Genomic DNA, 230,686 nt, shown 5'->3' with positions numbered 1-230,686 from the left:
AGATGTGCGCAACCAATTGCGGGTATATGATGCTAAGGGCGAATATAAGGGCCGTTTGCATTTGCCCAAGGTTTTGGGTAGCGATAGCCCGGTAGATATTAATAGCTTGCGGGCTTTCCCCAATGGCCAAGGTGGTAGCTATAGCGTCAGCGCCTTTACAATTCCGACAACCGCTTGTACTTTTGAGCTCAAAAGCCGAAAAAGCGAAACTTGGCAGGCCCCCAAATTGGCCTTTAATCCCCAAGACTTTGTAACGCGACAGGTGTTTTATACCTATAAAAACGGAAAAGAAACGGTTCGCATTCCCATGTTCATTACCCATAAAAAGGGCCTAAAAGCAGATGGCAAACGCCCTACTTTGCTCTATGGTTATGGTGGCTTTAATATTAGCATTATGCCTTCTTTTGCCCTAGAGCGCATTCCTTTATTGGAAGCGGGCGGTATTTTTGCCGTGGCCAATATCCGAGGAGGAGGAGAGTATGGTAAAGATTGGCATCAGGCGGGAACGCAGCTAAATAAGCAAAATGTATTTAATGACTTTATTCAAGCAGCCGAGTATTTGGTCAAGGAGGGCTATACCAATCCCGATAAATTGGCCATAGAGGGCCGTTCTAATGGGGGACTATTGGTTGGGGCTTGCATGACGCAGCGTCCAGATTTGTTCAAGGTGGCGTTCCCCATTGTGGGCGTTTTGGATATGCTCCGTTATCAGGAGTTTACCATTGGTCGTTTTTGGGCGGCAGATTATGGCTTGAGCAGCGATAAAAATCAGTTTAAGAATCTATACGCTTATTCTCCGGTACATAATGTTAAGGCCCAAAAGTACCCGGCCACTATGGTCATGACCGCCGACCATGATGACCGAGTAGTGCCTGCACACTCCTTTAAATTTGCGGCGGCCCTTCAGGCCAATGCCCAGGGCAATGCGCCCGCTTTGCTACGCATTGACCGTTCGGCGGGACATGGAGCGGGCAAGCCCACCGCTCAGCGGATAGAGGAAATTGTAGATAAATTGGCCTTTATGCAGTTCAATTTGATGGATTAGCCTGATTAGTGGGCAGTAAAAAGCCAGCAGCTCTAGAGCTGCTGGCTTTTTGCTGTTTTTGGGCGGCTTGTCCGCCTTTTTATGGCCTAGCGATGTGCAAGGGTGGCCGTTAGGCCAGACCGAGCAGGCTTTGCCTGCGAAGGGCCGAGCGAAGAGCGAGCCCTGAAACGTAGCGCCGCAGCTTTGCTGCGGAGGCCCCAAAGGCTAAAAAAAGAGCTAATTATTGGTCATATTGGTGGAGTCTGTATCTTTCGATGAGTTCGATTAGTTTGCTCGGGTAGGAGGAAGAAGTGGCATAGCCGGCTTTTCGGAGGCCTTTGGCCCAGCCCTTATAATCGGTAGTTTTGAGTTTGAAAAGATCGGCATAACGGCTTCCATTTCGGAGGAAGTCAGAATGTTGTCTAAAGCTTTCTTCGGCGCTGCTGTAGGCTCTAAAGCAGGCATTTTTGGAGCGGAGTTTATAGGTTTTACCGGTCCAGCCGCTGCCGCATTTGATTCCGAAGTGATTATTGGCCTTTTTGGCCAGTTCGCTACGGCCGTAGCCAGATTCTAGGATCGCTTGGGCCATTTTGATGCTAGCGGGCACGCCCGTTCGCTTCATTTCGGCAATAGCAATGGGTTTGAAGCGTTCTATATAGGCCGAGGCGGTGGCTGTGGCGCTACCACTACTCGAATTGTTGCTGCTATTGTTGTTGGGCATTTCGAGAAGATGGCAGGCCGAAAGACTGAGGACTAGGCAAAGGGCCAAGAGGCGCGAGAAGGATGCGTACATGAAAACTTTTGTTTTTGAGGATAAAAAAGTGACTTTTCGGGCTTTAAGACGTTCCTTTGGGCTAAATATTGTGGTCTTTAGCGTTGAACTTTTAGGCAAAGCAGAAAAAGCCTTATTTTTGGGCAGAAAAATAACTAAAGCTTATGGAAAAGAAAATTATGCTCACGCCTTTGGAGCTAAAGGTGATGGATATTTTATGGAAATTGGAGCGGGCCTATATTAAAGATATCTTGGCGCATTGGCCCGAGGCCAGCAAACCGGCCTATAATACCGTTTCTACAATAGTGCGCATTTTGCAAGACAAGAAAAAGTACATTGGGCATATGGAAAAGGGGCGGAGTCATCAGTACTACCCCTTGGTGTCTAAGGAAACTTATCAGCAAGACTTTTTGGAAAATGCCGTGGAGAAAGTCTTTTCGGGTTCTGTGCAGTCCTTGCTTTCTGCCTTGATTGATCAGGAAACGATGACGGAAGCGGAGCTAGAAGAGCTCAAAAAATTATTGGACCGATAAAATCTGCTTATGCTAATTTTTCTACTACTTTCTGCGCTACTTTTGGCTGCAGGGGCGCTCTTTTATTGGGCCTTAAGGAAGCAATTATCTTGGCAGAATCGAAAATTATTTATTTGGACCTTTTTGTTGGCGGCCTTGCTTTTGCCTACGCTCATGCCTTCTTTGGAGCATCATTTTGAGAAGACATGGATTGATTATGAGAGTTATGAGGGCTGGAACCAGGTAGATATTGAGGATCCGCAGTTGTTGTCTTGTTATAAATCGGCCAATAATAGCGAGGGCGTTTGCCATTGCGAAATTAAGCAAAAGGCCGCCATGGTCGATTTTCAGCCCAACCCCTATTATGACCGTATGATGGAGCTGCGCTGGGCCTTAGAATGGCTGTTTTTGCTTTTTGCCAGCTACTTTTTACTGCGTTTTTTATGGCGTTTTGGGGGCCTGCTTTGGCTGCGAAGAGAATCTTATGCCGAAGATCGACAGCTAGAAAATCTGTCTTATCAGATGCTTTACCCCAAGGGCTACAAGATCTATCCTTTCAGCACATTTAGCCTGTTGCGGCACTACATTTTATGGTCGCCGGCCCTAGATCGCCTTACTGCGGCCGAGCAAGAGGCCGCTTTTTATCATGAGTTGGGCCACCTCAAGGGCCGAGACAGTTGGGCCGGATATTTTCTGGGCCTGCTGCAAGTTTTTTGGTTTTGGCATCCGCTCTACTACGTTTTTCGCAAAGAACTCTTGGAAATCAACGAGCTTTTGGCCGATGATTATGCTGCTCAGCGGCTGCCCAGCCGCCGAAATTATGCCGAAATGCTCCTCAAGATGACCGCCTTTCAGCAAAAAGGTCAGGCTTTGGCCTTCTTTTTGGCTAAGAAAAAATTGCAAAGACGTTTAGAGGCACTACTTTTTCAGGCTGCTCCAAAAGGCTGTACAAAAAAGCAGTTTCAACTCTTGCAAATCTGTTTATTATCAGGGCTTTTTCTGCTTTCCGTTAGCCTTTATTTCCCGCTACATCGGCAGTTAGAAAATCCAACAAGCATAAAAAAAGAACAGTTTTTGCCGCTCAAAAATACAGAAAACGGCTAGTCTACGTTATATAAGGACATACAGCAGAATAGCCAATGCATACGTTTTAAGATCAATCAAACTACAGTTAAATGAAAAATATATTTGCTTCTGCCTTCGTCGTTTTAGCGCTTTTTATGGGGCATTCGGCTCAGGCTCAACAACAAACTGGCCCAAAAATTAGCACGAATGTTCGCCAACTGCCTACGAATGCAGAGGAAGTAAATCGCCTAGAAAAAGAACTGGCGCAGGCTAAACAAAATCCAGCCCGCATTGCCGACGGTACGGTGGCCAAATATGAGGCCGCCCTCGCTCGCCGCAAAAAAGCGCTAGCTCTAGAAAATGAAGAAAGAGCCCGCCTAGCCAAACAAAACAAGGCGACTAAATAGGAGATGCAGAAGGAGGAGGGGCTTCCCCCTCAGTTCCTTCGGGGGCGGGCTCTGTCGCAGCTCGCTGTTCGCTCGGCCCTTCAGCGCTTTGCGCTTCGGTCTGGCCCTTCGGGCCACTGCTATCCATCCCTAAGCCTGCGGCCCCTTCGGGGCCTGTAGAACCGTATATTATCCCCCACAAATCAAGCGCCTAGCGCTTTTTTTTATCGCTTAGAGGCTATAGCCTCTTAAATCAAGCTAAAATCTATGCTATCCTACCAGCAGATGACTCGATTTTTCCTTTTACCACTTTTGGCTCTGCTGCTTATGCCAGCAGCAGCCTCGGCTCAAGGCGCCACATGTGCAGCCTCAGAGCCCTTTTGTTCTGGCTCGGGGATTACCTTCCCTGCAGGGACCAACCAACCCGCCGCCCCAGCCGGCAATAACTACGGATGCCTAGGCTCTCAGCCTAACCCCGCCTGGTATTACCTGCAAATTGATCAGCCCGGTAACCTAATTATTGATTTGGTCAATACTAACTCCGTAGATGTTGATTTTATCCTCTATGGACCATTTAACAACTTGGGCACCGCCTTGGGCCAATGTGGCAACCTCGGTAATGGGGGCGCCGGGAGCGCTATTGAGTCCTGTAGCTACTCGGCCAATGCCTTTGAAACAGTAACTATTAACAATGCTGCCTCGGGAGATGTATACATTCTGTTGATTACCAACTTCTCAAATCAACCTACCCAAATTTCGGCAAACCAAACAGGGGGAACAGGATCTACAGATTGTAGTATCCTTTTGCCCTGTGCTCCTGTTCAGTTTAATGACCTGACGGCTAACAGTCCTTATGATTGTACGGGTAGTGCAGTGACATTAACTGCAGATCCCACTAGCGCATCTCCAGGCAATCTCGGAATTACCCCCGGCTTCTATTTTGATATCATTACCGACGCTTTTTCTGCTACGCAGAATATTTTGCGCGTATATGATGGACCCAATGCAACGGGGAATATCATTGCCTATTGGGGGCCTTCTAATACAGGGGGGAACTATCAAGGCCAATTGCCTAGCAATAGCCAATTCCAAGCAACTATCGAGTACCTAGATCCAGCTACTTCTTATTCTATGGAGTGGTGCGATTTGGCCAGCAGCGGAACATTTATTAACGAAATCCGAATGTCAGGCTCCAATACAATTATCTCAAATACTACCCTCAACGGTGGAGCTGGATGTACCGTTATTAACTTAGGTACGCCTGAAGGTACAGGTACTTTTTCTGGGCCAGGAGTGTCTGATAATGGAAACGGTACGGCTAGCTGGGACCCCGCTGCCGCTGGCGGTGGCTCACACGCCATTAGCTACAATTGGGATAGTGGCGATGGCTGTGTAGGAACAGACCTACAAACCGTGATTGTTTGCTGCGATACAGGGGCCACCCTAATTACAGCCGCTCCCGATACGGTTTGTAATGGCGACTCAACTTATCTTTCTGCTAATTTACCTGGGGCCACAATGACGCCTTCTGTATTTAGCAACCCAAATAGCGTAGGGCTTAACTTTGGCGGCTATGTCCGCTCTGATATTACAGTGGCTGGCGTTTCGCCCCTCACGCTAACTAGTGGAAGTATCGACTCTGTTTGTGTGGATATTACCAACAACCCTACTTCTAATATTAACTTGACTTTGGTCTCTCCAGCAGGAGATAGCATTGACCTATCTAGTGGTAATGGAGGAATTAACACGGGGGCTTATACCAATGTTTGTTTTTATCCTACAGCAGCCACCCCTGTAACTGCTTATGCGGGACCATTTACGGTTATTCCTGCCGATGCTGATCTTAGTCCAGAAGAACCCTTCTCTAACCTCAACCTAGGAGCAAGTAATGGAACCTGGTCTCTGGCCGTATCGCATAATGCACTGGGCGCTGCTGGAACAATCAATAACTGGTCTATTCATTTTGCGCCCTCATCGGCTAGTAATACCTACCTTTGGTCTGGACCCAATTTGAGCTGTACGACCTGCGCCAACCCTGCTGCTGGACCAACCGTAAGCTCAGATTATAGTGTGACCTTAACGGATGCTGTGGGCTGTACCTATGTAGATTCTATTCGCATTGAGGTGGGTAGCTCTCTTGCTGCTCCAACCTTAAGCTGTGGAAACACAACCGCTAATGATATTACATTTGATTGGGCCGCAGTGGCTTCTGCTACTGGCTATGAGGTCAGCCTAGACTCTGGCCTAACTTGGATCAGCCCAACAGGAACGCTTAGCCATACGGTAAATGGGCTGGCCCCTAGTACTTCGGTACATATTTATGTGCGGGCTTTGGGCGGTACAGGAATTTGTCCCAACCCTATTGATTCTATTACTTGTACAAGCCTAAGTTGTCCGCTTATTCTTACTGTAAATAACCAAACAGATGCAAGCTGTAACGGCTTTGCAGATGGTAGCGTAGATTTTTCAGTAAGTAATGATATTGGAAGCTTGAGTTTCCAACAAACAGCACCAACTCTAGGTACTGCACAGCCTAGTCCGAGTTTTTCAGGACTAGCCGCTGGTACTTATACTTTTGAAGTAACTGATGCTAGTTTGGCTTGTGGCGTGAGTACTACCGTAACTATCGGAGAGCCTACAGCTTTGTCTACTACTTCAACGGGCCAAGATGTTAGCTGTAATACGGGCAACGATGGGGAAGCAACGACAACTCCACAAGGTGGAACCACTCCCTATAGCTATAGCTGGGATGATGGATTGAACCAAACAACAGCAACAGCAACAAATCTTATTGCTGGAACCTATAATGTAACGATTACAGACGCTAATAGCTGTAGTGTAACGGATCAAGTAGTCATTTCAGAGCCTACCGCTGTAACCATTACCATGAGTAATACCGACGTCAATTGTTTTGCTGGTTCAGATGGATCTGCTTCTGCTGTAGTTACTGGTGGAGTTGCTCCTTATACTTATCTCTGGAGTGATCCCAATGCTCAGAATACACCTACCGCCAATAACTTGACGGCAGGAACTTATACAGTTAGTGTTACAGATGCTAATGCTTGTTTGTATACAAATTCTGTTGTGGTGAATGAGCCTGCTGCAGCACTTTCTGCTAGCCTCAGTGCAGTAGATGCTGCTTGTTTTGGCCAAGCTAGCGGTAGCACCACCGTAACTGTTGCGGATGGTACAGCCCCTTATACCTATCTCTGGAATGATCCCAATGCTCAAACTACAGCTACAGCTACTAACTTAGCAGCAGCAACTTATACCGTAACGGTAACAGATGACAATGGCTGTCAACTTGTTGATAGCATTGTGGTGAATAATGGAGTTGTGATTACTTCTACCGCAAGCACTAATATGGTTTCTTGCCAAGGTGGAAATGATGCTACGGCTACGATTACGCCAGCCAATGGATCTGCACCTTATACTTACCTTTGGGCCGATGGCCAAACGACACAAACAGCTACTGGCTTAGCTGCTGGTCCTATTTGTGTGACCGTGACTGATGTGAATGGTTGTTTTCATGATACTTGCATTCAGATTACAGAGCCTACAGCGATCAGCGCCACCTTTATAGCGAATAGCATTAGTTGTTCTTATAATACAGATGGCGAACTTACTGTGAATGCTACTGGCGGAACCGCCGGCTATAGCTATAACTGGTCAAATGGCCAGACGACACAAACAGCTACTGGCTTGTCTGCACAACAGTATTATGTAACTGTAACTGATGCAAATGCATGTGTCTATATAGATAGCGCTCAGGTAAGCAGCCCCACTCCTTTACAACTTAGCGTGGCTACAGACTCTGTAAGTTGTCGCTTTGGTAATGATGGACAAGCAACGGCAACAGTGGCCGGAGGTACTGCTCCTTATGTATATAGCTGGTCGCCTAGTAATAGTGGTTTAGCTATTAACAATAACTTGACGGCTGGTACTTACCGCCTAACGGTAACCGATCTCAATGGCTGTACAATTACAGATAATGCTTTGATTGGGGAGCCTGCTACTGCAGTTCAAGTTAACTTCCTTGGATCAAATGATGCAGGTTGCTTTGGTGAAGAAGATGCTAATATTGATGCCGATGCTCAGGGCGGTACGCCTAACTATAGCTATGTTTGGTCTAATGGAGAACTTACTGAAGACCTTAGCAATGTAGGAGCCGGAACTTATACGCTTACGGCTACAGATAGCCGAGGTTGTTCTGCTAGTAATACGATTACTATTGGCCAACCTGCTGAGATTATTCTCAATGTTCAACAATACTCGAACTATAACGGCGCAGCAATTAGCTGCCCCGGTGCAGCAGATGGAGCGGCTCAGGTTACGGCTAGTGGTGGCATTGCCCCTTATACTTATGCCTGGTCTGGCGCCCAAGCTCAAAACGGTACAATTGCTAGCAACTTGGCAGCAGGGACTTATGCCGTAACGGTAACGGATGCTTCTGGCTGTACCGCTATTGATAGCATCAGTTTAGCCGATCCAGTACCTTTGGATGCGACGATCCAGCAAGTGAATGTATTCTGTGCCAATGATTGCGATGGCCAAATTATCGCTACCGCCGTATCTGGAACGGGTACTTTGGGCGTAAATGGCTATGAATACCGCATTTTAGGTCCTGGTCAAACAGGCAATGTGTTTAGCAGCAATAATAACTTTACGGGGCTCTGCGCAGGGACCTACACGGTAGAGGTCCGAGATGGAAACAACTGTGTATTGCCCATTTCGGTAACGATTACGGAGCCTACGGCCATTCAGTTGAGCCTAAGCGATACGGATGTATCTTGTGCAGGCGGAAGCGATGGAACGGCTAGCGTAAGCGCTAGCGGTGGAACGCCTCCTTATAGCTACAACTGGGATAATGGTATGACGGGCACCACTATTACGGGCCTAATGGCCGGTACTTATGAGGTGACGGTCACCGATGCCAATGGTTGTGATATGGTATCTACTACAGAAGTAGAAGAGCCCGCCGCCCTAACGGCTAGCATGAGCGCCAATGAACCTAGCTGTAACGGAAGTACAGATGGTAATGCTACGGTAAGCGTACAAGGTGGAACAATGCCTTATACTTACTTCTGGTCAGATGGCCAAGGAACGGCGACCGCAGTAGGGCTATCGGCAGGAACGCATAGCGTAACGGTAACCGATGCCAATGCTTGTCAGCTCGTAGAAAGTATTGTGATTGGCGAGCCTAGCTTGTTGAGCACAACGATTACGACAAATACAGCCGCCTGTGCTGGAGCGAATAGCGGTAGCGCTACGGCCGTTCCCACCGGTGGAACCGCCCCTTATACTTACCTTTGGTCTGATGGACAAACTACAGCTACTGCAATGAACCTAGCGCCAGGCGCTTACTCTGTGGTGGTGGTAGATAGTCAAGGCTGTTCTGTAACAGCACAAGTTTTGCTACAAAATCCAGATCCTGTAGTATTGAGCTTTGTATCGAGCAGTAACCCTAGCTGTAATGGCGATCAAGATGGAACGGCAACAGTAGTGGCTAGCGGAGGGAATGCTCCTTATACTTATCTCTGGCCCAATGGCGAGACTAGTGCGACGGCAACAAGCCTAGGCGCTGGCATAAATACAGTAACGGCAACAGATGCGAATGGCTGTAGCACGACCTTGGATGTCAATATGGTAGAACCTGCGGCACTAGTCGTCGATACGATTCGAATGACGGCGGTGAACTGTAAAGGGGGAGCCGATGGAACGGCCACGGTCTTCTTGAGTGGCGGAACCCTACCTTACAGCTTTGCTTGGTCCAACGGAATGACGGGCCAAAGTATTAGCGGTTTGGCCGCAGGGACTTATGTGGTCAGCGTAACGGATGCCAATGGTTGTGTGACCAACAGTCAGATTATAGTGACGGAACCCGCTAGTGAGCTAGTGGCAACCCTAAATACTGCGGATGCGCTTTGCTTTGGTGGGGCCTCTGGTCAAATTACGGCTATTGTGAGTGGTGGAACGCCAAACAGCAATGGAGACTATACTTATGCTTGGTCGAATGGAGCGAGCAGCGATGTGAACTCGAACTTGACAGTAGGTAGCTATAGCGTGACGATTACAGATGCTAACGGCTGTTCTCTGGTCCGTACGGCAACGGTAAATGAAAGCTCAGGAATCACGAGCCAAATTGTGAATGTAACAGATGCTAGCTGTAGTGGCAGCGCAGACGGAAGCGCTCAGGTGATGGCTTCAGGCGGAATAGGAACCTTGAGTTATCAGTGGTCAGATCCTTTGGGTCAGACGACGAATGTAGCGACTGGTCTTTCTGCAGGTACTTATTATGTAAGTGTAACCGACCTTAATGGCTGTACGCAGGTAGATACGGCAGTAGTGGGTGAGGCCTTGGCCTTGAGCATTACGGTAGCGATTGATGATGTAGATTGTTATGGAGCCTCTACGGGTTCGATTAGCATTACGAACTCGAATGAGCCTTTGCAGGCCAGTTACTGGAGCAATGGAGTTGTGGGCACAAGCATTACGGCTGTAGCTGCTGGCCAATATGGCGTGGTGGTCCAATCGATTAGTGGTTGTGTGGATAGCTTTAGCTACCAAGTGGGTCAGCCTGCGGAACTAGAGTTGAGCTTGAACCAAGTTCGCGCGGTGGATTGCTACAACAACAGTACAGGAGCTTTGGGCTCTACGGTAGCTGGTGGAACAGCGCCTTATAGTTATCTATGGTCCAATGGGGCGCTAACGCCTAGTTTGGATAGCATAGCGGCAGGCAACTATACGCTTAATGTGGAAGATGCTAACGGCTGTAAGGTAGATACAAGCATTAGCTTGGTGAATCCGACGGAAGTAGGTATTGGCAACCTCAATATCACAGGCGTAGCCTGTGTGGGCGATGCGAACGGAAGCATTCAGTTGGATGGAACGGGCGGATCGACTTTGTTGGGTGGCTATACTTATAGTCTAGATAGCTTGACGTTCCAGGGGGGGGACCTCTTTGTGGGCTTGGAAGCAGGGATTTATCCTTTGTATGTCCAAGATAACAATGGTTGTCTCTTTGATACTTTGGTGACGGTAGAAGCGGCAGATCCCTTCTTTATCACGAGTTTTGGTCCGGCCTTAGATTCGGGTGAAGTGGAGTATGTGCTAGAGTATGGCGATACCTTGACGCTTTTTGCGGATTTGAATGATACGACTGCAGCGAGCTGGTGGTGGACCGAGATTAACTCTGGGGCATTGCTAGATAGTAGTCTAATGATGGATATTACGCCTTATGAGTCGGGCATTTATCAGTTTACGGCCATGAATGCTTCTGGCTGTATGCAGGATAGCTCGATTGTGGTGAAGATGGAGAAGCCTAGAAATGCCGCTGCACCTACGGCCTTTACGCCGAATAATGACGGGAATAATGACCGCTTCTTTATTCAGGGCGATGAGAAGGTAGAACAGATTTTGGTGTTTAGAGTGTATGACCGCTGGGGCGAGTTGGTGTATGAAGGTGTAGACCTTGATCCTAATGATCCTCAACAGGGTTGGGATGGTAGCTTTAAGGGCAAGCCAATGAATTCTGGGGCTTATGCTTGGTATGCTGAAGTGCTCTATATTGATGGAGAGACGGCAGTGATTAACGGGGCGGTGAATTTGCTTCGTTAGTGCTGAGTTGATAATGTAAGTAAGGGGCTGTCGGATTTTCCGACAGCCCTTTTTTTATGGGGATGCGCCCCGGAGGGGGGCATCGTAATGCTGGGCGCTTTGGCCGCAGGCCAAAGGAGCCCAGCCCCCAGGCGGGGGCGGCGTAGGGGAGGACTAGGCCTGAAATGGAATATATTGAGGGTTAGATTAGCTCAGGTGCAGAGAAGGAAATGGCCGCCGCCAGCCGCCGGCCGGGCGCGCTTGGCGCGAGCCTGCGAAGCTTGAAGGCGCGAAGCGGCTTGTAGCTGAGCAGTAGGGGAGGGTTGGCCTAGGGGCCTGTAGGGGTGGCCGCAGGCCAGACCCAAGCCCGCAGGGCTGCAGGGCCGAGCAGGCTTGCGAGCCCCGCAAGGGCCCGGCCGCCGAAGGCGGCAGGCCCCAAAAAAAGTCCTCCAACTAGTAAAAAACCATTGGAGGACATAATATGGAAGAGCCTAAGCCAACTAACTTTGTCGTTGTTGGTGGCGGTAAGTAGAGGGGGCTAAGCCAAAAGTTTCGGCTAATTCGATATTGGGGTAGGCATACTTGAGGCTAATTTTAAAAATAGCCATATGGTGGATAGCGTGTTCTACATTAAAGGCAATTTCGCGGTGTAGAGAGCTTTGGATAGGGCTTTTTTCCTGTTCCTCTTTAGCGAGGCTATGGTCGACTAATAGTTGGAGGCTTTGTTCTTGGGGCTCTGTTTGTAGCCAAGCGAGAATGCCATCGATAGCAAGGCTAGCGGCCTGAGTAGAGGTTTCGATTTCTGTTTTGCGTTGGCGCAAATCGTAGCAGATGCTACCTTCTGGAGCTTGCTCTTCTAGGCATTGGAAGAACTCGATAATATGGCGGCTATGTTGGCCTACAGAAGCATTGATTAGGCTGTTTGGGCTAGCAAACTGCTCGTCGCTAAGTTGCTCGATAGCAGTTTGTAGGTCTTCTAGAATATATTGGGCGGTGGTGATAATAGACATAAAATGCAAATTTATGTTGGAGAATGAAATTCGGATATAAAGGTCGGTTTTTTTTATTACTTATTATAACAGACGAATAAAAACAACTAGGCTAGGCATTTGGCTTTTGTTCTTGCTTTGAGGGGGGAGGCTAGAGAGGCAAAAGAAAGCCAACCTATAGAAGAATGACAAAAATAATAGTAATTTTGATTAGGGGAGACACCTAAATTTTGGATAGTTGCATCTATAAGAGAGAAAGAAAACATCATCTTATGCCAGCAGCTCGTAGTTATTCTGTACATCAAAGCACCAAAACTGTGACCGAAGAGGAACTCATTGAAGGATGTCGTGCGGGGAATCGCCTTGCACAGGAGCGGGTTTACCAGCGTTACTCTGCCAAAATGTTTGGTTTGAGTCGACGCTATGTAAAGACCACTGAAAATGCGGAGGAGGTTTTAGTGCAGGCCTTTTGTAAGGTTTTTAGAAAGATAGATAAGTACTCTGGTCAGGGGAGCTTTGAGGGCTGGATTCGCAGAATTGTGGTCAATGAGGCCTTAATGTTTTTGCGTAAAAAGTATCGCTTTAGCGAGCATGTGGAAATTACGGAAGTGCCTGCCAAGGCGGTACAGATTAGCGTAGAGGACGAGCTTTCGGCCAGAGAAATTCTGGCCTTATTGGAGCAGTTGCCTACGGGCTACAGAACGGTGTTTAATCTTTATGTGGTAGAGGGCTATAAGCATCGAGAGATTGCAGAAATGTTGGGGATTAGTATCAATACCTCAAAATCGCAATTGATTTTAGCCAAGAAGAAGATGCGTACTTTAGTGGAAGCGGCCCGGCAAATCCGGGGCACAGAATAGAATCATCCCATTATTAACATCTTATTATACACACTAAATTATGAGTCGAGAGGATTACATCTCTAAGCTCTTTCGGGAGAATGCCGACAAGCTAGACGAACAGCCTAGCCAGGATCTCTGGTCTCGCATTAGCGGGGAATTGGACCGGCCCGAGGGCAGTAGTACTCAGGAGGACTTGCCCAGATTTGAGCAAATTTCTCCAAAATCTGCCGCTCGGCCTAGAGGGGCTATGCTCAAGTTGGTACCTTATTTTGCAGCAGCATCTATTGTGGCCGCTATCTTACTGGCCAGCCCGCTCTTCTTTGAGCAAGAAGCAAGGCCAGAAATGGCCCAAAAGATGGCCGAACCCTCTGAGCGAGGGCTGCTAGCCGAAGCAATTAAGGAAGAGGTAGAAAGCGAGGCCCTTCCCTTGAATGCCAAAGAACAAGAGGCCCAATTTGAAGCACAAGAAAAAGAACAGGCCGAGAAGATTTTACAGGCAGCACAAGAAAAAGCTCCTCAGCCATTGGCAGAGGAAGACCTTAATGAACTGACCAAATTAAAGGAGCAGCCAACCGATGAACTCGTGGTCTTAACCCCAGATGTAGAACTGGAAGAAGAGGCCCCCCTATTGGTCCAAGAAGAGGCCGTAATCGCTTCAGATTATCCCCTGCCCAAAATGAGCCCCACTGTTCAGAGAAATTATGCCAAAACTCCAGCCGCCGACCCTAGCCTAGCCCCCCAAATAGAGGCTTTGCAAGAGCAAAATATGGCTAAGGCCGAGCCAAAACAATTAGAAAAGGAAAATAAAAGAGGCTTGCGTAGAAAACAAGCTAAGGGCCGCTCTAGAAAAAAAGCCCAAAAGCATAAAATTCACCCTCGTATTCAGCTCTTTGAATGGCTGCTAGGAGAGTATGAAGACCAAACCCCAGAGTCCGGAACCTCTATAGAACGCTGGCGATTACTCAACCCTAATGTAATAGAAGGAATTGCCGTATTGAAAAAAGGAGATGACAAAATCTTTGAAGAACGTATGCGCATCTTTTATGATGAAGGCCTAAGACAGGTGTTTTTAGACCTCCCCCTAGATGATAGCCGCTTGCCCGCTCGCTATATGCTTAGCCAGTTCGATACCGAACGAATTATCTTTGAACAAAACGATAAGACCGAGCTACCCAATAAAATTATTTTACAGCCTTCCCTACAAGGATATACTCTAATTATCTTGCAGGAGCGAGGATTTCTAAAATCGGGACAGCAACAGTACTTACAACATCGTAACCGGCTCTCTAATGTGCGAGCTATTCGAGATTTAAAGCTAAAAGAATAAAATCAAGCCCTGAGGTTAACTAAACCTCAGGGCTTTTCTTTTGCCGCCCGCTATTCTAGTTATTTGTTCCCTCTCTTATGTATGCCACCCAAATGCTGATTAAGCAGTAGGTTTTGGGGCCTGCCGCCTTCGGCGGCCGGGCCCTTTCAGGGCTCGCAGGTCTGCTCGGCCCTGCGGGCTCATTTCATTTCGCCCTAGGTCTGCCCCTTCGGGGCACCCTTGCAGGCCCCTAGGCCAATCCGCCCAACTGCTCAGCTACAAGCCGCTTCGCGCCTTCAAGCTTCGCAGGCTCGCGCCAAGCGCGCCCGGCCGGCGGCTGGCGGCAGCCACTCCCTCCACACTTTTCGCCTATATTCCCCCTCAATATATTCCATTTCAGGCAAAACTTCCCCCCTCGCCGCCCCCGCCTGGGGGCTGGGCTCCTTTGGCCTTGGCAGGCCAAAGCGCCCCGCATAGCATTCGCCCCTCCGGGGCTCATCCCCTAAAAACAAAAAATGCTGCCCCTTATCCATAAAGGGCAGCATTTACTATATATATAGTATAAGGTCTAATGACCATTTTTTAGGGCCGAATCTCGAAGGCGTTGCAAGAAAGGCGAAGCAAAAATAAAGTCCTGCAAAAGTTCATTATCACTGCTCATAACCTCGCCGCAATTGCCCACCCAGGCCAACTCGCCAAAATAGAGGAGGTTGATCTTATCGCCAATCTCCATAACCGAGTTCATATCGTGGGTGTTAATCACCGTCGTCATCTGGTTTTCTACCGTAATCTGATGAATCAACTCATCAATGCGCATAGAGGTGGTAGGATCTAGGCCCGAGTTAGGCTCATCGCAAAAGAGGTACTTGGGCTTCAGGATAATGGCCCGGGCAATCCCTACCCGTTTTTGCATCCCCCCACTAATCTCCGAGGGGTACTTATTGTTGGCCCCGCCTAGTTCTACTCTTTCTAGGGTCTCATCTACACGCAGGCGTTTTTCCTTGGCCGTCAATCGGGTAAACATATCTAAGGGGAAACGGACATTTTGCTCCACCGTCATAGAGTCAAAAAGGGCCGAACCCTGAAAAAGCATCCCCATTTCGGTCCGAATGGCTTTGCGTTGTTTGTTGCTTAGCTGAGTAAAGTTGGTATTGCCATACCAAATATGGCCAGAAGTCGGCTGCAATAGCCCCACCAAAATCTTGAGCATTACGGTTTTACCCGCCCCACTTTTTCCAATAATGAGGTTGGTTTTGCCTTCCTCAAAAACGGTAGTAATCCCTTTGAGGACTTCTTGCTGACCAAACTGTTTCTTAATATTTTCTACGCGAATCATAGCGGAATTAGACTAATGGTAAAGAGGAAAATCTAGGGGCCGAAGCCGAAAAGCCCAGCGCAAAGAAAAAGGATGAGCGGCCTAGCGATCTGCAGGGGTGGCCCAAAGGGCCAGACCAAAGGCAGGCTTTGCCTGCCTGCAGGGCCGAGCAGACCTGCGAGCCCCGAAAGGTAGCGCCGCAGCGCCTTTCAGGCGCTGCGGAGGCCCAAAAACATAAAAAAAGAAAGCGCCAGATAGATTAGGTCATCAAAAGGGCAATGACGTAATCGGCCAATAAAATCATGATATTGCTAATGACTACCGCCGAGGTGCTCGCCTTGCCCAACTCAATGCTACCGCCCTTAACGAAATAGCCTTGGTAGCAAGAGATAGAGGTAAGCAAAAAGGCAAAGACAAAGGCCTTGACCTCCATCATGAAAACATTGTAAGGAATGAAGAAAGAGCGGAGCCCCTGCATAAAGTCGGCAATAGTGACCAATTGGCCAATGACGCAGGCCAAATAGCCCCCCATCATGCCCATAAAGGCCGAAAGAATGACCAACATCGGAATCACCACAATGGCCGCAATGATTTTTGGCGCAATCAAATAAGCCGCCGTATCAACGCCCATTACTTCTAAGGCATCAATCTGCTCCTTTTGGCGCATCCCGCCAATTTCAGCAGCAATGTTCGACCCCACTTTTCCGGCCAAAGCCAAACAAGAAAAAGTAGGCGCCAATTCAATAATCATAATATCGCGAACGATATAGCCCACATAATAGGGCGGAATAGAAGAGGCCTGCAACTGATAGGCAAATTGAACGGCCGTTACCGCCCCAATAAAAATAGAGACCAAGCCCACAATGATGAGCGATCCTACACCGATATCATTCATCTGCCGAGCGGTGGCTTTCCAGTACATAGAAAACCGTTCGGGTTTGCTAAACATACTCTTCATGAGCATGAAATAGCGACCAAGATGGTAAAACATATTACGTAATAATTTTTGGCAAAGCTACTATTATTTTTTGTCCTCTAGCTTGCTTTTGCCCTTTTTTTGTCCTTAGAGCTCCTTAATGAGCCGTTTGTAATGTTGTATAATGATTTGTTCGTCAAATCGTTCAAGGGCCATTTCTCGACCTTTGGCCCCCATCTTTTCTAGCTGCTCTTTGGGCAGTTGATACATCTTCAGCATCGCCTTGGCCAAGGCATTGGCATCTTTGGCAGGGACCATAAAGCCATTTTGGCCCTCTTCTACGGTTTCTCTGCAGCCCGCCACTTCGGTAGTCAAGACCGCCTTGCCCATGGCTAGAGCCTCGAGCATGACTCGGGGCAGACCTTCTCGGTAGGAGGGGAGGACCACCACATCGGCCCGCCCAATAAAGTCTTTGACCTTATCGGAACGGCCAAAATATTGCAAATTGCCCAAGGCCTGGGCCTGCGCCAAGGTCTCGGCAGAAATACAGGCGGGATTGTCGGGGTCCATGCCACCCACTACCCAAATTTGCGCATCGGCCTGGGCCTGCTGCAACTGCCGAGCAGCCTCCAATAACTCATTTACGCCCTTGTCCTTGAGCAAACGGCCCACAAACAAAAAGCTAAAGCCCGCCCCCTTGTCTTGCTGCTCTACTGGGGCAAAAACTTGGGTGTTGATGCCCGAACCCGGAATGAGCAAGCTCTTTTCTTGGGCCACTAAACCCCGATCAATAAAAAGCTGCCGATCATCACGGTTCTGAAAAGCTACCCAACTGGCCCTTTTAAAGGCATACTTATATAATCGTTGGGCCAATTTGCTGACCATATTGTCATGCAAAAAAGGTATAGCCCAAACCCGTCACGGTACAAATGCTCGGAATGCCCGCCCATTTTGCCGCCAAGGCCCCGTAGATATTAGGCTTGATGGTGTAGAGCAAAACCAAATCAAGCCGCTCCGCCCGAAAGACTTTGTAGAGTTCTCGACAGAGTTTCATCTCTCTTAAAGGGTTGCTGCCCTTGCGCTCTAGCTGGTTTAAAGCCAGAAAACGAGCCCCTAAGGCCTCTATCTGAGGAACATATTCATCGGCGGGGGCAATGGCCACTACCTCATGCCCCTCGGCAATCAATTGCTTGATGAGCCCCAAACGAAAGTTTACAATGTTCCAGGCCGTGTTGAGGACGATCCCTATTTTTTTTGCATTTGCCTGCTTCGCCATGCTTTTTTACTTAAATTTGTCTGTCCAGAAAACTGGGCGCAAAGTACAGACTTTCTATTACTTTTCTCGAATTTTATTAAGGCTTTAGCCAAATGCCCTTACCCACCGCCTGCCTAGGACTAGTCCCTATTCTGACTACGATCGACTTTTTGCTGCTGCCTTTCTTTATCCTGATCTACACGGGGATATTCTGGGCATTCCGAAATTGGCGATACAAAGACCCTATCGTCCGCCGATACTTTTTACCCGCACTTTGGTTCCGCCTTGCAGGGGCCTTCCTAACGGCCCTGATGTATCAGTATTATTATGGCTATGGCGATACCTTTTATTATTATCAAGGGGTAGTCGATATCTTTAATGCCTTTTTTAGATCGCCCATTACGGGCCTAGAAATGATTATCTCGAATTATGATAATTACTCCGGAGAAGCCAAAGACGCCCTGACCTACCATTTGCTTTTTCGGCAAAATTCTGCCGCAGCCGTTATCCGCACAGGCGGCTTTTTTAGCCTCTTTAGTTTTGGTTCTTTTATCGGCACCTCTTTCGGCATTACTACCATGGCCTTTTTAGGAAATTGGATGCTCTACCGAGTCTTTACCGATATCTACCCTAAGCTACACCTCCCCCTAGCCATTGCCGTGCTTTATGTGCCCTCGCTCTGCTTTTGGGGAACGGGCGTGATGAAGGACCCCCTCTCTCTAGCGGGCCTAGGGATGTTTGTTTATGGGCTCTATTTTTTGGTCTATAAACGAAATAGAGGATATATCTTACCCATTTTAGCCCTGATTACCGGCCTGTATTATGCCGCTGTGATTAAGGCTTATATCGCCCTGGCCCTGATGCCCGCCTCCCTAGTCTGGATTACCCTTTTATATAAGGAGAAGATCGAAAATAAGACGCTTCGGATGCTGATGGGGCCCGTCCTCCTCGTTTTTGGAACCGCCTTTGGCGCCCTAGCGCTTATGCAATTGGGCAGCATCTCCGAGAAGTTTGCCCTAGAAAACATGATGGTCGAGGTGGTCCGTACCCAATGGTGGCTGTCGGTCAGTACCGAGCGCGATGGGGGAACCGGCTATAGCCTCGGTATGGTAGAACCTACTCTAATGGGCATGCTCAAAACCTTTCCCGCCGCCGTCAATGTGAGCCTCTTTCGCCCTTACCCCTGGGAGGCCCGAAAAGTCATTGTGCTCCCCTCTGCCGCCGAGGCCCTATTTACGCTCTTTTTTACCCTCTATGTCTTCTTCCGAGTAGGGGTGCTCAGCACCCTAAAGGCCCTTTTCAAAGATCCTACGGTCCTGTTCTGCCTCATCTTTGCCATCATTTTTGCCTTTGCCGTCGGCTTTACCTCTATGAACTTTGGCGCCCTGGCCCGTTACAAAATTCCCGCCCTGCCGTTCTACTTTTCGGCTCTTGTTATTCTGCTCTCCTATAAAAAGAAATAGAGCATTCTCGACTAACTCAAACTTCTTGAGTATCTTTGTGGTTAATTTGGGGCCTGCCGCCTGCGGCGGCCGCTCCCTTGCAGGGCTCGCAGGTCTGCTCGGCCCTTCAGCGCTGCGCGCTTCGGTCTGGCCTTCGGCCACCCTTACAGGCAGCTAGGCCTGCGGCGGCTTCGCCGCCTGTAGGACGCCAAAGAGGAGTCCGCCCAAACTAAAAGAAGAAACTAACTTATGATTTTTGATACTTATGATGTCGTTGTTGTTGGTGCCGGCCATGCAGGCTGTGAAGCTGCTGTAGCTGCCGCCAACCTAGGGGCCAAAGTCATGTTGGCCACCATGAATATGGAAACTATCGCCAAAATGTCTTGTAATCCCGCTATGGGCGGGGTGGCCAAAGGGCAAATCGTTCGAGAAATCGATGCCCTCAATGGCTATTCTGGCATTGTGACGGACCATACCATGATCCAGTTCCGCCTACTCAACCGATCAAAAGGACCCGCCATGTGGAGCCCCCGCGCCCAAAGCGATCGTATGCGCTTTGCCGAAAAATGGCGGCTGATGCTAGAAGCACATCCCAATATCGACTTCTGGCAGGAAATGGTCACTGGAATTGTCGTTAAGGATAAAAAGGCAGTGGGCATCCGCACTTCTTTGGGCCTAGAAATTCCCGCCAAAACCGTTATCCTTACCAATGGGACCTTCCTCAACGGCATTATCCATATCGGGGAAAAGCAAATGGGGGGCGGCCGTGCTGGAGAACGAGCCGCCAAAGGCATTACCGAACAATTAGTAGAGCTTGGTTTTGAAGCCAGCCGTATGAAAACGGGTACCCCGCCCCGCATTGATGCGCGCAGCATCAATTGGTCGGCCCTAGAGGTCCAAGAAGGCGACCAACCCGCAGGAAAATTCTCTTATACCGATACGCCAGAGCTCAAAGAACAACGACCCTGTCATATTGGTTATACCAATAAGAAGGTCCATGAATGTTTGAAAGAAGGCTTTAGCCGCTCGCCTATGTTCAATGGGCGGATTCAGGGCCTAGGTCCCCGCTATTGCCCCTCTATTGAGGACAAAATTGACCGCTTCTCAGAAAGAGATCGACATCAGCTCTTTGTAGAGCCCGAAGGCTGGAACACCGCCGAGATTTACCTCAATGGCTTCTCTAGCTCTTTGCCCGAAGATGTACAGTTTAAGGCCATGCGCCTCATTCCTGGTTTTGAGCAGGCCAAGATGTTTCGTCCGGGCTATGCCATTGAATATGATTTCTTTCAGCCTACGCAGCTAAAGCAAACCCTAGAAACTCGTCTAGTGGATGGGCTTTACTTTGCGGGCCAAATTAACGGCACCACGGGTTATGAGGAGGCCGCTTGTCAGGGCCTAATGGCGGGCATTAACGCCATCCGAAAAGTCCGTGAAGAAGAGCCTTTTGTCCTCAAACGCTCAGATGCCTACATTGGCGTTTTGATTGATGATTTGATCAACAAAGGGACCAACGAACCTTATCGAATGTTTACTTCTCGGGCCGAATACCGCATCTTGCTTCGCCAAGATAATGCAGATATTCGCCTTACGCCCATTGCCCAAGCCTTGGGTATGGATGTAGAAGAGCGGATGCAAAGAGTACGAGCCAAAGAAGCCGCTGAGCGAGATATTAGTGAATTTATGAAAAGCTATAGTGTGCGTCCAGAGGCCATCAATAGCTATTTAGATAGCCTGGGCTCTGCCCCTTTGCGCCAGCCGGTTAAGCTCATGAAGGTCTTGCTCCGCCCCAAAGTTAATGCAGAAGCCTTGGCCGAGCATTTGCCAGAGCTCAAGGCCGTTTTGGACCAATACCCCAAGGAATTTGTGGAGTATAGTGAGATCAAGGCCAAATATGCGGGCTACATTAAGAAAGAAGAAGAACAGGTAGAAAAAATGAACCGCCTAGAGTCGGTTCGTCTGCCCGAAAACTTTAATTATCATGCAATTCAGGGCCTATCGGCAGAAGGGCAAGAGAAACTAAGCCGGATTCGTCCGGGCAGTATTGGTCAAGCTAGCCGCATTAGTGGGGTTTCGGCCAGTGATATCTCTATTCTTTTGGTGTATATGGGCCGATAAAATATTACCTATGTCAGGGCATCATCATCATCATGGCGGTTGTGGCCATGGGCATCATCACCATCATCACCATCATGGGGATAGTGAAAACATGGGCCGTGCATTTCTGATTAACTTCAGCTTTGCGATTTTGGAGCTATTTGGTGGTTTTTGGACCAATAGCGTCGCCATTTTATCGGATGCTTTGCATGACTTTGGCGATAGTCTAGCGCTAGGCATCGCTTGGGGCCTAGAGCGCTATGCGGATAAGGGGCGGACCAAGAAATATAGCTTTGGCCATAAGCGCTATTCTGTTTTAGGGGCCTTAATTACGGCTTCTATTCTGGTTTTGGGGTCTCTGGGCATCCTTTGGGCGGCTATTGCTCGCTTTATGGCCCCAGAACCTAGTAACGGTTTGGGCATGTTGGGCTTTGCCATTTTGGGCATGCTCGTTAATGGTTGGGCCGTCTTTAGTCTAAAGGATAGCGATTCGCTAAATGCCAAAGCCGTGCGTCTTCACCTATTAGAGGATGTCATGGGCTGGCTAATTGTGTTTGTGGGTTCTTTGGGCATCTACTTTTTTGAGTGGTATTGGCTAGATCCGCTGATGTCTATTGTTTTGGCCCTTTATATCTTATATAATGTATCCAAGACCTTGGGCCAAACCTTTGAGATTTTCCTACAAGCCACCCCGGCCAACATAGATACGGATGAAATCAAGGCCTTTTTATTGGCCGAGCCTGCCGTTTTGGACCTACACGACTTACATTTATGGACCATGGACGGGCAGTCGCATATTTTCTCGGTGCATTTGGTGGTAGACCAAGCTCATCAGCAGCTGGAGGACCTCCTGCCCATAAAGGCCAAACTAGAAGCGGGCCTAAAAGAAAAGGGCCTTTCTCATGTTACGCTCGCCTTTGAGCTAGAGGGGAGTCCTTGTAGCTTGGCCGACTGTTGATGGCCATTTCTACAGCTGAGCCCCGAAGGGGCGAAGGCCACTAGCGGCTGCAAGCCGCCAGGCCTAGCGCTGTGGAGCAGTGCGGCGCAGCCGCAGACCCAGGCCGTCAGGCCGCAGGGCCGAGCAGACCTGCGAGCTGCGCAACATAGCGCAGCAGCTTGCTGCTGAGGCCCCAAAATAATTATAGAATAAACAGCAAAATAGCAAAGCATGAAAACGGAACAGCATCAGAAAGTGAATACCTTATTTAATAGCTGGGCGGGCACCGAAAGAGGCGAGCGCATGGCCTTGGGGCACGACCCCTTATTGCAGCCCTTAAAAACCGACTGGAACTGGGAGGAAGTAGAGGCTGTTTTGGACCTCGGTTGCGGTAATGGACGGGCTTTGTCTTTGGTGCAGAATTGGGGTGCCAAGGCCTTAGCTGGATTAGATGTATCGGATAAAATGATTGCCGAGGCCCAAAAAAATGTACCCACCGCCGATCTGCAAGTCGGCAGCATAGAGGCCTTGCCTTGGGCCGATGATCGCTTTAGCCATCTCCTTTCGGTAGAAGCCTTATATTATTTGGAGGACCCCCATCAGGGCTTGGCAGAAATCCGCAGAGTATTGAAAGCGGAGGGGCGTTTGGCCATTATGATTGAGTTCTTTGCCGAGAATGAAGCTTCTCATGTTTGGGCCAAGAACCTACCGACCGCCATGGTCATTTGGTCGGAAGCCGAATGGGTAGCGGCCTTGAAAAAAGCGGGCTTCCCCAATGCCAAAGCCAGCCGAATTCGGAGAACGACAGTAAAGAGCGAGGAAGAATTTCAACCCTCGCCATCCTTCCCTTCTTATGCGCAATATCTGGCCTATGTAGAGGCTGGTGCGCTTTATCTACAAGCTTAATCAGCTGCCTAAAAGGCCCTTAGTAAGATGTACTAAGGGCCTTTTTTGAGGGCTTTAGCGAGCATTGGTTTAAGACCAATTCTAAAGGAGGACCTATATTTTTTGCTCTGCTCTTTTAGCCTTATTTTTGTATTGAATAGTGAAATAGATAGGTCATCTTTATCACCTAAAAGTTTAGGTAGTTGCCTTATCTTTGTAGTAGAAAATCACCGATAATATGAAAATAATGAGCTTTACTGCGATCATATTGAGCAGTCTATTTTTCTTTCTCCCCAAAGCTGAGGAAATACAGCCCCTTCCTTTAACGCCAGCCTTGCCTAGCGATGCGGTAGAATTGGGCGAGCGTTTATTCTTTGACAGCATTTTGTCATTGGACCAAACGATTAGTTGTGCTTCTTGTCATCTTCCAGAATACGCCTTTGCCGATACCTCGGCCTTAAGTAAGGGCGTTGGTGGAGCTTTAGGGGATCGGAACACCCCTTCGGCCATGAACATGCTATCTCGAGAGATCTTTTTTTGGGATGGGCGAGCGGCCACCTTGGCCGAGCAGGCCCTTGGGCCCATAGAGAACCCTGTAGAGATGAACTTGCCTTTAGATTCGGCCATTACGCGTTTAATGGCTGATGAATATTATTCGGCTGCTTTTGCGGCCCTTTATCCAGAAGAAGGATTGACCAAAGAGAACCTAGGCTTGGCCATTGCGGCCTATGAAGAAAGCCTAGAGACGGGCTCTGCCTACGATCAATTTGCGGATGGCGATAGCTCGGCTATTTCGGCATCTGCTATGCGAGGCATAGAGATCTTTAATGTAAAGGGAAAGTGCTTTGACTGCCATTTTGGTCCAGACATGACGGGCGATGAGTTTAAGAATATTGGGACCTACAATGGGCAAGAGTTCAATGATGTCGGGCGTTTTTCGGAGACCAAAGACAGCAATGATTTGGGTAAATTTAAGGTGCCTGGTTTGCGTAATGTTGCCGTGACGGGGCCTTATATGCATGACGGAAGCTTTAAGACCTTAAGAGAAGTAATAGAGTATTACAATACGCCCAATGCATTTCGTCCGCACGCTATTGGTCGAGACACGCTTTTGAGAGAGCCTCTGGGCCTAACGGAGCAAGAAATGGATGATCTAGAAGCCTTTATGCGCAGTTTGACTGCCCCTCAATTTGAGCATCTTTTAGCTAGAAAAGAGGAGTAGGAGCCGCGGTTTCTGGAAGAGCATAAAAAAAGGGCCAAGCAATTGCTTGGCCCTTTTTGGTTTTAGCGGAGACCGCTTAATTATTCTCCTTGAGCGAGCGAGTAAGCGCGCTCATCATCAAAGTTGTAGAGGTTTTCTGTTTTTACAACATCAAAGCCTTCGGCATGTAGGCGTTGGAGGAGGCCCAAAACGCTTTCGTAGCTAGCGGCACCCTCTGGGCTGATGAAGCGGCAAGGCCAGTGGTCGGTACAGAAGGTCTCTGGGCGACCGTTGGGGTAGACCTTTTGTCCACGGTTGGTCACGGCTTTGAGGCGGAGACCATTTTGGGCTAAAGCTTCGAGTTTTTGGCCCAAAACATTGGGGTTACGCTCGCCATTTTCGCCAGGCCATTCCAAAAATACATCGATACCTACCAATTCTTTTTTCACGCGGCTCACTGTGGGGCGTTTAGCCTGTACGGGTTTGGCATTAGCGTCATAAGTCACCTCTTTGAGTTGGCTAGGAATACGGCCAAGGCGCTCAATAACAGCATCGGCAAAGGCTTGAGTGCCTACTTTTTGCTTGCTGCTACCTTCCGTGTAGATATCGCCAGTATGGATACCATCTTCTAGGGTCACCATAAGGGCGTTTTGGATTTTAGCGGCTACTTCAGCTTGGCCAAGGTGGACTAACATCATGCAAGCGCCATTGAGCAAACCAGAAGGGTTAGCAATGTCCTTACCTGCAATATCGGGAGCAGAGCCGTGGATGGCTTCAAACATGGCGAAGTTTTCTCCTACATTAGAAGAACCGCCAAGTCCAACAGAACCTGCTACCTGAGCGGTAATATCAGAAATGATATCGCCATAGAGGTTCAGGGTAACCACCACATCAAAACGATCGGGTTGGTCGGCCAAAAGGGCAGATCCGATATCAATGATCCAGTGTTCGGCTTCGATTTCGGGATATTCCTTGGCCACCTCATTAAAGATTTGGTGGAACATACCGTCGCTCATCTTCATGATATTATCCTTAGACATACAAGTCACTTTCTTGCGGCCGTTGGCTTTGGCGTATTCAAAAGCGTAGCGGATGATGGCTTCACTACCGGGGCGAGAGACCAACTTAAGACATTGGAAGACCTCAGAAGTTTGGCGGTGCTCAATACCTGCATAAAGATCCTCTTCATTTTCGCGGACCACCACAACGTCCATAGTAGGGAAGTGGCTGTGCACATAAGGCGTATAGGCCTTAACGGGGCGCACATTGGCAAAGAGGCCCAAGGTTTTGCGAATGGTTACGTTTAGGCTTTTGTAGCCCCCTCCTTGAGGGGTGGTAATGGGGCTTTTGAGGAAAACGCCAGTCTCGCGGAAAGTATCCCAAGCAGAGGGATCAATGCCAGATTCTTGGCCAGAGAGATAGACCTCTTTACCAATTTTGACGGTTTCATATTCCAATTCAGCGCCGGCTGCTTTCATAATTTTAAGTACGGCCTCCATAATTTCCGGTCCAATACCGTCTCCGTAAGCCACTGCGATCTTTTTCATGCAGGTTTTTCTTATTTTTGCGTGAAGTAATTATCCAATAGTATATTGGTTATCTTGCTCTATATATAGATTTCGCAATTTAGTTTAAAATTCATAATATGCCAAGGTTTTGGGCGCTCTTATCCATTTTATCTTTAGTTTTTGTGAGCAATTGCACCATCCGTTTTAATGATTGGGATATCAGTCAGGAGGTAAAGACCTTTTCGGTCCAGCAATTTGAAACGACAGCAGGCAATGCGCCCCCTACTTTGGGGCAGCAGTTCTCTGAGCAAATTAAGGAGCGGGTCATGAATGACACCCGCCTAAGTTTTAGCCCCAACAAGGGAGATATTCAGTTTTCTGGGGCCGTGAGTAGTTATGAGGTGAGCCCAATTGCTCCACAGCCGGGGGCTACGGTCAGTTTGCAGCGGCTAACGATTAAGCTCAATATTGCCTTTAGAGACAATACGGATAAGGCCAAAAACTGGGAGCAGAGCTTTAGCCGCTTTTCCGATTTTTCGGCCGAGGTAGACATTTCTTCGGTAGAAAGCCAGTTGGTAGAAGAGATTTATGCTCAAATTATTGAGGATGTCTTTAATAAGGCCTTTGGGAACTGGTAAGTTATTGGTCCAAATAAACGGTTTTGCAGGCCCGAAGGGCCGCAGGCTGAGGGATAGTAGGGGGGGGCCGCAGGCCAGACCGAGCTTTTTTGAGCGCAGCGAAAAAAAGCGATGGGCCGAGCGAGCAGCGAGCCCCCGCATAGCCCGACCCGAGCGAAGCGAGTGGGCAGCCCCAAAAAAAAACAGCCACTCAAAAAGTAGCTGTTCATCGGTTAATCTTCAAAAAGGAATTGGCGAAGCTGGGTGGCTTCCTCGGGCTTAATTCTGCCAGCCAACAGCAAGCGCATTTCTCGGCGGCGGAGGGCCTCCTCATAGCGCTTTTCCTGCTCGGCCGTTAGGGGAAGCACCTGCGGGACCTCCCGAGGGCGTTTGCGCTCATCATCTACGGCCACAAAAGTGAAATAGGCATCATTGCAGCGGCGCATATTCCCGCCTTTAATATCGGCCGAAAAGACCTCGACATAGACCTCTACGGAGGTAGAAAAAGCGCGAGTTACGCTACATTGTAGGGTAATCACATCGCCTAGGGGAATCGGTTTTTGGAAAGACACATGGTCCACCGCCACGGTCACCACATAGCTCTCGCAATGTCGGCCGGCACAAATACCAGCGGCCACATCCATCCATCGCATTAGGTTGCCGCCCATCAGGTTGTGAATGGGGTTGGTGTCGTTGGGCATAATCATTTCGGTCATGACCGTTTTCGAGTCGGCTACTTTTTTTGCTTTCATGCTATAATCTAAAGAGTTTTGAAATGCTGTTTTAGGAGGTTTTGGGGCCTCAGCAGCAAGCTGCTGCGGGCCCTTACAGGGCTCGCAGGTCTGCTCGGCCCTGCGCCAGCAAGCTGGCTGGGTCTGCCGCTGCGCGGCACCCTTTCAGGCCCCTAGGCCGGCGGGCCTTCGGCCCTTTTTACTGTAGGTTGCTGCGGCGGCTTCGCTGCAAGAAAATCCTGCTTTGGGGCCAAATATGGGGCAAAGGTAAACGCTTTTTCATTATTTTGGGCCAAAATGAACTTAAGCTAGGGTTAAAACAATAAGAACAAAGATGTCTACTTGCTCCAAAACGGCTCAGTATTTTGCCAGTATTCGCTCTTCGGCCAAGGCCTTAGCGGCTTTTTTCGAGGCCTTTCCGAAAGGAGGCGACATTCATCATCATGCTTTGGGGGCACTCTTGCCCGAGGCCATCTGGGCCAAAGGGGGCCGCTTTTGGGCCAATGCAGAGGGGCAGCTGTCGGCCAGTGCCCAGCCTGGTTTTTTGCCCCTCTATAACTACAATAAAAGCGAAATGCTCGACAACTGGTCGATAAAAGGGGCCAGCAAGGAAGGGCATGCCCAGCAATTTTTCAACTTCTTTGGGAAAATCGCCCCCATCTTTCAGGGTCAAGAAGGCTATTGGCTGGGCCAAATTGCCCAGCAGGCCGCAGCAGAAAATATCCTTTATGTCGAAACCCTCATTGAGGCCCCCGCTGCCCGGCAAGAGCTCTGGAGCTGGACCCAAGGCTGGAGCAGCCAGCCCACCAATTTTGAGGGCTGGGCCCAAAGTCTGCTTAACTACGGAATAGAAGACTTAATTCAAGAAGTACTGGCCGAAGTAGCGGGCTGGAAAGCCGATTATCAGGCTTTAGCGGGGCCCAAGGCTCAGCTTGGCCTACAATGGTATGCGGTGCGGACCTACCCCTTGCCCATGGTTTTTGCCCAGCTTTATCTGGCCTTTCAGTTGGCCCAACAGTCGGATTGGGTGCTGGGCGTCAATTTGGTTGGGCCAGAACATGCCGAGCTCTCCCAGGCAGAATTTGAGGGCCAAATGCAGGCGCTTCGATACCTCAAAGAATTATTTCCAAGCGTTCCTTTGGCTCTACATGCTGGAGAGCTTCGGCCCGATATTTTGGCCGGCCGCCCTTACCAAAACCCCATTGAGCAGGCGATCCATCTCGGCGCTAAGCGCATTGGGCATGGGGTGGGCTTGCCGCTAGAAAGGGATGCAGCCGCTTGTTTGCAAATGATGAAAGAGCGAGCTATTCCCTTAGAGCTACTGCTAACGAGCAATGCTTTTATCTTGGGCCTTCCTGCCGAGCAACATCCATTTTCTACTTATTTAGCGGCAGAAGTGCCTATTGTACTGGCTAGCGATGATCCCGCCCTTTTGGCTACTAGCCTGAGTCAGGAGTATTGCCTTTTGGCCCAAAATAGTCAGTTGAGCTATGAAGACTTTAAACAACTATCTTTTAATAGTATTCGATATAGCTTTTTGCCAGAGAAAGAAAAAGAAAATTTAGAGCAGGAACTAAAAAAGGCGTTCTTGTCTTTTGAAGACCGTAAAATCAACCCCATTAACCACTAAAATTGACCATCAATGATCAACTTTGAAGATCGATTGAATCAGGCCTTAGAAAAAGGCTATGATTTTTCTCCCTCCGAGGTCCTCAGTCAGGCCTATGAAACCGTTAAAGCCAAAATGGGAGAGTTTATTGGCTTTTTGATTATCTACCTTATTGTTAGCGGCAGCGCTTCTAGTCTGGCCAGCGCTATTGCTCCGGGCCTAGACAATCTGGTCTCTCTCTTTTTTTCGGCTCTTTGGTTGCCGGGCTATTATTATGCGGCCCAGGCTATCCGAAGAGGCCGGCCTTTTTCCTTCAATCTCTTTATGGATGGCCATAAAAAGGCTGGCAAGCTGATCGGCTATCAGTTTTTGCTAACGATTTTGATCTATTTGCCGCTCATGCCCGCTATAGCGAGCCTCTTTTTTCAAGATAATATTATGGCGGAGTTTCAACTGATGCAGGAGCTCGCCCAAACTGGCGAGTTTTATATGCCCCAGCTGAGCGGCCTGAGCATTGGCCTTTTGATTGTAGGCTTTTTTGGTACGCTTTACCTGAGCTTTTCTTATACTCTAGGTCAGGTGATTTTAACCATAGCAGATTTTGGTATCTGGGAGTCGCTAGAGGCTAGCCGCAAATTGGTCCAGAAAAATTTCCTGACCTTTATCGGGCTGTTTTTCCTTATCATTGGCATCAATATTCTAGGCGCTTTGCTGCTTTTTGTGGGCCTGCTGGTTTCTGTTCCTGTCAGCCTGGTGGTTAACTATGTTGTCTTGGAAAAGATTTTCCAATTGTATAAAGAAGATGATCATGAACAAAATATTAGCGATCACTTTGTTGATCAGTAGTTTGCTTTTTGCCGCCTGCGAAAAGGCTAGCGAAGAACGCTGGATCAATGAGCGGAACGAAATCAGAAGCTATTTAGAACAGGCGGGAATCGATTATTATGAAGATCCCGAAGCGGGCTATTTCCTCTACTTTTTGCAAGAACCAGATACCCTTAAAGATCAGCCCGATATTTCTTCTACGCTAGAGCTGCGCTATAAGGGCCAAATCTGGCAAGGGGCCACTTTTTACAATAGCTTTGATAGCAGCTCTGCCGATATGCTGCCCCTTTCTGGGACCATCCCCGGCTTTCAGCTCGCTAGCCAAAAGATGTATGTGGGGAGCCAAGCTGTATTTATTTTGCCCTCTCGCCTAGCTTATGGCGAGCAGGGCCTAGCTCCAGATATTCCCGAAAATGCTATCCTCTCTTTTGAGGTTTCTCTAGAAGAGGTGCATGTGCATTTTTAAATTTCGGATTATTTTTTGGGGCTGCCCCGGCCTTTGGCCGGGTCGGGCTCTGTCGTGGCTCGCTGTTCGCTCGGCCCTGCGCCGCCTTCGGCGGCTGGGTCTGCGGCTGCGCCGCCCCACTTTCCATCCCTCAGCCTGCGGCGGCTTCGCCGCCTGCTAGACCCAAAATTTATATTTTATTTCCCAATCAAGCGCTCATTTTTTTCAAAAAAATGAGCGCTTTTTTCATTTGGGCGCAAACTTTGCCTTAGCCCAATCGAACTCAAGATCTTTTACTAAAAACAGACTCGCTATGAAAATGATCAAAATATGGGGAATGGCCCTAATGGCCTTGGCTTTAACCACTCAAGCAGAAGCCCAAAATGCCGTCAAAAAATTGAAAGTCACTCAAGCCGATCTCAACCGAGACCAGCAAGAGCTAGCCGATTATCAAGTTCGTCTAAATGCCCTTAAGTCAGCTTATTCGGCTAAGGATTATGCTGGAGCCGAACGTCAAAAAAATCTTTTGCTTCAAGATGTGGCCCGTGAGTTTGGGCAAACCCAAAATCGCATCAATGAAGCAGGAATCAAAATTAAAGAGCGGCCCGAAAAAGGGGAGGGCTCTAAGGGCAAAGGAAAAGGAAAGGGCAAAGGCAAGAAAAAAGGCCATAACAAAAAGGCAAAAGCTCATGCTAAAAAGCATAAAATTCATGGGCCAAAAAAAGTTTATCACCAACAAAGACGCCTAAGCGAAAAACTCCCCCAAGCACAATTTGGCGCTAATGTAGAAGCCAAAAAAATGGATAAAGCTATCAAAGGATTTGAGCGCTTTGCCCAAAGCCTAGAAAGCGATATCATCAATACCAAAAAAGCCTTGGGCCAACTGCCTATAGAAGAGCGGCCAAATAAAGGCAAACGAAAAGGAAAACAAAAAGATACCGAAGAACTAGACGATTAAGAACGATCAAGCAATTTGGTCCAAAAACGCCCGCTGCCCCAAGCAGCGGGCGTTCTGCGTCTAGAGGCGGCGCAGCCGCCTGGCTGAGGGATGGACAGCAGTGGCCGAAGGCCAGACCGAGTTTTTTGAGCAAAGCGAAAAAAAACGAAGGGCCGAGCAGACCTGCGAGCTGCGAAACAGCCCGACCTGGCCAAAGGCCAGGGCAGCCCCAAAACGTTACTAAAAACTTAAAACCTGTAAATGTCGCCTGCGATATAAAAACCTGAGCTATATTTGTATCGCAAGCGATATTAAAAATCACCAAAAACCAAGATAATTATGCTTATTTACAGCACAGCAGCCAAGGCCAAAGGAGGCCGAAATGGAGAAGTAGCCACAGAAGATGGCGTTTTGAGCGTATCGGTACGCATGCCCAAGGCATTGGGTGGGGCCAATGACGAACACACGAATCCCGAGCAGTTATTTGCGGCCGGTTATGCGGCTTGTTTTGATAGTGCGCTCAATTTGGTCGCCCGAACCCAAAAGCTCAAAATTACTTCTGAAATTAGAACGGAAGTGGGTTTGATGAAGAATCAGGAGGGTGGTTTTGACCTCAATGTAGCGATTGAGGCCAAAATTGAGGGCGTAGAAAAGGCCCAAGCTCAGGCCCTTTTAGAGGCGGCCCATGCCGTTTGTCCTTACTCTAGAGCCATTCGAGGGAATGTAGATTGCAGCATCAGCTTGGCAGATTAGGGCAAGAATTTTAATTCTTTCTAGAGAGAGGGCTATCTTTGGTCCTCTCTTTTTTTGTTTAAATTTGTGTCTATGGACAAAAAAATACCTTTACGCCTCGATCAGCAGTTTTGTTTTCCGGTTTATGCGGCTTCGCGCCTGATTATTCGGGCTTATCAGCCTTTGTTGGCCCCTTTGGGCATTAGTTATCCGCAATATTTGGTCTTTTTGCTCCTTTGGGAGGAAGATGGCCGCAGCATGAAGGATTTGCGAGAGCGCCTTTTGCTCAATAGCAATACCATTACGCCCTTGATGAAGCGGATGGAAAAAGAGGGCTGGCTCCAACGCCAAAAAGATCCTCAAGATGAGCGAGTATGGCGCATTTACCTAACAGACAAAGGGCAAGCGCTCAAAGAGGAGGGCCAAAAAGTGCCTACTCAACTGATTGCGGGCCTAGAAAAAAGCGAATTGCAGCTAGAAGACCTGCAAGAACTCAAAAAAGGCCTAGAGTTGCTGATCGAACAATTGAGCTAGTTCGATAAGTTGTTTATCTTTGCGCCCATCAGCAAAACTCTATTTTCTTGAAATATTACTGCATTGCCGGAGAAGCTTCTGGCGACCTACACGCTAGCTTTTTGCTTTCGGCCCTCAACGCCCTAGATCCTCAGGCCCAGTTTCGCGCTTGGGGGGGCGATCTTATGCAGGCCCAAGGGGCCGAGCTAGACAAACACATTCGGGAGCTGGCCATTATGGGCCCCGTTGAGGTTTTGCTCAAGATTTTTAAGATTTTCCAGAACTTTGCCGAATGCAAAAAGAATATTCTCGACTTTCAGCCAGATGTCCTGATTCTCATTGATTATTCGGGCTTTAATCTGCGTATGGCCAAATGGGCCAAAAGTCAGGGCCTAAAGGTGGTTTACTATATTTCGCCTCAGGTTTGGGCCAGCCGCGCTAGCCGTGTCGAGAAGATCAAGCAATATGTAGACGAGATGTATGTGATTTTGCCCTTTGAGGAGGAATTTTACCGCCAAAGGGGCATGAAGGTGCATTATGTAGGCCATCCGCTGATTGAGGTGGTGGATAAACACCAGCCCAATCCCGATTTTCTGGCCCAAAATAATTTAAGCGCAGATCAACCGATTATTGCGCTTTTGCCCGGTAGCCGAAAACAGGAAATTCGCTCTATTCTCTCTTTGATGTTGACGGTTTTGCCCAATTTCCCCAAGGCCCAATTTGTGGTGGCGGGTGCCCCCAGTTTAGAACCCGAATTTTACCGCAATTTCTTGGCGCCTTTTCCACAAGTCACTTTTGTCCAAAACCAAACCTACGACCTGATGGCGCACAGCCAAGCGGCCCTGGTCACCTCGGGCACGGCCACCTTAGAGGCCGCTCTTTTCGAGCTCCCGCAGTTGGTTTGCTATAAAACGCACCCAATTTTTTACTGGATAGCCAAGCAAATTATCAAGGTTCCTTATATTTCGCTGGTCAATTTGATTATGCAAAAGGAGTTGGTGCCCGAATTGATCCAAAATGATTTGAATCCTCAACGCCTAAAAATGGAACTCCAACAACTTTTTGAGGACGAAAATCGTCAACGTATAGCCCAAGAATATAAGGCGCTGCGCAATAAACTTGGCCAAGCTGGCGCCCCTCAGCGAGTGGCCCAAGGCATTCTGAAGTTTCTGGCGCCTCCAAAAAATTAAGATATGATGTATTTAGCACAAATTGAATTTGCCTCTCCCAATTATGACGATTTGGTGGCCCTCCGCAAAGAGGCCCTAATTGAGCCCCTAAAAATGACTTTTGAACTGGAGGACTGGGCCGCAGAGGCCGAGCTTTTGCATTATGCCCTCTTTTCTGAAGAGCATGAGCTATTGGGGGGCGTGATCCTCAAACCCGAAATCGAAACGGAGGCCGGCAAACGCAACGAAAAAGCCGAATTGCAGCAAATCGTGATCGCTCCTGAATATCAGGGCCAAGGCCTCGGCCGATTTATGCTCTCTCAACTGGAAAGAGTGGCCCTTTTTGCAGGTTGGAATCACCTCAGTCTGCTCACGCATACCGCCGCTAAAGCCTTCTACGAAAAGTTAGGCTATAAGCAACAAGGCAAAGAAAAAATGATTCAAGATCAGGCCCACCACCTGATGGTTAAACGCATGAAAGAAGAGTTGTTGGTAGAGGCCGAAGCCCCTCAGTTGGAGGCCCCCACTACCGAAGAAACAACGGAAGAAGAGCAGTAGGATGAAGGTTTGGGGCCTCCGCCTCGCTGCGCTCGTCGGCGCTACGTTTCGGGGCTCGCTATTCGCTCGGCCCTGCGGCGCAAAGCGCCTTGGTCTGGCCTGTGGCCACCCCTGCACATCGCTAGGCCTGCGGCCCTTCGGGCCTGCTACATCCAAAAGTACCTTCGCTTCATCATAAAAACAGCTAAATTGAAAAAAGGAACTACCTTAGAATTAGATATCGTAGATATGGCCTTTGGCGACAAAGGCATTGCTAAACTCCCTACCGAAAATGGGGAGTTTATTGTCTTTGTAAACAATAGTATTCCGGGCCAAAAAGTAGCGGCTCGCATCACCAAAAAGAAAAAGCGCTTTGCCGAGGCCAAACTCATTAAGGTTTTGCAGCCCGCAGCCGAAGAAATAGAATTGCCCTACCAACGGATTCCAGGCGCTCCTTTTGCCGCCTGGCCCATTGAAAAGCAAAGAACGGCCAAAGAGCAATCTACTCTAGAGATGTTCAAGCGCCTAGGTGAATGGGAAAATGTAGAAGAGGTTTTTGAGGGCTATATTGCCTCGCCCAAAAGTTGGCACTACCGCAACAAAATGGAATATTCTTTTTCTAGCCTTCGCTCTGAGCTAGGGACCGAAGAAGAAAGTTGGGATTTTGCCCTGGGCTTCAAAAGAAGGGGTCAATGGTGGGCCGTAGAAAACCTAGATGCAGATTCTGGCCTCTTTGATGAGCAGTTGGAGTCGCAGCTGTTCCGCATTCGAGAGTTTTGCGAAAAAACGGGCCTTCCCGCTTGGGATCCCGCCAAAAGCAAAGGCTTTTTCCGCTTTTTGGTGGTCCGCAAATCATTTGCTCAAGATGCGCTTTTGTTTAATTTGGTGACGACCTCTAAGGGCTTGGACCAATTTGACCAGACCGCTTTTGTGGACCTGCTCAAGGATATTTTAGGCGAAGACCGCCTAGCTGGCGTTTTGCATAGCCTCAATGATGAGGTAGGCGATGCCGTTAAGCAATTGCCCGAAAACCAAAAGCTACTTTATGGAGATCCCAAGGTGGTAGAAGAATTATTGGGCCTCTCTTTTGAGATTTCTATGCAGAGCTTTTTCCAGACGAATCCCGCCTGCGCAGAGCTGCTCTACCAAAGAGCCATTGCTTATGCCGAAGAAGCCATGGCCAAATTGGGCCAAGAAGGCCTTTGGGTGATGGACCTCTTTTGTGGAACGGGAACCATTGCCCAGCTTTTGAGCCGTAGCCCAAAAATTCAAAAAATTATTGGGGTAGATATTGTCCCTGAAGCCATTGAGGATGCGGCCAAAAATGCAGCCCGCAACAATATTGAAGGTATTGAGTTTTATGCGGCCGATGTGCGCAAATTCCTTTGGGAATATCCACAGTTTAAGCAAAAGATTGGGGTCATTGTTTTGGATCCACCTCGTGGAGGAATTGTGCCCAAGGCCCTGAAAAGAGTGATTGAATTGGAGGCGCCTGCTATCGTTTACATTTCTTGTAATCCAGCTACACAAGCTCGTGATAGCTTGGTCCTAAGAGAAGCAGGTTATGAGGCGGTTAAACTCAGTTTGGTGGACCAGTTTCCGCACACCAGCCATATCGAATCAGTCATTTTATACTTGAAAAAATAGCCCAGACGTCTGGGAGGTGGCAGGTGGGCTTTGCCCGCCTGCCATTGGCCTAGCGATCTGGCTGTTTTTACTGTAGGTTAAAACCCACAGCAACTGTGGCATCGCTTTGCGATCATATATGAATGAGGGTTAAAACCCTCATGAATTAAACTAGCGCCCGCAGCTTGCTGCGGGAGGCCCCAAAAAATAGAAAAGTCTTGCGATTTTATAAGAATCTGATTCCCCCAATTTGGCAAACTGCCCGCGCCATTTTGCAAGAGGGAGCCCATGCGCACCGCAGCATACAGCAGCTTTTGCGGAGCAATAAGAAATGGGGCAGCCGTGACCGCCGTTTTGTGGCCGAGCAAATTTATGAGCTCATCCGCTGGTATCGTTTGTATTATGAGGTAGCCTTGGAGCGGCCGCCAGAAACCGAAGCCGATTGGTGGCTGATGCTAAAAACTGCTTGGTTGTTGCAAGGGCATCAGCCGCCAGAAGATTGGCCAGAAATGCAGGGATTGGATAGTCTAGAAATCTGGCGTCGGCATCGTGTAGCAGTAGAAAATCGAGCAATTCGGGAGTCTATTCCGGATTGGTTGGAGGAGCGTGCCTTGGAGGAAGTGGGGGAGGAGCGCTGGGCCAAATTGCTGCCTGCCCTCAATAGCTCTGCCGATGTGGTTTTGCGAAGCAATAGCCTCAAGGCGCCTCGGCAAAAGGTATTGCATCGTTTGCGCAAAGAGGGCTTGCCTGTAGAGCTTTTAGGCGATCGAGAAGCTTTGGTATTGGGCCAAAATCGAAAATTTACCCATTTAAAATCTTATGAAGAGGGTTGGTTTGAGGTGCAGGATTATGCTTCTCAGCAACTGGCTCATTTTCTTAAGCCGCTGGCGGGCCGTTATTTGGTAGATGCTTGCGCTGGGGCGGGGGGAAAGAGTTTGCACCTAGCCGCCTTGATGAAAAATCGGGGAGAAATATTGTCTATGGACCTCTCTGAGCATAAGCTCAAAGAGCTGCGAAAGCGGGCCAAAAGAGCGGGAGTAAGCATCATTAAAACAGAGAAAATTCCTGCCTCGGGGCGTTTTTCGCCAGCCTATTACAACCTTGCCGATTATTTGGTTTTGGATGTACCTTGTTCTGGCTTGGGCGTATTGCGTCGAAATCCACAAACAAAATGGATCATCAAGCCGGAGTTTTTGGAAGAAATACAGGCTACTCAGGCGCATATTTTAAGAGAATATTCGCTTTTGTGTAAGCCTGGAGGGCAGTTGCTCTATGCCACCTGCAGCATTTTGCCTTCAGAAAATGAGTGGCAGGTCCAGCGCTTTTTGAAAAGCCCCGATGGTCAAGAGTTCGAATTGCTCAAAGAGCAGCATTTAGGGCCAGATCGTGGGCCAGAAGATGGCTTTTACATGGCGCTATTGCAGCGCAAAGGCTGATTTCTGAAGCGATAAAAGCCTTTTTTCGGTCAACTTCATTATTTTAGGGCGCTTTTAAGGAAAAACTAAAAAACCTTAAGGCGCTAATAAGGTCCAAAAAAAGTTAAACAACTTATATATATTTGCTTCATCCCCATTGGGCCAAATATACTTTGCGTAAAGAGCGAAATCTCAATAAAATCTAGCAAATTGGCAAGTGAAAATTTGGTGATTATACCCACCTACAACGAAATTGAAAACATCGAGAATATTATTCGAGCAGTGCTGGCTTTGCCCGCAGATTGCTCCTTTGATATTTTGGTTGTCGATGATGGCTCTCCAGATGGTACGGCCGAAAAAGTACAAGAATTACAAAAAGAAGTGGCTTCTCGCTTGTTTCTCTTGCAAAGAAAAGGCAAACAAGGGCTAGGAACGGCTTATATCGCAGGCTTTAAATGGGCCTTGGAGCGAGACTATCAATATATTTTTGAGATGGATGCCGATTTTTCGCATAATCCCAAAGATTTGCCTCGTTTGGCCAAGGCTTGCCAAGAAGCGGGAGTGGGCGTAACGGTAGGCTCTCGCTATGTTCGGGGCGGAAAATTAGTCAATTGGCCCATCAAACGCATCCTGATGTCGAGAGGAGCCTCTATTTATGTTCGCCTGATTACTTGGATGCCCGTTTCTGATGCTACGGCTGGCTTTGTTTGCTACAAACGAGATTTTCTGGCCCAACTCGATTTTGAGAAAATTCGCTTTAAGGGCTATGCTTTCCAAATTGAAATGAAGTTTGCCGCCTGGCAATTGGGCTTCAAACTCCGAGAAGTACCCATTACCTTTAAGGACCGAGAAGAAGGCGCCTCCAAAATGAGCACGGCGATCTTTAGCGAGGCCTTTTGGGGCGTTTGGAGTATGCGCTTTAAGGCCTTTCGCGATTCTTATGCCCGTCAATAGGGACTTTCTTTGCTACAATAATCATAATCTTATATATGGATATCCTCTATTACCTATCGGTATTTATCTTGGGCTACCTACTGCCCTTTGCCGGTATTTCTAAACTTTTTGAAAAGGCTGGAGAAACTGGCTGGAAAGCTTATGTTCCCATTCTAAATTACCTGAGTTGGGCCAAAATTGTGGGCCGCCCTAGCTGGCATATTATCTGGCTTTTTATCCCTATTGTCAATATTTTTACCCTGGCCGCTATGGCTATCGAGCTCAATCGTAGCTTTGGTAAATATGGCTTTTGGGACAATGTTTTGGCTATTGCAGCACCCTTTGCTTGGTTTCCCTACCTGGGCTTTGTCAAAAAAGATGAATTGAGCTATAAAGGCCCCGCCCACCAACAACGAAAGGAGTATAAGGCCGCCTATAAAATGGCCGTTAAAAATAAGGACCAAGCCGCTATCCGAAAGCTAGAAAAAGAACGCCCTTTTCCCAAAAAGACCTTTATCCGAGAATGGGCCGACTCTATCCTTTTTGCGGTTTTTGCCGCTCACTTTATTCGCCTTTTCCTGATCGAGGCCTACACTATTCCCACGCCATCGATGGAGGGCTCGCTTTTGGTCGGAGACTTCCTTTTTGTGAGTAAGCTGCATTATGGCTCTAGATTGCCCATGACGCCACTTTCTTTCCCCCTTTTGCATAATGTGATGCCCATAACGGGGGGCGAATGCTATTCGAAATGGCCCAGTTGGGACTATAATCGCGCTCCCGCCCTACAAAAGGTCAATCGCTACGACCCCGTGGTGTTCAATTACCCAGAAGGCGATACGATTATCAAAGGGGTAGATTATTCTAGCGATTATCATAATATTCTCAAAGGGACGCCCAGAGCCCAAAGAGAGGCGACCCGCCAGCAGGTCCTCAAACGCTTTAAAAACCGTATTGTTACCCGGCCTGTAGATAAGCGCGACCACTATATTAAGCGCTGTGTGGGACTGCCCGGCGATAGCATTGAGGTCCGTGCCAACCGACTATTTGTCAATGGCCAAGAGCCCGATATTATCCCCGGCGTGCAGTATCGCTATGAGTTGGTGCCCCAAGATAATAAGAGCATCAATATGAGTTATGTAGATGATAATTATGCGCTTTCGATTCCGTCTGGCCCCGGAAAAGCCAGCAATTTCAGAAATATTTCGCCTTTGGTGGTCGAGCAGATGTTGCAAGATCCTCAGTTGGCCCCAATTCTCAAGGAGATTCGCCCTGTGGTGGGTGCCCCAGGCTACAATCAAGGGATTTTCCCCTACAATGGCGAGCTTTTCCCCTGGAATAACCATAATTATGGCCCCATCTGGATCCCCAAAAAGGGCGAGACCGTGAATCTGAGCATGGATAATATCGATCTCTACAAAAGAGTGATTACGGCCTATGAAGGCCACGATCTACTGATCCGCGATGGCCAAATTATTATTGATGGCCAAACCACCAATAGCTATACCTTTGAAATGGATTACTACTGGATGATGGGAGACAATCGCGACGATTCTGCCGATTCTCGCTCTTGGGGCTTTGTGCCCGCTACCCATATTGTGGGCAAGCCGCTCTTTGTCTGGATGTCTATTGGCCCCAAAGGGATCCGTTTTGACCGCATTTTGAAAAATGCCGCCCAATAAAAAGTAAGCTTACATTTTTTAAGCCCTTCTGCAGTTTGTTGTAGAGGGGCTTTTTTGGGGCTGCCCACTCGCTTCGCTCGGGTCGGGCTGTGCGGGGGCTCGCTGTTCGCTCGGCCCTTCAGCCGCCTGCGGCGGCTTCGGTCTGGCCTTCGGCCACCCCCTACCATCCCTCAGCCTGCGGCCCTTCGGGCCTGTAGGACGCAGATCTTGGTCCAAAATAAAAGGCCCAAACCTTTAGGTTTGGGCCTTCCTTGCTGTAGGTTTCTACCTACAGCATCGGCTGAGGGGCTGTAGCAGGGCCGCCGAAGGCGGCAGACCAAAGCGCTGAAAGCGCTGCAGGGCCGAGCGAACAGCGAGCTGCGAAATGGCCCGACCCGCCCGATCATTCATGAGGGTTTCAACCCTCATTTTGTATCGCTTCGCAAAGCGATGCCGCTTTGCGCTGGGTTTTAACCTAGCGGAAGGGGCAGCCCCAAAAAAAGAAAATCCTAATCTCTAATAATCAACGCTTCTCGCTCTGGACCAGTAGAGATCATTTTCATCGGTACGCCTAGCTCTGTTTCTAGGCTATGAATGTAATCCTGTAGCTTTTGCGGAAAGTCCTCAAACTTTTGAATGCCCTTGAGGCTGCTTTTCCAACCCGCATAGCTGCGATAGTCCAAACTAATGTCTTCAAGGACCAAATCATGCGGCAATTCTTGGCTTTTTTGGCCCCCATAATTATAGGCCGTAGCCACTTTGAGTTCTTCCATTTCGTTCAGGACATCTACCTTAGTAATGACCAATTGGGTCACGCCACTCAACATAATGGTATATTTGAGCTGCGGCAAATCGAGCCAACCGCAACGGCGGGGACGGCCCGTAGTCGCGCCAAACTCTCCACCCGCTTGGCGAAGATTTTCGCCTTCTTCGCCAAAGAGCTCAGAAGGGAAGGGGCCGCTACCTACGCGGGTGCAATAGGCTTTGGTAATGCCAATCACCTCCCCAATCTTTTGTGGGGCCACGCCTAGGCCGTTGCAAACCCCGGCGCTAATGGTATTGGAAGAAGTGACAAAGGGATAAGTGCCAAAATCAATATCGAGCATAGAGCCTTGGGCCCCCTCGGCCAAAACCTTTTTGCCTTGGGCCAACTGCTTATTGATAAAGTACTCGCCATCTACCAATTGATGGCCCTTGAGGGTTTCTACAGCGGCAAAAAAGTCGGCTTCTTGTCCCGCCAAATCAAAATCTACAGCAGGGTAAATTTGGGCCATTTTCAAATGCTCTGCTTTGAGTTCTTCATAGCGGGCCTTAAAGTTAGGGAGCAGAATATCGCCCATGCGCAGCCCACGGCGAGCTATTTTATCGGTATAAGTGGGGCCAATTCCTCTGAGGGTAGAGCCAATTTTACCCTCGCCCTTGGCGGCTTCCATTACGGCATCGAGCAAGCGATGCGAGGGCAGGATCAGCTGAGCTTTTTTGGCAATAAAAAGCCGCTCCCCAAAAGTTGGGACAGCGGCAGCAATACTTTCCATTTCTTTAATCAGGGTAGTGGGGTCAATCACTACGCCATTACCAATCAGGTTGAGCACCTGAGGTCTAAAAATCCCAGAAGGGATGGTGTGCAGTACAAATTTTTGGCCGTCTAGGACCAAAGTGTGCCCAGCATTGGGGCCTCCTTGAAAGCGAGCGACAATATCGTATTGCCGAGCTAAATAATCCACGACCTTACCTTTTCCCTCATCTCCCCATTGGAGTCCCAACAGAACATCAACCATAGTTGCAAAATTTTGTGTAGCAAAAAATGTAGATGGAATCTACTTTTGGCGCACAAAAATAAAAACAACTTTTGAAAAGCGGCTAAAGATTAGGTTTTAGTTCTTTGTTAAGGCTTGCAAAATGTTCAGGGCCTCTTCTCGGCTGTCGGCCACCTCAAAGGTAGAGCGCAGACGAGTCATGAGTAGGAGCTGCTCAATTTTTGGTGAGATCCGGCAAAGGGCCAATTCTCCACCGGCAGAGCGGGCACGGGTGAGGATGCTAATTAAAAAAGCGAGTCCAGAAGAGTTCATAAATTGCATCTGCCCCAAATCAATGAGAAACAGGCGTTGCCCCTGAGCAATTAGGCGTTCTACTTCCTGAATAATCGACTGGTTTTCTTCTGGATTCCAAAGGTCATCCAGTTCCAAGATGCAAATTTCATCTTGTTGTTCTAATTGAAAAGTCATTGGGCCCTATTTCTTTTTTTCGCGGCCTTCTTTGCTATAACCATAGAAGGTTAGCGAGTGGTGAGTAATTTCGAAGTCGAGCATTTCGGCTACCAACTCCTTGATTTGCTGAATACGGGGATCACAAAATTCAAAGACTTCTCCAGTCTCAATACAAACGGCATGATCATGCTGCTTAAAGCCATAGGCCTTTTCATACTGAGCTAGGTTTTTTCCAAATTGATGCTTGCGCACCAAATCACAGGCGACCAAAAGCTCTAGTGTGTTGTAGACGGTAGCTCGGCTCACCCGATAGTTCTGGGTTTTCATATGGATATATAACGCTTCTGCATCAAAATGATCGTTGCGCTTATAGATTTCTTCCAAAATGGCAAAGCGTTCGGGGGTTTTGCGTAGGCCATTCTTTACTAAATAGGTAGAGAAGATTTTACTTACTTCGTCTATGGTGTTTTGCGTTTTGTTTTCTGACATAACTTTGGCGGTTGATTTAACGGCCTAAAATAGGGAATTTTAAATGGATAACAGGGCTTAGCCACAATAGTTTTTGTGACATCTACAAAATGGAGTAGAGTAGGATGCCCAAAATGAGGACGAAAAGCACAAAAACCCATTGAAAATAAGAGGATTCGCTTTTGTAGTCTTGAAAAAGCAGCTCTAAAAGCTCGGGCCATTCTCGCCCTTTTGCTCGCCCCTCTCGGGCCAAAACAAAGTAGGGACGTCCGCCCTTGGGGCCCTGCTGCCCATGCTTTTTCAAAATGAAAAAGTCAAGGTCCAAAAAGACCAGTTCATAGAGCTCATGCTTGCCCCCAAACTTAATGATCAGGCCGCCCAAACTGGCCTCCCAACTGCCACTGGCAATATCGCCATCCAAGATGCGTAAATAATTGCCCCCTTCCTTAAAGACATGCAAAACCGACTCCTGAAAATCAAGATCATCCCGCACTTCTAGCCAGCGTTTATCTACATAAACCTGGCTGTCGGCCAAACTATCACTCATGCTTCGCACTCTTCCCATTAGGTAGCCAATGCCCTCGGGCAGGCTCTTAAATTCGGGCAGCACCTCGTCTACGGCACCAAAAGCATTGTTCCAAAACGCCATTTTTCTATCGTTTAGTAGGGGCAGTGTTTGCAGCCGTTGCCACAACAATATCCCCGCTGAATGAGGTAGTATTTACTAAATATCCAAAGGCCATTTTCCTTATAAAAGTGCTTGCCTTCTACAAATTCATGGGCCTTCTGAGGCAGGGGCTCTCTAGCGGCCTGCTCGCAAATTGTATTCAGTTCTCGCAAGCAGGCAGCACAGTAACAGCTTTTTTTGCTCTTGGCCAAATGAGCCCTCAAAGCAGGCCCAATAACTAGGTCCACACACTGGCAATTGCTGATGTTTTCTGGCTGGCACTCAAAGTTTTTGTGACAGCTTGGACATTCTGTTTTCATTTTGTTTTCTTTTTTGGGGCTGCCCTGGCCTTCGGCCGAGCCCTGCTAGACGCAATGGGCCAAAAATCGGCTTTTTTGTGCCAACCGCCAAGAAAATTATCCCCTAAGGCCGAAAAGGCCGCTCCTCAAAGCGAAGTAAAAGGTAGATTTCTCCAGCTCGGCAGCTTTTTAAGAAACGCTGCAAAGCCCGCAACTGCCGATTGAGGTCCAGGTCCAAACTGCGATCATCAAAAACAACTTGCTCTAATATATAACTGGCCTCTGGCCGCAGAATGATGCCGTAGGAGTAGGGAATAAGCGGCTTTTGACCAATTCCCCCAGGATCCTCTCCATATGGACCAATCTGCAAGTACCGCTTCATCTGGTCCAATTCCCAGGCTTGTAGGGCAGACATAGGCGCAAATTCTTTGTGCAAATCCGAATGCTCAAAAATAGGCGGTAGGTCTTTGGCCGCCGCCGCTCGAACCCTACGGACTAAGGTCTCTGAAAAGTAACGCTCTTGCCCCATAAACCAATAGTCCGGATAAAAACGCTCGCTCTCAAAGGCCAATACTTGCATCAAAAAGGCCGTATGATCAAAATAATGACACTGATTGCGCCGCCATCTGGCCCTGTAAATCTCTAATGACTTAATGGTAGATTGCCGCACAACGGCCAACTGCTGCTCAAAATCACTGTAGTTGGCCTGATACCAAAGCTCAAAACTACGATCGGTCTTTTTACTGTCAAATTTGCGCAAATCACGCAGCATTTTGCGAATCTGCGCCTGCACTTTGCGCTCTTTGCCTTTTTGGACGGCCTCGACCACCTCCATAAAACGCTCAAATCCTTGCTTTTTTATGGTGTAAAAACAAACTTTAGAGTAGGTAATCGGACGCTCCGTTTTGTTTTGTGCCTTGGCCCAATTAACGAGCAAAACTAAAGATAAAATAAGGCAGAAAGTTCCTAAACTGTTAAATTTCATAAGCTTAAGCCTTCAATAAAGGAGATTCTTTTGGTTTTTGGGCCAAAATGAATACATTTGCAGCCGCTTTATATGAAAAAAGATTTTTGATCGCGTTCAAGCCTCCTTAAACAAATGGCTTTAAAGTTTAAGCCAAAAGAGAGGCCGAACAGAAGAATAAAATATATGAATTCCATATCTAAGGTAGAGATCTTTCAGATTTTTTTGCTCTATATGACGCTACTGATCGTCGGCGACCAATATATTCGCATGCAACAAGAGCAATTGGCAGAGGAAAAGGCCCAGGCCGAACAATTGGCCGCTACCATGGCTACCTTCGCCGAGAAAGTTAAGGTCATCCAAGCCCTAGAACTAGAAAAAGCCCAAATCGAACAATCGGATATCACGGGCATGAAGTCCCTGATCGAACGCAAACGCCAAGCAAAAGCTAAGGCTAAACGCAAAGCGAAGTTGGCCAAGATGCGCCAAGCGGTTTATCCGCCCGTTCCCGTCAAATTTCAAGGGGAGCTGACCCTAGAAAAGCGAATTTTGATTCGCTCCGAAATTACCGCCGCCGCCAAAAAATATCTGGGCCGTCCCTATGTTTATGCCGCCAAAGGCCCCAATGCTTTCGACTGCTCTGGCTATACTTCTTATGTGATGCGCCTGTTCGGAATCGAAATCTCTCCCGGCTCTCGCTATCAAGCTAAACAGGGAAAACATGTAGATCTTAAGGATGCAAAGGTAGGCGACCTCCTCTTTTTTAGCCGTTATGGCAAGGGCGGAATGGTCACTCATGTTGGCCTTATCCTAAGTAATACCGCCGAAGGAATTACCGTGATTCATGCGAATGGCCCCCGCCACGGTATCATGATCGAAAATGTAAGCAAGTCTTCTTATTGGAAAAAGAAGATTCTCTTCGCTAGAAATGTAATTGATCCTATTGGGGCAGAAAATCAAGCTGCTCCGCTGGCCGAAAAATAAAGCAAAAAGCCGCTCTCGCCTAGAGAGCGGCTTTTTTTTGTCCAAACTTGGCCCAACTCAAATGTTTTTATAGCTTAGAGAGCCTAAATGATTAGTTCATGGCTAGATGTACAGTAGTTTTTGCCCTGCTGCACAAAAGGCCCTAAATCTATAGAATGATGAGCAAGATGTATGCAATGGTCTTGGACCAAAAAAAATCTCCCGCTGTTTATCGCCAAATTGAAAAGCCTAGCCCCCAAGCCGATCAGGTATTGATTAAGGTGGAGGCGGCTGCGCTCAATCACCGCGATTTATATATTACCCAAGGCCTCTATCCTGGCGTTCGAGAAGGGATCATCTTGGGCTCGGATGCTAGTGGCGAGGTGGTGGAATTGGGTCCGCAGGCCGATAAAAAATGGCTGGGCCAGAAGGTTATTGTCAATCCCAACCAAAATTGGGGCGAAGAGCAAGCCGTACAAGCCAAAAACTATAGCATCTTGGGCATGCCGCAGCATGGCAGCTTTGCCGAATATCTGTTGGTCCCCCAAGATCGCCTGTTTTTGCGGCCCGCTCATCTTTCTGCCGAGGAGGCGGCGGCCCTGCCTTTGGCTGGACTAACGGCCTATCGGGCGCTCTTTAGCCGAGGCCGTCTGCAGGCGGGCGAACGCCTATTTATTTCGGGTATTGGTGGGGGCGTGGCCCTAACGGCCCTGCAATTGGCCCAGCCCTTGGGCATTGATATTTGGGTGAGCTCTGGACAGGCCGAGAAGATCGAAAAGGCCAAGGAAATGGGCGCCCTAAACGGCATTTCTTATAAGCAAGAGCAATGGCATAAGGCCCTATTGGCCCAAGATCCCGCTGGTTTTGATTTGATTATTGATAGTGCTGGCGGTCCCGACTTTAGCTATTTTGTCGATTTGGCCCGCCCTGCTGCACGGATCGTTTTTTATGGGGGAACCCGAGGCAAATTCCAAATCAATCCCCAAAAGATGTTCTGGAAACAGCTCGATATTATGGGCAGCACTATGGGCAGCGATGAGGATTTTGCCCAGATGATTGCTTGGGTAGAAGAGCACAAAATCAAACCTTTGGTCGAGCAGGTTTGGCCTTTGGCCCAAGCGCAAAAAGCCTTTGATTGTATGGACAAAGGCCAGCAGTTTGGCAAATTGGTCTTAAAAATGACGGATTAAGGGAATCCCTTTAAGTAGGAAATAGAAGAAGTTATCGAAAGGTAGCTTCTTTTTTTTTGGGGGCCCGCGGCCGACTAGGCTTCGCCTAGGTCGGCCGCCGCTATGCTGCGGGGCTCGCTGTTCGCTCGGCCCTTCGCTTTTTTCGCTTTGCTCAAAAAGCTCGGTCTGGCCTTCGGCCACCCGCTCCGCAGCGCTGGGCCAATGCCCGCCTGGCCCATAAAAAAGGCTGGGCAAAAAACAGCCGATTTATGCTTATTTGTAAGGCCTAAAGCGGGCGGTACTGCCGTTTTGGAGCAGGCAGAAAATAAAAATCCCCTCGCAGAGAGGGGAGAGTAGAAGTAATGATAAACCTCTGTTTGTTAGTTAGCTATAGGGGCTTCATCATCTTCCAAAACTTCAACTTCTACCTTAGCAGAGCTGTTTTCGGAATTCTCCAAGACCAAGAGGCGATGCCCAAGCGGTAGCTGTAGGCGAGCATTTTGGCCGTTAGTTAGACGATAAACTTGATCGGGAGTATCTGCCGAATTAGCTACAGTATAATACTGAAGGCTGTCTCCTTCTAGTAGCTGTAGGCGAATCGTTTCTCCACCTGCAAGCAAGCCCTCTAGCTTGACGACTCGGCTTTGGGGGGCAAGATCAAATTCAAAGAGGTCGTAGTTTTCTTCTTCCTCGCTATTGTTGTTGCTGCTGCTTGGGCGGCGACGGAAATACTTCAGTTCGTAGAAGTTGGTCACTCTGTGCAGTTCTCTATAGTAGTGCCCAATTAGGCGACCAAAGGCCCCAAAGAGTACGGTGGCCAATTCCTTACGCAAGGCCTCTAGGCTGGCTGAATAAATGCTTTTTTGGCCTTCATTCCCTTGCTGTTCTTGGCGCAAAAGCTCTAGCTGCTGCCCAAAAGCAAGGATATCTCCGCCCAATGTCCCTAGTTGCGGGTCCAAGCTAAGCGCTTCTCCTAAGCTCATTACAGCTTCAATACGCATTTCATAAGCTCCTTTCTGAAAAGGGGCGCGAGCATTAGGCAGTAAAGATTGATACTGATTGCTTTTAGCATCATAAGTCATCTGAATCTCTACATCCCATTGCCGGATTTTATCGCTAGAAAGGAGATTTAATTTTGACTTAAAATCAAGCGTATTTAGACGATAAGCATTGATTTGGAGCGTTTTTGCTCGATACTGCCGAACAAAGTTGCTATAGGCGGGCTGCACAAAGGTCAAGATGTCTTGAATGACCGCATCATTCGGGGCCTCTGCAATGAGCTTGTGAATGTGGTCCGTAGACATGAGGTACATTTTCTTCAAGCTTTTTTCTGTAGAGCTATTGACGAAGTTCTCAATCTTGCTCCAGTCTTCTCTATATCCCATAAGTTTTGTGTTTAAATGGGGTCAATGAAATAATTACGTTATAAAACTAGGGATATACTTTTAAAATGTCAAGCCTTTTGCCAAAAAAATATAACTTTTTAACATTTGCTGTTTACGTAGACCTGTTTTTTGTAGTTGATCAACTAAATTTAGTACTGTACTATAATAGAACAGTTGTTTTGGGGCAAGAGCTGAATGACAGCAGAGAAAAAGCTAATGTTTAGTGCTAATCTGCAGTTTACAAATAGCCTGGGCTTGGCGCCAGCCTCACTCTGCAGATACATAATGAGCAGAAACAGTTGTTCAGCGTTAATCTGCAGTTGCAGAACGGCCAGAAACAAGTCCCCCAGCTAATTTGCAGTTGCAGAATGGCCAGATACAGTTGTTCAGAGCTAATTTGCAATTGCAGAATGGCTAGATACAGTTGTTCAGAGCTAATCTGCATTTGCAGAATGGCTAGATACAGTTGTTCAGAGCTAATCTGCAGTTGCAGAATGGGCAGAAACAATTCCCCCAGCTAATCTGCATTTGCAGAATGGCTAGATACAGTTGTTCAGAGTTAATCTGCAATTGCAGAATGGGCAGAAACAATTCCCCCAGCTAATCTGCAGTTTACAATTAGCTGGGGGAGTATCTATAATGCCCTATCTTTTTTTTCTGGACCGACCCTACTACAGTTTAGAGATAGGCGCTTAGAATCGAAATATGGAAAACGCTTGTATTTTGGGGCCAAATATCCTGCAGCCTAAAGGCCGCAGCCAATCCAAGGGGCCTTGAAATTTCTTGCCGCAGGAGCTTAAAAGCCCCTGCTTCATTGGAGATAGGCGAATGCATTCGGTTTTCAGGTCCTGCGGCTTTTAAGCTGCAGGCCAATTGTTGCTAAGGAGCTAGCTCTGCTGTTCCTAAATTGGCTGCTGGTTTCAACCTGCAGCCACAGCTAGCAGGCGGCGAAGCCGCCGCAGGCCTAGGGATGGGCAGCAGTGGCCGTTAGGCCAGACCAAGGCGCTGAAAGCGCCGAAGGGCCGAGCGAACAGCGAGCTGCGAAACAGCCCGGCCGCCTTTGGCGGCAGGCCCCAAAAAAAGATAAAAAATAGTATCTTTAGCTCTCGTTCTTTGAAATAGAAGGGGCATTGGAAGCTACTTATGAGTATGAAGCCAAACCCGCTTGGACGCCCTACTCAACAGTGACGACAGAAATCTCTACAGCAGTTTATTTGCGTACGCAAGAACTAGGCGTGGCGACATTGAGAAGAGAAGGCATAGCGTTTTATAGTGATATAGATAGCGCAGCTCCAGTACAGTATCAAAATGAAAGAGGCTATCATCGTTATGCGCTAAGCAATTTCCGAGGAGATTTGCGGATGGAAATTAGCGATATTAAGCTTCCAATGGGAAGAGACTTAACGGTAGCGACTTACTATCTTGCAGATGTATTATCGGCTACAGATGCTTATGCCTACGGTTGGGAAATGCCTGGCCGGAACTTTCCTGGGGCTATTCCTCCAGAATATGGCCATAACGGAATGCGCAAAAGCCCAGAAATTGGCTCAGGGCACCATACTACTTACTTTAGAGAGCTAGATGGGCGGATAGGGCGCTGGTGGTCTGCGGACCCTATTACCTTCCCACATCAATCGCCCTATAATACCTTTGATGGAAATCCGATTTATTATACGGATGCTTCTGGGGCAAGTGTGAGCTATCCGAAAAAAGAAAAAGAAGAGTCTTATAAAGCTACTGTATCAACGGAAATTAGCTCTACCTCCTTTGCGAGGAGTTATGTGGCAGAAGTGGCTAATGGTGGAGGTGATCCTCCTAAAAAAAGGATAAATATATATATAACAAATACACACAGGACCAAGAAAGAAAATGGCAAAACTGTTCCTGATAAAGCACTTGTTTCATCATATAATTCAGCCAAAGATGTTGAGAATAATAATGGGTGGACTATTTGGGCTAATGAAACTAATTTTTATGTAGTAGAGGCTAAAGGAGTGAAAGATGCGGCGGCTAAAATTAAAAACTTAAAATCAAAATATGATGCAGAAGTAGGGATTTTATACATTGATAGCCACGGTTATAGATCGACAAATAGTTTCCGTATAGGTGATCAGATAGTTGACGCAGGCAATATAGGGTCTAGAACGAATACTGTTTTGGCTCCAATAGCTAAAGAGTTAGCTAAAGATATAAGTACAGTTGTTATTCTAGCATGTAATGCAGGAGCCAATGACCCAGGTACATCTGGGGCGTTAGGGAGAGGAGATGTTTTTGTACAAAAGCTTGCTAATAGGTTTCAGGCTGATGTATATGCCAATAGGAGTTGGAGCCCCTCAGGAGATATTTTTGGGAGCTATTGGTTGGGAGGGAAATTACAATACAGTCCTAACAGCTTAGACGCATCTCATTATGGAAATGGAGTGAGTGAAAAGATTACAACATATAAGTCATGCCCTCATTGCTTTGAAGGGTTAGGGCTATGGGGGTGGGCATCACCAACTCCTTCTGGGCCAGCAATAAATACTAAAACAGTTAATGTGATAAAATTAAAGCCTGGAGGTGATTTTGAAGTGTCGGGGAAGAATTATTATAAAATTCATAAAGGAGATATTGATTTAATTAGGTTAAAGAGTAAGAATAAAAAGTAATAAAATATGAGATTTCTTTGTCTAATATTGGTTATGGTTTCTTATAACTGTGCGGTTAATTTAGAAGAGGCCACAGAAAGAGATACAATTATAGCACCGCCTGAAACTTGTGATTATTATCTTGAGCGGTTTGATTTGGGCGCTTTGCAAGTAGGAAAATCTATTGAAGGGAGGGATAGTTATTGTTGCGTTAACGAAACTGAAGATTCTTTTTTATTGAAATGTTTTACAGCAAATAGAGCTGTGAAGGATGTTTTTATAAGAAAAACAATTGAAGGGGGTGAATACATAGAAAATGAAGAAGATAATGGGGGGGTAATTAATGATAAGTATTATTTTAATGGTAATGTTATAGGCGTTAGAGAAGCACGAGATTTATATGATCATAGTTATTTTGGCCAGAGTGTTCTGATAGTCAATAAAGACTCTATAGTTACTTATACTTTTAAAGCAGGAATACCTAAATTAAATTTAGCGCAAATTATTGAACAAAATTTTAAGGATGTAGATTTAGTTATTAGAAGAGTGCAAAAAATTAAAATATTGAAAGATGTAGTAATTATTGATACAGATGAGATGCATTATGATGAAATAGGTCATGTTCATTATAGGAGAGAAATTTCTTTGGAAGAATAGGGCCTTGTTGCATAAATAAAACCCTTCAAATCAGTTAATTACAAAAAACCTTGCGAATTAGGCATAAAAAAAGGGACAAGCCCCGTAGATTTAAGTTTTTTCGACGAACAATAAAACCTCGAGCTGTCCCATGACAAATGTAGAAAAAACCTTACAGAATTACGCACTAACCAACAGATTTTATACCGCCCAAGGGGAGTTTATTTTTAATGTTTGGTTCCCGCCTTTGGCAAGCAAAAACTTCATCGCTAAGCGCCCAAAACGCGGCAGACCTAAAACAATTTCTGATGAATTTATTCGCTATTTATTCCGCTTAAAAGTGCTTTTTTCGTTTGGATACCGACAATTAGAAGGTATTCTAAAATGCGTTGTTTCCGAATATAATTTGGATGTCAATCCAATATCTTACAGCCAAATATGCCGTAGAGTCAAAAAACTAAAGCTGAATATTAAGCCTAAAAAAACGGATGACGAGCTGTCTATAGCAATAGATAGTACAGGACTAAAAATAAAAGGACAGGGAGAATGGCGGAGAATAAAACATACCGAAAAGTACCGTTCTGGCTGGATTAAAGTACATTTGGCCGTAAATGACAAAACAGGAGAAATCCTGGTTGTAGAGATTACCACAGAGCAAAAAACCGATGCTTCTCAACTCCTCAAAATGATAAAAAAATTGAAGCCATTTAATATTAAGCAAGTTTATGCAGATGGCGCCTATGACCAAACAAAATGTCGAGAAGCAATTTGTGATGCTGGGGCGGTTCCATTGATTCCCCCACGTAAAAATGCTCGCCTAAAAAAAGGAAAAAATGGAGAGCTAGTCGATAGTTATCGCAATGATGATATTTTATATATCTGGGAGTTAGGAGCGGCTGCTTGGAAACAAGATTTAGGCTATCATCGTCGAAATTTAAGCGAAACGGCAATGATGCGACTCAAGCACTTTTTCTCTGAACGGCTCTCTTCGATCAGCTTCAAAATGCAGAAACAAGAAGTGCTGATGCGTATTCAAATTTTAAATGAGCTTAATGCCGTCAAGCTAGAAGTTGCTGCTAATCAGTAAATTACGATTTATGCGACAAGGCCGAAGAATACTCGTTAGATCAGGGACAGATAAAAAATTTAAGCGATTTCTTTTTTTGGTATCATATAGTATTTGACGTGATAAGATTTTAGGGTTTTGTAATTCTTCCTTATGTAGAACTCATTAACTATTAGTAACCTAATTTACTTCATTCAAAATCATGGGGCCTCCCGCCTTCGGCGGGCGCTACGTTCGGCAGCTCGCTGTTCGCTCGGCCCTGCGCGGGCTGCGCCCGCTGGGTCCACCCCTGCACATCGGTTACTCCCGTTGGTCGTCGAAGACGCCCTAAAGGGCTTGTTGTGGCCGTTTGGCCTTCGGCCATGGCGGCTTTGCCGCTATCTGCAGCCTAAAGGCCGCAGCCATTCTTGTTGGGCTTTGGTCTTTCTCGCCGCAGCGGCTTAAAAGCCCCTGCTTTGTTTGTGGGAAGGATATATTTGGTTTTCAGGTCCTGCGGCTTTTAAGCTGCAGGCCAATTGTTGGTCAGGAGCGGGCTCTGCTGCACCTAAATTGGCTGCTGGTTTCAACCTGCAGCCACAGCGAGCAGGCGGCGAAGCCGCCGCAAAGGAGCGAAGCGACTTGGCCTAGGGGCCTGCAAGGGTGCCGCGCAGCGGCAGACCTAGCCAGCTTGCTGGAGCAGGGCCGAGCAGACCTGCGAGCCCTGTAAGGGCCCGGCTGCCGCAGGCGGCAGGCCCCAAAAAAAAGAAAAAGCGTATAGCCTATTTTATTCTATGGAAAAGGGGGCGGATGGGCCAATAATGTTTTAGATGTGATCTAAATTACCTAATAATTTTGCAGACTTGAGTAAAATTGAGTACTATTATATAGATATTTATATACATCGCTAAAAAAAGCCTAGATTATGCCTGAGAAGACCTATGAATCGCTCTATAATTGGAGTATAGAGCAGCCGCAAGAATTTTGGAAAGCGCAAGCGCAGCGAATTGCTTGGCATAAGTTTCCGGAAAAGATATTGGATGAAAGTGGGGATTATCCGCAATGGTTTGGAGATGGGGAGTTGAATCTTTCGGAGCTTTGTTTGGACAAGCATATTGCGGATGGATATGGGGAGGATACGGCCTTAATTTATGATTCGCCGGTGAGTCAGAGCAAGGCAAAGTATAGTTATAATGAATTGCGGGATTTGGTAGCGGCTTTTGCTGGTGGATTGCGAGAATTGGGTTTAGAGCCAGGAGATCGGGCGGTCATATATATGCCCATGATCCCTCAGGCAGTGGTGGCCATGTTGGCCTGTGCGCGTTTGGGGGTCACGCATTCGGTAGTATTTGGTGGATTTGCGGCCCATGAGTTAGCGATACGGATAGACGACTGCAAGCCCAAGGTATTGATTACGGCTTCTGCGGGAATAGAGATAGAGAAAATCATTCCTTATAAAGTATTGGTAGATGCGGCCTTAGAGGAGGCGGAATTTCCGCCCGAGAAGGTGGTATTATATAACAGACGGTTGGGGGTAGAGCATCCGGAGCGGGATTATGACGTTGATTTTGAGGAATTGCTCAAGGCGGAGCCTGTAGGGCCGGTGATGCTGAAGTCTACACATCCTTCTTACATTCTGTACACCTCGGGAACGACGGGAACGCCCAAGGGGGTCGTTCGGGACACGGGGGGTTATGCGACCGTCTTGCACTTTAGTATGCAGCATATTTATGGATTGAAGCCTGGGGAAGTATTTTGGGCGGCTAGTGACATTGGCTGGGTCGTGGGGCATAGTTATATTGTATATGGGCCATTATTGCATCGGAACACGACCGTATTATTTGAGGGCAAGCCGATTCGGACGCCAGATGCGCGGACCTTTTGGCGGGTCATAGAAGAATACAAAGTATCGGTGATGTTTACTGCGCCCACGGCCATACGGGCGATACGTAAAGAGGATCCTGAGGGGGCGTGGATCAAGAAGCATGACTTATCTTCCTTGCGGTTTCAGTTTTTGGCAGGAGAGCGATGTGATGCGGCTACATTGGAGTGGTTGCAGGGGCAATTGCAGAAGCCTGTTATAGATCATTGGTGGCAGACGGAGTCGGGCTGGCCGATGTTGGCCAATATGGCGGGGCATGAGCTCTTGCCCATTAAGGCGGGCTCTGCGGGCAGGCCAGTTTGTGGTTTTGCCTTTGATATATTGGATGAGGAGGGGCAGGTATTGCCAGCGAACGCCGAGGGATTATTGAGTATACGTACCCCCTTGCCTCCGGGTTGTTTGATGGGGTTGTGGGAGAACTCAGAACGGTTTAAGAAGAGTTATTTTAGTTAGTTTGAGGGCTACTACAGTACTGGAGATGGCGCTTATATAGATGAAGAGGGCTACTACTTCATTACGGGCCGTGTAGATGATGTCATCAATGTGGCGGGTCATCGTTTGTCTACGGCAGAGATGGAAGAAGTATTGGTGGCTCATCCTGCGGTAGCAGAAGTGGCGGTCATTGGACGGGCATGTGAGCTCAAGGGGCAATTGCCGATGGCTTTTGTCGTTTGGCAGGGCCAAGAGGGGAGAGCGGAATCGGTTTTGGAGAAAGAGTTGGTTCAGTTGGTGCGGGCCAAGATTGGGGCGGTAGCTTCTTTGAAAGAGATTTTGCCCGTAGAGCGTTTGCCCAAGACGCGGTCGGGTAAGACCTTGCGTCGCTTGTTACGTGATTTAGTAGATCAGCGGCCCTACAAAATGCCCTCGACAATAGATGATCCTGCGGTTATTCCTGAACTTCAGGCCAAGATACAGGCCTATCGCTAGAGTATAAAAGCCCCTAAGAAAGGGGCTTTTTTGTCAGATAAATAGATGTTTTTCTAAAAAAAAAATAGCATCTTAGTAGGCGCTTCTAAAAGCAAACAGATTTTTAATAAGGAATAGCTATGACAAAAAAAATAGATACAGAAGTAGGCTATCTACTTCAATTAGGGCCAAATATCGCCAAGGAGGTTTATTTAGTACCCGAGGTAAAGGATGTCAATATGGTCAAGGGGCATGTTCAGAAGGGGCAGGAGATCTTTGGAGTAGGGGGGTATTGCCTGAGTGACATTCGCAAATTGAAGTCTATGAGCAGAGAGGTGAGAGAGTATATGAAGGAGCACTCTACAGTTACCGCTGTGGCCGTATTGGTGAATAGTGGTCTATCGAAGATGGTGAGTAATCTATTTATAAATATCAGTCGCCCCCCCTATGTAGCCAAAGCCTTTCAGAAAGAATCGGCGGCATTAAAGTGGTTGGAAGAACAAGGGGGAATCTTGTATTCTGAGTAGGGGGATGGCTTTGTCTTTCTAGGGAAATACTTGAACTTTCGGGAGTATCCATTTGTCTTTGTATTAGTACCAACAAGCGCCTAGATTTATGAAAAAGGAGGTAAACACAGACTTAGCGAGAGTATGGGCCTTGAGTCCAAATTTGATGAAAGAGGTCTATTATAGAACAAAAGCCAATGATATAGCGCTAGTGCGAGAGCATATTCGGCTTTGTCATGAGACATTTGGGCTAAAAAAATATTATATTACGGACATTCGCCTGCTAAAGTCGGCCTCTAGAGAAGCCCGAGAGTACTTGCGGGATTATTCTGGGGCAGCGGCGGCAGCTATTATTGTGGGAGGAGGTTTATCCAAAATGCTAGGCAATATGTACATGAGTTTTAGTAAACCCCTTTACCCTACTCGAATTTTTCGGGATGAGAAAAAGGCCATAGCTTGGTTGGTAGAGCAAGGGGCAGAGGCGCCAAAAAATATGCAGAGATGAAAAAAGTAGTTACTCCATTAGGAGAAGCTTACCAATTGTCGGATAACCTAGTTAAGTCAGTTACTCTACTAGATAAAGTAAATGATTTAGAAGTTGTGAAAGAACATATTCGGTTATTAAGAGCTGAATATGGAGAGGGTTTATATTATCTATCCGATACACGTCTTGTAAAGCATGCGAACTTAGAAGTTCGAAAATATTTGGCTAAGCACAGCAGGGCAAAAGCAGCAGCTATATTAGCTATAAATAGTACAACAATTATGTTTAGCAACCTATTTATATCTTTTAGTCGGCCTCCCTATCCAACAAAACTTTTTAAAGAGGAAGCAGATGCGATTGCTTGGTTGGTAGAGCAAGGGGCCGAGGCCCCAAAAAAATAAAGTGTATGAATATGATAATGACTCCTTTAGGCAAAGTAGAGCAACTATCTGAAAACCTTATTAAGGTTACAACAGTATTGAAAAAAGCAACAGATATTAAGCTTGTACAGAGGCATGTAGAGGAGATAGAAGAACATTTTGGAATAGATCATTATTATCTCTCAGATCCTCGTAGTCTTCTTTCTACCACCTTAGAGGTCCGTCAATATTTAGCCAATCAAAAAGAGATTAAAGCAATAGCGGTTCTAGTTAAAAATGGAACAACAGCTATGCTGGCCAATATGTTTGTTAGTTTTAGCCGGCCCTTATACCCAACTAAAGTCTTTAAGGATGAGACAAAAGCTATAGCTTGGCTGGTAGAGCAGGGGGCTAATGCGCCTAAAAAATAAAAGCTAATGAAAAGGGTCAGAACAAACTTAGCAGAGGTTATACAATTGTCAGATAATATGATTAAGTCAACGGTTGTTGTTCCTTATGTTACAGCAGTAGAAGATATAAAAGAGCATATTCAAACGGTACATCAACATTTTGGAAAGAATATCTACTACCTATCCGATAGTCGCCAATTAAAGTCTTCTAGCACAGCCGTAAGAAAATATCTGGCAGAACATGGGGATGTAGCCGCTGCTGCAATTCTTGTAGGAAGTGCTTTAACAGCAATGATCGCAAATATATTTATTAGCTTTAATCGACCCGCTTACCCCAACAAGATATTCAGCTCTGAAGCAGATGCCATGGCTTGGTTAGTAGAACAGGGGGCGATAGCTCCAAAAAACTAGTTTTTTTAGTAGTTTTGTCGCAGAACAATATCTACTATGAATCAAACTATACTCGAGCTTTATCAGGAGCATTTTGGCGAGGCGGCCCAGCACATTCAAGCACTGCCTCTTTCTGGCTCCGACCGAAAATACTATCGTCTTTCTTCGCCCAATGGCCAAGCGCTAGGGGTCGAAAACCCCGCAGAAGAAGAGAACTTAGCTTTTGTCTCTTTTACCCAAAGTTTTCTGGATTTGGCCTTGCCTGTACCCAAACTACTGGGCCAATCCTTGCCGCAAAACTGCTACTTAATAGAGGATTTGGGCCCCAACACCTTGCTTCAAAGCCTAGAAGAGGCCCGCAAAAATGGCGAGGGGCATTTTCCCGATCGTTTTTACAACTACTATAAAAATGCCCTGATTGCCTTGCTCGATATGCAGCTAGAGGGCCATAAGAAAATAGATTATAGCTTGGCCTATCCCAAGGCCGACTTTGACAAGCAATCTATGCAATGGGATTGCCAGTCGTTTAAGTATTGGTATTTGTTACCCGCCAAACTCCCTTTTGAAGCCGAAGCTTTAGAGCAGGATTTTGAGCGCTTGGTCGATTTTCTGGCCCAAGCTCCCGCCAACTATTTCATGTTTCGAGATTTTCAGGCTAGGAACATCATGATCAAAGAGGAGCAGCCTTATTTTATTGATTATCAGGGTGGCCGCCGTGGTCCTTTGCAATACGATTTGGTATCTTTGCTTTTTCAGGCCAAGGCGCAGCTCTCGAATAAAGACCGTCAGCGTTTGCAGCAGGCCTATTTTCAGGCGCTCAAAGCGCGAGAGCCGCATTGGGACCGCCAAGAGTTTGAGCGCTATTATTTGGGCTTTGTGCTCTTGCGTAGTTTGCAGGTGTTGGGCGCTTATGGCTTTAAGGGGCATTACCAAAAGAAGGGGCATTTTTTGGCCAGTATACCCTTTGCACTCGAAAATATTCGCTGGTTGCTCGAGCAAGATTTGTTGCCTTTGCCAGAGCTCAATCGCTTGCTCAAGGCCCTCATTCGGCAGCCAAAAGAGCAGCTGCCCAAGCCCAAAGAACAGGCGCTCCGTCTGCATATTTCTTCTTTTTCCTATAAAAGAGGCTTGCCCGAGGACCCCACGGGCGGACATGGAGCGGGCTTTATCTTCGATTGCCGATTTATCCATAATCCTGGCCGCTATGCTCCCTACAAGAAGAAAACGGGCCTAGATGAGGAGGTTAAACTCTTTTTGGTAGAAGATGGCGAAATCGAGCAGTTCTTAGCGCAGATTTTCCCCATTATTGAGCGGGCCATACAAAAGTATCTGGATCGTGGACATTCCGACTTAGGAGTTCATTTTGGTTGCACGGGCGGCCAACATCGCTCGGTCTATTCTGCCGAGCGTTTGCGGCAGTTTTTGCAAAGTCGTTTTGGTCCAGAACTCGACCTTCGTTTGCAGCATCGAGAACGTCCTCATTGGCCAAAATAGGCGGTTTGTTTTTAAGGTGTTTTGGGGCCTCCGCCTCGCTTCGCTCGTCGGCGCTACGTTTCAGGGCTCGCAGGTCTGCTCGGCCCTGCGCCAGCAAGCTGGCTGGGTCTGCGGCTTTCGCCGCCCCCTTTCACATCGCTAGGCCTGCGGCGGCTTCGCCGCCTGTCCGCTGCACATCGGTTACTCCCTTCGGTCGTCGAACTGCGGCCTAAAGGCCTTGTTGTGGCCTGCGGCGGCTTCGCCGCCTGTCCGCTGCAAATAGGGCCAAATAGAAAAGCCGCATACTTTCTGTTAGAGTATGCGGCTTTTCATCATCTTTTCGCTAAGCGATTAGATTTTTTTAAAGAGGGTAAGGATATCGCCCACCTTATCTTTAAGGTCTTTGCGTTCCACAATAAAATCGAGGAAGCCATTATGGAGAAGAGACTCTGCTCTCTGGAAGCCTTCGGGCAATTCCTTAACCTTAATGGTTTCTTTAACGATACGGGGGCCGGCAAAGCCAATCAGGGCGCCGGGTTCTGAGAAATTAAAGTCGCCCAACATAGCAAAAGAAGCAGTAACGCCTCCAGTGGTGGGGTCGGTCATAAAAGAAAGGTAGGGCAGGCGGGCATCGGCTAATTGAGTAAGTTTGGCTGATACTTTGGCCATTTGCATGAGAGAAAATGCTGATTCCATCATGCGGGCGCCACCAGACTTAGAGATAATCATGAAAGCGCAACGGTGTTTGATACAGTAATCAATTGCCTTGGCAATTTTTTCTCCAGTTACAGCGCCCATAGAACCTCCAATAAAAGAGAAATCCATAGCGGCAATAACGAGGTCATTTTTTTGGACCTTTCCCTTGGCTACGCTAAGGGCATCGACTAGGCCTGTTTTTTTGCGGGCGGCTTCTAGGCGTTCGGTATAGGGTTTAAGGTCTACAAAGTTGATAGAATCTACAGCGGCGATATTATCAAATAGCTCCTTGTATTTTCCATCATCAAAGAAGAGTTCAAAGTAGTCGCCAGAGCCTAGGCGTTCATGATGATTACAGCTAGGGCAAACATAGAGATTTTCTCTAAGGTCTTTTACGGTAACCCGGTGTTGGCATTTTCCGCATTGGTGCCAAATACCTTCTGGGGCTTCTTTCTTTTCTCGGGTAGAGGTAGTAATACCTTTATTGTCTCTTTTAAACCAACTCATAGGCAATTCATTTTTCTTCGGTCGGGCCGATGGTTTTGGATGATCTGTGGTGCATCTATAGGATGCAAAAAGGAGAAGCCTTCCCCTAAACAATCGCTTGGGGGAAGGCTTATTTTATTTTTCTTTAGGGAGAATCTTTGCGAAGAGGTCGTATTCGGTAGCATCGGTAATTTCTACCCAGGCAAAGTCTCCAAGGCGAAGGTAGTCATTTTCTTGCATTTCGATAAGGACCTCATTATCTACTTCGGGAGAGTCGAACTCGCTACGGGCTACAAAGTAGCCACCTTCTATGCGGTCGACCAATACTTTGAGTTTTTGGCCAATTTTTTCTTGGTTCAGTTCAAAGGAAATGGCTTGTTGGGCCTGCATAAGGCGGTTGGCGCGTTCGGTTTTTACCTCAGGGCTGATGTTGTCTTCTAGTTGGTGGGCCAGGGTGTTTTCTTCATGAGAGTATTGGAAAACGCCTACTCTTTCGAAGCGCATTTCTTCGATAAAGGCGAGTAGGTCTTCAAACTCTTCTTCGGTTTCGCCGGGGAAGCCGACGAGGAAAGTGGTGCGTACGGCAATACCGGGCACTCGGCGGCGGGCTTCCTCGATCACTTCTTTGGTTCCTTGGCGATCGATTTGGCGGCGCATTCTTTTGAGCACCTCTGTATTGATATGTTGCAGGGGCATATCCAGATAATTACAGACTTTGGGTAATTCTCGGATAGCGTCAAAAACATCGCTGGGGAACTTAGAGGGGTAGGCATAGTGCAGGCGGATCCATTCTAGGCCATCAATATCATTGAGGGCATGTAGGAGCTGAGCTAGGCGGCGTTCCTTATAAATATCGAGGCCATAGTAGGTCAGTTCTTGGGCGATCAGCATAATTTCCTTCACGCCATTTTTGACCAAGCCTTTTACCTCTTGGACCAAATCCTCGATAGGTTTAGAAATGTGTTTGCCACGCATGAGGGGGATAGCACAGAAAGAGCAGGTACGGTTACAGCCTTCTGAGATTTTGACATAGGCATAATGCGGGGGAGTCATGAGCATGCGTTCGCCTAATAAATCTTGACGATAATCGGCCTCTAGTTTTTCGAGTAGGGCGGGGAGTTCTAGGGTACCAAAAAAGGCGTCTACTTCGGGGATTTCTTTTTGGAGGTCCTCTTTATAGCGTTCGGAGAGGCAACCCGTTACGTATAGCTTTTCGATATTGCCCTCTGCTTTTTCGTCGGCATAGGCGAGGATAGCATTGATAGATTCTTCTTTGGCTCTATCGATAAAGCCGCAAGTATTGATAATAATAATATCTGAATCATCCTCTTCGCTATCGTGGCTGACCTCAAAATCGTTGACGCGGAGTTGGTGCATAAGGATTTCGGAGTCGACCATATTTTTGGAGCAACCCATGGTGATCACATTGACCTTATCCTTTCCTATCTTTTTGGTTTTCATTTTCTTTCGTTCTAATTTTTGGCCCTAATTCCGATTAGGGTAGGCGCAAAGATAAAGAAGTTGAACGAAAATTGCCTTTGTTGGCCAACTTTTAGGCATTTTTGCGGGGCTCTTTTTTAGGGAACTTTAGTGGCCAGAAGTTTTTTTTTAGGGTAGGGCATATCAATTAGGTGATGCGGCACCATTATTTTTGGCGTTTTGCAGGCCCGAAGGGCCGCAGGCCTAGCGATGTGGAGCGGGTGGCCGAAGGCCAGACCGAAGCGCGCAGCGCTGAAGGGCCGAGCAGACCTGCGAGCCCCGCAACGTAGCGCCTGCCGCAGGCAGGAGGCCCCAAAAGAAGATTATACATTTAATACCATATATATGCGATATTTATTAGGAAGTTGTTGCTTGTTTTGCCTTTTTTTCGTGGCTTGTCAGTCAGATCAGCCGGCGGCGGTAGTGGATAGCAAGGCGAGTTTGGCGGTAGAGCGAGATGCTGGGCCGGGTTTTCAGTTGCAGGTTTCGGGAGATACGGCAGATTATGAGCAGATTGTTTTGGCCAGAGAGGTAGAGCCCTTTGGGGAGGAGGCGCAGGTGACGCAGATTCGGTTGAGTTATCCGAAGATTACGGATTTTAAGGCTAAGGAAGTGAAAGACAGCATCAATGCGGTGATTTATGAAATCATGTTGCTCAATGATGCGGGGGAGATTGCTTATGATAATTTGCAGCAGCGATTGGATGCTTTTATACGGGAGTATGAGATGGCCAAGGAGGAGATGAAAAAGCAGTTAGTTTTGCCTAATCGTTGGACCTGTGAGGTAGAGATCAAGGTTGTTTTGAACAGCAATCGGATTTTATCTTTGCAATTGCATGAGGCCAACTTTACGGGGGGCGCGCATCCGAACAGCTACACCCGTTACTTCAACTTTGACTTGAAAACGGCCAAGTTGCTGGCCTTAGAAGACATCTTTGTAGAGGGCTATCAGCAAGAACTATTGCAGACAGCCGAGCGATATTTTCGGATGGCTCGGGAGATTCCGGCAGACAAACCGATGGGAGAGACCGCTTATGAGTTTCCTTCGGGGCGTTTTTTATTGCCGAGGAACTTTGCTTTGGGGAAAACGGGCATTGCTTTTTGTTTTAACCCTTATGACATTGCGCCCTATTCTATGGGAACGATAGAATTTGAGTTGCCTTATCAGGCCATCTTGCCAATTTTGAGACAAGAGGCTGTTTTATAGGGAATAATGTTTATATTTGCCTTCTACACAGGCTAGTCTTGGGCTAGTCTGTGTTTTTTAATGGATTTCCCCGACTAACTTTGAAGAACAAGCGCATGTTTTACGCAAAAATGTTAAGCATTTCGGCTTTACCTCAGCCGGCACTCCCTAAAAACAACCAAACCGTATTAAGTAAGGCAAAAGAAAGAGCTCAATCTCTGGGTTTATATTTAGATGGGCTTTATTTGGGCCATCATGATATGTCTGCCTTTCTTTTTCCCTATGCAGATGAAGATCGTTTGATAGATGCAAGCTTGATGGCTAGTTTGCTCTATTACATAGATGATCTATTTGGAGAAGACAGCCAGACCCGATATTTATTTGATTTGGAAAGCTTTAAGGCCGCTTGGGAGCGGGGCGAACAGCCTGCTGCAAGAGATGAAGTTGAGCAGCGTTTATATGCTGTTGTAGCCCAATTGGGGGCTGACTTTAGGGCTAAGACATCAGCAGCTTTTTTGACCTTTTATCAGGGGTACCTTTATATGCATTTGGACCATAGTCTGCAGCCCTGTTTATATGCGAATAGTCAGGAGTATATAGATTCTAGGGTTCATTTTGGAGGCATGTACCCCACCATTCTGCTTATTGAGTATTGTGCAAATCAGTATTTATCGCCAGAAATGCATGCAAATTTAGATCTTTTGGCGGCACAAGAAGCTTTGGCCTTAATTGGGGCTATTTCTAATGATTTGATTTCTTACCCCAAAGAAAAGCATAGCCAATTCAATCTGATCAATGTGTATTTGGCCACAGGAGAGGCGGAGAGCTTGCCCCAGGCTATCCAGAAAACTATTCTCTACGTCAATCAGTTACATAAGGATTATCAGGCAGCCTTGGCGCGATTTGAAGCCATAGGCCAAGCCGAACCCTTTGTTAAGCAATATGTAGAATATATGAACAATATGTTGGCCGCCTGCTACCATTGGCAGTTGCACAGCCAGCGTTATAAGCATCCAGAACATATATTAGAGGAGCTAAAAGTGGGCTAGGCGAAAAGCTAGGCATATAAGTTGATGCGAAACAGAAAATGATGCCCCCCCCATTGACAAATGAAAAGAAAACTAGGGCAATCAGAGCAGCTAGAATACTGGCTTAGAGCAAATGGCATTTTTGAAATTGCCCCTAGCTCAAATAGCGGAAGAACCAAAGAAATTTCGCTAGAAGAGGCGTTGATTACTGTAGATATGCAAAAAGCTTTGTTTGAAGAAACTGGCAAAAAGGTTAGGGTATTGGCCAATCTGTCTAATGTGAGCAAGGCCGCCCGAGATTACGGCAAAACAGAAGAAGGCCAAGCAATTAAACGATATGTTTTGGCTTATGCCCTAATTGCGCCCAATCTCTTCGGTCGGCTAATCGGGAATATGTTGGTCGGGACTTTTCAGACTGATTATCCCGTAAAGTTGTTTTCTTCAGAAGAAAAGGCCGAGGAATGGCTCCTCTCTCTAGAGGATTAGGCAAAAAAAGATAGAAAACGCAAACGGTTTTAGCGACAGTTTGCGTTTTGTAATTTAGGTCACAAAACTTTTTGGCTTGCCTGAAAAACATTAACTTTAAAGCCTAATAAATATCAACTAAAGTTATGGATGAGCTCCAAAAAATGGGAGAAACTCAAAATAGTGCCTTTTTTCTTGGTGCAGACGGTATTGTCTATGCCAAAACAATAAATAGCATGCCCTTGACTAGAGAAGTGCTAAAGGAAAATTTTGAGCTGATCCAAAAAATATCTACCGAACTAGATCGCCCAATTAAGGTTTTTGCCGAATCTTCTAAAATGCAACGCCTCAGCCGCTGTGCTCGAGAATATATGCGAAGCGATGAGGCCAAATCCTATGATCAATATATTGTTGCTTCTATTTTGCTGACCCCCAACCAGCTTTCCAAAATGTTGGGCAACTTTATTATTGGCCTGAGAAAACAAGCTCGCCCCATGAAAATCTTTACCGATGAAGTCGCAGCCCTTGATTGGCTAAAAAAAATCTAGCAGAATAAGAGAATAAGTACTCCCCTAAGTATTTTCCCCAATCTCAACAATATGCAAACTGAAAAAATCGGAGTAGCCGGCCCCACGCACTACTTCCAACGCCCAGATGGTATCATTTATACCGAAAGTTTTGAGCCCACAGTGGTGACTAAAGAGGTGTTTATCGCCAATTTTGAGTTTATTAAAAAGATTGCTTCTGAAAAGAAGGAACCCATCAAACTCCTCATCAATTTTACGCAGGCCAGCAAGCTCGATAAAGAGGCCAAGGCCCTGGTCAAAAGTAGTTATCTCAATGATAATTACGGGCAATATATAGAGGCCGTGGCCCTACTCAGCAATAGCCGATTGTCCACTCTTATTGGCAACTTTATGGTCGGTATTAGTAAAAAAGGGCCCAATAAATACCCTATCAAAATATTTATGGCGGTCCCCAAGGCCGTTAAATGGCTAGACCAATTATAAGGCAGTTATGAACTTGAAGGAACTTGGCCAAGTTGGCCCAACCATTTATTACCTCCGAAAAGACGGTGTTATACATACCGTAACCACTGACCCACAAGCCATACAGCTTGATCTGATGATTGCGAATTTTGAGTTTATTAAGACCATCGCTATAGAAAGAAAACAAGCGTTGCGCATGCTGACGGACTTTAGCGGTAGCCAAAAAATGGGCAAGGCCGAAAGAGATTTTCTCAAAAGTGAACAAATGAAAACTTATGCGCCTTATATCTTGGGCACAGCCTTGGTCACCCCCAATTTCCTTTCTCGAATGATTGGCAATTTTGTCATGAGTGTGAGCACAAATAATCATAATGTAAAACTGTTTGGCCAAGAAGAGCAAGCCCTGCACTGGCTGCTCCAACTCCCAAGCAGAATTGTCTAAATCGCCGTTTTATGTCTCTCGAAAAAATAGCTACCCTAGGCGAAACCACCTATTACCTCCGCCCCGATGGTATTATTTATACCGAAAATTCTTCTGATTCTCCCCTCAGCATTGCCGCTATCAAAGAAAGTTTTGAGTTTATTAAAAAGCTGGCGATCGAAAGAGGTGAAGCCCTACTGCTGCTCAATAATTTTAATTCGGCCCAAAAGCTAAGCAAAGAAGCAAGAAGCTATATCCGCAGCACAGAAAGCGAAATCTACAACGATTATGTCTCTGGCTCTGCCTTGGTGGCCAGCAATCCAGTTGCTCGAATGATCGGCAATTTTATTTTGGGCCTCAAACAAAGTGAACAGGAGGTGAAAATGTTTGCCTCAGAAGAAAAAGCCGTCAAATGGTTGCTTAGCCGCCCCAAAAAAGTGGTGGCTTCCGCAAATTAAGTCGGCTATTCTTCATGTTTTGGGGCTGCCCCTTCGGCCCTATGGGCCTGCGGGTCGGGCTGTGCCGCAGCTCGCAAGTCTGCTCGGCCCTGCAGGCCTTTTCGCTTTGCGAAAAAGGCCTTTGGTCTGCCGCCTTTGGCGGCCCTGCTATCCATCCCTCAGCCGAGGCGCTGCGCGCCTTTGGCGGGCGCTTTGCGCCCTTCGCAATTGGACCAAATATTTAGGTTTTGCAGGGCCGAAGGCCCGCAGGCCTAGGGATGGTAACTGGTGGCCGCAGGCCAGACCGAGCTTTTGAGCGCAGCGAAAAAGCGATGGGCCGAGCGAATAGCGAGCCAGTGCACAGCCCGGCCGCCGAAGGCGGCAGGCCCCAAAAGGAAAAGGTCCAAAACAGCAGTTCTGAACCTTTCTCCTTATCGCAAATAGCCATTAGATAACCTCTAAGGCTTTACCCACTTTAGTAAAGGCGGCAATGGCTTTTTCTAGTTGTTCGCGGCTGTGTCCGGCCGACAACTGCACCCGAATGCGGGCCTTGTCTTTGGGCACCACAGGATAGAAAAACCCAATCACATAAATGCCTTCTTCTAGAAGTTGGCTGGCCATTTTTTGGGCCAAAACGGCATCATAAAGCATAATAGGGACGATAGGGTGGTCGCCAGGAATGATATCGAAGCCAGCCTTGGTCATTTCCTCACGGAAAAAGCGGGTATTTTCCTCTAGGCGGTCTCTCAATTCCGTAGATTCCATCAATAAATCGAGGGCTTTAATAGAAGCGCCAACGATAGAAGGGGCCACCGTATTAGAAAAGAGGTAGGGGCGAGAGCGCTGGCGCAGCAGGTCTACAATTTCTTTGCGAGCGGCGGTAAATCCACCAGAAGCGCCACCTAGGGCCTTGCCCAACGTACCCGTAATGATATCTATGCGGCCCATTACGTTGCGGTATTCATGGGTTCCACGGCCAGTTTTGCCCAAAAAGCCTGTAGAATGGCATTCGTCAATCATGACCATAGCGCCGTATTTATCGGCTAGATCGCAAATTTTGTCTAGTTGGGCAATGGTGCCATCCATAGAAAAAGAGCCATCGGTAACGATCAGTTTGCGGCGGCAATTGGCGGCGGCCTGCAACTGCTTTTCTAGCTCCTCCATATTATTGTGCAGGTAGCGGAAACGCTGGGCCTTACAAAGGCGAATGCCATCAATAATAGAGGCATGGTTGAGTTGATCGGAAATAATGGCGTCTTCCTTGCCCAAAAGGGGTTCAAAAACGCCTCCGTTGGCATCAAAAGCGGCCGCGTAGAGGATACTATCTTCAGTACCTAGAAATTCGGCAATTTTTTGCTCCAATTCGCGGTGAATATCTTGGGTTCCACAAATAAAACGGACCGAAGAAAGGCCATAGCCACGTTGGTCGATAGCATCTTTAGCTGCCTGAATGAGTGCGGGATGCGAGGAAAGGCCAAGGTAGTTATTGGCGCAGAAGTTGAGCACATCGCCAGCTTCTTGGGTATGAATTTGGGCAGCTTGCACACTATCAATAATCCGCTCGCTTTTCCAAAGGCCAGCATCTTTAATGTCTTGAATTTCGGCTTCAAAGCCAGCTTTTACATTATCGTACATAAATTTAGAGGAATTGAGTCTCGTTATAATTCGGTTTCTTGCGCTTTTGCAGCTGTTCAATCATATCTTTGGTCATGCTGCTTAGGTCATATTCTTCTTGCCAGCCCCAATCTTTTCGGGCTAGGCTATCATCAATATTCTCAATCCAAGAATCGGCAATGGCCTGACGGAAGTCGGGCGTATAGCTAATACTAAAATCGGGAATATGCAATTGAATTTCGGCGGCAATTTCGGCGGGGGTAAAGCTCATGGCCTGTAAATTATAGGCATAATGGATAGACAGTTGGTCCAAAGGGGCCTCCATTAGTTCCAAAGTGGCCCGAATAGCGTCGGGCATATACATCATAGGCAGTTTGCTATCGGCCCGCAAAAAGCAGTCGAAATGTTCGCCATTAACGGCCTTGTGGAAAATATCCACGGCATAGTCGGTGGTTCCTCCGCCGGGCATAGACTGATAGCTAATCAGGCCGGGGTAGCGAATCCCTCGCACATCGAGTTGGAACTTATCAAAATAGTAATTGGCCAAATCTTCGCCCACCTTCTTAGTAATGCCATACATAGTAGAAGGTTCAAGGGGGGGAAACTGCGGGGTATTTTGCTTGGGGGTGCGTCCGCCAAAAACCGCAATAGAGCTGGGGTGGAAAATTTTGCGAATCCCAGTATTTTGGGCCACCTGCAGCACATTGAGAAAGCCCTGCATATTGACATTCCAGGTCAGCATCGGGTTTTCTTCTCCTTTAGCGGAAAGCAGGGCGGCTAGATGGTAAATTTGGCTCACCTTGTACTTCTGAACAATTTCGCCCATGCGTTTGGCATCTAGCACATTGAGTTGTTCAAAATGCCCAATAATCGTTTGTCGAGGAGCCTGTAAATCGGAGCAAATGACGTTGGCTATGCCATAAATTTGGCGTAGTTCTTCGGCCAGTACACTTCCAATTTGGCCATTGGCTCCAGTAATTAAAATGACTTCTTTGCCCATAGTTGTTATATAGTAGCTGGTTTGAAATAATAAGGTTTGGGGGCCTCCTGCCTGCGGCAGGCGCTACGTTCCGCAGCTCGCTATTCGCTCGGCCCTTCAGCCCTTCGGGCTTCGGTCTGGCCTTCGGCCACTGCTACACATCGCTAGGCCAAATGGCGCCGGGCCAGAAACTAGGCCTTAAAAGCGCAAAATAGAGCTTGGGCTCAAATTATTGCTTTTTTAGCAAAGCTTAAAGCCTAAAAATCAAAGAATATTTTTTTGTTAAACCGCAGTTTTGTAGATATATATTTTTATATATAGCTAAAGGGCAGCTGCTTAGGGCCTTATATAGAACAACTTATACTTTTAGGGGGTTAATTAGCTGGAAAGCCTTATCTTTGGGGAGAAAAACATCTTTACCTATATTTTACGCAAAAATATTATGCTAAATCTCATTTTATTTGGCCCTCCCGGTAGCGGAAAAGGCACCCAAGCTGCAAAATTGGTAGAACGCTATGGTCTTTTGCACATTTCTACGGGAGACCTCTTTCGCTCAGAAATTAAAAATGAAACGCCCCTAGGGCTAGAAGCCAAGTCTTATATTGATAAGGGCGCCTTGGTTCCGGACCAAGTGACCATTAACATGTTGGCCAAAAAAATGGGCGAGCATCCCGAGGCCAAAGGCGTTATCTTTGATGGCTTTCCTCGCACAGTAGCGCAAGCCGAGGCCTTAGATGAGTTATTAACTCAAAAAGGTACAGCGGTCAGTCAGTTGCTCTCCTTAGAAGTGGAGGAAGCCGAAATCGTGAAGCGCCTACTTGCCCGTGGCAAAGAATCTGGCCGTAGCGATGACCAAGACGAAAGCATTATCCAAAACCGAATTGCGACCTACAAAGCACAAACTACTCCTGTAGCCGACTATTATGCGGGCCAAGAAAAAACCCAAAAAGTAGCCGGTATGGGCAGCATTGAAGAAATTTTTGAGCGCCTTTGCACTAAAATTGATGCTGTTTTGGTATAAAATCCAAAGTTTTTTTGTTTTTTAGTAAACGGTTTAGCGCAAAGTTTTAGAACTTTGAACTAACAGACAAGCCCCAGCAACAAACTGCGGGCTTGTCTGTTTTACTTTTTTGGGACGGAAGTGGTACTGCCTGCTGTTCCCATTCACTCATTTTATGAGTACTTTAGCAAACAGTTCTTCGCTTCACCTCATTAAGAAGTATCATTTAACACCCATACCTTAAGATTTTTAAACTTATGTACTACCGCCTGTCCCTCTTGGCAGAAGACCGGATAGAAATGCCTGGCCCCTCACATTTTATTGACGCCAATGCCGCTGTCCTCAGACTATTTGAAACCGCAGAAGACAATGTTGTCTACGAAATGGTGGAAAAATATGTGCGCGATGCCTTCGACACAGAAGACTTTGAATTGCTGGTCCAAAATATTCAGACCTTTGCCAAACGCTCGGACCAAGACGAGTTTGAACGTTTGATGCAATTGCTGGCTGATGACCACTGGAAAACTATCCAGGAAAAGGGCTTTCAAGCCCTGCCTGCAGAAGCTACTGAAAATGCCTCAGGCTATTGGTATCTGACCAACATTATGGGCGGCGCTCGCCCTGATCGCGTTCAGCCCAAAGAGGCTCTACGCATCCAATTTGAAGTGGAAGGAAATGGAGAAGACCCATTATTTACCGCTGATGATACAGGCCGCTATGGCGACCTCTATCCCTTTGCTGTTCGAGCATTGCTAGATGCCTCTGCTGCAGAAGGTGAAATTGGCGACTATGAACTCACTGGCCCTTTGGTTACGTACTTTGAAAAACTCAAGGAGTCAGAAAAAACAGCTTTGCCAAGCAATGAGCCCTTTGACTTTGGTAGCTTTGGAGATGATGCCTATGGTGTGGTCTTTGGCGCCCAAGTGATTCAGGGCCCTGCTGATAATGCCGATGGCGTAGAAACGGCTATCTATGAGTTTATTGTAGACCCTAATTGGTTGGCTGCTCCCCTTAAAAAGGAATGTCAAACTTATGCCTTCTCTGAATTTGGAGAATAAGCAAATGAAGTACTACATATAAGCTAAAAGCGCCTGAGCTAAACTGCTCAGGCGCTTTCCTTTTTGGCCCAATGGCTTTATGCTAAAAAAAGTAAGGGCTTTTTAGTAGTTTTGCAGCAAGAAAAGAGCCAGGCCCTTTTGGCCTAGCGATGTGTAGGGGTGGCCGCAGGCCAGACCGAAGGCGAAACGAAGTGAAGCCTGAAGGGCCGAGCAGACCTGCGAGCCCCGAAACGTAGCGCCGCAAGGCGAAGCCGCAGCGGAGGCCCCCAAAAAAAAGAAAATTAAAAAAGAACAATGGCAGATAGTCCAAACTTTATAGATCATGTGAAAATGCATTGCCGCTCAGGTGCTGGGGGCAATGGTTCTGTACACTTTTATCGCGATAAATTGACCTCTAAAGGGGGACCCGATGGTGGCGATGGTGGCCGTGGTGGCCATATTATTTTGAAGGGAAACAAGCAACTTTGGACCTTGTTGCCGCTCAAGTATATGAAGCATGTGATCGCTTCGGCAGGGCAGCCCGGTAGCGGTAGCCGCTCTTCTGGCGCCAATGGAGAAGATATTATTTTGGAGGTGCCTTTGGGGACCATTGCCAAAGATGTGGAAACAGGCGAAATTGAGGCCGAAATTACAGAAGATGGGCAGACCTATATTTTGTTGGCCGGTGGACATGGCGGAAGAGGCAACTGGCACTACCGCTCGGCCACCAACCAAACGCCCCAATATGCCTCTCCAGCTGGAGAAGGTAAGGAAGCCTGGAAAATTTTGGAGCTGAAAGTCTTGGCCGATGTAGGCCTGGTAGGTTTCCCGAATGCTGGAAAATCTACTCTTTTGTCGGTGCTTTCTGCGGCCAAACCCAAAATTGCCAACTATCCATTTACTACTTTGGTGCCCAACCTTGGGGTGGTCTCTTATCGAGACAACCGCTCTTTTGTGATGGCCGATATTCCTGGAATTATTGAGGATGCACATAAGGGAAAGGGCATTGGTCACCGATTCTTGCGCCATATTGAGCGCAATGCGGTACTCTTGTTCATGATTCCGGGCGATACGGAGGATATTAAGGAGGAGTACCGGATTTTGCTCAATGAGTTGAAGAGTTATAATCCAGAACTACTCGATAAGCCTCGTCTTTTGGCCATTTCTAAGTCAGATTTGCTCGATGAGGAGCTCAAAGAATGGATCAGGGCCGAATTGCCCGAAGATTTGGAGACCCTCTTTATTTCTTCTGTGGCCCAAAAAGGCCTGCAAGAACTCAAGGATAAATTGTGGCAAATTATGAATATTAGTATAGAGGATTAGTATGAGAAAATCACAGCTATACGGTTTGCTAGGAGGTTTTATTTCCTCTGCAGCCTTAGCCGTTTTGTATGTAACCGACAAAAATTATTTGTTGGAGGGCTATGAAAAGCTAAGTTGGCTCATCATCTGGGCCGCTTGCTTTATTGCGGTGGCGCAGGAACGCTCGGCCAAAGAAGACCAATTTATTGGCTTTTATGAGGCCCTACGACCCGCTTTTCAAACCTTTGTCTATGCCTATGTGATCAAGACAATTTTTATTTACCTTCTTTTTGTGTACATAGATCCCGATTTGCTGGAGCTCTCTAAGCAAAAGGCAATAGAAATTTTTATTGAGCACAAACCCGCCGAAGAACCTCAAGAAATTTTTAATGGGCGACTAGAAGCCTATAAAAAAGAGTATTTTGGACCAAGGCTTTTTGATTTGGGCATTATGCTAGAAGTTATTCTGGGGTTTGTTCTCTCGGCTATTACGGCCTTTCTGATGCGCCGCGATCGCCCTGATTATTAAATGCTATGGAAACAATGATCAAAAATGTATTGAGCTGGGGCCAAATTGCCAAACAAGCGGCCTATTTGGGCTCCCTAACTGGACTAGGCTATTTTGTTGGAATTACCCTGATGCATTGGGCCGGTATGGGCCTAGGCGACTGGATTAACTGGGTCTATAGAATTGCCGTGATTACCGCAATTATCTGGACCATTATGGCGCTGCGCCTGCGTTACCCCAGCGGCCTCTCTTTTCTAAAAGCCTATTCGGCTGGCCTAATGGCGTCCTCCGTTTTGGGCCTCTGGATGCTGATCTCTGCTTTTTTGTTTTATGGCCAAATTGCTCCCGATTATCTCCAAGAGTATGAGGCTTTCTACCAAAGAAACCGAGAAGTGCAGATGTACCAAACCCAATACAAAAATATCAATGCCGAATTAGAGGAGGAGGAAACGAGCAGGGCGCTAACGGCCCAAGATAGCCTCATTGTCCAAAAAGGCTTGGAAAAACATATGGAAGGTACTGCCTATTTCTTTACCGTTTCTGGCCAAGCAGTGATCAACCTAATTTATAGCCTCGTCTGGGGCCTACTCGTTAGCCTCCCCATCGCCTATATGTCGATGTCTAAAAAAGAATAGCCCTAAACTTAAGCTTATGCTATCTTCAAAGAAGGTTCAATATCCTTACGATATTTCTATTGTGGTCCCACTCCTCAATGAGGAAGAGTCTCTGGCCGAATTGGCCTCCTGGATTCGTACGGTTCTGCAAGAACATAAACTGAGCTACGAAATTATCTTTATCGATGATGGAAGTAGCGATTCTTCCTGGTCGGTTATTCAACAGCTGGCCCAAGAACAGGCTTGCATCCGCGGCCTGCGCTTCCGCCGAAATTATGGCAAATCCGCCGCTCTCAATACGGGCTTCCAATACGCCCAAGGCGAGGTGGTGGTCACCATGGACGCCGATCTGCAAGATTCTCCCGACGAACTGCCCGAACTCTACAAAATGATCGTAGAAGATCGCTTTGATTTGGTTTCTGGCTGGAAGAAAAAACGCTACGACCCGCTCTCCAAAACAATTCCAACCAAAATCTATAATGGGGTGACCCGCCTGATGAGCGGCATCCACCTCAATGATATGAATTGTGGCCTCAAAGCTTACCGCAATGATGTGATCAAAACCGTAGAGGTCTATGGCGAAATGCACCGCTATATTCCCGTCATCGCCAAGGCTTCTGGCTTCGATAAAATTGGCGAAAAGGTGGTCCGCCATTACCCCCGCAAACATGGGGTGACCAAATTTGGCATGAACCGCTTTATTAACGGCCCTCTAGACCTGCTTTCGATCATTTTTATTAGCCGATTTAGCAAAAAACCCATGCACTTTTTTGGTACGATGGGCCTGCTTTCCTTCTTTATCGGCTTCCTCATTTTGGCCTATCTCAGCATCGTCAAGCTGCTTTATTCCGAATATGGCATGACGGATCGCCCCATTTTTTACCTGGGCATTCTCTCGGTCATCCTCGGTAGCCAGCTTTTTCTTACGGGCTTTTTGGCCGAATTGGTCGCCCGCTCGGCCCCCAATCGCAACCAATACGCCATCTGGGAATACCTCCAAATTAAAAAGAAGAAAAAGGAGGACGATGATGAAGAAGATGATGATTAGGGGCCTCCGCTGCGGCTTCGCCTTGCGGCGCTACGCTTCAGGGCTCGCAGGTCTGCTCGGCCCTGCGGCCTGACGGCCTTGGTCTGCGGCTTCGCCGCCCCCTTTCGCATCGCTAGGCCTGCGGCCCTGCGGGCCTGCAAAACGCCAAAATAAAGGAGCAGCCCCGCACTTTAGTATAACCATAATCCCTACTTATTCAATTTATAAAATACAGATATATGCTTATTCAGGATATTTTCGCCCGCGAATTGCTCGATTCTAGAGGAAACCCTACTGTAGAGGTAGAGGTGGTTACAACCAACGGTATTGTCGGCCGTGCAATGGTCCCTTCTGGTGCTTCTACCGGTAAGCATGAGGCCGTTGAATTGCGTGACCAAGATCCCGACCGCTATATGGGCAAGGGGGTGCAGCAGGCCTGCCAAAATATTAGAGGCCCAATTACAGAAGCCCTTCTCGGCTTCAATGTTTTTGAGCAAAAAGCCATTGACGAAATCTTGATTGCCCTAGATGGTACGCCCAACAAAAGCCGCCTAGGCGCCAATGCCATTTTAGGCGTTTCTTTGGCCGTGGCCCGTGCTGGCGCTCAAGAGTCTGGTTTGCCGCTTTACCGCTATATCGGTGGTTTGGGCGCAGACCAAATGCCCGTTCCGATGATGAATATCCTCAATGGAGGTTCTCATGCCGATAACTCAATCGATATCCAAGAGTTTATGGTCATGCCCGTTGGCGCAACTAGCTTTGCCGAAGCCCTACGCATGGGAACAGAGGTCTTCCACCAACTCAAAAAGGTCCTTAAGGCCAAAGGCCATTCTACTAATGTAGGCGATGAGGGCGGCTTTGCCCCCAACCTAGGCTCTAATGAAGAAGCTATCGAAACGGTCTTGGAGGCCATTTATGCCGCGGGCTACGAGCCCGGCCGCGATTTTTTTATCGCTCTAGATGCCGCGGCCTCTGAGTTTTATATTGAAGAAGAAGGCGTTTACCACTTTCACCAATCTACAGGACAAAAATTGACCACCGAAGAAATGGTCGATTTCTGGGCCGAATGGGTAGAAAAATATCCTATCGCCTCTATTGAAGATGGCCTCTTTGAAGATGATTGGGAGGGCTGGCAATTGCTGACCGAGCGCCTAGGCCATATGGTCCAATTGGTGGGCGACGATTTGTTTGTGACCAATACCGAACGCCTAGCTAGAGGGATTGTAGAAGGTTGCGCCAACTCAATCCTTATTAAGGTGAACCAAATTGGTACGCTTACCGAAACCCTAGATGCTATCCGTATGGCTCAACGCCAAGGCTATACTGCCGTAATTAGCCACCGCTCTGGAGAAACAGAAGATACCACGATTGCCGATTTGGCCGTAGCCCTAGCCACAGGCCAAATTAAAACTGGTTCAGCTTCTCGCTCAGACCGTGTCGCTAAATATAACCAACTACTCCGCATTGAGGAAGAATTAGGCGAACAGGCCGATTATCTAGGCCGTGCCGCCCTGAAGTTCTAATTACAAAACAAATAGTTGTTTTAAAAGCCTCCGTTAGGGGGCTTTTTTTATTTAATTGAAACAAATCGTTTGTTTTTGCGTAAAAAAGGGCTGTAGGTTTATTTCTTAATTACCAAAAATCAGCAGCCTATGCAGGAAGAAAAAGGGCGGGATGCGCTCCATCAGCGCTTTAAAGAGGTCTTTGCCCTCTTGGAGCAGAACGAGCAGATTGTGCGGCGACATCGAGAGAAGGGCTTTTCGGCTTTGGCCGAGCAGCTATTTGGCGACCGACGTTACGGCAGTCTGCTCAACCAATTTTTACAGGATAAACGGCAAATTAGCTTTGAACAAGCGCAAAAGTTTGCCCAAATTTACGGCCTCAATGAGGCCTATTTACTGTTCGGAGAAGGGCCTATTTTTGAAAAGGCCCATGAACGCTCCCTAACGGGAAATGCCCAGTTTATTGGGGGACAAAGAGGTAATATTCTATTCTCTAACATCGAAGCCCTGGCCTCTTCAGCCATTGATGTAGATTTGCGAGAGGAAAACCAATGGTTTTCTATTCCAGGCCTAACTGGCCAAGATTATGTTGCCTTTTATATTACTGGAAACTCTATGAGCCCCACTATTGCCGCTGGAGATATGGTGATTTGCCGCCCAATCGAAAGCTTTGAATATATTCAGGATAATGAGGTCTATGCCTTGGTCCTTCAAAATGCCGTACACGTAAAAAGAGTGCAAAAAATTTATGAAAAGAGTAAGCTCAAGCAGCTCAAACTCATTTCAGATAACCATTTGGAGCATGACCCTTTTTATATCGATTTGCCCGAGCTGCGTAAACTACTCAAAGTAGAACGCAAACTCTCTAGCTTATAAGTTCGTCTCTAGCCTCCGCTTAGGAGGCTTTTTTTGATAAAAATGCAAACTATTGAACTTATTTTAAGGACCAAAGCTTTTAAAAAGAACTCATTTAAAACTAAGAATATGGCGTTTATTGTGCAAGCAGTAGAAGGAAAAGAAAATTTGCTACGTCTTTTATTAGAAAACTTGAATCTAGTGGCTAGCGTAGAGGAGCAAAATAAAGAAGATTGGGCAAAAGAATTGACGGCAGAACAGCTTGATTTATTGGTTAAAAGTCAAAAAGAATTGCTGCAGGGAGAGCAAGTCCATTCGGTAGATCTACGGGCAAGTTCTAAGGCTTTTTTTGAGGCCAAAAAAAAGCAAGCAAATGATTGATGTTATTTGGAGCTCAACCGCTAGAAATCAATATTTTGAGCAGCTAAATTATTTGTATGATCATTTTGGAGAATCAACTGCACTCAAGTTTCAAGAAAAGGTTTTTAAAATTGAAGACCAATTAGCTACAGGCCTTGTAAAGTACCCAGCTTCTAAACAGCTGGGCTTAGAAAAGTGTGTTTTAGATAAATATAATGCGCTTATCTTTCAGCGAGATAAGGAGCAAATAAGAGTTGTATTATTGATTAACAATCGTTCTGACTGGGACTATTAAGTTGCTCAATAGGTTCTAGCCTCCGCTTAGGAGGCTTTTTTTGTACCTTAAGGGAGCTAAAATAAAGAAATATGTGGTTTGAAAAACTATTTGGCTTTGCCGAGCAAAAGCCTGCAAAAACAAGGGCCAATTTTCGCCTAGATGGGGAGTATCTACTGTCTTTAGTAAATGGAGAACGCTATGCTTGGGGCCGTTTAGCATGCCCTAGCTTGGCCGATTTAAGAGCTCGGGCGCAGCCTTGCGCTAGTTCTGGCCCACTAAAGCTGTCTGAATTAGTGGGAGATGTACAGCAATTGCATATAAAAGAGGAAGCCGATGGCCTATTTCAGGTAGCGTCTCAGTTTAATTTACTAGAAATGGCTCGTCCTAGTTTGCGGCCAGAAGATGGCATTGGCATTTATGAGTATGACCGCACGCAGGGCCCCGCTGCGGCTATTGCTTGTGGGGCGGGAACGGTTTACCGCAATTATTTTGTCCCTATTGGCCAGCAGTTGGGGCAAACTGCAGGGCAACAACTAAACATGATTGCCGATCTTTTGACGGCCCTAAATTGTGATGATTATCAATACCAAAATGGCTATTTGTTTATGGAAAAGGCAAGCTTGCTCAAAGTTAATGAGCAACTGGCCCAATTATCTACTGCCGAAAAGGAGGCGCTTAAAGGAAAATTGAGAGTAGGTGTACAGTGGCGGGCGGAGGTCACTTTGAGCAGCGAAAAAAAGCGCCAAAGTCAGATTTATGCTTCTGCCTTGCCTATTGCCTACTCTGCTTTGGCCCAAGAAGATTGGCAGCCTTTGGCCCAACTAATTTTATCGGCTAGTTATGAGATGAGTTTTTATTTGGCCCTAGAAAATTGGCAAAAACATGGAAATCCCCGTCTGTATCTGACCCTTTTGGGGGCAGGGGTTTTCGGAAACCCTTTGCCTTGGGTTTTAGCGGCTATTGAGGAGGCCAAAACAAAGTTTATCAATTGTCCGCTAGAGGTAAAAGTTGTGAGTTATGGGCAGGCTAATCCCGCTTTGCAATCGCTCTTCTAGGGCGCAAAAAAGCCCCTGCAATTTTGCAAGGGCTTTTTTGTTTTTTCATGGCCTAGCGATGTGGAGCAGTGGCGCAAAGCGCCAGACCCAGCCGCTGAAAGCGGCGCAGGGCCGAGCAGACCTGCGAGCTGCGCAACGTAGCGCCGCAAGGCGAAGCCGCAGCGGAGGCCCCAAAAAATGAGAATTATCCTACTGGCGCCATAGTCACCATAGCTTCTAGGGTAGGCGAGGCGCTACCGCCTTTGGGCTCAATAGTGATGGCAAAAGCCTGTGGTTGAAGCACGGACTTCATGGGCAAAATGCTTCCTTTTTTGGCTTCATTGGACAAAACGCCTAAATCGACGGGTTTGCCCTTGACGATCGCCCAAAGTTGATAGGATTGATTATCGGGAAGCTTAGGCAATTGGCCAGCCAACAAATAAGTTTGTTGGGCCTGGGGGTTCCAGAAAATCGTAGCTCGTTTATCGGGATGGCCCTCTGTACCAGGCAGCTCTAGGCGTTCTAGGGCGGGCTGACTGAGGATGTTTCTTTCTTCCTCGCAGGCCAAAAGCAGCGCATTTAGGCTATCAACATCCTTTGTTAAGCCTGTTTGCTGATTTTTTTGCTCTTCCAAACGGCCTAGCAGCTTTTCTTTCTCTGCTTTCTGTGTAAAATACATGCAGCTGGCCAGTCCAAGGCCCATAGACAGGCCCAAAGAGAGCAACCAAGGCAACTGCATCATCCAGTGAAAGGGCGATGAGGGCGCGAGATTAGCGGTATTTGCCTTAGGCGTGGGCGTTGCTTGTTGATCGACTGCCTGCGGTCCTTTGGGCGGCAATTGATTTAAAATTTGTTGTTTAAGTTCGGGAGGAGGGGGCGTACTTTCGGCCGCAGCCAAAAGTTCTAGGCCCTCTTCTATGTTGTTTAGCTCTTGGCGAAGCTGCGGATATTCTGCTAAAAGCCCCTCTATTTCTAGATTCTCTTCTTTAGAGGTGAGGCCTAAAGCATACTCTTCCAGAATGCCAGATGCTATATATTTTTGGATATCCACGCGCTTAGTTTACTAGTTTTCTCAATTCGCGAAGCCCAATGCGCACTCTGCTTTTTACGGTGCCCAGCGGGATGTTTAGTTCTTCGGCAATTTCTACCTGCGTATAGCCGCCAAAATACGCCAACTCAATTACCTTTCGATAATCTTCGGGCAGTTGTTTGACAATTTCTTTCAGGCCAATCGTATTCACATTCAATTCCGTTTTCCCAATTTCAACGCCCTGTTCTAGGCTATTGGTCTTATGATATTGATGTTTATAGGCATTGGAGCGATAGACATCTATGGAGCGATTTCGAGCAATTCGTAGCATCCAAGTGAGCAAACGGCCCTTTTGGGCATCGTAGCGGTCAATGTTTTGCCAAACCTTGACAATTACCTCTTGTAATACGTCTTGGGCAAGGGGTTCGGATTTTACAATTTTGAGAATTGTTCCATATAAGATGCCAGAATAGCGCTCATAAAGAAGCTCCATCGCCGCCTTATCCCCTTTCCTGAGGCGCAGTATTAGGCGGTCTTGTTCCATGTTATAGCTGGTATTTGTAGACAAAAGATTCGGATGTAGATGAGGAAATCGAAAGGGGGAGCTTTGTTCTTGCGCTTTTAAGAACGTAGCTTATCCTTAAATGTAAGCATTTAGAGGCAAAACATTTTTTTTGAATGAAGGTTTTGGGAAAATAAAAAGAAGCAAAAAGAGCATTTAAGCCAATAATGGGAATTATTTTTTGGGGCTGCCGCTGCGGCCTTCGGTCTCGGGTCGGGCTGTTTATTCCCGTTGGTCATCGAACTGGCGCCCCTTTGGGGCTGGTTGTCGCAGCTCGCTGTTACTTGCTTCGCTGCGCTCCTTTAATGGGAATTATTTTTTGGGGCTGCCCCTCGCTTTGCTCGGGTCGGGCTGTTTATTCCCGTTGGTCATCGAACTGGCGCCCCTATAGGGGCTGGTTGTCGCAGCTCGCTGTTCGCTCGGCCCTGCAGCCCTGCGGGCTTTGGTCTGGCCTTCGGCCCCTGCTGCCCATCCCTCAGCCGCGTCGCTGCGCTCCTTTGCGGCGGCTTTGCCGCCTGCTAGACGCAAAAAAATGGGCCGCAAAAAACAGAAGAACAGCTTAAATTGAAGAATTTCTTTATTCCTGCCGATAAAGTTTCGTAATTTTGCCCCCTCAAAAGCGCCTAGTCGCTTAATTTAAGAAGAATCAACGACTTGAAGATTATGCTGATACAGCGATTTAAATCTAAAATTCACCGCGCTACGGTGACCGAAGCTAACCTCAATTATGTAGGAAGCATTACGATTGACGAAAGCCTAATGAAAGCCGCCAATATTTTGGAGGGCGAACGGGTGCAAATTGTCAATAATAATAATGGCGCTCGATTAGAAACTTATGTGATTAAGGGCGAGGCTAATTCTGGTGTAATCTGTCTGAATGGCGCAGCGGCCCGATTGGTCCAACCTGGCGATGTAGTCATTATTATTGCCTACGCCTACATGACGCCTGAAGAGTCAGCTAGTTTTGAACCTACCACCATTATGCCCAAAGAAGGTAACCGCCTACCCTAACCCCCCTTTAATTAGTACTGCTTTATGGCCGAAACGAAGAAGAATTCTCCCCTCAAAACCTTTCTCCAATTCATTCTATTTCTGGCCGTGGGCCTTACTATTTTATACTTTGTCTATAGCAATCAAGAAGCGGCCTATCAGGCCGAATGTGCCTTTAAGCTAGACTATGATTGCGAGGGCAAATGCGAACACAATAGCTTACTCGATAAGCTGATTGTTGATTTTGGCAGTAGCTCGCCTTTTTGGCTGTTTTTGGTCTGCTTAGCCTTTATGCTGAGTAATGTTAGCCGAGCCTTGCGCTGGAAACTCCTGATTGGGCAGTTAGAAAATGGGCGCTACAATATTAAATGGTATAATGCTTTTTGGGCCACTATGGTCGGTTATTTGGTCAATTTGGCTCTGCCTAGAGCAGGCGAGTTGGCCAAACCTGCTACTTTGGCCCAATATGAAAAGCTGCCCTTGGATAAACTTCTAGGGACCATTGTAACCGACCGCATTATGGATGTGATCATGCTCCTTTCTATTATTGGCCTGACCTTTTTACTCCAATTTGAACAGCTCTACAATTTCTTAATGGGCAAGACCAAGGCAGAACTCATCTGTGCAGAAGAACTGCCCTTAGTAGAGGCTAGTGATAACAGCTGGTTAATTTGGTTGTTGGGGGCAGGCGCCTTGGCGGGAGTTTTGGTCCTTATTCTAGGCTTTATTTTTCGCCAAAAGCTCCTACAACTTCCTCTTGCGCAAAAGGTCTGGGGAATGGCCCTTAATTTTTGGGCGGGCATCAAAACCGTCTTTTCGCTCCGCCGCCAAAAACTCTTTTGGTTTATGTTTCACTCGGTAGTCATCTGGTTGATGTACTTTCTGATGACTTACCTCTGCTTTTTTGCCTTTGGTCCCACCGCCCATTTAGGGCTAATGGCGGGGCTATTGGTCTTTGTTTTTGGCGCCTTCGGCATCGTTATTCCCTCTCCTGGCGGAATGGGGACCTACCAAATTGCCGTTACTGCCGGACTCGTTATTTATGGCGTTGGCCGAGCCGATGCTTTTGCTTTTTCCAACATTTGTTTTTTTACCATCAACCTATTTTGTAACATAGGTTTTGGCCTTTTGGGTTATCTGTTGTTGCCTTTGCTCAACAAAAATTATCAGCCCAGTTGGACCAAAGAAAAATAATCAAAAGATGCAAAATTTAGGGCTTATTGATACCCATGCACACTTATACTCTGATAAATTTGAAGAGGACCGCAGCGAAATGATGCAGCGGGCCTTTGATGCTGGCCTAAGCCATATTTTCTTGCCCAATATAGACAGCAGTTCTATTGGGCCTATGCTAGCGCTAGAAGCCGCTTATCCGCAGCAATGTTTTGCGATGATGGGCCTACATCCTTGCTCGGTTGGCAAAAATATGGAGGAAGAGTTGGCCTTGGTAAAAAACTGGCTAGAAAAGCGTCCTTTTGTGGCCGTAGGCGAAATAGGATTGGATTATTATTGGTCTATGGAGTTTGTAGAAGAACAAAAAGAGGCCTTCCGCAGACAGTCTCGTTGGGCTATGCAGCTCAATTTGCCCATAGTTATCCATGCCAGAGATTCTATTGATGATTTGATTGAATTGGTGGAAGAGCTGCAAAAAGAGGGCCCCTTAAGAGGTGTTTTTCACTGTTTTACGGGAACCTTAGAACAGGCCCAAAAAATTATTGAGTTGGGCTTTTACCTTGGCTTTGGTGGGGTGCTTACCTTTAAAAAAGCGGGGTTGGACCAGCTTATTCCGCATCTGCCACTTTCTAAAATTGTTATAGAAACAGATGCACCCTATCTCAGCCCCACTCCTAAAAGAGGCAAACGCAACGAAAGCGCCTACCTCTTATATGTGGCCCAAAAAATGGCCGATATCAAAGGTATTTCATTAGAAGAATTGGCCCAAACCCTAAAGACCAATAGCTTAGCACTGTTTGACCTTTCTGTTTTGGAGGAAGAAAAGAGCCTTACGCTAAGTTAAAAACAAGCAGAAAGTCTAAAATGAGGGCTGTCGAATTTTCGGCAGCCCTCATTTTAGTGAAGCAGCTGCTTCTTGGTCATTTCTTTGTTCTAGCAGCCAGTCAATGGCTTTTTCCTCTGAGCTAAACATTTTAATAGGGTAAGTGCGTTTAAATATTCTGCTTAACATATTTCCTACCATCCGATTTAATCGGTTGGGGGCAATTAGGGCATAGGCTAGGGTATATTGGTTAATAGCTTGGCCCTCATTACTTTTGGCAAACTCTTTAGCGGCTTTATTGATTTTAGAGAGCTCGCCAAGGTTGCCTAGTACCAATAACTTTTGGCCTTGTTCTTTATATAAACGCTCTTGGACTTTGAGGGAGTGGCGGGCATCTTCGGCTCCAATTTCCTTTCCCCCATCTTTATCTAGCAAGCGAATAATCAGTATGTTGCGTTCTTCTAGCCAAAATTCAAATTGGCCAGATTCATCGATTTTTTCTGCGGTCATAATTGTGCTTTGAGCAAATTTAATGTTTTTAGCGCTTTTTTTTAATGTTGCTACAGCAATCGCATGATTTTAAATTGGTTCTAATCTAAATAGGTCCTGTAGGCGGCGAAGCCGCCGCAAAGGCGCGCAGCGCCTCGGCTGAGGGATGAGAGCAGGGCCGCCGAAGGCGGCAGACCAAAGGCTTTTGTAGCGAAGCGAAAAAGCCTGCAGGGCCGAGCGAGCAGCGAGCTGCGGACAGCCCGACCCGCCCGCAGGGCGGGGCAGCCCCAAAAAATAAACAAAATGGGCATTTGAACAAAAAAACTGTATTTTGGCCTCAACAAAAGCAGAAAAAATGACCAATAAAGCCATAGCTGATCAGTTTAAATTATTGGGGGCCTTGATGGAATTGCATCAGGAAAATCCTTACAAAATAAAGTCCTATAAAACGGCCTATCAGAACCTGAGGAGGGTAGATGAACCTTTGGCCGAGATGCAAAAAGCCGATTTGAAAAAGATTAGGGGAATTGGCGATGCGATAGCGGATAAAATTATAGAATTGCAGGAAAAAGGCGAGTTGCGTCTGCTGCGAGAGTATAAGGCCAAAACGCCCAAGGGCATTATTGAGTTGATGGGCATTAAGGGCTTGGGAACGAAGAAGTTACTGCAACTTTGGCAAGAGCTGGAAGTAGAAACGCCTGGGGAGTTGCTCTATGCCTGTCAAGAAAATCGCCTGCTTAGTTTGAAGGGATTTGGCGAGAAATCGCAGCAGAATATTGCTGCGCAACTACAGTATTATTTTCGCAGTTTGGACCAACACCGCTGGGCCGAAGTAGCCGATGAGGCCGAAGATGTATTGCTGGACCTCCAAGAGGTTTTTGGGGCCGAAAATGTAGCCTTGACGGGGGCTTTTCGCCGTGAAATGCCCGTGGTAGATGCCCTAGATTTTCTTATTTCCGACTTTGATGGGGCGCAGCTAGCCGCCGCCCAACTTTTTGATGATTTGGCCCCTAAAGAACCCAATTTGCCCTCTTATTGGCAGGCACACTCTAAGGAAAATAAGGTCTTATTACGCTTTCATCCCTGCTCTAAAGAGCGCTTTGGCTTGGGGCTTTTACAATCTACAGGAGGGGTTGATTTTTTTAGAACTCTTACAGAACAAGAAGATTTGGAGGCTTGTGTAGGCCTTTCTGAAACTGCCATTTTTGAAAAACTAGAGCTACCTTTTATCTGGCCTAGCCAAAGAGATGTATCTAAAATTTATTGGCGGGCCAAGGCGGGAAAAATTCCGCCTGCGATTGAGCAAAGCGACATCCAAGGGATGTTGCACCTGCACTCTACCTATAGCGATGGGGCCAATAGCTTGAGCGAAATGGCCGAGCATATTCGCAGTCTAGGCTATGCCTATATGGGCATTACGGACCACTCTCAGTCTGCTTTTTATGCCAATGGCCTCAAGCCCGAAAGAGTAAAGGCCCAATGGAAGGAAATTGATGAACTAAATGCCAATTTTTCGGATTTTCATATATATAAAGGCATCGAATCGGATATTAAATATGATGGCAGTTTAGATTATGAGGCCGATATATTGGCGGGCTTTGATTTTATCATTGCCTCGGTGCATAGCCATTTAAAAATGAGCAAAGAAAAGGCGATGGAGCGTTTGCTCAAGGCCATTGCCAACCCTTACACCCATATGTTGGGTCATCCTACGGGCCGCTTGCTACTTTCGCGCCCGGGGTATCCTGTAGACCATGCTTTGCTGATAGAAGCCTGTGCAAAATACAATGTGGCCATAGAAATCAATGCCAACCCTTTGCGCTTAGATTTGGACCATCAATGGATACCCTATGCCCTAGAAAAAGGCGTAAAATTGGCCATTAACACCGATGCACACCAACTCAGTGGCCTAGATCATATTCGTTATGGTTTGCAAATGGCCCGAAAAGGACTGTTGCCAAAATCGGCCTGTATCAACTGTTTTAGTCCTAGCGAATTTGCGGCTTGGTGCAAACAAAAAGGCTAATTTTGATATTTAAAAACTAAATTGCATCTTTGAGTTTACATTAAGTTAACATCCCCCCGATTCCCTAGGCCCCACCAAACTAGCTAACTTATGAAAATATATTGCGTTCCAGGCCTAGCCAATGATTACCGAATGTTTGAAAATCTGGCCCCAAAATTACTCAGTCAAAATATTGAGTATTTGGAGCATTTGCCTCCTCAGCACCTCAAGGAGTCTATGGAGGAATATGCCCAGCGACTCTACAAAACCATTGAGGCCCAAAAAGAAGAGGAGGCGGTGATTATCGGCATGTCATTAGGCGGGATGATTTCTGTGGAGCTCTCCAAATTGCGTCCTTTTACCAAGGTGTTTCTCATTTCTACCGTAAAACATCCGGCCGAAATGCCCTGGCAAATTAAACTGGCCCGTCGGCTTCCGCTCGATAAGGTTCGTTTGCCGGCTTGGTTGCTTCGTTCTACCGTCAAACCTGTTACTTGGATGATGGGCGTGACCAATTCTGACGGCAGAGAGCACATTAAAGCCATGATTGATTCGGCTGATCCTCAGCATATTGCTTGGGCTCAATATGCGGCTGCCAATTGGCAAAATGATTTGATTCCTGACAATTATGTGCATATTCATGGCAGCCGCGACGAGATTTTTCCGGCTTATATGGTTAAGGCCAGTCATTTTATTAAGGGCGGCAACCATTATATGATTATGGACCGAGCTGATGAGTTGGCGCAGATTATCAACCAAGAGTTAGCAACCTTAATGGGGCAAAAAGCCTTGCCTTTTTCTATGATGAAGTAGATGTTTTGGGGCCTCCGCAGCAAAGCAGCGGCGGTTACTCCCTTTGGTCGTTGAACTGCGGCCAAAGGCCTTGTTGTCGTTCTGGGGCTCGCTATTACTTGCTTTGCTGCGTCGGCTCCCGTTGGTCGGGTCGCTCGGCCCTTTGGCGGCTTCGCCGCCCCTAAACCCAAAAGCGTATGAATTACGATTTACCCCCACCTAATGAGGCACAAATTCGCTGGATGGAGCGTTTATTACAGCCTTGGAACTGGTTGACGGAGCCCGTCTATTTATCTACCTACAATATTCCTAAAAATGGGCCAGTATTATTTGTGGGTAACCACAGCTTGATGGGGGGATTGGATGTGCCTTTATTGGCCTTACATCTTTATCAGGAGCATGATATTTTTCTGCGTATTTTGGTGGATCATGCTCATTTTAAGCTCCCATTGCTCAGAGATTTTTTGGCTCGTTTGGGCGAGGTAGAGGGAACGCGAGAAAATGCCCTAGCCCTAATGCGGCAACAGCAGTATATTTTGGTTTATCCTGGTGGCGCCAGAGAGGCCTTCAAGCAAAAGGGCGAGGCCTATCAGTTATTGTGGCGAAACCATTTGGGTTTTGCGCGTTTGGCGATAGCGGCAGGCTGTCCCATTGTGCCTTTGGCCACGGTGGGGGCAGAAGAATGCTATGATATTGTTTTGGACCGAGAGGAGCTTTTGCAAACGCCTTTGGGCCAAATTATGGAGCGTTTTCGCTTGCGCAAAGATTTACTGCCGCCTTTGGTCAAGGGATTGGGGCCTAGTTTTTTGCCCAAGCCCCAGCGTTTTTACTTTAAGTTTGGCCGTCCTATAGATAGCGGTCCCTTTGCCGAGCTAGGGGAAGAGGCAGGGCCTTTGGCCCTGCGCGATCAAGTGAAATTGGCCCTAGAAAAAGAAATTGCCGAGCTGCAAGAGTATCGAAAAATAGACCCCAAAAAAGAATTTTGGCGAAGAATACTGCCCTTTTGATGGAGCGCAGCGGCCTGCAGGCCGCTGCGCTCTTTCTGTTTCAACTCATTTTGGCTGAGGGATGGATAGCAGTGGCCGAAGGCCAGACCGAAGCCCGCAGGGCTGAAGGGCCGAGCAGACCTGCGAGCTGCGACACAGCCCGACCCGGCCAACGGCCGGGGCAGCCCCAAAACAAAAAAAACTAGCGTCTAGCAAAAAGGAGTAAATAAAGTGGGCCTAAAAAGTGGGGAAAACGGACCAAAAACTCGGAAAAATAGAGGGCAAAATCGCCTAGGTCCAAAAAGGCATAGCTATTGGCTAGTGGGCGGGCAAGGGCGGTGATTAGTCCCCAAGAAAAGCAATAAATTAGGCCTAGATTTCGGCTTTTGGGCCAAAAAAGTAAGGCTACGGCCAAAATATCTAAAAGGCCCATGAAAAATAGAAAATCCTTGGCCTCTGCGGCAGAGAGATGCAGAAAATTCATGCAGTAATTTAGCCAATCGACAGGGGGAGGATAGAGCCCTAGGGCATAGCAGGCATGGGCCGTAAAGCAGATGCCCGTGGCCCATAATAGCCACTTTTGGCGGGCCGTAAGCACAAAGAGTAGTGGCCAGCAAACTTGCAGACTATACTCCCAAAATTGGGGGGCTTGTAGGTTTTTGCTCAAGGCAAAAAGTAGGGCCAAAAAAAGCAAGCTCATGCTGGCGGCATAGGCTAAAAGTCGTTGTTTAAAGAAGGGGAGGAGCAGGGCGCAAACTGTCCAAAAAATAGCCATTCCCCAACTAAAAAAGTTGATATAATCTTCTTGAAAAAAAAGGAGATAGTCCTCCTCCTCAAGGAAGGGCTGCCAAATGGCTTGATTCCAGAAAAAGGCCCGCCAAGGTAAATCGGCAAAAGCGGCCTGCCAGCTACGGCCCAAGAGCAAGGCCAAAATTCCTATAGAAAGCAAGTAGTTGAAAAAATTTGGAGCAGGCTTTGGTATAAGTTGCATAGTCGTATCATTTTATGCAGCGAAATTGCTAGTTTTGATACTCCTAAACAAATTAGTTTTTAAATTAAGAGCAGAGATATATGAACCCAAAAGATGAACAGATAGACTTAAGCGCTGGGCAGATTAGCTATTTAGCAGACCGTCGTTTGTTTAGTATTGTTGTAGCCCCCACTAAGATTTCTGCGGTAGAAGCTGCCGAATTTAAAACGACAATTCGAGCAATGGCCAAGGCGCAAGAACAGCCTATTTATGCTCTTTTTGATATTCGCAAAATTAAGGGCTTTAGCAAAGATGGCCGAGATTATTTTGCTAATGACCCCAAACCCATGGGCCGCTCGGCGGCGATATTAGTGGGTTTGGGTATTTCTAGAATTGTGGCCAACTTTATGTTAGGTATGAATAAGCCTCCTTACCCCATAAAAGCGTTCTCTAATCGAGAAAAGGCCTTAGATTGGTTGGAGAGTCAGAGACGAAAAATAGATCCAGATTATAGTTAGAACTATGGCAAAAAAAATAGACGAATTTGGCCAATTAGAATATTGGGTATTGGATAATGGGATTTTAGAGTTAAGACCCAGCTCGGTTTCTGCTAAGGAATTAAGCTTAGAAGAGGTGCTCTACGCCCAGAAGGTCCAAAAAGCATATCATCAGCAGCATAAAAAAAAGCTGAGGGTGTTGGCCCGCCTAGATAATATTTCTAACTTGTCTAAGGAGGCTAGAGTCTTTGGTAAAAGTCCAGAAAGTAAAGCCCTAAATGATATTATGGTGGGTATTGCGCTTTTGGCACCCAATACTATTAGCCGTATGATAGGGAGTATGTTGCTTACGGTTTATCGGCAAGATTATCCCGCTAAACTATTTAAAAACAGGGAAGAAGCCATTGCTTGGCTTCTCAATTTGGAGGACTAAGATGGAAAAGAAAATAGATAGCTTTGGCCAATTAGAATATTGGTTGTTGGATAATGGGATTTTAAAAGTACAGTCAACTCAAAACTTAGCTAAAACTCAAGAGTTAAGCTTAGAAGAGATAAAACATTCTTTGGCTGTTCAGCAAAAGGTCTATGAAATGACCAGCAAAAAAGTACGTATGCTTGCTGATTTGGCCAGCATGTCTAAATTGAGTACAGAGGCTCGACAATATGGAAAAACAGCTGAAAGTCAAAAAGCAACGGAATGTGTTTTGGGCTATGCGCTTTTAGCAAGTAGTTTATTTAGTCGGATGACTGGGAATATATTGTTGGGGCTTTATCAACAAAAGTATCCAGTAAAACTATTTAAAACAGAGGAACAAGCCATTGCTTGGCTACTCAATTTGGAGGACTAAGATGGAAAAGAAAATAGATAGCTGTGGCCAATTAGATTTTTGGCTGTTACCCGCAGGCATTTTAGAGGTTCGACCTGCTGTGGGCCTAGAAAAAAAGAGCCCTTTAACTTTAGCAGAAGCTAAAAAAATAGAAGCGGTTCAAGCTAAATATCATAAAGAGAGTGGGCGCTCTATTCGCTTACTGGTCCGCTTAGATAACTTGACAAATGTTGATAAGGAGGTCAATGCTTTTTGGAAAACAGCAGAAAGCAAACTCAATGACCCTTATACTTCGGGCATTGCTTTGTTGGCCAGCAATTTAGTTAGCAAGATGATGGGGAGCGTTCTTTTGGCGATTAACCGCCAAGAGTATCCCACTAAGCTTTTTCAAAGCAGAGAAAAGGCCTTAAAATGGCTAGAAAGCTTGGAAGAGCGTTAAGTTGTAGCCGATTCTAACTCAGGTGGAAATGGAAAAGAAAATAGACAGTTTTGGCCAATTAGATTTTTGGCTGTTACCCGCAGGCATTTTAGAGGTTCGACCTGCTGTGGGCCTAGAAAAAAAGAGCTCATTAACTTTGGCCGAAGCTAAAAAAATAGAAGCGGTCCAAGCAAAATATCATAAAGAAAGTGGGCGGTCTATCCGCTTGCTGGTTCGTATAGATAATATGACTAATCTTACTAAAGAGGCAAATGCCTTTTGGAAGACAGCAGAAGGCAAAAAGAATGATCCTTATACCTTGGGTATCGCTCTGATTTCCAGTAGTTTGCTGGCTAAAATGTTGGGGACGGTGTTTTTGGCAATTTATCCAAGGGAGTATCCGACTAAGCTTTTTCAAAGTAGAGAAAAGGCCTTAAAATGGCTCAAAGCTTTGGCTGAAGGCTAAGTCTACTCGGCCAAAGCCTTCCGAATAGCGGGCTTGAGTTCTCTATAGGTATAGGTAGCGTCAAAGCTGCTACTGCCTGTAAAGTATTCAATAACCTTCCCTTTTTTATCGATGAGAATATTGGAAGGGTAGGCCAGGACCTTATAGTTCTTGGCCACTTCTTTGGCGTCAAATAGCAAGGGGTATTTGCTCTTAAATTCTTGGCCAAAGGCCTTTGTTTCTTCTAGCCCATCTCTAGAAAGGCCCAAAACGACTAGTCCTTCTGGCCCAAAATCTTCTTGTAGTTGGTTGAGGCTGGGCACTTCTACCTGGCAGGGCTTACAGTTTTTGAAGGAGAAGCTCAACAAAACGACTTTACCCGCATAATCACTGAGTTGGACCTTTTTTCCGTCCAAGTCTTGCAGTTGAAAATTGGCTGCTTTTTGGCCCAAAATGGCCTTTTTTTGATTCTCCAAATACTGAAGATATTCCATTTCTCCTTGCTCCGGATTGTTTTCGGCAAGGGGTTTTTTTGTGCTACAAGCCAAGCCTGTAAACAGCAGCGCAAAAATGAGCAGGCGCATAATTAGTTAGATTTAATCTGACAATATTGAGATTGGGCGCGGGCGGCTTTGTCTAAGCCCAAATTTTTGGCTTCTTCTAGGCAGCTGCAGCCCTTTTGGGCCATGCCCAATTGCAAGAGTAATATTCCTTTATAATAGAGGGCTTCGGACCAATTTGGCTGATAGCTCAGGGCCTGTTCATAGGCCATTAGGGCCTGCCGATAAGCCTGTTTTTGCTGCAATAATAGTCCTTTTTTTAGCCAAGCTTTGGGGTTGTTGGCCTGCAATTTCAAACTTTTATCCAGCTCCAAATAAGCCGCTTGATTTTGGCCCAATTGCAAGAGGGCCGTTGCTCGATAATAGTAGTAATGCGCCTTATTATCGACAAAACTAATGGCCGTATCTAGCTGGTTTTTGGCGGCCTCAAATTCCTCCAATTCCAAATAACAAAGGGCCTTATAATAAAACAAAATATCGCTCAATTGCCCTTCTTCATTGGCTTGCATGGCCTGCTCTAAGGCCAAAATAGCCTGCCGATACCGCTGCCCATCAAATTGAGCAATGGCCGTTTGCAAAAATGCCTCGGCTTTGGGCTGTAGCTGCAGCTCCTGAAGTGTGGGAAAGCTTTTTTGGCCCAAAAGGCTGCTAAAACTAGCGAAAAAAAGGCCTAAAAAAAGACCGTAGCGATAAAAGAAAGATAACATTTCGGTATAGTGATTTGGTAAATGCTGCTGTTTTTTTGGGGCTGCCCCTCGCCTTTGGCTCGGGTCGGGCTGTTTCGCAGCTCGCTATTCGCTCGGCCCTGCGGCGCTAAAGCGCCTTGGTCTGGCCCTTTGGGCCACTGCTGTCCATCCCTCAGCCAGATTTAATCGCGCTGCTTTGACCATGGTTTGCTATGAATTTTCTGCTAGGCCAGCTATTTTTTGAGGGCATAGCCTTTGCTATGGTCGATGAAAATAGGGCCGACTAGCGGGAAATTGCTGCAAACGATAAAAGTGAGTGCGTTTAAATCTGGCTATTGCCGCGGGCCTTCGGCCCTTTAAGAGCGGTATTGCTGCGCAATATTTTATATATGAGGGCATCCCTCATAAATTAGAGGGCCGAAGAAAAGGGCCAAAAGCAAGAGCAAAAGATGAGCGGCCCAGCGCTGCGGAGTGGGTGCCGCAAAGCGGCAGACCAAAGGCAGGCGCAGCCTGCCTGCAGGGCCGAGCAGACCTGCGAGCCCCGCAGCATAGCGGCGGCCAGCAAAGCTGGCCGCGGGCCCCAAAGCAAAAACTGCTCCTAGCCATTATTCATTATCCAAGATCTGATTATTGAGCGCAAAAACCACCAAACCCGCCACATTTTTGGCCCCTGTTTTTTCGAGTAAATTGCGTTTGTGGGCATCTACTGTGCGTTTAGAAATATAGAGCTCATCGGCAATTTCCTGATTAGAATACTCCTTGATAATGAGGGCCAAAACCTCTTTTTCTCTAGAAGTGAGCGGGGCCAGGGGATCAAAGCGAGAGCGTTTTTTTCGGTTGGCGGTACCTAGATTATTCATGACAATTTGGGTCACCTCGGCGCTATAAAAATTTTGGCCCTGATAGACCGCTCTGATGCCTTGCTTAATCTCTTGTTCGGTAGCGGTTTTGAGCAAATAGCCCTTGGCTCCCGCCTTAATCATCTCTTTAATATGTTGGTTTTCGGCCAGCATACTGAGGGCCAAAACATTGAGTTCGGGCAGCTCTTGGCTGAGGATCTGCGTGCAGCTAATGCCATCCATACCATCCATATTGATATCCATCAGGACCACATCGGCCGTAGTTTCCTTCAGTTTGTTGATGGCCTCTTGGCCATCGGCCGCTTCGCCAACGATTTCGAAATCTTGGGCCTCTTCTAGGTGGGCCTTTATGCCGTCGCGAATGAGTTTGTGGTCGTCTACGAGGAAAACTTTGATTTTTTGCATAATAGTGAAGCTTTATAGGGGGATTTCAACCATAATAACAGTGCCTTGCTGCGGTCGGCTCTCAATGGTGAGCGTTCCCGAAATCGAATTGCTTCGGTTACGCATACTATTGAGGCCAAACTGCTGTTTGCCTAGTTTTTCTTGGGCATCAAAGCCTTTGCCATCATCTTCAATAATGAGCATAATGACATCGGGATAATGCATGAGCTGAATGCTCACCTGCTGGGCTTGGGCATGTTTTAGGATATTTGTAATGGCTTCCTGCGTAATGCGGAAGAGGGCCAACTCTACCTTTTGAGGAAGCCGTTTGTTGTCTAAGTTGTCATAGAAGATAAACTCTATGTGTTCTAGTTTTTGGTAGCCCTCGAGCATAGATTGTACGGCCAGTACATAGCCATAATCATTGATGGCTTTGGGCATGAGGTTATGAGAAATATTTCGGCCTTCAGTAATGGCATCTTGGAGAAACTGCAGGGCTCTATCTAGCTTTTGCTGATTGCGTTCGGCCAGTTTATCTCGGTCCTTTTTAAGGCCTTCCAGATTGAGGGAAATCGCCATCAGGAGTTGGCCGAGGCTATCGTGTAGCTCTTTGGCAATTCGGGCCCGTTCTCGGTCTTCGGTGGCCAAAATAGCGGCTACGGTTTCTTCCTCACTCTGCTTTTTCTCAATCAAAAAGGCAATTTGGGCGGCTACGGCCTCAATGAGTTGCAGCTCCGTTTTCAGAAAGGGATCGGCCCCTTGATTATTGAGCTGGCTCTCTTTGTAGGCGAGGCGCAAAATGCCCTTTTCGCCATTTTTGAGCGGAATACTGGCGCTAAGTTGATAGATGCTTTCTTCTGGAAATCCATCGGTTTGCCATTTCTTATTGCCCAATTGGATTTGAGCTTGGCAAAGTGCTGGAAACTGCCAGCTTGGAGGAATCAGCCGCAGGGCTTTTTCGATCAGTTCTTCTAGGTTGGCAAACTCATGGGCGGCCAAACGAGAGAGGTCCAAAATACAACGCAATTGCTTATTACTCTCTGAAAGATCGTAGTAGAGTTCTTCAATGCGTTGTTCATAGCGAATCCGATCGCTAATATCTCGAACAATCAGGTGGCGAAGCCCAGGCCGCAAAACGCCCTGCGTGCCACTTTCCCAAACCTCGGCCATAAAAGAGCTGCCATCGCTTCGGTAAAGCGGAATACGGTCGAGTTTAACGGTATCGCTTTGCTCTAAGGCGGCTTGCAAGCTGCGACCACCCAATTGGGCGATTTTGCGAATGTTTTGGCCCGTCAGCTCTTGCTCGCTCCAGCCAAAAAGGGTGCAAGCCGCATGATTAACCTCCTGAATGCGCCCATCCTTATAAATAATAACCGCCTCTCGGGTGGCATTGGATAAGCGCTTGTATTTTTCAGTGCTTTCTTTTAGTAAGCGCTGGTTTTCCAAGCTTTCACTCATATCTCGGATGAGCAAATAGCAAAGGTCGCTATCATCTAGTTTGCGATGATGTAGTTGGGCGGGAAACAGCTGCTTGTTTTTGTGTTGGAGGACCACATCCTGCCTGAAAATAGCCTGTTCTTGGGCCTTCTGCTGTAGCTGCAGCAGTTGTTCCTCATCATTAAATAACAACTGAATGCTTTTTCCAATAACTTCTTTTTCTTCATAGCCCAGCATACTACAAAAGGCGCGATTGACCTCTCGAATGACGCTTTTTTCTAAAATCATTACGCCTTCAAAGCTAGCATCGGCTAGGTTTTTATACTTGTTTCGGCTTTCTTCTAGGGCGCTTTTGGCTTCTTCTGCCTGCGTAATATCTCGGATAATCACATAGCGGAGCTTTTGCTCTTTGTTGTACATAATCCGCTCCTCAAAATCGACCATGAATTTGCTGCCGTCCTTTTTTGTCATTAGGGAGCGGCCTGCAATTTCCTTATCACTTTCATAGAATTGGCGGATCTCTCTGCGGTTAAATTGCCTGTTCTGAAAGTTAAAGGTGGCCATGAGGTCAAAGGTTTCGGCCCCAATTAGCTCCGACTCACTAAAGCCAGTAAACTCACAAAAAGCCCGATTGACCTCTCGGATAATGCCATCTTCATGAATCAAAATGAGCTCTTTGGTCGCATCCGATAAGCGCTTGTACCGCTGCTCGCTAGCCTTGAGCATTTGTTCCGACAAATGTTCTTTGGTAATGTCTCGAATAATGACGTAGCGATAGGACTTTTGGTCCAGTTTAATCTGACTCCCCCGAACAGAGACATACATGAGCTGTCCCGACTTCTTATGCCGAGTTTTGACAATTGCCTGCCGCTCTATGCCTGCATTTTGCTTGTTCTCTCTCAAAAAGGTCAAGATCTGTGGTACGGCATCTTCATGCACTAGGGCCGAAATAGGCAGGCCAGAAATCTCGTCCTCATCAAGGCCCAAAATTTCTCTGGCTCGGTTGTTCATTTCCAAAACCATCCCTTCTTCATGAATAACAATGCCCTCTTCCGTAGCTACAGAAAAGGTGTTGTACCGCTGCTGCACTTCTTCTAATACCTGACTACAGTTTTTTTCTTTGCTTTTATCTAGCAAATAGATGTATTGGGCCTCGGCTTTTAGACAGAAGTGGCCCCATTCGCCATTTTTCTTTTGCAATTCCAACTCAAAAGCTTCGGTAGACTCTTCTTTTTGCAACCGCCGCCAAAGGTAGTTGAGCAAATCGGCTTGCTGCCTAGAGACCAAAAGCTCTCTAAGGTCTTGCCCAACTACCTCTTCTTGGCTCCAACCCATCACTTCCCCAAATCGAGGGTTGATGGTTTGTACTTCATAGTGGTTGTGCTGAATTAATAGCTCTCGACTGCCCTCAAAGAGCTCGGCCCCCTTGGGCTTTTTGTCTAAGGGAATAAGGATGCTCTGAATGTAGCTTTCTTTCTTGTTTATCAATAGCTGTTCTTGCATCCACAACTGCTTTTCTTGGGCTACGGTAGCCCGAAAGTAAAGCTCTAGGCGGCTTTCGTTCCGCTTAATGGCCTGCCGCAATTGCTCTTTGTACCAGAGTCTGTCTTGAACAGTGAGTAGCTCCCAAAAACTACACCCTATAGCCTGTTCCAAATCGTTCTCTGGCCCATGCCAATCTATAATTGTAGCCGCTTCATCTAAGCTGCGTTTACAATAGATAAGGCCAATGCTATTCATAAAGTGTAGTCGATCCATTGCAGTCTAATGCTTAAAAAGGAAGGGGCTGCCTAGAACAGCCCCAAAAAACTATTCGCCAAAAAAGTCAATAAAGGCATCAGCGATTTCTAAACCAATATAACGCTGGGCCTCTAGGGTAGAGGCCCCAATATGAGGGGTGGCAGAAATAAGCGGATGCTGCAAAATAGCCGCAGAGGGTGTCGGCTCATTGTCAAATACATCTAGGGCCGCACCTGCCAACTGACCACTGTCTAGGGCTTCCAAAAGGTCTTTTTCCGAAATTACGCCCCCTCTAGAGGTGTTGATAATACAAGCGCCTTTTTTCATCCGTCCCATTTCTTTGGCCGTAATGAGGTCCTTCCCACTAGGCACATGAATAGAAATGAAATCACTCTCTTCTAATAAACGCTCCATAGGAACAGTCTGTAGCTCTACCGCCAAACTAGCATTTTCTACAGCAGGGGGCTGAATGTAAACCTTGACCTTGCGCTCTTCCAAATCAGTAGCGAGTACTTCCATGCCTATTCCCATAGCCAAACGAGCCAATTCTTGCCCAATCCGACCAAAACCAATGATGCCTAATTTGCGGCCACTCACTTGCAAGCCTTTAGCATAGCGCTTCTTGAGCTGCTTGAACTCACTGTTGCCCGTTTCTGGCATCGAACGATTGGCCTGATACAAATAACGAGACAAACTGAAAATTTGCCCCAATACCAATTCGGCTACCGCCAAAGAAGAGGCTTTAGGCGTATTGATGACCTTGATGCCCTTCTCCCGAGCATAATCAACATCAATGTTGTCTAATCCCACTCCCGCACGAGCAATCATCTTTAATCGAGGACAAGCATCAATCAGCTCTTTACGCACTTTGGTCGCCGATCGAACAATGATCGCATCATAGTCCTGTAACTTTTCCATTAAGTCTTCCTGCGGAATCTTGTTGGTGTCTACCTCGTAGTTGGCCTCCTCCAACAAAAGTTGGCCGTCGGGATGTATGCCATCATTGGCTAAAATTCGGATCATTTTTTCTGAAGTTTGCAAGGCAAAAAAATAGTTCTAAGGACCTTTTAGGTCCCCTTTAAAGATATAAATTATTCATAGGCTAGCTAAGCTTGTTCTCCTTTTTTTTAAGGAAGCCAGCTTATCCACTTGGCCCTCAAAGAAAAAGCTCTCAATAAGGAGCTTGTCCCTATTGAGAGCCTGTCTGTTCATCCCATTGGCTAGCGCAAAGGAAATAACTCATCCGCAGAAATCCAGCCCTTGGCCGCTTGATTCATCTCCGCAATTTGCAATAAGCCGTTCTCCTCCGCTAAGACCAAAACGACTGAGAATTTCTCTAGCTGCCCCTTAGCTTCCGATTTTTGGGCATCGCCGTAAAGCTTGGCGTCCTGACTCAATACGCCTACACGCAGGTAGCCCACCGGCTGAGACAAAAATAACTTTTCTCCCTCGCCATATAAACTAGGGTCGCACTGCCCGCCAGGATTAGCCGCTAGCTTTAAGGTTACAGCCTGCTCTTCTTGCTTCAAGCTGCCTTCTACAACCTCATCACTGCCCGGAAAATAGGCCTTGACCGCCACTTCTTTGCCCGCTTCCGTTAACTGCCCCTCCAAAAAGAAGCTGCAGCCATTGCCAGAACCTAAAGGCATGTCGTAGTATCCCGTCAATTGATTGCCCTGAAATCCTAAGATTAAACTGCCGTATTCTCCAGTCGGAAAGCTAAGCTTGACTTCAGGAGCCGCTTCTTTCGCTTCCTCCTGAGGCGCCGCCGCCGTTTTTTCTATCGTAGACTCATCTTGCTGCTCCGTTTTAGGAGCCGATTCTTTACAAGCCGCTAGACTCACTAGCAATAGGACCAAAAAGGCCCAGTTTTTCAACATCTTCATGCGTTTCTTTCTTTGTTTATTGTCCGTTAATCGCTTCTACTGTCAATATCTCAGGAATAACCGATTTTACCGTCGATTCAATCCCCGCTTTCATGGTCATGCCACTCATAGAACAAGACTGACAGTTGCCCAACCATTTGACTTTTAGGCACATGTCTTCGGTTAAGTCAACTACCTCAATATCTCCTCCATCCGCCTTGAGATGCGGACGAATACTGTTCAAGGCCTCATCTACTCGGGCCAATAGTTCTTTCTTATTACTCATAGTTCTTATTGTTTTATCTTTTTTTTGGGGCTGCCCCGCCCTGCGGGCGGGTCGGGCTGTGTCAGGGCTCGCAGGTCTGCTCGGCCCTTCGCTTTTTCGCTGCGCTCAAAAGCTCGGTCTGCGGCTTCGCCGCCCCCTTTTCCATCCCTCAGCCAGATGGGATCGCCCCGCTAAATGGCAGCGCAATAGGTCGAACTGCAAAAATACGCTTTTTTAGCAAGAACTTTAAGCAGCTGTGGAGTTTTTAAAAGTTCAATAGGCCTTGCAATTTATCTCCTAACAAACTCTTCTGGCGCAAACCATAATATAAGGAGCAAGCAAAATAAGGCGATGGCCCCAGTTTGGGCAAAACCAAATTGTCTTCTCCCAATATATCTAACTGCCGATAAGGCATATAGCCCCCCTCTAAGTAGAGCTTCCAGCCATTGCTACTTTTTAGATGAAAGGCCAAGCCCGTCCGCAAATGCAATTGCTGAAAATAGATGCGCTGCTCATTCCTAGGATGTGGATACCCCATGCCCGTACTGCCCAAACTCGCCAAGAGGTCTAGCTTAGTCTGCGGACTAAATTTATACTGAAATCTCGTCTGCAAGGGCAAGGTGATATTCCACCAAGTCTTTTTGCCCAAACGCAAATCGGTCCCAATAAAGGGGAGGGCCAAAACTGGAAAAGCCTGGTCCGCACTAGCCGATACCGCCAAGCCATAGTACCAATAGTAAAATATACGCTTAAAATTGACCACCCCAATAGCGCCCTGAAGATAAGGCCGACTGCGGTCCAATTGACTGATGTCTTGCTGCATCCCAACATTAATCGAGTAGAAGAGTAGCCGCCATTTGGGAATCAAATGAATGCCCGTAATCCCTGTTTGTAGCCCCAAGGCTTGCTGCCCATTGGACTGCATAAAGCGCAGACTGTCGGCCAAGCCCGCCTGAGGGTAGAGTTGCGTAAACTGCGGCTTGAAGGTCCAGAATATCTGGTAGGCATTGACTTTTCCCACCTTGATGAGGTCTTGCCACTTCCGAACCTGCCAGATTTTATTCCAACGAACCCCCAAACCCAATTTACTCTTAATAGGGACCACCAATTGGGCCGAAAAACGAGCAATATGTGGCTCGGCCAACTGCCCCGACGAAGGCAGCTGATAGTCGGCATTGAGCTGTAAACTAGGCTGAAAAAACCGCTGCAGAATAAAGGACTGCGCCCCCAAAGAACTCCAAGAACAACAGAGCCCTAGGCCCAAAATGTATAAGGCTAGTTTTGACATAAATCATAAAGGTTGAAATGAGCTAAAGCTTCTTTAACGGATAAAGCGCTAGAAATATGGCCCAGGGCGGGCCGGCCTAGCGATGCGGCGGGGTGGCCGAAGGCCAGACCAAGGGCGGAACGAAGTGGAGCCCGCAGGGCCGAGCAAACCTGCGAGCCCCAAAGCGTAGCGCCGACGACCGAAGGGAGGCGGAGGCCCCAAATCCCTCTTCTAATCCATTAACTGAATGGGAAAATGGGCCTCTGTTTTGGCTCCCTTGAGTCGAAGGTAGTATTGTCCCGCAGGCAAATCTCCAACAAAATATTGCGTTTGCCCCACAAACTGCGCTTGGCGCAACAAACGGCCCAAAGCATCGTAGAGCTCGAGCTGCTGCTCCTCCTGATTGGGCGCTTCTATCTGCAGGTACTGGCGGGCGGGCTGAGGATAGAGCTGGTATTGTAAAGGCTCCTCTGCCCGATTAGCCAAGCCCATCTGCAAGTTGATGCCCTTCTGACGAGGCAGACTGATGAGCTGGGCCTCATCCTCGGCAGTTAGAGAGATTTGGGCCGAAATAGGACCCGCATCAAACTCAATTTCTACTTGGCTTCCATTGGCATTTTGGCTAATGATCTGCCCATTTTGGACCGACCAGCAGTAGTGGTAGCCCGCCTGAGGTTGCGCCACCGAATAAGTTACGGACTGCTGCGGAGCCGCCGCCACTGGCCCCTGAATTTGTGGGGGCGCTGGACGCATCTGCTCATAGAAAAAGGCAGCCGTTTGCTCAATCATTGGGGACCAAAAGCTGTTGGGGCCATTGCTGCCCCAGTTTCCATTGTTTACGCCCCAGTATTCATGCCCTTCGCCCGCCTCAATCTGCGTTTGATGAGGGACATTTAGGGCCGTGAGAACCGAATCCATGGACCGACTCCCGCAAACCACAGGAGCCGTAAGCAAAATAGACGAAAATGGTCGACCGCAATCGACATCTACAATCGCATCTTGGTCTCCATGAAAGAAAATAACTGGCGCCTGGTTGTTGCCACTCAACATATCTAGATCAGCAATGGCGCCCCAATAAGCCGCAATGGCCTGGGGAATAGAATCAACATCCTGCGCGGCTACATTGCTCCCCATAAAGGGATTAAATCCAGTCAATTCAACAACGGGCCGACTGTGCAAGGAGCCCAAATCGGCTGTAAATAGGTTTTGCTCATAGCTCTCTGCAATCCGCTCATCTTCTTCTACAAAGGCCGCATGCAAGCAGGCAAAAGCCCCCGCACTACTGCCCCCAACAAAAACTTTCTGGGGATCAATGCCAAACCACTGGGCATTCTTTCTAAAGAAGCGGATGCCCGCACTAATATCTTGGCTACCTCGCCAAACTGCTCGCTTGACGCTACTGCCATTGGCGGGATCGAAGCCCGTTCGGTACTGAATGCTAGCCGCCACAAAACCCCAATGGGCCAGGGTATCGGCCAGGGCTTGTACATCTTCATTGTCTTTGGTGCCCACCAAGGCCGTGCCGCCCATAAAAAAGATATTGACAAAGCCACCACCATGGGCCAAAATCACTAAGGGCCGATTGCGGACGGTATCCGTGGGGGGGCGGCATATAAATATCCATAACCAAATCTTGGTCAAAGGTGGTCTCGGCCCCAAAAGAAGAGCCCAACAAAGAAGGGGCGTCTTGGCTATACACCACCTCTGGAAAAAATTGAACAGAGGAGAAGATACGCTCCTGATAACGTTTGCCTAAGCAGTCTTGGGCCTTTAGGCATAAAGGAAGTAGGCCCAACAATAGAAGGGAAAAAGTTCGCATAATCGATTGTTTTGTTGATCTACTACTAAAGTACAGAAAAGCAAGAGATTTTTAATAAGGGAAAATAGCTAGAAGGGATAGCTGAAACTCTCCTCGAGGGGTAAGGTAAGTCCTCAAGAGGGGTAGGGGAACCCCTCTTGAGGACTAAGGTAAGCCCTCGAGATGATTAGGGTAAGTCCTCGAGATGACTAGGGTAAGTCCTCGAGATGATTAGAGCAAGTCCTCGAGATGATTAGAGCAAGTCCTCGAGATGATTAGGGTAAGTCCTCGAGATGATTAGGGTAAGTCTTCGAGATGATTAGGGTAAGTCCTCGGGATGATTAGGGTAAGTCCTCGGGATGATTAGGGTAAGTCCTCGAGATGATTAGGGTAAGTCCTCGAGATGATTAGGGTAAGTCTTCGAGATGATTAGGGTAAGTCCTCGGGATGATTAGGGTAAGTCCTCGGGATGATTAGGGTAAGTCCTCGGGATGATTAGGGTAAGTCCTCGAGATGATTAGGGTAAGTCCTCGGGATGATTAGGGTAAGTCCTCGGGATGGGTAGAGCAAGTCCTCAGCTTCATTTTCAAAGAGAAAAGCCTAACAAAATAAAGCCATCCGCTTGTATCTTATAAATAAAGCAGCTATTTTAAGGTTATCTCTAATTGATAACCCTAATAAAATTGAAATTATGTCTTACCGAGAAGTAACACACAAAAGCTGGTTTAGCCGCATCATCAACTCCTTTTTGGGAGTCTTATTTGGCTTCTTATTTTTCCTGGGCTCCTTTTTCCTATTATTTTGGAATGAGGGGCGGGTCAATTTGGCCAAAGTGGCCAAAACTGCTCAGGAAATAACGGCTGGCGGCAGTGCTGAGCAGGGCCAATTGATTGCCCTTAGCGGAAAAATGACAGCTTCGGCTAGTTTGGGCGATAGCTATTTAAAGGCAGGCAACTACCTCTACCTCAACAGAACAGTAGAAATGTATGCTTGGAAGGAAGATAAGGATAGCAAGACCAAGAAAAATATTGGGGGTTCAGAAACCACCACTACCGATTATAGTTACCGCAAGGTCTGGACAAGTTCTCCCGAAAATTCCTCTAACTTTAAGGTAGATGGTTATCATAACCCCAACATGAGCATTAGTGGAGAGGAGCTAAGGGCCAAAGAGATAGAAATGGAGGGCTTTCGGCTAGAGCAGCCGGAGGACTTGAGTCTAACTTCAGAGGAGTTAAGTTTAAGCCAGAGCATGCTAAAGGGCCAAAGCGGAGTTGTTTGGGCCAGTGATCGCTATTTGTTTTCGGGCCGAGGGAGTTTAGAAGCGCCTAAGGTGGGCGACCTCCGCATTAGTTATGAGGCTTTGCCCAGCCCCAGTCCTCAGCTCACGCTTTTTGCGGCCTATGCAAGCAGCGCTAGCTTGGCTCCTTTCAGCAACAATGAGGTCAATGGGTTTTATCGGGCCTTAAAAGGGGATAAGGAGCAGGCGGTAGACTACCTACAAACGGAGCACAACACCATTCGCTGGATCCTTCGGGGCTTAGGTTTCTTCTTAATGTGGATGGGCTTGGCCATGATTTCGGGCCCCGTTTCGGTCTTCCTCGATTTGGTCCCTATTGCGGGTCGCATCAGCCGTTCTTTGGTGGGCATCGCCTCCTTCCTCATTTCGGCGGTTTTGAGCACGGTCACCATCATTGTCTCGCTCATCATCCACAATTGGATCGCCCTAATTATTACCATTTTATTATTGGCTGGGGGCATTGTTTACTACCTCAAATCCAAGAAAAAAGCGGCCTAATGGCCATAGCAAAGGCCAGCTCCTTGATGGGGGCTGGCCTTTATTGTTTTGGGGCTGCCCCTCCCTTTGGTCGGGTCGCTCCCTTTTGGGCTCGCAGGTCTGCTCGGCCCTGCGCCGCCTTTGGCGGCTGGGTCTGGCGCTTTGCGCCACCCGCCAGGCAGCTCAGCCTGCGGCCCTTCGGGCCTGTAGAGCCGTTTAGTAGGACCAATTATTATCCAGCATAAGTTTAGAGAGGCGGCTCATATCATCGGCAAAGACCTCATAGCCTTTGGTTTGCATAATAAATTGGTGGGCGGCAAGTACGGCCTGTTTAAACCAGGGCATTTCTTTGGTTAGGGCCAATAACTTACTGAGGCCATAGGCAAACTGTTCGGCTTGGATGAGTTGGAGGGCATGTTGCATTCTGTAGTGGGGGCTCCAATAAAACTCCTCGGCATATTGTTCCCAATGTTTTAGGTCCTTACTTTTTTGCAAAAAGGAGATGGCATAAACGGGAGCTTGCAGTCCGCCTTGGGCCAAAGAAAACAGCTGCTCAAAGGGGAGTTGTTTTTGGCCTTGGGCCAGCTCTTGCAAAAAGCGTTGATAAATGGGCTGGGCCTTTTGGGCTTGGCCTTGCCAGAGCCATATTTCGGCTTGTTGGAGCTGGGCGGCCTTGAGCAGAGGTTCTTGTTTTAGGGCTTGTTCGAGTAGTTGGAGCGCTTTTTCATTTTGGTCCAGCACAAAATAGAGTCGAGCTTGCTGGGCCAAAAAGTTGGCCGAGGGGTTTTCATTTTGCTCCTTCAGGGCCGTTTGGGCCAGGCGGTCATCAATAAGGCGGTGCAGCTTTTGCCAGGGGGCGAGTTGGGCGCCCAGCAAACGGTCTAAGAGGGCATAAACCACCGTGCGTTTATCCCAGGGCGCATCTACGGCCAGCCAATCTTTAAAGGCGGCGGGATAAGCTTGGGCGAAGGATTGGGGCAGGCCCTTTTCGCCTTGCCAGTGAAGCTCTAGGCCTTGGGCTGGAAAGCCCAGGTAGCGAGAAATCAGTCGCTGGCAATCCTCCTCAAAGGCTTGGGGATTGGGGGGGCTAAGGATTTCCTCTTCTATTGGTGTTGGAGCAACTTCCTCTGGGGGAGGAGTTTTGGGGGCTGTGGTTTCTGGGGACTTCTTTTTTTTGGACCAAAACTTCTTAAACATCAATCTTTAATCTTAAAGACAGCCGTGCGCACTGCTTTGGTGCTTTGGCCGTCGGGTTCTTCTTCTAGGATAAGGGCTTGGGCGGCTTCTTGTTCAAATACTTGGGCCATATTTCGGACAAGGCCGAGGGGGACATTTGTCTTGACGGCCTCATCTAGTAGCTCTTGGCTTTCCCATTTGCCAATAGCTTCGGCTAGGAGTTGGGCTAGGGCGCTACGGTTTTGCAGGCGGTCTTGATTTTCGAGAAAGCGTTTATCCTTGGCCAATTGTTCTTCTCCGATAAGTTGGCAGAGGGCCAAAAACTGTCGGTTGCTGCCAATGGCGGTCACGACCAATTGCTCATCGGCAGTTTTGAACTGCTCGCCATAGGGGGCAATATTGGGGTGGAGTGAGCCCATGCGTTGGGGCAGGTGGCCCAGCATCAGATAATTGCTTGCTTGATTGGCTAGGGCGGCAATAGCGGCATCGAAGAGCGAGACACTAACATAGGCGCCCTTATGTTCTCTTTCTCGGCGCCAGAGGGCCAATAAAATTCCTTCTTTGAGTTGGTGGGCGGCCAGAACATCGATTAGGGCCACGGGCATTTTTGTAGCTGGGCCATCGGCTTGGCCATTCATATACATAAAGCCCGTTTCTGCTTGAAGGACCAGATCGAAGGCGGGGCGTTTGGCGTTTTCGCCAAATCCATTGATGGCCCCATAGATCAGCATAGGGTTAATTTGGGAAAGAATATTATAGTCGACCCCTAACTTTTCGGCATCTCCTGCTTTAAAGTTAGTAATCACGATATCGGCTTCTTCGACGAGGTGGTAGACCACCTGTCGTTCATCTTCATCCTTAAGGTCTAGGGGGAGAATTTCCTTGCCCCAATTGACCGAAGCGAAATAGGCAGAACGGAGACTTTGTGGATCTTCTTGTTCTAGTTTCCAGCTTCTGGTCACATCGCCTTTAGGGGTTTCTATTTTGAGGACATCTGCGCCGAGTTCGGCGAAGAACATACCGACAGAGGGGCCGGCGAGGACAGAAGAGAGGTCTAAAACTTTTATATTTTCTAAACTAATCATTATATTTTTTTTGCAGATAAGCTCTACCTTTTTGTTTTGCGGAGCCCTTTAGCGGCTACTATATTTATTCTATATAGAGCAGAAAAGCACAAATAGGCTCTTGCTCTTGGGCGCAAATATGGGCATTCCCAGCTTTTTTTAGTAAAATTGTCAGCAAACTTCTTAAAAAAAGAGGAAGAAAGGCGTTTTTTGTCTGTAGAAATTGGCGACCGCAGGGAGTCAATTGGCTGAGGGATGGACAGCAGTGGCGCGAAGCGCCAGACCAAAGCGGCTTTGCCGCTGCAGGGCCGAGCGAATAGCGAGCTGCGAAACAGCCCGACCCGAGCCGATAGGCGAGGGGCAGCCCCAAAATCAGCAGAGGAACTAAGTTTTGCAAGAAAACCTTATTGAGCTGTTTGAAACTGGCCTAGCTTTTGGCCGAAACGACCTACATTATTATTATTAACAACGCAATAGCCATGACATTTAAGCGAACCGTATTGTTGGCACTGTCTACTTGCTTTGGCATTTCTCTATCGGCCCAAGAGGCGGCCTTGGAGCGTGCGCAGGCCCTCTATAATGAGGAGAAAGTAGACTCGGCCCTATTCTATTATGAGCAGGCCCTTAGCCAGACCCCCACAGACAAGAATTTACAATTGAAAATGGCAGAGTTGTATCTGCAGACGAATCGTCCGAAAAAGGCTGCTCAGTTTTATGGGGGCTTGGTAGAATCGCCGAATGCGGGGGTTGACCTCTATTTTTGGTATGCCTATGCATTGCAGATGGATGGTCGTTATCAGAAGGCCAAGGAGGTGCATGAGAAGGCCAAAAAGCATCCTGATATGGCGGGGAACTATGCGGCCTTACCTTTATTGGATGCCTATGTAGCCTCTTGTGATTTTGCATTGGCGAATCAGGGCAAGCGTCCGGTATTTGATGTGCGCAATGAGGCTGCGGTAAACTCTTCGGCGGCGGATTTTAATCCGGTATTGGCTGGGGATCAGATTTATTTTGCCTCTAAGCGGATTGTTGCTAACCCGATGGGAATGGGCGGCTATTCGGATGCGAATGAGGACTATTTGTATCAGGCGGATCGTCAGAACAGCCGAGACTTAAAGAATGCGAAGACGGTTTTTCCCTCTGGCAACATGGAGTTTACTAATCGTTATAAGCTGTCTCCTGTGAGTAGTGTTAATGGGAAGACCTTTGTGAGTGTAAATAATTTTTCTGCGGCTGTTCGTCACCCGATGAGTTTGGGAGGGGGGAGTAGTAGTTTTAAGATGGGCTATTATAATGCGCCCTTGGCGAGCATTCCGGCAGAGGATCCTACAGAGTACCCCTATTATGCGGAGCAGTCGGCTTTTCCGGCTTTAGCGGATGGGGGGAATACCTTATACTTTGCGGCTAAAGGCTTGCCGGGCAGTTATGGCGGCTTTGACCTTTACGTGAGTTATTTTAAGGATGGGCGTTGGACCACTCCTCAGAACTTGGGGCCCAATGTCAATAGTATAAAAGATGAAGTTTCCCCTTTTGTAGACAGCAAAGGCATTTTGTACTTTTCTTCTGATGGGAAGCCTGGATTTGGTGGTTTTGATGTTTATCGGGCCGAGAACTTGGGGGGGAGTTGGAAAAATGTGCGGAATATGGGACCTGGGCTCAATTCTAGTCAGGATGAGCTTTACTTTGTCTTTGAGGCAGAGAAAAACATGGGCTATTTGGCTTCTAACCGAGATGGTGGTCAGGGTGATTACGACATTTATTCGGCTTATATGCAGGGGAATGTAGAGGGTATGCCCTTAATTTCTAAGCAAGAAGAAGACTATGTGGTGAAAAACCCCGATGGGCAGTCGGGCCTTACGCAAGAGCAGGAGGACCAACTCAACACCCTAGAAGAAATTGCCGATAATGTGAATGGAGAAGAAGGGAATGGCAGTAATATGGGGCAAGACAAGATTGATGACTATGTCTTGAATCCGCCCAGAGAGGGGGGCAATCAGCAGGGGAACAATGCTGGCACAAACAATAGTGGGAGTAATAATGCTGGTACAAACAACAATACTGCAGGCAACAGCGGCAGTAATAATGGATCGAGCAACAACAACAACCCCTATGCGGGTAAGCAAATCCCTTGTGCAGACAACTCCTATATTGGTGTAGTGACCGATGCGGTGAGCAAAAGACGTTTGGCCAATGTGTGGGTTTATGTTCGTCATTTGAAAACGGGCGTAGAGTATAAAAAGCAGAGCTCTAAATACGGGGAGTATGCCTTGATTCTGGAGCCACAGTCTCAATACGAAATTCGTTTTTCTGCGGCGGGTTATCAGAATGACATCATGGAAGTATTTACTGGAGATGGCCAAAAGCGGACGTTATTGGGCAGCAAGGCGATTCAGCCTTCGGCCACCAATGGATTGGCCCTTTTGAACAATGATGGTCAGTATATGGGGCGTGAAGGAACGCAAGAAGAGGCCTTGCCCAATCAGTTTCGCCGAGCCAATGAAATGCCTCAGTCCTTGATGCCCGACAAAGGCTATTTGGTTCAGGTGGGTGTATTTAAGTCTTTGGACAAAGAGCTACAAAAGGAATTGGGCCAATATGCCAACATTCTTACGGCACCTTATAAAAATGGAGAAGCTAAAATCTATCGTCTAGGTGTTTTTGCCGATAAGGCCCATGCCGAAGAGGTTTTGGCCAAGGTCAAAGACATCAAAGGCTTGGATAAGTCATTTTTGAGAAGCGAAGCATTGAGTAATCGCACAGCAGCCGAGCGCATGACCAACAACATGCAAGTCGTCTTTCCGATGAAGAAAGAAGTAGCTGAGGCCGAGAATAAGCCTGTGGTAGAAGAGCGTCCTTTAGAGAATGGCAATGCTGAGCTTTTGCCTCCTATTGTAGAGGATGCCAGAAACAGCTATGCCGATAATAAGTTGCCTGAGGGGACTACTGCTCGTGGGGCTGGGCTATTGCCTGCCGAGCGTCCCTTAGAATTCAAAGTACAGCTAGGTGCCTATAAAGATGCTTCTGCGGCCAACTATCCCGATTTGAGTCAGATTGGGCGGATTGAGCGTCAGCTCAACCCTCAGAATGGATTGACTTATTTTTATTTGGGGGGCTATAGCAGCATTGATGATGCCCGTAAAGCCGATACAGAGGTAAAACAAAAAGGCTTGAAGTCTTTTATTGTAGCCTTTAAAGATGGAAATAAAATTCCGGTTAGTCAGGCCGTAAAATTGGCCAACTAGAGCAGCTAAAACCAAAGGCCCGCTAGCAATTGCTAGCGGGCCTTTTTTTTTGTTTCCTTTTTGGCTTGTTTTTACGCTTTGGGGAGGGTAAATTGTACCGTTAAGCCAGTGGGGAGAATATTGCTAATATGGAGTTTTCCATTCTCTTTATTAAGGACTTTTTCTAGCATAGCTAGGCCAATTCCATCGCAGGTTTTGCCATACTTATCCGTGGGAGTGCAGCTAAAGAATAGTTCACTTAGGGTCTGTAGTTTTTCGGCTTGAACGCCTGGGCCATCATCGCTGACCGTAATTTGGTACATTTTGTCATCTCGGCCAGTTTCCTTAATATTGATTCGGATATTAGGAACCTCTTGACTAGCGTAGCGGTAGCTATTATCGATCAACTTATGAAGCATTCTTTTAAAGAGTTGCGGGCGGTAGTAGATTTCTTCTAGGCCCAACCATTTGATATTGGCTTTTTTGCCCATACTCAACTGAAAATGCTGTTGGATGCTTTTAATTTGAATCTTTTGCTTTTCTTCTTTTAAGGCTTCATCAATTGTATTGTAGCGCCAGAGGCTATCGAGCATAGTTTTGAGGCGGTCAGAAGACTGCAAGACCTTTTCCATCATTTTCCGTTTGCTATCGGGCAGGCCGAGTTTGCCATCGGCGAGGAGGAGGCGGGTCACATTGGCAATATTGGCCATAGGGCTTTTGAGCTCTTTGATGGCAATATGGCTAAAGCGCTCGAGTTCGGCTTGGCGGTGTTGTTCTCTTTCTAGGGCTTCTTGAACGAGGCGTTTTTTTCTGCGCAATTCGAGCAGGCGCATAGCTTGTTGGCCAAGGATAGAGAGCGCTTTTTGTTGTTCTTCAGAAAACTCTCTGGGTTTTTGGTCCAAAACGCAGACCGTACCTAGGGGCAGGCCATCTTCATTGACCAAGGGAACCCCCGCATAAAAACCGAGTTGAAAGGGGCCCGTTACTAGCGGATTATCGGCAAAGCGCTCATCTTTAGAGGTGTCGGACACCATAAAGATATCATCTTGCAAAATGGCGTGAGCACAAAAAGAGACCTCAATGGGGGTTTCTTCTACATCGGCGCCTAGTTTGGCCTTAAACCATTGGCGTTTGTCATCTACTAATGTCACTAAAGCCATAGGCATGTCACAGATAGTAGCGGCAAGAGAAACGATGTTGTCATAGTCTGCTTCGGGCAGAGAGTCTAATACATTATAGCTGTCTAGAGCGGCTAAACGAGCCGCTTCTTGCTCGTGCTTAGGAGCAATCATCATACACTTATAGGTTTTAAAGTTATTTGTTAGTCGCTTGCTTTTGCCCTAGGGGGTAGGGCAAGACAGAATTAAATATATGAAAAATAGTGTCACTTTACAGTGATTTTGGATACATGTTGTTTTTTCAGTGGAGCTAAAATTTATAGCCTTATGCGTTTATTTTTTTGTTTGCTGTTGGGCTTGCTTTTTTGCAGGGCTATAGTTTTGGGCCAAAATAGCGTTCAGCAGCGCTTTTCTGGGCAGTTATCGGCCATGCAGGCTTGGTCTCCACAGCAGGGGGCGGCTCATTTTTCGGCGGGCCGTTATTTGCCCAATTATTTTGCAGCTCGGAGTTGGGATAGCAGTCGGCAGGGGCTAGACCTAGAGGCGGCCCTAAATTTATCAGCCTATGCCAGTTATCCTGCGGGGAGTTCGGCGGCCAGTATTCGGCCCTATCGCTTTTGGTTGCGTTATCGGGCGCCCAATTTGGAGTTGCGTTTGGGCTTGCAAAAAATAGATTTTGGCAGTGCGCAGTTGTTGCGTCCTTTGCAGTGGTTTCATCAGATAGACCCTCGAGATCCTCTGGCTTTGACCAATGGGGTGTATGCTTTTTTGGGCCGTTATTATTTTAAGCAAAATGCCAATCTGTGGCTTTGGGCGCTTTATGGCAATTCGCAGCAGCGGGGTTTTGATTTATTGAAAACGGAGGGGGGGCGGCCCGAGTTTGGCGGTCGCTTTCAGTTGCCCTTGCCCAAGGGGGAGTTGGCCCTGAGTTATCATTATCGCTGGGCGCAATCGGATAGTAGTTTGGCCTATCTATTTAATATGGGGCCTCTGCCGGAGCATCGTTGGAGCCTAGACGGCAAATGGGATTTGGGGGTAGGAATTTGCTTGGAGGCGGTGCAGATTTATCGGCCGCAGGGGCTAGGCCCTTTTCGGGCGGTGCAGCAGCTCAATTTGGGCTTAGATTATACCTTTGCCTTGGGAAATGGCCTCAACTGCAGTGCAGAATATCTATTTTTGGGTTATGGCCAGGAGCTGTTTCGCCCAGCCCTGAGCGCCCATTCTTTGGCTGTTCAGACTAACTATCCCTTAGGGCTCTACGATCAGTTTTCGCTGATTTATATTCAAAGTTTTGGGGGGCAAATAGGCGGACAATTGAGCTATAGCCATCAGTTTAAGTATTTGTCTGCCTACCTGATTGGGGGCTACAATCCTAGGGTGGGCAGCCTCAATGTTCAACAAAATGATTTGAGTCAGCAGTTTTTGGGCTGGAGCCTTCGTTTGGTTTTGGCCTATAATTATTAGGATTTGGGGCTGCCCCAGCCTTTGGCTGGGTCGGGCCATTGCGCAGCTCGCTGTTCGCTCGGCCCTGCGCGGGCTGCGCCCGCTGGGTCTGCCGCCTGCGGCGGCCCTGCTACAGCCCCTCAGCCTGCGGCGGCTTCGCCGCCTGCAAAACCGTTTAGAAGTAGTATTGCTTCGCAATGATATATGAATGAGGGTTAAAACCCTCATGGATGGAACTTGGATGGAACCTACAGCCAGATGTGGTATTGCTTCGCAATGATAGGCGGTTAATTTTTCAGTTAAACAATCTAGCTTATAGACGCTATTGTCAGTTGCAAAAACATTAGACTGCCTTACCCAATCTAAGTAAATACCATAGCAGTTAAATTTTGCTTTTGCACCATCTATTCTTGCAAGAAGAGCTTTTTTTTGTAAAGGTTGGGTAGCACCACTTTGTTGTGATTTTCATACCATGCTTCAGGATGCCTAATTAGAAAGGCAGCTGTTTTATCGATGATTTTAATCATATTATAGCATAGATTTTCATTGCTTAGCTGTCTTTTAGGAAGGCATTGACGGCTGTAATCAAAAATTAGCTGAACGACTTTTGGATCATCAACTTTATCCCATTCTTTTATTTCTTCTAATACATAGACCGCATCAATGTTTAGATCGCGGTATTTTTCTAGCGTATCTAAGCACATCAGCTCATAAATAGTTTTTATGCTTTGGTTTCTCCAGTTTTCAACTTTTGAAGTCCATTTCTCTATGGCCATTTCTTTCTCTCTTTCCAACTCTTTTCTCTTCTCCTCCAACTCCTCCTCCGTCAAAAAGTCATCTTTGGCCAGGGCTTGGTCCAAAATGCGTTCTAGTTGGTTTGGGGAAAGGACATAAGGCGCAATGGTAGACTTAATAAAGCGCGATTTAGCTCTATACTTCTTAATCTTTTCTACCGCATCATAACGCTCAAAAATTTGAGCCAATTCTTCTAAAAATAGACTGGGCGGTTTATTATCTGCTTGCTCTACTAAAGCCTTAATATCTGCTGCAATTAGACGGCAAACTTTGAGCTTTTTACCTTCCTTGAATTTAATGTAAAGCTCATTAAGGTATAAGGTTTCCTCCCATTCATCTTTTTGAATATTAGCTTGCAGTTTTCGTGCTTTTAAAGTAACAGCTTCAGCATTTAGAGCAAACTCTAATAAAAAATCAGTTTTGGGTATATCCTCTTCTTTAAGGGCCAAAAATAGCTGCTCCAAATTTGCCTTATCTGTTTTGAGCTGCGGCTTAAAGGCCTTTAGGCCCTCTTTGGTCTTGAGCAAAGCGGCCTTCAGGCTTGGGCGATCGGGATCCTCTTGATATTGGGCCAAGGTTTCTTTGTAAAGGGCTTTATCTTCTTGATCTTGCTGTTGTTTTGCCAAAAAAAGTTGATGATTACCCATTTTTATAGTATTGAATGGGCTAATAAATAAGAAGCTGTGAAATAGAAAAATGGCTAATGCTTTCATGGTTTTGCTTTTGTGTTTATATAAAAGTAGTAACTTTAGTTTGTAAACGCAAAGTTAGTTTGAAATTTTTATCAAAGGATGGCCGAAGCGCAGGACTTCCATTCGGCCTAGCGATGTGCAGCAGTGCGGCGCAGCCGCAGACCAAGGCCGTCAGGCCGCAGGGCCGAGCGAATAGCGAGCTGCGAAACGTAGCGCCGACGACCGAAGGGAGGCGGAGGCCCCAAAACAACAGCAGCGAGCTGCGACAACAAGGACTTTAGTCTGCAGTTCGACGACCGAAGGGAGTAAACGTAGCGCCGCAAGGCCGCAGGCCGCAGCGGAGGCCCCAAAATCAAAACATAAAGAAGGGGAGAAATAGGCTTACTGTAGAAAGGGTGATCTTTTGCCTAGAGTTTGCTAGAAAAAAGGGGAACTTTTGCGGAGGAAGAAAGGGCTTGTTTTTGAAAAGTTCTTCAGAGAAGCGCAAAAAAATAACTACTTTTGTGGCCTAAAATAGACAGCGAGCAAACCCAAAGGGAGAAAAGCTGTTTTGTTAAGGAAATCAAATTATACTTTAGATAAAGAGCTTATGGCTGAATCAAAACTAAAAAAAGCCCTGATCGTTTTGCCTTTGGCATTGGTGACCATTGTGTTTCCTTTGGCGGCGGTGTATATGTCGAGAGCGGGCCTAATGGATTATAAGGCGCGAAAGGCGCAGATGCGTTATTTGGCAGATTCTATTAAATTGCAAAATATTCCTTTGCAAGATACGGCCGGAGAGGCCTATCCGTTGAGCAAGTATGAGGGGCGGGTTTTGCTGCTCAACTTTTATAAGGATGGGGCTGCGGAGAACGAAAAAGTTTGGTCGGAAATGCTTCGGGTGCAGACAGAATACAGCAAAAAGACGACCCAGCGTTTGCGTTTGTTGAGTTTGCCTGTAGGGAGCGATAGTTTGAAGAGTCTGCAGCAGTTTTGGGCCAAAAATGAGTTGCCTGACCGCAACTGGCAAAGCCTAAAAGGGCGGCCTGATCAGGTATTGAATCTGGCGGTAGAGAACTGCAAATTGGGTCAAGATACCCTAGGGCAAACTTTGGTTTTGTTTTCTATGGACCAGACGGTGGCCATGCATTACAATGCCCTAAAACCCGAGGAAATTAATCGGATGATTGAGCATATTGCGCTCTTATTGCCCGCCAAAAAGGATAGAAAAAAATTGCGTTATCAGGAAGAAAAAGAGCTCTATCAATAAGCCTTTTTCGACTATAAAAATTAAGATGTATGAGTACACCTATTGTAGATGATACTGGGGCGAAAAGTCACAAGAATCTGAATATCATCATTACGGTTATTTCGGTGGTTTTGCCTTTGGTGGTGGCCCTATTGTTTTCGGTAAAATTGGAGGTCAATTTTCCCTTTAATGTGTATTGGCTGCCGGCGATCAATGCCATGCTCAATGGAGGAACGGCTATTTTATTGGTTTTGGCCTTAGTAGCGGCCAAGCAGCATAAGGTGAAGTTGCATAGCCAAATGATTTATCTGGCCATGGGCCTTTCTTTGGTTTTCCTCTTGGTTTATGTGCTGTATCATGTGACTACGGGGCACACAAAATTTCAAGGAGAAGGCACAGAAAAGATAATTTATTTGTTACTTTTATTTAGCCATATTGCGCTAGCGGCTATTCAGGCGCCCTTGGTTTTATTTGCCTTTTTGTATGGTTATACGGGGCAGGTAGATCGCCACAAGCGTTTGGTAAAATTTAGCTATCCGGTTTGGTTGTATGTTTCTGTGACAGGTGTCATTTGTTATTATATGATTGCGCCTTATTATCCAGCTTAAATTCTATGCTCTATGAAAGCGATAAAAAAATATTTGTATCTATTTAGTCTAGCCTTATCCTTGTTTTTGGTGGTGGCTCCTCAGCAGGAGTTGGCCGCACAATGTCCCATGTGCCGGATGTCGGCAGAAGCTGACCTAAAGTCAGGAGGAACCAAAGCCAAGGGTTTGAACAATGGTATTTTGTATATGCTCATCTTGCCTTATATCTTGATGGGGACCATTGGTTTTATTTGGTACCGCAACCAGCGGCAGGTAGGGCAGCAGCAGCAATTTAAGGATTTGCGTCTGCTCTTAGAGCCTTTAGATTAAACTGAACAAGCGTTTAAAGTTTGGCCCAATTTTCGATTGAAAGTTGGGCTTTTTTCATGTTTTAATGGCTTTTATGCAAACGTTTTCTGTTTCGGCTTCGGTCCTTAATTTTAGCCCAGAGGTGGCTGATCATTTTAATAAACTGGGCATTGGCGTAGAGCTGTCGGCTTTTTCGCTGCCCTATAATTTGGCTGCCGATCGTTTGCCTACTTTAGTGGAGCAGACGGCCAAGTTGTTGGCCAAATTTAAGGGGCCAGTAAGTATGCACGGGCCATTTTTCGATATGAATCCTATAGCTAGAGATCCTTGGATTTTGGAGGTTTGCCAGAAACGGATGCTGCAAAGTTTGGAATTGGCCGACCGTCTGGGGGCCCGCCAATTGGTCTTTCACGCCAATTATGTTCCGCATCGGGCCAAGGAGCACGACCGCATTTTTGTAGAGAAGCAGCTAGATTATTGGCCCAGTCTTGTTCGGGCGGCTGAGCGCTATGATATTCGGATTTTGCTAGAAAATACCCGAGAGCATAGCCCGAAGCTTTTATATGATATTTTGGCTCCTATCAATTCTTCGCATTTTAAGGCTTGCCTAGATACTGGGCATACGCATTGTTTTACCCACTCTAAGCTTCCGCTAAAAGATTGGCTGTTGGGCCTAGGCGAGCAGTTGGCCTATGTGCATTTGCATGCCAATCATGGCGAGCGAGATGAGCATTTGGCTTATACGGATGGCAATCAGGATTTTTCTGGCTTTTTTGAGGGTTTGCAAGCGCTGCCCGAATGGCCCGATTTGATTATTGAGGTAAAAACGCGAACGGCTTTTTTACGCTCTTTGGGGGCTTTGCAGCGGGCGGGTCATTTAGCTCCAGCTTATGTCTAATGTTAGATTTGGGGCCCGCGGCCGGCAAGCCGGCCGCCGCTATGCTGCGCCGCTCGCAAGTCTGCTCGGCCCTGCGTCGCTTCGCTCCTGGGTCTGGCGCTTCGCGCCACGGCTGCGCAGCGCTGGGCCTTCAGCGGCCCTTCGGGCCTTCGCAAAAGCGGTATTCCTCGCTTCGCTCGTCATCCTTAGTCACGACCCCGCCCACCCGCCCCTCCAATGGATTCCCTAAGGAATCCATTGGGGGCTTGTTTGCGGGAACCATTTAAAATATTCTCTAAGGCCCAAAAAAAGAGCAAACCTTTAGGTTTGCTCTTTTTCTTTACTTCAACTTCCGCCCTTGGGGATCAATCAACTTTCGTCTCTTGATGGTCCAAGTCTGCGGCTTAAGGTAAGCATATTGTTTAGAGGGCGACAGCCGGAAAGTAAACTCAAAATGCTTATGATGTTTATTTTGTTCGGGGTAGAAAAAACTGCTTTGTCCGTTAATTTGCAATTCCACTTGGGCCAGATTTTCGCCTTTGGGGAGCTTACAATTATAATAGAGGGGAGCATAAGTCTGGGCTAATTTTTCTCGTTCTTCTGCGGTTCCTGCTCTTCGGATTTTACCTCTTTCCTCAATGCTGGCCAGCAGTTTATCTTGGTCTTGGTGGCAATAAAAGCTATCATTAACAATCAGGCTACCAATTTCTTTGGGGGCGGCTTGGGCCGAAAGTGCATTGATGCAAAGCGATAAATTTTCTGGGCCCTGACTGAGCGAATCTGATTGGACCAAAAAGCTATCAATTTGATAGTCAGATTGTAAGAAGAGCTTGTCTCCTTGGGCCTTCCAGTTGCCCTCGGCGCTCAATCTGGCCCATTTCTCAATGCGAACATATTCAAATCTTCCCTTTTCTTTTAAAGAAAGTTGGATTTCTATATCCTTATCCTTATATATATAAGTACCTTTTTGCGCCCAAAGCGAGGAGAGGGGAATAAAAAGTAGGGGCAATATCCAGAAAAATTTTTGCATAGTTCTTTTCTTTGTCGTTTAGAATTACTACACATTCTTGCAAAAACTGCGCCCAGCATGAAATCATTAGAGGTCCCTTTGCTAGCCTATCAAGAGCAGCTACAAATTCGGACAGAGGGAGAACAAAAACAAATATTTGACCCCGTCCGCCGAAAATGGCTGGTCCTACAAGCCGAAGAATGGCTGCGCCAACTTTGGATCCAGTACCTCAAGACCGAAAAAGCCTACCCCTTTAGCAAAATGCAGGTAGAAAAAGGCTTGGCCGTTTATGGCCAAAAGCGGCGCACAGATTTGCTTTTATTTGATAAAAATACCCAGCCCTTGGTCCTTTTTGAGCTCAAGGCGCCTCGGCAAAGCCTAAATGCAGTGGTATTGGACCAAATTATGCGCTACAACAGCAGCCTACAAATGCCCTACCTCATTATTTCTAATGGGCGGCAAAACTATGGCTTTGTCTGGAACCCCAAATTAAAAGAGTATGAAGTTTTGGGGGAAATTCCATTTTACGCTGAAAATTAAGAGGGAACTTACTATCTTAACTACTTGATTTAGCCCCAACTACTTCTGCTCGAGCAAAGTGGGTCCATTTGGCCTAGCGATGTGAAGGGGGACGGCGAAGCCGCAGACCCAGCCGCCAAAGGCGGCGCAGGGCCGAGCAGACCTGCGAGCCCCGAAACGTAGCGCCTGCCGTAGGCAGGAGGCCCCAAAAAAGAAAAAACAGCTAACAATAAAAAAGAGTAACTTTTAATTAAAAATGAGGAGAGAGCAGCTCCCAAGCTCCATTCGGAACTCAGAAAAGCATTTTCGATGGACCAAGAGAGCCCGTTTGATTCTGTAAATTTAGCACTCTATTATTATGAGTAAATCCATGCGTTTTTCCGCATTAGAAAGTCTGCTAGCCCGCGAAAATACCCCCGTACAAACGCCTAGCAGCCGTATTTCAGACTATTTTGCTAGCCAGGTTTTTGGCAAAAAAGCCATGCAAGAATTTTTGCCAGCCCGGATTTACAAACAAGTCATCCAAACGATTGAATCTGGGGAGAACCTAGACCGTGAAACTGCCGACCATATTGCCGATGCAATGCGCAATTGGGCCAGCTCTAAAGGCGTGACGCATTATGCGCACTGGTTTCAACCCCTTACTGGCCGCACGGCCGAAAAACACGACTCTTTCTTTACTTTAGATGGCCAAGGCGCCGCTATTGAAGAGTTTAGAGGCGAGGCGCTCGTCCAACAAGAACCCGATGGCTCTAGCTTTCCTGGCGGAGGCTTGCGCTCTACTTTTGAGGCTCGTGGATATACCGCATGGGACCCTAGTTCTCCCGCTTTTATTTTGGAGGTAGGAGACGATAAGACACTTTGTATTCCAACTATTTTTGTCACCTATGGGGGACAATCACTAGATTATAAATTGCCTTTGCTCAAATCGCAATCTTGCTTAGAAAAGGCGGCGGTAAAGGTTTGTCAGCTTTTTGATCCTGCCGTACAAAAGGTTTATGCGACCTTGGGCTGGGAGCAAGAGTATTTTTTGATTGATGAGGCCCTTTATGAGGCTCGTCCCGATTTGCGCTTTACGGGCCGCACCCTTTTGGGCCGTTCTGCGCCCAAGGGGCAGCAATTAGATGACCACTATTTTGGTTCTATTCCAGAGCGCGCCTATGCTTATATGCGTGATTTGGAGGTAGAATGCCACAAATTGGGCATTCCCGTCCGTACTCGCCACAATGAGGTGGCTCCTTCTCAGTATGAGTTGGCCCCTCAATATGAGGAAATCAATGTGGCTGTAGACCACAACCAATTGTTGATGGATTTGATGGATCGCATCGCGCGCCGCCATAAGTTGCGGGTGCTTTTGCATGAAAAACCCTATGCCAATGTGAACGGCTCGGGTAAGCACAACAACTGGTCAATTGCTACGGATACGGGCAAAAATCTTTTGTCTCCAGGTAAAAACCCAGGCAAAAACCTACAGTTTTTGACCTTCTTCGTCAATACTATTCGGGCCGTATATGAGCATGCAGATTTGTTGCGGGCCAGTATTGCCTCTGCTTCTAATGACCACCGTTTGGGGGCCAATGAAGCGCCTCCCGCTATTATTTCTGTCTTTGTTGGAGAAGCCCTGACCAAGGTTTTAGATGCCATTGAAGAAGGCGATAGCACCGAGGCTGAAGTGAATCGGGTGTTCTCTTTGCTGAGCAAAATTCCAGATCTAGAGAAAGATAATACCGACCGTAACCGGACCTCTCCCTTTGCCTTTACAGGCAACAAATTTGAGATTCGGATGGTGGGCTCTACGGCCAACTGTGCCGGCCCAATGACCATTATGAATAGCATTATGGGCCAGCAGCTAGAAAACTTCTATGCCGATGTGGAGGCCCTAAAAGCGGCTGGACAATCGCAGCAGTCGGCTATTTTGCAAGTCATCAAGCGCTATATTGTGGAGTCGAAGCCTATTCGCTTTGAAGGCGATAACTATAGCGATGAATGGAAAGAAGAGGCAAAAAGTCGGGGCTTGAATAACTTCATGACTACTCCAGAGGCCCTTACTGCTTATGCTACGGATAAGGCCAAGGCGCTATTTACCAGCACCAAGGTCCTTTCTGAAGAAGAGTTGGCGGCCCATTTGGAGGTCCGTTTAGAAAGCTATGCTTTGCAACTGCAAATTGAGTCGAGAATTTTGGCCGAAATGGTCGTGAATCAAGTGATTCCCGCTGCCATTCGCTACCAAAATAGCTTGGCCCAAAATGCCTTGCAGCTCAAACAATTGGGCTTAGAAGAAAGTAGCTATGCCGCTCAAAAAGAGCTGCTGGCCGAGCTTTCAGAGGGAATTTCGGCCCTAAAAACAAAGGCTTATGCCATGAAGCAGCTTCGTGTGAAAGCAGGCCAACTAGAGGCCGAAGAAATGGCCCATACCTATTGTAATGAGGTAAAACCTTTGATGGAGGAAATCCGTGCGGTTTCTGATCAGTTAGAAGGTTTGGTTGATGATCAAGAATGGCCTTTCTTGAAATATCGCGAAATGATGTTTATGAGTTAAACAGCTGCTGATAAGGCCAAAAAAAAGCGGATCCACTTTAGTGGATCCGCTTTTTGCTTTAAACGCTATAGGTTTTGCCTTCTTCGGCGGCTGCCGTTTCGGCAAATTCACTTTGAGCTTCTTCTAAAAGCGCTTTTGTGTCTTGATAGCGAGTAGAAAAATGCCCAATCAATAGCTTTTTGACCTGGGCCAATTTGGCCATTTCTCCGGCCTGCTTGGCGGTGCTATGCCCCGTCTTTTTTGCATTTTTGAGCAGCTCATGCAAAAATGTAGCCTCATGATAAAGTAAATCTACACCCCGAATGAGCTCCGCCAAAGGCGGATGAAAAGCCGTATCAGAACAATAGGCATAAGTTCGGGGCGGGGGAGGAGGCGTGCAAAGTTCTTCATGGGGCCAAAATTTACCCTCGGCATCCGTAAATCCTCCGCCCGCTTTAATGGCCGGAATTTGCTTAAAGGGAATATCCAACTCCAAAATTCGATCTTTGCGCATATTCGGATGAGCGAGCTTTTCCTTAAAGAGAAAACCCTGACAAGCCACCCGATGCGCCAAAGGCAAACTAAAAACCTGAAAACTTGGGGTATCTAATAGCAATTCCGATTGCTCCGAATCACATTCCCGAATTTCCAAGGGATAGCTCAAGTGAGCATTCATTAGGCGCATTTGAACCTCCACCCACTCCCGAATTCCTTTTGGGCCATACAGCCGCAGCTTTTTCTGTCGCTGATTCAAGCCAAAAGACATCAATAAACCCATTAGGCCCAAAACATGATCTCCATGCAAATGGCTAATGAAAATATCCTTAATCTGAAAGGCCTTCACCTGATAGCGCTGCACCGCAATCTGGCAACCCTCCCCACAATCAATCAGGCAATAATGCTCCCGAATATTCAAAAATTGAGAAGAGGTAAAACTCTTATAAGTAGGTAGGGCCGCATTGCTGCCCAAAATGCTTACTTCAAAACGCATCATTATAGTTCGTCTTCTTCAGCTGGCGCTTCATTTTCTAACTGAGAACGCAGGGCTTGCATCATGACCCATTTTACAGCCTGTTCCAAATTTTCCTTGATGTCCAAAACGCTATCTAAACGCGAAATGCTAATCAAGGTTTTTACACTGGGGTGCTCTACGCCCGTAAGCACAAATTGGCCCCCCTCTTCCGTCCACAAACGGTTACCTGTCAAAATGGCACTCAATCCAGACGAATCGACATATTTTACTGCCGACAAATCCAAGATCAAATTTTTGTTTCCGGCATTCTTCAACAGAATCAATTCCGATTTTAGTTCAGGGGCTTTCAAAGAATTCAAATTTTCCTCCTGAAGGCTGACTAGAGCGTACTCTTCTGACTTTTCTACTGCGTATTTCATGGTCTATTTTCTTTTCTGGTTCTATTCAATATTAGGCCCTTTTCTATAAAAAATCTAGCCATTTTTGGCCATTATGGACCCTTTTTTGTCTTTTCTGCTTTTAAGGATTTGGGGCCTCCGCTGCGGCTTCGCCTTGCGGCGCTACGCTTCGGGGCTCGCTGTTCGCTCGGCCCTTCGCCGCTTTCAGCGGCTCGGTCTGCCCCTACGGGCCACCCGCTTCGCATCGCTAGGCCTGCGGCGGCTTTGCCGCCTGCAAAACCCCAAAAAAGGACCAAAGCCCTCAAAAGTATAGGGCCTAAAATAAAAATAAATTCTTTCGATTTCAGAAAATAATCTTTAATATTGGACAGTCAAGACAGATGGCCAAATCTTTTTAAAGCGGCTTGCGTTTATAAAAGTGAGGCCAATTGCCCTTACACACCCAATTTTAGAAAATAACCTTAGTTTGAATATGCCTGATAATCGCTTTTCTCCCAAAGTCAAAGAGGTCATTTCTTTCTCTAGAGAAGAAGCCCTTCGCTTTGGACACGACCAAATTGGAACCGAACACCTTTTGCTCGGTATCCTTCAGGATGAACAGAGCTTGGCCGTTGCCGTCCTCCAATCTTTAGATGTGGATGTTTCGGACTTGCGCCAAGCCATTGAAGATTCTGTCCAGAAAACACAACGCAGAGAACGCCCCTCTTACACAGTAGGCAATCTGCCCCTTACTCGCCAAGCCGAAAAGGTGCTTAAAATTACCTTTTTAGAGGCCAAACGCATGAAAAATGAATTGGTCGGCACAGAGCATATTTTGCTCTCTCTTCTTAAGTATCCCGAAAATCTAGCTGCTCGTGTTTTGCAGGAGTTCGAGATTGATTATGATGGCTATAAGGCAGAGCTAGATTATTTGCTCGCCGAAAGCAATCCCAATTTGCTAGATGCCGCAGGTGGAGAAGATGAGTTTGAGGAAGAAGGAGGCAGCCGTGGAGGCAACCGTGGCCGTGCCGCTGGCGGAGCCGCCAAGGGCAAATCACATACTCCCGTACTCGATAATTTTGGCCGAGATATTACCAAATTGGCCGAAGAGGATAAATTGGATCCCATTATTGGCCGCGAAAAGGAAATTGAACGCCTTTCGCAAATTTTGTCTCGCCGTAAAAAGAATAACCCGATTCTCATTGGAGAACCTGGGGTGGGAAAAACCGCTGTGGTAGAGGGGCTGGCCCTCCGCATTCAGCAGCGCAAAGTGTCTAGAACACTTTTTGACAAGCGCATTGTGATGTTGGACCTAGCTGCTCTGGTAGCCGGGACCAAATATCGCGGGCAGTTTGAAGAGCGGATGAAGGCCATTATGACGGAACTAGAAAAATCTAGAGATGTCATCCTCTTTATTGATGAAATTCATACCATTGTAGGCGCTGGTGGGGCCACAGGCTCGCTAGATGCTTCTAATATTTTTAAGCCCGCTCTTGCTCGTGGAGAACTCCAATGTATTGGGGCCTCTACCTTGGATGAGTACCGTCAGTACATTGAGAAAGATGGCGCCCTAGATCGCCGTTTCCAAAAAGTAATCATCGAGCCACCTTCTCCAGAAGAAGCTATTCATATCTTGAGCAATATTCGAGAGAAATATGAGGCCTTCCATCATGTAGAATATACAGATGAAACCCTAGAGGCTTGTGTGAAACTTTCTGACCGCTATATCTCTGATCGTTTCTTGCCCGATAAGGCGATTGATGTGATGGATGAAGTGGGCGCTCGGGTACACCTCAAAAATATCCATGTGCCCAAGCACATTATGGAGCTAGAGGCCGAGATTGAAAAAGTGAAGGAAGAAAAGAACCAAGCTGTTCGAGACCAAGAATATGAAAAAGCGGCCAACTTCCGCGATAGCGAGTCTAAGTTGATTCGCCAGCTAGAGCAGGCCCGCATTGATTGGGAGGAAGAGTCGAAGAGTAAGCGTTATCCAGTAACTATTGAAGACATTGCCGAGGTGGTGTCTATGATGACTGGAATTCCCGTAAGCAATGTAGCCGAAAGCGAAAGCGTCAAGCTATTGAGTATGGGCCAAGACCTCAAGGATAATGTAATTGGTCAGGATGAAGCCATTGTGAAGATTACTAAAGCCATTCAGCGGAACCGCGTAGGCCTAAAAGATCCGAACAAGCCAATTGGAACCTTTATTTTCCTCGGTCCAACTGGGGTGGGTAAAACAGAATTGGCCAAAGTATTGGCGCGGCAGATGTTTGACTCGGAAGATGCCTTGATCCGCATTGATATGAGTGAATACATGGAGAAATTCTCTGTGAGCCGTCTTATTGGAGCGCCTCCCGGCTACGTAGGATATGAAGAAGGGGGACAATTGACGGAGAAAGTTCGTCGAAAGCCTTATTCTGTTATCCTTCTGGATGAAATCGAAAAAGCGCATCCCGATATCTTTAATATCTTGTTGCAGGTATTGGACGATGGCCAGTTAACCGATGGTTTGGGCCGCAAAGTAGACTTTAAAAACACTTTAATCATCATGACCTCAAATGTTGGGGTTCGTCGCTTGAAAGACTTTGGAACTGGAGTTGGTTTTTCTACTAAGGCCAGAGAAGAAGCTGCGGCAGATGAAGCCAAGGGCGTAATTCAAAATGCACTCAAGCGGACCTTCTCTCCTGAGTTTTTGAACCGTATTGATGATGTGATTGTCTTTAACTCTTTGGGTAAAGAAGAAATCTTTAGAATCATTGATTTGAGTTTGAAAAACTTGTACAAGCGAGTAGAAGAGCTAGGCTACAAATTGCAATTGACCGATGAGGTCAAAGACTTTATGGCTGAAAAAGGCTACGATCCGCAGTTTGGTGCTCGTCCATTGAACAGAGCAATTCAAAAGTACTTGGAAGATCCTTTGGCGGAGTTTATTCTCAACCACAAGAATGAATTGGCAGAAGGCAGTTTGCTAGAAGCTAGTTTGAATAAAGAACAAGAGGTAGTGATTAGCATTTTCTCTGAAGAAGAAAGCAAGTAGGTCCAGTTGGGCCAAGCGCAAAAGAGCTAGCAATATTTGCTAGCTCTTTTTTTGTTTAGCTCGTCGAGCTGGCCTAGCGATGTGCAGCAGTGGCCCGAAGGGCCAGACCAAAGCCCGAAGGGCTGAAGGGCCGAGCGAATAGCGAGCTGCGCAACGTAGCGCCGAGGAGCGCAGCGAGGCGGAGGCCCCAAAGAAAAGAATAAAAAAGAAGTATTAAAAGCCTATTATTTTGTAAATCTAACTTTGATAGTCCGACGAAAATCTACTATATTAGCCAGAGAGCAGGGGCAAGGAGCAACTGACTATTATATTCAATCACAATAACCGCATCCCTATGAATAGCTTTGAGAAAGTGAAGAATTATCTGCTGGATATGGGCCATGAAATTAGCCATGAAAGTGTAGAGGATAATCTCTTTGTATTAAACAATGAAAATCAGGGTATTTGTAACCTAATGCTGGATTGCGAGGGCGAGGTCCTTGTTATGGAGCAGCATATTTTTGATATTGAGGAAAAAGACGCTGCTTTTTTGAAGCGTTTGCTACAGATTAACCGCGAACTCATTCATGGCGCCTTTGTTTTGGATGAGGAGGGGCGTCGGGTACTTTTCCGCGACACTTTGGCCCTAGAAAACTTGGACCGCAACGAACTGGAGTCTTCAATTAACGCTATGGCGATTGCTTTGGTAGAGCATGCTGAAGAATTTATGGACGTAGCGGCCAAATAATTGAACTTTTTCCCTTTATTTATCATCTTATCTAAGTGAGCGCCTTAAACGCTCTTCTTCTATCAATTAAACTATCTGACCTATGTGGCAATTTTTGAAGCGCTTGTTCCGCCTTGGTAAAGCCGAAGCCAACTCTGCCCTTGATAAACTAGAGAATCCCATCAAAATGACAAAGCAGGGGATTCGCGATTTGAAAACGGACCTAGACAAGAGCCTGCAAAGTTTGGCGGAGGTGAAAGCAATTGCTATTCGTACCAACCGCGAAGTACAAACTTACAAGCAAAATGCAGACGATTACGAAAAGAAAGCGATGGCTTTATTGAAAAGAGGCCAATCTGGACAAATGGATGCGGCCGAGGCTGAGCGTCTAGCAACAGAGGCTTTGGCTCGTCGTGAAGAAAACCTCAAGCTATACCAAACGGCTCTTCAGAATAAGAAGAAGTACGATGGTATGGTAACGACTATGGAGGGCAAAATTCGTACGCTCAAGAGCCAAATCGCAAAATGGGAGAACGAATTGCGCAGCCTAGAAGCTCGTGATAAAGTGAGTAAGGCAACCACCAAACTCAACAAACAATTGACGAATATTGACTCTTCTGGAACTATGAGCATGCTAGAGCGCATGAAAGAGAAAGTAGAAGAGCAAGAGTCTTTGGCAGAAGCTTATGGCGAAATGGCCGATGAGAGCAAAACCATTGACGACGAAATTGATACTGCACTCAATGATCCTACCGTAACTGCTTCTGCAGCTTTGGATGATCTTAAGCGCAAAATGGGTATGCTTCCCGCTCAGGAGGAACGCATCGAAATTAAGGAAAAAAGCGATGTGACCATCAAAATTGAGGTGGATGACAAAAATAAAGGCGCTTAATAAAAAGTGGCCTAGCGCATAGATAAAAAAAGTCGCTCCCAAATTTTGGGAGCGACTTTTTCTGTTTTAGGAGGCGGCAATGCGCAATCCTGAAATTTCAAAGGCGGAAGTCAGGGCCTCTTTCATGCTGCCGCTGGTTTCAATTTCATCTAATTGAATGCCCAGCTCTACAATGGTTTGGGCCACGGCTGGCGAAATGCCCGATAAAATGCAGCGGCAACCCATCAGTCGGCTGGCCTTACTAATTTTGAGGAGATGGTTGGCTACGGCCGTATCCATAATGGCCACTCCACTAATGTCTAAAATAAAAACCTTGGCCTGCTTTTCGGCAATTTGGCCCAAAACGGTTTCCATAATATCCTTAGATCGCTTAGAATCCATAATGCCCACAATCGGCAAAAAGAGAATTTCTTCCCAAATTTGAGCAACAGGGGTCGATAAAGATGCGTTTTGCAATTCTAAGACCTCATTAGAAATCGAGTTGTAGCGATCAACGACCAAGGCCGTATCCAAGTTGAGCAACTCATCATAGGCGCTCAATAAATCAAAGGAAGCAATTTTTTCTTGTCGAAAAAGGGCCTTAAACAAATGAGAAAAGAGAATAATGCCATCATAATAAAGGTCCATAGGCAAACCTACCCGAGCATGCACCTCGCCAATTCGCTTTCGGTCCTGAATGTAACGATCGTCTACCTCTGCCGCCCAAAAGCTCTGCCAATACCGTAGGTGTAGGCTTTTGAGGTGCTCAATTTGGGCCTCCGATTCATAGTAGGCCGCAAATTTGCGGTGGCTGAGCATACGCTCGTAAAAGGTATCAATCAGTTGAGGAAGTTGGGGGGTAATTTGGGGACTAACAGAACGAATTTGCTCCAAAGTGTCCTGACTAATATAGAAATGGAGCTTGTAGGCTTCGGCTGTAAAAGTCTGCATATTATGATTTTATATAAAAAAGAACTATTCTGGCTATTGGCTGAATAGCTTTATTTACTCCTAACAACCTAAAGAGCCAATTGTCTTGCTTGAGTCACTGTTTTGAGATAGAAAACAGCTAGTTTTCTATGAGTTAGCCGCTATTTTCGACTAAATGCCTTCGATTTATTATTTTTGTTCTTCTTACCCAATAGCCTAGTTAAAAATCGGCTATCTTTAAATCAAAATATTATGTTATCTACCTTAGTTCAGTTGCTCTTTGCCCTTAGTTTTTTGGGCCCTGCTCAAGAGTTGCCCCAGCCCCAAGAAGCGGCCAAAAAAGTTTGCGATTGTGCCGAAAGTACCGAGCTGATTGCCAAGGAGGCAGCTTTTCGGACGGCTCCAAAAACGGCTGCTCGAGGCGAATATCTTACGGCTTTTAAAAGCTTTCATCAGTGTGCCGATTTTAATGGGATGCAAACGAGCTTGCGCGAATTGCCCGCCCGAGAACGTGCCTTATTTGAAGGCCAACTAGAGGAGGCCATTGCCGCTAGCTGCCCCGATTTGGCCCAATTACTGACCAAACTCCGCTAAATTTATGCGTCCTCTTTTTTTTTCCATTTTTGCCCTAACTTTAACGGCCTGCCAGCCCTCGCCCGATGAACTCGCGCGGCATTTGGCCAAAGATTGGTGCGATTGTAATCGAGTCCTTTTGCCCCTTTACGATAGCCTCGAGCAACAAAATAGCCCCGGCCAAAAATTGCAACTCTTAGATAGTATGCAACTCAAAGTGGCCGAAAATGTGGCCTGCCTAGGAGGCGAGCAACTCTTGCAAGAACTAGAGCAAAAACTTAATCGCCAAAACCGAGAACTGCTCATCCGACAGTTTGAACAACAACAGGCCGAACAATGCCCCGAGCTACTTCGCCTACAAGAACGCATGCAACACACGGTCCCATCTCATTAAAAATAGCCTATATGTCTACTTCCTCCTCTGCCTGGTTAGAGCAATTTCAACTCTGTCTGCAGTGCCAAAATTTGGCCCTCTTTCAACAACTTTGGGCCAATGATGCCCTAGAAGATGCCCCTTTTTTATCGGCCGCCGACTTTTTTCAAACTTGCCTAGAATTGGGCGATGCCATCCGCCTAGGCGAAGAAGAACGCCTCAATGAACATCAACTTTTAGTAGAGGTGGAGTTTTATCTGGGCCAAAATGAACGCTACAATGATAGCCTTTGGCTCCTTTTGGTCGAAGAAGCCGCCGGCCTGAAAATTTGGGCCGCTGCCGAATCTGCCGCCGCCGAAGCCCTCAAAATGCTGGGGACTGAGCAAGAAGAGGAATCTGAAAAAATAGCCGATTTGCCCCTAGCCGAAGAGGAAGTTAGTGATTTTTTAAGCCATTTTGAACAGCTTTTAACCAAGGAGGATATGCCCGGCTTAGAGGCCCGCTGCTGCTCTAAGGCCTTTAATCACAATTTGGCCGGCCCCGGTGGCTTGGCCGTAGAAGAATTTTGCCGACTCCGAGCGCTCTACCGCTGGAGCCTACAGGCTTGGCCCGATTATGCCACCGAATTTAAAGAAGAAAAAGCCCTTTTGTTGCCCATTAGCTGCAATCATCCGCAGGCCGCCCGCTATAATCGCGAGCTCTTGCTCTTGCTGATTTATCAAGATGAATGGAAAATTTTAGGCATTGGCGCCGAGCTCCGAGAGATGCGCCACCTCTTCCTCAGCTTCAAACAAGGCTTGCTAGTCAAACGATAATATAATAGAGAGTAGACCATTTGGTTGCTCTCTTTTTTTTGTTTTGGGGCCCGCGGCCGGCTCGGCTGCTCCTCGGTCGGCCGCCGCTATGCTGCGCCGCTCGCAGGTCTGCTCGGCCCTGCGTTTTTTTCGCTACGCTCAAAAAATTGGGTCTGGCCCTGCGGGCCACGGCTGCGCAGCGCTGGGCCATGGGCACTCTTGCTGGCCCTTATGACTGAGCAGAAGCCAAAGAATAAAGTCTTAGTAGACAGAGGAGGACCAAAAAATATTTCATTTTGTGGGATTTATGAGAGGGGAAACAAAATATGATGCAAGGGAAAGAGCAACCTAAAAAAAATCTAAAAAAAAAAGTTAAATATAGCTGTTCCTATACGACGGTATTTTTGTCATAAACTACTAAATTCCCAGTTGACTAGCCAATTTCCCCCAACAGAACACCTACATTATGAAAAAGTATTACTTAAGTTTGCTGCTCCTGAGTTTGCTAACGGTTGCCTGGGGCCAAAGAAAGGCCAACAATAGCGGCGGTAGCCAGCTAATTGAGGGCTTACTTATAGATGCAGAAACACTAGAGCCCTTAGGGGGGGTAATTGTTTTTGTAGAAGACAGTTATCCAATTATTTCTACCAGCTCAGATGCCGATGGCTATTTTCGTTTGGACCGAGTTCCTTTAGGGCGGCAAACGCTAAAGGCCCAAAAGGCGGGTTATCGGACGTTTTATACAGATAATATTGTTTTGCGCTCTTCTAAGCCCGCTTATCTAGAAGCGAGCATGGAGGCTCAAAAAGATTTGAAATGGGGCGATGATTTTAGAGAAAACCGTCCTTTGAATAGTTTTTCTGTTGTTTCTACCCGCTCTTTTAATGTGGAGGAAACGCAGCGCTACCCTGGGGCCATTAACGACCCTAGCCGAATGGCCCTTAGTTTTCCAGCCGTGCAATCTTATTGGGACAATAATGCCGACATGATTATTCGGGGAAACCCCACGGCCACCCAAACTTTTTTCTTAGAGGGCGTAGAACTCTTGGGAATGGGCCACTTTGCCGCTCCAATGAGTAGAAATGGGGGCGTTTCGGCTTTGAGTATTGCCCTGTTAGACAAATCGGATTTTTCGGCTGGTGGTTTTGCTGCCGAATATGGCAATGCGCAATCGGCTATTTTAGATATGCACTTTAGAAAGGGGAACCCCAACCAACAAGCCTATAGTTTTCGCTTTGGTTTGATTGGTATTGATTTTAGTGCAGAGGGCCCGATTCAAAGAGGGCAGAGTAGTTTTTTGCTCAATTATCGCTATTCTACTTTGGGGGTACTTTCTCAGTTTGGGCTTTATGTGGTCCGTTCTAATGTAGCCAATACCTTTCAGGATTTATCCTTTAATTTGAGTTGGGAATCTAAGGACCGCCGCAAAGAGCTTCGCTTTTTTGGTTTGGGGGGCTTGGGCTCCGAGCAATGGCTCATTAAAGAAGATTCTACCAATTGGATTAACCGCTTGGACCATAATAGCATTGACAGCCGGACGGCAAATGGTACTTTGGGCCTAAAATACAGTGAAGTTTTGGGGAAGGGCGCTTATTTTCAGGCTACGGCTGGCGCTTCGGTCAACGGAACAATTTATAATGTGAACAATGCGCCTATGGATTCTACACGTATAGAATCGAATAGTTTGTTGGTGCAGCAGTATAGCCTTTCTGGGGTCTACAGTAAAAAGTTGGACCAAAAATTTAGGCTAAAAACAGGCTTAAACCTCTATGGGCAGTTGTATGATTTGCATCATGACTATTATAATTATGATGCAGAGCGCTTGGATACTTTTTTGGCCACCGGCCTAAAATTTAATTATTGGGCAAGAGGCTATGCACAAATTCAATGGAATCTCTCTAAACGTTGGCAAATTTTGGCCGCTGGAGCTTTCCTTTTTCAGGGTTACAACAATACTTATTGTTTGGAGCCCCGAACGGCTTTGATGTATCGCCCGAGCAAGAAAACAAAGTTGGCCCTATCTTATGGTGTTTATGGTCAATTGTTGCCTTTGGGGACCTATGAAACCCAAACTAAGATCAACCCCAATGAAACCTTAGAAATTGCCAACTCGCAGCATTTGATTTTGAGTTGGCGGCAGGCGCTTCGCTACGATTTATCTACTTTGGTAGAAGCTTGGTATCAGTACGGAAGCAATCAGCCGATTGGCAGTGAGGCGGGCAGTACCTTTTGGTTGTACAATCAGCGGAAGAGCTTTGGCCGTGTTCCGCTTGCTTCTTTGGGGGCCAACCGAAATTACGGCATTGATCTAAGCATTGAGAAAGTATTTCGCAGAGGGTTTTTCCTGATGAGTTCGCTCTCGCTTTTTCGGTCTAATTACCGAGCAATTGATAATAATTGGTACCGCAGCCGCTACGATAATCATTTTGTGGCCAATTTTACTACGGGCTATGAATGGACCTTGCCCAAGGGCGGGCGTTTGTTGTGCAGTGCTCGTTTGTTGGCCAATGGCGGTTACCGTTATATGCCCGCAGATACGGCGGCTTCTTTGGCCCAAAACCGAATGGTTTTTGACGAAAGCCAGGGCTATAGCCTTGGGCAATCCGATGAAGATGTCCCGGTTTATTATCGGCTAGATTTTCGTTTGGCCTACCGAAAAAATTATAAAAAATCCTCGCTTACGCTTTCTTTGGATGTGCAGAATATGAGTAATAATCTCAATAATTTGTATCAGCCGTTTTATCATTTTCAAGAAGATCGGATCTATAATGCGTATCAGAGTGGAATTTTACCCGTGATTGCGATGGAACTAGATTTTTAGCCAGTTTTTGGGTCCTCAATTTAAATCCGCTTAGCTATTTTGCTGAGCGGATTTTTTTATGAAGAGGAAGTTGCTCTGTCGTTGAAATGAGCTGATAAAGTTCTAAATAGCTTGATCTTTTTTGTAAATTTGGCGCAGTTCCAGCTTAAGCTTTAGTGGGGGCCAGGCCCTTGCGTCGGCTTAGGGATGGATAGGGGGGCGGCGCAGCCGCAGACCCAAGTTTTTTGAGCGCAGCGAAAAAAAACTGCAGGGCCGAGCGAATAGCGAGCCCCGACACAGCCCGACCCAAGGCCCAAAGGGCCGCAGGGGAAGCCCCTAAAAAATATAAAATTGCAGAGAATATGTCAGAAAGCTCTCGGAAAAGAAGGGAAAGAAAAAGAGCCGAAGCAAAGGCCAAAAAACAGCAACAGCAGCAGAAGAAGCTCAATTTGGAGAAAGATCCTACAGAAAAAAAGGGGATTTTGTCTGTTTTGCGCCCCATTGAGTTGATTAGTGGGGGCTTGTTAATTGGTTCGCTTTTATTGTATGGGGTGTCGAGATGTAGCCGAACGGAGGAGTTGCCTGCGCCAGAAGTGGTTTCGGTGGATAGTACGGCGGCCCAAGCGGCAAGCTCAGCGGCTACGGCAAATCTGTTAAAATATTATGTCGTTTTAGATAGTCTGAAGTTTCGGACGGGCCCTTATTTGGATAGCACTTTGATTCGCTATTTGCCCCATGGGGAGGAGTTAATTTCTTTGAATGAAGTGACTGATTTTGAACAGGGCTTGCGTGTTTCTGTTGATGAATTTACGCGGGAGCCTTGGGTGAAAGTGCGAGATAAAAATGGCCGAGAAGGTTGGGTGTATGGGGCTGGCGTTCGTCCTTACCGCAAAAATAAACCTGCGCCAAGGCCCCCGAGGGAGGCCGCAGATGAGGCAGAAAATAGCAATAGCGAAACAGAACAGGAAAATTAGATGAACATTTATCGCCAACTAGAGGCTTTGCCCAAATTTAAGCGGGCGGTGCTGAGCATGGGCTCTTTTGATGGAGTGCATTTGGGGCATCAACATATTATCAAGCAGTTGGTCCAACTAGCTGAAGCGCGAGATGGAGAGACGGTTTTGCTGACTTTTGATCCTCATCCAAGAATTGTTTTGGCCCAAAAAAGAGGGGAACAAAGTAGTTTGCGTTTGCTCACGACCCTAGAAGAAAAAGCCGATATTTTGGAGCAGGCGGGCATTGCAAACTTGGTGGTCGTTCCTTTTACCGAAGCCTTTTCTTCTTTGAGTCCCGCAGATTATTTGGATCAATTTCTACTGCATTATTTTCAGCCAGCTTGTATTGCCATTGGTTACGACCATAAGTTTGGCAAGGGGCGGGCTGGCGACATCCATTTTTTGCGAGAGGCACAAAAAAGCCGCAATTTTGAACTCAAGGAGTTTGATAAAAAGGAAGTGGATGAGATTGCTGTGAGCTCGACCAAAATTCGCAGAGCAATTTCTGAAGGCAAAATTATGCTGGCCCAACAATTATTGGGGCGGCCCTATAGTTTTTCTGGAAAAGTAGTGAAGGGCTTGCAATTGGGCCGAAAACTGGGCTTTCCCACCGCCAATATTGCCGTAGAAAATCCCTACAAACTCTTGCCGCCAGAAGGTATTTATGTGGCGCAAGTGATTTTGCCTAATGGCGAAAAAAAACAGGGGATGCTTTACCGAGGACCGCGGCCTACCTTAGAAAATGAACCGAATATTACCGTCGAAGTTAATATTTTTGATTTTGAGGGAGACCTTTATGGCCAAGAGCTCAAGGTCGAAATGCTCAAATATTTAAGAGCGGATGTTCGCTTTGAAAATCTGGACCAACTTTCGGCACAATTGGCGCAAGATCGCTTAGATAGTCTTGCCTTTTTTGCCCAACAATAAAATAAAATCAAATGCCTGCTTCTAAAGTAGCCGCTCAACAGCCGCTGGTGGCTATCGCTATCCTCAATTATAATGGAGCCGATTATCTCGAGCGCTTTTTACCCTCGGTTTTGCAAACGACTTATCCGAATGCGCAACTTTTTGTGATTGACAACGGCTCTACAGACGATTCCATTGACCGACTAAAAAAATGGGGCTTCGAGCGCTTTATGGCTACGGCCGACCAGCCTTTTCCGCCGGCCCAATCTGCCGACAGAAAAATTCCACGCTATTATATTGATTTGCCCGAAAACTATGGCTTTGCCGAAGGCTACAACCGTGGCTTGGCCCAATTGCAACATGCCGATTATTATGTGTTGCTCAATTCGGATGTAGAAGTTAGTCCCGATTGGGTAGAGCCATTGATTCATTGCCTAGAAAAATCTCCGCAAAGAGCGGCCGCCCAACCCAAAATTTTGATGGAGGCCCAACGCAATTTGTTTGAATATGCTGGTGCAGCAGGGGGCTGGATGGACCATTGGGGCTATCCTTTTTGTCGCGGACGAATTTTTTCTGAATTGGAAGAAGATCAGGGGCAATATGACCAAACGCAAGAGGTTTTTTGGGCCTCTGGGGCCGCCCTTTGTGTGCGCAGCCAACTTTATCATCAGTTTGGCGGATTAGATGCCGATTTTTTTGCTCATATGGAAGAAATTGATTTTTGCTGGCGATTAAAAAAAGGCAATTACCAAATTTATGTTTGTCCAAAATCTAAGGTTTGGCATGTTGGCGGCGGCACCCTGCCCCCCGATAATCCCCGAAAAGATTATCTCAATTTTAGAAATAGTTTGGTTTGTCTGCTCAAAAATTTGGAGGGCGGGCCAAAACTTTTTCTGCTCTTATACTGGCGACTTTTACTCGATGGTCTGGCCGCTATTCGTTTTCTTAAGGATGGAAAATGGGGGAGTATTGCGGCCATTGTTAAGGCGCATTGGCATTTTTTCTTCGCTTTTCCCAAACACTGGAAAAAAAGAGCCGAAATAAAAGAGCGGCTTGCGGCCTATGCCTATCAAAAAACGCCTCGATTTAATACTGCAGGCTATTTGCGCAAAAGTATTGTCTGGCTGCATTTTGCCAAAAAGGTAAAAACCTTTAAAGAATTGGAGCTATAATTTTTTTTTGGGGCTGCCCCTGCGGCCTACGGCCTTGGGTCGGGCTATGTCGTGGCTCGCAGGTCTGCTCGGCCCTGCAGTTTTTTCGCTTCGCTCAAAAACTTTGGTCTGCGGCTGCGCCGCACCACTTTCTATCCCTCAGCCGTTTGGCCTTCGGCCATAGCTGTGGGTTGAAACCCACAGCCATACAACAAAGCTATTCTAGATCTATAGTGCGAAGAGGATTAAAATCCTCTATCGCTTTGAAGATGGGCTGTTTTCTTCGGCAGTTTTGCTGTTGTTTTTTCTATCTCCCATAAATTTCATAGGAACCCCAGGGCCAAGGCCCTAGGCTAGCTAAAAAATTATCATCCCCTCATTCGAGGGGATTTTTTTTGCGGTTGTGCTTGGGGGAGCTGTTTTTTTCTTGCTTGTTTTGGAGCAGTGGGTTAAAACCCACAGCAAAAAGGGAGGCCATTTTACATCCAAAAAAATGAGCCGAAGGTTAAAACCATCGGCCCATAAAAGATCGAAGAAAGAAATTGTAGTAAAAAATCTTTTCATCGCCTAGGGAAAAGCCCCTAGCTAAGTTTTTTTGCCAGCTTACTAATATTCTATATCAAAGAAACCTTCTAGACTTTCTCCATAAATTTCGGGAGGAATTGCTTCTGTACCATTTCTGACAATTCGACTTAGCCAGCGGCTAATTTCTTCTTGATTAAAGGCTTTGCCTAGAACAAATTTTTTAAGCTGAAAGAGTTGGGGACTAATTGTTAAGGGAAGGACTAAGTCTTCTTGGCTGCTTAAAGCAGTTTGTTCGGGATAAAAACTGAACTTAAGGGTAAAAGAAGGCTGCTTTTTGAGCAGAAATCGTACTCTAGCGCTAATATTTTTTACTTCAGGATTATTGGGGGCATTTTCAATACTTAGAATTTCTGCATCGGCCTCTCTACGGTCCATATAGTCACGCATAATTTGGTAAGCGTAGTTTTCTAGGCATTCCTCATCATATTTCATAAAGGTATCGATTCTCACAGAGAAGTTTCGCTGCTCAAAAAACATTTCGGGACGGTATAGCCTTCGCTTTTGTTGACTTTGATAAAGGTATTCTGCTTCTAATTCTTGGGGCAAAAAAACACTTGGAAGATAACTGCCTATTTTTTCAAGCAAATATTGAATGAGTAGCTCGATTAACTCCAGAGACAAAGCCTCCTTCGTCAAGTAGATATAATGTTTATTGCGCCGATCAAAAGATAGATTTTTTTCAGGCGGAATATTTTCGAGCTGAGTCTTAAAAAAGGCATCTAGCCGCCATAGTTCGACATAATAGGGATCTCTAATATCAAATTTTGGAAACAGTACTTCAAAATGGAGACGATACTTATCTTTTTGAGCTAAGTCTGTATTATTCAGCTCTTCTAGGCCCAAAAAGTGGAGACTTAGTTCTTCGCTAAGCTTATAGTATGTGTCTGGGCTCATTTTAGGCAATTTGTTTAAAATATTTTTCTTCTGTTGGACCATACAACAACTCCCAACCTTTTAGCAAAACTTGATAATAAAGAGCAATAAAGCGGTCGAGCAAAGCCAAGGGCTTTTGCAAAAGCCATAATTTTGGCGAAGAAGAAAGAATTTCCTCCTTTTTTTGCCCTTTTGTAGGCAAATCCTTTTGCGACTGCCCCTCTAATAGGCCCAAGCTAATGAGTTGCTCATAAATAAGGGCCAGTTCTGCAACTTCTTCCAAAATGCTTGTAGGTTGGCCCAAGGCCTTAAAAATGAGGAGAAACTCTGCAAAAATAAATTTTCTGCGGCCAATAAAATGGTCCAAACCCGCAGCGCGCAGGCGTTTGCGCAAGGTCGGATAAGAAATGCCGTAAAAAGCCTTGAGCATTTTTTTACTCAATTTATAATCCTGCATTTTTTCTTGAAGACTTATCATGGGGCTGTGTTTTTTTGTTGTTTCTAAAGTTAAGGCTAAAAAATGCTAATGTCAATAGACTGAGCAATAATTTTTTAGACAAAAAAGCGGCAGAAAAATCCATCTGATTTTTCTGCCGCTCGCTATTTGAAAGCCGCTAATTGAAAGGGTAAGAAATTATCCTTTATCTAATTCCGAGCATCGACGAAAATACATTTTCAAAAAAGGACTGAACCACCTCAGAAAGAACTTCATTGTTATGATCTTTTTCCCAATTTGGATTTTTTTCGTCTGAATTTGCATATCTAACTATGAGACGGCCATTATCGGCAATGAAAAATGATCTTAAGTTAATTTCATGGCTATGATTGGAGTAAGCAATAAATTGGAAGTCATTTATTTCTGCATTAAAAAAATTCAATTCAAGTGGAATTACGTTTGCTGTTGGTGGGAATTTTTTATTAGAGCGATAGAACCTAAACATTAGGGTAGTTACAATTCTATTTGTCTCGTTATTGTGAAAACGAATGGAAAAAAAGTTGGTACCTGCCGCTATTCCTTTTTCTCTGAGCTGCTGATATTTTTCAAATGTAATAGGAGGATATTCATAAAAGCTAACATAATAACTTTCTACGTTTTCATCAATTACATTTACAACTTGTTTGAACTCTAGTTTAATTTGATTCACCTTATTCAACCAAAGTTCAAATTGAGTCTTTCTTTTCGCCAGCTCCTGTTGAGTATCTTTATTACCAAGTCTTTTTGCCCAACCTTTTAGTCTATTTGACTCATCTCTTAGTCGAATATACTCTCCAAATAATTCAGTGCAGTTTTTGGTAACGACTTCAATTATTGGCTCATATTCTCCCTCATCAGCCAAACTTAATGCATTGTAATAGTCTGGTCTTTCGCTTCTTTTGATATTACAAATTGGAAATCCACTTTTGAGTAATATTAAATTTAGAAGTAATCTTGCCGTTCTACCATTTCCGTCTTTAAAGGGGTGGATTTTTACCATTTCATGATGAGCAATAGCAGCAACGATGATTGGATTTTCATCTTTATTGGCTTTAATCCAATCAAGTAAATCACGCATTTTTATTGGGACTTCAAAAGGTTCTGGGGGTCTGTGTTCTGAACCAGTTATAATCACACCAATATTTCTATAATTGCCAGGATCTAGAGTTGGGTCGTTGCCTATAATTAGACTGTGAAGTTGCTTGATGTAATTTTCAGTAATTTCTACATCTTGTTGTACTAATTCGTATAAAAAATCAAAGGCAATTCCAAGGTTTTTAACTTCAATACTATCCTTCAAGGGTTTCCCTCTGATATCGATCCCTTCTTTAAGAACTAATGAAGTTTCCTGTAATGTTAATCGGTTGCCCTCTATTCCTGAACTATGAAATATATGATGAGTTCTAAAATGTTCTCTTAGTTTTTCAAGAGCAATTTTATCTAAGGGCGATTGTCTAAATTCTTCAATTTCCCCAAGAAGGTTTTTTATTTCTTGATATAGGTCTGCTGAAAGGAGGTCTCTGCTTAATTCAATCATATTAGGTCGTGTTAAAAAATTTTTTAGCCAACTTGGTTTATAAACTGTTTGTAAGTATTTGCCTTTGGATTTACAGATTCAAAAGTTTAGCCTTTCGTTTTGAGCTTAAGCTTAATAAACTTTAAACTCGGGACTAACCTATTATTGTAAAAATAGAAAAAAGTCTACAGATAGACTGACTAATAATCTTTCAGACAAAAAAGCGGCAGAAAAATCCATCTGATTTTTCTGCCGCTCGCTATTTGAAAGCCGCTAATTGAAAGGGTAAAAAATTATCCTTTTTCTTTGGCCTCTTCTTCGGCTGCACGAGTCAAAATTTGATCAATTTGCTCGGGGTCTAAGCGTTTGTACAAGATATTTTTTTCTTGGTCCAACAAATAGACAAAAGGATTCACTTTTACATTATAAAGCTTTTTGGTCAAGGCCAAAGGATAAGCCTTATCGCTGGTGTTGATCCAGTTCATGCCCAATTCTTTGATCTTTTTCTTACAAGCATCTACATCATCAATGTTTTTGCTGCAAATCCCATAAATTTCAAAGCCTTTGTCTTTCCATTTTTCATAAACAGGGACCAATTTCTTAGAGTTTTTGCTACAGTTTCCGCAACTGGGGTCCCAAAAATAAACGGCCACAAAACGCTTTTTTAAACCATAAAGGCTAACGGGTAAGCCCGTTTTAATATTGGTCAGTTTAATGTCCTGCGCTTTTTCTCCACAAAGGCTATAACGCAAATCTTCAACATTTTCACAAATTTTCTCCAATTGTTCGGGGTCTACCCATTCTGGCTTTTCCGCCCCACAATAATATTTGCTTCCAATATGATAATAAACATTATCCATGCAAATTACTTTGCTGTTGGCGTAGCGATTGAGCAAATGCGCAGCCGCAAACTGATACATATCTTTGTCGCCAGCCTTAATAATATTGCTCAAAATAAAATCAACAGAAGCAATAACAGAGTCGGGATCCTGAACCGTCAATTTATCACAGTAAAAATCTAACTTTTGCTGAAAAACAGGGGTGCGAATCAAACGCATATCGCCAAAGTCAAAATTATCCCAATAATGTTTTTTGAAATAATAATAAGACTGTAGTCTGTCGCCAGCAATGGCTTCGGGCACCTCGGGCTGACGAGAAGCCAAAATTAACTTGGTCGATAAGTAGTTGGGCTGCTCCTTGATCATTTTTTCCTGATAAGCCGTTACTTCCCCATTCAATTTCTTCATTTTTTGCTCCAGCTCCTCTTTTTCGGCCTGCAATTTTGCCTTCTTGGGGCCCTGGCCCTGCATTTCGTCTAGCTCTTTTTGCAGTTCTTGCAAACGAGTCTGTAAGTTTCTGTTTTTTTCGGCCTGCTCAGACAAAAAATGCAGATAATTTACAAAGGCCATATTATCCTTAGAGCCTTTAATCTTGAGGTTTTTTACCCAATTTCCGCCTTCGTCCTTAGTTTCTAAGCTCAGTGTTTGTTCCTCATCAGAAGGGACCAAAAACTCGAAATAACTATTGGTCGGCTTGGTCAAAATTAAATACACTCCTTTTTCTAAGAGCGTATCTTTTTTAAACTCAAAATAACCCTGCGCATTGCGGCCAATAGCGGTATCTTTTACATAAGTTTTGTCTCCCAAACGATAGCCCAAAATACAGGTATCGTTCTTATAATTATTCAATTTTACCTTGATGTCATAGCCTTTTTGGGCCCAGAGTCCTTGCGCAAAACAAAACAAGGAAAAGGTCAATAAGCTGCGTGCAATCCAATTCATGTAAAGCATTTTATTTTTGATATAAATCTAAATACCGTCAACAAAACTAAGTTTTTTTAACTAAGTTTCTAGTTAAAGGCTATTTAAAACTGAAATTCGAAATTTACTGCCCTAAAGTTATTCAAAAGCTGGGCCAGCAAGAAAAAAACGAAGGCGGCTATTTTTTTGTCCATTTTGCGAGGGAATTATTTTTTTATTTTTTTTGGGGGCCTCAGCTGCGCTGCGCTTGCTGCGCTACGTTTCGCAGCTCGCAGGTCTGCTCGGCCCTGCGTTTTTTTTCGCTGCGCTCAAAAAAACTGGGTCTGGCCCTGCGGGCCACTGCTGCACATCGCTAGGCCAAAACGGCTTTTTTTGCGCTAGATTTATTTTTTGGGTCTTTTTTCCATTTTGCTCAACAAGAATGCTAAAACTCCCTTAAAGAAAGATCAGGTTTTAAAAAGAGGGGCTAAGTTCTTAGCTTCGCTGCAAGGCTTAGGAAATTGGTCCTTGGCCCGCAGGGCCAAAACGGCCTAGCGATGTGCAGCAGTGCGGCGCAGCCGCAGACCAAGCAAAAAACTTGTTTTTTTGCGCAGGGCCGAGCGAGTAGCGAGCTGCGCAACGTAGCGCAGCAAGGCGAAGCCGCAGCTGAGGCCCAAAAAAAACAGCGAGCTGCGCAACGACAACAAGGCCTTTAGGCCGCAGTTCGACGACCGAAGGGAGTAACCGCAGCAAGGCGAAGCCGCAGCTGAGGCCCCAAAACATCATCATCAAAAAAAATGTAGGAATATGAAACTAGAACACATTGGAATTGCCGTAAAAGATTTGGCAGCCAGCAACGAACTTTTTGCTAGCCTTTTGGGCCGAGCGCATTATAAAATTGAGGCCGTAGAATCGGAAGGGGTGAGCACCAGCTTTTTTATGGCTGGCGAGAGCAAAATTGAGCTTTTGGAGGCCAGCCGAGAAGATAGTCCCATTGCAAAATTTATTGAGAAAAGAGGAGAGGGGATTCATCATTTGGCCTTTGAAGTGGAAGATATTGAGGCCGAAATGAAGCGTTTGCAGGCAGAAGGTTATCGTTTGTTGAATGAAACCCCCAAACGCGGGGCCGATAACAAACTCATCTGTTTTTTGCATCCAAAGTCTAGCAATGGTGTTTTGGTAGAGCTTTGTCAAAGCATCAAGGACTAATGCCTGAAGATATTTATTTATACCTTTTGGCGGCTTTTGGAAGTTTGCTGGCGGGTTTTATCAATACTTTGGCCGGCAGTGGATCGGTCATTACGCTTTCTATTTTAATGTATGTGGTGGGTTTGCCAGCAAAAATTGCCAGTGCGACCATTCGATTTAGTATTTTGTCCATGTTGGGCTTTACCTTGCCCCATTATCAGCGGGCGGGAAAAATCAATTGGCGGCGCGACTGGTTGATGGTAGTTTCTACCGCTTTGGGCGGAATATGTGGAATTTTTCTCTTAATTTATGTCGATAATGCGGTCTTTAAGGACAGCATGAAGTACGTTTTTCTGGCCCTGCTGTTTATTGTCCTTTTTGATAGTAAACGTTGGCTCAAAGAGACGGATCCTCGCTCGCTTTCGCCTTTTTTAGTGGTGCCACTCTTTTTTTTGGTGGGCCTTTATGGAGGTTTTATCCAGATGGGCGTGGGTTTATTATTTTTGGTCGTCACGGTTTTGGGCGCGGGCTACAACATTATTGATGCGGGAGGCGTAAAATTGGCGGCTATTGCCAGTTATACTATTTTTGCGGTCCTACTTTTTGCCTATAGTGGGCTCATTCGCTGGGATTTTGCTTTGGCGATGAGTGTGGGCGAAATTGCGGGCGGGCAATTGGGCGCTCGCTTTGCGGTCAAGCACCCTAAAGCGGGACTTTGGGCGCATCGGATGTTAGTGGTCTTGCTAATTTCTGTAGTTGTCCGGGCTTTCTTCTTTTAGAACAGATGCTGAGATGTTTGGAAAAAACAACTGGTCGGATCGTTTGCAAAAGCGATTAACGGCCTACATAGATGAGCGCTTTGAGGAATACCGAGAGCGTTTGGCTGAGGATTTGGCGAGGGGAGTGGCTCAATTGGGTCAACTCCTCAGCCTTTTGGCGATTTTGTTGTTGGTGGGCCTCTTTTTGAGCCTCACCCTAACGTTATTTCTGGCCGCCTTGCTTTGGCCGCTTATGGGTGGCTGGGCCTTGGTGCTTGCTTTTGGCTTGATGGCTGCGGCCTTGAGTTATGGCGGCTACTACCTTTGGAAAAATCGGACAAAATTAGTGCACAGCCCCATTTTTGAGCAAATTCATCAGGCCTTATTGGGGGAAAGCAAGGAGGCAGAAAATCTTGAGATAGAAGATGAAATAGAGATAAAATTTCCTAGTCCATTAAGCGAAAACGAAGAAGATGAGCAAGAACGCAACGAACAATAATCCGCAGCCCTTGGCAGCAGTTCGCTTATATTCCTGGACCCATTGGGCCATTAGTAGTAGTTTGCTCTTGGCGATTTTGCTGCTAGTGGCCTATTTGCAACTAGAAGAAATTCTCTTTTTAAAAGGAGAGTTATTGCTGAGTTTGCCGGCTTTTACGGGTGTTTATCTAAGCTTGGCCAACTGGAATTTCATAAAAAAGTGGGCCTTAATTCTTTTGCCGATTTGGTTGGCGGTGGCTTTGGCCATTGGTTTATTAGGCATTTTGGGGGCCAAGATTTTCCTTTCGGAAGTAGAGCCTGGAGATTATTGGTGGATTGATTTTTTGGTCCAAATTCTTCCCGCTTTATTATCGGGCCATTGGCTGTACAACGGCTATAGCCAAATGAGTACAAAAGGCAGTTGGTTCATTTATTTGCTCCTTTTGTTTTGGTGTGTTTTGGGCAGCTTGCTCTTTTTTAGTGATAGCATCAACTTCTTTATTTTACAAGCGGTATACTTAGGCGGTTTGGGCAGTATTTTGCAATTGCTGCATCGTTTTGGAAAAGATAAATAGCGGCCATAGGGCCAAAAAAAAAGTGAGCTCAACAGAGCTCACTTTTTTTTTGCGATAGGAAAAACCTTAGAGGCTAACCGTTGCTTCTGGAGCAGCAGCTAGGATTTCCTCATTGGCTTGATCCTTAAATTTATCAAAGTTAGTAACAAACTTATTGGCCAAATCCTGCGCTTTCACATCATAAGCCGCTTTATCGGCCCAAGTGTTACGAGGATTCAAGATATCGGCAGGAACGCCGGGGCAGCTAGTGGGCATATGCAAACCAAAAACAGGCATCTCCTGATAGTCTACATCCGTCAATTGACCTTCCAATACCGCCGTGATCATCGCACGAGTATATTTTAGGGCAATGCGGCTACCGACACCATAAGGACCGGCAGACCAGCCCGTATTCACCAACCAGATGTTCACATTGTGCTTGCGCATGCGCTCGCCCAACATCTCGGCATACTGAGTAGGATGCAAGGGCAAGAAAGGAGCACCAAAACAAGCCGAGAAAGCACTTACGGGCTCATCGATACCTGCTTCTGTGCCGGCCACCTTAGCCGTGTAGCCAGAAATAAAGTGATACATGGCTTGGCCGGGCGTCAATTTAGACAAGGGAGGCAAAACGCCAAAAGCATCACAGGTAAGGAAGAAAATATTTTGGGGAATCCCGCCCTTAGAAGGTTCTAGGGCATTATCAATATGATGAATAGGATAAGAAACCCGAGTATTTTGCGTAATGCTGGTATCGGCAAAATCGGGGGTGCGACTATTGGGCAAAAACTCCATATTTTCGAGAATAGCCCCAAACTTAATCGCATTCCAAATCTGAGGTTCTTTTTCCTCACTCAAATCAATTGTTTTGGCATAACAGCCGCCTTCAAAATTGAAAACGCCTTCTTCTGACCAGCCGTGCTCATCGTCTCCGATAAGATTGCGCTTAGGATCAGCAGAAAGCGTAGTTTTACCTGTGCCCGAAAGGCCAAAGAAAACAGCAGTGTCGCCATCTTGGCCCACATTGGCCGAGCAGTGCATAGAAAGTACATTGCGCTCTTGGGGCAAAACATAATTGAGCACCGAGAAAATTCCTTTTTTAATCTCTCCAGTATAGCCTGTTCCCCCAATGATAATTGCCTTTTTGCTAAAGTTGATAATCGCAAAGTTTTCTTGGCGAGTACCGTCAACTTCAGGATTAGCCATAAAGCCAGGCGCACAGAGAATGGTCCATTCTGGATTTGCGTTTAGCAGTTCTTCTTCGCTAGGGCGCAAAAACATATTGTTGGCAAACATAGCCGACCAAGGCTTTTCTGCAATCAGACGCAAGTTTAGACGATAGTTATCATCGGCACAAGCATAAGCATCGCGGATGTAGAGGTCTTTGTCTGCAAAATATGCGGCAATTTTGTTGTAAAGCGCATCAAATTTTGCCGGCTCAAAGGGCATATTGATGCTGTTCCAATCTACGGTCTTCTCCGTAAGCTCATCTTGTACTACAAAGCGATCTTTGGGCGATCGACCTGTAAATTTGCCCGTTTTAATTCTGATTGCCCCTGTATCAGCCAGAACGCCTTCTCCAAGTTGGATCGTGTGCTCTACTAGTTCGGGAACAGGAAGGTTCCAGTAAGCAGTCGCAAAATTGCTTAGGCCATAATTGGCCAAGTCAGCCTTCGGGTTTTTAATTCCTACATGCTTCATTGCGTCGTTATTTTGATAGGTACAGCTGCACTTCTATTTGCTGTTTGCTAGAAAAGCAGCTGAAGATGAAAGATTTAGAGGCCGAAACCTCTGATTTTGAAATAAAAAAACGCCTACTCATATTTTTTTTTGCAGTAGGCGTAGTTGTTCTATATTAACGATGATTCGCTAGTTGATTATTGTTAATCGTCCGGCCAGGATAAAGTTTTAAGGCTTCTTCTAGACAATCTAGGGCCTTATTCAAATCCACCTCATTCAAAACGTAGGCAATCCGAACTTCTTGTTTGCCAAAGCCCAAAGTGGCATAAAAGCCAGAGCCAGGCGCTAGCATAACGGTCTCTCCATTTAGCTGAAAAGACTGTAATAACCACTGACAAAAGGTGTCTGTATCATCCACAGGGAGCTGGGCCAATAAATAAAAGGCACCGTTGGGCGTGGGGGCAATGACCCCCTCCATAGCTCTCAAACGAGCCAAAACCAATTGCCGACGCTTGTCGTACTCAATGCGGACCTGATCCAAATAATCCATATCGGCATCAATAAAGGCTTCGCCCATAATCTGCCCCAAAGTAGACGGACTCAAACGAGCCTGCGCAAATTTCATGGCCGTTTCCAATACCGCCTTGTTTCTAGTCACCATCAAGCCAATTCTAGCCCCACAAGCACTATAGCGCTTAGAAATAGAATCAAACATGATCGTATGCTCTTCCAATCCAGGAATCGCCAAAACCGACAAATGCTTGCGGCCATCATAACAGAAATCTCTATATACTTCATCCGAAAACAAATAGAGATCATATTTTTTGACCATTTCCCCCAAGGCCTCCAATTCAGCAGGGCTATACAAATAACCCGTGGGATTAGCCGGATTACAAATCAAAATCGCTTTGGTATGCGGCGTGATCAAGGCCTCAAAAGACTCAATCGGGGGCAAGGCAAAACCATCTTCAATACTAGAGGTAATTGGCCGAATGTTAATGCCCAAACTCTGCGCAAATCCATTGTAGTTGGCGTAAAAAGGCTCCGGCACAATAATCTCATCTCCCGCATCCAAACAAGCCATCATCCCAAACATCAAGGCCTCAGAACCTCCATTGGTCACAATGATATCGTTATGCGTAAGCTGAATCCCATAACGAGTATAAAATTCAACCAACTTGAGCCGATAAGACTCCATGCCCGCAGAATGACTATACTCCAAAACTTTCATATCAGCCTCCTTAATCGCATTCCAACCAATGTCTGGCGTTACAATATCAGGTTGCCCAATGTTCAAATGATAAACTTTTACCCCACGGTTTTTAGCCCTTGTCGCAAAGGGAACCAATTTCCGTATTGGCGAGGCCGGCGTATACTGACCTCTCTGTGAAATCGATGGCATAAGCGTAAAATTGTATTGTTGTTGTTGCTGTTGTTTTTCTTTTTTTGGGGCCTCCGCAGCAAGCTGCGGCGCTACGTTTCGGGGCTCGCTATTCGCTCGGCCCTTCGCCAGCTTTGCTGGCTCGGTCTGGCCCTGCGGGCCACCCCTTCACATCGCTAGGCCTGCGGCGGCTTCGCCGCCTGCTGTTCGCAGGAAATAGGACCACAAAAATAGAAAAAGGCTTGGGCTTTTGGGGCCTCTGCCTACTTTATTTAGCTCAATCTCCTGCTTTTTTTGACCAAAAGCCGACAAACATAGCCCAATTCCTTATTTAATAGCTACTTATGTAAAACGCCCCAACTTTAAGCAAAGTTGGAGCGCTTAGGCTAAAGAGTTCTTCTCTAAACAGCTACTAAAGTACTTTGTTGTGCTTTAGGGCCGCTCTTTCTCCCAATACTTCTTCTACATAATCAAAGGTAGATAGAATCTCAGGCTTTCCATTAACTACAGCCACATTATGCTCAAAATGAGCAGAAGGCTGCCCATCAATTGTAGAAATGGTCCAGTTATCTGCCAAGGTATGCACTTTATGCGTCCCCATGTTAATCATCGGCTCAATGGCAATCACCAAACCCTCTTTGATTTTTTTGCCATGCCCCTGACGGCCATAATTCGGAACCTGCGGGTCCTCATGCATTTTTTTGCCCAATCCATGCCCCACCAATTCGCGAACAACACCATAGCCTCTTTCTTCTGCCAAAGACTGAATCGCATGACCAATATCGCCAATGCGTTTGCCCTTGCAAGTTTGCTCAATGCCTCTATACAAACACTCCAAAGTAGTATCCAACAACCGCTGACGATCATCAGAGATGTCGCCTACGGGAAAAGTGTAGGCATGGTCTCCATAAAAACCATTCATCAGTACCCCACAGTCTACCGCAATGATGTCCCCATTTTCTAAAGGACGATCTGTAGGCAAACCATGCACTACCTGCTCATTTACAGAGGTCAATAAGGTGCTCGGACAACCATAAAGGCCCAAAAAGCCAGGTTTTCCACCATTATCACGGATAAAAGCCTCGGCCAATTGGTCCAAATGCTTAGGCGTTACCCCAGGCTTAATCTCACTGGCCAACATCCCTAAGGTCTTAGACACCAAAAGGGCACTTTTGCGGACCAATTCTATTTGTTCTTTCGTCTTATAAATAATCATAGCTGCGGATATATATTTTTGCTGCCCAAAGGTACAAATTTTTCTAGCGAACTAAACACTCTATATAAATTATGTCGCTAGCCTAGGCTCTAAGACCATAGCGCCGTTTTTGGCCCTGCATTTTTAGCAAGCCCCCATCCTGCTATATATTATAGCAAAGCAATAGCATTTGTTTAAAAAGGGCTGAGCAAAGCGACTAGGCATCCAAAAAATCAAAATAATTTTGCGTTTATAAGTAAAAGTTACTACTTTTGGGTAAACACAAAAACAAAGCGATGAAAGCATTAGCCATTTTTCTCTTATCCAGTTTATTTTTTGGTCACCTAAATCTATTACAGATGAACCAGCGAGAACTTTTTTTGGCAAAACAGCAGCAGTATCAAGAAGATACTGCCCTTTATGAAGAAACCCTGGCCCAATATCAAGAGCTCTATGCGCTTTATCAGGAGCTTCCTGCAGAGGACCCTGATCGCCCGAGCCTAAAGGCGGCTTTGCTCAAGACCAAAGAGGGCTTAAAAGCCTTTAAGCCGCAGCTCAAAACAGATAAGGCCAATTTGGAGCAGCTATTTTTGGCCCTTAAGGAAGAGGATATTCCGAAGGAGCAGTACAGAAAATTATTAGCAGACTTCTTTAAGGGGGCATCTAAAGTACTTAAATCAAGAATTGGTAAATCGCCTAAACTAAAGGAGAGTACGCCTCTGAGTATTTTTCAATCGCAATTAGCTCAATTCTTCAAACAGATTCCAGGTCCACTCAGTAAACAGCTCAATAAGGAGGTTAAAGCAATTCCGATTGATACCAATGTTGAAGACTTTCTAGCGGCCTTTTTGGCCATTTTAGAGAAATACAGCCAAGAAGATCAAATCAAGGCAAACTGGTTCAATACCTTTAGTATCAAAGAAGAGAATTTACTAAATAAAATTAGCTATCAGCAACTAGAAAGCATTTTGGACCAAGCCTTGGCCAAAGATGACTTTTTGACGGAGGAGGAGTTGGAGGAGAAGAAAGAGAGAGAAATAGAGGAAAAAAAAGAAGCAGACTCCACTTACCGAGAAGAACTGGCCAAGTTCCGTGAAACCTTAAAGGAAGGTAAATCTGAGCTTGTATTTGAACTCTTTAATCTGGGGGTAAAGCCTCTAGAAAAGGAAAGTGGATTAGAATATTGTATTTCTGCCAAAGAGTTGGTAGAACATTTAGGAAAGTTAAATACAGGACATCCTCTTGTTCGGGCAGAACTCATTAAACAATTGGCCGCTCAATTAGATAGTAGTAAGCATTACTCGATAGAAGAGTTAAAGACTAAAATTCTTAGTAGCCTGACAGTTTCTCCAACTTTTAGTGAAAATCTGTTTTGTCAAGAATTTTATGACGTAAAGAAACATCAGTTAATTAAAAAGGATCCTGTTAGCTCAGAGCTCTACCCCAATAATTGGGTCCGTAGTTGTTTTGATAAAGGATTACTAAGGACCCAAGTAGGTCGAGAAATCGCTATTGTACAGCTAAAAGAAAAAATCGAAGCTTGGTTTGAAAAACTACAGCCCAGTATAAAAGATCCTAATCTTAGAAATTACTGCCTAAACAAAAAGCGATGGAAGGCCAGTCTGAGCTATCTTTTTTCAGCATCCACAGCAACTGGGCTAAAAATGCCTCTTTTAGAAGATTATTTTTTAGCTAAAATGGATCAAATCGACCCCAAGGAAGATCATCTTTACATGAAAGATTTTGCCACAGAAGTTTGGGATGATTTTCTGGGCGATAAAGATTTTCAACGATTAGATCCTTTCCATAACTTATTAGCCGAAGAGATTAAGCAATTGGCAGATAGTGCGGTAGGGCTCTTATCGCCAGCCAAAGAATGGGAAAAAGCAATTCGAGCAAGTCGTTGTCAGGGCCCCAAACCACTGCTTTTAGAGCCTATAGATGCTGTTTACAACTTGGCCCAAATGCCTATAACATTTTCACTCCAAGGAGAAAAAGAACTTACTCACTTTGATAAAGTGACTATTGGTTTTCCACTAAAATATGAGTACGGTATAGCCCCTGGAGTACATAACAGCCTTCGGCAAGTTGCATTTCTCTCTTTTGATGAGAGCAAAAGCCCCATCATTGTAGGAGGGGCCAATATAGCCAATATGAAAATTCATAGCCTAAGATCAGATGCTGTTCGATGCCAAAGGAATGGAAACAGCATGGATAGCTATTGGGTATTTAGCGTTCGTGCCGAGATTGACTTATTCTCTATATTGGGGATAGATACCACTGCTTTATCGACGCTTAATGAGGATGACATTCCTTTTTATCTATTAGAAGAAATCCGCAAGTACTTTGGCTCTTCAGTAAGTATAGGACCAATATCTTTTGATATTAAGAATCCCGAAATAAAAATAGATTACTTGGCAAAAATGGAGGTCAAGTTAAGTTCTTATCCCAAAGGAATGGAAAGCCTGCTCCTCCAAAACGACTTAACAGGTCCTACTAAGTTCAATCCCATACCTAACTATGGGTTGAAAGTAAATGATGAACATAAAGTCAGCCTTTTTTGGGAACAACTGCCAAAAGTAAAAAAATAAAAGCCAGCAACCCCAAGCCCCAAACGGGAGCTTGGGGCTTGGGTCTTTTTATATAAGATTGCGCAGCAATACCGCTGTTGCTGTAGGTTTCAACCTACAGTCAAAAAGGGCCGAAGGCCCGCAGGCTGAGGGGCGGTAGCAGGGCCGCCGAAGGCGGCAGACCCAGCGGGCGCAGCCCGCGCAGGGCCGAGCAGACCTGCGAGCTGCGCAATGGCCCGACCCGAACAAAGGAAGGGGCAGCCCCAAAAAATTACCAACTTCCAGAGGCGCCACCGCCCCCAAAACTGCCGCCCCCCCAAGAAGAAGAGGAACTGGAGGAGCTATAACTAGAGGAAGAGGAGCCCGAGTAGGAACTATAGCCCCCGCTGCTATATCCGCCGCCACTGCCGCCGCCGCCTTTGAAGCTATCCTTGGTCATTTCGGCAAATTGTCCCCGAAAATAAATGGCCCAAAACAGCAGCAAAATTAGGTAAATGCCAAATTGGGTCCAGACCAAAGTGGGGGTATAAGCAAAGCTTTTGCTGGCAATCAGATAGACGGGCAAAAAACAAAGCCCCACCACAATAAAAAGGTAAATGGGGGCGCCCAAAAGGGCCATGAAAAAGTTAATCCAAGGATAGGGGCGAATGGTTAGTCCCTCATAAAGGGCCGATAAAAAAACGACAATCAAAAAGCTGTATACCACCCAATCAAAGGCTTTGTTTTCGGCAATGAAGGCCTGGGCCGAAAGGCTGCGCTCTCTGCTAATTTCATTGGGCAACCCCTGCAATTGCAATTGGACCATCTGCAGGCCTTGCAAACAACCCTCGCCAAATTGTCCTTGCTTGAAAGCGGGCGTTAAAATTTGGTCAATGACTTCTTGGCAGTATAAATCGGGCAGGCGCTCCTCCAAACCATAACCCACCTCAAAACGGACCATTCGCTCCTCTTTGGCCAAAAGCAAAAGCAGGCCTTGGTTTGTTTCGGCATGGCCAATGCCCCATTTTTCGGCCAATTGTTGGCCATATTGCTCAATGCTCCAGCCGTCCATATTCTGGACCGTAATCAGCGCAATTTGCACCCCAGCGGTATCATTAAAAGCTTGGAGCTGCTGCTCTATCTCTGCCGCCGAAGCCGCATCAATCATCTCCGCAAAATCATTAAGGGCCCTATAATTGGCGGGCCGAACCGGAAAATTTTGGGCCTGCAAGCAAACGCTCAGGCCCAAAATAAAACTGATAAAAAGTAGTCTCATGCTAGTCTAAAATTACAAAGCTGGTTCGGCGGTTTCGCTGATGCTCTTCTTCCGTACAACTGTTACAGTCACAGCTAGCGGCCGGGCTAGATTCTCCGTAGCCTTTGGCCTGTAGCCGGCTGTCTGAAATGCCCGCCTGAATCAAATATTGCATGGTCGATTCGGCCCGCTTTTGCGATAAACTCTGGTTGTAGCTCTCTTTTCCCCGACAATCGGTATGCGAACCCATCTCAATATTCAAATCAGGGTTTTCATTGAGCAAACGAACCAATTTATTGAGCTCTGCGGCCGCATCTGGCCGAATATCCCATTTGTTGTAATCAAAATAGACATTTTCAAGCACAATTTCTTTCCCCTTTTCAAAGGGCGCCAACTCAATCTGAATGGCCAAGGTCCATTGATTGGTATCGGCTGGAATATTCAAGTTGAAGGTCGAAAGAGTGTCTAAAGCAGTGAAATAACCCGCTTTGGTCGTCTGAAAAAAGTAGGTTTCATTCGTATCCAATTGGCTAAAGAAACTCCCATCTACATCCGAGCCCATAATCCAAACAGTATCTTGGGTAGAAATCCGAACGCTAGCGCCCATGAGGGGATTTTCTTGGGCGGCTTCGCCATTGAGGCTATCGGCAGGAATCACTTCTTTGACCATGCCCGCTAGCAAGAGCTGAAATTCCTTTTCTTCTAAAGTATCGGCTTCAATAGGTTCTTTGGGCAAGGCTTCTGTAAAGGCATAAATATCGTCAGAACCTCGACCAGTATTGCGGTTAGAGCTAAAATAGCCCTTGCGAATAATGCTATCCTCTTTCTCGGCATAAGGGTTAACGATCAGGCCAAAATCATCGGCTCCCGAATTGATCGGGGCCTTGAGGTTTTGGGGCTTGACCCAGCGGTCCAAAAGGCGAGGGGCCTTAAAAATATCCAATCCGCCCATGCCTGCATGTCCATCCGAAGCAAAATAAAGGGTGTCGGCATCTAGGGCAGGAAAAACCTCATTGCCCTGCGTATTGATTTCGTTGCCCATATTTTGGGGCTCCGACCAGCGTTCTTCGCTGCTCACCCAAAGCGAAATATATAAATCATAGCCTCCAAATCCTTTTTTATCATTGGCGGCAAAAATGAGCCAACGGCCTTGGGGATCAATGCAAGGATGCATATAATTGACAAATTTTCCGCCTAGGCGAATTTCCTTGGCCTTAGACCAGCTACTGCCTGCTTTTTCGGCCATCATCAGGCGGCAAAAATCAACGCCTTCCTTTTTATCCGATCCACATTCGGTAAAAAAGGCCCATTGACCATCGGCAGAAAAAACGAGATTGCCCTGATGAAAATCGGGGTCCCAATTGCTGACTTCTAGGCGCTTGAGGCTATCCGTTTTGAGGTCCAAACTATAAAAGTCAAAAAACTTTTTGTTGGTCCATTTATAATTTTTTTTGCCCTCAGACTCTTCTCGGTCCGAAGAAAAAACAAGGGTGTTTTCATTTTGTAGGGCTGGAGAAAAATCCGTAGCATCTGTATTAAAAGGCAAATTTTCGATGCTAAAAACGCTACTATCGGCCAGGGCGAGCCACTGTTTGGCCTGTCGACAGGCCTGAATATATTCCAAGTAGCGGTTGGCATCGCCGGCATCTCGGCCCGCTGTTCGGTAGGCCTGAATCGCCAGCTCATAGTCCTCGGCCTGCTGCAACATTTTGGCCTGCTGTAGGGCGGCATCATTGGCATAGCGCAGTTGGCTGGCCTCGGCATACCAATTGGCGGCCTCTTTATATTGGTGGGTGCGGCGGTAAGATTCGGCCAATTCATAGGCTTTTTGGCCCTTGATTCTGTTTTCTTTGGCCTTCTTAAATTCTTTTTGCAGCATCGGAATTGCCACCGAAAACTGCTTGCGTTCATAGGCGGTACTCCCGTCTTTTATCCGCTCGGTATAGCTACAGGCTTGCAGGCTCAAAAGGGCCAAAACAAGCAGGGGAAGCCAATATTTATACATAGATGATTATTTTTTAGGGTAAGATGACTAATCTTTTGGGGCTGCCCACTCGCTTCGCTCGGGTCGGGCTGTGTCAGGGCTCGCAGGTCTGCTCGGCCCTGCGCAAAATTCGCTACGCTCATTTTGCTGGGTCTGCGGCTTCGCCGCCCCCTTTTCCATCCCTCAGCCGCGGCGCTCCGCGCCTGTAGGACGCAGAAGGACCAATTTTAGCGCATTTTGCTGCGCTTTACTAAATAGGGAAGCAGCACCTGTCTAAAGTCTTCTTGAATGTCTGCCTCTACAAAGTCAATTTTATATTGCAAACACTTTAGCTTAAGGGCTTCTTTATACTTTTTGACCTGCTGCTTATAAAAGTCTTTGAGTTGGTTGGGCTGCAACTTGAGCTTTTCGCCTGTTTCAATATCAATAAACTGATAAGGGCGGTTTTCAAACTCAAAGTCCAATTCGTAGCGCTTGTCTACCACATGAAAAAGGATGACTTCATGTTTGTTATACTTTAAATGCTGCAGGGCGGAAAACAGTTCTTCGCCATCGCCATCTTCAAACATATCGCTAAAGATGACCACCAAAGAGCGGCGGTGGATGCGCTCGGCAATTTCATGCAGGGCTTGGGCGGCATTGGTCCCTTTTTGTCTACTTTTTTGGCTGAGGTACTGCTCGATATAAGAAAAGAGCAAATGTCGGTGTTTGCTACTCGATTTGCAGGGGGTATGTAGTTCTACCTCTTCTCCAAAGACCGAAAGGCCGTAAGCATCTCTTTGTTTTTGGAGCAGGTGGACCAAAGAGCCTGCGGCCAAGGCAGAAAAAGCCAACTTATTCAGATGGGGCGTTTTACTGGCTTTTGGGGCTTCTGGAAAGTACATAGAAGAAGAAATATCGAGAACAATTTGGCAGCGCAAATTGGTTTCCTCTTCAAATTGTTTGGTATACAGGCGGTCGGTTCGGGCATAGACCTTCCAGTCAATATTTTTGGTCGAGTCGCCTTGGTTATAGATGCGATGTTCGGCAAATTCTACAGAAAAGCCATGAAAAGGCGATTTGTGCAGGCCGATAATGAAGCCCTCCACAACTTGTCGGGCCAGCAGGTCCAGATTTCCATGTTGTCGGAGGTCGTATTGTTCAAGAATAGAAGGCATAATTAAAATTTGGTTGGTCCACAAACTAAGAAGTTTTGTGGATTAAGCGAAACGGGATAGCGGATAGAAAAAAATAGCCTTGTCTTCACTTTTTGAAAACAAGGCGCTATCAAACTATTCAAGAGATGGCGTTGATCTATCTTGTATGGATGGGCCATCATTTAGTAAAACGGCCCTCAAACTAAAAAGATAGTCGAGGGCCGTCACTTTTTGAGTATTTTAACAAACTTAAGTTAGACTAGCCTTTGTAAAAATTTTGGATCAGGCGGCCCTTCATTTCTCTAAACTCATTTTCATCGATCACGCCCATTTCTTTGAGCTCGGCTAGTTCTTTGAGTTTTTTGACGATCACCTCATTGCCATCCTTGGCGGGGGCTTCTTCTGTTTTGGGGGCTTCTTTTTCTGCTTCTAGCTCCACTTCTACTTCTACGGTGCGGGCTTTTTCCTCTACAGATTCTTCCTTGGCGGCTTCTTCTGCTTTGGGGGCTTCTTCTTTGGTCTTTTCTTCTTTGCGGATATCCTCGGCTACTTTTTTACCTTTTTCAAACTGCTCATTATAGTAGCGTTTGAAGCGGTCGCTATCAAAGTCCATGAGGTTTCCGCCACTTTCAAAGTGTTGTTTGAAGACCTGGCCCAGGGCATAGGTTGAGGCGGCTGACATAACAGACATAGAAGCGCCACCTAGGGCGGAGCCTACGCCTGGAATCAGTTTAATGAGGGCATTTGCGCCTACTTTAGAGAGGCCAGAGCCGGTAATTGAGGTAATGAGGGCTTTGCCTTCAGTTTCTTTAAAATCTACTTCATAGATGTTGCTGATCGAGCGGATCATATCGAGTTGCACGGCGGCAACGGCTAGAAAGTCAGCAACGGGGAAGGGGATAAAACCGGCACCCATAGACCACATAACGTGTGCACGAATAGTTCTTTCGGCTTTTTGAGCCCGGTCTTTACCATTGTTGTTCGACATTTTTTTGGCGAATTTGTATGCTTTATAAATTGAGTTGGGATCCATCATATCTAATTGATGATTTCAGCTATAAGATAGTTTAATCTAAGCTAAAAAATGAAGAGATGGACTTTTTGGTTCCTATTTAAATTCTTTTTAAGAAGTTGGGGGGGGAAATAGGCTGGGCTAAGGGGGATCGGCCCAGGGGCGGGCGCAGCCCGCCCAAGGCCTAGCGATGTGGAGGGGGGCGGCGCAGCCGCAGACCAAGGCCTTTAGGCCGCAGGGCCGAGCAGGCTTGCGAGCCCCGCAACGTAGCGCCGCAAGGCGAAGCCGCAGCGGAGGCCCCTAAAATCCATAATGTAAGCCAGCACGATAGGTAATGGGATTGACATAAGTGGTCCCGCTGCGGAGATAATAGATATCGAAAAGGAACTCGCTAAAAATGCCTAGGCCATTATCGAAATTGCTGGTATAGCCAAAGCCGATATTGGCTCGGGGCTGAATATCTTGGATATATCTGGGCGAATTGGGGCCGCCGGTATAATTGGGATTGCTTTCGCGGACATAGAGTTGTTCTAGTTCGCCATGCAGGTAGAAGCTCTCCCAATATTGGGGGAGGGGGCGGATACGGAGAAAGGCCTTGGGGCCGATGAGGTGGATATTTGCCTGGCTTGTCATTTCATACATATAGGTATAATTGAGGCCTAGGCCAAGGTGGGCAAAACTGCTGATGCGATAGCCGAGATGGGGGCTAAAATCGATACGGAAAAGAGAATTCCAGAGGTCGAGGCCAGCAGAGCTACCAATAAAAAAGCCTTTAAGGGGATTTTGTTTTTCGCCATTGAGGTCACCGGGGCGATTATTTCGCAGTGGTTTTCGGTCTTCTTCCTTATCATAGACCTCATCATCTAATTGGGCAAAAGAGGAGAGGCTCAGGCAAGAGAAGAGGAGGACAAAGAGGCATCGGTAAGTCATTATTCTCATATTAAAATTACTTTTTGAGGAACTTTTCAAGAAAGGGGCCAAAGATAAACTTTAGTTTAATAACGCATTAACTGGGAGATAAGTAAGGTGAAATCTAGATAGACATATTATCATCTGTGAGTGGGGTAGTTGTTTAGGGGGGAACTATTTACTTAGATTGATTAGCGATAGTTTAATTGTGATTGGTTATACTATTTTTTTGAGTTTAAAGTAGTTTTTTGTGACAGAAGCTAAGCGGATTCGCTTGACTTCAATTTTAGAGAATCAACAAAACAAAAAACGATTATGAAACAACTGTTGCTTTACCTTTTGCTCTTATTAGGAGCAGCGCCTTCTCTTTTTGCCCAGCAAGATGTAGATTTTAGGATGTGGATTGAGCCTGTAGACAGCTTCAATAATATTCCGGCCTTGCAATCTTATGTAGTGGGGCATCATGACCACAAATGGTTGGTGATGGCGGGTCGTATTGATGGTTTGCATCAGCGGCAGCCCAATAGGTCCTTTGCGGCTACAGAGTCGAACAACCAAATGTATGTGATTGATCCTGAAAATAAGACCTTTTATGCGGCGCCACTTACGGCTTTGCCTACCTCTTATCAGGAGCAATTGAGTTCGACCAACCTGAACTACATTCAAAAAGACAGCACACTTTATATCTGTGGGGGCTATGGCTATAGTGCCACGGCCTTAGACCATGTTACTTACCCTTATATGCTCAAGTTGGATATTGCGGCTTGTATGCAAGAGATTATCCAAAGCCAAACGGTATCTAGCCAGCACTTTATGCAGTTGCAGGATACGGCCTTTGCGATTACTGGGGGGCAGTTAAACTATATTGACTCTACCTTTTATTTGGTGGGCGGGCACTTTTTTGGTGGTCGCTACAATCCTCAGGGCCCTACACATGGTCCTGGTTTTACCCAATATTATAGCGATGCGATTCGCAGCTTTAGCCTTAGTGAGCAAAACGGGCAATTGCAGATGACCAACTATCAGGAGCAGGTAGATAGCGCCAACCTTCACCGCCGCGACTACAACCTAGTTCCTCAGGTATTTCCCAATGGCCAAGAAGGCTTTACTATTTTTACAGGGGTGTTTCAGCATCAGGTAGATCTACCTTGGCTCAATACCATTGATATGGATGCGCAGGGAAATTATACGGTTCGTCCAGTTTTTGAGCAGCTGCTCAATCAGTACCAAACAGCTCGTTTGCCTATTTATGAGGCGCATAGCAACAGCATGCATACCTTCTTTTATGGCGGAATTGCTCAATATTACTTTGATGCCAATGGGCAGTTGATGAACGACCCGAACGTACCTTTTGTCAAAACCATTAGCCAAGTGAGCCGCTTTGCCAACGATAGCATGCAAGAGTATGAGCTCGTACAGAAAATGCCTGATTTCTTGGGCGCTGGGGCCGAGTTTATCCCTGATCATGAGGCTTTCCGCAAAAATGGAATTCTAGAAGTCGATCAACTGCCTATTGGCCCCAATATGGTCGGTTATATTTATGGCGGTATCGAATCTGATTTTGATAATATTTTCTTTATCAATGATGGGACGCAATCTCGCCCTTCTACCCAGTTGTTTAGAGTTTATGTAGAGCGAGATTCTTCACTTTATACTGCTGTAGAAACTATAGAAAATCAGCTTGATATGCAGCTTCAGCTTTCTCCTAACCCCACACAGGGACAGCTTCAGCTGGCTTTCCTGCTTCCTCAGGCCGAAAGTCTAGCCTTTACCATTTATAACAATAGTGGACAATTGCTCTGGGAAGAAAAAGCGAGCTCTTTTGTGGCTGGCCAACAGCAAAAAACAATTGAATTGCCCACAGATTGGCCCGCTGGCAGCTACTATTTAGAGATTCAACTAGAAAATGGACAGAAAGACAGCTTGCCCTTTGTCTTTCAACCCTAAGGCCTCTTTCACTACTTACTACTTTATATAGAGGCGCTCCCGCTAGCTTTAGGCTAGTGGGAGTTTTTTGTTTTGGGGCCTCCGCCTCGCTACGCTCGTCGGCGCTACGTTTTGGGGCTCGCAGGTCTGCTCGGCCCTGCGCCGCCTTCGGCGGCTGGGTCTGGCGCTTTGCGCCACCCCTACACATCGCTAGGCCAAGGAGCAGCCTGCGCTTAGCTTTTTAGGTAGAGGGATAACCTTTTTTCTTATAAATCACCTCAATAATAGCCCGCTGAAAAGCAGCGGCTTGCCCAAAGGCAATTTCTACCTCAATAGGCAAAACATAGATGGCTTGTTGTTGGGCCCAGCTAGCCAGACGAATACTGTCTTTTTCGGTAGTGAGCAGCCGCGCTTTTGGCCCAAGTTGTTTTAGGCTTTGCTGAATATTTCGCCAATCTTTTTCGCTATACAGATGGTGGTCGCCAAAGGCCATTAGTTTTACATTTAGTCCTTGCTGTTCTAGATATTGGACCAAAGGGCCCGGTTTGGCAATGCCCGTCAATAATAAAATGGGCGCTCCCTTAAAGCTAGCTAAGTCTTGCTTTTCATTGGGGGCCGCCAATAAATAAGTTTGTCCATAACGGAAATAAGAAAAAAAGACCTTTTGATGGGGGAGGGGCTGCAGTTGTTTCAAAAACTGCTGAGCATCGGCTTGGGTCAAATTTACTGGGCATTTGCTGATGACAATAATCTTTGCCCGCTTATAATTAAAGGCAAACTCTCGCAAACGGCCAGCGGGAATAGGGGCATCCTTAAAAAAAGGTTGGGCATAGGTGGTCAATAATAAGTAGGCATCGGCCATTAAGGGCCAGTGTTGCATGGCATCATCTAAAATGACGAGCTCGGTAATAGGGGCTTTTTGCAAAATGGCCTGCATCCCTTCGGTCCGCTTTTCGGCCACCACAAAAGGAATCTGAGGAAACTTCTTATGAATTTGCAAAGGTTCATCGCCTACTTCTTCGGCGCTAGAGTTGAGGCTCAACCAACGCAACCCCTTGCTTTTTCGGCCATAGCCTCGACTCAGTACGGCCAAATGATGGTAGCTACCCATTTGCCGTAAAATATATTCTACATGCGGACTCTTTCCGGTGCCGCCCATAGAGAGGTTGCCCACCACCAAGCTCGCCCGCTCAAATCGCCGACGTTCCCAGATGCCCTGCCGATAGCCCCATTTAATGAGTTCTACTATGCTACCGTAAATTAGGCCCAGGGGCCAAAATAAATACTTGAAAATGCCGTAGCCCATTTTTGCCTTAAAGATAATCAACCCTAAAAAAAAAGCGAGCCCCTTTTAGAGACTCGCTAGATAATTTATCCATCAAAGGCATTCTACTCTTCTGTAGGAGCAGCAGCTTCATCGCTGCTTGCCTCGCCTTCTTCTACCATATCTTCCTCTTCTCCGCGGTCGGCATCCTTAATTAGGGCCACATCGGCAATGGCATCGCCACCTTTGAGGTTGATGAGTTTAACGCCCTGTGTAGAGCGCCCATTGATTGGCAGTTGCTCTACCGTAAAGCGAATGGTCAAGCCCGACTTATTGATAATCATCAGGTCATCTCGGTCCGTAACGGCCTTAATGGCAATCAGTTTACCCGTTTTCTCGGTCAATTGCATGGTCTTGATTCCCTTACCTCCACGGCTTTGGATGCGGTACTCTTCTAGCTCCGTACATTTACCCAAGCCATTTTCAGAGATGTTGGCAATCTTTTTCTCCTCTTCGCCTTCGGCAAAGGTAATCATGCCAATGAGCTCTACGCCTTCTTCCATATTGATGCCTTTTACGCCCGCAGCCATACGGCCCATAGAACGCACATCTTCTTCCGAGAAGCGAATGGCCTTACCATTGCTGGCCGCCAACATAATTTCTGACTTACCATTGGTCAATTTTACTTCTAGCAGCTCATCGCCTTCCTTAAAGGTAATGGCATTGATTCCCGCCGAACGTGGACGAGAATAGGCCCGCAAAGGCGTTTTCTTCACCAAGCCCTTGCGGGTGGCAAAGGTCAAGAAGTGGTTATCCAAGAATTCATCATCCTTAAGATCTTTCAAGACAATATAAGCCTTTACTTTATCATCTTCTGGCAGCTCCACAAAGTTCTGAATGGCTCTTCCTTTGGTGCTTTTGCCCCCTTCTGGAATCTCATAGACCCGCTTCCAATGACAACGCCCTTTTTGGGTAAAGAGCAATAAGTAGTCATGGGTATTCGAGACAAACAAATGCTCCATAAAGTCCTTATCACGAGTAGCCGCCGCCTTAGATCCTCTACCGCCTCGGCTTTGGGTCTGGTATTCGCTACTTGCCGTGCGCTTGATATAACCCAAATGAGAAATGGTGACCACCACTCGCTCATTCTTAATCATATCTTCAATAGAGATTTCTCCAGCAGCATGGGTGATGTCCGTCAGGCGCTCATCGCCATATTTGGCCACCACTTCCTGTAGTTCTTCTTCAATGATGCTTTCTCGACGCTCAGCACGAGCCAAAATGTCTTTAAGGTCCTCAATTTCGGCCATGATGCCCTTAAACTCCTCCTGCAAACGGTCTCTTTCCAAGCCCGTAAGGCGCTGCAAACGCATATCCAAGATAGCCTTGGCCTGCTTCTCAGATAGTTTGCCCCCTTCCAAAGGAAATTCAGCCAAGAAGCTATCCAAAGCATCTCCCTTAGGCGAAAAGTCAAAGTTCATCAAGGCTTCTCGGGCCTCTTCCCCATTCTTAGAGGCTCTAATCAAAGCAATCACCTCATCCAAACGGTCCAAAGCCGCCAACAAACCAATCAAGATATGCGCCCGGGCTTCATTCTTCTTAAGGTCAAATAAGCTACGGCGCTCAATCACTTGCATGCGGAACTTCACAAATTCCACAATCAGTTCTTTCAAGCTCAACAAACGAGGGCGACCATCAACCAAACAGATGTTGTTCACCCCAAAAAAGCTTTGTAGAGCCGAGTATTTATAGAGCTTACTCAATACTACCTGAGCATTGGCATCTCTGCGCAAAATAATCACAATACGCATCCCCTTGCGGTCCGACTCATCGCGGATGTCCGTAATACCCTCAATCTTTTTGCTGTTTACCAATTCCGCAATCTTCTGAATGAGGTTGGCCTTATTGACCTGATAAGGGATTTCCCGCACAATAATCGCTGTGCGACCATTCACTTCCTCTACTTCGGCCTTGCCTCGCAAAGTAATACGTCCGCGGCCCGTTTCAAAGGCCTGACGTACCCCCTGCGTACCATATATAGTACCGCCTGTAGGAAAATCGGGGCCCTTGATGTATTGCATCAAGCCCTCTACATCAATTTCTTTGTTGTGCAAATAAGCAATAATGCCCTCGCAAACCTCGGTCAGGTTATGAGGCAACATATTCGTCGCCATCCCCACAGCAATCCCCGAAGCCCCATTCACCAACAAGTTGGGAATACGGGTGGGCAAAACAGTAGGCTCTTGCAAGGTATCATCAAAGTTGTACTGATAATCAACGGTTTCTTTCTCAATATCCGCCAACATCTCTGCACTGATTTTAGCCAAACGGGCCTCCGTATAACGCATAGCCGCAGGGCTGTCGCCATCTACAGAACCAAAGTTTCCTTGGCCATCTACCAAAGTGTAACGCAAAGACCAATCTTGGGCCATACGCACCATAGTATCATATACCGAGCTATCGCCATGTGGGTGATACTTACCCAAAACCTCCCCCACAATACGGGCAGATTTCTTATGGGCTTTGTTATGTACCAAACCCAATTCATGCATACCGTACAACACACGGCGATGAACTGGCTTGAGACCATCGCGCACATCAGGCAGGGCTCTCGAAATAATTACAGACATAGAGTAGTCAATATAAGCCGACTTCATCTCGTCTGTAATGTTAATAGGGACAATTTTCTGTTCTGGATTCATAATATCTAAAACGCTCTTTTGAGACTAATTTTTTTATTTCTTTTGGGGCCTCCGCCTCGCTTCGCTCCTCGGCGCTACGTTCCGCAGCTCGCAGGTCTGCTCGGCCCTTCGCCGCTTTCAGCGGCTCGGTCTGGCCCTGCGGGCCACTGCTGCACATCGCTAGGCCAGGCGGCTGCGCCGCCTCCGAAACCTTAATTCTAAGCGGTCTGCAAGATAGCTATTTTATGCTATTTTTTATAACTTATCTTAGGGTATTTCCCCCCGCAAAAGTCCTAGTTTTACTAGTACTTTCCTATTTTTTTGGTATACAAATTTAGCCTTATGCTCAAATGGAGTTTTCTTGTTTTTATCGCTTCCTTTTCCTTGATTAACAGGCCCTTATTTGCTCAGTTTAAACGCTTTAATATTGGCCCTAAAAGCTATAAGCTCCAGCTCAAAGCAGAGTACTCGCTCTCTGCCGGGGCCGCCTGGGCTATTGGCCCTTTTGCCCAACTCAAGGACCAAGCAGATGCCGCTGATGGGGCTAGCTATGGCGCTTTTACCGAAGCTAGAATACAGTTCCGCTCTAGCCAACACCCCCTCTGGATCCCTCAGTTGCAAGTTGGCTATATGCAGTTGGGCCAGCAAAATGAAAACTGGAAAAAGCAGTATAACCTATTAGAAGCAAAAGCGCAAGATTGGTCTAATCTTTATTTTATGCCCGGCCTGAGCTTTCAAGGCGGCCACTGCCTACAGTTCCAACTCCGCCTAAATGCGGGGGCCTTTGTCCTTTGGGGCTGGAACGCCCAAAGAGGAGCCCTCAATGCCAATGAACAACTGGACCGCTATAGCTGGAGCTTTTCGCCAGCCGTGGGCGGAGCCATAGAACTAGGCGCTAGCCTGCAATATCGCCTCAATAAAAGATGGACCCTCTTTAGCGATTTTGCCTACTTCAGGGGCCGCTCTGGCCGAGAAGGTAGCCGCCGCCGACAACTCTTTGCCCTAGATCGCCAACAACAGCCCCTAAATCCCCCACTCTTCGAGCTAGACGAACTCTTTTTGCAAAGGGTAGACTGGAGCAGCCTGAAGCTAAGCCTAGGCCTCCGATATAGAGCCTTTAAGTATTTGCATAATCCCAATAAACGCTATTGGAATTATTATTAGGGCTGGTTTCTAGACAAGGATTAACCAAATCCTAGCCAGCTAAAGGCCCAAATTTTATTCTAATACACAAAATCCCGAACAGTCCCTCGCTGAACTATAGTCAATGATGTTTGGGGTATCATCAACGACCGCTGAACTATGGTCAATGATGTTTGGGGTATCATCAACGACCGCTGAACTATGGTCAATGATGTTTGGGGTATCATCAACGACAGCTGAACTATAGTCAATGATGTTTGGGGCATCATCAACGACGGCTGAACTATGGTCAATGATGTTTGGGGTATCATCAACGACTGCTGAACTATGGTCAATGATGTTTGGGGCATCATCAACGACTGCTGAACTATGGTCAATGATGTTTGGGGCATCATTAACCATACTAAAAAGGTCATTCTTTAACTCTTTGAATAAGTTCATTAGGCTAGTGCTTTAACTTATTGCTAACAATTGGACCTTTTTCAGTGGCCGAAGCGGAAGGCCCGGCTAAAACATAGTTGTTGAGCGGCCTAGCGATGTGCAGCAGTGGCCCGCAGGGCCAGACCTAGCCGCTTTCAGCGGCGAAGTGCCGAGCGAATAGCGAGCTGCGAAACGTAGCGCCGCAGCTTTGCTGCGGAGGCCCCAAAAACCTTCAGAAAAAGCATAAAAAAACGGCTAGCAGGAAAGCTCCCACTAGCCGTTAAACAACAGACATTAGAACAGCCTAGAGGCTATTTTCGAGTACATATTCATCATGTTCGCGGCCATCTTTGCCATCGGCGGCATCTACAGCGGCCTGAACATCAATAAAGAAGTTTTCGGTACCAATATGCTCGATAATATGGCCCCGATAAAGGGCATCTCGAACAGGGCCTTTGGCGCCGGCCACAAAGAAGTTAGTGCCCTTGGCCTGAATCTCTTTGGCTACATCTTCTAGGGCGTGCATGGCACTAGAATCAATAGCGTTGATACTTTCGGCATTGATAATAATCGCTTTGAGGTCTTCGCCAGCTTCTTCGGCTAGTTTCTCGATGCTTTCGCGGAAGAAAGTGGTATTGGCAAAATAAAGCTGTGCATCAAAGCGGAGGATGAGCAAGTCGCTGCGCTCTTCTAGTCGGTCAAAGCGTTTTACGTTACGGTAGTGCTTGCTGCCAGGAATGCGGGCCAAGATGGCCAAATGGGGGCGAGTAGTTTGGTAGATAATGCTGAACAAAGAAACCACAACACCCAAGCCAATACCTTGCTCAATACCCAAAGAAAGGGTAGCTACAAAAGTGAGGACGAGCATCCAGAAATCGCGGCGATCGGCCTTCCAGAGGTGGATGGCTTCATTATAATCAATAAGGCCAAATACGGCTACCATAATTACAGAGGCCAAAATGGCTTTGGGTAGGTAGTAGAATAGGGGGGTAAGGAAAAGCAGCGTAAGAACGATCAGGGCGGCAGAAAGAATAGCCGCTACACCAGTTTTTGCTCCAGCTTGGTCATTTACTGCTGTACGAGAGAACCCTCCTGTAGTGGGAAAGGCCTGCAAGAAAGAGCCGCCAATATTGGCTAGTCCAAGACCAATAAGTTCTTGGTTGGGGACAATCTTATAATTTTTGTGCTTGGCCTGAATGGCTTTAGCTACAGCGATAGACTCCATAAAGCCCACTAGCGAGATCGTCAAAGCGATCGGCAAAAGCTTCTGGAAGTTTTCTAGGCTAAAGGTAGGCACTTGAGGGGTAGGCAAACCGCTGGGCACCTCTCCAACAATCTTAACACCGGCATCAAAAAGGCCCATGCCCCAAACGGTAAGGATACCAAAAACTACGGCAACCAAAGGGCCAGGGATATTGATCCCCATTTTTTTGTTTAGCTTTTTGAGGGCCAAGATAATGGCCACGCCGCCTAGGCCAATCATGAGGGTATACATATTGGTTTCTCCAGCGCGCTCAATGGCTTGTCCAATAATATCGTGCACATGATGCGAGCGTTTTAGGTCAATACCCAGCAAATGCTTGAGCTGCGAAAATCCAATAATCAGGGCTGCGGCAGAGGTAAAACCACTAATCACCGGATGAGAAAGGAAGTTGACCAGAAAACCCATGCGTAAAACCCCAAGGGTGAATTGGAAAATACCCACCATTAGGGCCATCATGATAGCCAATTTAATAAACTCATCAGGATCTTGAGTAATGGCGCCTACTCCAGAAGCAACCAACAAAGATACCATAGCAACAGGCCCCACAGCCAACTGCCGTGAGGTTCCCAAAAAAGCATAAATGATCAGCGGAAGAATAGAGGCATAAAGTCCATAAATTGGAGGCAAGCCGGCCAACATTGAATAAGCCATCCCTTGAGGGATCAACATCACGCCCACGGTCAAACCTGCCGATAAATCGCCTTTTAGGTCGTTTTGGGAGTATTTGGGAAGCCACTCTAAAGCGGGTATAAATTGTTTGATATCCATAATAATTTGTACTTTACTGGTGTAAAAGAGGTCAAGAATTCTATTGAGGCGTTCACTCTATGAACAAAAGTAGTTTAGACTATTTTTAAAAAAGGTGACGTCTATCACGATTTGACCAAATTGTTCACTGAATTTCCCATTTTTTATGCAGGATCCCCAAATAAAATCTTTGCTCGAGCAGCTAAAACAAATGCAAAACCGCATTGAGGAAGAAAGCTTTAGCCAAGAAGAATATAAAGAGCTGGGCCTTTCTATGGGCCTGAGTTATACGGATTGGGATAAATTAGAAGGGGCCTACCAAGATTTTATCGGTAGGGCCAAAGGCTATATTCAGCATGACTTAGGAGAGGAGGCCTTGTTGGAGCTGCAGCAGGCTCGCTTGATTCGCCCTCAGGGAGAAGACCTCGCCCTCTTGATGGCCCAAGCGCATCTGATTTGTTTTCAAGAAAAGGGAAATAGTTCGGACCAAAAGGCCGTGAAGTTATGGGCGCAGCGACAGCTACAGCTCAATCCAGAAGACCAAAGAGCTATGCAGCTTTTGGTACAGTTAAAAGAAGAAGAAAGGCCCTTTAGGGCCCAAAATGCGGCCCCTAACTTTGATTTGGGACGGCCTGCTCCAAGCCGCCCTAAAAAGGAAGAAGACAAAAGGCAAAAAAGAATCAATGCTTTTGTTTCCTTATCCATTGTCTTGGGAGTGCTTATTGCCTACCTGGTCCTAATGCCTGGCTACAGCAGCGAAAGCGAAATAGAGCGAGAAGGGATTCCAGAAGTGGTCGTAAGAGAAGCCTATAGCGGCAGCAGCCAGTCGATTTCTAGCCGTTGGGAAAAAGGCAGTATGATTGCCGGAGATGGCGAGATTGTGGGCTTGTCTGCTGAGCTAGAAACGATCTATCGGGCAGAGGAAAAGGAGTTTAGCTATTATCTAAAGGGCTATTTCAAGCTCCTGAGTTCGGGCAGTGGGAGCGTAGTGGCTTGGGTGCATTATTTGGACCAAAACGGCGAGAAGCTCTGGAGCAGCCCACTCACTTTTGATATTCCAAAAGGAGCCCAAATGGGCGATTATGTGGCCATTCAAGAGCTGCATCAGGCCTATGGCGACCCACCTCCTGTTACAGAGATTTTGTTGGAGCTAGAGTTGGTCAATATTAAGGAAACCTTCAGCTCAATGCTGCCCAAATCCCTAAAGGTTTTTCCCGAAAAGCTAAACCAAAAGTATTTCTTTAAGGCGGAGGCTGTGGCTAGTGAATTAAGCTATAATCAATTTTCCAACTCTGTTTATCATCAGTTGAGTTTGCGCCTCAAGCAGTCGGCCAGCCAATCCATTCAAAAGTTAAAGGCAAATATTATCTATCTAGATCAGCTCGGCCAGCCTATAGATAAGCAGGAGCTGCTGCTGATTGGCCCTAAAGACTCGCCATTGAGTAATCGCTATTCTTATATTAAGGCCTATCAAATCAAAACGGCCTTAAAAAATGCCAAGGAGATAGCCGATTATCAAATAGAGCTTTTAGAAATTGAGGGTTAGGGGCTGCCCCTCGCTTCGCTCGGGTCGGGTTATGCGGCAGCTCGCTGCTCGCTCGGCCCTGCGTCGCTACGCTCCTTGGTCTGGCCCTGTGGGCCACTGCCTACTATCCCTCAGCCTGCGGCCCTTCGGGCCTGTAGGACTGCATAAAAAGCGGTATTCGTCGCTGCGCTCCTCATTCGCTAATATGACCCGCCCACCCACCCCTCTGCGGGATTCCTTAAGGAATCCCTTAGGGGCGTTTGGGCCATTTTTTATACAGGCGCTTTTATTGTAGTTTTCGCAGGCCCTTGGGGCCTGTCCTCTTCGGCCTAGCGATCTGGCTGTTTTACTGTAGGTTAAAACCCACAGCAACTGTGGTATCGCTTTGCGATTATATATAAATGAGGGTTGAAACCCTCATGAATCAAACTAGCGCCGCAGCTTTGCTGCGGAGGCCCAAAAAAAATGTCCCAAACAGCAACTGCTAGGGACATTTCTTATTTAAGCTTCTTGGATCAGCTCCACCACAGCCTCCACCCAAAGCGGGTGATCATTCAGGCCTTCTAACAGTTGGAGATGTTCGCCCCCCATTTCTTCAAACTCCTCGGCATATTCCTCAGAGATTTCGATAGTAGTTTCTAGGCAATCGGCCACAAAGGCGGGACAAAAGACCAGAATCTTGCGGTCGCCTTTTTCATAGCGTTCCTTGAGCAAATCGCTAGTATAGGGCTCCAGCCAGGGGTCTCGGCCAAGGCGAGACTGAAAGCAATTGCTATATTTTTCCTTGGGCAAATTTAGGGCTTCGGCAATAGCGCGGCTAGTATCAAAACATTGGGCACTATAACAATGTTGGTTCTTAATGCTGAGCGTTTCGCAGCAATCTGCTGTTTTCATACAGTGGTTGCAGCGGTCGGCCTTGACGAGTTGGCGTTTGGGCAGCCCATGATAAGAAAAGAGCACATGATCATAGTCCTCAATATTGTGTTCTTGGGCGCGGGCCACAAAGGCGGCAATCATTTTGGGATGATCGTGATAAGAATTGATAAAGCTAATTTCGGGAATAATTTGCTCTTGCCGGAGCAAACGCATCACCTCATCATGCACCGAGCCCGTAGTGGCCGAGGCATATTGGGGAAAGAGCGGCAGCACCACTAGCCGGCTAATTTGTTGGGCCATCAGTTTATCGAGGGCCGACTTGATAGAGGGATTTTGGTAGCGCATCCCCAGTTCTACGATATAATCATCGCCCAATTGTTTTTGGACCTCCTCTTGGAGAAAATAGCCAAAAACCTTTAGGGGCGAGCCCTCATCGGTCCAGAGCTCTTGATACAACTTGGCCGAAGCGCCAGAGCGAAAAGGCGCAATAATGCCACGGACCAAAATATTTCGGGCAATAGGGTTAATGTCAATTACCCGCCCATCCAATAAAAATTCTTTGAGGTAGCGATAAACAGCCCCTCTAGTTGGGGCATCGGGTGTCCCCAAGTTTACAAGCAAAACCCCTGTTTTTCCGGCTAAAGCCATAAGTTGTTCCTTCAGATCGTCGTGAAAATAATAAATGTACCTATAAAGCGGTGCAAGGACTGTTTTGTTTAACAAAAGGCCCAAAAAAGCGCTGCAAACTTAATCATTATTTCTTTTTTTGCAGGGCTTTTCCTCAGTTTATAGCTTTTGAGGCATTTAGTTTTCTATCTTTAGGGACTTCTATTACTCTAGATGCTCAAACTATTGGCAGATGTTTTATGCAGTGGCCCAAAAGGCGGCACATCATTATGACTCGGCAGATTACCTCTCTTGTTTGGCCGCTCTACTAAAGGCCAGCAGTCTATATATATGGGAAGGGGAGGAGCAGCAGCCGCCCAATCTGTTGGCACTTCGCTTTCTGGGAGATTGTGCCCTGATGCAAAGCCGTTTGGCCCAAGCCCCTTTTATCGAACTAGCCGAAGCCAACCCACTATGGCCACTACTAGAAAAAGGAAAACAAGCCAGTTGGGCCGAGCAAATAGCAGCCCTAGAGGCCTTTAAAAAACAAACGGCCCTGCTTTATATTGCCTACCTCTTTATGCTGCAAGAACAAGAACCCCTAGACAGCCAAGAACTGCTCTTTCGCCTATCCATTAGCGAAGAAATTTCTTTCTTTTGTAGTAGTCAACATAAAAGAAAAGAAAAACTAACAGAAAATTTTCAACGACTGTTCAAAGAAAAGTTAAGAACGGCCTTATCTTTGACCGAAATAGAAAAGATGCCGGCTAGTTTAGAAAAGATTGCTATCTTAGAAAAAATGCTTGTCACAAAAGCAAAAAAAGAGCTGGTATTAGCCCTCGCTCAAACCTATATGGCATTAGAGCAGCAAGAAGAAGCCCTAGACTATTTCTTGAAGGCCCAACTTTATGGAGCCTCCAAACAAGAAGTCATAGCGCCTTGTCGGCAGCTGGCCGCCCGCTTGCTCAGAAAGGCCAAAACAGCCCAAGAGCGCAAGCATTGGATCAGTTTCCTTGAAAAAATCAATTAGTTCGTCGAATTTATCTAAAGGAAATGAACTGATAAAATCCTAGTTTCATTATATTTATACGATAAATAAGATTTTAAACTGTCGATCTTAAGAAGAAATCGACTATGTTAAACTGCTAAGAACAAGATATACTCCCCAATTCCCTCAGAAAATGTTCTCGCAAACAGACATCCAACTTCTCGACCAACACTATACGTTTAATCCGCAGGCTTATGGGGCAATTATCTCTACACACTTACATATTTTTCTTGACTAGCTTTCTAGTTACGGTAAGCATACAGGCACAAACTCAAGATATCTTTGAAAGCCTAAGAAAACAAGCTGAATTGGGCAAAACTTACTTCATTGGCTTGGCTAATGCAAATAGCGAAGAAAGCTATGACCTAAATGAAGGCTATTACCTCAAGTTTGTTCCCGCCAAATACGAAACGACCCAAGATAGTATTCTCGTCTCGCCAGCCCTAAACGGCAATTTCGATACGACCAACTATTTTATGAGTACAGAAATTCTAACACTCCGAGAACCCGTTTCTGAGTGGAGACCCGCCGATGTCTCCGAAATTTGCCGCCAAGATGAAGAACCTAAACATAAGGTGGCCGCTTGCTTGGTCAAATTGGCCCCAGAATATAAGGTGGTCAATACCCGCTTTTATCCCTTCAAAGATATTTTGGATACTAGCCGTACCGATCATATCATCCCCGCAGTCTATGAGTTGGTCGAAAGACAAACCCTAAAGCAAAAAAGCCGTATCGAAATTATTCCAGAATCTGCTGGTAGACCCAGTCTCAAAGCTGGCGAAAAATTGCGTTATTTGCCCCCAGGCCAATGGCAAAGCTGGCAGGAAGTTGTCTGCCCCTTTGGCGTATTTAATGCCCCCACCGCCTACGAAATTCAAGAGGCTTTGCGCAAGCTCGGCTATAAATTACCCAAAACCGGAGACTATGATGAGGCCACCCGCCGCTTCCTCCGCCAGTTCCAAAAAGATTATGGCATCAACCCTGAAGAAGGCGAACTCTCTCAGGCAACTATAGATAAATTGGGCCTAGAAAGACGACCACTAATTAGTGTAGATTACTAGGACCAAAGTCACATAGGAAATTAGAAAACTTAGCTAGCTTAAAAGGCTGGCTAAGTTTTTTTTTAGGCTAATCAAATTAACAATTACTTAATGCTTTTATTCCCTTAGCCGCTAAATTATTATTGCATTTTGAGCCTCCTAAAGCCAAAGACTTTTTGATGCACTAATCTATATCACAAAATGCCAGAAATATACATCTATCTCGGCTTTGCCCTAGCGGCCTACTCGGTCATCGGCAATGATGTTATCCAAACCCTTGGAACATTTATCAGCTCTAATGAAAAGCGCCCCTGGTGGGTCCTTTGGCTATTCGCTGGCGGTATTCTTACTGTCACTCTTCTTTACGGCTGGTACACGCATGGCGGAGACGTTTCTTACGGCCGCCTAATCGGAGACCCCGATAAATTTAGCTTAGACAACCCCAAATACCCCTTTATCCAAGATATGAGCTGGTGGTATATCCTCCCACCGCTAGTCCTTTTAGTTGTTACCCGCCTAGGCATCCCCGTTAGTACCTCTTTCCTGATCCTTACTTTTTTTCTCCCCAAAGGGCTCACGCCCATGATTATTAAATCTCTAATTGGCTATGGCGTCGCCTTCGGGACAGGCCTGGTTTTCTACTTGCTGGTTTCTCGATTTACGGAGCGCTACTTTTTGCGCAACCCCGAAATTAGCAAGAAGAGCCAGATTTTCTGGACCGTTCTGCAGTGGGGCTCTACGGGTTTTCTCTGGACCCAATGGCTAATTCAAGATTTTGCCAATATTTATGTCTACCTCCCCCGCCAAATTAGCGCCCTAGAAATGACGCTTAGCCTCGGCTGGCTCTTACTCCTTCTAGGCTATATTTTCAAGAAACAAGGAGGCGCTATCCAAGGTATTATTAAGTCAAAAACAAATACTAGCGATATCCGCTCAGCCACTTTTGTAGACTGTATTTATGGGGTGGTGCTCTACTTTTTTAAAGAGCTCAACCGCGTACCCATGAGTACCACTTGGGTCTTTTTGGGCCTGCTCGCTGGCCGCGAATATGGTATCCGCATTGCCGTAGAAGGCCGGGCCGATGGCAATATGCACCGCATGGTTTTCCGCGATATCGGTAAGGCCGCCCTCGGCCTAGTCATTTCTGTGGTCCTCGTTTGGGCTATCCACGTTATCAAAACTGGCGAACTCTGGATGGATATTACTTAATGCCAGCTCTACTGAAATAAAAAAATAGCCTGCAATTGATTTTGTAGGCTGTTTTTATTTTGGGGCCTGCCGCCTGCGGCGGCCGCTACGTTTCGCAGCTCGCTGTTCGCTCGGCCCTGCGCCGCTGAAAGCGGCTGGGTCTGGCCTGACGGCCACTGCTGCACATCGCTAGGCCTGCGGGCGCTTTGCGCCCTGCAAACCGCAAATGCAGACTATTGACTTAATAAGTTAGCCGCTTTTTGGCCCAATAAACTGCCCAAGGCTACGCCCATTCCCCCCAAACGCAGGGCATAATATACCCCTGCTTCGCTTTGGCCCAAAAGGGGCTTTTTCTGTGGCCCTACGCCCAGTATTCCCGACCAACTTTGGCTAATGCCTACTTTTTGGCCCAATACGTTCTCTAAATAATCGGCTAAAAAGTCCTGAATCTTTGCCGTTTGCCCTAGTTCATCGGTAGTTTCTCCAATAGGGTCCAGATGTCGCCCACCACCCAGTAATATCCGCCCAGCTATGGGCCGAAAATAAACATAGCCCGCCTGAGCATGGCAGGGCCGCTTTAGGGCCAAATTGGGAATGCGCTCGCTCAAAATTACTTGGTTCCGAGCTGGCTGTAGAGCCAAATCAGGCAATAGGCGAGGACCAAAGCCATTGTTGCAAATTAAGAGCTGCTGGCTGTATAGTCTTAGTTGTTCTGGACCAAAACGAAGATTTAAACAAAGCCCCCTAGCCCCTTGTTCCCAATCCAAAAGCTCGGCCCCCCAACGAATACTAATGCCTGCCATTTCTACTCTCTGGACCAAGGTCCGCATCATTTTCCCCGTATCTATTTGGCCCTCTAAGCTATTCTCTAAAGCCCTAGAAAAATTTTGCAAACCTTCTTTTTTTAGCGCATCTTTGGCCAAGGGACTAAATAGCGATCGGCCCTCAAAAAGGGGAGCCAAGCGCTTGTTAAAGCTGGGCAGTTGGTCCAAAATAGCCTGATATTGGGCCTCTTCTTCGGCCCTAAAGAGTTCTAGGCTGCCCCCGCCCTGATAGGCGATATTTTGATCGTCTAGGGTTTCTCGCAATAAACGCAGGCCCAAATAACGTTGATATAAAAGCTCCTCTAGTTCTGCCCAACTATGCGATTTAAGGTCCTCATAGAGCTCGCCAGGGCTGCCAAAACATGCAAAACCTGCATTTCGACTACTGGCCCCAGCAGGCAAAAGTCCTTTTTCTAGGACCAATATTTTAGCTTTTGGCCGGAGCTGCCTTAATTTTAGGGCCGCATTTAGTCCTACTAAACCTGCACCAACAATGACGATGTCCTGCGGTGCGAAAAATTGTTCTTTCTCCCAGAAACTTAGCATAAATTATCTTTTAAATGGCTCGCAAGGAAGGACGCCTTTGGCCTAGCGATGTGCAGCAGTGGCCCTCAGGCCAGACCCAGCCGCTGAAAGCGGCGCAGGGCCGAGCGAACAGCGAGCTGCGGAACGTAGCGCCCGCCGAAGGCGGGAGGCCCCAAAAAATCAAGATACTAAAAATGAAGAAAAACATCTTATTCTGTTTGTTCCTTTTAAGCCTGAGCAGCCTGAAGGCCCAAAAGCTGCTTTTGACGGAAAACTTTGATACCATAGAAGATCTAGAAAAGGTCAAGGGCCTGCATTGTCAGGGCTCTGCGGCCATTATTCCCTCTGGCTGTCAGGCCGATAATCCGGCGCTTTTGCTTTTGGGCAATGGCGCTAGTTTAGAGCTGCGCTTGCCCGAATCGCCCTATGGAATTGGGAGCTTGCGCTTTGATTATCGGGTACAAAATGTGAGCGTCGGCCGAGGTTTTCGGATGGTGTACAGCTATTATTCTGAAGAAGATAAAAAATGGTCGGAGTATAGCAGCCAAGACATCAAGAGCAATAGCAGCATTTGCTTTCCCAATCCTATTCAGTTAGATGAGCTAGATCTGAGCAATTTGAGCCGAGTGAAAATGAGCATTCAGGACTATGAATCTGGGGAGCTACTGATCGACAATATTGAGCTAGAAGAATTGTCACAAACTGACTTTAATCGGATACAAACCTCTCGGATTTTAGAAGTGGAGAAAGTCAAGATTGAAGAAAATATTTTGGAGAGTATCCGCAAAGCAGAGCATCAGAGCTATGCCAAATCGGCTAGGCGGCTAAAGGATATTTACTATAGCGAGGTGCAAACTATTGGCAATGTTTATAATTATGTGGGCCATATAGATATCTCGCTACAAATTTATGATATTTTTCATGAGCGCAGCGAAATGGCCAATCCCTTGGCCTATAAAGAATTTGACGACTGGTTGGGCAGCATGCAAGACCTATCCGATTTGGCGCAAAAAGATTATATCAAGGATTTGCAAGCGGAGTTTGAGCTGCAAAGACAACAGTATAATACCGACTTGGTAAAGGGAAGGTCTAGAGCGGGCAAGGTGCTCAATTTTGCGGCCGATGTAGGCAATATTTTAACTGGGGGTAAGCTAAAAAGTGTGATTAACAGCTTTAAGGGCGTCTTTTCTAGCTTATTTAGCCGAGCCAATATTGAGGCCAAGTACAAACCCTTTAAGGAAGTCGTTTTGGAAAATGTCCGTTTGGATGGCCTGAGAGGTAAGCATGATGTAAAGGTCTACCAATTGGACCCTGCTATACAGGCCAAAAATGATTCTTTGATCCAAACGGGGCAGAAGAAGTATCGGCATTTTTCGGCTTTCTTTTCTATTGTAGAGGCCGAGTATGCCTCTTTGGACCATCATTCTAATAGTTGGAAAAATGTCAATTTGCGGATGCGGGCCCTCAGCCAAGACGCCGAAGAACTACTGGCCGAATATATTGCTTTGGTGGATCCCGAATTGGCCCAAGATGCCGATTTTATCCATCAGGTACTAGATAATGAAAAAGGGGCCATGAAACAATTGAGCCAGGCCGTAGACAAGCATTTTGAGCAGCTCCTTAAGTTTTCGACCAATAAGGAAGAAAAAGAAGAGCAGATCAAGGCCATTTCGGCCAAAATCCAAGAGGTAGACGCGCTCTTAGAGCGCTACCGCCTGGCGAGCATGCTCTTTAAAAACCTCTTTGAGGGCTTGCGCCAAACCCTAGAGGGCCGAAGCAACCCCTGGGAAGACTGGATGAAGGACGAAAAATCTAAGGAATTTGAAAAAGCGGCCGCACATTGGAATGAAAAGCGGCAAAATTTAGTCAAAGGTTTGCTCCCCAAAATTATTGACAAAATTGATGATGTTTATGTAAAACCCAATTTGAGAGAGGTGGAGCCAGTTTGGCGCCAATAAAAATAAAAAAAGGCCCCCAAGACATTTTGTCTTGGGGGCCAACTTTATGCTACTCATTTAATCGCTAAATGAGTGAGCTGCTTATCGCTGAATAACGATAGGCTCGGTATGCTGCGTACGGCTCTTTTCATCAATGATGCGGAGCATATACATAGCAGGAGCAAGCTCTTGCGTATTGATGCGCAAGTTTTGCTGCCCAACAACATTTAGGCTTTGGGTATAAACCACTTGGCCATTTAGGGCTACCAATTGTAGCTGAAGCTGACGGCTTTCCGTCAACTCAAAGCTAAGGTTTACATAATCTTGAGCCGGATTGGGGAAAATGCTCATTTGCTCCAATCCTTCAATGCCCGTAACGGCTACAACAATAGTAACCGTATCGCTAGCCGAGCAACCGTTGGCATCGGTAACAATAACAGTTTGTAGTCCTGCCCCCTGAATTGTAGCAGTAGTTGAGCCATTAGACCAATCGTAGCTATAGCTAGCTACTCCACCAGAAACGCTGGCCGTAGCGGTACCATCATTATTATTGACTGCATCTACGGTCAAAATTGTAGGCTCCGTAATTTGAACGCTATTTTGTGTGCCACAGCCAATGCTATCTGTAATGGTCACATTATAAGTTCCGGCATTGAGGCCTGTAGCTGTAGCCGTAGTTTGGCTGCCCGCATTGGCATCCCAAATATAGCTGTAAGGGGCAATACCCGCTTGGCCCATAGCCGTAGCACTACCGTTTGCATCTCCATGACAAGCTACATCTACAGCAGAAACCGTAGAAACCGTATTAGAAATCGCCAATACCTGAGTATAGACATTATCACTGAGGTCATAATCGCCAGGAACATCAATGCTCACCTCAAAGATTCCGTTTCCAGAAGCAGAAGGGAAGGCAGGTAGACTAATCACTACAGAATCATCCATAGGAATGTTGTAGGCTGTGTCTACAGCAATCGTAAAGGGTAGGGTGCTTAGCGTCACGGTATAAGGAACCATGGCCAAGTCGCTGTTTCCACCATTGTAGATGACCATTTGTGGACTAGGAATGTTGTTGGCATTACAGTAAGTCGTCTGTAGACCATTCACCACTACGGTGGCGCTAACTGCAGGATCACAACGTACCGCATCAATGTTGAGTCCGTAGTTCCCCGTGCTAGAACCATAACCTTCTACCAAGATATAGATGGTATCTCCTCCATTATAGTTAGGATCATTAACAATATCGAGAAGGAGGTAAGAGGTAGTTCCTTGTCCACCATCATCATTGTAATCCAACTGAGTAGTTCCATCAGCCGCATAAACACGGAGATAAGTATCAAAGTCAGAGCTATCCAAGCTGATGAATAGAGTATCTGTACAGTTGTCTAGTACATGCTGGAACCATACATCCGCAGAGCTGTTTCCAATCGTGTTTTGGTAACAACCTGTGGTTGCTCCAGAATTGCTAAAGGGGAAGCTATTGAAGCTAATAGCCTGCTGGATGGTGTTTCCGGCAAGAGAAGCAAATACAGGCTGTACATCTAGCTGGAAGTTTCCGCTAGCAGTGCCCGCACCTTCTACCAAAATATAAATGGTGTCGCCACTATTGATGCTTGCCCCAACCGCAATGTTCAAGGCTGCATTATTGTTGCCTGCGCCATTGTCATTGCTAAACAGAATCGTGCTGCTATCGGCGGCATAGATGTTTAGGTAAGAATCATAGTCAGAGCCTGCCAAAGAGATGAGAATAGAGTCTAGACAGTCTTCAACAATGTACTCAAACCAAACGTCAGCAGCGGCTTGGCCAGCCGTATTGCTGTAGCAACTAGTGGCATTGTTGGCCACAAAAGGAAGCGCACTGATGCCAATAGCCGTATTGGCCCAATCTCCAGCAGGAGAGCTGCTTGTGGTGGCTTGTACATCAAGGACGTAGTTTCCTTCATTGCCGCTAAAGCCTTCTACTACAATATAAATCGTGTCGCCAGAATTAAAGTTGGCATTGTTCAAAATGCTCAATGCTAGGCGAGAGGTAGCTCCCGCTCCACCATCATCATTTACGGCCAAAGAGGTAGTTGTATCGGCCCCAAAAACACGGAGGTAAGTGTCAAAGTCAGAGCTATCCAAAGCAATGTAAAGCGAGTCGGTACAACTGGGAATTACATACTGAAACCATACGTCTGCCGAGCTATTGCCCACCGTATTCGTATAGCAAGAGTCAGTCGCTCCAGCTTGGTTAAAGTTAGGCGTGCTAATGACAAAAGCATCATTGGCCATATCGCCTTGTACGCCCAAGCAAGAGGTGGTAAAGCTAATTGGACCTACCCAGTTAGAGTTGCCACCACCGCTACAAAGGCCACGGACATAAATGTCATAGCTGCTTCCATCAGCCAGACCCGTAGCGCTAAAGGGGTTGCTGCTTGTTACCGTTCCTGAAGTAGGGGCCGCAGCTCCTGCTGCCACTAGGGCCACCTCTGCCTGAGGCGCGCCATTGGCATTAAAGCTAATATCTGCCGAGTTGGCTGTAATGTTGCTGGCCGTTACCGCAGAAGGATCCAAACAGGGAGGCGCTCCAATGCTCAAATCATCAATATACCAGTTGTCGCCACCGTCTTGCTCCATCACAAAAGCCACATAAACAGATTGGCCAATATAGGCGCTAAGATCTACTAACTTAGGGGTGTAGCTAGTTCCAAAATCAAGCTCCGATTGGGTGTCAATGGTCGTAAAAGTAGTGGTGTCGGTCTGAGATGTGGTAGATACCCGAATGGTATAAATGGTCCCATAATCCGAGCCATAAAATTGGCGCTGATAAAAGGCCAAGTCGCTAGCCCCAGCCGTAATATTTACCAAAGGCGTGACCATCCAGTCTACTGCGGTTCCTGTCGTTACATACTCATAACGGACATAAGCCGCTTGGGCTCCCGTATTGGAGGTCGTAGAGGCCTGCCAAGATTGGGCGGTCCCATTGCCATTATCAAAAATGGCCCAACCCGTAGGCGGAATGCTGCCCTCAAAATCTTCTGTCAACTGGGCCGAAACCGAGAAGCTCAAAAGACTCAAGCAAAACAGCATGAAAATTTGAATCGATAGTTTTTGCATATGAAATTAGATAGTAAGCAGTAGTGAACTGCTTAGCGGTTAGAAAAAATTAACTTCAAAAATAAGCTTTATTTTAATAGAAAGACGAGCAGATTAGTCGCATTCTGGTAGTTAATGAATTGTTAATTTATTTTATAGGCCTATAAGTTACCTTGTTGATTGTCACTATCTGCTAGTTTTTGTGCTTAATCTTGGGGCTGTCCCTCGCTTCGCTCGGGTCGCTATGCTGCGGGGCTCGCAGGTCTGCTCGGCCCTGCAGGCAGGCAAAGCCTGCCTTTGGTCTGGCCCTTCGGGCCACCCGCTCCGCAGCGCTCATCCGCTCCTCTGCAAAGCCTGCGCAAAATAGTCGGCTTCGGCCCTTTGGTCCTCTAATACGCATTAAATTTAAAGGGCCGAAGCGGGTAATTTAGAGCTTACTCATTGGATGAGCGGCCCAGCGCTGCGCAGGGGTGGCCGCAGGCCAGACCGAGTTTTTTTGAGCATAGCGAAAAAAAACGAAGGGCCGAACAGACCTGTGAGCCCCGCAGCATAGCGGCGGCCGCCTTGGCAAAGCCAAGGCGGCCGCGGGCCCCAAAACAATAAATCAAAAAGCAGCAACTAGAGCTGCAGACATTTTTTTAGAATCTGCACCATCTGGTAAACATCCTCAAAAGAGTTGTAGATGGGCGCGGGAGAAATGCGAATCACATCGGGCTCTCGCCAGTCACCAATCACGCCATTTTTGACCAAATCATCAAAGAGGCTGCGGTCGGCCCCTTTTACCTGAATAGAGAGCTGAGCGCCTCGGTCCTTGGGGGCTTTGGGCGTCAGGATACGGATGCGGTCGGTGGGCAGCTGATTGAGCAGGAACTCCAGATAGGCCGTTAGTTTTTTGCTCTTGGCCAGCAAACGGTCCATGCCCGCCTCATTGAAGAGGGCCAAAGAAGCCCGCATAGGCACCATGGCCAAAATGGGCGCATTGCTAATTTGCCAAGCATCGGCATTGGGGGCAGGCTCAAAAGTAGCGGGCATTTTGAATCGGCTCTCTTTGTGGTGGCCCCACCAACCCTCAAAACGAGGCAAATCCTTGCGGTTGAGGTGGCGCTCATGCACAAAGGCGCCAGCAATGCAGCCAGGGCCCGAGTTGAGGTATTTGTAGTGGCACCAAACGGCAAAATCCATCCCCCAATCATGCAACTGAAGGCGGACATTACCCGCAGCATGGGCCAAATCAAAGCCCACCATAGCCCCAATTTCATGGCCTTTTTTCGTAATGGACTGCATATCAAAACACTGGCCCGTATAATAGTTGATTCCGCTAAGCATGACCAAGGCAATACTGTCCTTTTCTCGCTCCAAGGCCTGCAAAATATCTTCGGTCCGCAGATGGTCTTCGCCCATACGAGGGCGTAGCTGAATCAAGCCATCCTGAGGGTCAATGCCATGAAAACGCAGCTGCGAATCTACGGCATATTTATCCGAAGGAAAGGCCCCACCCTCGATCACAATTTTGTAGCGGCTTTTTGTGGGCCGATAAAAAGAGACCATCATGAGGTGCAAATTGACGCTTAGGGTGTTCATGACGGTAATCTCTTTGGGCAAGGCCCCCACAATAGGAGAAAGCTGTCGGCTAAACTCTTCATGGTAGGTCATCCAAGGGCGCTCGGCCTTAAAGTGGCCCTCTACGGCCAATTCTTTCCAGACCTCCATTTCGTCTTGCATCAGCTGCTGAGCAAGGCGGGGCTGTAGGCCCAAAGAATTGCCGCAAAGATAAATAATAGGGCTTCCATCTGCCTGTTTAGGGAAATGAAATTGGGGGCGAAAATGCGCTAGGGGATCACTGACATCCTGGGCTTTGGCATAGTCCAAAGCATCTTCAAATTGTACCTCTTGCATTAGATATGTTTTTTTAAAGGAGTTTGATCTTTAGGCCTGAAGTTACGCTTTATTCAGGGCAAAACAAAAGCGCCCCCAATATTCTTGGAGGCGCTCTCTAGGGCTGTCATGGCCCAGTTTAGAAGGGTAGGCAATAGCCTAATTCTTCTTTTTCAATATGTTGGATTTTGACCGATTGGTTTTTGCTGTAGAAGACCCCACGGCTAAAATCAAGGATAATTTGAGGCGCCACTTGATACATCAGCTTTTCTTGCATGCTAGCTGGGTCAAGGCTGGCTACACCCCCCGCCAATTTAATTTCTTTTTGGAGGACCAAACGACCTTCCTGATCCATCTCTTTACCCGCTAGGCTTTTGATCGATAGCTGCTCTAAGGCCCCGATTTGGTCCTGCAAGACATCGCCTAGGCCCATATCTTTGCCTTTATATTCTATGATTTCAATTTCTGCATTTAGTCCATCAATTTGGCCCGAAAAACTCATGCGGCGCTTTTGGTTTTGGACCATGCTCCCCTGAGCAATATCAATCTGAATAGGGCTGTAATTTACGCCTTCAGCAGCCGCTAAAACAGGACGAATCGCATAGGGGTAGTACTCAAATTGATGCGTCTTTTTGTTGTAGGCGATCAAGGCCAAAATATTAAAGTCATTAAAATCTGTGGGCTTTACTTCGGTCTTGGCTTCATGCTTTTCTTCTTCCATTGTTGTGGGGTTAAAAGAAAAGACCTCATCATCCCGCTGCGGATAAGCTGCCATCCACTGCGCTGGATCTGGAGAATTAGGTAGGCCCGCAGAACTGATGTTCTTTAGCTCTTTTTTGACCAAAGACTCATGTAGCTTAAAGGCCAAACTCTTGACCAGCTCTGGCCCCGAATTTTGCTTCATCGAGAAGCTGCTACGGCCCATAAAACTAATTTCTTCTCGGTTTTTAAGCTGATCTACTAGCTTCTGAGGTTGTGCATAGGCGGCCTCGACCAAGAAAAGGCTAAGGCAAAGCAGAAGGAGATTACGCATAGGGTATTTGTTTAAGCGTGTTAAGAAAAACAAAATGAAAAATTCAAAGATAGGGCCAAATGGGGAATTTGACGCCGCCCTTTGCTGGCTATTTTCTAAAACTCCAATTTAGCAGCTCTGTTACGGACTAATCGGAAAAAAATCTGGCTTGGGCGGTACAAAAAAGCATTATGTCCATTTAACTTCTTCGCTAAGCCCATTTTTTCGCTAAATTAGAAAGTCGTTTTTGACTAAACCCTAAGATTTATTTATGCGTAATCTTTTTCTTCTTGCCTTTTTGGCTTGGGCCCCCCTCCTGATGGCCCAGAAAATACTCATTACAGGGCAGGTAATTGATGATGATACCGAAGAAGGTGTCCCCTTTTGTAGTGTATTTATTCCTGGCGATATCCCCATGGGAGTCACCTCTGATGTGGAGGGCAAGTACCGCATCGAAATGGAACTGGCCAACCTACCCAGCGATACGATTATGGCAGCCTCGGTGGGTTACGATAATCTGATGAAGCGAATCGATAAGACGCAGACAGAACTCTCCATCAATTTTCGCCTAAAAAGTAGCTCTGTAGAACTAGAAACGGTCATGGTGCTGGCCGGAGAAAATCCCGCTAATGAGGTGGTCCGACGCATTGTGGCCAATAAGGAGCGCAATAAGCGCAAAAACTTTGATAATTATCAGGTGGAGTGCTATTCTAAAACCGAATTGGACCTCAATAATATTGATCCCAAAATGAAGGATAGCCCTTTGTTTAAGGATCTGCAGTTTATTTTCGAAAATATCGACTCTACCTCCGATGTCAAACCCTTTTTGCCCGCCTATGTGGCCGAGCGAATTTATGATGTCTTTTATGTAAATGGCAAGGGCAAAAAAGAACTGCTCAAGGCCCAAAAGGTCTCCGGGGTAGAAAATTCAACGGTGGTGGATTTTATTGGCCAAATGCACGATGAGTTCGATCTCTACGATAATTATATTACGGTCCTCGGTAAGGAGTTTATTAGCCCCTTTGCCAATAATGGCCTCTTTTTCTATGAGTATTATATTATCGATTCTACTCATATCGAAGACGAATGGTCCTATAAGCTCAAGTTTAAACCCAAACGCCGAGGCGAAAATACGTTCTATGGCGACTTCTGGGTCTCTGTAGAAAATTATGGCCTCGAAATCGTCAATATGAGAATGAGCGAGGACGTAAATGTCAATCTGGTCAATCGCCTGCTCATTTATGCCGAATATAAACAGCAAGACAGCATCTGGCTGCCCTATAAGGAAAAAACAGTGATCGATTTTGCCCTCAGCAAAAAACGAGAAAAGATGATGGGGGTCATCGGTCGAAAAACTCTGATGTATAAGGATTTTCAAATTGGCCAAGAAGAATTAGAGAAAACCTATAAAAAGGTAGATCCCGAGGATATAGATTATATCGCCCTAGAAAAAGCCGATAGCTTCTGGTCCGAACAACGACACGAAAAGTTGACGGATAACGAAAAAGCGGTCTATAAAATGGTCGATAGTATCAAAACAGTCCCCATTTATCAAACGGCTGCCAAGCTCCTGTCTACCATCTCTACGGGCTTCCTAGAGGTCGGCCCAGTCTACCTCGGCCCTTATGGCTCTGTCTTTAATTATAATGATATTGAAGGAATCCGCCTGGGCTTTGGTGTCGGAACAGGCCCGCAGTTCTCCAAAAAGTTGCGCCTCTACGGTTATGGGGCCTACGGCTTTGGCGATAAACGCTGGAAGTACCGCCTAGAGGGCCAATATGTTTTCAATCGCTTCAAAAGAAGAGAAGTTGGCGTAAAATATATTAACGATGTCCTTTTCGATAACCGAAATAGCGAACAAACTCCCAGTCAAGGCCTTTTTGCGGGCTTCCTCCGCCGAGATGTGCCCGCCAAAATGCTGGCCGTTAAGGAGTTTAAGGCCTATTATCAACATACCTATAAAAGAGGCTTCTCCAATCGCCTAGCGGTCATTCACCGAAATATGATCCCGCAAGGAGCCATTTTTAGCCGCTCCGATAGAGGCTTCAATTTCCGCTATTATCCCGATGCCAACGATTATACAAAAATCGATACGGCAGTTACGACCACCGAAATCCTCCTCAAGTTTCGCTATGCCTATAAGGAAAAACTTTTGCGTAGCTATTTTAGCGACCTTTCTATCGGGACAGAATTCCCCATTATCGAGCTCTCTTATCTGGCCGGTATCAAGGGCGTTTTGGGCAGCAAATACAATTATCATCGCATCAGCGCCGAAATCTCGCATTGGTTCAATGTTGGCCCTGTAGGCTGGTTTTCTTACCGCATCGAAGGCGGAAAAGTCTTTGGCCGCCTGCCTTATCTTTTACTCGAAAGCCACCCCGGTAATGAGGCCTATTTCTATAATCCAGAATCCTATAACCTCATGAATAGCTTCGAGTTTGTGAGCGATATTTGGGTGGGCGTCCGCGCGGTCCAACATTTCGATGGCTTTTTCCTCAACCGTATCCCCCTAATCCGCAAACTAAAATGGAGAGAGGTCGCCTTTTTCCGCGGCGTCTGGGGCAGCCTGAGCCAAGAAAATCAAGAAGCCAATGCCCTAAATCATCAAGATAATGGTGGCCCCTATTACGGCAGCTTCAACCAGGGCCCTTATATGGAAGTCGGCGCCGGTATCGAAAATATCTTTAAGGTGATCCGTGTCGATGCCCTCTGGCGCCTCAGCTATTTCGATAATCAAGATGCCCAAAAATTCTCGGTCCGTGCTACACTAAGTTTCTATTTCTAAGGATTTGGGGCCCGCGGCCGCCCTTCAATTTGGGGCGGCCGCCGCTATGCTGCGCCGCTCGCAGGTCTGCTCGGCCCTGCAGCCGCCTTTGGCGGCTTTGGTCTGGCCCTGCGGGCCACGGCTGCGCAGCGCTGGGCCATTTGGCCTGCGGCCAGGCTGGCTGCGCCAGCCCCAATCCTGCTGCAATTGGACCAAAAAGGGACTCCCGATATCTTCGGGAGTCCCTTTTTCTATGCCCCTAAAGCTGGGCTGATCCTAATATAACTGACGGAAAATAGTCTGCATCTGTTTGTCGCCCACTCGGTACTGCTCCCGTACCTCCGCCGAAAATTGCTGGCTCAATACCCGCAAGTCTTGCGCCTTATCCAAATTAAATAGCTTCCAACTGGTTTTTGAACCCACTGGCCCCGAACGCTGAAATGCCCGCAAACCCCAATTATTAGCTCTTGTCAAACCCAAACAAAAGGGCTCCACAACTCGCCAATCATCTTGGTCATTATAACGAAAAGCAACAAGCAGCTGCTGAGAAATTGCATGATGTAGGTTGAGATGAAGTGCTGTGTTCGATTTCATAAGTCTAGCCGTTTTTATGATGATATAATTATTTTACGTACAAAACTTGATTTTGTTACCTTTTTGCTTAAATAATTGACCTCAAGCCCCTCTTTTTTTGCCCCTCTGCTAGTCCGCCTAACTCCCTGACTTAGCGAGCCCTATGCTAGGATTTCCGTTTTAATTGTTGTTATGGATTCGTTAAAGTATTTAGTAAGGGAACTTAAACAATTAGTCCAGGGAGCTAACTTTTTCCTAGCTCGACCTAGCTTTTCCTTAGCTCGAGCTGCTGGCCTTCTAGCTCGACCTCAGTTTTCTTTAGCTCGAGCTGCTGGCTTTCTAGCTCGACCTCAGTTTTCCTTAGCTCGAGCTGCTGGCCTTCTAGCTCGACCTCAGTTTTCTTTAGCTCGAGCTGCTGGCTTTCTAGCTCGACCTCAGTTTTCTTTAGCTCGAGCTGCTGGCTTCCTAGCTCGACCTCAGTTTTCCTTAGCTCGAGCTGCTGGCTTCCTAGCTCGACCTCAGTTTTCCTTAGCTCGAGCTGCTGGCTTCCTAGCTCGACCTCAGTTTTCCTTAGCTCGAGCTGCTGGCTTTCTAGCTCGACCTCACTTTTCTTTAGCTCGAGCTGCTGACTTCTTAGCTCGACCTCACTTTTTCTTAGCCTTTTCCGTCGTTCTAGCAGTCCCTAGGCAGCAAAAAGGAGAAACACAGAATTTTAAACAGACTGGCCGAAGCGAAAAGACTAGCTTGAAAACTATAGTTGAGCGGCCTAGCGATGTGCAGCAGTGGCCGCAGGCCAGACCAAAGCGGCGCAGCCGCTGCAGGGCCGAGCGAATAGCGAGCTGCGGAACGTAGCGCCTGCCGCAGGCAGGAGGCCCCAAAACAACATAAAAAAAGCCTAGCATCTTAAAGACACTAGGCAAACTGGTTAATGCTGAGAGCAGAACGGCTTATTCGGCAATTTTGCTTTCGTCATTAGTTTTGATGCTACAGCCAAAAGCGAGAGTGCTATTGGGGCTGGGCGCTTCATTCTTGAGCAAGGCATCCAAGGCATCGGCCAAGAAAGTTTTGCTTACTTCTTCGGCTTCTTTGCTATCGTCAAAAGCCCCTTTATAAACCAGTTTAAGCGCATCGCCCTCTTTGTTGAGCAAAAAGCAGTGAGGCGTTTTGGTGGCGCCAAAAAGAGGGAAAACATTTTGGCCTTCATCAAATAGATAAGGAAAGCTAAAGCCCTTTTCTTTGGCTCGTTCCTGCATTTTGGGGTAGCTATCATCAGCATTTACCTCCGGGTCGTTGGGGTTGATGGCGATAACGGGATAGCCCAGCTCCTTGTACTTTTTGTCCAAGGCGATAATGCGGTCCTCATAAGCGATAGAGAAGGGGCAGTGGTTGCAGGTGAAAATCACCACAAAGCCTTTGGCCTCGGGATAATCGGCCATGCTGACCATCTTGCCATCTACGTTTTTGAGCTTGAAATCGGCTACGGCATCACCCAATTCATAGCGTTTGATAGGAGCGGCTTCTGTTTTTTCCTCTTTGGTCTCGGCCGTTTGTGCTGTTTTTTCGGCTTCATCTGTGGCTGTTGTTTTGGGCGCCTCCGATTGGCAGGCGGTAAATAGGCCCAAAAACAAGAGCATAATTAAACTTTGCTTGATCATGTAATTATATATAATAGTCAGGAAATACGATAAATTATAGGGGCAAAATGGCCTTCAGTTCCTCGCTGCTATGGAAGCTTTGGCGGTAGAACTGATGTTGGCCCTTGCCTAAAATGAGGGTGGCGGGAATGGCGCCAGACCAATCTTTATCAATTTTGGGCAGCCATTCATTCACTTTTTTCTGCTCCAAGAAAACGACCTGCCCAATCTCTTCTTTATCTATAAAGGGCAGTAGTTTTTTCTCTAGGCTTTTGGTAAAATCGAGGCTAACGTAGAGGAATTTGACCTTACCGGCCAGTTCTTTTTCTAGGGCATTGAAGTAGGGCAATTCCTTAACGCAGGGGCCGCACCAGGTCGCCCAAAAATTGACGACATAGAGCTCTTCACCATCTTTTAGGCTCAAAATATCTTTTTCGAAGCCTTCAAAATGGTAGAGTGGGAGCGACTTGCCTGTTTCGCTAGTCAGGATTTTATCGGCATGGGGGAAATCTGTTGATTCTTCAGCCGGTTTTTCTTTTTCTTCGGCTGCGGCCGCTGTTTGGGCGGGCTGTTCTGCAGGGGATTCGCTGTTTGTTTTGGCCTCTTGGCAGGCGCCAAAGCTGAGGGCCAAAAGGGCGGTAAAAAGGAGCTGTTTCATACTGTTTTTTTTAGTCCTCCTCAATCAAGAGCAGGAAATCTTTTTGGAGAGGGTGGAGTTCTTGCAGCAATTGGTCCAGCCATTTTTGGCCGCCCAAGCGCAGATAGAACTCCATAAAATTGCTGTATCGTTCTTGGAGTTTACCTTTGGGAAGAAGCTTGTTTTGTAGCTTTTGGATTTTATTTAGTTCGCTATCCATTTTTTGTTTTTCGGCCCGCATGAGTCGCTTTTGCAGCTTGTCTAAGCTCTTTTGAATTTGGGCTTCTTGGGCGGCCACCGAAGCTTTTAGGGTGGGCTCTACGGCGGCGGTTTTCTCGCCAATTTGTGCAAAAAGGGCCTTGATTTGGGTCTGTTCTGCCTCAAAATTGAGCTCGTGTTCCGTTTGTCTACGGACAAAATCTTGTCGGAGCGTTTCGGTCTCTTCAAAGAGCTGCGGCCAATCAAATCCTAGGGCCAGCCAATTTTTTGCCGAGCGGGCATCGATCAACTGCACAGAGTTTCGGCGGACCAAAATGGGAAAAGGCGTTTGATAATGGGCAAATTGGGCTTTGCGCTCCATCCAATAGGCCAGCTCTCCGCCTCCACCTACATAGGCTAGGTTGGGCAAAATCTGCTCTTGATAAAGGGGACGCAAAATGACATTGGGGCTAAATCGCTCGGGATGTTGCTCCAATTCGGCCAAGATTTCGGCTTCAGAAAAGCGCAAATCACTATCTAAAACAGCATATTCTCCGGCTTCATTTTGTACAATTCTGCTGCGCTTATTGGGGAGAAGATAAAAGAGGTTGATATCGCGGGCATAGGCTTGTGGACCAAAACCGGCGGCCTCTAGTTCCGCATAGCTTTTTTCCAAAATAGCCTTAGAACTTTGCTGCAAGAGCTCTTCTTTCATCACTTCAGAAAAGCTAGCTTTTAGAGCGGGGCTGCTGGCCCGCAAAATGACTAAGCCATAGCGGCCAAAAAGGGCATGCACCCATTCCATAAAGGCTTGGCCATAGGTTTTTGGGCCAGAAAAAGCGGCTTGCAGGCTCGTTTTTAGCTCTTGGGCTTCTGGACTATCGCCCAAAATGTCAAATAATTCGCTCAATACGGGCGCTAGGCTGTCTATTTTATATTGGCCCAAAGCCCCGCCCTGATGGTCTTCCCAAACTAGGGGGCGGCCAAAAAGGTAGGTATGCTTAATTTCTTCAAAATCGTGGTCTTCTTCGCCCAACCAATAAATGGGCACAAAATGATATTGGGGGTAGGTCGTTTTTAGCTCTTGGGCCAGACGGATAGTTCCCAAAATCTTATACACAAAATAGAGCGGCCCTGTAAATAAATTGGGCTGATGCCCCGTAGTGACCGTAAAGGTTTGCTCTTGCCCTAGGGCGGCCAACTGCGCTTTTAAAATTTCGGGCTGCTCCAAATGAGCATATTGGGCCTGAAGTTCTTGGACCAAAAGCGCACGGCGCTCGGCCGAAAACTGCCTTTGCTGAATAGCCGCAGCAAAATTATCGATTTCTGGGGCGCTGGCATAAAAGGGCCGCAGCCGCTGATCGCCCCTTTGGTAGGCTTTGTCAAAAGTAGAAAGTTGTGGAATTTTATCGTAAGGAAGCGCTAGGCGTTGCATGGCAAATAAACTGTGTGTGAAATAATTTTTTAGTCCTCTTGGCTAAGAAGAGACAAATAAAAGGGCCGAGGGTTCATTTTTTTTTGGGGCTGCCCCGCCCTGCGGGCGGGTCGGGCTGTCCCGGGCTCGCAGGTCTGCTCGGCCCATCGCTTTTTCGCTTTGCTCAAAAGCTCGGTCGGGCCTTCGGCCCCCCTTCCCATCCCTCAGCCGTTGGGCCTTCGGCCCGCTGGCGGCTGCGCCGCCTAAAAGGACCAAAAGCTGCCGCTAAAGAAGTTCAAATATAAAGGCTAGATATTGAAATTAGTGGTAGCTACAACAATTTAAGAAAACAAAAAGCCCAGCTGTTTAGCGAACAGCTGGGCTTTTTGAGCAGTAAAAGAAGGGAGCTTAGCGCATATCGACCTCTCTAATGCCGGGGTATTTACTTTTATCAAAAATAAAATCTTTGTCTTGCGGTTGGGCGGCTTTAAGCACCTTAATATCTAGAGTATAGATGGTGCCATCTTTGGCAAAGACCTTAATTTCATTGACCATGGGTTTGGCTCGGTCAATGGTGGCTCTAATTTTAAAGAAATCGGCTTCCTTATCATGCGGCTTAAACTCAATTTCGCAAATATCGCCTTTTTCTTGGGTCATGGCATAGAAAAACTCATCTTCGGCCTCGTAGATTTTCATAATTTTAGAGGGCGACATCATATCTTCATCTTCGGGCTCATAATCATTGATTTGCAGCTCGTTGTTGTTTTTCATGTACATCCAGAGCGTTTCGCCATCGCAGTAAATTTCGTTGCCATTATTATTGACATGAAACTTATCGCCTGCTTGGGTAATTTGGCCTTTTTGGCGTTCTTGGGTTTCTCGGTTATCAATCAGCAACTCATATTCTGCATAAATTGCCTTATATTGGGTGTACTTCTTTTTTAGTTTTTCCAGTACTTTTTTTGCGGCTGGATCAGATTTTTCCACATTCGCTAAGGCCTTTTTAAAGAAAGGCGTTTGGGCGTTTAGTTGGTTAAGGCCAAATGTCATCATTAGACAAAAAGCAAAAAGCAATTTCATTGTTCTCATATGAATAAAGTAGTTGTAGGTAGTTCTGAAAAACTATTGGTCTTTTGGAGTATTTACGGGCTTTGGAGGAGCCTAAAACAAAAGCGATTCCAACTTTTGTTTGTTCTTGCTCGTCTTCATGCGATTTGGTCTGGCCGAGCAAAAATTATTCCAAGGCGTCAAGATAAATTTTAATCAGCAGAGGATAAATATTTTGGACAATTTAGCAGCAGTTAGACAGTTGATTGGCAGTGGCGATATGGCCAATATTGAGTTAGCCTTTAGTTTGGCCGAGGGGCAGGGGCTTGCTTTGCAAGAGCTTTTGGCGCCCTACTATTTGCTTTGGCCTAGGGCCGAGCGGCCCAAAGAAATGGATGCAGAAGACCTTTGGGCCTTATTGCAGCGTCCTTTTCTCAACTTATCCAATAGAAAGTTGCAAGAGCTGCCCAAAGAAATTGGTCAATTTAGGGCCTTAGAACAGCTGGACCTTTCTGCTAACCAATTACAGTCTTTACCTGAAGAACTGGCCGAGCTGCCTTATTTGCATAGCCTGAGTCTCAACAGCAACCGTCTAGAAGAATTTCCTTGCTTTTTGGGCCGCTTGCCCAATTTGCAGCAGCTCTTTTTAGGCATCAATAAGATAAAAACCCTGCCTAAAACAACAGTGGGCTTTCAAAGTTTGCGCAATTTGCAGCTTTTTGACAATGAATTGGAGGAAGTTTCTTTTAGCTTTTTTCAGGCCGAGGATTTTGGAACGCTCAATTTGAGCCGCAACCCCCTGCGGCGGCTCTCTCTTTTTGGGCAAGGCCAATTGGGCCAACTGCGCAAATTGGAGCTAAGCGACACAGAATTGGACCAATTGCCCGCTGATATTGGGGGCTTGTATTCCCTTACTCATCTAGACCTCTCCTATACCCCCCATTTAGAAGAGTTGCCCGAGCGCTTTGTGCAGCTCGAGCGCCTGCAAATTGTAGAAAGCAGAAATACGCCACTCAAAAATTTGGACCAATGGCTGCAACGAATGCCATGGGTCGACTTTTTGGTTTAGCTTTGCTTGGCCTAGCGATGTGCAGCAGTGGCCGTCAGGCCAGACCCAGCCGCTGAAAGCGGCGCAGGGCCGAGCGAACAGCGAGCTGCGGAACGTAGCGCCGCAAGGCATAGCCGCAGCGGAGGCCCCAAAATAAAAAAAAACAGAACCCTATGAAACAACTACTTATCTTATTTCCCTTTTTACTATTGAGTTGCTCCCTTTGGGGCCAGAAAGAATTGAAAACCGCCAAAAAGCTACTGAATCGAGGCGACTTTTATGGCGCGGTGGAGGAGTATGAGCAAGCCTTTAAGGAAGAGGCCTTTCAGGGGCAGTCCAAGAAAAAGCAGGCCGAGGCCTATTGGGGCTATGCGGAAGCTTGCCGACAGAGTTTTAACTTTGGCAAGGCGGAGTCCTATTACCGCAAATTGAGCCGAATGGGAGAGGAGCGGGCGGCTTATCCGAGCATGGATTTTTATTATGCCTACACCTTGAAGCACAATGCCAAATATTCGGAGGCAATTGTAGAGTTTGAGGCCTTTTTGGCCAAGGCGGTTAGGGGCCGAGAATTACAGGCTTTGCAAGAGCGGGCCAAGCATGAGCTAGACGCTTGTAAATTTGCCGAAGAGATTTATAAAAAGCCCATTGAGGGGGTAGAAGTGATCTCATTGGGCGAAAAAGTGAATACCGCTTATGCCGATTTTTCTCCGCATTTGGTGGGCGATGAATTGTATTTTTCTGCCCTGCGTTTTGAGAAAGACGCTAAGCGGAGAATGAGCGCCAAGGCCTCCACCAAGCAATATTTGTATGGAAAAATTTTGCGTTCCAGAGACCGAGGGCAAGGAAATGCGGCCTTTGTGCCGGGTTTGAACCGCAAATACACCAATGTGGGTAATTCGGCTCTGAGTGCAGATGGGCAGTGGTTGTATTATACGCTTTGCGAGCGGAACCCTCAGAATGAATTGGAATGTGAGATTTATAAAGTGCCCAAAAAAGGCAATGCTTGGGGCAAGCCAGCGGCTTTGCCTAAATCGGTTAATGCGCCTAGAGGCTATACCACGACTCATCCTAACCATAGTTTTGATAGTTTGCAAAACAAAAGCCTGCTCTTTTTTGCCTCTGACCGCAAAGGGGGCTTTGGGGGCTTGGATATTTGGTGCGTAGAAGTTTTGGGCGATAACAAATATGGAAAACCCTTTAATTTGGGGCCCGAAATCAACACCAAAGGCAATGAGGCCACGCCTTTTTATCATGCCAAAACGCAGACGCTTTATTTTAGCTCTACTTGGCATTTGGGTTTGGGCGGCTATGATATTTTTAAGGCCAAACGAGAGGATGATAGCTGGTCGGCGCCCCAAAATGTGGGCGTGCCGCTCAATTCTGCGGCCAATGACTTGTATTTTTACATTGCGCCAGAGCTAGACACCTTTGGTTATTTTTCTTCTAATCGGCCTGGCTCTAAAATCTTGACGGGAGAGTCTTGTTGCAATGATATATATGCCTTGAGCTTGCCGGTGGAGATTGAGCCTGGAGATTTGATTGTAGAGCCCGAATTGAGTCCTTTGGATAGCCTTTTGGCCCAAGACCCCGTATTGACGGGTATAGAATTGGAGCCAGAAGTCCCAGAGGCGGTTCCAGAAACGCCCAAAAAAGACAGCAGTTTAACGCCTCCTGTAGCTGTAGTGGACCCTATTGATCCGCCAGTAATGGAGCCTGAAGAACTAGACAGTTTGCCCAAGGAAGTTGTTGAAGAAGCGCCTAGCATAGCCAATTTACTAGAGAAACTGCCCATTAGTTTGTACTTCCACAATGATAGTCCAGACAAACAAACTTATGCCACCACTACAAAAATGAGCTATACGGAATCCTACCAAGCTTATTTGCAACTACAAGCGCAATATGAGGAGGAATTTTCGGCCCAATATGATGGGGCAGAAGTGCAGCAGCGGGCCAAAGCTAGAGTGGCCAAGTTTTTTGAGCAGGAAGTAGTGGGGGAGTATGCCCGTTTACAGCATTTTTTGGGGCAGTTGCTCAGGCTTTTGGAGACTGGACAAGCCGTAGAGTTTCACCTGAGAGGCTATTGTAGTCCCCGTTCTTCTTCGGCTTATAATATCAACTTGGCCAAAAGACGGATTTCGAGTATGCGCAATGAAATGGAGCAATTTCAAAATGGGGCATTTCAGCCTTATTTGCGTTCTGGGCAGCTCAAATTTGTAGAGCTTTCTATTGGAGAAACGGAGGTGCCGGCTGGCGTTAGCGATGATATTAACGACCCTCGCAACTCTATTTATAGTGTAGAGGCTGCGGGCCAAAGAAAAATACAGATTGAGATGATTATGGCGCAGCCAGAGGAAGAGTAGGTTTAAGTTATCAATAACTTTATTTATTGAAATAAGTTTAGTTTAGGTTTTAGTTTTGGGCATTATCTGGAATTTGAAATTATATTTAATAATGCTCTATTACCTATTTTATTCCTTATCTATCTTTTTGGTTTGGGCTTATGCCTTTTTATATGGAGGCTATCCCTCAAATTATAGCATTTTGTTGGGGTTGCTCTATACCTTTTATGCCAGCTATTATATTCGGCAGTTGATTAAGGGCAGTGAAACCAAATGGCATATTTTATTAAAGCTATTTGCTCCTCTGCTTTATTTTGGGATATATATCTATACCTTAAAGGAGAGGGGCTATTCTTGGATGCCCCTGCTTAACTCTCCATTTATGGCGGCTACTTTGTTAACCCTAGGCATTCAGTTTGATCGCCGTTTATTCCCGAAGCAAGCCATGCAGTTTTTCGTTCTGACAGGCATTATCATTTACAGTTTTCGCTTTTATCCTGAGCACATAGAGTTATCTAAGTATGAGCATCATCAGCAACAGCCTAGCTACAATTTTGCAGAAAAAAAAGCAGAGGAGCCCAAAAGAGATAGTAGCTACAATATCTTTAGTCAATTCTTTTTGCAAGAGGAGGGAGATACTGTGACCTTGGCTCAAAATGGCCATTATGTGCTAATTGAAACTTGGCATGAACGCTGCCTACCTTGCCTGAAGGCCATTCCAGATATGCAGCCTTTTTATCAAGAGCTAAAAGGAAAATTGGATCAATACTACATTTATGTTCCAATAGATAAAATGGCAGAATTAAACCAAAACAAAGTTTTTAACTTTGAAAAAATCAAAGAGCATGAACGCATTCGCATTGATTTAGGACTACAGCAGCAGTTGGGCCTCAAAGGGTTTCCATATTTTCTTTTGTTTAATCCCTAAGGAGAGCTAATTTTTGAGCAAAGAGGCTACAATGAGGAAAAACGTTTGGAGCTAGAAGCCCTAATCCGGGAAAAAATCTTGTAGGCCGAGAAAAAAGGACAAAAAAGTCGATTTTTTTATTAGATTTGTGCAACAAACTACTTTCGTGCTGCTCAGAAAGGAAAAAGAGAGCAGTACACTTACCATCAATGCATTTTAGTTATGGCAACTATTACCGGAATTCCTCAGGTAGACCTGAGTCAGTTCGTAAAGGGTGATGCCTCTCAGCAAGCTGCTTTTGTTGAGGCCCTAGGAAAAGCATTTACAGAAATTGGTTTTGTGGGCGTCGTGAATCACGGCATTCCCAAAGAGTTAATTAAGAAGTTCTTTGAAGAGTCTGAGCGCTTTTTTGCGCAAGACCTAGAAATCAAAGACAAATATGAGGTCAAAAATGGCGCTGGACAAAGAGGATATTGCTCTTTTGGCCGCGAACATGCCAAACAATCTAATGTTGGTGACCTTAAAGAATTTTATCAGTTTGGCCAAGAGTTGCCCGAAGGACACGAACTCAAAGATGTGTACATGGATAACATCTACACCGATGAGTTGCCTGAGTTCAACAAAACAGCCCGTGAGTTGTACCAAGCTTTTGAGGCTTCTGGCGCTCACTTGCTAGAGGCTATCGCTATTTTCTTGGGACTAGACCGCAATTATTTCAATCCTCATATTGAGGGCGGAAACTCTATTTTGCGCGCTATTCACTATCCTCCCATCACGCAAGAACCCAAATCGGCTATCCGCTCAGAAGAACATGAGGACATTAACCTCATTACCCTTTTGGTAGGCGCTTCTGCCGACGGACTACAGGTGCGTCCCTTGGGCCAAGATTGGATCGATGTGAAAGCCTTGGGCGATGGTATCGTCATCAATGTTGGAGATATGCTACAACGCCTCACCAACAACAAATTGAAGTCGACTACCCACCGTGTAGTGAACCCACCACGCGAGCTTTGGCATACTTCACGCATCTCTATTCCTTTCTTCTTGCATCCCCGCAGCGATATGGATTTGACTTGCCTAGAAGATTGCGTAACCGAAGAAACGCCCCTACAATACGAGCCAATTACCGCTGGCGAGTACCTAGATGAGCGTCTACGCGAAATCGGACTTAAAAAATAAACGCCTTGCTTGCAAGCGTTTTAAATAGAAGAGCAGTCTCGCTTTAGAGGCTGCTCTTTTTTTGATTTTTTTATAGATTTTTGTTTTTTGGGGGCCTCCGCCTCCCTTCGGTCGTCGGCGCTACGTTTCAGGGCTCGCAGGTCTGCTCGGCCCTGCGCGGGCTTTGCCCGCTGGGTCTGCGGCTTCGCCGCCCCCTTCCACATCGCTAGGCCAGGGCCCAACCCTTTTGCCAATACATCAGTTTAAGGAGAAATAGCATCTTTGCTAGGGCAGGGCAATTATTTTTGGCCCAAAACTTGGCTAATAGGCGATAAAGGGCCGCAGAAAAGGGCCAAAAGTCCCCACTACAGCTGAGCGGCTGAGGGATGGACAGCAGGGCCGCCAAAGGCGGCAGACCAAAGCGGCGCAGCCGCTGCAGGGCCGAGCAGACCTGCGAGCTGCGACACAGCCCGACCCGCCCGATAATTCATGAGGGTTTAAACCCTCATTTTGCATAAGTTCGCAAAGCGATACCGCTTTGCGCTGGGTTTCAACCCAGCGGAAGGGGCAGCCCCAAAAAATCAAATACTGAATAATTAAATAAATAGAAATGAAAAACCTCTTATTAAGCCTAACGCTACTGTTGTCTAGCATGAGCTTTTCCTTTGCACAAAGAGCCGCTTATGTGGATATGACCAAAATTATGGATGCTGTGCCCGAATATAAAACCGCACAGGCCGAATTGGACCAATTGGCAGAGCGTTGGCGGCAAGAAATTGCCAAAGAATACGAACAAATTGAACAACTCTATCGGGAATATCAGGCAAGAGAGGTCTTGATGAGCGAAGAGATGAAAACCCAAAAACAAAACGAAATTATTGAGAAAGAAAAGGCCGTTAGAGCCTTGCAAGACCAGCGTTTTGGACCAGAAGGAGAGCTCTTTTCTAAACGCCAAAGCCTAGTGAAACCCATTCAGGAAAAGGTCTACAAAACTATTGAACTACTGGCCAAGGAGCGCAATTACGACTTCATTTTTACGGCCCCCGATGGCAGCCAAATGATTTATGCCAAAGCCGATAAGGACCTTACGGCAGAGGTAGTCAAGCGCTTGGGCAAATAAGTTCCTTAGATTTCGCCAAAAAAATTTATTTTTGTGCGCTTAATTCGTCAAACTTCAAAATTTTAAGAAATACTATGAAAAAGCTTATGCAGCTCAGCAGCATTTTGATGTTGCTTACTTTTATGGCCTTTAGCTCAGTGAGCTACGGCCAACAAAAAATTGCCTACGTAGATGCCGATGTCATCATTCCCAATATGCCCGAATACAAAAGAGCCAAAGCCGAGGTAGAGTCTTACCGCAAGATTTTGGAAAAACAACTAGAGGGCAAGCAAGCGACTATGCAGCAGTATTATGCCGATGTAATGGCTAAGGTGCAGGCAGGAACAATGACGCCCATTCAGCAAAAAGAAGCGGAGCAGAAATTGGCCAAAATGCAAGAAGATTTGCAAAAACAGGCCCTCAAAGCCGATGAGGATTTGGTACGCAAAGAACAAGATCTCACTAAGCCCCTTTATGAAAAATTTGAGTCTAAACTCAAAGAAGTGGCCAAGGAAAACGGTTATGCCTATATCCTAGACAAAAAGATGTTGCTCTATAGCCAAGGTGGCACCGATGCAACAGCCAAACTCAAAGCCAAGCTTGGCATTTAATTTCACCCCAAAACAATTAGTATTATGAAATTGGCTTCTTTTTTTAGCCTAATGGCCTGCTTGCTCTTTTTGGCAGCTACGCCACTATCGGCCCAAAAAATGGCTCATGTAGATGGTGACGCGATTATTCCCAATATGCCCGCCTATAAAAGAGCAAAAGCAGAGGTAGAATCTTATGGCAAAATTTTGCAAAAGCAACTAGAAGCAGAAAGCAAAAAGGTCCAGGATTTTTATACCAGCACCATGCAAAAAGCACAGCAAGGTTTGCTTTCTCCTGCACAACAAAAACAAGCAGAAGAACAACTGCAGAAAATGCAGCAAGGGCTGCAGCAAAAAAGCGCAGAAGCAGAGCGTTCTTTGGCCAAAAAAGAACAGGACCTCATCAAGCCGCTTTATGAGCAGTTTAATAAGGCCCTTACAGATGTAGCTGCCGAGAATGGCTATAGCTATATTATGGATGTAAAGCTCATTATGTACTCTGAAGGAGGCATTGATGCTACCTCAAAAGTAAAAGCAAAATTGGGCATTTAATCCATTTTGTTTTAGGACAAAGAAAAGGGAGTTGACCATTTGGTCAACTCCCTTTTTTACTTTTTTTAGTAGCCATTTCGCTTTTCTAAAGCGTTAATTAAGAAAACCCGCCCCTTCAAATCTGTATCATATGCGATTGTATTTAACTAGTTTTTTTCTGTTTTTGAGCAGCCTCCTTTGGGGCCAAGCGCAGCCCGGAGAGTATATTGTTTTGCTACATAAGCAGGAGCAAATTCGCCAGCTCATGGCCGAATTGCCCGGCCAATGGTCGCCCCCAGAGTTGCTGATTCCCCAGAGCAGCTATTTTTTGCTCAAAACAAATTCAACTAGCGATCTTTTGCCCGAACTCTGGGGCCAGCCCGAAGTTAAAATGGCCCAAAGAAATCGCCGCCTCAAGTACCGCCAAATTCCCAATGATAGTTTATTGGGCCAACAATGGCAACATCAAAATACAGGACAAGCTGGAGGTCCAGCCGGCCTAGACCATAATGCTTTTCCCGCCTGGCAATTGGCGGGCGGCGGCGATAGCAGCCGCCTTGGCGACCCCATTGTGCTAGCCATTGTTGATGATGGGGTAGAAAAAACACATCCCGATTTAGCCCCCACCATTTGGCAAAATCAAGCCGAAATTCCCAATAATCAAATTGATGAGGACCAAAATGGCTATGTCGATGATTTTTGGGGCTGGAACAGCAACAGCCAAAATGACCAAATTCAAGGGGGAAATCATGGGAGCTCTGTAGCCGCCTTAGCCGCTGGCCGAGGCAATAACGGTACAGGTATCGCTGGCCTAGCCTGGAACAGCCAACTGCTGATCATCCGAAATGATTTTAATACTACGGAAGCTAATATTTTGGCCGCCTACGGCTATGTCTTGCGCCAACGGCAACGCTACAATCAAAGTAACGGACAAGAAGGGGCCTTTGTGGTGGCCTGCAATTCTTCTTGGGGCCTAGATCATGCTTTGCCCAATTCGGCGCCGCTTTGGTGTGGCTTTTACGATAGCTTAGGACAGGCCGGCATTCTTAGTGTGGCCGCCACCACGAATAATGACGTTAATGTAGAAACCGCTGGCGATTTGCCCAGCCTTTGCAGCAGCGATTACCTGATTGTTGTGACCAATCTAAACCGTTTTGGGCTGCGGGCTGGGGGTTATGGCGCTCTTTCTGTAGATCTTGGCGCTTTTGGCGATGGGGTGTTTACGGCCCAAAATGGAGGGAATTATGGGAGCTTTGGCGGAACCTCTGCCGCTACGCCTTCGGTAACGGGCAGTATTGCGCTAGCCTATGCGGCGGCCTGTCCCAATTTTATGCAATGGGTCAAACGCTGGCCCGCCGCGGCCGCTTTGGCCGTCAAGGAGACGCTTTTGCAAAGCGGAACGCCCAGCGGCAGCCTGCAGACGATCACCACAAGCTCCTCTTACCTCAATGCGGGCCAATTGGTCCAACAACTGCCTTGCCCCGCCGATAGCTGCCTTTTGCCCCCCGATTTTTATTTGCAGGCCTTTGATGAAGGCTTTTATTTGCATTCGCCACATTATGAGGATAGTCTGCAAGTTTTGCTCAGAACCGATGCCAGCTTTCCTTGGGATACCCTCTACCTCTCTAGCCGAGATACCCTAGCTAATTTGGCCCATTGCCAGCTGTATGAGCTCAAAATTTATCCGCTTTGTGGCCCTCAAGATAGCCTTTTGCTGCAATTAAGTACTACGGATTGCTGCCTGCCGCCTCAGTCGGAAAGCTGGAGCCTCAATAGCAATCAAGAACGAGAATTATTGGCCCATTTGCCTAGCAATGCTGCTAGCTCGGCCCTGCGATTTCGGCCGCATAATAGCGGACAGTCTTGGCAGCAGTTGGCGGCTATAGATAGCCTTTTTGTTTTGCCACTGCTCGATAGCTGCCTCCTTTTTGAGTACCAGCTTCAGAGCCATTGCCTAAGGGGCGATAGCAGCGATTGGGGCCCCCTGCATTTTTTTCGCAGCGAAGGTTGCCCTGCCTGTAGCCCACTACAATACTGCAATATGCAGGGCCTACAAAATACCTTTGACTGGATCGAGCGCATCCGCCTAGGCCAATATGAGCAGCAAACGGGCAATAATGGCGGCTATTTTTGGCAAGATAGTCTGGTCTTGCATTGGCCTATTGGCCAGTCGATTCCCTTTGAGGTGGAACAGGGCGATCTCTATCAGGAAAGTCTCCGCATTTGGCTGGACCTCAATGGCGATGGCGATTTTGAGGATGCCGATGAGCTACTTTATCAAGGCCAATTTAATGGAAGTAACTTGCTTTTTGGCCAGTTGTATTTGCCACAGCAGGCGCAGCCTGGCCCCAGCCGCCTGCGGATTGCCCTGCGCTGGAACCAATATCCCGAGCTTTGTCAACAACATCAAAATGCCGAAACCGAGGACTACTGCGTTTATCTTACGCCTTATACGAGCACAGTGGTTAGCGAAAAAGAAGCGCTAAAACTTTGGCCGCAACCCAATTCGGGCCAATTTCAACTCCGTTTGCCCAAGGCGGGGACTTTCTCTTACACCCTCTACAATCTACAGGGGCAGGCCCTAGAAAAAGGAACCGTTCAAGGCCCAAATACTAGGCTGAATTTACAAAATAAGTATCCTGCTGGACAGTACTTTTTGCAGCTTGGTCCTTGGTCTAGCCCCCTCATGTTAATCGATTAGAGGTTTTGGGGCCTCGGCGGGTTGAAACCCTCATAAACTTTTGGGGCGGGTCATTTACTTCATCGAACTGCTGCTCTTTTGGGGCTGCCCCGCCCTGCGGGCGGGTCGGGCTGTGTCGCAGCTCGCTGATCGCTCGGCCCTGCAGCCCTTCGGGCTTTGGTCTGGCGCTGCGCGCCACTGCTGTCCATCCCTCAGCCTGCGGCGGCTTCGCCGCCTGTAGAACCGCATAGAGCCAAAAAAAAGAGATTTTCTTCCCCTTGTAGGAAAAAAACCTCTACACTTTCAGAATAACGGTACATAAATTTCCGCTTTAGGCTTCTAATTTAGGGAAATAAATTTTGCAAAAGCAGACTTTTCTACTTTTTTATTAGACAAATTCTAATTTATTTAAATTTCTATTTTATAGCCTTTTTATTCTTGTCTCCTTTGCTTCACCTTTAATTTATGCTATGCTAGACCTTTATTTGCCTGCTTTTGAAGCCTTTTTGCAATTGGAAAAGGGCTTGTCTAAGGCTTCTTTGGCCGCTTATAAAAGTGATTTGAAGCAGCTCAACCGCTACATCAAACAGCAGGAGGAGCTAAAACAATTGGCCGATATAGATAAGCAGACGCTAAGGGGCTTTCTGCAAGAACTACAAAAGCTCGGCTTGGCCAAAAGCAGCCAGGCCCGTATGCTCTCTTCCATTAAAAGCTTTTTTGCCTTTTTGCGCCTAGAGCAATTGGTAGAGCAAGACCCCTCGGTCCTATTAGAAGCCCCGAAACAGGCCCGTAAACTGCCCGAATATCTCAGTATTGATGAGGTGGACCAAATATTTAATGCCATAGATCTCTCGCATCCACAGGGGCACCGCAACCGCGCCATGCTCGAGCTGCTCTATGCCTGTGGCCTAAGGGCCAGCGAGCTTTGCGAGCTTAAATTATCGGGCCTCTTGCTAGAAATGGACCTCATTCGCCTTTGGGGAAAAGGCCAAAAGGAACGTATTGTCCCCATTGGAGAATCGGCCAAACAACAACTGCTTTTTTATTTGGAGCAAAGAAAACATGCAGAAATTGCCCCCAAAGCGGAAGATATTGTCTTTTTGAACCGAAGAGGCAATCAACTCTCTCGGCAAATGCTCTTTTTAGTGGTCAAGAAAGCGGTGGCTGATGCAGGCATAGATAAGAACATTTCGCCCCATAGTTTTCGCCATAGTTTTGCCACCCATTTGGTAGAAGGTGGAGCCGACCTCAGATTGGTCCAGCAACTATTAGGTCATGCCTCTATTACCACCACCGAACTCTACAGCCAACTCGATAATCGCTACTTAAAAGAAAGTTTGCGCTCATTTCATCCTGCACAACAACAAAAGCCCAAAGAATAATTTTTGCGTTCTACAGGCCCGTCAGGGCCGCAGGCTGAGGGATGGACAGCAGTGGCGCGCAGCGCCAGACCAAAGCCCGAAGGGCTGCAGGGCCGAGCGATCAGCGAGCTACGACACAGCCCGACCCGCCCGATAATTCATGAGGGTTTCAACCCTCATTTTGTATCGCTTCGCAAAGCGATACCGCTTTGCGCTGGCTTTCAACCTAGCGGAAGGGGCAGCCCCAAATAAAAAAAAGCACAACAACCATAGCGGTTATTGTGCTTGTGTTTTGGCAAAAAGAAAAGCCTAGCCCAAGTCGAACTTGGCAAATTTCTTTTTGAACTTGTCGATACGTCCAGCAGTATCTACAAAAGTCATCTTTCCTGTGTAGAAAGGATGAGAGGCGCTAGAGATCTCCAACTTAACGAGGGGATACTCATTGCCATCTTCCCAAGTGATCGTGTCTCTGCTAGGAGCAGTAGAACGCGTTAGGAAGCTGTAGTCTGTAGAAATATCTTTGAACACGACAAGACGATAGTCTTCTGGATGCAATCCTTGTTTCATGGCCAAAAATTGGTTTTGAATGATGATTCATAATAAAGCGAGGGCAAAAATAAGCATAAATCTCAAAAAAGCAAGAGAAAAGCCAACTTTTATCGGAGCTGAGTGAGCTCTGAGCGCAAAAGTTTAATTTTCTGGTTGAGGTCCTTGAGTTTATGTTCCTCGCCATGTAATTCTATGAGCAGTTCGTTGCGAGTTTTGAGCAACTTTCGGTAGGCTTTATCGAGGAGTTTGTCATCCAGCTGAGATTCTTGGCGAATTTCTTTAGAGGCTTTTTTGACAATATCCTCAATTTTGATTTTGTGTGTTTCTCCTTCTTGGACCAGTTCCTTTTGGGCTTGGTCGTAGCGATTTTGAATGAGTTGCAGTTCTTTTTCAAAGCTATTTTTCCAGTTTTCTAGCTGCCGAGCAATTTGCAGTTCTTCGCTTTTATCTATGCCTTCGGCTCCGGCCCAATAGGGCAGTTGCTGTAGTTTTTGCTCGGGACTATGGCCTAGAATCTGGCTATAAGGCGCAGCCTGCAAGTAGTTTTGATACTGTTGGCGAAGCGCTCGGATTTCCTTGGCCTCGGCCCGCATCAGCTCTCTAGCTTTTTGGTCTTGCACCTTAATTTGATAGCTTTCTTTGGCAATATCGGCTTGGATTCTTTGGTTGGCCGAGCGAACATTTTTGCCATAGGTGTTTTGGAAGTTGCGCTCTCTTTTCTCCTTGAGCTTGAGCAAGGTGTCTAGTTCTTGGCGAATATCCTGTACCTTTTGCTTGAGCTTCACCCTTTCTGTAAACAGGCTATATTGCTTGTCTTCTAGGTAGCGACGGCGCTGAGATTTGGTCAGGGCCATTTGTTCTTGGGCAAACTCGAGCAGTTGACTTACTTTTTTACCCACAAACTTCATGATACTCTGGCCCGAGCTAATGATCAGCGGGATGAGCACAAAGAGCCAGCTCGATGGGCTTGTAATGAGGTTGAAGATCGTTCTGGGAATAAAGAAAAAGAGCTCGCCTAATACCTCAAAAGCGGTGGCAAAATCAAAGTCATCGGAGACGGCACCAATGAGGAAGACAAAGGCCACAATCACAACAAAGACAATCCCAACAAACTTCAATAGGTTGAGGGCAATGCGTCCAGCAGTTTTATAAAGCTTTAGGGTTTTCTCTCTAAAAAGCTTTTGGTTCATGCCGCCATCTACCAATTGCTCTTGTAGCTCTTTGAGCTCTGGTGCGGCTAGTTTGAGCTCGGCTACAGCTCGGCTGACGGCTAGTTCGTACCAGTTTTGCTGCTGTTTATGTTCTACGGAAAGGACCTTAGAGGGCAGCGGCCGATCAATCAGTAAAAGGGGGCTATTCATAAAGGTGTTGCCCCATTCTTCAGCCGAAATGCGTTCTTCTGGCTGCTGATGGCCCGCAACAAAGCTTCGGTTAAAAAGGGCTTGGATTTCCTCTTCTAGCTCTTCAAATTGCCGATGCGGAGGCGGAATCACACTAAATAGCTCTTGCCGATGGTGCACATAGAGCCCCTGATGAATCTTATCGCCCAAAGAAACCATCTGGTCATAAGGCGGTAGGGCAGAGGCGGCAAAGGGGTGAATCCCTAGCAAAAGGCGATAAAAAATAACCGCCAAGCTAAACTCATCCCAGCTTTTGGGGATACACTTTTCGCCAGGGCGCAAACCATCATAATACTCTGGAGGAGTATACTCTGGGGTCACCACCGTAGCGGGAAAAACAGTTTGCCCATTTTCCACTACCTCAATAGAATCCATATCCACCAAAGCAATTAGTCCATTGCTCTGAATCAAGACATTATCGGGCTTCAGGTCCACTAAAACATAGCGGCCACTGGCATGCAACTGAGAAACGGCAGCGGCAATATTATAGCAAACCTTCATCCGAAGGCGCCAGGCATCTTCATGTCCAAAAGCTAGGCGGTGCCAAGCACGGCCTAGGCGTTTGGGCAAATTGGGGGCACAGAGCACCTCCAATTTTTCGCCTTTGGCCTTGGGCATGAGGTAACCAACAAAATTATCCTGAGCATCATAGAGCAGTTGGTCTACCCAAATAATGGGCTGATGTTGGCCTTCCTGCTCCACATTGGGCCGATTATTAAGCATATAGCTCAGCTTCTCCTCTCGGCTTTCGCTCTTGCGCTTATGCGGATGATAAATTTTGGCCACATAATCCAAATAACGAACGGGATGCTCAATGGCATACAGACCGCCCTCCCCTCCGCTTGCAAAGGGTTTGTCGGGCAAACTGATGGCCTCTTTACTGCCGGCTATATAAAACTGTTGGGGCATAGTTTAAAAATGGGTAGAAGATAAAGGAGAACAGCGCATATATTTTTTCTTTGGGGCTTCCCCTCGCTGCGCTCGGGTCGGGCTGTATCGCAGCTCGCTATTCGCTCGGCCCTTCGGCGGCTTTGCCGCCTCGGTCTGGCCCTGCGGGCCACTGCTGTCCATCCCTAAGCCAAGGCGCTTTGCGCCTTTCTGGACCTTTAAATATTTTTTTCTTGGGGCACTTCGGCTAGACGAACGGCCAAAATCATACTTTTGTCGTCAATCTCATGCTTAAATTGCTTGGTGCCAGCGGTCAAAAAGCCGCTCCATAGTGTATTGATTTCCGCTTGGCTTTTTTGCTCTTTATGCAGTTGGCGCAGACCAGGCACATTGGGCTCAAAAAAGCGGGGAAATGGCCGATTGGGATCGCTGTATTTTTTTGTTTTGGGGTCAAAGATATTAACCTCAAAAGCCGCTTTTTCACAACCGTCGCTCATTAGGGCAAAGGCGCGAATTGGGCCAGTAGTCACCGAGCTTTCAATATATTCCTCAATGCCGGCGGGATTCCAAATTCTAGAGGTAATAAAGACCGTTTCATTGGCTTCATTGCCTCGGTAGGGGGCAATAAGGGCCTTCCATTGGCCTGGGGCATCGGAGTAGGCGGCCCGGCCATCGCCAATATGTACGGTAAGTAGGGCCCCTTCACAGTAGAGGGTGGCCAAGACCGTACAAGCCAATTGAGGCAGCGGAATCTCTCTTTTCTCGGCAAACTGCATGAGGCGTTGCATCACCAGTTGTAGGGCTCTTTGGGCCTCTTTGCGCCAAGTTTGTTCATCGGGCAGTTGGCTGGGCGACCAAGCACAGCGCTGAATCACTTCCTCTAAACAATGGGCCGTATTTCGGGCCACAAAATCAGACCCAATATGTGATTGGGCCGCAGAACCTGCACCATCGCAGACCACCGCCACTCCCCAATCTTCATTGATGCGGTGGTGGGCCGTGCTATCCTGGCAGGGGGTGCCCGATTGAATATGTCCGTTGCCAATTACCGAAGCATAGGCTAAGACCCAAGGGCTTTTTTCTTCCTGATTCATAAGCAATAAAAAATCAAGGGTTGGCGCTTTTGGCCCACCCTTATTCTAAATTATAGGGAAGCAGTTCTTGGGCAAGGGCTCAAGAACTGCTTGGCAAAAAAATTAAAACTTCATTTGGGCCCAATCACTAATAGGAGGAAGCTCAATGGTTTCTCCTTCTTTAGATTTGGTAATAATGCCAATACTATTGCTCAACCACTTGAAGAACTCCGAGAACTTATAGCCTGCTAGAGGCATAGGCGGAGCGGTTGGGGGGCAGATGCGTTGTAGGGTAGCATGATTGTATCCTTTTACGCCTAGGCCAAAAAAGGTAAAGCGCTTGCCTTCAACGGCTTCGCGGATTTCGGCAGAAATGCCATTGACATCCTGGTCTCTATCGGGTTCGCCATCGGTAATGAGGACCACAATAGGGCGGTAATAGGGCTGCCCCGTTTCTTTGTACCATTGCTTGCGCTCTTCTGTTTTGCGCATCGCTTCTCGAACGGCATCGACTAGGCGAGTGGTGCCACTAACGCCCAAGGTAGGCATATCAAAGCCCTCAATTAGTGAGGGTTCTTGGATCGTATTGATTCGGCTGCCAAAGGTCACAATACTTACCTCTAGGCGGTTGGCCGCAATGAGGTCCTCCTCAATAGCCGCATAAAATTCCTGCAAGCCACGGTTGAGCTCGCGGATAGGTTCGCCACCCATAGATCCCGAAGTATCGAGGACCAAGGTGCACAAACATTTCTGTTCGTAATTGTCTGGGGTTTCTCCCTGAAAGTAGCTCATAACTATATAGATTATTTCAGTTGATGCATGAAGATTTTTATCTATTACTTAAGTGTTTTTTTGTTTTCAAGGTTCAGTAGAGGGCCAATTTATTGGTCCAATTGGGCGGCGAAGCCGCCCCTGGCCGCAGGCCAGAACGGCCTAGCGATGTGGAGCAGTGGCCCTTAGGCCAGACCGAGCCGCTGAAAGCGGCGAAGGGCCGAGCGAATAGCGAGCTGCGCAACGTAGCGCCGACGAGCGCAGCGAGGCGGAGGCCCCCAAAACAGCTTACAAGCGCTTTTCATTGATAATGGCCAGCAGTTCGTCGCGATAATTTTTGCCCACGGGAATACTTTTGCCATTGAGCTCCAGCATATTGCCTTCTAGCATCGCAATTTTGCTCAGGTTGGCGATATAGGAGCGATGGACCCTTTTGAAGAGCTGGGCGGGCAGTTTGGCCTCCAGCAACTTCATAGTTTGCAGGGTAACGATTCGGCCTTGGGGCGTATGTAAAATAACATAATCCTTGAGTCCTTCAATATAAAAAATTTCGTCGAAACGGACCTTAATTAGTTTTTTATCTGCTTTGACAAAGATATAGTCGCTGCCTTTTGTTTGGGGTTCTGCGGCTTTTGTTTGTCGTTCTTGCCCTCTATTTTTTTGCAGTCCCATGGCCTTATCAATAGCCTTGACAAAGCGGTCGAAAGCGATGGGTTTGAGCAGATAATCGACTACATTGAGCTCATAGCTTTCTAGGGCATAATTGGAGTAAGCCGTGGTAAAAATGACCAAGGGCGGCTGGGCCAATGTTTTGAGAAAATCGATGCCTGAAATTTGGGGCATATGAATATCGAGCAGCATGAGGTCTACCTTTTGGCTATTGAGTTGTTCAAAGGCCTCTATGGCATTTTGGCAGCTACCGATTAGTGTTAGGCTGGGAATTTTTTCAATATAAGTTTGCAGAACGTCTCTGGCTAGGGGTTCGTCATCAACGATTAAAACATTCATAGTTCTTCCTTTGTCAGTGTTAAGAGGACCTGATAGCTGCTGGGGTCCTCCATAATTTGGAGTTGGTGTCGTTTGGGGTAGAGGAGCTCGAGGCGGCGGCGCACATTGCTCAGGCCAATACCTCCTTGGTGATAAAGCTCGCCTTTGGGCTCGCTACTTTTGCTATTTTCTATCCTAAAGTTAAGTTTTTTTTCTTCAATTTGTAATTCTATCCAAACATAGCCTTCCTCAATACTATTAGAGAGGCCGTGTTTAAAGGCATTTTCTAGAAAGGGAATAAAGAGCAGGGGGGCACTTCTACGCTTTGCGGAAGCGGTTGGGGGTAATGCAGGGCAATCTGGGCCTTGTCGCCATAGCGGATTTGTTCCAAGGCCAGATAGTTTTCCATATAACTAATTTCTTTTTGTAGGGGAACCATTTTCTCATTGCATTCATAAAGCATATAGCGCATCATGGCCGAAAGGCGGAGGACCAGCTCTGGGGCCTTATCTGATTTCTTTAGGCTGAGGGCATAGAGGTTATTGAGGGTATTAAAAAGAAAGTGGGGATTGATTTGCGACTTAAGAAAACTGAGCTCCGATTGCAGGTTCCGCTTTTCTAGATCTCTTTTGATGCGCTCTTGCCGCAACCATTCTTTGCCAATTTTTAGGGCGGTACTCAGACTGAGGACAAAGAAATTGAAAAGGAAATGAATATGTTGGTTTTTCAGCAGATGTTCTTGTGCTGCCGTATATTCGTCCATCACCCAATATAAACAAATCAGCTCTAGGGGCGTAATGAGAAAGGTGGCAAAAGTAGCCATCAGAAAGTAGCGGCCAATTTTCTTCTGGGCCAAATATTGGGGCAAGATTTGCCAAAGATTCCAGTAGACCAAGGCCATCACAAAAAACAAATGGATGCCCAAGGTCTTTAGGGTAAAGGGCAGCTCTGCCCAGCCATTGTAGTTAATGGTGAGCATCAGGTTAAAATAGAGCAGCCACAATAACAAATGGTAGAGCCAGGGGCGCTCGACATAGCTCCAAAAGCGGCTTATCCAATTTAAAGGGACCGTAGCTTCCATAGGTTTTCGTTCTTCACTCCAAAATTAAGCATTGCTCATGAAGCTGTATCATCAATTTATATTAGTGGGCTGTTTGGCCCTGATTGCCCTCTATTTATATTGGGCCGAGCCTAGAAAGGGGCCTAGCCCCAGCGAAAAAGCCGAGGCTTATCAAGAGCTCTTGGCCCAAATTGATCAAAAAAAGCGCATTTTCCAAAAAAAATATAAGGAGGACAAAATGCTGGCCATTGCCGAAAGCCGGGCCTTTGTCACGGATCAACTCAGCCAAAAGATTTTTCCCGCCTGGTATGGTACGCCTTGGGCTTTTCATGGCACTAGCCAACAACCGGGGCAGGGAAAAATTGCCTGCGGTTACTTCGTCAGTGGCTGCCTCAAAGATGCAGGCTTTAAGCTGCCTCGAGCCAAAATGGGCCAGCAGGCGGCCTCGGTCATTATTAAGTCTATGGCCGCAAAATCTAGCATTCAGACCTATACCAAAATGTCTGACCTCAATTTTTACCTCAAACGGGCTAGCCCCGGCATCTTTATTCTAGGCCTCGATAAACATGTGGGCTTTATCTGGAAAAATGAGGCGGAAGAATGCTTTTTTATCCATTCCTCAGGTATGTACCCCCGCCAAGTGGTCCAAGAACCTCTAGAAAAATCAAAGTCGGTCCTCAAGTCTAAGATCAAAATGGTGGGCGCTCTAGGCCCCAATATGGCGCTTTGGCAAAAATGGATGCATAATGAAAGAATTAAATTGGCCTCTTAAGGTCCAAAGAATAAAGAAGTCTACTCTAGGCCCTAAACTTAGGTTTGGGGCCTTTTTTATGCCCAATTTTTCCCTTAACTATTCAAAATAAACTGCTGTAGGAGGATTTGGGGCCTCCGCTGCGGCTTCGCCTTGCGGCGCTACGCTGCAGGGCTCGCAGGTCTGCTCGGCCCTTCGTCGCCTTCGGCTCCTTGGTCTGCGGCTTCGCCGCCCCCTTTCGCATCGCTAGGCCATTTGGCCTTCGGCCATAGCTGCAGCTTGAAAGCCGCAGCCCATTTCGGAACAGCTAAGTAAGTTTGTAGCTGCCCTTTCCTGCGCCTAGGGACAATCCCCTAGGCTAAGGGTAGAGTCAGTCCTCCAAGGAGGGGGCTTTTTGTTGATCTTTGGTCAATTATTATTGTAGGGAATAACCATAACGGCAGAGAAAAAGCGAACAAGGACTTTAGTCCGTCAGTTCGCTCAGTCAATAACCCTGGGCTTCAGCCCAGGGCAGTAAGAATAGAAGTTGTTGAACAAGCTTAAGGGTATAGTGAGCGTATTTTCCCATGGACTAAAGCCCATGGTTGCGGGGCTATGCAAACTAGCGGGCTAAAGCCCTTGTTTGCTATAAATGATATGGGCCGATGGTTTTAACCATCGGCTCATTTTTATTGTGCTTAGTATGGCCGCTTTTGTTGCTGTAGGTTTCAACCTACAGGTATATATATCGATCCTACAGGCCCCCTTATACCTTACAACATATTCCATTTAGAGGAAGCTATTCTGCAATTGCAAAACAGCATATTCCATCTGGGCTGCGCTATTCGCAATTTGTGAAATGGCATTTGTAAAGCGGGGTATGCTATTCGCAATTTGTGAAATGGCAATTGTAAACTGCGGTAAGCTATGTTTAAGGAGGCTGCTTTAGGGCTAGAGCAAAGAGTACGCATAAAATTTTAAACCCTCTGGCCTATTTTTAAAGCGGGGCTTTGTACCTTTGCGCAAAAAGCCATGCCCCGATATATCTATCTCTTATTATTTCTTCCTTTCTTTTGGGCCTGCCAATCGGAGCAGACGCCCTTAAGCGAGGAGCCCACTCTAGCCGAGCCCGATAGTTTGCCCTTGCCCGCTGTTGCCGCTACCGATAGTTTGCCCATAGATTCTTTGATTAAGGATTGGTACAAAAAGGAATTGGGGCAGGGCTACAGCATTCGCTTTCCCAAAAAGCCAAGGCGCCTAAGGAACCGAAGCCGAAGCAAAACCCGCTACCGACTAGAGGCCAAAACTTATAGCTTACAACTTACGGTGGCCGATTTAAAAGAGGAGCAATCTTATGCCGATTACCAAAAAGATAAGGAGCGCTTTTATGACTTGGTGATACAGGACCTCATCATGGACCTAGATGCCAATAGCCGCGAGGCCAATAGCATTAACTTGGGGGCAGAAAATAGCTTTTTGTACCTAGATATTTATCCAGCCCACAATTTTCGCCTAGAAGGAGCCGATTTTCAGCTTTCGGGCCGATTGATTGTGATAGGCAGACATTTATACAGTCTAGCTGTGGTCTCTTTTGATGGCTGGACGCCCGATATACAGGAAGTAGAACGCCTATTTATGGCCTCTTTGCAAAAAGAACTGTATATTGAATAGCTTTGGCTCGACTAAAGTAGAAAAAAAAAGAACTTTCCCCATTAAAAAAGAAATCATGAAAATACTAACACTAGAACAACTAAGAGCGGCAGAACAGGCGGCCTTAGCCGCCGAACAGATTAGCAATTTGGACCTGATGCAGAGGGCGGCCAAAACCTTTGCAGATTGGCTGGCCGAGCAGTTCCCTGCCGGAGAGTACCAATGGCTGAGCTTTCTTTGTGGCTCTGGAAATAATGGTGGCGATGGACTAGCCGCTGCCCGCATCCTCTCTGAAATGGGCTATGGGGTAGAGGTCTTTATTTATCGCCTAAATCGAGAAACCGAAGACTTTCTGGACCAATATGAGGCCCTTAAAGCTAGCGGCGAGGTAGAGATTACCGAAATCTTCAGCCTAGCCGATCTCCCCGTTTTTGATGAACGTGAAATTATTGTGGATGCGCTTTTGGGCTCTGGCCTCAACCGCCCTTTAGAGGGCGAATTGGCGGAAATTGTTGAAGCCATCAATCAATGTCCCAATATTATTTTGGCCCTAGATTGCCCCACGGGCCTACAGGCCGAGCAACCTACGGTTAGCAGTAGCATTCAGGCCGATTATACCCTCAGTTTTGAGACCCCTCGCTTTGCTTTTATGTTCCCCGATAATTATGATCGGGTGGGCGAGTTTCATTTTCGCTCTATTGGCTTGCCGCAGGAGTTTATTGCCAATTTGCCAGCGCATAATTATTATGTGACGCCTAAAACCATTGCCAATATTTACCAGAAAAGAGGTAAGTATGCCCATAAAGGGCTTTTTGGTCATGCCTTGCTCATTATGGGTAGCCATGGAAAAATGGGGGCGGCTATTTTGGCCACTCGCGCTTGCCTGCGGGCGGGTGCTGGCCTAGTGACCGTGCATGTGCCAAGCTGCGGCTATGAGGTGATTCAGGGCGCGGTGCCCGAGGCCATGGTCAATTTGGATGATGATCGCTATGTGTTTACCCGCATCTACGATCTCCAAAAATATAATACGATTGCCATTGGTTGCGGACTGAGCACCAAGAATAAAACCCGCAATGCACTTTGCTATTTGCTTAAGCACCGAGATACGCCCACGGTCCTAGATGCCGATGCTTTGAACATTTTGGCGCAGAGTCCAGACTGGTGGGAGTACATTCCCAAACAGAGTATTCTCACGCCGCATCCCAAAGAGTTTGAGCGTATGTTTGGCCGCAGCCACAACAATTTTGAGCGCTACGAATTGCTGCGCCAAAATGCCATGGAACTAGAGGTTTACATCATTCTCAAGGGGGCGAATAGCTGTATTGCGACCCCAGAGGGCAACTGCTATTTTAACTCAACGGGGAACCCTGGCATGGGGACCGCGGGTAGTGGCGATGTGCTCACGGGCATCTTGACGGGCTTGCTGGCCCAACCCTATAGCCCATTAGAGGCTTGTATTTTAGGGGTTTATGTGCATGGCCTGGCGGGTGATTTGGCCGTAGTGGAGAAGAGCCAAGAGGGCCTAATGGCAGGCGATCTAATTGATTATTTGGGCAAGGCCTTTTTGGCCCTCAATCCCAAGCGCAAAAAGATACAGAAGAAGGTCCAGAGCAAGCATCCTATTGTTTAGCTTTGGGGCCCGCGGCCGCCCTGTATAGGGGGGCGGCCGCCGCTATGCTGCGGGGCTCGCTGTTCGCTCGGCCCTGCGCGGGCTTCGCCCGCTGGGTCTGGCCTTCGGCCACCCGCTCCGCAGCGCTGGGCCATTTGGCCTTCGGCCAAGGCGGCGCAGCCGCCTTTTTGGTCCAACTTCTATAAATAAGCAAAAGCATGCAAGAACATTTAGAACGATATATAGAGGCGCTCATCTTCAGTGCAGAGTTGCCGATAAAATTGGGAGAAATAGTGGCTTGTTTGGAGTCGGCTTTTAGCGATAGCTTTAGCAAAAAACAGGTCCAACTCGCTATAGAGGGCCTGATGGCGCGCTACCAAGAGGAGCAATATAGTTTTGAGCTTTTAGAAATAGCGGAGGGCTATCAGTTTTTGACCAAAAGCAACTACTATGATTTGATTGGGATATATCTCAAGCAAAAGAGTAAGAAAAAGCTATCGCGTTCGGCTCTAGAGACCTTGGCCATAATAGCTTATCAGCAGCCGGTGTCTAAGTCAGAAATGGAGCGTGTGCGGGGCGTAAGCTGTGATTATGCCGTGCAAAAATTGCTAGAAAAAGAATTGATAGAAATAAAGGGGCGGTCTACAGATCCTGGTCGGCCCTTATTATATGGAGTAAGTAGTAAATTTATGGAGCATTTTGGGCTGGCTTCAATGAAAGAGCTGCCCAAGCTCAAGGAATTTAAACTGCCAGATAACGCCATTGGCGAGGCAGAAAAGTTAATAGAGTAAGCATGAAAAAAGAAAAGTATACGGGACCATTTCGCAACAGACGAAAGGGGCAGCCCAAGGAGCAGAAAGAAGAGCAAAAGGCGCCGCAAGAGGAGCGCAGCGATATGCGTTTGAATAAATATTTGGCCCATTCTGGAGTAAGTTCTAGACGCAAAGCGGATGAGATCATCAAAGAGGGGCGGGTTACTGTAAACGGCCAGGTTGTTTTAGAAATGGGGCATCGGCTAGAGCCAGAAAAAGACGAGGTCAAACTAGATGGCAAAGTCATTACGCCCATAAAAGAGTATGTTTATCTCTTGATGAACAAACCATATAATGTCATCAGCACCGTTAGTGATGAGCGGGGGCGGCGGACCGTATTGGATATTGCCAGAGAGCATACGACTAAGCGGGTATATCCTGTTGGTCGTTTGGACCGCAACACAACGGGTTTGCTTTTGCTGACCAATGATGGTGATTTGGCCCAAAAAATGGCGCATCCTAGTTATGAGGTGACTAAAATTTACCGGATTACCTTAGACAAGCCGGTGGCGGAGGAGCATGTAGAGGCCATTCGCAACACCTTAGAGTTGGAAGATGGTCCGGCCCCGGTAGACAAAATAGAGTATGTGCCAGATAGTGATGGCCGTAGTTTGAACGTAGAGCTACATATTGGTCGCAACCGCATTGTTCGGCGATTATTTGAGCACTTTGGTTATGAGGTTAAGCGTTTGGACCGAAGAAAGTACGGCATGCTGACCAAAAAGGGCTTACGGCCTGGGCATTGTCGGCCTTTGCGGGCAGATGAGCTGGCCATATTGAAGCATTTGACCTAATGAAGGAAAAAGGAGGAAGAGGAGAATCTCTTGCTCCTTTTTTACGTTAAAGAAGTAGGCGGGCGGCGGCCTACAAAAGCGAAGAAGGGGGCAAATGGCCTAGCGATGTGGAAGGGTGGCCGTCAGGCCAGACCGAAGCGCCTAGCGCTGAAGGGCCGAGCGAATAGCGAGCCCTGCAACGTAGCGCCGCAAGGCGAAGCCGCAGCGGAGGCCCCTAAAAAAAAGAAGAACAGCAGCAGAAAACGGATAAATATTTGCAGCTTAGCAAGAGAAATCATTCACTAATAAGAAACACGATAATCATGAAAAAGCAAATTTTGGGCATCCTGCTCCTTTTGATGGGGGCGATACAGTTGCAGGCGCAGCTACAATGTTTGAGTGGGAACTGCGACAATGGGATTGGTCGGGCTCGAAAATTTTTGGGCGAGATGCCCCAGGGGACCTATGAGGGGGAATTTAAGAATGGCAAATTTGATGGCTTAGGCAAGTTCTCTTTTGTCAAAGGCGGCTTTTTTGAGGGGCGGTTTAAGAATGGTTTATACAATGGCGAGGGCGTATTGATTGACCCTGAGGGGAACATCAAGGCGGGACGTTGGGAAGACAATATTTTGGTAGAAGTCAATCCAAAGATCCGCAAAGCCAGTGAGTGTTTGCAGGGAGATTGTGAGAACGGCTATGGTAAATCTAAGGACTATAAAGGTCGGGTTTATGAGGGGTATTTTGTAGACCGAAAATACGAGGGCAAGGGAAGCTTGACCTATAGTGATGGCAGTAAATACGAGGGGGATTGGAAGAATGGCTTGCCGCATGGAGAGGGCACGCATTACTACCGAAACGGGCATAAATTGAGTGGTCGTTGGGTAGAGGGTCGTTGTACGGAAAACCCTATTAAGATGTGGGCTGTAGTGGTGGGAGTTGCTGATTATCAGGACTTTGATAAATTGACCTATACCATTGATGATGCGCAAAAATTTTATAGTTTTTTGCGTAGTCCGGAGGGGGGAGCCTTGCCTAGTGATCAGGTTAAATTGTTGTTGGACAAGGAGGCCACGGCCAAAAACATCTTGAACAGCATGGGTGATTTGTATGAGCAGGCGGACAGCAACGACCTTATTATTTTCTACTTTGCGGGCCATGGTTTGGAGGGTGGATTTTTGCCTGTAGACTATCAGCGCAATGGCAGCAACACCTTATATCATACGGCGGTGGCCAATATGTTGAACGACAGTGATGCTAAATTCAAATTGATTTTGGCCGATGCTTGTCACTCGGGCAGTTTGATGGCTACTTATGCGGAATATCGGGACAACGGCAATGAGTTGCCGCCGGCCAACAACATGAACATGGGCCGTGATGTAATTGCGCAATACAAAGAGAGTTTCAAGCGGGTAGATGGTGGTTTGGCCATGATTTTATCTTCTGCCTCGGAGGAAATTTCTTTAGAGACCAAAAAATTTGAGCAGGGGGTATTTTCTTACTTCTTGATTATGGGGCTTAAGGGTTATGCGGATGCGGATGGCAACTACATTATCACGGTGCAGGAGTTATTTGACTTTATTGCCAAGAACGTCCGTAAATTCACCTATGGTTTTCAGACCCCTAAAATGATGGGATTTTTGAGTGAGGACTACATGCCAGAGGGTTTGAACACAGAAGAAATGGAGGAGAAAAACAAAGAATTTGTGGAGGAGATGCCTGTAGGCTTTGGCTCTAAGAAATAGGAGAGGAGTTTATTTATTGAATACCAATAATTTGGGGCCCGCGGCCGGCTAGCCTTTGGCTAGGTCGGCCGCCGCTATGCTACGCGGCTCACAGGTCTGTTCGGCCCTGCGGGCTGCGCTTTGCTTGCCCTGGGTCTGGCCTACGGCCACCGCTGCGCAGCGCTGGGCCATTGGGGCCGGCATAGCTTCCTGAGTGGGGAGTTATTTTTTTGGCAGAACATCTATGGAGCGCTTTATTTACGTATTTAATACAGAATAGTATTTTGACAAAAAAGAAAAAGGCTTTTAGGGTTTGTCATTTAATCAGAGTAGATTTATGCTGCCTAAAAACTGGGGTAAAAGTTAAGCGGCAAGCTAGACTAAATCTAAGTAATGGGTAAACTAAAGCTATAGTTTTTGTTTTAAAAGTTAAGGACTTAATAAAAAAAATAGAGGAGGTCTTGGCTATAAAGCAGCATAAAGCTTAGGTAAAACGCTTATAAAGTATTAGTTTTAGGAGTTGTACGCATCAAGTAAAAGCACTAACCTAGAGTAGAATATATGAGACAAATTATACTTAATTTTTTGTTGTTGTTTTTGTCGGCAACAGCAGTATTTGGACAATTGGATGGCAACCTTGCGTGGTTGTTGCGGGACACGGCTTCGCCGGAGCCTTTGATGGTGGGGAATAGCAATGGGCTGTTTACCAATGACCGTGGTTTGGGGGTAGGAAAGGATAGTGATGGGAATATTTATACTGCGGGTATGTATAATAATTATAGTATTTACTTGTATAAGCTATCGCCTGCTGGAGAAATTTTGTGGGAGGTTAGTATACAGACAGATCGCACAATTTCTAGTCCCTTGAGTATAGGGCCTTCACAGGGGAATACTTTAGCTGTTGGGCATGATGGGATTTATGTGGCGGGTTCATTTCGATCGACAAGGAGTAATGCTACTTTAATTTTTTCGAGGACTAATAGTGCTACTCCTGTAACGGAAGTGAATCAGGAGCCTGTATTTTTTGTAAGCAAGTATGGATTTGATGGTCGTTATATAAAAACGGCTTATGTGCGTACAAACTCTAATGGAGGGACGGTTTATGCTACTTCTTCTCAGTTACAGGATATTGCTGTAGATGATCAGGGGGATTGTTATGTTGTGGGAATGTCTGACAAGACACTTCGTCCGGAGACAGGGTCTGAGCGTTTGAAGCGGGGGCGTTGTACTGGAGGGGGATCTTCTTCTGATGCGCTTATTTTTAAGCTGGACATGAGTCGGTCTAATGAATTGGTTTGGGCCAAGGCATTGGATGCGGAGGGGACGGCTATTTTTCGTGGAGTAGCTGTAGATGGAAGTCATGTTTATGCTGTAGGGGATTATATTGGAGATTTGATAGGGGAGTATAACTTGGAGAGCAACCCGGGTACTTGTATAGGTGATTCGCGGAGGAACTATCCTTTTACTCCAGATGGAATTGCGTTAAAGATGGATCGTTCTACGGGGGCAACAGTTTGGCGCAAGAGTATAGAATCTACGACGACCACCAACTCGGACCAACGTATTGTTGATGTAGCAATTGATGATAGTTTGGGGCTGTTTTTTTCTTTTGAGTATGAGAGTACAGCTAACCTACGGGTAAATGGGTCTACGGTGAATTTACCAACATTAGATGTTAATCCAGGAGCAGTAACAGCGCATACGGTTGCTGTAGGTCGTGTAATAGATGACAGTGCTCCTACGGTTAATTTTTCTTGGTTGCAACGTTTGGGGGTTCCTGCCAACTACCGAGACGTTCGTCTTCATGGGGGGAGTGGTTTAGTATTGGATGAGATAGGGAATGTTAATGTATTATTTTATTCGGAAACCATAGAGAACCTATTTGTAGGTAGTTCTCCTATGACAACGGCTGCTGTGCCGGCTGTTCAGCAGATTGGTTTTCCGGTGACGGGAGGCAGTTCTACTGATGCGGGGATTGCTAGTTTTGATGCGAGTACGGGTAGTTTTAATAATCATATACAGTTTTGGGGAACATCTGCTGAGTATTTAACAGGAATTACATTTTCTGAGGAGGCTTATTATTTGTCTGGATATAGTATAGGCGTAACTAATTATTCTCCTGCGCCAGGATCTCCTTATACTGAGGAGAGTTCGTATTATGATGGTTTCTTGGCCAAGTATGATTGTCCAACTATTGTATTGACTGCAGAGAAAGACACGATTTGTTTGTCAGAGTCTATAGAGATTACAGCTTGGACGGATAGTCCAGAAGGGAGTGTAAACTTTCAGAATACATGGACAGATGTAAATAATAATGTAGTCTTGACAAATAACTTGTCGACTTTTAGTTTAAATACAAACAATCTAGGGACGAATCAGGTGCATTTAGAGGCGGTAGAGGCTTATTCTGCTTGTGTGTCTCGGGATACATTTAACTTTGTGGTTAATCCTTCAGTTACTGTTAGCACTTCATTAAGTAATGCCGTAATTTGTTTTGGTGATTCTACTACTTTGGGTGCATCAGCCTCACCTTCTGCCGGGGCATCTTATATTTGGATGAATAGTTCGGGGGATACTGTGTCTATGGTACAGAATGCCTCTTTATTTGATGATGATATTTATACAGTAGAGGCAAATGTAGATGGATGTAAGGGGCAAGCTTCTGTCAATTTAGATTATTATCCATTTACGGCGGCCCGTATTATTCCGGATACGGCAAAAATTTGTGCAAATACGGGGGCTTTATTAACGGTAATAGACTGTCCGGGTTGTAGTTATGTTTGGGATCCGCCAACTACCTCTTTAGCTAGCTCAAATAATGAGCAAATTTTGGCAGATATAGCAGGTGTTTATGATGTGGAGATTTCTGACCAGTATGGATGTCCGACTATTCTTCAGAAGGATGTACAACCTGGTGCTTATCTGACACCTCCTATTTATGCGGAAGATATTAACGGAGTAATTCGTCCTTCTATATGTAATGGGCAGCCGGTAGTTATTCGTTCTATTCCTCGAGACTCTTGTTTGAGTTGTCAGTATAGCTGGAGTGATGGAACGACTGGTCCATTCACTTTTGCTATGGGGACAGGGACTTATAGTGTCACGGTTACAGATGTAGTAAGTGGTTGTGAGGGCCGTTCTAATGATTTGGTGATTGAGAGTAGCAGTTTGGCTGTACCTCAGATAGATGCAGACCCTTATAATATTTGTGGAGCGAATCCAGCTGTACTACAGGTTGATAATCCTTGTTTGGGTTGTACCTATAACTGGTATGAGACAGATAATAATGGAACTATTTCTTCCTCTGTTGTTGGTACGGGAACTGTATTGAGTTTACCTAATGTTGCGGACACAGGTAGTTATATTGTTCAGGTAACAGATACGCTGGCTTGTGAGGAAGAGTCTGCTGTAGCAGATATTGGTGTAGGAACGACAACTCCTCCAGTGATTACAGGGACAGGAAGTAAGTTATGTGGTACTAATACGATTACTCTGAGTACAAATAGTTGTGTAGATTGTCACTATCAATGGTATCTCAATGCTGCTGTAATTCCGGGAGCTACTAGTTCTAGTTATGTAGCGAATCAGGCTGGAGTTTTTTCTGTAGAGCTACAATATCCAAATAGTTGTAGACGTAAATCTTCAGATTATACGATTACATTTGAAGCCTTTAATCCTAAAGTTGATTCAACTGACCTTTATTTGTGTAATGGGGCTGCTGTAAATCTTGAGATTATTGGGAGTTATGAGTTACCTCCCAATTGGTCTTATCAGTGGTATTATAATGGAGTTCAAATTCCTGGCTCAAATGGGTATACTCATAGTGCATCACAGGCAGGAACATATTTCTTAGAGATAGTTAATGCTAGTGGATGTCGTGCATTTTCAGATAGTGTTGTGGTGCGTTCATCTTCTGCCGGAGCCAATCCTGTGCTTAATGCAAGTCCATCAATTTATAGTTGTGGTGGAGACTCTGTTACTTTGTCTGTGCCGCCTTCTCCAAATTGCTTGTATACCTTTAAGTTGGCAAGTGGGGTGAATCGTCAACCAGACTCAATTAACTCTTATCGGACTAATGTTCCAAATGGTTATTTTGTAGAGGTAAGAGATACAATTTCTAACTGTGTCTACCAATCGCCAGTAATTGAGATTAAAGATACTGTTTTGCCTGTGCCAGCTGTAGCTGTAGCTAGTGCTACAAATATCTGTAGTACCAGTCCAGTGATTTTATCAACTCCTGCCTGTGCTGGCTGTCAGTATATCTGGACCTATAATGGTTATGATGATGACGGCTTGCCTGTGAGCTGGCAAGATACAGTCAATCAGAGTACTTATTCTGCTGATACTACAGGAGGTTATCAGGTACAGACGGTACAATCAGGTTGTGCTTCACCAGTTTCTAACTCGGTGCCGATCACTCGTCTTTCTTATAATGCACAGCTAAATACGGCTCCTTTGGCCAATGTATGTAATCAGGATACGGTTGTTATAGAGGCTGTACCAGATACTACAGTTTGCCCAAGTTGTACTTATGAGTGGTTCCAGGATAATGTACAGGTTCCTGTTCCCGATACCCAAGATTATTTCGAGGTGATACAGGGTGGTGATTACTATGTAGTGGTTACTCAAAATTACCCCAGTTACTCTTCCTCTCCTTATACCTTTGGCTGTACCGATACTTCTGTAGTACGAAACTATAGTGATGTGAGTTTGGGGGTAGCTATGCGAGCCTCTTCTGAAGCAATTTGTGGTCCTTCTGGACAGGTTGTTCTAGAGGTGGACTCTTGTGTAGGTTGTACTTACAACTGGTACTATGATGGAGATACTACCAATGGATTTAATTATAGTAACTTAGGTGTAAATGACACCTTCTATTTGGTGAACGGTGTGGCCGCCACAGGGATGTATAAGGTGCGTATTGACCTTAATGGCTGTTTTGTAGAGGATTCTATTTATCTATATGATACTACCGCATTAGCGATTGCTATTGATACCTCAACAGCATTTTATGCGAATATTTGTAATGGTCAGCCTTTTGAGCTGTCTTCTAATTGTACAAGTTGTGGTAGCATAAGAAATCTATCTTTGCACTATCAATGGTACCAGGATAGTATGCTTATTCCTGGTGCAATTGGGGCTTCTTACCAAATTGATAATGCAGCAGATTATCAATTGGTCGTCTCAGATGACTTGGGCTGTGTTAATTACTCACCAATAACAACGGCTATAGAGGTCTTGCCTCCAGCTAATTTTGGCCTAGTGCTAGATCCTGTTGCGGTGGTCCCCATTTCTCAGGGCCCAATTTTATTAGATAATTATTTGCAACCCGCTTTAGTGCACAACTCAGGGAGTTACCTTTCGGTCCCTCAGGCTACTGCAGTAACTACCGATAGCTTTATTCCTGCTTTGGCTGGTTCTGGAAGTCATATTATTAGCTTTGAGTACCAAAATCAAAATTGTTTCTTTGAAACTTTTGATACGATTGATGTTCTCTCTCCACCTAGCCTAGATGTAGCAAACCTTAATCCTTTGGCTCCAGCCGAAGAGGCTTGTGTTCAAGATAGCCTAGTCTTTTATTTGGGGAACATTACATTAGAACCTAATCAAATTCTCTTTGCAACTTCAGCCACTACTTATGATACACTAGCTGTTTCTACGACAGGTCTAAGCGAGTATGCAGGGGTTTGGTCTGGAAATATTCCCGTTGTGGTGCCTTCTTCGGCAGTGACAGGAAAAGTTGTTTTGAGAGATAGTGTTAGTGGAAATGAATATGTCTCTGATTTCTTCTTGGTGGTCCAAAATCCTTCTGTAGCTATTAGCTTAAATGGAGTGCCTCAACCACTCTGCTCTGCCGCAGATACTATTGCGCTTTCAGGCTTCCCTCAACCCGGAACCTTTAAGGCAGCCTATGCAGCTACCCCATCTACCTATGAGCCTAGCCTGATTTCTGGCAACAACTTATTGGTAGAAAATGTACAAAACTATACGCCTGTATCTGGTACACAACAATTAGAGGTGACTTATGTCTATCAACCTACTTATTCTAATAATGCAGCAGCTTGCCCCGACTCTGTGGTGGCCGTAATTCCTGTTAGCATTAACAATAATGAGGTGGATAGTATTGAGTTTACGCCGATCTCTGTAACAGAGACCAATGTACCCATGACGGACTTGACGCGCCTGATTTGGCCACTCGATAGCCGCTTCTTCCCGGGCTCTTATGTAGGAACCTATATCAATAACGGTGAACTACTCGCCAATACGATTCCTCTAGCCGCTACAGCAAATCAAACGGTAGATACCGCTATTTACCGCTTTGTAAATGGAAGTTGTAGAAATGAAACTGAACAACTTATCGATGTTTGGCAAAAGCCAATTACTCTCGATTCTATTCCTAAGTTCCTCTGCCGCAATGCCGATACGATCTTTATTGGCCGTAATGCGAACTCGATGTACTTGGAAATTGATGGGATGACTTATTTGCTCGACTCTAATTATGCATATCAACCTAGCCTTGGCGTAACTGATAATGTTAATTATAGCTATGATGAGTTTATCAATGTTATGAGCCTTAGCTCTAGTAATGGTGGTCTTCAACCTATTAGCCTGACGCAAGGAGCTGAGCGCTTTGCCTTTATTCCCGCTTTAGTGTCTGGTACCACTACGGATCTATCGATTAGCTTCCGCTATGAGCGCTATCATACCTACTTTACGCCTACTTTCTCACTGAATAATGTAGCTTATACTATTGCAGCATTGAGTAAGCAGGTGGTTATTGAAGATCCTATTGCCGCTCAAATTAACCCCGCTATTCTAGCCGATACCGTTTTCTGCCAAGACAACAGTACACAGCAGTTTTCAGGTATTCCTAATGGCGGACAATATTATATTAACTATCAGCCTTTGGCCGGAAACCTCTTTAATCCTAACCAACAGGCCGCTAGCCAAGGGGTGGGTAGCCACTTACTCACCTATGTCTATCAGGGAAATGCTTGTGTAGATTCTACTTCTACCTCTATTTATATTCCCGATACCTTCTCGGTAAGCATTTTTGCACCAAATGGTCCCACTTACTGTCGACTTGATCCCGCCGATACTATTTCGGTTAGCTCTTCGGTGCCCGGCGTACTCGATACTGCCGCAGGGATGTTCTTGGTGGGGACAATCCGATCTGGACAAGTCTTTAACCCCGCTTTTGCTCCGGCTGTTGTGGGCGGAAATAATGTGGTTTATATCGCTCAAGATACCTTTGGTTGCGAAGCCAGAGATAGTGCCTTGTTTACGGTTTTTGCCATGCCCGATATCTCAATTACAGCACTAGATTCGGTCTACTGCCTAAATGCTGATACGACTATTTTAGACCTCTATGAGCATAATACAAGCTGGCACCTACAAGCTCCAATGGCTTATAACCCCGGTGATGTTGTGCAACTAACTGGTAATGGGGTCCGCAATGGCGGAACCAACCCAACTAACCCGCTCTATAATCCTTCTGCAGCTGGAGTGGGATTAGATACGATTACTTATGATTATACAGATGTGAATGGTTGTAATACCGTACTCACACAATATGTAGAGATTCTGCCCTTGCCCAACTTGACGCTGACAACAGATAATGGGGTGCCGCTAGATTCTTTCTATTGTGAAGGCGATTCTGTAGCGCTCTTTGCTAGCCCATTGGGCGGAGATTTCTTTAGCCTCTTTAGTTATGAGCAAGGAAACCCCAGCAATACGATTCCATCGAGCTTTGATACTTCGGTGAGCCCGCCTCTCTTTACACCATTTATTAACGGAACCGCTATTCCCTTTGGGGAAGAAGGCTTGGCCTATACTTACCAAGATCCGATTACGCTTTGTAAGGATACTATTGTAGACACTATCCAAATCAATAATTTCCTTACCGATGCAACGATTACAGGACTACCTACTCAAATTTGTGCCGATGACACTATTTATGTCTTAGGCGTGAACCCCAATGGCGGTCCAATGCCTACGCCCGGCTTGACAACAGCTTATTTTGGTGCCTTTGCCGCTATCGATACCAATATGATTGTCGATGCTGTGGCCGGACACTTTAATCCTGCGCTTTCAGGTATCTTCGATCGAGGTAGAAGTGCAATTGTAACTTATACTTACCTTTCTAATGGATGTTATAATACCGTCTATGATACAGCGGTCCTCAATCCACTTCCGCAGTTGATCTATAACATGCCCGGCGATAGTTTATTCAACCGAAATGATCCAACTATCCACGCTTGTTTTAGCCAGCCCGCTGCTACGCTGCAGGCTTACAATCAGTATCAAGGAAATATTAACCCCATTCCGCAATATATCGGAACACAACCTAGCCTTAGCCAGTCAGGTATCTTTACGACTAGCAGTGGATTGGGCATGACTTGGAGTGTGACCTTTGGTAACTGGGCCTATGAAGCTCAACAAGCCAATGGTGGGGTAGATACTATCCATTATAGCTTTACCGATGCTCGCGGATGTAGCAATACCCGCTCAGAGGTGATCGTCATCGATACGGTGCCCGAACTCGGTTTTGCTGGTTTTGATAGCAAATATCTAGATACAATTACTGGACGCTATGTCTATTGCGAAAATGATCCTGCTAGCTTGATTATTCCTTCTCCTTTTGGTGGAACGAGCTACCTGAATTATTACGAAATTCCAACAGGTATCTTTGAGCTTATCCCTGATACGCTGGCCTATGGCGATACCACAAATATTCACCGAATTACTTATGAGTTTATCTCGGCTCGCTATCATGCAGGAGGCGTTTGTCTAGATTCTACAATTCAGATGATTGAGGTGCGCCCCACACCAGATTTACAGTTGGTCAATGCGCCCAATACGTTCTGTGTAGCCGATAGCGCGCAAAGAGTTCCGCTCTCTGCAACGCCTTATGGCGGAACCTTTGAGGATATTACGCTTGGCGCCATTGCCGGAATTGTAGGCGATAGCCTCTTCAATCCTATGGCCCAATTGGGTAGCCGACAAGTGATTTACTATTATACGGATACGGTTTCGGGCTGTACCGATACCATCCAACACCAAATTGATGTCTATAACGCCCCAGAGGTCCACTTCTTTAGCGAGGGGGGCTGCCAAGGCGATAGCGTACAATTTAACGCATCTCCTCCCGGCCTGAGCAATAGTGTCCCGGCTTTGGATAGTATTACGATGGTGGTCTGGAATTATGGCGATGGCCTGAGCGATACGCTCTTTAGTTTGATCGATCCGGTTAATGTGCCCACTCAATACCATAATTATGCGCAGCCCGGAATTTACTTCCCCAGTTTGACTATCGTCAACCGTGGACAATGTGATACCAGCTTCTCTCGCCGAATTGTGGTTTCGCCCAAGTATTTGGTGAATGATACTATGCCTTATTTCCAAGACTTTGAGGCCGATGCCGGCAACTGGTTCCAGGAAAATGAGGATAGCACCATCAACCTACCCAATGATTCGCTCTGGGCTTGGGGCTTAGCCGATGGCTTCCGAATTACCACTATTCAATATGGTAACCATGTCTGGGCCACCGCTCCCAACGGTCCTTATCCAGAAGGAGAGGCCGGATGGGTCTATAGCCCTTGCTTCGATATTTCTACTTTGCGCCGCCCAATGGTCAAACTGAATATCTGGAGAGATAGCCGCCAAGGTACAGATGGTGCCGTTATGCAGTATTTCGACGATTCTACTCAGACTTGGAGAAATCTAGGTATCCGAAATAAAGGACTCAATTGGTATAACCCCACTTATGTGGTGAGTGATCCCGGTAACCAAGATGGTACCCCCATCGGCTGGTCCGGAACAAGCAATAGCTGGGAGGATGCCCGCTATCGCCTAGATGTGAGCGGAGGCGATTTGCGCAACCGCGATAATCTTCGCTTCCGTATCGCCTTTGCCGCAGCAAATGGTAGTGGAGGCGCACTCTATGAAGGTTTTGCCTTTGATGATGTCTATATCGGTAACCGCAGCCGCTCTGTTTTGCTAGAGCACTTTAGCAACCAGAATTATGCGGGCATTGATGATATTGAACGCGATCTTTATAGCACCGTTTATAGCAACCTCTACGGAAGAGATGTGCAAATTTTGCAGATCCATACCAATTACGGCGGCTATGATTATCTCAATGTATTTTCTGCCGATGAGTCGAGTGCTCGAGTACTTTACTACGGAATCAACGATGCCGATCAGGTCCGCCTAAACGGATCTGCCTTGGCCAATACGACCAGTAGCCTAGTGCGCTACCAACAGGAGCTAATGGATATGCAAATGCTGCAAGATGCAAAATTTGATATCAAGATGTTTCCCGTCAATGTGCAAAATGGCGTCTTGAGCACAGCTTTCGAAATTGAAGCCTTGGAGGATGTTATGCTCTTGACAGATAGCCTAGATGTTCATGTGGCCGTTACTCAGGATAGTATTCCTAGCCTGCAGGCCCATACCATGATGTCGGTCATGAAGGTGATGTTGCCCGATGGCGCTGGCGAGCAAATTCCAAGTACTTGGGTGATGGGCGATGTCTTGCCTTATACCCGAACCTGGACCTTCAACCCGACGCAGATTGACCCCACGCAGCTCAAGGTGACTGTTTTTGTACAAAACCGCCAAAGCAAGGAGGTCTTGCAGGTCAATAGCTCGAGAAACCTCAATCTCTTTAATGGGCCAGTGGCTATTGAGGAGTTGGCCGATGAAGATGGAGCCGAAATTTTGGACCTCAATCTTTATCCCAACCCCGCCAAGGAGCAGTTCCAAGTAGACTTTGGCGCTCCCCTCAAAGGAGATTACAACTGGCAGTTGGTGGACCTTTTGGGCCGCCGATTGAAAGACGGACAATTGCAGCCTGGCTTGCAAAATTTACAGATCCAAACCGATGGATTGACTCCAGGAGTTTATATCTTTAGTGTATATAATGAGACGGTATACAGCCAGCGAAAGGTGGTGATTTATCGTTAGCAAATAGGCAAGTAGTGGGGCCCTAGCTCGGCTACTTGCTCTGCTATTCTTTTTTGTATAGTTGTTTTGGGGCCTCCGCCTCGCTTCGCTCGTCGGCGCTACGTTCGGCAGCTCGCTATTCGCTCGGCCCTGCGGCGCTTTCAGCGCCTGGGTCTGGCCTTTGGCCACTGCCTACCATCGCTAGGCCGTTTTGGCCCTTTGGGCCAAGGGCGGCCAGCCGCCCCAACTTGCAGCTATTTGGACCAATTGGTCCAGCAAGAAAGAAAAGCCCCCAAAAGGGCCGATAGCCGAATCATGGCTTAGGCTCATTGGCTGAGCGGCCTAGCTGCCTGAAAGGGTGGCCCGCAGGGCCAGACCGAGCCAGCAAAGCTGGCGAAGGGCCGAGCGAATAGCGAGCCCTGCAAGGGAGCGCCCGCAGCAAAGCTGCGGGAGGCCCCAAAAAAAGAAAAAAGAAAAAAGACCATATCAAAACAAGCAATCTATGCTACACAAACTTTTACAAACGGTTTTTATTTTCGGCTTGCTGCTGTGGGCTAGTTCCTCTTGGGCGCAGCAAACAGCATGTAATATTAGCTTGAGTGATTATGCCTTTGTTATTGTAGATACAAAGGGGAATTGTTTACAGACCATTCCGAATACAGTATTAGGGAATACTTATACGCATTCTTTTACTTATTGTCAGGAGGGGGCGTTTCAGATTATCCCAGGAGGCAGTACTTTTAATACTGCTGTTATGGCACATAATGGGGGGGACACCTGTAACACAGGCTAATGGGCCGAGTCCGTATACTGGAGGTTCAGCAAATGCTTCTACGCCAATATTTACAGTGACTTCTTCGGGGACGCCCTTAGGATTTGATATCACGGTAACTTATAATCATACTTCTGCCTCTGGTCTCCCTCAAGAAACGCACACTATAACAGTAAGTGCGAATGATGCTGCACCAACGATCGATGCTTCTATTCCTAGTACAACAAAGGCTTGTGCAGGGACCGATCAGGTTTTTACGGCAAATTGTACGGCGGCTTGTGGCTCATCGGGGACGATTAGTTATGAGTGGCAGAATGCTTCAGGTACGGTATTAGGCACAAATTCTACATATACGGTATCCTCACCGCCTGTCGGACCTATTGATTTGGTATTGGAAGCGACTAATGAAAACTTTTGTACAGGTAAGTATACGATAAACCGAACAATTGCTGATGCACCTCCGGTAACTGCCGTAGATGCAAAAGATAGTGTTTGTATTGGTGATACACCAGTCTTAGTTTCTGGAGGGGTTTGCTCTTCTTGTAGTTCTTCTGCGGTTTATGATTGGACTGTTACTAAAGGGGATGGTTCTGCTCATAATAGTTCTGGAGCGGCTACTCCTGATTTTTCGACTATTCCATATACGGCTGGAGCTCAGGGGAATTCGGCAGTGATGCAGCTCGTTGTAACCAATGGGGCGGGTTGTACGACCACTACTTTTGATAATTTTGTGATTAGCCCTTTGCCTGATTTTACTGCAACGGTAGATAAGAGCACTATATGTTTGGGAGATTCAGTTGTTTTGGATATTAGTGCTACTTCAGTTACTGCGGACTATTTGGCGACTTGGGGGACTAGTAATTCGACAGCAGCTCCAGTGAATACTGCGGGTACCTTAAATACAGCGACAGAGTCTAGTACGCCAGTTGCTACAGCTAGTGGAGGAACTACCTATACTTATGATGTCACTATTTTAGATGACAATAACTGTCTGGCAACAGATAATGTAGATGTTTTGGTGAAGGATAGTATAGCCATTTCTGTGGGCTTGTATGCTGGGGTGACAGGCATTACGACTAGTCCGAATGTAATAGGAGGGGCGACTAGTCCGGAATATCAGATTGATGATATGGCGAGTACAGTAACTACTTGTAATGGTAATTTTACAGATGATGATGGTCCAGGTGACCGCTATGATAATAGTAAGTCTTATGTAAGAACAATTTGTCCAGGTACCCCAGGGAGCATGCTTCAACTAGATTTTACAGTTTTTGAAGTGGAGGATGCAAATTCAGGTACAGGGCAGATTTATGATAATTTGAAGATATATGATGGGAATAGCCCCTCTGCGACATTGATAGGAACCTATTATGGAACAAATGGAGCAAATGCACCAGGGACTATTACCGCAACAAACTCTACGGGTTGTTTGACTTTTGAGTTCTATGCGGATGTGAATACTAAAGAAGAAGGCTGGGAGGCCACTATTAGCTGTGTTGAGCAGGTATTATCTGGGGTAAACTATGACAACAGTGATACAGTAAGTAACATTTGTGTAGGAGAGGCGGCAGTTTTGGATTTAGCGGATATTGATGGAGATTTTTCTTTGCCTGCTTCCAATCGCATTAACTGGACTTCATTGGATGGGGGAGCTATGGAGCTATATGATGGAAATAGAAAGGCATATATTGGACCATTTACTACGGCGGGTACTTATACCTATAGTGTGGAGGTTCAGCCAGTGGGAACAAGCTGTTTTTCTACCTATTGGTTTGATGTGGTTGTTCAGCCTACGCCTTCGGCTAGTATTAACGCTACAGCGGGAACAGGGCCATTTTGTTTGACCGATTCTGTTTTACTGGAAGGCGATCCTGACATAGGGACTTTTGTTGGATGGGAAGAGAACGGAGGGTCTTTGACTGCTGCTTCGGTCAGCAATGCAGATAGTTTGTATACTACCTATAATAATACAACGACGACAAATCAGACGGTTCAGTATTCTTATATTTCTTCTTTGGGGACTTGTTCAGATACCGCAACAATAGATATTAGTTATTATCCTGCATTGAATGTAGTGATCCCTGCATCTGGGGGGAGTTATTGTTCGGGAAATGATTTGACGATTACCCCTTCTCCAGGACCTTCGGGAGGGAATAGTGGTCCTTATACTTATAGTTGGACGGGGAGTACTACACTTACCAATGGCTCGGCCTATACTACTACATCGGATAGCAGTGAATTTACTTTTGTCACTCCAGATACTGGAGCTATAGAAACATTGGTATTGACAGTAACAGATGATAATAACTGTGTAGGAACAAGTACAAAAACCTTTGAATTTATAGATTGTGGAGACTACACAATTACCTCTAGCACGGGAGCAACAAATAGAATTTGCTACGGAGAAAATATCAGCTTAACGGTTAATGATAATGTTGATCCGGCAAAATTAGCTAGTGGAGAACAGCGCATTGTTTATAACTGGTCTACTGGCTTTTCGGGTAACTCGGCTACAGGGGTGGGTCAAACTTTGGTTTATACGGTATTAGATAGTAATGTAACGACTAAAACCATAGGCGTATTTGTTCGTTTAGAGCAGTATTATTGTGCGGATCCCATTAACCCTGCAAATTCTCCTGGGCCGTATCCACCAGATACAGCATGTGCATTTGGATATTATCAGTTTTTAGATAACTCTTATCCAACTTACACTTTTGAAATTATTAGTCCTAAGCCGCAGATTGCTCCTGATACGGCAACTGCTGCATATTGTTTTGGCGATACCATTAACCTTCTAGCGGACTGTGCAGTTTGTTCTAGCTATCCTGACCCAGTAAACTACACCTGGGAGAATGGCTATACAGGAGTCGGGCCTCATTTTACTACCTTAACTCAAGATACGAGCTTTAAGGTAGTTGGAGAGATATATGGTTGTAAAGATTCTACTACAATTAGCTATAATGTTAGAAATGCCTTGAATCCTCAGATTAGTCAAGGGAATGCGGCTTCGGTTTGTACGGGAGACTTTTTGACCTTATCTGCAACAGCATCTGGCTGCTCTAATTGTGACTACAGTTGGAGTACAGGGCAGCAAGGAACTTCAATCAGTGTGAGTCAGGCTGGAACCTATACGTTCTTTGTAGAGGAGCAAGGCTGTATTGAAGAGGATAGCGTAGTGTTTACTAACTATACGCAGGTAAACCCTATAGTAGAGACAGCAGACTCTGTGGCTATTTCAGGTTTCTATTTGCCGCTTTGTGATGGGCAACCTCAGACAGTACATGTAGATCCCGCTACTTGTCCTTCTTGTAACTTTACTTGGAGTAATGGTTCAACCTCAGACAATTTTGTAATTAATGGCTCTGGAGGTTACTATGTTGAAGTGGTAGATACGAATGGCTGTAGAGGTACCTCAGACCCTATTTTGGCTGTACCTTCTTTAGAAGGGCAGGGGGCTATTGCTACGGCTTCGCCCAATCCTATGTGTAATGACTCTATTGTAGAATTGACGGCTACGGCATGCGCTTCTTGTAGTTATGTCTGGTACGATAGCAATAACGATACAGTTGGAGTAGGAAGAACAATTACCCTAACGGGAGCTTCAGCAGCCGATACTTATTATGCGATCTTAACTAATGGCGATAGTTGTGAGTATGTGACTAATACGGTCGATGTGACATTTCAGAATTTGAGTCTACCCCAAATACTGGCCAATACAGATTCTATTTGTTTGGGTAATGGAACTGCCGATTTATCTGTAGTAATAGAGCCTGATTATGTAAGTTATCAGTGGTATAAAAATAATATCCCACAGAGTGGGTATATCAACTCTACTTTGACTGTCTCTGATACAGGAAATTACTATATAGAGGTAACACATCTTAGTGGCTGTGTTTTGAGCTCTAATACAATACATGTAGATACTGCTATTTTTAATCCAATAGCGGTTCAATCAGGAGGAACTGTTTGTCCTGGAGAAACAGTAACCTTATCGACACCAACAGAAGTTGGCTGGTTTTATCAGTGGTATCAAAATGGTATACCTATTCCTACAGGTCAAGGGGCTGCTTATAATGCTGCTCAAGCTGGGCAGTATTATGTAGAAGTTGATGCTCCGGGCTGTTCTGCCATATCTAATATTTTAACAGTAAGCAGGGCGACCGTAGACAGTGTCAATGCTTCAACGGATAAGCTGGCTATTTGCCCTGGCGATCAAGCTACCCTTTCTGTTACGCTTTGTGTAGGTTGTCAATATCAGTGGGTAAATGCCAGCAATGGTCTAGACCTTACGAATATGGCCAATACCAACTCTAGTTATACAACGAATGTTGGTGGATCTTTTTACGCTAGAGTAGAAAGTAATAATAATGGCTGCTTTGTAAATTCGGATACCATTAACATCGCTTCTTTGGCGCTAGTTACTCCATCTATCAATATCAATAGTAGCTCGCCTTATGTTTGTGATGGGCAGTCTTCTACTTTGACGACTTCTCAGTGTAACTCTTGTAGCTATACTTGGATGAGAAATAGTGTGCCTGTTTTTGGCGCCTTAAATGATACCTTCTTCATCGTTTCAGATCCATCTGATGCGGGAACGTATAGCGTGGCCGTAACTTATGCCAATGGCTGTCGCGACACCTCTATTGTGGAAAGTATTTTAGATGGCTCTTATAATTTGGCCATTGAAATTGATCCTAATAGCCCAGACAGTATTGTCTGTAATAATAGTCCTGTAGATCTGCAGATTGATTCGGCAACTTCAGGAAGTTTGTATTGCAACTTAGGCTGTACCTTCCAGTGGTTTAGAGGGGGATCTCCTTTGGTGCCTTCTAATGCCAATGCTTATACAACTACTGAAGGTGGGTTTTTCAAATTGCGGATGACTGACTCTAGAGGATGTATTGAAGAGTCTAATACCGTAACTGTACGAGAAGTGGACCTCAATCCATTTGTCGCCTCTAATGCAACAGCTATTTGTGGTACTGGAGGAACCGTGGAGCTTAGTTATGCAGATTCTGCCAACTGTGTAGGTTGTAGCTATCAGTGGCTAAAAGGAGGTACTGCCGCTCCGCTTTATGGCTTAAATACAACAACAACAACTCCTTTCTATGAGACG

189 protein-coding genes and 2 pseudogenes (2 of these 191 cut by a window edge) are annotated in these 230,686 nt (G+C 46.4%); 117 read left to right on the top strand and 74 right to left on the bottom strand.

Going from position 1 to position 230,686, the window contains the following annotated elements:
• On the top strand, positions 1 to 1,045 hold the 3' end of the coding sequence (locus OP864_RS02685; RefSeq protein WP_270099759.1) for a prolyl oligopeptidase family serine peptidase. 1,202 nt of this gene lie to the left of the window's left edge; 1,045 of the gene's 2,247 nt are visible here — the last part of the coding sequence; its start codon lies off the left edge, out of view; it ends in the stop codon at positions 1,043 to 1,045.
• A gap of 220 nt (positions 1,046 to 1,265) precedes the next feature.
• Here the strand turns inward: OP864_RS02685 and OP864_RS02680 are convergent, their stop codons facing one another.
• The gene (locus OP864_RS02680) at positions 1,266 to 1,817 is read right to left on the bottom strand and encodes a glycoside hydrolase family 73 protein (protein WP_270099758.1); all 552 of its coding nucleotides are present in this window, start codon (positions 1,815 to 1,817) and stop codon (positions 1,266 to 1,268) included.
• On the opposite strand from OP864_RS02680, the gene OP864_RS02675 reads away from it, so the two are divergent.
• From OP864_RS02675 to OP864_RS02655, 5 genes are all read left to right on the top strand, one after another.
• Positions 1,816 to 2,040: a hypothetical protein gene (locus tag OP864_RS02675; RefSeq protein ID WP_270099757.1), complete on the top strand. Its 225-nt coding sequence runs from the start codon at positions 1,816 to 1,818 to the stop codon at positions 2,038 to 2,040. The genes OP864_RS02680 and OP864_RS02675 overlap by 2 nt on opposite strands.
• Positions 1,961 to 2,329, top strand: coding sequence for a BlaI/MecI/CopY family transcriptional regulator (locus tag OP864_RS02670; RefSeq protein WP_270099756.1), 369 nt, complete (start codon positions 1,961 to 1,963; stop codon positions 2,327 to 2,329). Before OP864_RS02675 ends, OP864_RS02670 begins: the two co-directional genes overlap by 80 nt.
• 9 nt (positions 2,330 to 2,338) lie before the next feature.
• Entirely contained in the window at positions 2,339 to 3,412 is a 1,074-nt protein-coding gene (locus tag OP864_RS02665; protein ID WP_270099755.1) for a M56 family metallopeptidase, read from the top strand.
• 71 nt (positions 3,413 to 3,483) lie between these two features.
• The gene (locus OP864_RS02660) at positions 3,484 to 3,780 is read left to right on the top strand and encodes a hypothetical protein (RefSeq protein WP_014373715.1); all 297 of its coding nucleotides are present in this window, start codon (positions 3,484 to 3,486) and stop codon (positions 3,778 to 3,780) included.
• 246 nt (positions 3,781 to 4,026) lie between these two features.
• The gene (locus OP864_RS02655; RefSeq protein ID WP_270099754.1) at positions 4,027 to 11,376 is read left to right on the top strand and encodes a T9SS type B sorting domain-containing protein; all 7,350 of its coding nucleotides are present in this window, start codon (positions 4,027 to 4,029) and stop codon (positions 11,374 to 11,376) included.
• A 479-nt stretch (positions 11,377 to 11,855) separates the two neighbouring features.
• Here OP864_RS02655 and OP864_RS02650 read toward each other — a convergent pair whose 3' ends face one another.
• Entirely contained in the window at positions 11,856 to 12,365 is a 510-nt protein-coding gene (locus tag OP864_RS02650; RefSeq protein ID WP_270099753.1) for a hypothetical protein, read from the bottom strand.
• A 251-nt stretch (positions 12,366 to 12,616) separates the two neighbouring features.
• Between OP864_RS02650 and OP864_RS02645 the strand changes: the two genes are divergently transcribed.
• Together OP864_RS02645 and OP864_RS02640 are read left to right on the top strand one after the other, a co-directional pair.
• A complete protein-coding gene (locus OP864_RS02645) occupies positions 12,617 to 13,204 on the top strand; it encodes an RNA polymerase sigma factor (protein WP_270099752.1) in 588 nt (195 codons plus the stop codon).
• A gap of 40 nt (positions 13,205 to 13,244) precedes the next feature.
• Entirely contained in the window at positions 13,245 to 14,513 is a 1,269-nt protein-coding gene (locus OP864_RS02640) for a hypothetical protein (protein ID WP_270099751.1), read from the top strand.
• A 547-nt stretch (positions 14,514 to 15,060) separates the two neighbouring features.
• On the opposite strand, the gene OP864_RS02635 is transcribed toward OP864_RS02640, so the two are convergent.
• From OP864_RS02635 to OP864_RS02620, 4 genes are all read right to left on the bottom strand, one after another.
• Positions 15,061 to 15,828, bottom strand: a complete 768-nt coding sequence (locus OP864_RS02635) for an ABC transporter ATP-binding protein (protein ID WP_270099750.1) — start codon at positions 15,826 to 15,828, stop codon at positions 15,061 to 15,063.
• A gap of 238 nt (positions 15,829 to 16,066) precedes the next feature.
• Entirely contained in the window at positions 16,067 to 16,798 is a 732-nt protein-coding gene (locus OP864_RS02630; protein WP_270099749.1) for an MlaE family ABC transporter permease, read from the bottom strand.
• 72 nt (positions 16,799 to 16,870) lie between these two features.
• The gene (locus tag OP864_RS02625) at positions 16,871 to 17,596 is read right to left on the bottom strand and encodes a glycosyltransferase family 4 protein (protein ID WP_270099748.1); all 726 of its coding nucleotides are present in this window, start codon (positions 17,594 to 17,596) and stop codon (positions 16,871 to 16,873) included.
• Between the two features lie 16 nt (positions 17,597 to 17,612).
• The gene (locus OP864_RS02620) at positions 17,613 to 17,999 is read right to left on the bottom strand and encodes a glycosyltransferase (protein WP_270099747.1); all 387 of its coding nucleotides are present in this window, start codon (positions 17,997 to 17,999) and stop codon (positions 17,613 to 17,615) included.
• Positions 18,000 to 18,091: 92 nt separating this feature from the next.
• On the opposite strand from OP864_RS02620, the gene OP864_RS02615 reads away from it, so the two are divergent.
• From OP864_RS02615 to OP864_RS02595, 5 genes are all read left to right on the top strand, one after another.
• Positions 18,092 to 19,441: a hypothetical protein gene (locus OP864_RS02615; RefSeq protein ID WP_270099746.1), complete on the top strand. Its 1,350-nt coding sequence runs from the start codon at positions 18,092 to 18,094 to the stop codon at positions 19,439 to 19,441.
• 231 nt (positions 19,442 to 19,672) lie between these two features.
• Entirely contained in the window at positions 19,673 to 21,535 is a 1,863-nt protein-coding gene (mnmG, locus tag OP864_RS02610) for a tRNA uridine-5-carboxymethylaminomethyl(34) synthesis enzyme MnmG (protein ID WP_349294443.1), read from the top strand.
• Positions 21,536 to 21,545: 10 nt separating this feature from the next.
• Complete coding sequence (locus OP864_RS02605; protein WP_270099744.1) at positions 21,546 to 22,472, top strand: cation diffusion facilitator family transporter; 927 nt, start codon at positions 21,546 to 21,548, stop codon at positions 22,470 to 22,472.
• Positions 22,473 to 22,682: 210 nt separating this feature from the next.
• Entirely contained in the window at positions 22,683 to 23,357 is a 675-nt protein-coding gene (locus OP864_RS02600; protein WP_270099743.1) for a class I SAM-dependent methyltransferase, read from the top strand.
• A 217-nt stretch (positions 23,358 to 23,574) separates the two neighbouring features.
• The gene (locus OP864_RS02595; protein ID WP_270099742.1) at positions 23,575 to 24,558 is read left to right on the top strand and encodes a cytochrome-c peroxidase; all 984 of its coding nucleotides are present in this window, start codon (positions 23,575 to 23,577) and stop codon (positions 24,556 to 24,558) included.
• Positions 24,559 to 24,638: 80 nt separating this feature from the next.
• On the opposite strand, the gene OP864_RS02590 is transcribed toward OP864_RS02595, so the two are convergent.
• On the bottom strand, positions 24,639 to 26,084 hold the full coding sequence (locus tag OP864_RS02590; RefSeq protein WP_270099741.1) for an NADP-dependent isocitrate dehydrogenase: 1,446 nt from the start codon (positions 26,082 to 26,084) through the stop codon (positions 24,639 to 24,641).
• Between the two features lie 98 nt (positions 26,085 to 26,182).
• On the opposite strand from OP864_RS02590, the gene lptE reads away from it, so the two are divergent.
• Positions 26,183 to 26,683: an LPS assembly lipoprotein LptE gene (gene lptE / locus OP864_RS02585; protein ID WP_270099740.1), complete on the top strand. Its 501-nt coding sequence runs from the start codon at positions 26,183 to 26,185 to the stop codon at positions 26,681 to 26,683.
• 212 nt (positions 26,684 to 26,895) lie between these two features.
• Here lptE and OP864_RS02580 read toward each other — a convergent pair whose 3' ends face one another.
• On the bottom strand, positions 26,896 to 27,414 hold the full coding sequence (locus OP864_RS02580; RefSeq protein ID WP_270099739.1) for an acyl-CoA thioesterase: 519 nt from the start codon (positions 27,412 to 27,414) through the stop codon (positions 26,896 to 26,898).
• Between the two features lie 313 nt (positions 27,415 to 27,727).
• Between OP864_RS02580 and OP864_RS02575 the strand changes: the two genes are divergently transcribed.
• From OP864_RS02575 to OP864_RS02520, 12 genes are all read left to right on the top strand, one after another.
• Positions 27,728 to 29,023, top strand: a complete 1,296-nt coding sequence (locus OP864_RS02575) for an adenosine deaminase family protein (protein ID WP_270099738.1) — start codon at positions 27,728 to 27,730, stop codon at positions 29,021 to 29,023.
• A 12-nt stretch (positions 29,024 to 29,035) separates the two neighbouring features.
• Entirely contained in the window at positions 29,036 to 29,848 is an 813-nt protein-coding gene (locus tag OP864_RS02570) for a hypothetical protein (RefSeq protein ID WP_270099736.1), read from the top strand.
• Positions 29,811 to 30,293, top strand: coding sequence for an FKBP-type peptidyl-prolyl cis-trans isomerase (locus OP864_RS02565; protein ID WP_270099735.1), 483 nt, complete (start codon positions 29,811 to 29,813; stop codon positions 30,291 to 30,293). Before OP864_RS02570 ends, OP864_RS02565 begins: the two co-directional genes overlap by 38 nt.
• A gap of 292 nt (positions 30,294 to 30,585) precedes the next feature.
• The gene (locus OP864_RS02560; protein WP_270099734.1) at positions 30,586 to 31,230 is read left to right on the top strand and encodes a hypothetical protein; all 645 of its coding nucleotides are present in this window, start codon (positions 30,586 to 30,588) and stop codon (positions 31,228 to 31,230) included.
• A 318-nt stretch (positions 31,231 to 31,548) separates the two neighbouring features.
• A complete protein-coding gene (locus tag OP864_RS02555) occupies positions 31,549 to 31,962 on the top strand; it encodes an organic hydroperoxide resistance protein (protein ID WP_270099733.1) in 414 nt (137 codons plus the stop codon).
• 72 nt (positions 31,963 to 32,034) lie between these two features.
• Positions 32,035 to 32,475, top strand: a complete 441-nt coding sequence (locus OP864_RS02550) for a MarR family winged helix-turn-helix transcriptional regulator (protein WP_002660021.1) — start codon at positions 32,035 to 32,037, stop codon at positions 32,473 to 32,475.
• Positions 32,476 to 32,522: 47 nt separating this feature from the next.
• On the top strand, positions 32,523 to 33,644 hold the full coding sequence (gene lpxB, locus OP864_RS02545) for a lipid-A-disaccharide synthase (protein ID WP_270099732.1): 1,122 nt from the start codon (positions 32,523 to 32,525) through the stop codon (positions 33,642 to 33,644).
• Positions 33,645 to 33,647: 3 nt separating this feature from the next.
• The gene (locus OP864_RS02540) at positions 33,648 to 34,181 is read left to right on the top strand and encodes a GNAT family N-acetyltransferase (RefSeq protein ID WP_041329461.1); all 534 of its coding nucleotides are present in this window, start codon (positions 33,648 to 33,650) and stop codon (positions 34,179 to 34,181) included.
• Positions 34,182 to 34,370: 189 nt separating this feature from the next.
• On the top strand, positions 34,371 to 35,807 hold the full coding sequence (gene rlmD, locus OP864_RS02535; protein WP_270099731.1) for a 23S rRNA (uracil(1939)-C(5))-methyltransferase RlmD: 1,437 nt from the start codon (positions 34,371 to 34,373) through the stop codon (positions 35,805 to 35,807).
• Between the two features lie 197 nt (positions 35,808 to 36,004).
• Positions 36,005 to 37,222 carry an RsmB/NOP family class I SAM-dependent RNA methyltransferase gene (locus OP864_RS02530; RefSeq protein ID WP_270099730.1) on the top strand — a complete coding sequence of 406 codons (1,218 nt, stop codon included), beginning with the start codon at positions 36,005 to 36,007 and terminating at the stop codon, positions 37,220 to 37,222.
• Positions 37,223 to 37,411: 189 nt separating this feature from the next.
• Positions 37,412 to 38,155 (top strand): polyprenol monophosphomannose synthase, encoded by a 744-nt coding sequence (locus OP864_RS02525; RefSeq protein ID WP_270099729.1) that lies wholly within the window; start codon positions 37,412 to 37,414, stop codon positions 38,153 to 38,155.
• A gap of 35 nt (positions 38,156 to 38,190) precedes the next feature.
• A complete protein-coding gene (locus OP864_RS02520) occupies positions 38,191 to 39,813 on the top strand; it encodes a S26 family signal peptidase (RefSeq protein ID WP_270099728.1) in 1,623 nt (540 codons plus the stop codon).
• A 488-nt stretch (positions 39,814 to 40,301) separates the two neighbouring features.
• Here the strand turns inward: OP864_RS02520 and OP864_RS02515 are convergent, their stop codons facing one another.
• The 6 genes from OP864_RS02515 to OP864_RS02490 form a co-directional block, all read right to left on the bottom strand.
• Positions 40,302 to 41,570: an adenylosuccinate synthase gene (locus OP864_RS02515; RefSeq protein ID WP_270099727.1), complete on the bottom strand. Its 1,269-nt coding sequence runs from the start codon at positions 41,568 to 41,570 to the stop codon at positions 40,302 to 40,304.
• Positions 41,571 to 41,666: 96 nt separating this feature from the next.
• Positions 41,667 to 42,017 (bottom strand): STAS domain-containing protein, encoded by a 351-nt coding sequence (locus OP864_RS02510; protein ID WP_014373678.1) that lies wholly within the window; start codon positions 42,015 to 42,017, stop codon positions 41,667 to 41,669.
• Between the two features lie 6 nt (positions 42,018 to 42,023).
• Positions 42,024 to 42,488 (bottom strand): Fur family transcriptional regulator, encoded by a 465-nt coding sequence (locus OP864_RS02505; RefSeq protein WP_014373677.1) that lies wholly within the window; start codon positions 42,486 to 42,488, stop codon positions 42,024 to 42,026.
• Between the two features lie 82 nt (positions 42,489 to 42,570).
• A complete protein-coding gene (locus OP864_RS02500) occupies positions 42,571 to 43,116 on the bottom strand; it encodes a hypothetical protein (RefSeq protein ID WP_014373676.1) in 546 nt (181 codons plus the stop codon).
• An 11-nt stretch (positions 43,117 to 43,127) separates the two neighbouring features.
• Positions 43,128 to 43,454 carry a cysteine-rich CWC family protein gene (locus OP864_RS02495; protein ID WP_270099726.1) on the bottom strand — a complete coding sequence of 109 codons (327 nt, stop codon included), beginning with the start codon at positions 43,452 to 43,454 and terminating at the stop codon, positions 43,128 to 43,130.
• Positions 43,455 to 43,557: 103 nt separating this feature from the next.
• Positions 43,558 to 44,418: a hypothetical protein gene (locus OP864_RS02490; RefSeq protein ID WP_270099725.1), complete on the bottom strand. Its 861-nt coding sequence runs from the start codon at positions 44,416 to 44,418 to the stop codon at positions 43,558 to 43,560.
• Between the two features lie 165 nt (positions 44,419 to 44,583).
• On the opposite strand from OP864_RS02490, the gene OP864_RS02485 reads away from it, so the two are divergent.
• Complete coding sequence (locus OP864_RS02485; protein WP_270099724.1) at positions 44,584 to 45,381, top strand: C40 family peptidase; 798 nt, start codon at positions 44,584 to 44,586, stop codon at positions 45,379 to 45,381.
• Positions 45,382 to 45,536: 155 nt separating this feature from the next.
• The gene (locus tag OP864_RS02480) at positions 45,537 to 46,550 is read left to right on the top strand and encodes a quinone oxidoreductase family protein (RefSeq protein ID WP_270099723.1); all 1,014 of its coding nucleotides are present in this window, start codon (positions 45,537 to 45,539) and stop codon (positions 46,548 to 46,550) included.
• A gap of 359 nt (positions 46,551 to 46,909) precedes the next feature.
• On the opposite strand, the gene OP864_RS02475 is transcribed toward OP864_RS02480, so the two are convergent.
• Complete coding sequence (locus OP864_RS02475; protein ID WP_270099722.1) at positions 46,910 to 47,914, bottom strand: hypothetical protein; 1,005 nt, start codon at positions 47,912 to 47,914, stop codon at positions 46,910 to 46,912.
• A gap of 1,130 nt (positions 47,915 to 49,044) precedes the next feature.
• Between OP864_RS02475 and OP864_RS02470 the strand changes: the two genes are divergently transcribed.
• From OP864_RS02470 to OP864_RS02420, 10 genes and pseudogenes are all read left to right on the top strand, one after another.
• Positions 49,045 to 50,562 carry a hypothetical protein gene (locus OP864_RS02470; protein WP_270099721.1) on the top strand — a complete coding sequence of 506 codons (1,518 nt, stop codon included), beginning with the start codon at positions 49,045 to 49,047 and terminating at the stop codon, positions 50,560 to 50,562.
• Positions 50,563 to 50,568: 6 nt separating this feature from the next.
• Positions 50,569 to 51,198 (top strand): hypothetical protein, encoded by a 630-nt coding sequence (locus tag OP864_RS02465; protein WP_270099720.1) that lies wholly within the window; start codon positions 50,569 to 50,571, stop codon positions 51,196 to 51,198.
• A 130-nt stretch (positions 51,199 to 51,328) separates the two neighbouring features.
• Positions 51,329 to 52,264: an IS5 family transposase gene (locus tag OP864_RS02460; protein WP_270099466.1), complete on the top strand. Its 936-nt coding sequence runs from the start codon at positions 51,329 to 51,331 to the stop codon at positions 52,262 to 52,264.
• Positions 52,265 to 53,144: 880 nt separating this feature from the next.
• Positions 53,145 to 55,028, top strand: a pseudogene (locus OP864_RS02455) (acetate--CoA ligase).
• A 119-nt stretch (positions 55,029 to 55,147) separates the two neighbouring features.
• The gene (locus OP864_RS02445) at positions 55,148 to 55,534 is read left to right on the top strand and encodes a DUF7793 family protein (RefSeq protein WP_270099717.1); all 387 of its coding nucleotides are present in this window, start codon (positions 55,148 to 55,150) and stop codon (positions 55,532 to 55,534) included.
• 88 nt (positions 55,535 to 55,622) lie between these two features.
• Positions 55,623 to 56,018, top strand: coding sequence for a DUF7793 family protein (locus tag OP864_RS02440; protein WP_270099716.1), 396 nt, complete (start codon positions 55,623 to 55,625; stop codon positions 56,016 to 56,018).
• Positions 56,015 to 56,398: a DUF7793 family protein gene (locus OP864_RS02435; RefSeq protein WP_270099715.1), complete on the top strand. Its 384-nt coding sequence runs from the start codon at positions 56,015 to 56,017 to the stop codon at positions 56,396 to 56,398. Before OP864_RS02440 ends, OP864_RS02435 begins: the two co-directional genes overlap by 4 nt.
• 5 nt (positions 56,399 to 56,403) lie before the next feature.
• On the top strand, positions 56,404 to 56,787 hold the full coding sequence (locus OP864_RS02430) for a DUF7793 family protein (RefSeq protein ID WP_270099714.1): 384 nt from the start codon (positions 56,404 to 56,406) through the stop codon (positions 56,785 to 56,787).
• A gap of 57 nt (positions 56,788 to 56,844) precedes the next feature.
• The gene (locus OP864_RS02425) at positions 56,845 to 57,177 is read left to right on the top strand and encodes a DUF7793 family protein (RefSeq protein WP_432423426.1); all 333 of its coding nucleotides are present in this window, start codon (positions 56,845 to 56,847) and stop codon (positions 57,175 to 57,177) included.
• A 36-nt stretch (positions 57,178 to 57,213) separates the two neighbouring features.
• Positions 57,214 to 58,650, top strand: coding sequence for a RapZ C-terminal domain-containing protein (locus OP864_RS02420; RefSeq protein ID WP_270099712.1), 1,437 nt, complete (start codon positions 57,214 to 57,216; stop codon positions 58,648 to 58,650).
• A gap of 330 nt (positions 58,651 to 58,980) precedes the next feature.
• On the opposite strand, the gene accD is transcribed toward OP864_RS02420, so the two are convergent.
• Both accD and rimO read right to left on the bottom strand, forming a co-directional pair.
• Positions 58,981 to 59,832: an acetyl-CoA carboxylase, carboxyltransferase subunit beta gene (gene accD / locus OP864_RS02415; RefSeq protein WP_014373631.1), complete on the bottom strand. Its 852-nt coding sequence runs from the start codon at positions 59,830 to 59,832 to the stop codon at positions 58,981 to 58,983.
• Positions 59,833 to 59,946: 114 nt separating this feature from the next.
• Complete coding sequence (gene rimO, locus OP864_RS02410; protein ID WP_270099711.1) at positions 59,947 to 61,272, bottom strand: 30S ribosomal protein S12 methylthiotransferase RimO; 1,326 nt, start codon at positions 61,270 to 61,272, stop codon at positions 59,947 to 59,949.
• Between the two features lie 363 nt (positions 61,273 to 61,635).
• On the opposite strand from rimO, the gene OP864_RS02405 reads away from it, so the two are divergent.
• The 7 genes from OP864_RS02405 (at position 61,636) to OP864_RS02375 (ending at position 65,836) form a co-directional block, all read left to right on the top strand.
• Positions 61,636 to 62,496, top strand: a complete 861-nt coding sequence (locus OP864_RS02405) for a DUF3298 and DUF4163 domain-containing protein (protein WP_270099710.1) — start codon at positions 61,636 to 61,638, stop codon at positions 62,494 to 62,496.
• A gap of 95 nt (positions 62,497 to 62,591) precedes the next feature.
• Positions 62,592 to 63,524: a terpene synthase family protein gene (locus OP864_RS02400; RefSeq protein WP_270099709.1), complete on the top strand. Its 933-nt coding sequence runs from the start codon at positions 62,592 to 62,594 to the stop codon at positions 63,522 to 63,524.
• Between the two features lie 60 nt (positions 63,525 to 63,584).
• Positions 63,585 to 63,989, top strand: coding sequence for a DUF7793 family protein (locus OP864_RS02395; RefSeq protein WP_270099708.1), 405 nt, complete (start codon positions 63,585 to 63,587; stop codon positions 63,987 to 63,989).
• Between the two features lie 125 nt (positions 63,990 to 64,114).
• Positions 64,115 to 64,516, top strand: a complete 402-nt coding sequence (locus tag OP864_RS02390; protein WP_270099707.1) for a DUF7793 family protein — start codon at positions 64,115 to 64,117, stop codon at positions 64,514 to 64,516.
• 51 nt (positions 64,517 to 64,567) lie between these two features.
• Positions 64,568 to 64,978 (top strand): DUF7793 family protein, encoded by a 411-nt coding sequence (locus OP864_RS02385; RefSeq protein WP_270099706.1) that lies wholly within the window; start codon positions 64,568 to 64,570, stop codon positions 64,976 to 64,978.
• A gap of 7 nt (positions 64,979 to 64,985) precedes the next feature.
• Complete coding sequence (locus OP864_RS02380) at positions 64,986 to 65,399, top strand: DUF7793 family protein (protein ID WP_270099705.1); 414 nt, start codon at positions 64,986 to 64,988, stop codon at positions 65,397 to 65,399.
• Positions 65,400 to 65,410: 11 nt separating this feature from the next.
• Entirely contained in the window at positions 65,411 to 65,836 is a 426-nt protein-coding gene (locus OP864_RS02375) for a DUF7793 family protein (RefSeq protein ID WP_270099704.1), read from the top strand.
• Between the two features lie 426 nt (positions 65,837 to 66,262).
• On the opposite strand, the gene kbl is transcribed toward OP864_RS02375, so the two are convergent.
• Together kbl and OP864_RS02365 are read right to left on the bottom strand one after the other, a co-directional pair.
• Positions 66,263 to 67,450: a glycine C-acetyltransferase gene (gene kbl / locus OP864_RS02370; RefSeq protein WP_270099703.1), complete on the bottom strand. Its 1,188-nt coding sequence runs from the start codon at positions 67,448 to 67,450 to the stop codon at positions 66,263 to 66,265.
• A 4-nt stretch (positions 67,451 to 67,454) separates the two neighbouring features.
• The gene (locus tag OP864_RS02365) at positions 67,455 to 68,429 is read right to left on the bottom strand and encodes an NAD-dependent epimerase/dehydratase family protein (protein WP_270099702.1); all 975 of its coding nucleotides are present in this window, start codon (positions 68,427 to 68,429) and stop codon (positions 67,455 to 67,457) included.
• A gap of 421 nt (positions 68,430 to 68,850) precedes the next feature.
• Here OP864_RS02365 and OP864_RS02360 point away from each other — a divergent pair, with 421 nt between their 5' ends.
• From OP864_RS02360 to OP864_RS02310, 11 genes are all read left to right on the top strand, one after another.
• Positions 68,851 to 69,429 carry an adenylate kinase gene (locus OP864_RS02360; RefSeq protein WP_014373620.1) on the top strand — a complete coding sequence of 193 codons (579 nt, stop codon included), beginning with the start codon at positions 68,851 to 68,853 and terminating at the stop codon, positions 69,427 to 69,429.
• Positions 69,430 to 69,665: 236 nt separating this feature from the next.
• Complete coding sequence (locus tag OP864_RS02355; RefSeq protein WP_270099701.1) at positions 69,666 to 70,466, top strand: hypothetical protein; 801 nt, start codon at positions 69,666 to 69,668, stop codon at positions 70,464 to 70,466.
• 294 nt (positions 70,467 to 70,760) lie between these two features.
• Positions 70,761 to 71,768, top strand: a complete 1,008-nt coding sequence (gene obgE, locus OP864_RS02350) for a GTPase ObgE (RefSeq protein ID WP_270099700.1) — start codon at positions 70,761 to 70,763, stop codon at positions 71,766 to 71,768.
• Position 71,769: 1 nt separating this feature from the next.
• A complete protein-coding gene (locus tag OP864_RS02345) occupies positions 71,770 to 72,276 on the top strand; it encodes a DUF4199 domain-containing protein (protein WP_270099699.1) in 507 nt (168 codons plus the stop codon).
• A 5-nt stretch (positions 72,277 to 72,281) separates the two neighbouring features.
• Entirely contained in the window at positions 72,282 to 72,890 is a 609-nt protein-coding gene (locus OP864_RS02340) for a DUF4199 domain-containing protein (protein ID WP_270099698.1), read from the top strand.
• A gap of 16 nt (positions 72,891 to 72,906) precedes the next feature.
• Positions 72,907 to 73,917 (top strand): glycosyltransferase family 2 protein, encoded by a 1,011-nt coding sequence (locus tag OP864_RS02335; protein WP_270099697.1) that lies wholly within the window; start codon positions 72,907 to 72,909, stop codon positions 73,915 to 73,917.
• A 218-nt stretch (positions 73,918 to 74,135) separates the two neighbouring features.
• Complete coding sequence (gene eno / locus OP864_RS02330) at positions 74,136 to 75,419, top strand: phosphopyruvate hydratase (RefSeq protein ID WP_014373613.1); 1,284 nt, start codon at positions 74,136 to 74,138, stop codon at positions 75,417 to 75,419.
• 129 nt (positions 75,420 to 75,548) lie between these two features.
• Positions 75,549 to 76,274 (top strand): S24 family peptidase, encoded by a 726-nt coding sequence (locus tag OP864_RS02325; protein WP_270099696.1) that lies wholly within the window; start codon positions 75,549 to 75,551, stop codon positions 76,272 to 76,274.
• 42 nt (positions 76,275 to 76,316) lie between these two features.
• Positions 76,317 to 76,634, top strand: coding sequence for a hypothetical protein (locus OP864_RS02320; RefSeq protein ID WP_270099695.1), 318 nt, complete (start codon positions 76,317 to 76,319; stop codon positions 76,632 to 76,634).
• Positions 76,627 to 76,908 carry a type II toxin-antitoxin system RelE/ParE family toxin gene (locus OP864_RS02315; RefSeq protein ID WP_270099694.1) on the top strand — a complete coding sequence of 94 codons (282 nt, stop codon included), beginning with the start codon at positions 76,627 to 76,629 and terminating at the stop codon, positions 76,906 to 76,908. Before OP864_RS02320 ends, OP864_RS02315 begins: the two co-directional genes overlap by 8 nt.
• 71 nt (positions 76,909 to 76,979) lie before the next feature.
• Positions 76,980 to 77,945, top strand: coding sequence for a hypothetical protein (locus OP864_RS02310; protein WP_270099693.1), 966 nt, complete (start codon positions 76,980 to 76,982; stop codon positions 77,943 to 77,945).
• Positions 77,946 to 78,129: 184 nt separating this feature from the next.
• Here OP864_RS02310 and OP864_RS02305 read toward each other — a convergent pair whose 3' ends face one another.
• Both OP864_RS02305 and OP864_RS02300 read right to left on the bottom strand, forming a co-directional pair.
• Positions 78,130 to 78,975, bottom strand: a complete 846-nt coding sequence (locus OP864_RS02305) for an anti-sigma factor (RefSeq protein ID WP_270099692.1) — start codon at positions 78,973 to 78,975, stop codon at positions 78,130 to 78,132.
• A gap of 4 nt (positions 78,976 to 78,979) precedes the next feature.
• Positions 78,980 to 79,498, bottom strand: a complete 519-nt coding sequence (locus tag OP864_RS02300) for an RNA polymerase sigma factor (protein ID WP_270099691.1) — start codon at positions 79,496 to 79,498, stop codon at positions 78,980 to 78,982.
• A 681-nt stretch (positions 79,499 to 80,179) separates the two neighbouring features.
• On the opposite strand from OP864_RS02300, the gene panD reads away from it, so the two are divergent.
• Genes panD through OP864_RS02285 form a run of 3 tightly spaced genes read left to right on the top strand, consistent with a single transcriptional unit; the run spans position 80,180 to position 82,523 of the window.
• Positions 80,180 to 80,527, top strand: a complete 348-nt coding sequence (gene panD / locus OP864_RS02295) for an aspartate 1-decarboxylase (RefSeq protein WP_014373606.1) — start codon at positions 80,180 to 80,182, stop codon at positions 80,525 to 80,527.
• A gap of 24 nt (positions 80,528 to 80,551) precedes the next feature.
• Positions 80,552 to 81,700 carry a lysylphosphatidylglycerol synthase transmembrane domain-containing protein gene (locus tag OP864_RS02290; RefSeq protein WP_270099690.1) on the top strand — a complete coding sequence of 383 codons (1,149 nt, stop codon included), beginning with the start codon at positions 80,552 to 80,554 and terminating at the stop codon, positions 81,698 to 81,700.
• 7 nt (positions 81,701 to 81,707) lie between these two features.
• On the top strand, positions 81,708 to 82,523 hold the full coding sequence (locus OP864_RS02285; RefSeq protein WP_270099688.1) for a TatD family hydrolase: 816 nt from the start codon (positions 81,708 to 81,710) through the stop codon (positions 82,521 to 82,523).
• Positions 82,524 to 82,571: 48 nt separating this feature from the next.
• Here OP864_RS02285 and OP864_RS02280 read toward each other — a convergent pair whose 3' ends face one another.
• The gene (locus tag OP864_RS02280; protein ID WP_270099687.1) at positions 82,572 to 83,012 is read right to left on the bottom strand and encodes a DUF7793 family protein; all 441 of its coding nucleotides are present in this window, start codon (positions 83,010 to 83,012) and stop codon (positions 82,572 to 82,574) included.
• Between the two features lie 310 nt (positions 83,013 to 83,322).
• Between OP864_RS02280 and OP864_RS02275 the strand changes: the two genes are divergently transcribed.
• The 3 genes from OP864_RS02275 (at position 83,323) to OP864_RS02265 (ending at position 86,795) form a co-directional block, all read left to right on the top strand.
• Positions 83,323 to 85,017, top strand: a complete 1,695-nt coding sequence (locus OP864_RS02275; RefSeq protein ID WP_270099686.1) for a PHP domain-containing protein — start codon at positions 83,323 to 83,325, stop codon at positions 85,015 to 85,017.
• A gap of 90 nt (positions 85,018 to 85,107) precedes the next feature.
• A complete protein-coding gene (locus OP864_RS02270) occupies positions 85,108 to 85,809 on the top strand; it encodes an alpha/beta fold hydrolase (RefSeq protein WP_270099685.1) in 702 nt (233 codons plus the stop codon).
• 176 nt (positions 85,810 to 85,985) lie between these two features.
• Entirely contained in the window at positions 85,986 to 86,795 is an 810-nt protein-coding gene (locus tag OP864_RS02265) for a lysophospholipid acyltransferase family protein (RefSeq protein ID WP_270099684.1), read from the top strand.
• 181 nt (positions 86,796 to 86,976) lie between these two features.
• Here OP864_RS02265 and OP864_RS02260 read toward each other — a convergent pair whose 3' ends face one another.
• Positions 86,977 to 87,765, bottom strand: a complete 789-nt coding sequence (locus tag OP864_RS02260) for a hypothetical protein (RefSeq protein ID WP_270099682.1) — start codon at positions 87,763 to 87,765, stop codon at positions 86,977 to 86,979.
• Positions 87,766 to 87,845: 80 nt separating this feature from the next.
• Between OP864_RS02260 and OP864_RS02255 the strand changes: the two genes are divergently transcribed.
• From OP864_RS02255 to OP864_RS02235, 5 genes are read left to right on the top strand one after another with little or no spacing between them, the layout of a single operon-like run.
• Positions 87,846 to 88,262 carry a DUF7793 family protein gene (locus OP864_RS02255; RefSeq protein WP_270099681.1) on the top strand — a complete coding sequence of 139 codons (417 nt, stop codon included), beginning with the start codon at positions 87,846 to 87,848 and terminating at the stop codon, positions 88,260 to 88,262.
• Positions 88,263 to 88,266: 4 nt separating this feature from the next.
• On the top strand, positions 88,267 to 88,674 hold the full coding sequence (locus OP864_RS02250; RefSeq protein ID WP_270099680.1) for a DUF7793 family protein: 408 nt from the start codon (positions 88,267 to 88,269) through the stop codon (positions 88,672 to 88,674).
• Between the two features lies 1 nt (position 88,675).
• A complete protein-coding gene (locus tag OP864_RS02245) occupies positions 88,676 to 89,089 on the top strand; it encodes a DUF7793 family protein (RefSeq protein ID WP_270099679.1) in 414 nt (137 codons plus the stop codon).
• A 1-nt stretch (position 89,090) separates the two neighbouring features.
• On the top strand, positions 89,091 to 89,507 hold the full coding sequence (locus OP864_RS02240) for a DUF7793 family protein (RefSeq protein WP_270099678.1): 417 nt from the start codon (positions 89,091 to 89,093) through the stop codon (positions 89,505 to 89,507).
• A gap of 28 nt (positions 89,508 to 89,535) precedes the next feature.
• Positions 89,536 to 89,952 (top strand): DUF7793 family protein, encoded by a 417-nt coding sequence (locus tag OP864_RS02235; RefSeq protein ID WP_270099677.1) that lies wholly within the window; start codon positions 89,536 to 89,538, stop codon positions 89,950 to 89,952.
• A gap of 2 nt (positions 89,953 to 89,954) precedes the next feature.
• Here the strand turns inward: OP864_RS02235 and OP864_RS02230 are convergent, their stop codons facing one another.
• From OP864_RS02230 to OP864_RS02180, 10 genes are all read right to left on the bottom strand, one after another.
• The gene (locus OP864_RS02230) at positions 89,955 to 90,515 is read right to left on the bottom strand and encodes a peroxiredoxin family protein (protein WP_270099676.1); all 561 of its coding nucleotides are present in this window, start codon (positions 90,513 to 90,515) and stop codon (positions 89,955 to 89,957) included.
• A gap of 2 nt (positions 90,516 to 90,517) precedes the next feature.
• Positions 90,518 to 91,198 carry a tetratricopeptide repeat protein gene (locus tag OP864_RS02225; RefSeq protein WP_270099675.1) on the bottom strand — a complete coding sequence of 227 codons (681 nt, stop codon included), beginning with the start codon at positions 91,196 to 91,198 and terminating at the stop codon, positions 90,518 to 90,520.
• A gap of 584 nt (positions 91,199 to 91,782) precedes the next feature.
• Positions 91,783 to 92,442 carry a response regulator transcription factor gene (locus OP864_RS02220; RefSeq protein ID WP_270099674.1) on the bottom strand — a complete coding sequence of 220 codons (660 nt, stop codon included), beginning with the start codon at positions 92,440 to 92,442 and terminating at the stop codon, positions 91,783 to 91,785.
• 12 nt (positions 92,443 to 92,454) lie between these two features.
• Positions 92,455 to 95,616, bottom strand: coding sequence for a sensor histidine kinase (locus tag OP864_RS02215; protein WP_270099673.1), 3,162 nt, complete (start codon positions 95,614 to 95,616; stop codon positions 92,455 to 92,457).
• Positions 95,617 to 95,667: 51 nt separating this feature from the next.
• On the bottom strand, positions 95,668 to 96,621 hold the full coding sequence (locus OP864_RS02210; RefSeq protein WP_014373584.1) for a D-2-hydroxyacid dehydrogenase: 954 nt from the start codon (positions 96,619 to 96,621) through the stop codon (positions 95,668 to 95,670).
• A 197-nt stretch (positions 96,622 to 96,818) separates the two neighbouring features.
• Positions 96,819 to 97,484 (bottom strand): hypothetical protein, encoded by a 666-nt coding sequence (locus OP864_RS02205; RefSeq protein ID WP_270099672.1) that lies wholly within the window; start codon positions 97,482 to 97,484, stop codon positions 96,819 to 96,821.
• Between the two features lie 16 nt (positions 97,485 to 97,500).
• Entirely contained in the window at positions 97,501 to 97,749 is a 249-nt protein-coding gene (locus OP864_RS02200; RefSeq protein ID WP_014373582.1) for a NifU family protein, read from the bottom strand.
• 244 nt (positions 97,750 to 97,993) lie between these two features.
• The gene (locus OP864_RS02195; RefSeq protein ID WP_270099671.1) at positions 97,994 to 99,016 is read right to left on the bottom strand and encodes a DUF6268 family outer membrane beta-barrel protein; all 1,023 of its coding nucleotides are present in this window, start codon (positions 99,014 to 99,016) and stop codon (positions 97,994 to 97,996) included.
• Positions 99,017 to 99,226: 210 nt separating this feature from the next.
• Positions 99,227 to 100,567, bottom strand: a complete 1,341-nt coding sequence (locus OP864_RS02185; protein WP_349294431.1) for a T9SS type A sorting domain-containing protein — start codon at positions 100,565 to 100,567, stop codon at positions 99,227 to 99,229.
• Positions 100,488 to 100,814 (bottom strand): hypothetical protein, encoded by a 327-nt coding sequence (locus OP864_RS02180; RefSeq protein ID WP_270099669.1) that lies wholly within the window; start codon positions 100,812 to 100,814, stop codon positions 100,488 to 100,490. Before OP864_RS02180 ends, OP864_RS02185 begins: the two co-directional genes overlap by 80 nt.
• A gap of 670 nt (positions 100,815 to 101,484) precedes the next feature.
• On the opposite strand from OP864_RS02180, the gene OP864_RS02175 reads away from it, so the two are divergent.
• Positions 101,485 to 102,588, top strand: a complete 1,104-nt coding sequence (locus OP864_RS02175; RefSeq protein ID WP_270099668.1) for a TMEM43 family protein — start codon at positions 101,485 to 101,487, stop codon at positions 102,586 to 102,588.
• 195 nt (positions 102,589 to 102,783) lie between these two features.
• Here OP864_RS02175 and OP864_RS02170 read toward each other — a convergent pair whose 3' ends face one another.
• Positions 102,784 to 103,764, bottom strand: a complete 981-nt coding sequence (locus OP864_RS02170; protein ID WP_014373577.1) for a tetratricopeptide repeat protein — start codon at positions 103,762 to 103,764, stop codon at positions 102,784 to 102,786.
• On the bottom strand, positions 103,764 to 104,828 hold the full coding sequence (locus OP864_RS02165) for a CaiB/BaiF CoA transferase family protein (RefSeq protein WP_270099667.1): 1,065 nt from the start codon (positions 104,826 to 104,828) through the stop codon (positions 103,764 to 103,766). Before OP864_RS02165 ends, OP864_RS02170 begins: the two co-directional genes overlap by 1 nt.
• Before the next feature lie 458 nt (positions 104,829 to 105,286).
• Here OP864_RS02165 and OP864_RS02160 point away from each other — a divergent pair, with 458 nt between their 5' ends.
• On the top strand, positions 105,287 to 108,049 hold the full coding sequence (locus OP864_RS02160) for a tetratricopeptide repeat protein (protein ID WP_270099666.1): 2,763 nt from the start codon (positions 105,287 to 105,289) through the stop codon (positions 108,047 to 108,049).
• A 71-nt stretch (positions 108,050 to 108,120) separates the two neighbouring features.
• Here the strand turns inward: OP864_RS02160 and OP864_RS02155 are convergent, their stop codons facing one another.
• Positions 108,121 to 109,323 carry a GAF domain-containing sensor histidine kinase gene (locus tag OP864_RS02155; protein WP_270099665.1) on the bottom strand — a complete coding sequence of 401 codons (1,203 nt, stop codon included), beginning with the start codon at positions 109,321 to 109,323 and terminating at the stop codon, positions 108,121 to 108,123.
• Between the two features lie 150 nt (positions 109,324 to 109,473).
• Here OP864_RS02155 and OP864_RS02150 point away from each other — a divergent pair, with 150 nt between their 5' ends.
• Complete coding sequence (locus OP864_RS02150) at positions 109,474 to 110,610, top strand: hypothetical protein (RefSeq protein ID WP_270099664.1); 1,137 nt, start codon at positions 109,474 to 109,476, stop codon at positions 110,608 to 110,610.
• A 258-nt stretch (positions 110,611 to 110,868) separates the two neighbouring features.
• Here the strand turns inward: OP864_RS02150 and OP864_RS02145 are convergent.
• A pseudogene (locus tag OP864_RS02145) lies at positions 110,869 to 112,097 on the bottom strand (hypothetical protein); the annotation flags it as partial.
• Between the two features lie 568 nt (positions 112,098 to 112,665).
• On the opposite strand from OP864_RS02145, the gene OP864_RS02140 reads away from it, so the two are divergent.
• From OP864_RS02140 to OP864_RS02125, 4 genes are all read left to right on the top strand, one after another.
• Positions 112,666 to 113,325 (top strand): peroxiredoxin family protein, encoded by a 660-nt coding sequence (locus OP864_RS02140; RefSeq protein WP_270099663.1) that lies wholly within the window; start codon positions 112,666 to 112,668, stop codon positions 113,323 to 113,325.
• A 29-nt stretch (positions 113,326 to 113,354) separates the two neighbouring features.
• Entirely contained in the window at positions 113,355 to 113,912 is a 558-nt protein-coding gene (locus tag OP864_RS02135; protein ID WP_270099662.1) for a DUF420 domain-containing protein, read from the top strand.
• 12 nt (positions 113,913 to 113,924) lie between these two features.
• Complete coding sequence (locus tag OP864_RS02130) at positions 113,925 to 114,221, top strand: hypothetical protein (protein WP_002660104.1); 297 nt, start codon at positions 113,925 to 113,927, stop codon at positions 114,219 to 114,221.
• A 73-nt stretch (positions 114,222 to 114,294) separates the two neighbouring features.
• Positions 114,295 to 115,098, top strand: coding sequence for a sugar phosphate isomerase/epimerase family protein (locus OP864_RS02125; protein ID WP_270099661.1), 804 nt, complete (start codon positions 114,295 to 114,297; stop codon positions 115,096 to 115,098).
• Between the two features lie 319 nt (positions 115,099 to 115,417).
• On the opposite strand, the gene OP864_RS02120 is transcribed toward OP864_RS02125, so the two are convergent.
• The gene (locus tag OP864_RS02120; RefSeq protein ID WP_270099660.1) at positions 115,418 to 116,107 is read right to left on the bottom strand and encodes a hypothetical protein; all 690 of its coding nucleotides are present in this window, start codon (positions 116,105 to 116,107) and stop codon (positions 115,418 to 115,420) included.
• A 57-nt stretch (positions 116,108 to 116,164) separates the two neighbouring features.
• On the opposite strand from OP864_RS02120, the gene OP864_RS02115 reads away from it, so the two are divergent.
• Together OP864_RS02115 and OP864_RS02110 are read left to right on the top strand one after the other, a co-directional pair.
• Entirely contained in the window at positions 116,165 to 116,626 is a 462-nt protein-coding gene (locus tag OP864_RS02115) for a type I restriction enzyme HsdR N-terminal domain-containing protein (protein ID WP_014373563.1), read from the top strand.
• A 349-nt stretch (positions 116,627 to 116,975) separates the two neighbouring features.
• The gene (locus OP864_RS02110) at positions 116,976 to 119,144 is read left to right on the top strand and encodes a glutamine synthetase III family protein (RefSeq protein ID WP_349294441.1); all 2,169 of its coding nucleotides are present in this window, start codon (positions 116,976 to 116,978) and stop codon (positions 119,142 to 119,144) included.
• A 58-nt stretch (positions 119,145 to 119,202) separates the two neighbouring features.
• Here the strand turns inward: OP864_RS02110 and OP864_RS02105 are convergent, their stop codons facing one another.
• Positions 119,203 to 120,117 (bottom strand): ribonuclease Z, encoded by a 915-nt coding sequence (locus OP864_RS02105; RefSeq protein WP_270099658.1) that lies wholly within the window; start codon positions 120,115 to 120,117, stop codon positions 119,203 to 119,205.
• Positions 120,117 to 120,515, bottom strand: a complete 399-nt coding sequence (locus OP864_RS02100; RefSeq protein WP_270099657.1) for an STAS domain-containing protein — start codon at positions 120,513 to 120,515, stop codon at positions 120,117 to 120,119. The genes OP864_RS02105 and OP864_RS02100 overlap by 1 nt, the downstream gene beginning before the upstream one ends.
• A gap of 451 nt (positions 120,516 to 120,966) precedes the next feature.
• Here OP864_RS02100 and OP864_RS02095 point away from each other — a divergent pair, with 451 nt between their 5' ends.
• The 3 genes from OP864_RS02095 to OP864_RS02085 all read left to right on the top strand — a co-directional run bounded on the left by OP864_RS02095 (position 120,967) and on the right by OP864_RS02085 (position 125,108).
• On the top strand, positions 120,967 to 123,510 hold the full coding sequence (locus tag OP864_RS02095) for an ATP-dependent Clp protease ATP-binding subunit (protein ID WP_270099656.1): 2,544 nt from the start codon (positions 120,967 to 120,969) through the stop codon (positions 123,508 to 123,510).
• 334 nt (positions 123,511 to 123,844) lie between these two features.
• The gene (locus tag OP864_RS02090; RefSeq protein ID WP_270099655.1) at positions 123,845 to 124,237 is read left to right on the top strand and encodes a YbjN domain-containing protein; all 393 of its coding nucleotides are present in this window, start codon (positions 123,845 to 123,847) and stop codon (positions 124,235 to 124,237) included.
• A gap of 82 nt (positions 124,238 to 124,319) precedes the next feature.
• On the top strand, positions 124,320 to 125,108 hold the full coding sequence (locus OP864_RS02085; protein WP_270099653.1) for a PspA/IM30 family protein: 789 nt from the start codon (positions 124,320 to 124,322) through the stop codon (positions 125,106 to 125,108).
• Positions 125,109 to 125,174: 66 nt separating this feature from the next.
• Here OP864_RS02085 and OP864_RS02080 read toward each other — a convergent pair whose 3' ends face one another.
• Entirely contained in the window at positions 125,175 to 126,038 is an 864-nt protein-coding gene (locus OP864_RS02080; RefSeq protein WP_270099652.1) for a protoglobin domain-containing protein, read from the bottom strand.
• 231 nt (positions 126,039 to 126,269) lie between these two features.
• Between OP864_RS02080 and OP864_RS02075 the strand changes: the two genes are divergently transcribed.
• From OP864_RS02075 to OP864_RS02045, 7 genes are all read left to right on the top strand, one after another.
• Positions 126,270 to 126,611 (top strand): hypothetical protein, encoded by a 342-nt coding sequence (locus OP864_RS02075; protein WP_270099651.1) that lies wholly within the window; start codon positions 126,270 to 126,272, stop codon positions 126,609 to 126,611.
• A 4-nt stretch (positions 126,612 to 126,615) separates the two neighbouring features.
• Positions 126,616 to 126,984 (top strand): hypothetical protein, encoded by a 369-nt coding sequence (locus OP864_RS02070; protein ID WP_002660120.1) that lies wholly within the window; start codon positions 126,616 to 126,618, stop codon positions 126,982 to 126,984.
• Positions 126,985 to 126,995: 11 nt separating this feature from the next.
• Positions 126,996 to 127,778 carry a hypothetical protein gene (locus OP864_RS02065; protein ID WP_270099650.1) on the top strand — a complete coding sequence of 261 codons (783 nt, stop codon included), beginning with the start codon at positions 126,996 to 126,998 and terminating at the stop codon, positions 127,776 to 127,778.
• Positions 127,779 to 128,223: 445 nt separating this feature from the next.
• The gene (locus OP864_RS02060) at positions 128,224 to 130,578 is read left to right on the top strand and encodes a TonB-dependent receptor (RefSeq protein ID WP_270099649.1); all 2,355 of its coding nucleotides are present in this window, start codon (positions 128,224 to 128,226) and stop codon (positions 130,576 to 130,578) included.
• Positions 130,579 to 130,919: 341 nt separating this feature from the next.
• Positions 130,920 to 131,531 carry an SH3 domain-containing protein gene (locus OP864_RS02055; RefSeq protein WP_270099648.1) on the top strand — a complete coding sequence of 204 codons (612 nt, stop codon included), beginning with the start codon at positions 130,920 to 130,922 and terminating at the stop codon, positions 131,529 to 131,531.
• Positions 131,532 to 132,479: a riboflavin biosynthesis protein RibF gene (ribF, locus tag OP864_RS02050; protein WP_270099647.1), complete on the top strand. Its 948-nt coding sequence runs from the start codon at positions 131,532 to 131,534 to the stop codon at positions 132,477 to 132,479.
• A gap of 11 nt (positions 132,480 to 132,490) precedes the next feature.
• Complete coding sequence (locus tag OP864_RS02045; RefSeq protein WP_270099646.1) at positions 132,491 to 133,630, top strand: glycosyltransferase family 2 protein; 1,140 nt, start codon at positions 132,491 to 132,493, stop codon at positions 133,628 to 133,630.
• 585 nt (positions 133,631 to 134,215) lie between these two features.
• On the opposite strand, the gene OP864_RS02040 is transcribed toward OP864_RS02045, so the two are convergent.
• From OP864_RS02040 to OP864_RS02025, 4 genes are all read right to left on the bottom strand, one after another.
• Positions 134,216 to 135,088 (bottom strand): hypothetical protein, encoded by an 873-nt coding sequence (locus tag OP864_RS02040; RefSeq protein ID WP_270099645.1) that lies wholly within the window; start codon positions 135,086 to 135,088, stop codon positions 134,216 to 134,218.
• 1 nt (position 135,089) lies between these two features.
• Positions 135,090 to 135,545 carry a hypothetical protein gene (locus OP864_RS02035; RefSeq protein ID WP_270099644.1) on the bottom strand — a complete coding sequence of 152 codons (456 nt, stop codon included), beginning with the start codon at positions 135,543 to 135,545 and terminating at the stop codon, positions 135,090 to 135,092.
• 163 nt (positions 135,546 to 135,708) lie between these two features.
• Entirely contained in the window at positions 135,709 to 137,079 is a 1,371-nt protein-coding gene (locus tag OP864_RS02030) for a Fic family protein (RefSeq protein WP_270099643.1), read from the bottom strand.
• Positions 137,080 to 137,351: 272 nt separating this feature from the next.
• The gene (locus OP864_RS02025; RefSeq protein ID WP_270099642.1) at positions 137,352 to 138,839 is read right to left on the bottom strand and encodes a DUF5106 domain-containing protein; all 1,488 of its coding nucleotides are present in this window, start codon (positions 138,837 to 138,839) and stop codon (positions 137,352 to 137,354) included.
• Between the two features lie 765 nt (positions 138,840 to 139,604).
• Between OP864_RS02025 and mce the strand changes: the two genes are divergently transcribed.
• From mce to OP864_RS02005, 4 genes are read left to right on the top strand one after another with little or no spacing between them, the layout of a single operon-like run.
• Positions 139,605 to 140,006 carry a methylmalonyl-CoA epimerase gene (gene mce, locus OP864_RS02020; RefSeq protein WP_002660128.1) on the top strand — a complete coding sequence of 134 codons (402 nt, stop codon included), beginning with the start codon at positions 139,605 to 139,607 and terminating at the stop codon, positions 140,004 to 140,006.
• Positions 140,006 to 140,764, top strand: a complete 759-nt coding sequence (locus OP864_RS02015; RefSeq protein WP_270099641.1) for a sulfite exporter TauE/SafE family protein — start codon at positions 140,006 to 140,008, stop codon at positions 140,762 to 140,764. Before mce ends, OP864_RS02015 begins: the two co-directional genes overlap by 1 nt.
• A 13-nt stretch (positions 140,765 to 140,777) precedes the next feature.
• Positions 140,778 to 141,242 (top strand): hypothetical protein, encoded by a 465-nt coding sequence (locus OP864_RS02010; protein ID WP_270099640.1) that lies wholly within the window; start codon positions 140,778 to 140,780, stop codon positions 141,240 to 141,242.
• Positions 141,217 to 141,795, top strand: a complete 579-nt coding sequence (locus OP864_RS02005; RefSeq protein WP_270099639.1) for a hypothetical protein — start codon at positions 141,217 to 141,219, stop codon at positions 141,793 to 141,795. Before OP864_RS02010 ends, OP864_RS02005 begins: the two co-directional genes overlap by 26 nt.
• Before the next feature lie 66 nt (positions 141,796 to 141,861).
• On the opposite strand, the gene pckA is transcribed toward OP864_RS02005, so the two are convergent.
• From pckA to map, 3 genes are all read right to left on the bottom strand, one after another.
• Positions 141,862 to 143,475: a phosphoenolpyruvate carboxykinase (ATP) gene (pckA, locus tag OP864_RS02000; RefSeq protein ID WP_014373535.1), complete on the bottom strand. Its 1,614-nt coding sequence runs from the start codon at positions 143,473 to 143,475 to the stop codon at positions 141,862 to 141,864.
• A gap of 154 nt (positions 143,476 to 143,629) precedes the next feature.
• Positions 143,630 to 144,856 carry a pyridoxal phosphate-dependent aminotransferase gene (locus OP864_RS01995; protein ID WP_270099638.1) on the bottom strand — a complete coding sequence of 409 codons (1,227 nt, stop codon included), beginning with the start codon at positions 144,854 to 144,856 and terminating at the stop codon, positions 143,630 to 143,632.
• A 391-nt stretch (positions 144,857 to 145,247) separates the two neighbouring features.
• Positions 145,248 to 146,051: a type I methionyl aminopeptidase gene (map, locus tag OP864_RS01990; RefSeq protein WP_014373531.1), complete on the bottom strand. Its 804-nt coding sequence runs from the start codon at positions 146,049 to 146,051 to the stop codon at positions 145,248 to 145,250.
• 275 nt (positions 146,052 to 146,326) lie between these two features.
• Between map and OP864_RS01985 the strand changes: the two genes are divergently transcribed.
• Positions 146,327 to 148,621, top strand: coding sequence for a hypothetical protein (locus OP864_RS01985; RefSeq protein ID WP_270099637.1), 2,295 nt, complete (start codon positions 146,327 to 146,329; stop codon positions 148,619 to 148,621).
• A gap of 250 nt (positions 148,622 to 148,871) precedes the next feature.
• On the opposite strand, the gene OP864_RS01980 is transcribed toward OP864_RS01985, so the two are convergent.
• From OP864_RS01980 to OP864_RS01960, 5 genes are all read right to left on the bottom strand, one after another.
• Positions 148,872 to 149,855 (bottom strand): TPM domain-containing protein, encoded by a 984-nt coding sequence (locus tag OP864_RS01980; protein ID WP_270099636.1) that lies wholly within the window; start codon positions 149,853 to 149,855, stop codon positions 148,872 to 148,874.
• A gap of 1 nt (position 149,856) precedes the next feature.
• The gene (locus OP864_RS01975; RefSeq protein ID WP_270099635.1) at positions 149,857 to 151,839 is read right to left on the bottom strand and encodes an OmpA family protein; all 1,983 of its coding nucleotides are present in this window, start codon (positions 151,837 to 151,839) and stop codon (positions 149,857 to 149,859) included.
• A 206-nt stretch (positions 151,840 to 152,045) separates the two neighbouring features.
• Complete coding sequence (locus OP864_RS01970) at positions 152,046 to 152,975, bottom strand: DUF58 domain-containing protein (protein WP_270099634.1); 930 nt, start codon at positions 152,973 to 152,975, stop codon at positions 152,046 to 152,048.
• A 238-nt stretch (positions 152,976 to 153,213) separates the two neighbouring features.
• On the bottom strand, positions 153,214 to 153,942 hold the full coding sequence (locus tag OP864_RS01965) for a DUF697 domain-containing protein (protein WP_270099633.1): 729 nt from the start codon (positions 153,940 to 153,942) through the stop codon (positions 153,214 to 153,216).
• Positions 153,943 to 154,266: 324 nt separating this feature from the next.
• A complete protein-coding gene (locus tag OP864_RS01960) occupies positions 154,267 to 154,905 on the bottom strand; it encodes a hypothetical protein (protein ID WP_270099632.1) in 639 nt (212 codons plus the stop codon).
• 285 nt (positions 154,906 to 155,190) lie between these two features.
• On the opposite strand from OP864_RS01960, the gene OP864_RS01955 reads away from it, so the two are divergent.
• On the top strand, positions 155,191 to 156,822 hold the full coding sequence (locus tag OP864_RS01955; protein WP_270099631.1) for a T9SS type A sorting domain-containing protein: 1,632 nt from the start codon (positions 155,191 to 155,193) through the stop codon (positions 156,820 to 156,822).
• 220 nt (positions 156,823 to 157,042) lie between these two features.
• Here OP864_RS01955 and lpxK read toward each other — a convergent pair whose 3' ends face one another.
• Together lpxK and gyrA are read right to left on the bottom strand one after the other, a co-directional pair.
• Complete coding sequence (gene lpxK, locus OP864_RS01950) at positions 157,043 to 158,107, bottom strand: tetraacyldisaccharide 4'-kinase (RefSeq protein ID WP_270099630.1); 1,065 nt, start codon at positions 158,105 to 158,107, stop codon at positions 157,043 to 157,045.
• Positions 158,108 to 158,190: 83 nt separating this feature from the next.
• Entirely contained in the window at positions 158,191 to 160,767 is a 2,577-nt protein-coding gene (gene gyrA, locus OP864_RS01945; RefSeq protein WP_270099629.1) for a DNA gyrase subunit A, read from the bottom strand.
• A gap of 321 nt (positions 160,768 to 161,088) precedes the next feature.
• On the opposite strand from gyrA, the gene OP864_RS01940 reads away from it, so the two are divergent.
• Positions 161,089 to 161,910: an autotransporter domain-containing protein gene (locus OP864_RS01940; RefSeq protein WP_270099628.1), complete on the top strand. Its 822-nt coding sequence runs from the start codon at positions 161,089 to 161,091 to the stop codon at positions 161,908 to 161,910.
• A 54-nt stretch (positions 161,911 to 161,964) separates the two neighbouring features.
• On the opposite strand, the gene OP864_RS01935 is transcribed toward OP864_RS01940, so the two are convergent.
• Positions 161,965 to 162,330 (bottom strand): hypothetical protein, encoded by a 366-nt coding sequence (locus OP864_RS01935; protein ID WP_270099627.1) that lies wholly within the window; start codon positions 162,328 to 162,330, stop codon positions 161,965 to 161,967.
• A gap of 283 nt (positions 162,331 to 162,613) precedes the next feature.
• Entirely contained in the window at positions 162,614 to 164,341 is a 1,728-nt protein-coding gene (locus OP864_RS01930; protein ID WP_270099626.1) for a SulP family inorganic anion transporter, read from the bottom strand.
• A 190-nt stretch (positions 164,342 to 164,531) separates the two neighbouring features.
• Between OP864_RS01930 and OP864_RS01925 the strand changes: the two genes are divergently transcribed.
• Positions 164,532 to 165,866: a hypothetical protein gene (locus tag OP864_RS01925; protein ID WP_270099625.1), complete on the top strand. Its 1,335-nt coding sequence runs from the start codon at positions 164,532 to 164,534 to the stop codon at positions 165,864 to 165,866.
• Positions 165,867 to 166,346: 480 nt separating this feature from the next.
• On the opposite strand, the gene hemH is transcribed toward OP864_RS01925, so the two are convergent.
• Positions 166,347 to 167,369 carry a ferrochelatase gene (gene hemH, locus OP864_RS01920; protein ID WP_270099624.1) on the bottom strand — a complete coding sequence of 341 codons (1,023 nt, stop codon included), beginning with the start codon at positions 167,367 to 167,369 and terminating at the stop codon, positions 166,347 to 166,349.
• Between the two features lie 211 nt (positions 167,370 to 167,580).
• On the opposite strand from hemH, the gene OP864_RS01915 reads away from it, so the two are divergent.
• The 3 genes from OP864_RS01915 (at position 167,581) to OP864_RS01905 (ending at position 170,624) form a co-directional block, all read left to right on the top strand.
• A complete protein-coding gene (locus OP864_RS01915; RefSeq protein ID WP_270099623.1) occupies positions 167,581 to 168,357 on the top strand; it encodes a hypothetical protein in 777 nt (258 codons plus the stop codon).
• A 212-nt stretch (positions 168,358 to 168,569) separates the two neighbouring features.
• The gene (locus tag OP864_RS01910) at positions 168,570 to 169,436 is read left to right on the top strand and encodes a peptidoglycan-binding domain-containing protein (RefSeq protein ID WP_270099622.1); all 867 of its coding nucleotides are present in this window, start codon (positions 168,570 to 168,572) and stop codon (positions 169,434 to 169,436) included.
• Between the two features lie 180 nt (positions 169,437 to 169,616).
• Positions 169,617 to 170,624, top strand: a complete 1,008-nt coding sequence (locus OP864_RS01905; protein ID WP_270099621.1) for a hypothetical protein — start codon at positions 169,617 to 169,619, stop codon at positions 170,622 to 170,624.
• Positions 170,625 to 170,836: 212 nt separating this feature from the next.
• Here the strand turns inward: OP864_RS01905 and OP864_RS01900 are convergent, their stop codons facing one another.
• On the bottom strand, positions 170,837 to 171,973 hold the full coding sequence (locus OP864_RS01900) for an NAD(P)/FAD-dependent oxidoreductase (protein ID WP_270099620.1): 1,137 nt from the start codon (positions 171,971 to 171,973) through the stop codon (positions 170,837 to 170,839).
• 173 nt (positions 171,974 to 172,146) lie between these two features.
• Here OP864_RS01900 and OP864_RS01895 point away from each other — a divergent pair, with 173 nt between their 5' ends.
• Positions 172,147 to 173,910, top strand: coding sequence for a hypothetical protein (locus tag OP864_RS01895; RefSeq protein WP_270099619.1), 1,764 nt, complete (start codon positions 172,147 to 172,149; stop codon positions 173,908 to 173,910).
• A gap of 81 nt (positions 173,911 to 173,991) precedes the next feature.
• Here the strand turns inward: OP864_RS01895 and OP864_RS01890 are convergent, their stop codons facing one another.
• From OP864_RS01890 to OP864_RS01880, 3 genes are all read right to left on the bottom strand, one after another.
• Complete coding sequence (locus OP864_RS01890) at positions 173,992 to 176,985, bottom strand: T9SS-dependent choice-of-anchor J family protein (protein ID WP_270099618.1); 2,994 nt, start codon at positions 176,983 to 176,985, stop codon at positions 173,992 to 173,994.
• 597 nt (positions 176,986 to 177,582) lie between these two features.
• Positions 177,583 to 178,860, bottom strand: coding sequence for a kynureninase (kynU, locus tag OP864_RS01885; RefSeq protein ID WP_270099617.1), 1,278 nt, complete (start codon positions 178,858 to 178,860; stop codon positions 177,583 to 177,585).
• A gap of 118 nt (positions 178,861 to 178,978) precedes the next feature.
• Complete coding sequence (locus OP864_RS01880; protein ID WP_270099616.1) at positions 178,979 to 179,872, bottom strand: hypothetical protein; 894 nt, start codon at positions 179,870 to 179,872, stop codon at positions 178,979 to 178,981.
• Between the two features lie 250 nt (positions 179,873 to 180,122).
• On the opposite strand from OP864_RS01880, the gene OP864_RS01875 reads away from it, so the two are divergent.
• Positions 180,123 to 182,636, top strand: coding sequence for a DUF5686 and carboxypeptidase-like regulatory domain-containing protein (locus tag OP864_RS01875; protein ID WP_270099615.1), 2,514 nt, complete (start codon positions 180,123 to 180,125; stop codon positions 182,634 to 182,636).
• A 255-nt stretch (positions 182,637 to 182,891) separates the two neighbouring features.
• On the opposite strand, the gene OP864_RS01870 is transcribed toward OP864_RS01875, so the two are convergent.
• The 5 genes from OP864_RS01870 to lolA1 form a co-directional block, all read right to left on the bottom strand.
• Positions 182,892 to 183,209: a WYL domain-containing protein gene (locus tag OP864_RS01870; RefSeq protein ID WP_002660158.1), complete on the bottom strand. Its 318-nt coding sequence runs from the start codon at positions 183,207 to 183,209 to the stop codon at positions 182,892 to 182,894.
• A gap of 926 nt (positions 183,210 to 184,135) precedes the next feature.
• A complete protein-coding gene (locus OP864_RS01865) occupies positions 184,136 to 184,843 on the bottom strand; it encodes a thioredoxin family protein (protein WP_270099614.1) in 708 nt (235 codons plus the stop codon).
• Between the two features lie 34 nt (positions 184,844 to 184,877).
• The gene (locus OP864_RS01860; protein WP_270099613.1) at positions 184,878 to 185,480 is read right to left on the bottom strand and encodes a TlpA family protein disulfide reductase; all 603 of its coding nucleotides are present in this window, start codon (positions 185,478 to 185,480) and stop codon (positions 184,878 to 184,880) included.
• A gap of 10 nt (positions 185,481 to 185,490) precedes the next feature.
• Entirely contained in the window at positions 185,491 to 187,092 is a 1,602-nt protein-coding gene (gene bshC, locus OP864_RS01855; protein ID WP_270099612.1) for a bacillithiol biosynthesis cysteine-adding enzyme BshC, read from the bottom strand.
• 387 nt (positions 187,093 to 187,479) lie between these two features.
• Complete coding sequence (lolA1, locus tag OP864_RS01850; protein ID WP_270099611.1) at positions 187,480 to 188,160, bottom strand: outer membrane lipoprotein periplasmic chaperone LolA1; 681 nt, start codon at positions 188,158 to 188,160, stop codon at positions 187,480 to 187,482.
• Positions 188,161 to 188,353: 193 nt separating this feature from the next.
• Between lolA1 and OP864_RS01845 the strand changes: the two genes are divergently transcribed.
• From OP864_RS01845 to xerD, 9 genes are all read left to right on the top strand, one after another.
• Positions 188,354 to 189,187 carry a leucine-rich repeat domain-containing protein gene (locus tag OP864_RS01845; protein ID WP_270099610.1) on the top strand — a complete coding sequence of 278 codons (834 nt, stop codon included), beginning with the start codon at positions 188,354 to 188,356 and terminating at the stop codon, positions 189,185 to 189,187.
• Positions 189,188 to 189,339: 152 nt separating this feature from the next.
• Entirely contained in the window at positions 189,340 to 191,526 is a 2,187-nt protein-coding gene (locus OP864_RS01840) for a hypothetical protein (RefSeq protein ID WP_270099609.1), read from the top strand.
• Between the two features lie 91 nt (positions 191,527 to 191,617).
• Complete coding sequence (locus tag OP864_RS01835) at positions 191,618 to 192,433, top strand: TlpA family protein disulfide reductase (protein ID WP_270099608.1); 816 nt, start codon at positions 191,618 to 191,620, stop codon at positions 192,431 to 192,433.
• A gap of 201 nt (positions 192,434 to 192,634) precedes the next feature.
• Positions 192,635 to 193,591: an isopenicillin N synthase family dioxygenase gene (locus OP864_RS01830; protein ID WP_270099607.1), complete on the top strand. Its 957-nt coding sequence runs from the start codon at positions 192,635 to 192,637 to the stop codon at positions 193,589 to 193,591.
• A gap of 589 nt (positions 193,592 to 194,180) precedes the next feature.
• Positions 194,181 to 194,690: an OmpH/Skp family outer membrane protein gene (locus OP864_RS01825; RefSeq protein ID WP_041329445.1), complete on the top strand. Its 510-nt coding sequence runs from the start codon at positions 194,181 to 194,183 to the stop codon at positions 194,688 to 194,690.
• Positions 194,691 to 194,764: 74 nt separating this feature from the next.
• Entirely contained in the window at positions 194,765 to 195,280 is a 516-nt protein-coding gene (locus tag OP864_RS01820) for an OmpH/Skp family outer membrane protein (RefSeq protein ID WP_270099606.1), read from the top strand.
• A gap of 24 nt (positions 195,281 to 195,304) precedes the next feature.
• Positions 195,305 to 195,811, top strand: coding sequence for an OmpH/Skp family outer membrane protein (locus OP864_RS01815; protein WP_270099605.1), 507 nt, complete (start codon positions 195,305 to 195,307; stop codon positions 195,809 to 195,811).
• 130 nt (positions 195,812 to 195,941) lie between these two features.
• Entirely contained in the window at positions 195,942 to 198,491 is a 2,550-nt protein-coding gene (locus tag OP864_RS01810; RefSeq protein WP_270099604.1) for a S8 family serine peptidase, read from the top strand.
• A gap of 449 nt (positions 198,492 to 198,940) precedes the next feature.
• A complete protein-coding gene (xerD, locus tag OP864_RS01805) occupies positions 198,941 to 199,852 on the top strand; it encodes a site-specific tyrosine recombinase XerD (RefSeq protein ID WP_270099603.1) in 912 nt (303 codons plus the stop codon).
• Positions 199,853 to 200,140: 288 nt separating this feature from the next.
• Here the strand turns inward: xerD and OP864_RS01800 are convergent, their stop codons facing one another.
• From OP864_RS01800 to OP864_RS01775, 6 genes are all read right to left on the bottom strand, one after another.
• The gene (locus OP864_RS01800) at positions 200,141 to 200,398 is read right to left on the bottom strand and encodes a type B 50S ribosomal protein L31 (RefSeq protein WP_270099602.1); all 258 of its coding nucleotides are present in this window, start codon (positions 200,396 to 200,398) and stop codon (positions 200,141 to 200,143) included.
• A gap of 89 nt (positions 200,399 to 200,487) precedes the next feature.
• Positions 200,488 to 202,689 (bottom strand): protein kinase domain-containing protein, encoded by a 2,202-nt coding sequence (locus OP864_RS01795; protein ID WP_270099601.1) that lies wholly within the window; start codon positions 202,687 to 202,689, stop codon positions 200,488 to 200,490.
• Between the two features lie 197 nt (positions 202,690 to 202,886).
• Positions 202,887 to 203,762 (bottom strand): PP2C family serine/threonine-protein phosphatase, encoded by an 876-nt coding sequence (locus tag OP864_RS01790; protein ID WP_041329444.1) that lies wholly within the window; start codon positions 203,760 to 203,762, stop codon positions 202,887 to 202,889.
• A gap of 102 nt (positions 203,763 to 203,864) precedes the next feature.
• Positions 203,865 to 204,533 (bottom strand): vWA domain-containing protein, encoded by a 669-nt coding sequence (locus OP864_RS01785; RefSeq protein WP_014373480.1) that lies wholly within the window; start codon positions 204,531 to 204,533, stop codon positions 203,865 to 203,867.
• A gap of 267 nt (positions 204,534 to 204,800) precedes the next feature.
• A complete protein-coding gene (locus OP864_RS01780; protein ID WP_270099600.1) occupies positions 204,801 to 205,520 on the bottom strand; it encodes a LytR/AlgR family response regulator transcription factor in 720 nt (239 codons plus the stop codon).
• Between the two features lie 265 nt (positions 205,521 to 205,785).
• Positions 205,786 to 206,580 (bottom strand): sensor histidine kinase, encoded by a 795-nt coding sequence (locus tag OP864_RS01775; RefSeq protein ID WP_270099599.1) that lies wholly within the window; start codon positions 206,578 to 206,580, stop codon positions 205,786 to 205,788.
• 37 nt (positions 206,581 to 206,617) lie between these two features.
• On the opposite strand from OP864_RS01775, the gene OP864_RS01770 reads away from it, so the two are divergent.
• The 7 genes from OP864_RS01770 (at position 206,618) to OP864_RS01740 (ending at position 224,819) form a co-directional block, all read left to right on the top strand.
• Positions 206,618 to 207,331: a hypothetical protein gene (locus tag OP864_RS01770; protein WP_270099598.1), complete on the top strand. Its 714-nt coding sequence runs from the start codon at positions 206,618 to 206,620 to the stop codon at positions 207,329 to 207,331.
• A gap of 990 nt (positions 207,332 to 208,321) precedes the next feature.
• Positions 208,322 to 208,960, top strand: coding sequence for a hypothetical protein (locus OP864_RS01765; RefSeq protein WP_270099597.1), 639 nt, complete (start codon positions 208,322 to 208,324; stop codon positions 208,958 to 208,960).
• A 55-nt stretch (positions 208,961 to 209,015) separates the two neighbouring features.
• Positions 209,016 to 210,569 carry an NAD(P)H-hydrate dehydratase gene (locus OP864_RS01760; protein ID WP_270099596.1) on the top strand — a complete coding sequence of 518 codons (1,554 nt, stop codon included), beginning with the start codon at positions 209,016 to 209,018 and terminating at the stop codon, positions 210,567 to 210,569.
• A gap of 197 nt (positions 210,570 to 210,766) precedes the next feature.
• Positions 210,767 to 211,339 (top strand): SMC-Scp complex subunit ScpB, encoded by a 573-nt coding sequence (gene scpB, locus OP864_RS01755; RefSeq protein ID WP_270099595.1) that lies wholly within the window; start codon positions 210,767 to 210,769, stop codon positions 211,337 to 211,339.
• 2 nt (positions 211,340 to 211,341) lie between these two features.
• Positions 211,342 to 212,154, top strand: a complete 813-nt coding sequence (locus OP864_RS01750) for a pseudouridine synthase (protein WP_270099594.1) — start codon at positions 211,342 to 211,344, stop codon at positions 212,152 to 212,154.
• A 302-nt stretch (positions 212,155 to 212,456) separates the two neighbouring features.
• Positions 212,457 to 213,875, top strand: coding sequence for a caspase family protein (locus OP864_RS01745; RefSeq protein ID WP_270099593.1), 1,419 nt, complete (start codon positions 212,457 to 212,459; stop codon positions 213,873 to 213,875).
• A gap of 540 nt (positions 213,876 to 214,415) precedes the next feature.
• The gene (locus OP864_RS01740; RefSeq protein WP_270099592.1) at positions 214,416 to 224,819 is read left to right on the top strand and encodes an Ig-like domain-containing protein; all 10,404 of its coding nucleotides are present in this window, start codon (positions 214,416 to 214,418) and stop codon (positions 224,817 to 224,819) included.
• 180 nt (positions 224,820 to 224,999) lie between these two features.
• Here OP864_RS01740 and OP864_RS01735 read toward each other — a convergent pair whose 3' ends face one another.
• On the bottom strand, positions 225,000 to 225,128 hold the full coding sequence (locus OP864_RS01735) for a hypothetical protein (protein ID WP_270099591.1): 129 nt from the start codon (positions 225,126 to 225,128) through the stop codon (positions 225,000 to 225,002).
• 172 nt (positions 225,129 to 225,300) lie between these two features.
• Between OP864_RS01735 and OP864_RS01730 the strand changes: the two genes are divergently transcribed.
• A complete protein-coding gene (locus OP864_RS01730; RefSeq protein ID WP_270099590.1) occupies positions 225,301 to 225,591 on the top strand; it encodes a hypothetical protein in 291 nt (96 codons plus the stop codon).
• Positions 225,563 to 230,686: the 5' end (the start) of a CUB domain-containing protein gene (locus tag OP864_RS01725; RefSeq protein ID WP_270099589.1), read on the top strand. The gene runs 5,778 nt beyond the window's last position; the window shows 5,124 of its 10,902 coding nt (coding positions 1–5,124); the start codon lies at positions 225,563 to 225,565; its stop codon lies off the right edge, out of view. Before OP864_RS01730 ends, OP864_RS01725 begins: the two co-directional genes overlap by 29 nt.

The sequence above is a fragment of the Saprospira grandis genome, from assembly GCF_027594745.1.
Classification (GTDB): domain Bacteria; phylum Bacteroidota; class Bacteroidia; order Chitinophagales; family Saprospiraceae; genus Saprospira; species Saprospira grandis.
Note: the sequence above shows the minus strand (reverse complement) of the source record. Positions and strands in the feature narration are given on the sequence as shown.

Coding starts and splice junctions, on each gene's coding strand:
- OP864_RS02635 (WP_270099750.1), bottom strand. CDS start 15,828: ATGATTCGCGTAGAAAATATTAAGAAACAGTTTGGTCAGCAAGAAGTC.
- OP864_RS02615 (WP_270099746.1), top strand. CDS start 18,092: ATGCCCTTACCCACCGCCTGCCTAGGACTAGTCCCTATTCTGACTACG.
- mce (WP_002660128.1), top strand. CDS start 139,605: ATGAAACTAGAACACATTGGAATTGCCGTAAAAGATTTGGCAGCCAGC.
- OP864_RS02045 (WP_270099646.1), top strand. CDS start 132,491: ATGCCTGCTTCTAAAGTAGCCGCTCAACAGCCGCTGGTGGCTATCGCT.
- OP864_RS02125 (WP_270099661.1), top strand. CDS start 114,295: ATGCAAACGTTTTCTGTTTCGGCTTCGGTCCTTAATTTTAGCCCAGAG.
- OP864_RS02215 (WP_270099673.1), bottom strand. CDS start 95,616: ATGGATCGACTACACTTTATGAATAGCATTGGCCTTATCTATTGTAAA.
- OP864_RS01780 (WP_270099600.1), bottom strand. CDS start 205,520: ATGAATGTTTTAATCGTTGATGACGAACCCCTAGCCAGAGACGTTCTG.
- OP864_RS02055 (WP_270099648.1), top strand. CDS start 130,920: ATGTCAGAAAGCTCTCGGAAAAGAAGGGAAAGAAAAAGAGCCGAAGCA.
- OP864_RS01875 (WP_270099615.1), top strand. CDS start 180,123: ATGCGTAATCTTTTTCTTCTTGCCTTTTTGGCTTGGGCCCCCCTCCTG.
- OP864_RS02560 (WP_270099734.1), top strand. CDS start 30,586: ATGAAAATGATCAAAATATGGGGAATGGCCCTAATGGCCTTGGCTTTA.
- OP864_RS02400 (WP_270099709.1), top strand. CDS start 62,592: ATGTTTTACGCAAAAATGTTAAGCATTTCGGCTTTACCTCAGCCGGCA.
- OP864_RS02675 (WP_270099757.1), top strand. CDS start 1,816: ATGAAAACTTTTGTTTTTGAGGATAAAAAAGTGACTTTTCGGGCTTTA.
- OP864_RS02550 (WP_002660021.1), top strand. CDS start 32,035: ATGGACAAAAAAATACCTTTACGCCTCGATCAGCAGTTTTGTTTTCCG.
- OP864_RS02270 (WP_270099685.1), top strand. CDS start 85,108: ATGAAAATATATTGCGTTCCAGGCCTAGCCAATGATTACCGAATGTTT.
- OP864_RS01905 (WP_270099621.1), top strand. CDS start 169,617: ATGCCAGAAATATACATCTATCTCGGCTTTGCCCTAGCGGCCTACTCG.
- OP864_RS02335 (WP_270099697.1), top strand. CDS start 72,907: ATGCTATCTTCAAAGAAGGTTCAATATCCTTACGATATTTCTATTGTG.
- kbl (WP_270099703.1), bottom strand. CDS start 67,450: ATGTACGATAATGTAAAAGCTGGCTTTGAAGCCGAAATTCAAGACATT.
- OP864_RS02095 (WP_270099656.1), top strand. CDS start 120,967: ATGCCTGATAATCGCTTTTCTCCCAAAGTCAAAGAGGTCATTTCTTTC.
- OP864_RS01740 (WP_270099592.1), top strand. CDS start 214,416: ATGAGACAAATTATACTTAATTTTTTGTTGTTGTTTTTGTCGGCAACA.
- OP864_RS01960 (WP_270099632.1), bottom strand. CDS start 154,905: ATGAGAATAATGACTTACCGATGCCTCTTTGTCCTCCTCTTCTCTTGC.
- OP864_RS02010 (WP_270099640.1), top strand. CDS start 140,778: ATGTTTGGAAAAAACAACTGGTCGGATCGTTTGCAAAAGCGATTAACG.
- OP864_RS01925 (WP_270099625.1), top strand. CDS start 164,532: ATGCAAAACCGCATTGAGGAAGAAAGCTTTAGCCAAGAAGAATATAAA.
- OP864_RS01975 (WP_270099635.1), bottom strand. CDS start 151,839: ATGTATAAATATTGGCTTCCCCTGCTTGTTTTGGCCCTTTTGAGCCTG.
- OP864_RS01865 (WP_270099614.1), bottom strand. CDS start 184,843: ATGATCAAGCAAAGTTTAATTATGCTCTTGTTTTTGGGCCTATTTACC.
- OP864_RS02495 (WP_270099726.1), bottom strand. CDS start 43,454: ATGAAAACAGAATGTCCAAGCTGTCACAAAAACTTTGAGTGCCAGCCA.
- OP864_RS02005 (WP_270099639.1), top strand. CDS start 141,217: ATGAGCAAGAACGCAACGAACAATAATCCGCAGCCCTTGGCAGCAGTT.
- OP864_RS02060 (WP_270099649.1), top strand. CDS start 128,224: ATGAAAAAGTATTACTTAAGTTTGCTGCTCCTGAGTTTGCTAACGGTT.
- OP864_RS02015 (WP_270099641.1), top strand. CDS start 140,006: ATGCCTGAAGATATTTATTTATACCTTTTGGCGGCTTTTGGAAGTTTG.
- OP864_RS02100 (WP_270099657.1), bottom strand. CDS start 120,515: ATGAAATACGCAGTAGAAAAGTCAGAAGAGTACGCTCTAGTCAGCCTT.
- OP864_RS02650 (WP_270099753.1), bottom strand. CDS start 12,365: ATGTCTATTATCACCACCGCCCAATATATTCTAGAAGACCTACAAACT.
- OP864_RS02600 (WP_270099743.1), top strand. CDS start 22,683: ATGAAAACGGAACAGCATCAGAAAGTGAATACCTTATTTAATAGCTGG.
- OP864_RS02595 (WP_270099742.1), top strand. CDS start 23,575: ATGAAAATAATGAGCTTTACTGCGATCATATTGAGCAGTCTATTTTTC.
- OP864_RS02135 (WP_270099662.1), top strand. CDS start 113,355: ATGAGTACACCTATTGTAGATGATACTGGGGCGAAAAGTCACAAGAAT.
- OP864_RS02515 (WP_270099727.1), bottom strand. CDS start 41,570: ATGGTTGATGTTCTGTTGGGACTCCAATGGGGAGATGAGGGAAAAGGT.
- OP864_RS02150 (WP_270099664.1), top strand. CDS start 109,474: ATGCGTTTATTTTTTTGTTTGCTGTTGGGCTTGCTTTTTTGCAGGGCT.
- kynU (WP_270099617.1), bottom strand. CDS start 178,860: ATGCAAGAGGTACAATTTGAAGATGCTTTGGACTATGCCAAAGCCCAG.
- OP864_RS02280 (WP_270099687.1), bottom strand. CDS start 83,012: ATGACCGCAGAAAAAATCGATGAATCTGGCCAATTTGAATTTTGGCTA.
- OP864_RS01895 (WP_270099619.1), top strand. CDS start 172,147: ATGAAGAAAAACATCTTATTCTGTTTGTTCCTTTTAAGCCTGAGCAGC.
- OP864_RS02195 (WP_270099671.1), bottom strand. CDS start 99,016: ATGTCAAAACTAGCCTTATACATTTTGGGCCTAGGGCTCTGTTGTTCT.
- OP864_RS01840 (WP_270099609.1), top strand. CDS start 189,340: ATGAAACAACTACTTATCTTATTTCCCTTTTTACTATTGAGTTGCTCC.
- OP864_RS02115 (WP_014373563.1), top strand. CDS start 116,165: ATGAAATCATTAGAGGTCCCTTTGCTAGCCTATCAAGAGCAGCTACAA.
- OP864_RS02165 (WP_270099667.1), bottom strand. CDS start 104,828: ATGATTAGTTTAGAAAATATAAAAGTTTTAGACCTCTCTTCTGTCCTC.
- OP864_RS01870 (WP_002660158.1), bottom strand. CDS start 183,209: ATGAAATCGAACACAGCACTTCATCTCAACCTACATCATGCAATTTCT.
- OP864_RS02265 (WP_270099684.1), top strand. CDS start 85,986: ATGAATTACGATTTACCCCCACCTAATGAGGCACAAATTCGCTGGATG.
- OP864_RS01800 (WP_270099602.1), bottom strand. CDS start 200,398: ATGAAACAAGGATTGCATCCAGAAGACTATCGTCTTGTCGTGTTCAAA.
- OP864_RS02205 (WP_270099672.1), bottom strand. CDS start 97,484: ATGAAGATGTTGAAAAACTGGGCCTTTTTGGTCCTATTGCTAGTGAGT.
- OP864_RS02355 (WP_270099701.1), top strand. CDS start 69,666: ATGTACTACCGCCTGTCCCTCTTGGCAGAAGACCGGATAGAAATGCCT.
- bshC (WP_270099612.1), bottom strand. CDS start 187,092: ATGCAACGCCTAGCGCTTCCTTACGATAAAATTCCACAACTTTCTACT.
- OP864_RS02155 (WP_270099665.1), bottom strand. CDS start 109,323: ATGATGATTGCTCCTAAGCACGAGCAAGAAGCGGCTCGTTTAGCCGCT.
- OP864_RS02325 (WP_270099696.1), top strand. CDS start 75,549: ATGCAGGAAGAAAAAGGGCGGGATGCGCTCCATCAGCGCTTTAAAGAG.
- OP864_RS02465 (WP_270099720.1), top strand. CDS start 50,569: ATGAGATTTCTTTGTCTAATATTGGTTATGGTTTCTTATAACTGTGCG.
- OP864_RS01810 (WP_270099604.1), top strand. CDS start 195,942: ATGCGATTGTATTTAACTAGTTTTTTTCTGTTTTTGAGCAGCCTCCTT.
- OP864_RS01820 (WP_270099606.1), top strand. CDS start 194,765: ATGAAAAAGCTTATGCAGCTCAGCAGCATTTTGATGTTGCTTACTTTT.
- ribF (WP_270099647.1), top strand. CDS start 131,532: ATGAACATTTATCGCCAACTAGAGGCTTTGCCCAAATTTAAGCGGGCG.
- OP864_RS01900 (WP_270099620.1), bottom strand. CDS start 171,973: ATGCTAAGTTTCTGGGAGAAAGAACAATTTTTCGCACCGCAGGACATC.
- obgE (WP_270099700.1), top strand. CDS start 70,761: ATGGCAGATAGTCCAAACTTTATAGATCATGTGAAAATGCATTGCCGC.
- OP864_RS02245 (WP_270099679.1), top strand. CDS start 88,676: ATGGAAAAGAAAATAGATAGCTTTGGCCAATTAGAATATTGGTTGTTG.
- lolA1 (WP_270099611.1), bottom strand. CDS start 188,160: ATGAGAACAATGAAATTGCTTTTTGCTTTTTGTCTAATGATGACATTT.
- OP864_RS02290 (WP_270099690.1), top strand. CDS start 80,552: ATGGCCGAAACGAAGAAGAATTCTCCCCTCAAAACCTTTCTCCAATTC.
- OP864_RS02420 (WP_270099712.1), top strand. CDS start 57,214: ATGAATCAAACTATACTCGAGCTTTATCAGGAGCATTTTGGCGAGGCG.
- OP864_RS02250 (WP_270099680.1), top strand. CDS start 88,267: ATGGCAAAAAAAATAGACGAATTTGGCCAATTAGAATATTGGGTATTG.
- OP864_RS02340 (WP_270099698.1), top strand. CDS start 72,282: ATGGAAACAATGATCAAAAATGTATTGAGCTGGGGCCAAATTGCCAAA.
- OP864_RS02300 (WP_270099691.1), bottom strand. CDS start 79,498: ATGGAACAAGACCGCCTAATACTGCGCCTCAGGAAAGGGGATAAGGCG.
- OP864_RS01750 (WP_270099594.1), top strand. CDS start 211,342: ATGAAAAAAGAAAAGTATACGGGACCATTTCGCAACAGACGAAAGGGG.
- lptE (WP_270099740.1), top strand. CDS start 26,183: ATGCCAAGGTTTTGGGCGCTCTTATCCATTTTATCTTTAGTTTTTGTG.
- OP864_RS02385 (WP_270099706.1), top strand. CDS start 64,568: ATGCAAACTGAAAAAATCGGAGTAGCCGGCCCCACGCACTACTTCCAA.
- OP864_RS02475 (WP_270099722.1), bottom strand. CDS start 47,914: ATGGGATATAGAGAAGACTGGAGCAAGATTGAGAACTTCGTCAATAGC.
- OP864_RS01745 (WP_270099593.1), top strand. CDS start 212,457: ATGAAAAAGCAAATTTTGGGCATCCTGCTCCTTTTGATGGGGGCGATA.
- OP864_RS02030 (WP_270099643.1), bottom strand. CDS start 137,079: ATGATTGAATTAAGCAGAGACCTCCTTTCAGCAGACCTATATCAAGAA.
- OP864_RS02670 (WP_270099756.1), top strand. CDS start 1,961: ATGGAAAAGAAAATTATGCTCACGCCTTTGGAGCTAAAGGTGATGGAT.
- OP864_RS01730 (WP_270099590.1), top strand. CDS start 225,301: ATGCTACACAAACTTTTACAAACGGTTTTTATTTTCGGCTTGCTGCTG.
- OP864_RS02365 (WP_270099702.1), bottom strand. CDS start 68,429: ATGGGCAAAGAAGTCATTTTAATTACTGGAGCCAATGGCCAAATTGGA.
- OP864_RS02230 (WP_270099676.1), bottom strand. CDS start 90,515: ATGCGCCTGCTCATTTTTGCGCTGCTGTTTACAGGCTTGGCTTGTAGC.
- rimO (WP_270099711.1), bottom strand. CDS start 61,272: ATGAAAACCAAAAAGATAGGAAAGGATAAGGTCAATGTGATCACCATG.
- OP864_RS01995 (WP_270099638.1), bottom strand. CDS start 144,856: ATGCCATCGATTTCACAGAGAGGTCAGTATACGCCGGCCTCGCCAATA.
- OP864_RS02375 (WP_270099704.1), top strand. CDS start 65,411: ATGTCTCTCGAAAAAATAGCTACCCTAGGCGAAACCACCTATTACCTC.
- OP864_RS02460 (WP_270099466.1), top strand. CDS start 51,329: ATGACAAATGTAGAAAAAACCTTACAGAATTACGCACTAACCAACAGA.
- OP864_RS01815 (WP_270099605.1), top strand. CDS start 195,305: ATGAAATTGGCTTCTTTTTTTAGCCTAATGGCCTGCTTGCTCTTTTTG.
- OP864_RS01910 (WP_270099622.1), top strand. CDS start 168,570: ATGGGGCAATTATCTCTACACACTTACATATTTTTCTTGACTAGCTTT.
- OP864_RS02255 (WP_270099681.1), top strand. CDS start 87,846: ATGAACCCAAAAGATGAACAGATAGACTTAAGCGCTGGGCAGATTAGC.
- accD (WP_014373631.1), bottom strand. CDS start 59,832: ATGAGTTGGTTTAAAAGAGACAATAAAGGTATTACTACCTCTACCCGA.
- OP864_RS01880 (WP_270099616.1), bottom strand. CDS start 179,872: ATGCGTAATCTCCTTCTGCTTTGCCTTAGCCTTTTCTTGGTCGAGGCC.
- OP864_RS02035 (WP_270099644.1), bottom strand. CDS start 135,545: ATGATAAGTCTTCAAGAAAAAATGCAGGATTATAAATTGAGTAAAAAA.
- OP864_RS02505 (WP_014373677.1), bottom strand. CDS start 42,488: ATGTCAGAAAACAAAACGCAAAACACCATAGACGAAGTAAGTAAAATC.
- OP864_RS02655 (WP_270099754.1), top strand. CDS start 4,027: ATGCTATCCTACCAGCAGATGACTCGATTTTTCCTTTTACCACTTTTG.
- OP864_RS01790 (WP_041329444.1), bottom strand. CDS start 203,762: ATGAATCAGGAAGAAAAAAGCCCTTGGGTCTTAGCCTATGCTTCGGTA.
- OP864_RS02200 (WP_014373582.1), bottom strand. CDS start 97,749: ATGAGTAATAAGAAAGAACTATTGGCCCGAGTAGATGAGGCCTTGAAC.
- OP864_RS01775 (WP_270099599.1), bottom strand. CDS start 206,580: ATGGAAGCTACGGTCCCTTTAAATTGGATAAGCCGCTTTTGGAGCTAT.
- OP864_RS01915 (WP_270099623.1), top strand. CDS start 167,581: ATGTTTTATGCAGTGGCCCAAAAGGCGGCACATCATTATGACTCGGCA.
- OP864_RS02630 (WP_270099749.1), bottom strand. CDS start 16,798: ATGTTTTACCATCTTGGTCGCTATTTCATGCTCATGAAGAGTATGTTT.
- OP864_RS02175 (WP_270099668.1), top strand. CDS start 101,485: ATGTCTTACCGAGAAGTAACACACAAAAGCTGGTTTAGCCGCATCATC.
- OP864_RS02210 (WP_014373584.1), bottom strand. CDS start 96,621: ATGATCCGAATTTTAGCCAATGATGGCATACATCCCGACGGCCAACTT.
- OP864_RS02510 (WP_014373678.1), bottom strand. CDS start 42,017: ATGACTTTTCAATTAGAACAACAAGATGAAATTTGCATCTTGGAACTG.
- OP864_RS02110 (WP_349294441.1), top strand. CDS start 116,976: ATGCGTTTTTCCGCATTAGAAAGTCTGCTAGCCCGCGAAAATACCCCC.
- OP864_RS02490 (WP_270099725.1), bottom strand. CDS start 44,418: ATGAAATTTAACAGTTTAGGAACTTTCTGCCTTATTTTATCTTTAGTT.
- OP864_RS02240 (WP_270099678.1), top strand. CDS start 89,091: ATGGAAAAGAAAATAGATAGCTGTGGCCAATTAGATTTTTGGCTGTTA.
- OP864_RS01860 (WP_270099613.1), bottom strand. CDS start 185,480: ATGAAACAGCTCCTTTTTACCGCCCTTTTGGCCCTCAGCTTTGGCGCC.
- OP864_RS02345 (WP_270099699.1), top strand. CDS start 71,770: ATGAGAAAATCACAGCTATACGGTTTGCTAGGAGGTTTTATTTCCTCT.
- OP864_RS01935 (WP_270099627.1), bottom strand. CDS start 162,330: ATGAACTTATTCAAAGAGTTAAAGAATGACCTTTTTAGTATGGTTAAT.
- OP864_RS01765 (WP_270099597.1), top strand. CDS start 208,322: ATGCCCCGATATATCTATCTCTTATTATTTCTTCCTTTCTTTTGGGCC.
- OP864_RS02040 (WP_270099645.1), bottom strand. CDS start 135,088: ATGAGCCCAGACACATACTATAAGCTTAGCGAAGAACTAAGTCTCCAC.
- OP864_RS02130 (WP_002660104.1), top strand. CDS start 113,925: ATGAAAGCGATAAAAAAATATTTGTATCTATTTAGTCTAGCCTTATCC.
- OP864_RS01785 (WP_014373480.1), bottom strand. CDS start 204,533: ATGAGCTACTTTCAGGGAGAAACCCCAGACAATTACGAACAGAAATGT.
- OP864_RS02360 (WP_014373620.1), top strand. CDS start 68,851: ATGCTAAATCTCATTTTATTTGGCCCTCCCGGTAGCGGAAAAGGCACC.
- OP864_RS02140 (WP_270099663.1), top strand. CDS start 112,666: ATGGCTGAATCAAAACTAAAAAAAGCCCTGATCGTTTTGCCTTTGGCA.
- OP864_RS02555 (WP_270099733.1), top strand. CDS start 31,549: ATGCTTATTTACAGCACAGCAGCCAAGGCCAAAGGAGGCCGAAATGGA.
- OP864_RS02220 (WP_270099674.1), bottom strand. CDS start 92,442: ATGCAAAAAATCAAAGTTTTCCTCGTAGACGACCACAAACTCATTCGC.
- scpB (WP_270099595.1), top strand. CDS start 210,767: ATGCAAGAACATTTAGAACGATATATAGAGGCGCTCATCTTCAGTGCA.
- OP864_RS01890 (WP_270099618.1), bottom strand. CDS start 176,985: ATGCAAAAACTATCGATTCAAATTTTCATGCTGTTTTGCTTGAGTCTT.
- OP864_RS02485 (WP_270099724.1), top strand. CDS start 44,584: ATGAATTCCATATCTAAGGTAGAGATCTTTCAGATTTTTTTGCTCTAT.
- OP864_RS02570 (WP_270099736.1), top strand. CDS start 29,036: ATGATCAACTTTGAAGATCGATTGAATCAGGCCTTAGAAAAAGGCTAT.
- xerD (WP_270099603.1), top strand. CDS start 198,941: ATGCTAGACCTTTATTTGCCTGCTTTTGAAGCCTTTTTGCAATTGGAA.
- OP864_RS02260 (WP_270099682.1), bottom strand. CDS start 87,765: ATGCAACTTATACCAAAGCCTGCTCCAAATTTTTTCAACTACTTGCTT.
- OP864_RS01970 (WP_270099634.1), bottom strand. CDS start 152,975: ATGCCTTCTATTCTTGAACAATACGACCTCCGACAACATGGAAATCTG.
- OP864_RS02645 (WP_270099752.1), top strand. CDS start 12,617: ATGCCAGCAGCTCGTAGTTATTCTGTACATCAAAGCACCAAAACTGTG.
- OP864_RS02225 (WP_270099675.1), bottom strand. CDS start 91,198: ATGTTATCTTTCTTTTATCGCTACGGTCTTTTTTTAGGCCTTTTTTTC.
- OP864_RS02170 (WP_014373577.1), bottom strand. CDS start 103,764: ATGTTTAAGAAGTTTTGGTCCAAAAAAAAGAAGTCCCCAGAAACCACA.
- OP864_RS02620 (WP_270099747.1), bottom strand. CDS start 17,999: ATGGCGAAGCAGGCAAATGCAAAAAAAATAGGGATCGTCCTCAACACG.
- OP864_RS02680 (WP_270099758.1), bottom strand. CDS start 1,817: ATGTACGCATCCTTCTCGCGCCTCTTGGCCCTTTGCCTAGTCCTCAGT.
- OP864_RS02425 (WP_432423426.1), top strand. CDS start 56,845: ATGATTAAGTCAACGGTTGTTGTTCCTTATGTTACAGCAGTAGAAGAT.
- OP864_RS02065 (WP_270099650.1), top strand. CDS start 126,996: ATGTCTACTTCCTCCTCTGCCTGGTTAGAGCAATTTCAACTCTGTCTG.
- OP864_RS02590 (WP_270099741.1), bottom strand. CDS start 26,084: ATGAAAAAGATCGCAGTGGCTTACGGAGACGGTATTGGACCGGAAATT.
- OP864_RS02070 (WP_002660120.1), top strand. CDS start 126,616: ATGCGTCCTCTTTTTTTTTCCATTTTTGCCCTAACTTTAACGGCCTGC.
- OP864_RS01930 (WP_270099626.1), bottom strand. CDS start 164,341: ATGGATATCAAACAATTTATACCCGCTTTAGAGTGGCTTCCCAAATAC.
- OP864_RS02575 (WP_270099738.1), top strand. CDS start 27,728: ATGTCTACTTGCTCCAAAACGGCTCAGTATTTTGCCAGTATTCGCTCT.
- OP864_RS01760 (WP_270099596.1), top strand. CDS start 209,016: ATGAAAATACTAACACTAGAACAACTAAGAGCGGCAGAACAGGCGGCC.
- gyrA (WP_270099629.1), bottom strand. CDS start 160,767: ATGAATCCAGAACAGAAAATTGTCCCTATTAACATTACAGACGAGATG.
- OP864_RS02430 (WP_270099714.1), top strand. CDS start 56,404: ATGAATATGATAATGACTCCTTTAGGCAAAGTAGAGCAACTATCTGAA.
- OP864_RS02075 (WP_270099651.1), top strand. CDS start 126,270: ATGTTATCTACCTTAGTTCAGTTGCTCTTTGCCCTTAGTTTTTTGGGC.
- OP864_RS02605 (WP_270099744.1), top strand. CDS start 21,546: ATGTCAGGGCATCATCATCATCATGGCGGTTGTGGCCATGGGCATCAT.
- OP864_RS02405 (WP_270099710.1), top strand. CDS start 61,636: ATGCGATATTTATTAGGAAGTTGTTGCTTGTTTTGCCTTTTTTTCGTG.
- OP864_RS01830 (WP_270099607.1), top strand. CDS start 192,635: ATGGCAACTATTACCGGAATTCCTCAGGTAGACCTGAGTCAGTTCGTA.
- OP864_RS02500 (WP_014373676.1), bottom strand. CDS start 43,116: ATGGCGTTTTGGAACAATGCTTTTGGTGCCGTAGACGAGGTGCTGCCC.
- pckA (WP_014373535.1), bottom strand. CDS start 143,475: ATGAAGCATGTAGGAATTAAAAACCCGAAGGCTGACTTGGCCAATTAT.
- OP864_RS02120 (WP_270099660.1), bottom strand. CDS start 116,107: ATGCAAAAATTTTTCTGGATATTGCCCCTACTTTTTATTCCCCTCTCC.
- OP864_RS01825 (WP_041329445.1), top strand. CDS start 194,181: ATGAAAAACCTCTTATTAAGCCTAACGCTACTGTTGTCTAGCATGAGC.
- OP864_RS01795 (WP_270099601.1), bottom strand. CDS start 202,689: ATGCCCCAACAGTTTTATATAGCCGGCAGTAAAGAGGCCATCAGTTTG.
- hemH (WP_270099624.1), bottom strand. CDS start 167,369: ATGGCTTTAGCCGGAAAAACAGGGGTTTTGCTTGTAAACTTGGGGACA.
- OP864_RS02440 (WP_270099716.1), top strand. CDS start 55,623: ATGAAAAAGGAGGTAAACACAGACTTAGCGAGAGTATGGGCCTTGAGT.
- OP864_RS02105 (WP_270099658.1), bottom strand. CDS start 120,117: ATGATGCGTTTTGAAGTAAGCATTTTGGGCAGCAATGCGGCCCTACCT.
- OP864_RS01770 (WP_270099598.1), top strand. CDS start 206,618: ATGAAGCTGTATCATCAATTTATATTAGTGGGCTGTTTGGCCCTGATT.
- OP864_RS02390 (WP_270099707.1), top strand. CDS start 64,115: ATGGATGAGCTCCAAAAAATGGGAGAAACTCAAAATAGTGCCTTTTTT.
- OP864_RS01835 (WP_270099608.1), top strand. CDS start 191,618: ATGCTCTATTACCTATTTTATTCCTTATCTATCTTTTTGGTTTGGGCT.
- map (WP_014373531.1), bottom strand. CDS start 146,051: ATGATTATTTATAAGACGAAAGAACAAATAGAATTGGTCCGCAAAAGT.
- OP864_RS01980 (WP_270099636.1), bottom strand. CDS start 149,855: ATGAGACTACTTTTTATCAGTTTTATTTTGGGCCTGAGCGTTTGCTTG.
- OP864_RS01735 (WP_270099591.1), bottom strand. CDS start 225,128: ATGAGCCTAAGCCATGATTCGGCTATCGGCCCTTTTGGGGGCTTTTCT.
- OP864_RS02480 (WP_270099723.1), top strand. CDS start 45,537: ATGATGAGCAAGATGTATGCAATGGTCTTGGACCAAAAAAAATCTCCC.
- OP864_RS02025 (WP_270099642.1), bottom strand. CDS start 138,839: ATGAATTGGATTGCACGCAGCTTATTGACCTTTTCCTTGTTTTGTTTT.
- OP864_RS02520 (WP_270099728.1), top strand. CDS start 38,191: ATGGATATCCTCTATTACCTATCGGTATTTATCTTGGGCTACCTACTG.
- OP864_RS02540 (WP_041329461.1), top strand. CDS start 33,648: ATGATGTATTTAGCACAAATTGAATTTGCCTCTCCCAATTATGACGAT.
- OP864_RS02380 (WP_270099705.1), top strand. CDS start 64,986: ATGAACTTGAAGGAACTTGGCCAAGTTGGCCCAACCATTTATTACCTC.
- OP864_RS02565 (WP_270099735.1), top strand. CDS start 29,811: ATGAACAAAATATTAGCGATCACTTTGTTGATCAGTAGTTTGCTTTTT.
- eno (WP_014373613.1), top strand. CDS start 74,136: ATGCTTATTCAGGATATTTTCGCCCGCGAATTGCTCGATTCTAGAGGA.
- OP864_RS02320 (WP_270099695.1), top strand. CDS start 76,317: ATGCAAACTATTGAACTTATTTTAAGGACCAAAGCTTTTAAAAAGAAC.
- lpxK (WP_270099630.1), bottom strand. CDS start 158,107: ATGGGCTACGGCATTTTCAAGTATTTATTTTGGCCCCTGGGCCTAATT.
- OP864_RS02445 (WP_270099717.1), top strand. CDS start 55,148: ATGACAAAAAAAATAGATACAGAAGTAGGCTATCTACTTCAATTAGGG.
- OP864_RS02315 (WP_270099694.1), top strand. CDS start 76,627: ATGATTGATGTTATTTGGAGCTCAACCGCTAGAAATCAATATTTTGAG.
- OP864_RS02085 (WP_270099653.1), top strand. CDS start 124,320: ATGTGGCAATTTTTGAAGCGCTTGTTCCGCCTTGGTAAAGCCGAAGCC.
- OP864_RS02285 (WP_270099688.1), top strand. CDS start 81,708: ATGCAAAATTTAGGGCTTATTGATACCCATGCACACTTATACTCTGAT.
- OP864_RS02180 (WP_270099669.1), bottom strand. CDS start 100,814: ATGCGAACTTTTTCCCTTCTATTGTTGGGCCTACTTCCTTTATGCCTA.
- OP864_RS01985 (WP_270099637.1), top strand. CDS start 146,327: ATGAAAGCATTAGCCATTTTTCTCTTATCCAGTTTATTTTTTGGTCAC.
- OP864_RS01955 (WP_270099631.1), top strand. CDS start 155,191: ATGAAACAACTGTTGCTTTACCTTTTGCTCTTATTAGGAGCAGCGCCT.
- OP864_RS02090 (WP_270099655.1), top strand. CDS start 123,845: ATGAATAGCTTTGAGAAAGTGAAGAATTATCTGCTGGATATGGGCCAT.
- OP864_RS02660 (WP_014373715.1), top strand. CDS start 3,484: ATGAAAAATATATTTGCTTCTGCCTTCGTCGTTTTAGCGCTTTTTATG.
- OP864_RS02310 (WP_270099693.1), top strand. CDS start 76,980: ATGTGGTTTGAAAAACTATTTGGCTTTGCCGAGCAAAAGCCTGCAAAA.
- OP864_RS02160 (WP_270099666.1), top strand. CDS start 105,287: ATGACATTTAAGCGAACCGTATTGTTGGCACTGTCTACTTGCTTTGGC.
- OP864_RS02235 (WP_270099677.1), top strand. CDS start 89,536: ATGGAAAAGAAAATAGACAGTTTTGGCCAATTAGATTTTTGGCTGTTA.
- OP864_RS02080 (WP_270099652.1), bottom strand. CDS start 126,038: ATGCAGACTTTTACAGCCGAAGCCTACAAGCTCCATTTCTATATTAGT.
- OP864_RS01940 (WP_270099628.1), top strand. CDS start 161,089: ATGCTCAAATGGAGTTTTCTTGTTTTTATCGCTTCCTTTTCCTTGATT.
- OP864_RS02395 (WP_270099708.1), top strand. CDS start 63,585: ATGAAAAGAAAACTAGGGCAATCAGAGCAGCTAGAATACTGGCTTAGA.
- OP864_RS02665 (WP_270099755.1), top strand. CDS start 2,339: ATGCTAATTTTTCTACTACTTTCTGCGCTACTTTTGGCTGCAGGGGCG.
- OP864_RS01965 (WP_270099633.1), bottom strand. CDS start 153,942: ATGTCGAACAACAATGGTAAAGACCGGGCTCAAAAAGCCGAAAGAACT.
- OP864_RS02640 (WP_270099751.1), top strand. CDS start 13,245: ATGAGTCGAGAGGATTACATCTCTAAGCTCTTTCGGGAGAATGCCGAC.
- OP864_RS02435 (WP_270099715.1), top strand. CDS start 56,015: ATGAAAAAAGTAGTTACTCCATTAGGAGAAGCTTACCAATTGTCGGAT.
- panD (WP_014373606.1), top strand. CDS start 80,180: ATGCTGATACAGCGATTTAAATCTAAAATTCACCGCGCTACGGTGACC.
- OP864_RS02580 (WP_270099739.1), bottom strand. CDS start 27,414: ATGAAAGCAAAAAAAGTAGCCGACTCGAAAACGGTCATGACCGAAATG.